This is a genomic window from Pseudomonas sp. Irchel s3f19 (genome assembly GCF_900187555.1).
Classification (GTDB): Bacteria; Pseudomonadota; Gammaproteobacteria; order Pseudomonadales; family Pseudomonadaceae; genus Aquipseudomonas; species Aquipseudomonas capeferrum.
This window is the reverse complement of record NZ_FYDW01000001.1, coordinates 414,117-644,802: the sequence shown is the minus strand read 5'-3', so window position 1 is coordinate 644,802 and position 230,686 is coordinate 414,117. Positions and strand designations below refer to the sequence as shown.

Genomic DNA, 230,686 nt, shown 5'->3' with positions numbered 1-230,686 from the left:
GTTGATGGATTCGCTGACCCGTTTTGCCCAGGCCCAGCGTGAAATCGCCCTGGCCATCGGTGAGCCGCCGGCCACCCGCGGTTACCCGCCGTCGGTGTTCGCCAAGCTGCCCAAGCTGGTGGAGCGCGCCGGTAATGGCGAGGCCGGTGGCGGCTCGATCACCGCGTTCTACACGGTCTTGTCGGAAGGCGATGACCAGCAGGACCCAATCGCCGACTCGGCGCGGGGTGTGCTCGACGGCCACTTCGTGCTGTCGCGCCGCCTGGCCGAGGAAGGCCACTACCCGGCGATCGACATCGAAGCCTCGATCAGCCGGGTCATGCCCCAGGTGGTCGATAGCGACCATTTGCGCCAGGCGCAAAAATTCAAGCAACTGTGGTCGCGCCTGTCGCAGAGCCGCGACCTGATCAGCGTGGGTGCCTATGTGCCGGGTGGCGACCCGGAGACGGACCTGGCCATCGCCTTGCAATCGCGGCTGGTGGACTTTTTGCGCCAAGGCCTGGACGAGAACGTCGGCATGGCGCAGAGCCGCGAGCAGCTGGGGGCGATCTTCACGCCTCCGGCGGCGGGCTGATAGGCCATGGCGCTGCCTGGACGTGCTGCGCGCCTGGCGCCGGTGGTGACCATGGCCGAAGAGGCCGAGCGCAAGGCTGCCCAGCGCCTTGGGCACTTCCAGCAGCAGGTGGCCCAGGCGCAGGTGAAGCTGGCCGAGCTCGAGCGCTTTCGTGAAGACTACCAACTGCAGTGGATCAGCCGCGGCGGGCAGGGCGTCGATGGCAACTGGCTGGTCAACTACCAGCGCTTCCTCGGGCAATTGGAAACGGCCATGACCCAGCAGCGCCAGAGCCTTACCTGGCACCAGAACAACCTGAACAACGCCCGCGGCACCTGGCAACAGGCCTATGCCCGAGTGGAGGGGTTGCGCAAGTTGGTGCAACGTTACCTGGACGAAGCACGGCGGGCCGAAGACAAGCGCGAACAGCGACTGCTCGACGAACTGTCCCAGCGCCTGCCGCGGCAAAGCCACTTTTAACTTGCACCGGCCTGCGCGCCGCTGGCGGGGCCGTGTGCTTGCCACCCATGCCATCGCCTGCTAAACCTTAAAAGAGTTGCATCCGCCATCATCGAAGGAATCGCTAGCATGGCAGTCGAAACTGATTTTTCGCAGGACGGGAAAAAGCTGACGATCAAGATCACAGGGCGCTTCGATTTCGGCAAGCATCAGGAGTTTCGTGATGCCTACGAGCGCCAGAACGACCAGCCTGACTCGGTGGTGGTCGACCTGAAGGACGCCACCTACCTCGATAGCTCCGCGCTCGGCATGCTGTTGCTATTGCGTGACCATGCAGGCGGCGACGAGGCCGACGTGCGCGTCATTCATGCCAGCTCCGACGTTCGCAAGATCCTCGCCATCTCCAATTTCGACAAACTGTTCGATATCAGTTGAGCCGTGTGATGGCTGCCGAACAGGCATTGACCGTGCTGGTTGCCGAAGACGGGGCGGCCGACCGCCTGTTGCTTGCGCAGATCGTCCGGCGCCAAGGGCACCAGGTGTTCACGGCCGAAAACGGCGAGCAGGCGGTGGCGCTGTTTGTCGAGCGGCGGCCGCAACTGGTACTGCTCGATGCGTTGATGCCGGTGATGGACGGGTTCGAGGCGGCTCGGCAGATCAAGGCCCTGGCCGGCGAGGCGCTGGTGCCGATCATCTTCCTGACCTCGCTGAACGAGGAAGACGCCCTGGTGCGCTGCCTGGAGGCTGGCGGCGATGATTTCATGGCCAAGCCTTACCGTGCGGTGATCCTCGCCGCCAAGATACGCGCCATGGACCGCCTGCGCCGGTTGCAGGCGACCGTGCTGGCCCAGCGCGACGAGATCACTCGCCACCATCACTACTTGCTCAACGAGCAGCGGGTGGCCAAGGCCGTGTTCGACAAGGTGGCCCATGCCGGTTGCCTGGCCGCGCCCAATATCCGCTACCTGCAATCGCCCTACGCGCTGTTCAACGGTGACCTGCTGCTGGCAGCGTTCACGCCGTCTGGGGACATGCAGGTGCTACTGGGCGATTTCACCGGCCACGGCCTGCCTGCCGCCGTCGGCGCCATGCCCCTGGCCGAGGTGTTCTACGGCATGACGGCCAAGGGCTACGGCCTGGCGCAGACGCTGCGCGAGATGAACGCCAAGCTTAAGCGCATCCTGCCGGTGGACATGTTCTGCTGTGCGTTGATGCTCAACCTCAGCGTGCAGCGCGGTTCGGTGGAGGTGTGGAACGGCGGCATGCCTGACGGCTATCGCTTGTCGGCGGGCGGTGAGGTGCTGTCGGCGTTGGTCTCGCGCCATCTGCCGCTGGGCGTTCTTGCGCCCGAGCGCTTCGATGACAGCACCGAAGTGCTGCCGTTGGCGGCAGGGGAGCGCTTGCTGTTGTTGTCGGACGGGGTGCTCGACACGGCCGATGACCAAGAACGCTTGTTCGGCGTCGAGCGCCTGCATGAGGTGTTGGCCGGCAACCGAGACTCGGTGCGCCTGTTCGATGAGGTGATGCAGGCCCTTGAGCGTTTCGGTGGGCGGCCTCGGGACGACATCAGCTTGTGTGACATCCGCATGTTCACGGCGGATGAGCGGGTGCCGGCGCCAATGATCTACGCTGAACGCGGCCGGCCCAGCCCGCTCGACTGGTCGCTCGGCTTCGAACTGCGCGGCGATAGCCTGAGGCGGTTCAACCCGGTGCCGTACCTGGTGCAACTGTTGCAGGAGATCCACCCGCTGCGCTCGCGCACCGGCAGCCTGCACAGTGTGCTCAGCGAGCTGTTTTCCAATGCCCTGGAACATGGGGTGCTGGGCTTGGATTCGCGGCTCAAGCGCGATGTTGAGGGCTTTGCCGACTACTATCGAGAGCGTGCCCGGCGATTGGGGGCTTTGGCTGACGGCTTCGTGCGCATCGACCTCAAGGTTGAACCCCATGCCCAGGGCGGGCGTCTGATGATCGAGGTGCGTGACAGTGGCGCAGGGTTCGATGTGCAGCAGGTATTGTCGCGGCCAGCGCAGGAGCAGTGTTTGAGTGGCCGGGGTGTGAACCTGGTGCGGCGGCTCGGCAGCGACGCTCAGTGGTGCGAAGGTGGCCGCTGTGCGCGGGTCGAGTTTGTCTGGTGAGTGCTTGGGGTGAGCGCTTTTGTAGAGGGCCACGCCCTGGCTCGGGCATAATCTGGCTTGATCAAGGAGTGAACAAGTGACTGAGATTCATATCGACCACAAGGTGCTCAGTGATCTGCGTGAGGTCATGGAGGATGGCTACCTGCATCTGGTGCAGACATTCCTGGATGACTCCGAGCGTCGCCTGAGCGAATTGCACGCCGCCAAGAGTGCCGACGAGCTGGGTTCGGCCGCGCATAGTTTCAAGGGCAGCAGCAGCAACATGGGGGCTGTCGCCCTGGCCGGCTTGTGTCAGCAACTGGAAGACCGCGTACGGCAGCCACCCTTGTATGGCATCGAGGACCTGATCAACCGCATCGACCTTGAATATATGGAGGTTCGGCGCTTCTACCGCGGTGAGGAACACCGCATCTCGGCAGGCTGATGCACACTTGGCCTGAGTCTTGCCTGTCTTTGCCCGGATGATTACTCAGTTTCTGGCGCGGAGACCGCTCAATGCCTGTCGCACCCAATCCTTTGTTGCAAGCAAACGCCGTAGGCAAGTCGTCGCGAGCGGCCAGCTCGATGGCGGACAAGCCGTTACAGGCGCTGGGCGGCGCGGGCGGCGGCTTCGATCAGGTCATGGCCAAACAGAAAACCTTCGGGCAGGACGACAAGGTCGCCCAGGCCAAGCCCAAGGACAAGCCAGAGCCGGCGCAAGGCGGCAAAAAAGAGGCTGCCGACAAGCCAGCGGTTGCCGATGACGGCAACAAATTGCCAAGCGATGATCAGGCCGATACGGGGCTGAGCGACGCCAACCTGGTGGCCGGCCAGGTCACCGATGCGCAACCCGGTGCGCAATTGATTCAAGCCCAGGCCGAGGCGGTCGCCCCGGTGCTGCAAGCTGCCGCTGCGCAGTCGCTGGCGAGCGCCGCGCTGCCAGAAGAGGCGCCCGCCGAAGAAGCCTTCGACCCTGACGCCGACCCCTTGGCCAACCTGCCGACCTTGCGCCTGGCGCTGGAGCAGAGCGCTCAGGCCAAGGGCACCACCTCGGCACACGCTGTGGACCCTTCGCAGGCCCAGGGCGACGAGGCTAGCGTCAATACCTTGGCGAACCTGATCGACAACGCCGAGGGTGAGGCGGGTGAGCCGGGTGGCAAGGCCTTTGGCGCGCTGCTCGAAGATGGCTTGAAAGACACCAAGGCTGCCAGCAGCGACACGCGCATCGACGATTTCGCCGATCGCCTGGCCAGCCTGACCCAGGCGGCCACGGCGAAGACCGCCAATGCCGTGCCGGCGAATGCCAGCCCATTGCACCAGCCGCTGCCGATGAACCAGAGCGCCTGGACCGAGGGCCTGGTCAATCGGGTCATGTACTTGTCCAGCCAGAACCTCAAATCGGCGGATATCCAGTTGGAGCCGGCGGAGTTGGGGCGGCTGGACATTCGCGTCAATGTGGCGACGGACCAGTCGACCCAGGTGACGTTCATCAGCGGCCACGCCGGCGTGCGTGATGCGCTCGACAGCCAGCTGCACCGGCTGCGGGAGTTGTTTGCCCAGCAGGGCTTGGCGCAGCCGGATGTCAACGTTGCTGACCAGTCGCGGGGGCAGCAGCAACACCAGCAGGCGCAGGAGCAGGGCAGTAATCTGTCGGGGGTTGCGGCGCGGCAGGGGGCCGGGCAGGGCGGCGTAGAACAGGGCGAGAGTGCTGGCGCGGTTGAGCAGCAGGTGGTGATTGGCGACAGTGCGGTTGATTATTACGCGTGATGGCAGGGTGCATGTCGTTAGGTTTTAGCGCCTGTGAGATCGAGCGCCGCCCGCGCGGCGCTCGATCTCACAGGCGCTGCACATCCAACGACAAGCCCAACGACAAGCCCAACGACAAGCCCAACGACAAACCCCTCCGAACCTCATTCCATCCCCCTCCCCAAAACCTGGCATAACACTTGCTCAAGCCACGTCATCCTCCTGTGAACCCCCGATGGACGACGGATTATTGGCATGGCGAAAACCGAAGCAGTAAAAGACCCCGCCACAAAAGGCAAACTCAAGCTGATCCTGCTGTTGGTGCTGGGCCTGGTACTGGCAATCGGCCTTTCGGTGGGCGCCACCTGGTTCATCATGCACAAGAGCGAGCCGGCCCCCGCAGCCGACCCGGCCGCGGCCAACGCCAAGCCCGCGGCCCTCTACGAAGCCCTCACCCCAGCCTTCGTGGTCAATTTCAACCAGAACGGTCGCCAGCGCTACATGCAACTGAGCATCACCTTGCAAGGCCGCAACCAGGCCGACCTGGACGCCCTCAAGGTGCACATGCCGGTGATTCGCAACAACCTGGTGATGATGTTCTCCGGGCAAGGCTTCGATACCTTGGCCAGCAGCCCGGTCGGGCAGGAAATGCTGCGTCAGAAAGCCACCGCCGTGGTCCAGGAAGTCGCACAGAAGGAAGTCGGCAAGCCGGTCATCGACCAGTTGCTGTTCACCAATTTCGTATTGCAGTAGGAGTCCGCAATGGCCGTACAGGACCTGCTGTCCCAGGATGAAATCGATGCGCTGTTGCACGGTGTCGACGACGGTCTGGTGCAGACCGAAAGCGCTTCCGAGCCAGGCAGTATCAAAAGCTACGACCTGACCAGCCAGGATCGGATCGTGCGCGGTCGCATGCCGACCCTGGAAATGATCAACGAGCGCTTTGCCCGCTACACCCGCATCAGCATGTTCAACCTGCTGCGCCGCTCCGCCGACGTGGCGGTGGGCGGCGTGCAGGTGATGAAGTTCGGCGAGTACGTGCATTCGCTGTATGTGCCGACCAGCCTCAACCTGGTCAAGATCAAGCCGCTGCGTGGCACTTCGCTGTTCATCCTCGACGCCAAGCTGGTGTTCAAGCTGGTGGACAACTTCTTCGGGGGTGACGGCCGTCACGCCAAGATCGAAGGCCGTGAGTTCACCCCGACCGAGCTGCGGGTGGTGCGCATGGTCCTTGACCAGTGCTTCGTCGACCTCAAGGAAGCCTGGCAGGCGATCATGCCGGTCAACTTCGAGTACATGAACTCCGAGGTCAACCCGGCCATGGCCAACATCGTCGGTCCCAGTGAGGCGGTGGTGGTGTCGACCTTCCACATCGAGCTGGACGGCGGTGGCGGCGACCTGCACGTGACCATGCCGTACTCGATGATCGAGCCGGTGCGCGAGATGCTGGATGCCGGCTTCCAGTCTGACCTGGACGACCAGGACGAGCGCTGGGTCAAGGCCCTGCGCGAGGACGTGCTGGACGTTGCCGTGCCCTTGACCGCCACCGTCGCCCGCCGCCAGCTGAAGCTGCGCGACATCCTGCACATGCAGCCGGGCGATGTGATCCCGGTGGAGCTGCCCGAACACCTGGTGTTGCGCGCCAACGGCGTGCCGTCGTTCAAGGCGCGCCTGGGCTCGCACAAAGGCAACCTGGCGCTGCAGATCATCGACCCGATCGAACGCCGCTGACGGCGTGCCGGTCGCTCACTACGAATTGAATGCCTGTCGAGGAAATCATGGCTAACGAAAACGAGATCACCTCCCCAGAGGATCAGGCCCTGGCCGACGAATGGGCTGCGGCGCTGGAGGAAACCGGTGACGCCGGCCAAGCCGATATCGATGCGCTGCTGGGCGGCGACACCGGCAACAGCGGCGCGGGCCGCCTGCCGATGGAGGAGTTCGCCAGCTCGCCGCGGCCGAACGAAAATGTCAGCCTCGAAGGCCCCAACCTGGACGTGATCCTGGATATCCCGGTGAACATTTCCATGGAAGTGGGCAGTACCGAGATCAACATCCGCAACCTGCTGCAGCTCAACCAGGGTTCGGTGATCGAGCTCGATCGCCTGGCCGGTGAGCCGCTCGACGTGCTGGTCAACGGCACCTTGATCGCCCATGGCGAAGTAGTGGTGGTCAACGAGAAGTTCGGCATCCGCCTGACCGACGTGATCAGCCCCAGCGAACGTATCAAGAAGCTGCGCTGAGTGAAGGGCTCGATGCGCGCCAGCGCCGCCTTTGCCGGGCTGTTCGCCAGCCAGTTGGCCTGTGCGGCGGCCAGCCCTGCGGCGACCACCGCCGCCGCACCCGGCAGCCTGAGTGGGCAACTGGCGCAGATGGTCTTTGGCCTGCTGCTGGTGGTGGGCCTGATCTTCTTCCTGGCCTGGTTGTTGCGCCGTATGCAAGGCACGGCGGTCAAGGGTGGGCAGGTGATCGAGATCGTCGGCAGCCGGGCCATCGGCCCGCGTGACCGGCTGTTGCTGGTGCAGGTCGGCAAGGAGCAGATCCTGATCGGCCATACCCCAGGCAGTATCGAGGCTTTGCATGTGCTGGCCGAACCCGTGGAAGTGCCCGCCACTGCTCGTCAGGCGACGCCGGAGTTCGCCCAGCGGCTGATGGAGCTGATGGGCAAGGACCCTAAGGACAACAAGTGATGATCGGCGTGCTGCGCATGATGTTGACTCTGGCGCTGCTGCTGGCCGCGCCGTTGGCCCTGGCCGCCGACCCGCTGTCGATCCCGGCCATTACCCTGTCCAATGGGGCGGACGGGCAGCAGGAGTATTCGGTCAGCCTGCAGATCCTGCTGATCATGACGGCGCTGAGTTTCATCCCGGCGTTCGTCATCCTGATGACCAGCTTCACCCGCATCATCATCGTCTTCTCGATTTTGCGTCAGGCCCTGGGTTTGCAGCAGACGCCTTCGAACCAGATCCTGACCGGCATGGCGCTGTTCTTGACCATGTTCATCATGGCGCCGGTGTTCGACCGGGTGAACCAGGATGCCCTGCAGCCGTACCTGAAGGAACAGATGACCGCCCAGCAGGCCATCGACAAAGCCCAGGGGCCACTCAAGGACTTCATGCTGGCACAAACCCGGCAGAGCGACCTGGACCTGTTCATGCGCCTGTCCAAGCGCGCCGACATCGCCGGCCCCGACCAGGTGCCGCTGACCATCCTGGTACCGGCCTTCGTCACCTCCGAGCTCAAGACCGCGTTCCAGATCGGTTTCATGATCTTCATCCCGTTCCTGATCATCGACATGGTGGTCGCCAGCGTGCTGATGGCGATGGGTATGATGATGCTGTCACCGCTGATCATTTCGCTGCCGTTCAAGATCATGCTGTTCGTCCTGGTCGATGGCTGGGCGCTGATCATGGGCACCCTGGCCAGTAGTTTCGGCGGCGTCTGACGCTGCCAAGGAGAGCCACGCATGACCCCTGAAGTTGCTGTCGACCTGTTCCGCGATGCCCTCTGGATGACCACGCTGATGGTCGCCATCCTGGTGGTGCCGAGCCTGCTGGTGGGCCTGATGGTGGCGATGTTCCAGGCTGCCACGCAGATCAACGAACAGACCCTGAGCTTTCTGCCGCGCCTGCTGGTGATGCTGGTTACGCTGATCGTCGCCGGGCCGTGGCTGGTGCAGAAGTTCATGGAGTACATCACCACCCTCTACACCAGCATCCCGCAGCTGATCGGTTGACACGGCCATGCTGGAGCTGACCGACGCGCAGATCGGCACCTGGGTCGCCACCTTCATCCTGCCGTTGTTCCGGGTGACGGCGGTGCTGATGACCATGCCGATCTTCGGCACGCGCATGCTGCCGGCGCGGGTGCGCCTGTACGTGGCGGTGGCCATCACCGTGGTGATCGTGCCGGCGCTGCCGCCGTTGCCCGAATTCGACCCGTTGAGCCTGCAGGGGCTGCTGCTGTGTGGTGAGCAGGTCATCGTCGGGGCGTTGTTCGGTTTCTCGTTGCAGTTGCTGTTCCAGGCCTTCGTCATCGCCGGCCAGATCGTCGCGGTGCAGATGGGCATGGCCTTCGCCTCGATGGTCGACCCGGCCAACGGTGTCAACGTCACGGTGATCAGCCAGTTCATGACCATGCTGATCAGCGTGCTGTTTCTGTTGATGAACGGGCACCTGGTGGTGTTCGAGGTGCTCACCGAAAGCTTCACCACCTTGCCGGTGGGCAACGCGCTGGTGGTCAATCAGTTCTGGGAAATGGCCGGGCGCCTGGGCTGGGTGTTTGGCGCCGGGCTATTGCTGATCTTGCCGGTGATCGCAGCCTTGCTGGTGGTGAACATCGCCTTTGGCGTGATGACGCGTGCGGCGCCGCAGTTGAACATCTTCTCTATCGGCTTCCCGCTGACCCTGGTCATGGGCATGGGGATTTTCTGGATAGGCCTGGCCGATATTCTTTCCCACTACCAGGCATTGGCCAGCGATGCGCTGCAATGGCTGCGTGATCTGGCGAGGGCGCGCTGAGCATGGCTGAAAGCGAGAGCGGTCAGGACAAAACAGAGGACCCCACCGAAAAGCGCAAACGCGACGCGCGTGAAAAAGGCGAGGTTGCCCGCTCCAAGGAGCTGAACACCGTGGCGGTGACCCTGGCCGGTGCCGGTGGCCTGCTGATGTTTGGCGGGCACCTGGCCGAGACGCTGCTGAACCTGATGCGCATGAACTTCAGCCTGACCCGCGAGATCATCGTCGACGAGCGGTCGATGGGCGCATTCCTGCTGGCCTCCGGCAAGATGGCGATCTGGGCGGTGCAGCCGGTGCTGATTTTGCTGTTCGTGATCTCGTTCGTTGCCCCGATCGCGCTGGGCGGTTTTGTATTTTCCGGCAGCCTGCTACAGCCGAAATTCAGCCGTATGAGCCCGCTGTCGGGGATCAAACGGATGTTCTCGATGAATTCCCTGACCGAATTGCTCAAGGCACTGGTCAAGTTCTTCGCGATCCTGATTGTGGCGGTGGTGGTGCTGGTTAGTGACCGCCAGGCGTTGTTGTCGATTGCCAACGAGCCGCTGGAGCAGGCGATCATCCACAGTTTGCAGGTGGTGGGTTGGAGTGCGTTGTGGATGTCGGCGGGGTTGCTGTTGATCGCGGCAGCGGACGTGCCGTTCCAGCTGTGGCAGACGCACAAGAAAATGAAGATGACCAAGCAGGAAGTGCGTGACGAGTACAAGGACTCGGAGGGCAAGCCTGAGGTCAAGCAGCGTATTCGCCAGTTGCAGCGCGAAGCATCGCAACGGCGCATGATGGCCGCGGTGCCGCAGGCGGACGTGATCATCACGAACCCGACGCACTATGCGGTGGCGCTGCAATACGACCCGGAGAAGGGCGGGGCGGCGCCGCTGTTGCTGGCCAAGGGTACTGATTTCATGGCACTGAAGATTCGCGAAATCGGCGTTGCGCACAAGGTGCAGATTCTTGAGTCGCCGGCGCTGGCGCGGGCGATCTATTACTCCACCGAGCTTGAGCATGAGATCCCGGCGGGGTTGTACCTGGCGGTGGCGCAGGTGCTGGCGTATGTATTCCAGATACGTCAGTACCGGTCGGGCAAGGGCAAGCGGCCGGAGCCTTTGAAAGACGATCTGCCGATTCCGCCGGATTTGCGGCGTGATGGCTGACAGGCGCCAGGCGATGGGGTTTTGGCGCCTGTGAGATCGAGCGCCGCCCGCGCGGCGCATCGCGACGCAAGGCCGCTCCTACGTTTGTTTCGGGCCAGTGAGGTCTGTGGCATTTGCGCGCGACCGCCTTGTTAGTACGACGCGATATTTAGGCGGGCGCCAAAGGGCCGCACGCCAATACCCCAGGAATAACTGGCCCGAAACAAATGTAGGAGCGGCCTTGCGTCGCGATGCGCCGCGCGGGCGGCGCTCGATCTAACTGCATTCGAAAATCCCACGGCGTACATCCAAATCCCCGGCGTACATCCAAATAGCAAAGTTGGAAGGCTTCTTGCAGAGCCACGCCCAGGCGCCCCCTGGGCGTCAAAGTTTTGCATCAAGAGGACTCGCGGTGGATCGCACTCAGTTAATCAGCAACGCCCGCCACAACCTGGCCGGTCTCGGTCGGGGCAACCTGGGCGTGCCGCTGTTGCTGCTGGTGATGTTGGCAATGATGATGTTGCCGATACCGCCGTTCTTGCTCGACGTGTTCTTCACCTTCAACATCGCCCTGTCGATCGTGGTGCTGCTGGTCTGCGTGTACGCCCTGCGCCCGCTCGACTTCGCCGCATTCCCCACCATCCTGCTGGTGGCGACCTTGCTGCGCCTGGCGCTGAACGTGGCGTCCACGCGGGTGGTCATGCTCCACGGCCAGGAGGGCCACGGCGCCGCAGGCAAGGTGATCCAGGCCTTCGGTGAAGTGGTCATCGGCGGCAATTACGTGGTCGGTGCGGTGGTGTTCGCCATCCTCATGATCATCAACTTCGTGGTGGTCACCAAGGGCGCCGGGCGTATTTCCGAGGTAAGCGCACGCTTTACCCTCGATGCGATGCCGGGCAAACAGATGGCCATCGACGCCGACCTCAACGCTGGCCTGATCGACCAGGCCCAGGCCAAGGCGCGCCGTACCGAGGTGGCCCAGGAGGCCGAGTTCTACGGCTCGATGGACGGTGCCAGCAAGTTCGTGCGCGGCGATGCCATCGCCGGCCTGTTGATCCTGTTCATCAACCTCATCGGCGGCATGCTCATCGGCATGCTCCAGCACGGCATGCCGTTCAGCGAAGCCGGCAAGGTGTATGCCCTGCTGACCATCGGTGACGGTTTGGTGGCGCAATTGCCATCACTGCTGTTGTCCACCGCCGCAGCCATCATGGTCACCCGCGCCTCGGGCTCGGAAGACATGGGCAAGCTGATCAACCGGCAGATGTTCGATTCGCCAAAGGCGCTGGCGGTGTCCGGCGGCCTGATGATCGTCATGGGCCTGGTGCCGGGCATGCCGCACGTGGCCTTCCTCAGCCTCGGGCTGATGGCCTGCGGCGGCGCCTACCTGGTGTGGAAGAAACAGCAGCAGGTCAAGGCCAAGGCCCAGGCAGAGGTGCAGCGCCAGCAGGACCTGCTGCCCTCGCCGCAGCGTGCGCTGGAAACCAAGGAGCTGGGCTGGGACGACGTTACCCCGATCGACATGATCGGCCTGGAAGTGGGCTATCGGCTTATCCCGCTGGTCGACCGCAACCAAGGTGGCCAGTTGCTGGCGCGGATCAAGGGCGTGCGCAAGAAGCTGTCCCAGGACCTGGGCTTCCTCATGCCCACCGTGCACATTCGCGACAACCTCGACCTGCAGCCCAGTGCCTACCGCCTGACCTTGATGGGGGTGATTCTGGCCGAAGCGGAGATCTACCCGGACCGCGAGCTGGCGATCAACCCAGGCCAGGTATTTGGCACCCTCAACGGCATTGCCGCGCGCGACCCGGCGTTTGGCCTGGAGGCGGTGTGGATCGACGTTGGCCAGCGCTCTCAGGCGCAGTCGCTGGGCTACACCGTGGTGGACGCCAGTACCGTGGTGGCCACCCACCTCAACCAGATCCTGCAAAAGCACTGTCACGAACTGATCGGCCACGAAGAGGTCCAGCAACTGCTGCAGGTGCTGGGCAAGGCTTCGCCTAAACTTGCAGAAGAGCTGGTGCCGGGTGTCATTTCCTTGTCGGGCTTGCTCAAGGTCTTGCAGGCGTTGTTGTCCGAGCAGGTACCGGTGCGCGACATCCGCAGCATCGCCGAGGCTATCGCCAACAACGCCGGCAAGAGTCAAGATACCGCCGCGCTGGTCGCGGCGGTGCGCGTCGGATTGTGTCGCGCCATCGTGCAAAGCATTGTCGGCGTTGAGTCGGAGCTGCCGGTGATTACCCTGGAGCCAAGGTTGGAACAGATTTTGCTCAATAGTCTGCAAAGGGCCGGGCAGGGTCAGGAAGACGGTGTTCTTCTGGAACCGAGCATGGCCGAAAAGCTGCAGCGTTCGCTGATTGACGCGGCCCAGCGCCAAGAGATGCAGGGCCAGCCGGCCATTCTTCTGGTCGCCGGCCCGATCCGCGCCATGCTGTCGCGCTTCGGTCGCCTGGCTGTACCGAATTTGCATGTTCTGGCGTATCAGGAAATACCTGACAACAAGCAAGTCACCATCGTTGCCACCGTGGGCCCTAACGGCTGAGGTAGTGGATAATGCAAGTTAAGCGATTTTTCGCCGCCGATATGCGTCAGGCCATGAAGCTGGTCCGGGATGAGCTTGGCTCCGATGCCGCCATCATCGGTAACCGCCGCATTGCCGGTGGTGTCGAATTGACGGCGGCGCTGGACTACAAGCTGTCCGCACTGGCCCCGCGCGTACCCAACGCCGAGCTTGAAGAAGAGCTGCGCAAGACCCACACGCGTATCGCCACGGCCCAGGCCGAACTGGACCAGCGCAGCGACAGCAGCGACAACAACCGCCAATTGTTCGCCGGGCAGTCGCTGACCGCCTCGGAACCCTTGGTCGAGCCGCACGTGGATGCACCGGCGCCTGCCGCTGCGCCCAGCCCGGCGCCGGTCGACCCACGGCTGTTCGATGCCATGCGCTCGGAGCTGTCGGGGCTGCGCGAGCTGCTGGAAGTGCAACTCGGCTCGCTGGCCTGGAGCCAGCTGCAAGGCAGCAAGCCCCAGCAAGCCAACCTCTGGCGCCGCCTGCAGCGCATCGGCCTGTCCGGCCCGATTGCCCGTGAGCTGCTTGAACTCACCACCGAGATCGAAGAGCCGCGCCAGGCCTGGCGCATGCTGCTGGCGCACCTGGCGCGGATGATCGAGATTCCCGAGGTCGAGCCGATCGAAGAGGGCGGTGTGATCGCCATGGTCGGCCCGGCCGGCATGGGCAAGACCACCACCCTGGCCAAGCTGGCCGCGCGTTACGTGCTCAAGTACGGCGCCCCGCAGCTGGCGTTGGTGAGCATGGACAGCTTCCGCATCGGTGCCCAGGAGCAGCTCAAGACCCTGGGGCGTATCCTCAACGTGCCGGTGACCTATGTCGACCCGGGCCAGTCGCTGGCCCAAGCGCTGGAGCCGCTGCTGCGCAAACGCGTGGTGCTGATCGATACCGCCGGCCTGCAGGCCAGCGACCCGGCCCTGCGCATGCAGCTCGAAACCCTGGCGAGCCGCGGCATCGCCTCGAAGAACTACCTGGTGCTGGCAACCACCAGCCAGAAGCAGGTGCTGACGGCCGCCTACCACAGCTACAAGCGGTGTGGCCTGGCCGGTTGCATCCTGACCAAACTCGATGAAACGGCAAGCCTCGGCGATGTGCTGAGTCTTGCCATCAGTCATGAATTGCCGGTGGCCTACCTGACCGATGGGCCACGTATTCCTGACGATTTGCACTTGCCACGGGCGCACCAACTGGTAACGCGCGCGGTCAATGTGCAACAGCAGGATGAGCCCAGCGAAGAGGCCATGGCCGACATGTTCGCTGATCTCTACCACAACCCACGGCGAGCGGGTTGATGATGAAGCGTGTGCAAAGTAGCTATGCCAAGGGGCACGCAGAATTGCCTCACGTGTGGCCTGAGTCCCAGCGAGACAAGGTAAAGAACAGACATGGGTAGCATGCATCCCGTACAGGTGATCGCCGTGACCGGTGGCAAAGGTGGCGTCGGCAAAACTAACGTTTCAGTGAACCTGTCTCTGGCGCTGGCCGAGCTTGGCCGCAGGGTCATGTTGCTGGACGCCGACCTGGGCCTGGCCAATGTCGACGTATTGCTTGGGCTTACCCCCAAACGCACCCTGGCCGATGTCATCGAAGGGCGCTGCGAGCTGCGCGATGTGATGCTGCAGGGGCCGGGCGGAGTGCGCATCGTGCCGGCGGCCTCCGGCACCCAGAGTATGGTGCACCTGGCGCCGGCCCAGCACGCCGGCCTGATCCAGGCCTTCAGCGATGTCGGCGACAACCTCGACGTGCTGGTGATCGACACCGCTGCAGGTATTGGTGACTCGGTGGTCAGCTTCGTTCGCGCGGCCCAGGAAGTGCTGCTGGTGGTCTGCGACGAGCCCACCTCGATCACCGACGCCTATGCGCTGATCAAGCTGCTCAACCGCGATTACGGCATGAACCGCTTCCGCGTGCTGGCCAACATGGCCCAGAGCCCGCAGGAAGGGCGCAACCTCTTCGCCAAGTTGACCAAGGTCACCGACCGCTTCCTCGACGTGGCCCTGCAGTATGTCGGCGCCGTGCCGTACGACGAGTGCGTGCGCAAGGCGGTGCAGAAGCAGCGGGCAGTTTACGAAGCGTTCCCGCGCTCCAAGTGCGCGCTGGCCTTCAAGGCCATTGCGCAGAAGGTCGACAGCTGGCCGTTGCCGGCCAACCCGCGCGGGCACCTGGAGTTCTTCGTCGAGCGTCTGGTGCAGCCCACCAGCGCAGGACCGGTACTATGAGTGCGAGCGGCTTCAAGATGTACAGCAGGGCGTCGAAAGACGCCCAGTACGAGCTGATCGAACGCTACGCCCCGCTGGTCAAGCGCATTGCCTACCACCTGCTGGCGCGGCTGCCGGCCAACGTCCAAGTCGAAGACCTGATCCAGGCCGGCATGATCGGCCTGCTGGAAGTGGCCAACAAGTACGACGCCAGCAAGGGCGCCAGCTTCGAAACCTACGCCGGTATCCGCATCCGCGGCGCGATGCTCGATGAGGTGCGCAAAGGCGATTGGGCACCGCGTTCGGTGCACCGCAACACACGCATGGTCAGTGACGCAATGCGCGCTGTTGAAGCAAGAACCGGTCGCGACGCTAAAGATCACGAAGTTGCGGCCGAACTCCAATTGAGTCTCGACGATTACTACGGGATTTTGAACGATACCTTAGGCAGCCGGCTGTTCAGCTTCGACGACCTGTTGCAGGACGGCGAGCACGAAGGGCTGCACGAGGACGGCGCCAGTGGCCAGGTCGAGCCGTCGCGCGATCTTGAAGACGAGCGCTTCCAGGCTGCCCTGACCGATGCCATTGCCAACCTGCCAGAGCGCGAGCGGCTGGTGCTGGCGCTGTACTACGACGAAGAGCTGAACCTCAAGGAAATCGGTGAGGTGCTGGGGGTCAGCGAGTCGCGCGTAAGCCAGCTGCACAGCCAGTGCGCCGCACGTTTGCGCAGCCGTCTGGGTGAATGGCGGGCGCGCTGAGTGCCAACCGTTCGCCGTTGAAGACGCTGCAGTCGTTTCACGTTGTGCCGAATTGAATGAATGCGTGCTCGGGGGCCGAGCGCGTTTGAGACTGCTTGGAGGTCTAATTGGACAAGAACATGAAAATCCTCATCGTTGACGACTTTTCGACGATGCGGCGGATCATCAAGAACCTGCTACGTGATCTGGGCTTCACCAATACCGACGAAGCCGATGACGGCACCACGGCGTTGCCGATGCTGGAAAACGGCCACTACGACTTCCTGGTGACCGACTGGAACATGCCGGGCATGTCCGGTATCGACCTGCTGCGTAAAGTCCGCGCCAGCGAGAAGCTGAAAACCATGCCGGTACTGATGGTGACCGCCGAAGCCAAGCGCGACCAGATCATCGAAGCGGCCCAGGCCGGCGTCAATGGTTACGTGGTCAAGCCGTTCACCGCTCAGGTGCTCAAAGAAAAGATCGAGAAGATCTTCGAACGCGTCAACGGCTGAGTCACGTCAGGGGGCGCGCCATGGATTCATCACAAACGTCTTTGGGGGAGTTCGAAACGACCCTGAAGAAACATGCCCAGGAATTGGTCGAGAGCCTGGAGCGGGGTCGCTTCGGCGAGGCGGTGCAGCTGATTCATCAGCTGAACCAGACCCGCGACCGTGGCCTGTACCAGGAAGTCGGCAAGCTGACCCGAGAGCTGCACAGCGCCATCGTCAGCTTCCAGATCGACCCGAACATGCCGCAGGCCGAGGAAGTCTCGCAGATCACCGACGCCACCGAGCGCCTGTCCTATGTGGTCAAGCTGACCGAGGGTGCGGCCAACCGCACCATGGACCTGGTCGAGGAAAGCACGCCGGTGCTCAACGACCTGGCAGGTGAGGCCAAGGCCCTGAGCGTGGACTGGCAGCGCTTCATGCGCCGCGAAGTCGCTGCGCCAGAATTCCGTGACCTGGTCAAGCGGGTCGACAGTTTCCTGACGCACAGTGCCGAAGGCAACCGCAAGGTTTCCGGCCACCTCAACGACATTCTGCTGGCTCAGGACTACCAAGACCTGACCGGCCAGGTGATCAAGCGGGTCACCGCGTTGGTCACCGAGGTGGAAAGCAACCTGCTCAAGCTCGTGCTGATGGCCAGTCAGGTCGACCGTTTTGCCGGCATCGAACATGACCACCAGCAGCTTCGCGCTGAAAAAGATCAAGAAAAACATCCGACTCGGGGTGAAGGTCCGCAGATTCATGCCGATAAGCGTGAAGACGTCGTGTCCGGTCAGGACGATGTCGATGATCTGCTGTCCAGTCTGGGTTTTTAAGGAGCACGTTTAATGAGCTTCGGCGCCGATGAAGAAATCCTTCAGGATTTCCTGGTAGAAGCCGGCGAAATTCTTGAGCAACTGTCCGAGCAATTGGTCGAGCTGGAAAGCCGACCGGATGATGCCGACCTGCTCAATGCCATTTTTCGCGGTTTCCACACTGTAAAAGGGGGCGCCGGCTTCCTCCAGCTCAACGAGCTGGTGGAGTGCTGCCATATCGCCGAGAACGTGTTCGACATCCTGCGCAAAGGTGAGCGCCGGGTCGACGCCGAGTTGATGGACGTGGTGCTTGAAGCGCTGGACACGGTCAACAACATGTTTGGCCAGGTCCGCGAGCGCAGCGAAGTCATCCCGGCCACCCCGGAGCTGCTGGCCGCGTTGTCGCGCCTGGCCGAGCCTGCCGCTGCTGACGAAGTCGCCGCTGCCGAGCCTGCGGCCGCTGAACCGCTGGCCGCAGCGCCTGCCGAAGAGCCGGACATCACCGACAGCGAATTCGAGCAGCTGCTCGACTCGCTCGACGCGGTCAAGGCCCAGGCCGCTGCCGATGAGCAGTTGCAAGGCGAGAGCGTCAGCGGCGCCAGTGACGAGATCACCGACGCCGAGTTCGAATCGCTGCTCGACCAGTTGCATGGCAAAGGCCAGTTCAGCGCCGAAGTCGTCGCTGAGCCAGTGGCCAGCGCCCCGGCGCCGGTCAGCGACGAAATCACCGATGAAGAGTTCGAGTCGTTGCTCGATCAACTGCATGGCAAGGGCACGTTCCAGGCCGACGCCTTGCCCGCCGCCGCTGCAGTTGCGCCCGTGAGCACTGCACCGGCCGCCACGGCCAGTGACGCTATCAGCGAGCACGAATTCGAAGCCTTGCTCGACCAGTTGCACGGCAAGGGCAAGTTCTCTGGCGACGCCGTCGCGGTCGAAGCGCCTGTCGCTGCCAAGGTCGAAAGCAAGCCAGTGGCCAAGCCCGCACCGGCGCCTGTCAGCAAGCCTGCGCCTGCACCACGGGCACCGGCCCCTGCGGCAGAAAAGCATGCCGTCAGCGAGGCAGAAACCACCGTGCGCGTCGACACCGCGCGCCTGGACGAGATCATGAACATGGTCGGCGAACTGGTGCTGGTGCGTAACCGCTTGGTCCGCCTGGGCCTGAACAGCGGCGACGAGGCCATGTCCAAGGCCGTGTCGAACCTCGACGTGGTCACTGCCGACCTGCAGACCGCGGTCATGAAGACCCGCATGCAGCCGATCAAGAAAGTCTTCGGCCGCTTCCCGCGTCTGGTTCGCGACCTGGCCCGCCAACTCAAGAAAGAGATCAACCTGGAGCTGGTCGGTGAAGAGACCGACCTCGACAAGAACCTCGTCGAGGCCCTGGCTGACCCGCTGGTGCACTTGGTGCGCAACGCGGTCGACCATGGCGTGGAAATGCCCGACGAGCGTGAAGCGTCCGGCAAGGCGCGGACCGGCCGGGTGGTGTTGTCAGCCGAGCAGGAAGGCGACCATATCCTGCTGTCGATCTCCGATGACGGCAAGGGCATGGACCCCAACATCCTGCGCGCCAAGGCCGTGGAGAAGGGCCTGATGGACAAGGACGCCGCTGAGCGTCTGAGCGAGTCGGACTGCTACAACCTGATCTTCGCCCCGGGCTTCTCGACCAAGACCGAGATTTCCGACGTGTCCGGCCGTGGTGTCGGCATGGATGTGGTGAAGACCAAGATTTCCCAGCTCAATGGCTCGATCAACATCTACTCGGCCAAGGGCCAGGGTTCGAAGATCGTCATCAAGGTGCCGCTGACCCTGGCGATCATGCCGACCCTGATGGTGATGCTGGCCAACCAGGCCTTCGCCTTCCCGCTGGTCAACGTCAACGAGATCTTCCACCTCGACCTGTCGCGCACCAATGTGGTCGATGGCCAGGAAGTGGTGATCGTGCGCGACAAGGCGCTGCCACTGTTCTACCTCAAGCGCTGGCTGGTGCAGGGCCAGGTGCACGAAGAGCAGCATGAGGGCCACGTGGTGATCCTCTCGGTTGGTACCCAACGCATTGGCTTTGTCGTCGATCAACTGGTGGGCCAGGAAGAAGTGGTAATCAAGCCGCTGGGCAAGATGCTGCAGGGCACGCCGGGCATGTCCGGGGCCACTATCACCGGCGACGGTCGCATCGCGTTGATCCTCGACGTCCCGAGCATGCTCAAGCGTTACGCCGCGCGGCGTATTTGATTTCGGTGGCGCACCCTGGCGGGTTGCGCCGCCTAATGGAGTGTTTATGGCAGTCAAGGTCCTGGTGGTGGATGATTCCGGTTTCTTCCGCCGCCGCGTCTCGGAAATCCTCTCGGCGGACCCGACGATCCAGGTAGTGGGTACCGCGACCAATGGCAAGGAAGCAATCGACCAGGCGCTGGCGCTCAAGCCCGATGTCATCACCATGGACTACGAGATGCCCATGATGGATGGCATCACGGCGGTGCGGCACATCATGCAGCGCTGCCCGACGCCGGTACTGATGTTCTCTTCGCTGACCCACGAAGGTGCCCGGGTGACCCTGGACGCACTGGATGCCGGTGCGGTGGATTACCTGCCGAAGAACTTCGAGGACATCTCGCGCAACCCGGAGAAGGTCAAGCAACTGCTGTGCGAGAAGGTGCACACCCTGTCGCGCAGCAACCGCCGTTTCGGCAGCTACAGCCCCGCGCCAGCCGCCGCACCGGCCGCCGCGAGCAGCGCTGCGCCAACCAGCAGCTTCGCCAGCCCCGCACCGGTGCGCACTGCCGCGCCGGTGCGCGCGGCGGCAGCGCCAGCGGCACATGCCCCGGCACCCAAGCGCAAACCCTACAAACTGGTGGCCATCGGTACCTCCACGGGTGGCCCGGTGGCGCTGCAGCGGGTACTGACGCAACTGCCTGCCAACTTCCCGGCGCCGATCGTGCTGATCCAGCACATGCCGGCGGCCTTTACCAAGGCCTTTGCCGAGCGCCTGGACAAGCTGTGCAAGATCAGCGTGAAGGAAGCCGAGGACGGTGACGTGCTGCGCCCAGGCCTGGCGCTGCTGGCCCCAGGTGGCAAGCAGATGATGATCGATGGCCGCGGCACGGTGAAGATCCTGCCCGGCGACGAGCGCCTGAACTACAAGCCGTGCGTGGACATCACTTTCGGCTCGGCGGCCAAGTCGTACGGCGACAAGGTGCTGTCGGTGGTGCTGACCGGCATGGGCGCCGATGGTCGTGAAGGCGCGCGCCTGCTCAAGCAGGGTGGCAGTACCGTGTGGGCCCAGGATGAAGCCAGCTGCGTGATCTATGGCATGCCCATGGCCATCGTCAAGGCTAACCTGGCCGACGCGGTGTACAGCCTGGACGAGATCGGCAAGCACCTGGTCGAGGCCTGCGTCTGATGGATGTGCTAAGCCTGATTGGCCTGATTCTGGCGTTCGTCGCGATTGTCGGCGGCAACTTCCTCGAAGGCGGGCATGTCGGCGCGCTGATCAACGGCCCGGCGGGTTTGATCGTGTTGGGCGGTACCTTGGCGGCGGCCTTGCTGCAGTCGCCATTGCCGGCTTTCAAGCGGGCCTTGCAGATCCTGCGCTGGATCCTCTTTCCGCCCCGCGTCGACTTGGCCGGTGGTATCGATCGGGTGGTCAGCTGGAGCCTGACGGCGCGCAAGGAAGGCCTGCTGGGCCTGGAAGGGGTGGCCGATGCCGAGCCCGACCCGTATGCGCGCAAGGGCTTGCAACTGCTGGTCGACGGCGCCGAGCCAGAAGCCATCCGCAGCATCCTTGAAGTCGACTTCCTGACCCAGGAGGGCCGTGATATCCAGGCTGCCAAGGTGTTCGAGAGCATGGGCGGCTATGCGCCAACCATCGGCATCATCGGTGCGGTCATGGGCCTGATCCATGTCATGGGCAACCTGGCCGACCCGTCGCAGTTGGGTAACGGCATCGCCGTGGCGTTCGTCGCCACCATCTACGGTGTGGCCAGCGCCAACCTGATCCTGTTGCCGATCGCCAACAAGCTGAAGGCCATCGTCATGCGCCAGTCGCGCTACCGCGAGATGCTGCTCGAAGGCCTGTTGTCGATTGCCGAGGGTGAGAACCCGCGCTCGATCGAACTGAAGCTGCAAGGCTTCATGGAGTAACCCATGCGTCGCCGTCGTCATACCGAGGAACACGAGAATCACGAACGCTGGCTGGTGTCGTACGCCGACTTCATCACCTTGCTGTTCGCGTTTTTCGTGGTCATGTATTCGATTTCCTCGATCAACGAGGGCAAGTACAAGGTCATCTCGCAGGCCTTGATCGGGGTGTTCAACGACCCTGAACGGAGCATGAAGCCGATCCCGGTCGGGGATGAGCAACCCCTGAGCGTGCGCCCGGCCGAGCCTTTGGTGAGGGAAAGCGAGCAGACCGAGGCGGGTCTTGCGCAAACCAATGTCGACCCGCTGAAGACCATCAGTGACGATGTGCGCGACGCCTTTGGCGACCTGATCAAGACCGACCAGATGACCGTACGCGGCAATGAGCTGTGGATCGAAATCGAGCTCAACTCCTCGCTGCTGTTCGGCAGCGGCGATGCCATGCCTAGCGACAAGGCCTTCGCGATCATCGAGAAGGTGGCGAACATCCTCAAGCCGTTCGCCAACCCGGTGCATGTCGAAGGTTTTACCGACAACCTGCCGATTCGCACCGCGCAGTACCCGACCAACTGGGAGTTGTCGTCGGCACGGGCGGCCAGCATCGTCCGCTTGCTGGCCATGGAAGGGGTGAACCCGGCGCGCATGGCATCGGTGGGCTATGGCGAGTACCAGCCGGTCGCCAGCAACGACAGTGCCGAAGGCCGTGCCCGCAACCGCCGCGTGGTACTGGTGATTTCCCGTAACCTCGAAGTGCGCCGCAGCCTGACCGGCTCTGGCAGCGCCAATGCCACGCCAGATGCCGCGTTGCGCCGGGCTGGCACACAAAGTGCACCGGCTACGCCAGCAATGGCGGCGGGGCAGTAACTCGTCAATTCTCCGTCACCGAATACCATACCGTTCCCGGCAGGGCAGGCGGCCACACCGGGAGGAAGCAACGAACGATGAGAGTCTGGGCAGTAGCCAATCAAAAAGGTGGCGTCGGCAAGACCACCACGACCATCGCCCTGGCTGGGCTGCTGGCTGAGGCGGGCAAGCGCGTGGTCGTCGTCGACCTCGACCCGCACGGTTCGATGACCAGTTACTTCGGGCACAACCCCGATGCGCTGGAGCACAGCTGCTATGACCTGTTCCTGCACCAGGGCAGCGTGCCCGAGGGTTTGCCTGGGCAGTTGCTGTTGCCGACCAGTGATGAGCGTATCTCGCTGCTGCCTTCGAGCACCGCGCTGGCGGTGCTGGAGCGCCAGTCGCCGGGCAAGAACGGCCTGGGCCTGGTGATCGCCAAGAGTCTGGCGCAGCTGTGGCAGGACTTCGACTTCGCCTTGATCGACAGCCCACCCTTGCTTGGCGTGCTGATGGTCAATGCCCTGGCCGCGAGCCAGCAGCTGGTGATACCGGTACAGACCGAGTTCCTGGCGGTGAAAGGCCTGGAGCGCATGGTTGGGACCTTGGCCATGGTCAACCGTTCGCGTAAACAGGCCTTGCCTTACCAGATCGTGCCGACCCTGTTCGACCGCCGTACTCAGGCTTCCCTGGGCACGCTCAAACTGTTGCGCGACACCTATGAGCAGAATGTCTGGCAGGGTTACATCCCGGTCGATACCCGCTTGCGCGATGCCAGCCGCAAGGGCGTCACGCCGTCGCAGTTCGATGGCAAGAGCCGTGGCCTGATTGCCTACCGGGCGCTGCTCAAGCACTTGCTCACTTACAAAAACGCAGTGCAGGTGGCCTGATGACCCAGACTCGGCAAACCGGCACGCGGCCGCAGATGGCCCTGCAATCCTACCTCGATGGCCTGTTGCAGGAGGCCACTGAGGCCGACGATCTGATCGAGCCGGCGGCAGACGTCGCCGATGCGGTGCGCGTGGAACAGGCACCTGAAGCACGCCAGCCAGCGCAGCCCGCCGCTGTCGCGCAGCGGCCCTTTGCCGAGCCGCGGCTGAAGGTGTTGCCCAGCGTGCTGCCGGTGGAAGAACCGGTGGTCACGGTAGTCGAGAGCGAAGTGCTGGCCGAGGCCAGCATCCCGGTCCTGACCGAAGAACAGAGCGTGGAACCGGCAGTGCCGTTGGTGGATGTGCACCTGCCCGCGCCGAACCTGCCGGTGCCCCTGGCAAGCATCGACGGCCGCCCGGCCTGGGCGGCGGAGCCGTTCGAGTGCCTGCTGTTCGATGTCGCCGGCTTGACCCTGGCGGTGCCCTTGGTATGCCTGGGCTCGATTTACAACCTGGCCGGCCAGGAACTGACGCCGCTGTTCGGCCAACCTGACTGGTTTCTCGGCATCCTGACCTGCCAGGCCGGCAACCTCAAAGTCCTCGACACCGCGCGCTGGGTGATGCCCGACCGCTACCGTGACGACTTCCGCCAGGGCCTGCAGTATGTGATTTCCGTGCAGGGCTACGAATGGGGGCTGGCCGTGCACCAGGTCAGCCGCTCATTGCGCCTGGACCCGTCCGAGATCAAGTGGCGCAGCCAGCGTGGCCAACGCCCGTGGCTGGCCGGCACGGTGATCGAACACATGTGTGCCCTGCTCGACGTCGCCGAACTGGCCGAGCTAATCGCCAGTGGCGCGGTCAAGCAGATGCACGCCAAACACAAATGACACCGCACACACCGCCTATGGCGGACTTTAAGGGGTAGGGGAATGAAAAAGTCGTCTGCACAAGGTTCCGAAGATCCGATTCTGCAGTGGGTAACCTTCCGTCTGGACAACGAGTCCTACGGGATCAATGTCATGCAGGTGCAGGAAGTGCTGCGCTACACCGAGATCGCCCCGGTACCGGGCGCACCGAGCTATGTGCTGGGCATCATCAACCTGCGCGGCAATGTGGTGACAGTGATCGACACCCGCCAGCGTTTTGGCCTGATGCCGACCGAGGTGACCGACAACACCCGTATCGTCATCATCGAGGCGGACAAGCAAGTGGTCGGCATCCTGGTCGATAGCGTCGCCGAGGTGGTCTACCTGCGTCAGTCCGAGATCGAGACGGCGCCGAACGTGGGTAACGAAGAGTCGGCCAAGTTCATCCAGGGCGTGTGCAACAAGAACGGCGAACTGCTGATACTGGTCGAGCTGGACAAGATGATGACCGAGGAAGAGTGGTCCGAGCTTGAGAACATCTGAGTTGATCTTCGAGGTTGCTGTCATCTTCCTGGCGCTGCTGTGGGCGCTCAGCTTGTGGATGTTCCTCAACCACAGCAAGCGCCAGCGCGAGCTGGCCGCGCAACAGGCCGAGGGCGATGCTCTGCGCGATCAACGCATCAAAGACCTGAGCAAGCGCCTGGACGACTACCAGAACGGTACGGTGCGCATGGGTGAGGCCATCCATGACTTGCGCGAAACCCTGGCCACCCTGCCTGACCGGCTGGAACGCCTGGAGCAGCGCGACCCCAGCAGCGTCACCTTCAGCCAGGCGGCCAAGCTGGTCGGCATGGGCGCAAGTGTGTCGGAGCTGACCGAAACCTGCGGCCTGACCCGGGCCGAGGCGGAGTTGATGAGCAAGCTGCACCGCAGCGAGTAGTACGGCGCTGCACTGCCCCGGTGATTGGCCAGTTTACGGGCCTTGCCAACTGTGGGCGTGGCCCATCTCGGCTACCTGATCCAGCGGTACATGGTCACGGATGACCCGATGAAGCTCGCTCAACTCCAGGGTCGCATGGAGGTCGTACAGCGGCGATACCATCAGGGTGCAGAGCTCGCGCAGTTGCTTGAGCCAGGGCAGGCGCTCGTCGATTACATGGTTGAGCACGCCTGGGCCGGTCAACAGGTTGAGCCGCCTTGCATAGGCCTGGAAAGGTAGCGGCGCCAGGCGCGCGTCCGGCCGGCTGGCATAGAAGTCGGGCACCAGCTGGTAGCGGCGAAGGATTTCGTCCGAGATGGCACTCAGGTTTGGATTGCCTGGGTGGCTGCCGATCATGCTGCTGTTGAACTGGATGTACATGCCCAACTGGTCGTTGGAAACAGGCGGTGACAACAGCAGGCCATCCCTTGTGGTCTTGAGTTGGAGCCTGGCCAGCGGCGCGGTGCCATCCGCGCCGCTCGCCGCCAGCAAGCGGTCATCGGCATCCAGGTACAGGCCACCGTAGTGTTCGAGCAGTCGGTAGCGCAGGATGTCGCAGGCCGAGGCAAAGTTGCGCCCCTGACCCTGGTTGCCGTCAAGGGCGGCGCGATACTGTGGGTAGTAGGGCGACAGGGTGAAATTCTGGTAAAACTCTTGGTCTTCGAGGGGCATGAGCAGGGCGCTTTCACTCCGCGCGCGCAGGGTTTTCAGATTGTGCAGGTAGGCTGCGTTGTTTTGCCGCGACAGCAGGATCTGGAAGCGATAGCCGCTGCTGCGTATCACCTGTGCGTTATGCACCAGCGCCTCGAGGTATTCGCCCTGCAAGGGCTGGTCGCCCACCCAGATACTGCTGACTACCTTGGGCAGCGGCATGCGCTGCAGGCCGTTGTAAGGCTCGTAGTCGATCGGCAGCTCGATATTGATGCCCAAGGCGCGCAGCGTGGCCATGCGCTGGGGGTGGGTGGGTGTGGCCCTGCTCTGGCTTGATGACAGCACCAAAGCAGGGTCGCCTTCGGTGCCCAGCGCCCAGCGCGGCGGGCTGATCAACTTTGCATCCCGGGTGCGGATGAAGCAGTTGGTGGCGAATTCGTATTGAACCCATTCGTTGACCAGGCCTTGTCGGGTGCTGAGCCAGGCGGCGAAACGGTGCCGAAGGTTTTCCTCGATCGTGGTCACCACGGCTGCATGGGTCGACGCCAGTACCGACGGCTCGCGGAACGCCAGTTCAGCGGGCTCCAGTGCCGTTTGCTCCAGCAGCGGTGCCGCACCGACGCGGGCATTGAGCAAGGTGTCCAACAGTTGGGAACGGAAGAAGCCTGGGCGGGTCGTGCGAAATACCTCGGCGTACCTGACCGCCTGGCCAGTGCCGGTGGGTAGGGCATTGAACAGGCCGAACACCTGGTCTGTCACGCCTTGTGCCTTTGCCTCGAGGGTCTTGCCATTGATGGTGGCATCCAGGCCCAGGCTGAACTGCGCCAGGCCGCCAGCTACCAGCAGCGGGGCCAGTTCGGGCAGTACCACCATCAGGGGTAGCAGCAGGTTGGTGGCAAGGCTCAGGTAGTTGGCCCATTTGGCCTTGTTGACGGCATGGTTGCTGGTGATCTGGCTATCGGCATCGGCGTAGGCACGGCGCTTTTGCAGCAAGGTCAGGTGGGTGAACAGGTCGCCCTCCAGGGTGCTGTCGTACTTGTCGGGGCGAAAATCGATAATGTATTGCGGGTCCCAGAAACCACTGGTGGCAAAGCCTGGATGGTCATGGCTCAGGCGGTGCGCTTTGGGGTAAAGGCCCAGGCCTGCCAGTGCGGTGCGCAGGCCGCTGAATTCGAGGCCGTCCGGCCAGTCGGTACGGGCGAAACAGGCCATCAGTGCATCGCGTTTGGCGACGTCCTGGCATTGCCTGGCCAGCCAGCGCTTCATTGCCGAAGAGTCGGCGAACTCATGGAAAGGCGAAGCATTGCCAGGCAAGTACAGCACTACCAACGGCTGGCTGGCGTGACGGATCTGCACGATGCTAGTGGAAATGTAGCCGTAGATATTGAGCATGCTTAACCGCGCGTTGCTGCGGGCGATCAACTGCGCCGCCTCCCACAGCAGTTGGCGGCCAGGCCCGGACAGGCTGTTGAGCAACACCTGCTTGTTGCAGGCGGCGATGAAGGCAATCTTCAGGGCGCGCTGATAGTGCCCTTGTCGCTTGTCCCAATAGGTATCCAGGCGGGCCTTGAAACTGTTGTGAAAATGCAGGTTCCACAGAAAGCTCTGGAAATTCTCGGCGCGAATCGGCAGGCAGTTGTCCGGTGCGTAGCGGCTGGGTTGGGTGCGTCGGTAGAGGCCGTTGAAGACAAGGTAGGGCGCGGCATTGGACAACATACTCAGCGGTACCAGGCGGTCGACCAATATCACTTGACCAGCCGGTGGCAGCCCTGCCCAGTTGCCGTAATGGAAACCGCCATAACCGGCTGCGGTTTCACCTTGCCAGTTGGCCAGCAATGCCTCGACCAGGTTCATTCTTTGGGTAATGACGGCATTGTCCGCAGCGCCAGTGTGGCTGTCGGCGCGAGGCGCAGCCTGGTAGTGAAGGGTCACCACATCGATCAGTAGTGGCGAATCGGTGATGCCGTGTTGGCGCAGCCAACCGCTCAGCAGTTCCACGGCCAGGGTATCGGGGCGAGGGAAGTCCTGCAGTGCCTGACGCACCAGGCTGAGGTTGGAAAGGGGGATGGGGTGCATGCTGTGTTCCTGGGGGAATGAGAAGCGCAGGATGGCGATGGGTTGTGCGTGTGGGGGCTACATAGTGCTATGGCTGGCGTAGCGAGGCTGGCACCTCGCCTGGCAGGTGGTGGTAGCTGCTGCTGCGTTACTCGATGCTGTTGCCAAACGGCAGGCGAGCGGGGTTGGGGGTGATGTCCCGTTCGCCGGCCGGTACGTCGCTGAACCCAACGGGCACCTTGCCGCGCAACTGCCAGGCAAAGGCAATGATTTCGGCAATGGTCAGGTACAGCGCCTCGGGTATCTGCTCGCCCAGCTCCAGCCGTGCCAGCAGGCTTACCAGCTCGGCGTTTTCGTAGATCGGCACCTCGTGTTGGCGGGCAAGTTCAAGAATGGCTTCGGCCAGGGCATCGTCGCCCTTGGCGCTGAGCGTGGGGGCCTGTTGGCCGTCGTAGCTCAGGGCAATGGCCTGGCGCGGTGTTTTGCCACTCATGCGTTTTCGTCCACCCAGCGTTGTTCGACCCGCGTGCGGGGGCCTTGGGGTGGGGTGCCGGGGTGGCATTCCAGGTCGCCGACGTCCAGGCCCCTGGCCAGCAGGCGCTCGCGCAGGGTGCCGAGCTGGCTGTCGATCAGCCGCGCGGTCTGTTCCTGTTCTGCCCACAGTTGCCCGTTCAGGCGGCCCTGGCTCAGTTGTGCCTGCACTTGCAAAGGGCCAAGCGGAGCGAGGTCGAAGGCCAACTCGATACGCCACAGCGCTTGTAGCGGGTCATGCTCTTGGTGCTGGCGGTCAGCTTGCTGTTGCGGCGTTTCTTCGCGTTGCAGCTTGACCTGCAGCGGGATGAACTCCTGGCCATGGCGGATCGGCACTTCAGTCTGCCAAGTGGTCTGCAGGTTGCCGTTTTCAAGGTTGCCGCTCTGCTGCAGGCTGCTCATGGCATGGCTCTGCAGGCGTGAAACGGCCGCCGCGGCCAGGCGCAGCAACTGTTGCAGGTCGCCTTCGTCTTCCATGGCCTTGAGTAGCCGCGAAGGCAGCGGAAACGCCCCTGGCTGTGGTTTCGGGCTGACCCGGTCGAGCATGCCCAGGGCGCCACGGGCGAGGGCCGGCAGGGTCAGGGCCAAGGTGCTTGGCATCAGGGCCGGTGCACCGGGCGCGGTGACCGAGGCCTGGGTGATCAACCTGAGCAGGTGGGCCTTGAGATCAGTGGCCACGCTGGCGGGGAAGCCACCCAGCAGCTTCGCTTCGAGGAAGGTACCGCTGTTGCTCAGGGCCTGGGCGACGGCTTTGGCATCGCCGAGCTGGCGCACGTCCGGCAGCCCGGCCAGCAAACGCTCGGCACTGCTGCGCAGGCTACCGTCGGCGCCGGGGTCGCGGGCGACCCGCTGCAATGCACTGAGCAGGCCGGTTAACGAGGCCTGGCGATTTTGCTGGGTGAGCAGTTGCTGGGCGATGCTGAGCTGGTCTTGCCGGCCGCTGAGCGGCACGAATTGCAGCGACTGGTCGCCTTGCACCCGCGCGCTGAGCAGGCTGCCTACGGGCAGCGGGCGCGGGCTGTCGATGGTCAGGGTGGCACCGGCCTGCGCGCTGTTGAGCAGGCTCACCAGTGCCCGGTAACCGGCTGTCTGGCCCGGCGCTTGTAGGATGGGCTGGTTGGTCAGGACCTTGCCTTGCAGCAGGGTACCGACCGGCACCTTGGCCGTGTCCAGGCGGGTGAGGGTGGCGATGTTGCTGGCGCTGGCCTGTTGCAGCATGATCGCCAGGCGATTGCCCTCGGTCTGGCTGACGGTGACTTGGCTACCGGGGGGTAACGGCTGGCTGGCGCTGGCCTGCAATTGGGTCTGGGCGCCGTTGGCCTGGATCAGCCGCAGCACGACCTGGAACTCCCGGCCCAGCTGGCGTAGCGACACGACCTCGGCTTGCGCCGTTTCGCCAGGGGCGAGCAAGCCGGGCTGTGCTTGGGTCAGGCGCAGCAGTTCGCCGGTCATGCCCGCCTTGATGGCCTGGGCGCTGATCGCGGTTTGTGCGCCGAGACTATTGATTTCAGTCATGATTGTATACAACCTGTCGAACCCGCCTCTTGGCAGCGAGGCCGTGCATGTAATAATGCCGCCCGCCCGCCACTGCCAGTATAACGGCAGCGAGGGGGGCGACTTGAGCCGTAAACTGGATAAGGCGAAACCGTGACCCTTCATCTCCAAGCCGCAGGCCTGGCCTGCGAGCGCGACTGGCGCCTGCTGTTCGAGCAGCTCGATTTCGAGCTGCGGCCCGGCGACATGCTGCAGATCAGCGGCCCCAACGGCAGCGGCAAGACCAGCTTGCTGCGCCTGTTGGCTGGGTTGATGCAGCCGACCGCCGGGCAGATCCTGCTGGGCGGCAAGCCGTTGGCCGAGCAGCGCCATGCCTTGGCCAGCATCCTGCTGTGGATCGGCCACGCTGCGGGCATCAAAGACCTGCTCACTGCCGAGGAGAACCTCACCTGGCTCTGTGCCCTGCACCAGCCCGCCAGCGCCGAGCGCATCTGGGCGGCGCTGGCGGCAGTCGGCCTGAGCGGCTTCGAAGACGTGCCGTGCCATACCTTGTCGGCCGGCCAGCAGCGCCGTGTAGCCCTGGCCCGGCTGTACCTGGACAGCCCGCCCTTGTGGATTCTCGACGAACCGTTCACCGCCCTCGACAAGCAAGGTGTGGCGCAGCTAGAAGCGCACTTGGCGGCGCATTGCGAGCAGGGTGGCACGGTGGTGCTGACCACCCACCACAGCCTTGAACGCAAGCCGTCGGGCTACCGTGAACTGAACCTGGGGCAATGGGCAGCATGAGCGTATTCATCCTGTTGCTGCGCCGCGAAGCGCGTCTGTTGTTCCGCCGCCCCGCAGAACTGGCCAACCCGCTGGTGTTCTTCGCCATCGTCGTTGCCCTGTTCCCGCTGGCAGTCGGCCCTGAAAGCCAATTGTTGCAAACCTTGTCACCTGGCCTGGTGTGGGTCGCGGCCTTGCTGGCCGTGCTGTTATCGCTGGACGGCCTGTTCCGCAGCGATTTCGAGGATGGCTCGCTGGAGCAATGGGTGCTGTCGCCGCATCCACTGGCGTTGCTGGTGCTGGCCAAGGTGCTGGCGCACTGGATCTTTTCCGGCCTGGCGCTGGTATTGTTGGCGCCACTGCTGGCGCTGATGCTGGGGTTGCCGAGCCATTGCCTGCCGGTGCTGCTCGCCTCCTTGCTGCTGGGTACGCCGGTACTGAGCCTGTTGGGTGCAGTGGGTGCGGCGCTGACGGTCGGTCTCAAACGTGGTGGGTTGCTGCTGGCGTTGCTGATTCTGCCGTTGTATATCCCTGTATTGATCCTGGGCAGTGGTGCGTTGCAGGCGGCGTTGCAGAATATGCCCGCCACTGGCCACCTGCTCTGGCTTGCCAGCCTCACGGCCCTGGCGGTGACACTGGCACCCTTTGCGATAGCGGCCGGCCTGAAGATCAGCGTCGGCGAATAACGAGTCCTGGGCTCTCAAGCCCGGCTAATACCCTGGATGTACCCTGATGAAAATGAGTTGGACGTGGTTCCACAAACTCGGTTCTCCCAAATGGTTCTATGCCATCAGCGGCCGCATGCTGCCATGGCTGACGGTCTGCGCCATCGTGCTGTTGCTGGTGGGCGTCACCTGGGGCCTGGCGTTCGCGCCCCAGGATTACCAACAGGGCAATAGTTTCCGCATCATCTACATCCATGTACCGGCGGCGATGCTGGCGCAATCGTGCTACGTGCTGCTGGCGGTGGCCGGGGTGGTGGGGCTGGTGTGGAAGATGAAACTGGCCGACGTCGCCCTGCAATGCGCCGCGCCCATCGGCGCCTGGATGACCGCCGTGGCGCTGGTCACCGGCGCCATCTGGGGCAAGCCGACCTGGGGTAGCTGGTGGGTGTGGGATGCGCGACTGACGTCGATGCTGATCTTGCTGTTCTTGTACTTCGGCATTATTGCGCTGGGCCAGGCAATCAGTAATCGTGACAGCGCGGCCAAGGCCTGCGCGGTGCTGGCCATCGTCGGGGTGATCAACATACCGATCATCAAGTACTCGGTGGAGTGGTGGAACACCCTCCACCAGGGCGCCACCTTCACCCTCACCGAAAAGCCTGCGATGCCCGCCGAGATGTGGCTGCCGCTGCTGTGCACGGCACTGGGCTTCTACTGCTTCTTCGGCGTGGTGCTGTTGTTGCGCATGCGCCTTGAGGTGCTCAAGCGCGAGGCACGCGCCAGTTGGGTCAAGGAGGAAGTGTTGAACAGCCTGGGGCGGAGGGCCGCGCAATGAGTTTCGCCTCGTTCGGTGATTTCCTCGCCATGGGCCACCACGGCCTGTACGTGTGGACGGCCTATGGCATTTGCCTGGCGGTATTGGCGCTGAACGTCGCCACCCCACTGCTGGCCCGCCGTCGCTACCTGCAAGATGAGGCGCGCCGCTTGCGCCGGGAGAACAACCAGTGAATCCGCAGCGCAAGAAACGCCTTTTGCTCATCGCCGGCCTGCTGGTCGGTGTCGGGGTTGCCGTCGGCTTTGCCCTGAGCGCATTGCAGCAGAACATCAACCTGTTCTACACGCCGACTCAGATCGCCAATGGCGAAGCCCCCCTGGATACCCGTATTCGGGCTGGCGGCATGGTCGAAAAAGGTTCGGTGCAGCGCTCGGCTGACTCGCTCGACGTGCGCTTCGTGGTCACTGACTTCAACAAGTCGGTGCCGATCACCTACCGCGGCATCCTCCCCGACCTGTTCCGTGAAGGGCAGGGCATCGTTGCCCTGGGCAAGCTCAATGGTGAAGGTGTGGTGGTGGCCGATGAAGTGCTGGCCAAGCACGACGAGAAGTACATGCCGCCCGAGGTTACCAAGGCCCTGAAGGAAAGCGGCCAGGCCGCCGCGGGCGCGGAGGCCAAGCCATGAACGCGGCGCTGGTGATTCCCGAACTCGGCCAGTTGGCGATGATCCTGGCCATCTGTTTTGCCGCCGTGCAGGCCAGCGTGCCGCTGCTCGGCGCGTGGCGCGGTGACAGCCTGTGGATGAGCCTGGCGCGGCCGGCGGCCTGGGGGCAATTTGCCTTCCTCAGCTTTGCCTTCGCCTGCCTCACCCATGCCTTCATGACCGACAACTTCTCGGTCGCCTATGTGGCCAGCAACTCCAACAGCGCCTTGCCCTGGTACTTCAAGTTCAGTGCCGTGTGGGGCGCGCACGAGGGCTCGCTGCTGCTCTGGGCGTTGATCCTGGGGGGCTGGACCTTCGCCGTGTCGGTGTTCTCGCGCCAGCTGCCGCAAGTGATGCTGGCCCGTGTGCTGGCGGTGATGGGCATGATCAGCGTGGGCTTCCTGAGCTTCCTGATCATCACCTCCAACCCCTTCCAGCGCCTGCTGCCGCAAGTGCCGACCGACGGTCGTGACCTCAATCCGCTGCTGCAGGACATCGGCCTGATCGTCCACCCGCCGATGCTGTACATGGGCTATGTCGGTTTTTCGGTGGCCTTCGCCTTCGCCATCGCCGCCTTGCTCGGCGGGCGCCTTGATGCGGCCTGGGCGCGCTGGTCGCGGCCGTGGACCATCGTCGCCTGGGCCTTCCTCGGTGTGGGCATCACCCTGGGCTCATGGTGGGCTTACTACGAGCTGGGCTGGGGTGGCTGGTGGTTCTGGGACCCGGTGGAAAACGCCTCGTTCATGCCTTGGCTGGTGGGCACGGCATTGATCCACTCGCTGGCGGTGACCGAGAAACGCGGGGTGTTCAAGAGCTGGACCGTACTGCTGGCTATCGCAGCCTTCTCGTTGAGCCTGTTGGGCACCTTCCTGGTGCGTTCCGGGGTGCTGACCTCGGTGCACGCGTTCGCCGCCGACCCGTCACGCGGCGTGTTCATCCTTATCTTCCTGCTGTTTGTGGTGGGCGGCTCGCTGACCCTGTTCGCCCTGCGCGCGCCGGTGGTCAAGAGCCAGGTCGGCTTTGCCCTGTGGTCGCGCGAGACGCTGTTGCTGGCCAACAACCTGGTGCTGGTGGTGGCGGCGTCGATGATTCTGCTCGGCACCCTGTACCCGCTGGTGCTCGATGCCCTGACCGGGGCCAAGCTGTCGGTCGGCCCGCCGTACTTCGATGCGTTGTTCCTGCCGCTGATGGCACTGTTGATGGTCGTGCTCGGCTTCGGTGTGGTGGTGCGCTGGAAGGACACCCCCGGCAAGTGGCTGGCGAACATGATGACCCCGGTGCTGATCGGCAGTGCGGTACTGGCCCCGGTCGCCGGTTTTATCGTCGACGACTTCGACTGGCCTACGCTGACCGCCTTTGCCCTCGCGGCCTGGGTGGTGCTCAGCGGGCTGCGTGATGTGCTCGAAAAAACCCGTCACAAGGGCCTGGCCAGGGGCATGCGCGGCCTCACCCGCAGCTACTGGGGCATGCAGCTGGCGCACTTTGGCCTGGCAGTGTGCGCACTGGGCGTGGTGCTGTCGAGCAACAACAGTGCCGAGCGCGACCTGCGCATGGCGCCGGGCGAAAGTGTCGAGCTGGGTGGTTATCACTTCCTGTTCCAGGGCGCCAAGCACTTCGAGGGGCCGAACTTCATCTCCGACAAAGGCACCGTGGTGGTGTCCCGCGATGGCCGTGAAGTGACCACGCTGCACCCCGAGAAGCGGCTGTACACCGTGCAGCAGTCGATGATGACCGAAGCCGGCATCGACGCAGGTTTCACCCGCGACCTGTACGTCGCCCTGGGCGAGCCGCTGGAAAACGGTGCCTGGGCGGTGCGCGTGCATATCAAGCCATACGTCCGCTGGATCTGGCTGGGCGGTCTGCTGACCGGCCTGGGCGGGTTGCTGGCGGCCCTCGACCGGCGTTACCGCGTCAAGGTCAAGACCCGGGTGCGTGATGTCCTGGGCGTGTCTGGAGCAGCTGCATGAAGCGTTGGATCATGGTGGTGCCACTGGCGGTGTTTCTGCTGGTGGCGGTTTTCCTCTACAAGGGGCTGTTCCTCAAGCCCGACGAGCTGCCCTCGGCGATGATCGGCAAGCCCTTCCCGGCATTTGCCCTGGCCTCGGTGCAGGGCGACCGCAACCTGACCCAGGCCGACCTGCTGGGCCGCCCGGCGTTGGTCAATGTGTGGGGCACCTGGTGCCCGTCGTGCAAGGTCGAGCACCCGTACCTGAACCAGCTGGCCGAGCAAGGCGTGGTGATTCATGGGGTCAACTACAAGGACGACAATGGTGCCGCGTTGAAGTGGTTGGCCGAATACCACAACCCGTACCAGCTGGACATCCGCGACGAGCAGGGCACCCTGGGCCTGGACCTGGGCGTGTACGGCGCGCCGGAAACCTTCCTGATCGACGCCAAGGGCATCATCCGCTACAAGCACGTGGGTATCGTCGATGCCAGCGTCTGGCGCGAACAGCTGGCGCCGCTGTACCAGGGCCTGGTCGATGAGGCCAAGCCATGAGGCGGGGGCTGGCAGCCGTGGTGCTGGGGTTGGCCCTTGGCCTGGGCCTGGCCGGTGTGGCCAGGGCGGCCATCGATACCTACCAGTTCCGCGACGACGCCGAACGTGAGCGTTACCAGCAACTGACCAAGGAACTGCGCTGCCCCAAGTGCCAGAACCAGGACATTGCCGATTCCAACGCGCCTATTGCCGCCGACCTGCGCCGCGAGATCTTCCGCATGCTGGGCGAAGGCAAGAACAACGCGCAGATCGTCGACTTCATGGTCGACCGCTACGGCGATTTCGTGCGGTACAAGCCGGCGCTCAGCGCGCGTACCTGGCTGTTGTGGTTCGGCCCGGGGGTCTTGCTGGCCGGCGGCTTCGTGGTGCTGGCGGTGATTGTGCGTCGCCGCCGCGCCACGGTGGCCCACGGTGCCAATGAGCTGTCCGTCGAAGAACGCGAGCGTCTCGCCAAACTGCTGGAAAAAGAACAGACCCATGATTGAATTCTGGCTTAGCGCGGGCCTCCTGCTGCTCGCTGCCCTCAGCTTTCTGCTGATCCCGATCCTGCGTGGCCGTCGCCGTCAGCAAGAGGAAGACCGCACCGCCCTGAACGTTGCCCTGTACCAGGAACGCGTTGCCGAACTGGCGGCCCAGCAGGCCGCTGGCGTGCTCGACGAGGCGCAACTGGCCAAGGGCCGTGACGAGGCGGCCCGCGAGCTGCTGGCCGACACCGAAGGCAGCGAGCCCCCACGCCAGGGCCATCTGGGCAAAACCCTGCCGCTGTTGGCGGCGGTGCTGGTGCCACTGATGGCATTGGGGCTGTACCTGCATTTTGGCGCGGCCGACAAGGTTGAGCTGACCCAGGAGTTTGCCCAGGCGCCGAAGACCATGGAGGAGATGACCACACGCCTTGAACGGGTCGTGAAGGCCCAGCCAGATTCGGCCGAGGCCCTGTATTTCCTGGGCCGTGCCTACATGGCCGAGCAGCGTCCCGCCGATGCGGCGCGTACGTTCGAGCGTGCGGTGGCCTTGGCCGGGCGCCAGCCCGAGTTGCTCGGGCAGTGGGCCCAGGCGCAGTACTTCGCTGCCGACAAGCAATGGAACCCGCAGCTGCAGGCACTGACCGACGAAGCCCTCAAGGCCGACCCCAACGAAGTGACCAGCCTGGGGCTGCGCGGTATTGCCGCGTTCGAGGGGGAGCGCTACCAGGAAGCCATCGACTACTGGAAGCGCCTGCTGGCGCAACTGCCCGAAGGCGATGCATCGCGTGCCGCCTTGCAGGGGGGTATCGACCGTGCTGCCGAGCGCCTGGGAAGTGAGCCTGGCCCGGCCGTGGCGCCGGTGGTTGCCCGCCTGACGGTGCGGGTGGAGCTGGCTGCGGCGCTCAAGGACAAGGTCAAGCCTGACGACACGGTGTTCATCTTCGCCCGTGCCAGTAACGGCCCGCCGATGCCGCTGGCGGCCAAGCGGGTGACCGTGGCGCAGTTGCCGATCGAGGTGGAGTTGTCCGATGCCGACGCGATGATGCCGCAGATGAAACTGTCGGACTTTACCGAAGTCCAACTGGTTGCCCGTGTCTCGCGTGCCGGCCAACCGACCCACGGCGAGTGGATCGGCCAGGGTTCGCCATTGGCCACTGCCACCCAGGCCACGCAGCACCTCACCATCGACAGCCCTGACCCGTAAGAGAGCATTGCCATGCACAGCACCGTCCGCCTGACCCTGATCACCCTTGCCCTGGGTTTGTCCGCGTGTACGGTGCATGAGCCTTACGAGCAGCCGGCGCCGCCGATCGAGCGGGTGCCGCCGCACCAGGGGCCGGTGGTCAAGCCGCTGCCGGGCGGGCAGCCTTCGACCTCGCCAAGCAAACCTGCGGCCACCCCCAAGCCGATGCCACGCACCTCTGCCAGCTTCGCCCCGCCGCCAGGGGGTGCCAGCCACTGGGACCCGAAACTGGGCGTATACGTGCTGGAGAAAAAGCCCAACACCTTCTATCGCCAGCGCACCTATTACCGCTACGACGGCGGCTGGAGCTGGTCGCTGAGCCCGGATGGCCCATGGCAGGGCACCGACAGCAGCGGTGTGCCAGGTGGCCTCGGGCGTGCCTTCGCCCAATAGGCATCAGAGATGCCCTCCCGGTACAGTACAGTTGCCTGCTCAATTACCGATTGACTGTACCGACCGCTGACTCCGCATAATGCCCCTTCGATCAGACGCGGAGGTGGCATGAGCAAGACAGTCCTGGTGTTGGTAGAAACCGTCGACGATTACCTGCCCTTGCTGGAACAGGCGGGTTATCGGCTGATTCGCGCCCCCTCGCCGCAACTGCGTGCCGATGCCATCCAGCGCCACGCCCATGAAATCGATGCTGTGCTCACCCGTGGCCCGCTGGGCCTGACTGCCGCAGAGATCGATGCGCTGCCCGCATTGCAGATCATCTGCGTGATCGGGGCCGGCTACGAGCAGGTCGACCTGGCCGCCGCCGCCGCCCGTGGTATTACCGTCACCAACGGCGCCGGGGCCAATGCCAGCGCAGTCGCCGACCATACCCTGGCCATGCTGCTGGCGCTGCTGCGCGACATTCCCCGTGCCGACGCCAGTACCCGCCGCGGCGAGTGGAACCGGGTAATCAGCCCGTCGGTGAGCGGCAAGCGCCTGGGCATTCTCGGCCTGGGCGCAGTGGGGCTGGCGATCGCCAAACGTGCCAACCTCGGCTTCGACATGAGCATCAGCTACCACAGCCGCACCCCTCGTCAGAGCGTGCCTTACACCTGGTACGACAGCCCGCTGCACCTGGCCGATGCCGTCGACATCCTGGTGGTGGCCACGCCTGGCGGCGCCACTACTCGTCATCTGGTCGATGCTGCGGTGCTTGAAGCCCTGGGGGCCGAGGGTTACCTGGTGAATATCGCCCGTGCCAGCGTGGTGGACACCCAGGCCCTGGTGGTGGCGCTGGCGGGCGGGCAGCTTGCCGGCGCTGCGCTGGACGTGTTCGATGACGAACCCGAGGTGCCCGATGCCCTCAAGGCCCTCGGCAACACCGTATTGACCCCGCACGTGGCTGGCCAGTCGCCAGAGGCTGCGCGGGACACGGTGATGTTGGTGCTGGGCAATCTGCAGGCGTTCTTCGCCGGCGAGCCGGTGCTGACCCCGGTACGCGACTGACCCTTTTCATTCAGGTGCCCGGCAGCGGCCCGGCCAACAAGGAGTGTGTGCATGCAACTCGAGATCTTCCAGGTCGATGCGTTTTCCGCTGAACCCTTCGGTGGCAACCCGGCGGCGGTGATCCCGCTGGAAAGCTGGTTGCCAGACGATGTGCTGCAACGTATCGCCGAAGAGAACAACTTGTCCGAAACCGCCTATTTCGTGCGCAACGGCGAGGGTTACGACCTGCGTTGGTTCACCCCGACGGTCGAAGTCGACCTGTGTGGCCATGCCACCCTGGCCTCGGCGTATGTGCTGTTCGAGCAGTTGGGTGAACAGGCGCCAGTGCTGCGTTTCAATACCCGCAGTGGCGAATTGCGCGTCAGCCGAGGTGTTGATGGGCTTTTGGCGATGGATTTTCCGGCCAAGCAGCCGGTGGCGGTGGAGGTGCCGGCAGGCTTGCTGGAGGCGCTGGGCTTGAGCGGTGCGCGGGCGGTGTACCAGTCCGACGACTATGTGGTGGTGATCGATGACGCCTCGCTGCTTGACCCGCTGAAGCCGGACTTCGTTGCGCTGTCGGCTTTTGCTGTGCGCGGTATCGCCGTGACTGCGCCGGGCCGCGGGTATGATTTTGTCACCCGTTGGTTTGGTCCGCGGGTTGGTGTGAATGAGGACCCGGTCACGGGGTCGGCGCATACCTCGCTGGCGCCGTTGTGGGCCGAACGGTTGGGCAAGGGTGTTTTGAGCTGTGAGCAGGGTGGGGCGCGCAAGGGGCAGCTGTGTTGCGAAGTGCCGGGCAATGGCCGGGTGATCATTAGCGGGCGGGGGGCGTTGTACCTGCGGGGGAGTGTGTTTATCTGAGTTGGGTGTGTGGGTTTAAAGGTGTAGGCCTTGGGGTTTGCAGCGCCTATGAAATCGAGCGCCGCCCGCGCGGCGCATCGCGACGCAAGGCCGCTCCTACATGTGTTTCGGGCCAGTTATTCCTGGGGTAATGGCGCGCGGCCTCTTGGTGCCCACCTCGATATCGCGTCGTACAAACAAGGCGGTCGCGCGCCAATGGCACAGGCCTCACTGGCCCGAAACAGATGTAGGAGCGGCCTTGCGTCGCGATGCGCCGCGCGGGCGGCGCTCGATTTCATAGGCGCTGCAAAACCCCAGACATGCACCTATAAACCCCAAAGCCATCCCCAGTCATTGTCTCTCGGGCGAATCTGCGGTCAATGCGCCAGCATGAAACACCGACTGCGCTTGCCAAACCTGTGCATTCCTGAGAAAAGGGCGGCTTTGATTTTTCAGCGTTGGAGCATGCCATGAGCAGCGAACTGCAGATCATCGACCTCGTCGTAGGCGACGGCAAGGCCGCCGTCAAAGGCGCCCTGATCACCACTCAGTACACCGGCTGGTTGGCCGACGGCAGCGAGTTCGATTCGTCCTGGTCGCGCGGCAAGCCCTTCCAGTGCGTGATCGGTACCGGTCGGGTGATCAAAGGGTGGGACCAAGGCCTGATGGGCATGCGCGTTGGCGGCAAGCGCAAATTGCAGGTGCCTGCGCAGTTGGGCTATGGCGAGCGCAGTGTGGGGGCGATTCCGCCGCATTCGGACCTGACGTTTGAGATCGAACTGCTGGAAGTGCTGACGCGGGATGATTGAGTGATTGATGTGGTTTTCGGTGTGCAAACCTCAAGGCATGCACACCACCCCCGAAAATTGCGCAAGGAATACATATTTCAGCAACACCCATCCCCTAACCTAAGCCTTGCTCAAGGATCGGCAATCACACGCCAGGGAGGAACCAAACGGGTTGAAGGCACTCTGACTCTCACTCGTTGCCAAGGATGGCACTCACTACAAGGACGCCTCGCGGCTGCGGCGCCGGGCAAGGTGGCGGGTCAACTCGATTCTCTCTGCCACATGAGCCTGCCTTGATGAAGTTGCCAACGTTTCTCCGCCGTCGTCGCCACCTGCTGCTAAGCCTAGTGCTCACAGCTGTAGCCATACCGCTGGCGTTGGAAGCTGTCGAAAGCCGCGCCCAGCCGGCTGATGGCACGCAGACCCTGGTGTTTCTGCGCCATGCCGAGAAACCCGGCGAAGGGCTGGGGCAACTGAACTGCCAAGGCCTCAACCGTGCACTGGACCTGGCCACGTTGCTGCCGGAGCGTTTCGGCAATGCCGACTACGTATTCGCCGCCAACCCGTCGCGGCATGTCGAGGAAGGCAGCAAGGACGAGAGCTACAGTTATATCCGCCCATTGATGACCATCACCCCCAGCGCCATCCGCCTGGGCCTGCCGGTGAACATCGACTACGGCGCCAACGATACCGACGAGCTGGCCGAAGAACTGCTGAGCGACAAATACCGCAACGCGACGGTCTACACGGCCTGGTCCCACGGCTACCTCCCCGAACTCATCAATACCGTGGCCGGCAAGGCCCTGGGTGAAGAGCGGGTGATCACCGAGGACTGGAACGGCGATGATTTCGACACGCTGTACGTGCTGACCCTGACCTGGCACGACGGCAAGGCCAGCCTGCTCAGCCGCAACGTGCGACAAGGCCTCAACGACGGCGCGCATAGCTGCCCGACCTGATCCGCTGTTACTGTCTTGGCAGGGAAGCCGAAGCAGGGGCACTGCAAGATGCAAAAAGTCACGATCATTGGCGGCGGGGTGATTGGCCTGGCGACAGCCTATGCGCTGGTGCGCGAGGGGCTGGCTGTGGACCTGATCGAGGCGCGGGACCGCCTGGCGTTTGCCACCAGTTTCGCCAACGGCGGGCAGCTGTCTTACCGCTATGTGGCGCCATTGGCCGACGCCGGTGTGCTCTGGCAGGCGTTGGGCTGGATGCTGCAGGGGGACTCGCCGCTGCGCTTGCGGTTGCGCCTGGACCCGGCGCAGTGGCGCTGGTTGATGGCGTTCATGCTGGCCTGCCGGCGCAGCGTCAACCGCCGCAACGGTGCACAACTGCTGACGTTGGCGCTGGAAAGCCAGGCCGCCCTGGCGCGTTGGCGCGAGGCCGATGGGCTCACCGATTTCGCCTGGCGGCGTAACGGCAAACTGGTCGCCTTCCGCAGCGAGCGGGCGTTCGCCCATGGGCGTGAGCGCCTGCTTGATCGGAGCAGCCAACGGGTGCTCGATGCTGCCGAACTGCGCGCCCTGGAGCCGGCATTGGCCGAGGCGCCGTTCGTGGGCGGGGTTCTGACGCCTGAAGAGGAAGTCGCCGACTGTCACCGTTTTTGTGAACGCCTGGCCGAGCGCTTGCGCGCATCCGGGCAGTGCCGGTTCCTGCTTGGCAGGCCCGTGACGCGGCTGATCGCCCATCAGGAGCAGGTCGTTGCGCTGCACCTGGGGGGCGAGCAGGTTGACGTTCAGCGCCTGGTGCTGTGCGCGGGGCATCGCAGTGCACGGCTGGCGCTACCGGGCTTGAGGCTGCCGGTCTATCCGCTGAAGGGCTACAGCCTGACAGCGCCGATCAACACGGAACATCGGGCGCCAGAACTCAGCCTTACCGACTACGAGCGCAAGATCGTCTATGCCCGCCTGGACCGGCAATTGCGGGTTGCAGCGATGGTGGACATCGTCGGCTTCGACGAATCGGTGGATGCGCGCAGGCTCCACAGCATGCGCCGGCTGGCACTCGATACGTTGCCCGATGCCGCCGACTACGGGCAGGCGATAGAGTGGGCGGGGATGCGGCCGGCGACCCCTACCGGGGTGCCGATCATTGGTGCTACGGCTTACCGAAACCTGTGGCTGAATCTGGGGCATGGGGCTCTAGGCTTTACCTTGGCCTGTGGCAGTGGGGAGCGGTTGGCCAGGATGTTGCGCTGACTGCACCGGCCACTTCGCGGGGCAAGCCCGCTCCCACAGGTATTTGCGCTGCGTTGGAGAATAGCGCACCTGTGGGAGCGGGCTTGCCCCGCGAAGTGGCTGGTCTTGACGAAGCCCCCTTACCGCCCGAAGCGCATCGGCCAGCCCACCACCTTCTTTACCCTCGGCGTGGCATAGGTGCGTACCTTGGAGGTACTCAAGCCCATGCGCACCAGCGATTCGGCAATGGTCACCGCTGCACTCACACCATCGACCACCGGCACACCGGTACGCTGGCGAATCTGCTCATCCAGCCCGGCCATGCCACCGCAACCCAGGCAGATGACCTCGGCCTTGTCCTCCCGCACGGCGCGTTCGGCCTGTTCGACAATGGCCTCGACGGCACGCTGCGGGTCGGCTTCAAGCTCAAGCACCGCCAGGCCACTGGCGCGCACCGAGGCGCAGCGGTCATACAGCCCAGAGAGCTTCAAGCGGTCCTCGATCAGCGGCACGGTGCGGTCCAGTGTGGTCACCACCGAGTAAGCATGGCCCAGGTACAGGGCAGTGCTGGCGGCTGCATCGGTGATGTCCACCACGGGCACGTTCAGCAGCTCCTGCAGGCCTTCGCGGCCGTGCTCGCCGTAGCCGGCTTGGATCACGGCGTCGTAGGGGCCCTCGTAGGCCAGCACCCGGTCCATCACCGCGATGGCGGCCAGGTAGCTTTCGAAGTTGCCTTCCACCGACTCGGCACCAAACCACGGGGTCAGCCCGATGATCTCGGTACCCGGCGCGGCAACGGCGCGTGCCTGCTCGGCGATGGCCTCGGTGATGGCTTCAGTGGTGTTGACGTTGGCAATCAGAATACGCATGGACGGTTCTCCCTGATCAGTGGCTGCTGTGGTCGACGGCGATGCACTCGCCGCTGACATCCAGGTAATGGCGGTTGCGTGGCGCGATCAGCAAATAGACGGCGGCAGCGATACCGGCACCGATCAACCAGGAGAACGGCGCCACGCTGTGGAAGTTGGGCACCAGTGCGAGGACGATGGCCAGCAGTGCGGCCGGCACGAAGGCGGCCACGGCGCGCAGGTTGATGCCCTTGGTGTAGTGGTAGGCGCCAGCCGGGTCTTCGCTGTACAGCTGCGGCACGTTGATGCAGCCTTTGCGCAGCAACCAGTAGTCGGCCATGATCACCCCGTACAGCGGGCCGAGCAGGGCACCGAGGCCCGACAGGAAGTACACGATCACCAGCGGGCTGTTGTATAGGTTCCAGGGCAGGATCAGCACCGCAAGGGTGGCGCTGATCAGGCCGGCACGGCGGAAGTTCAGGTGGCGGGGTGCCAGGTTGCTGAGCACGAAGGCCGGGGCGACGAAGTTGGCCATGATGTTCACCGCCACCGTGACGATCAGGAAGGCCAGGCAGCCCAATACCAGGAACGGTGTGCTGGGGATGCTGGCGACGATCTGGGTCGGGCTGTCGATGATCTGGCCGTTGATCTGGAACTGCGCGCCGCACAGCACCACGGTGATCATCGCGAACACCAGGATGTTCACCGGCAGGCCCCAGAAGTTACCGACGCGGATGGTCTTGCGGCACGGCGAAGAACGCGCGAAGTCGCAGAAGTTGAGCACCAGAGTGCCGTAGATCGCCAACCACAGCGCACCGCCCGCAAAGATGTTGCGCCACATCTCGTAGCCGGTCAGGGGCGCTGCCACCGACCAGGCGATGCGCGCGTCGGCCTTGAAGTACATGAACACCGCCAGGCTGGCCACGGTCAGCAGAATCACCGGGCCGGCAAAGGCCTCGTAGCGGCGCACCATCTCCATGCCGTAGGCGAGGATCACCAGCTGCACCAGCCAGATCGCCACGAAGCACACCCAGCCCAGGCTCGACAGGCCAAGGATGCTGTCATGGTCGTACACGGCCAGTTGCGGCCACACGGCCGTAAGCAGCACGCGCAGCACCACCGAGGCCAAGTAGGTCTGGATACCGAACCAGGCAATGGCGATGACTGCGCGGATCAGCGCCGGTATCTGCGCGCCGTGGATACCGAAAGCGATGCGGCTGATGACCGGGAACGGTACGCCGGTCTTCTGCCCCATGTAGCCGGACAGGTTCATGAAGAAGTACACCAGCGCAGCGCCGATGCCCAGCGACAAGAGGATCTGCCAGCCGCCCAGCCCCAAGGCGAACAGCCCCATGGCGAAGGAGTAGTTGGCGATGTTGTGCACATCGTTGGTCCATAACGCGAAGATGCTGTAACCGCCCCAGCGCCGGCCTTCGAGGCGTGTCGGGGCAAGGTCGCGGTTGTGCAGGCGCGGGCTCAGGTCAAGTGCTGGCGCAGGCCCGGCAAGGGTGGACGCGGGGTTGCTGCTGGCGACGGAAAGTTCAGGGGCAAGGTTGAGGCTGGTACTCATTCCGGCAGGCTCCTGATGCACGTGGACTGCGATGAGCGGGCAATGCGCACGGGCTCGCCATCTCGTCGGTGCAGCATTGGCATCACTGGGTTCTGGGCGCGGCGGCCGGGTTCTGGTCGGCGTCGCGAGTTCTTGTGTATTTATGTTTTGCTCAACTTGTATACAAAACATGAACACACAAAAGCCAGTTCCATGCCAGGCGAATAGCGACATCGAAGTTGCCACTATTTTGAATCTATCTTGTTGAACGGTAAGTTAATGAAATAACGTCGATATAAGTTGACCATTTGAACAGCTATTATTTTTGCGTGCACTTGTTAGTTGATCAAATGGTCAGAAATGGCGCTGAAAAGGTTGTAACGTATTGGGGCAGGGCTGAGAAAAGTGCACACAAAAATGGCACCTAAGGTGACATTCTTGTGTACAAAAAATAGTCAGCTTTCCACTGTGGCTTTCTTTAGGCCGCAGATTCAATCCATCGGCGGCAGGCGTCGCTTCACCGGGCTTTTCTTGATGATCGCGGTATTGGTCTCGGCCAGCACATTGATCCGGTCGAGCAGGGTGTCGAGCTGTTCCATCGAGCGCACATGCAGGCGGGCAATGAAGCAGTCCTCGCCGGTCACCTTGTCGCACTCAGTGAATTCGGGCAGCGCAATGATTTGCCGCTCCACTTCCTGCAACTGCCCCGGCAGCGGGCGGATACGCACGATCGCCTGCAGTTGATAACCGAAGCTGCGCGGGTCGACATCCACCGTGTAACCGCGCAACACACCGCGCTCCTCCAGGCGGCGCAAGCGTTCGCTGACGCTGGGGGCGGACAGCCCGCTGATCTGCGCCAGGGCCTTGAGCGAACGCCGCGAGTCTTCCATCAGTGCATTGATCAGCAGTTGGTCGATTGCATCGGTCATGCTTCACCTCGTCAGGCTGTTCGATTGATTTGCCTTGATAGTAAAGGCAAGTTGGCTGATACGCCTTTTATATCCGCTGGAAGGTCACCCTCCGACCTTTGCATACTGTTGCCATCGTCAACGGGAGGTGTGAGATGGACAGTTCATTGCGCCGTGGCTCGCTGGAAATGGTCGCTGCCATGCTGATTTCCGGGACCATCGGCTGGTTCGTGCTGGTGTCGGGCCAGCCGGTGCTCGATGTGGTGTTCTGGCGGTGTGTGTTCGGCACCGGCACGTTGCTGGTGATCTGTGCAGCCTTGGGCTTCCTCAAGCCGGGGGTGATCGGCCGCACCGCATTTTTGCTGGCGATTGCCAGCGGCGTGGCCATCGTTGGCAACTGGGTGTTGTTGTTCGCCTCCTATTCGCGCGCTTCGATTGCCATCGGCACGGCGGTGTACAACGTGCAGCCGTTCATCCTGGTGGGGCTGGCAGCGGTGTTTCTGGGGGAGAAGATCACCCTGGCCAAGGTCACCTGGCTGAGTGTCGCCTTCCTTGGCATGTTGGCTATCGTCAGTGCCCACGGTGCGGGGCAGGGCAGTGGCGAGGATTACTTGTTGGGCATCGGCCTGGCGCTGGGCGCGGCGTTCTTGTATGCAATCGCTGCGTTGATCATCAAACGCCTCAAAGGCACGCCGCCGCACCTGATCGCCTTGATCCAGGTGGCAACCGGTGTGCTGCTGCTGGCGCCGTGGGTCAAGCTGGGCGGTCTGCCTGGCGAAACTTCGGCATTGGCCAGCCTGGTGACCCTGGGTATCGTGCACACCGGGGTGATGTATGTGCTGCTGTACAGCGCCATCCAGCGTTTGCCTACGGCACTGACCGGCGCGCTGTCGTTCGTTTACCCGATTGCCGCGATCCTGGTCGACTGGGTGGCCTTCGGGCATCGGCTGGCACCCCTGCAATGGCTCGGCGTGGCGCTGATTCTGCTGGCGGCGGCGGGGATGCAGCAGGGCTGGTGGTTCCGCCCTGCGCGGGTTGCAGTCAAGCATTGAAGAGGCGGACAAGGGTAGAATGCCGCTTTTTCCAGCTTGCGACCCGCCATGACCTCGCCGATCCAGACCCTCGAGCAACACCTGCTCACCGCCCTCGACCCCGCCCCGCAGGAAACCCGCCGGCTGTTCCACGGCCGCGGCCGCTGCTGGCCGGGCCTTGAGCAAGTGACTGTGGACTGGCTCCAGGGCGTGCTGTCAGTAGCGCTGTTTCGCGAGCCGCCGGAGGGCCAACTGGCCGAGCTGGAGGCCATGCTGCAGAGCCTGGCCCAGCGCCCGCAATGGGCCGGTCAGGCCATCCTCATCCAGCACCGCTACCTGCCGGACAGCCCCGGCCAATGGTTGCTGGGCGAGCCCTGCCAGCAGCGCGAGGTGGTCGAGGATGGCTTGACCTACCTGCTGGACCTGGGCGTGCGCCAGAACAACGGCCTGTTCCTGGACATGCGCTATGGCCGGCGCTGGGTGCGCGAGCAGGCGGCGGGCAAGCGGGTGCTCAACCTGTTCGCCTATACCTGTGGTTTTTCGCTGGCGGCCATCGCCGGTGGCGCCGAACAGGTGGTGAACCTGGACATGGCCAAGTCGGCGTTGTCCCGCGGGCGCGACAATCACCGGCTCAATGGCCACGATGCGTCGCGGGTGGCGTACCTGGGGCATGAATTGTTCAAATCGTGGGGCAAGGTGCGCAAGTACGGCCCTTATGACCTGATCATCATCGACCCACCGACCTTCCAGAAGGGCAGCTTTGTGTTGACCCAGGACTACGCGAAGATCTTGCGGCGCTTGCCCGAGTTGCTGAACGAGGGCGGCACGGTGCTGGCGTGTGTGAACGACCCGGCGATCGGCCCGGAATTTCTGATCGAGGGCATGGCCGAGCAGGCGCCAACGTTGGCCTTCGTCGAGCGGCTGGAGAACCCGCCGGAGTTTCCTGATGCGGACCCAGCGGGGGGCTTGAAGGCCTTGGTATTCCGCCAGGCCTAAGTCTTCCTGTAGCGCCCCTTCGCGGTTTCCCCGCGAAGGGGCCGGGCGTGCCTGCATCAAGCAGTAACGGCGCGTACCGGCAGCGGATACACCTGGGCAAAGCTCACCTTCTCGGTCTGGTCCACACGTTTCTTGAGCCGTTCATTGAACGCCCGGCTAACTGCATACTGCCCGCCGGAAATGGTACGGAACTGCGCCGTCAGGACAAACCCGTTCAAGTCCATGCGGTCCACCCCGAACACTTGCAGCGGCCCCTGCAGGTTGATGCGCAGCAGCGGGTCGTGGCTGATCGACTGCCCCACCTCGTGGATTAGCGCCAGCGATTCATCGACGTCGCTGTCGTAAGTGAACTGCACCGAGAAGAACGCATAGGCGAACTGGCGCGACTGGTTGGTGACTGCCTTGATCTGGCCGAACGGCACCGAGTGCACGAACCCCTTGCCGTCGCGCAGGCGCAGGGTGCGGATGGTCAGGCTTTCGACGGTGCCGGCGTGGCCTGAGTCGAGCACTACCCAGTCACCGATCGAGATGGTGTCTTCGATCAAGATGAACAGCCCCGTGATCACGTCCTGCACCAGTTGCTGCGAGCCGAAGCCGATGGCCAGGCCGATTACCCCGGCACCGGCCAGCAGCGGTGCGACGTTGATGCCCAGGTTGGCCATGGTGGTGATGGTGCAGATGACGATCAGCACCACTTTTACGGCATTGCGCAGCATCGGCAGGATGGTCCGCACCCGGGTACTCGGCTGGCGCGCCGCGCGGCGCCCGACCGCGGGTTTCAGCGCTTCCTGGATGGCGGTGTCGAGGACCACCCACAGCAGCCAGGTCACCAGCAGAATCAGGCCGATGCTCGACAGCGAATTGCTGATCGCCTGGCCCAGGCTGTTGCTCAGGGCGAAGCCGATCACCGAAACGCCCCAGATGCGCCCGAGCAGCTCGATGAAAGCCACCGCCATGGCGATGCGCAACAGCGCGTGGGCGAGGCTGCGCAGCAGTTCCTTGTAAGGCCGAACCCGTTGCCCGGCATCCGCTTCGCGGGGCGCCAGCAGGTGCTGCAGCAAGGTGCTGAGAAACACCGTGGACACCAGCAGCACGGTAGTCAGCAAAGCCTTTTGCAGCGCCTTCTGGCTTTCTTCGCCGGCGCCGATCAGGTGAATCGCCGAGACCAGGATCATCAACAGGATCGGCAGGTACCACAGCACCGAGAAGATCCGCAGGGTTTCCTGCACGGCCCGATGTTGCACGCGGTCCTTGAGCGCACGGTTGCGAATCAGATGGGCCACCGGGCGGCGCAGGCGGATCACCAGGCTGGCGAAGATGAACGTGGCGGCCAGGCCGGTGAACACGGCGATGCTGGCAGTGATGTTACCGCCCAACTGGCGGGCGATCTGCGGGCTGGTCAAGGCATCGCTCCAGGCCGCCAGGAAGCCGATCAGAAACAGCGGTCGCGGGGCCAGGCGCTTGATCACGGCCACGGCAGGGCGCTTGTGGCCGGCATCAAACAACGTAATCAAGCACAGGATGATCGAGGTCGAGAACAGGCCGCTGCTGGTGGCGTAGGCCAGGCTCAGGCCAAGGGCACGGGCTACCGAGGGGTCGAGGAAACGGCTGATGTAGAGGGTCAGCGGCAGGCTGGCCAGCGCCGGCAGGGTATAGGGCAGCAGGTAGCCGAGCAGGCTGCTGGCGCGCTGGCGCTCGTTCAGCCATGGGGTGGCCGAAGCGCGCTTGCTGAGCCAGCGGCCGAGGCTGGTAAGCACCGCGAAGCTGGCGGCCCAGGTGAGGGTCAGCAAGATGAAGTTGCCCGCCAACTGCAGCGAATCGCTGGCCGAGTGGCGGTCGACCAGGCGTTCCATTTCCTTGGCCGCGCGGTCGGTGCGCAGGCGCCAGGCATCGACCAGGTGGGCATCGAGGTCAAGCTCCTGGGCGGCGCTGTCCAGGCCGTCGGCCAGGGCGCCGAGCAGCCCGCCTTGCAGGACCGGTTCCGGTTCGGTGGGTTGTTCTTCGGCAGGTGCAGGGTCTGCAGCCAGCAGATGGGTGCTCAGCAGGCAGCCGAGCAGCAGGGTGGAGAGGTAACGCAGCACTGGAGTACTCCTTCGGCCGGGGTGAGCGGGGCAGGGTTACTCAAGGAACTGATTGGTGGGGGTGGGGAAAGTTCGATGGGGTGTGTTGCCAGCACCGGCCTCTGCGCGGGTAAACCCGCTGCCACAGAGGCCGACACTGGCTGGGTCAATTACTGATTGGTGTAGATCTGGTCGAACACGCCCCCGTCGTTGAAGTGGGTTTTTTGCACGGTGCGCCAGTCACCAAAGGTCTTCTCCACCGACAGGAAGTCCACTTTCGGGAAGCGGTCGGTGTACTTGGCCAGCACTGTCGCATCGCGTGGGCGCAGGTAGTTGTTGGCCGCGATTTCCTGGGCTTCTGGCGACCACAGGTACTTCAGGTACTCCTCGGCCACTGCCTGGGTACCTTTCTTCGCCACCACCTTGTCGACCACGCTTACCGGTGGCTCGGCTTCGGCGGACACACTTGGGTAGACCACTTCGAACTGGTCGCGGCCGAATTCGCGGGCGATCATTTCGGCTTCGTTCTCGAAGGTCACCAGCACGTCGCCGATCTGATTGGTCATGAAGGTGGTGGTGGCGGCGCGGCCACCGGTATCAAGGACTGGCGCCTGCTTGAACAGCTTGCCGACGAAGTCACGGGCCTTGGCCTCGTCACCGCCTTGCTTGAGCACATAGCCCCACGCCGACAGGTAGGTATAGCGGCCGTTACCCGAGGTCTTGGGGTTGGGCACTATCACCTGCACGCCGTCCTTGAGCAGGTCGGGCCAGTCTTTCAGTGCCTTGGGGTTGCCCTTGCGCACGATGAACACGGTGGCCGAGGTGAACGGCGCGCTGTTGTTCGGCAGGCGGGTCACCCAGTTGTCCGGCACCAGTTTGCCGTGATCGACCAAGGCATTGATGTCGGTGGCCATGTTCATGGTGATGACATCGGCCGGCAGGCCATCGATGACTGCACGCGCCTGCTTGCTCGAACCGCCGAAGGACATCTGCACGTTGACCTTCTCGTTGTGCTCGGCCTCCCAGTGCTTCTGGAACGCTGAGTTGTAGTCCTTGTAGAAGTCACGCATCACGTCGTAGGAGACGTTGAGCAGGGTCGGGGCCGCCTGGGCGAAGTTGCCCAGGGCAAGGCCCGCGGCCAGCAGCGAAGCAGTGAACAGTTTTTTCACGACGCATTCCTTGTTCTTGAACAGTATTGGGCAGAGTGCCAGCGACTATAGCGGGTGCCTTGCTGCTGTTTAAAGAACAAAAAACGCTTTGGTTATTCCCGCTTGGGAAACAGCGCATTGCCACAACGCGAGCAGAATGCGGCGCCGTGTTCGTGGCTGTTCTTGCGGCAGGTGGGGCAGTCATGCTGCAACTGCTCCCCGCGCATGGCATTGGCCAGCTCGGCGGTGAAAATCCCGGTGGGTACGGCAATGATCGAATAACCGGTAATCATCACCAGCGACGACAGCACCTGCCCCAGCGGCGTCTTCGGCACGATGTCGCCGAAGCCCACCGTGGTCAGGGTGACGATCGCCCAGTAGATGCCCTTGGGAATGCTGGTAAAGCCATGCTCCGGCCCTTCGATCACGTACATCAAGGTGCCGAACACGGTCACCAGGGTCGACACGGTGACCAGGAACACGATGATCTTCTGCTTGCTGCCGCGCAGCGCCGCCATCAAGTAGTTGGCCTGCTTGAGGTACTGGCCGAGCTTGAGCACGCGGAAGATCCGCAGCATGCGGATGACCCGGATGATCAGCAGGTATTGCGCGTCGCTGTAATAGAGGGCGATGACTCCAGGGACGATCGCCAGCAGGTCGACCAGGCCGTAGAAGCTGAAGGCGTAGCGCAAGGGTTTGGGCGAGCAGTACAGGCGCGTCAGGTATTCGGCCAGGAAGATCGCGGTGAAACCCCATTCGATGCCCGCCAGCAGGCCGGCGTAGCCCTGATGGACAGCGTCGATGCTGTCGAGGATCACCGTGACCAGGCTGGCGAGGATGATCAGCAGGAGGGTTTTGTCGAAGCGTCTTCCAGCCACGGTGTCGGTCTGGAAGACGATGATGTAGAGCCGCTCGCGCAGGCTCGCAGGGTTGTTCATTGGCTCGTCCACAAAGCGATAAAGAAAGCGATGGGCTGAGCCTAGGGGCTGCGTTTCAGCTGTGCAAGCGGGATGCATTGCGCCGCTGATTGAGTTGAGCCAGGTAGTTGCCCAGGTGCATGAGCCAGCAGGCTGTGACGAAGGGGGCGGTCAGCCCGGCCACCGGCAACAAGGCGAACAGGGGTTGCAGCAGCAGGGCCAGTGCAATCGCCAGCAGTGTCACCCCTGGGCGCTCGCCCTGCCTGCTGAACGCCAACGCTGCCAATGCGGCGTTGAAGCCGTACAAACCCATCCAGGCTACCTGCGCCTGGTCGGTCAGTAATGCGACACCAGCGCCGATGGCAGAGCCGATCACCGCCCAGGTTGCTGCATAAGGATTTGCAAGGTACATGCCGATGACGATCAGCAGGCCCGCCATTGGCTTGTCGAGCAAGAACACCTGGCCCACGCCACGCAGCAGCGCAGACAGCGGGTCGGCTTCGACAGGGAGTGCGGCCGAGGGCTCGGCCAGCAGCAGGGTACCCCAGCCGAGAAGGACGAAGGGGGCGGTGTAGGCGACCAGCAACTTGCCGCCGCGCTTGCGCCACTGGTGGGTGATGATGCTCGACAGCCCGCCAGCGGCAATGATCAGCGGCGGCAGGATGGCCGACCATGGCAGCACCGCACTGATCAGAATGCCGATCAGCACGCCGTTGTAGCAGTACAAGCCGGCCTGACGGTCGGCGCGGTCGTAGCCGCGCCGTTGTGCGGTGAGCAGGCCGGCGAGGGCGCCGAGCAGGGCGCCACCGACCAGGCTGGGGGCGGTCAGCAGGATGGCCAGCAGGCAGCACAGGCCGCACAGGGGGTTGCGCAGCAGCAGCACTTGGCTGAAGCCGTTGAGCAGCGCCGTCGCCCAGTCAGGGCACGGGTTGACGAAATTTTTGGTGTACATGGGGCAGTCGGTAAGGTTGAGGGTTGAGCGGTGGGCCTCTTTGGGCCTCGGGTTGTCCGCAGGTCTGGTGTAACGGTGTTCGGGGAGGGCTTTGCCCTCCATTCGCGGGGCAAGCCCGCTCCCACAGGCGCAAGGCAATTGAATGCCATGCAGTCCCTGTGGGAGCGGGCTTGCCCCGCGAAAGGGCCCGGAATCAGACCAAGGTCTCGATCCGTAGCGTATTAGTCGAGCCTGGCTTGCCGAAAGGCACACCAGCGGTGATCAGCAGCGTGTCACCGCGGCTGGCCATGCCTTGGGCCTGGGCAATCTCCAACGCCGTCGAGCAGATCTCGTCAACCTGGCGCAGGCGGTCGTTGACCACCGAGTGCACGCCCCAGGCCACGCTCAGGCGGCGCGCGGTGTTCAAGTTCGGCGTCAGGTTGAGGATCGGTGCCCGTGGTCGCTCGCGGGCGGCGCGCAGGGTCGAGGCGCCCGACTCGCTGTAGTTGACCAGCACCGCCACCGGCAGGATGCCGCTGATACGGCGGATCGCGCAGCTGATGGCGTCCGACACGGTGGCCTCGGCTTTTGGCCGGCCAACGTCGAGCTGGGCCTGGTAGTCCGGGCCGTTCTCCACCTGGCGGATGATCTTGCTCATCATCTGCACGGCTTCCAGCGGGTAATCGCCCGACGCAGTCTCGGCCGACAGCATCACCGCATCGGCACCTTCGGCCACGGCGTTGGCCACGTCGGTGACTTCGGCGCGGGTCGGGGCTGGCGAGAAGCGCATCGACTCAAGCATCTGCGTGGCCACCACCACCGGTTTGCCCAGCTGGCGGCAGGTGCCGATGATGCGCTTCTGGATCTGCGGCACGCTTTCGGCCGGCACTTCCACGCCCAGGTCGCCACGGGCCACCATGATCGCGTCGGACAGCTCGGCGATCGCTTGCAGCTGTTCGACGGCGGACGGCTTCTCGATCTTGGCCATCAGGTAGGCGCGGTCACCGATCAACTGGCGCGCTTCGGTGATGTCTTCCGGGCGCTGCACGAACGACAGGGCCACCCAGTCCACGCCCAGTTCAAGGCCAAAGGCCAGGTCGAGACGGTCTTTTTCAGTCAGCGGGGAGAGCGCCAGCACTGCTTGCGGCACGTTGACGCCCTTGCGGTCGGACAGCTCGCCACCGGCCAGCACTTCGGTGTCGATGGCATCGCTGTGCTTGGCGGTCACCCGCAGGCGCAGCTTGCCGTCGTCGAGCAGCAGGTCCATGCCTGGCTCTAATGCGGTGATGATCTCCGGGTGTGGCAGGTTGACCCGGCGGTTGTCGCCCGGGGCTTTGTCCAGGTCCAGGCGCAGGGCCTGGCCGCGCTGCAGTTGCACCTTGCCTTCGGCAAAGCGGCCAACGCGCAGCTTCGGCCCCTGCAAGTCCATGAGGATGCCCAGCGGGTAGTTCAGTTGCTGCTCGACTTCGCGGATCCACTGGTAGCGCATGGCGTGGTCGGCGTGCTCGCCGTGGCTGAAGTTGAGGCGGAAGATGTTCACCCCGGCTTCGACCAGCTGGCGGATGTCGTCGATACCCTGGGTCGCAGGGCCGAGGGTGGCGAGGATTTTGACTTTTTTATCAGGCGTCATGATTGCGGAGTCTCGAGGATCAGGATGGCGCGGAAGTCGTTGACGTTGGTGCGCGTCGGCTCGGTGACGATCAACGCATCGAGCGCGGCGAAGTAGCCGTAGCCGTTGTTGTTGTCCAACTCGTCGCTGGCCGAAAGGCCCAGGGCTTCGGCACGGGCGTAGCTGCCCGGGGTCATGAAGGCACCGGCGTTTTCTTCGGAGCCATCGATGCCGTCGGTGTCGCCGGCCAGGGCGTACACGCCTGGCAGGCCCTTGAGGTTCTCGGTGAGGCTGAGCAGGAACTCGGCGTTGCGCCCGCCACGGCCGTTGCCGCGCACGGTGACGGTGGTTTCGCCGCCAGAGAGGATCACGCAGGGCGCCTTGAGCGGCTGGCCGTGCAGCACGATCTGCCGGGCAATACCGGCGTGCACCTTGGCCACTTCGCGCGATTCGCCTTCCAGGTCGCCGAGTATCAGCGGGCTGAAACCGGCCTGGCGGGCTTTGACCGCAGCGGCTTCCAGCGACTGCTGGGGCTTGGCGATCAATTGGAAATGGCTGCGAGCCAGGGCCGGGTCATCGGCCTTGACGGTTTCCGAAGCCGGGTTGTTGAGCCAGTCGATAACCGCCTTGGGCGCGTCGATGCTGTAGCGCTTGAGGATGGCCAGGGCGTCGGCGCTGGTGCTCGGGTCGGCGACGGTGGGGCCGGAGGCGATGACGGTGGCCAGGTCGCCAGGCACATCGGAAATCGCATAGGTGTAGACGGTGGCCGGCCAGCAGGCTTTGGCCAGGCGGCCGCCCTTGATCGCCGAGAGGTGCTTGCGTACGCAGTTCATCTCGCCGATGGTGGCGCCAGACTTGAGCAGTGCCTTGTTGATGTGCTGCTTGTCGGCCAGGGTCAGGCCCTCGGCAGGCAGGGCCAACAGGGCGGAACCGCCGCCAGACAATAGGAAGATGACGCGGTCGTCTTCGTTCAGGTTGCTGACCAGTTCCAGCACGCGTTTGGCCACGGCCAGGCCGGCGGCATCGGGGACCGGGTGGGCGGCTTCGACCACCTCGATCTTCTGGCAGTTGGCGCCGTGGCCGTAGCGGGTGACGACGAGGCCGGACACTTCGCCCTGCCAGCTTTTCTCGACCACTTCGGCCATAGCGGCTGCGGCCTTGCCAGCGCCGATGACGATGACCCGGCCGCTACGGTCGGCGGGCAGGTAGGGTTCGAGGACTTGGCGCGGGTGGGCGGCGGCGATGGCTGTGTCGAACAGCTCGCGAAGAATTTTTTGCGGATCGACCGACATGGCAGGCTCCCAATTATTGTTGTTCTGCAGAATCGAAAACGCCCCTGGAACTGCCTCCGTGCAGGCCGAACCAGGGGCGGTCCCCAGAGCTGCAAGCTTCAAGCTACAAGCCACAAGTAAAAGCAGACCTGCTTTTGCTTGCCGCTCGAGGCTTACAGCTTGAAGCTTATTTCTCGTCGCGGATCGAGAAGTTGGCCATGTGCTCCAGGCCTTTGATCAGCGCCGAGTGATCCCAGTTGCCGCCGCCCAGGGCCTGGCAGGTGTTGAACACTTGCTGGGCGTTGGAGGTGTTGGGCAGGTTGATGCCCAGCTCCTTGGCGCCTTGCAGGGCCAGGTTCAGGTCCTTCTGGTGCAGGTTGATGCGGAAGCCTGGGTCGAAGGTGCCTTTGATCATGCGCTCGGCGTGCACTTCGAGGATTTTCGACGAAGCGAAGCCGCCCATCAGTGCTTCACGCACCTTGGCAGGGTCGGCGCCGTTCTTGGCGGCGAACAGCAGCGCTTCGCTGACGGCCTGGATGTTCAGGGCGACGATGATCTGGTTGGCGACCTTGGCGGTCTGGCCGTCGCCGTTGCCACCCACGCGGGTGATGTTCTTGCCCATGGCTTCGAACAGCGGCAGTGCGCGCTCGAAGGCTTTCGGGCAACCGCCGACCATGATGCTCAGGGTCGCAGCCTTGGCACCGACTTCACCGCCGGACACCGGGGCGTCCAGGTAGGCGGCGCCAGTGGCCTTGATCTTCTCGGCGAAGGCCTTGGTGGCGGTAGGGGAGATCGAGCTCATGTCGATCACTACCTTGTTCGGGCCCACACCTTCGGCCACGCCGTTTTCACCGAACAGGACGGCTTCGACCTGTGGGGTGTCGGGGACCATGACGATGATGAACTCAGCTTCCTGGGCAACTTCTTTCGGGTTGGCCAGGGCCACGGCGCCGGCGGCGATCAGGTCGGCCGGGGCAGCATCGTGGTGGGTGGAGACGAACAGGCTGTGACCTGCTTTTTGCAGGTTCTGAGCCATGGGCTTGCCCATGATGCCGGTGCCGATAAAACCGATTTTAGCCATGAGAGATTACCTCGTTGTAGTTGTTGAATCTCGATGGAGCAGGCGACGCGTCCCATTGTAGGAGCGGCCTTGCCGGGGCGCCGGACCGGTCGGAAAGGGGGCGCAGCGCCCCCAGAATTTCGGCCACAGCAAAGATTGCCGGGGCTGCTGCGCAGCCCATCGCGACGCAAGGCCGCTCCTACAAAGTGCGTATTCGCCCTTAAATTGCGTTATGAGTCTTCAGCCAGCCCAGACCTGCTTCGGTCGTGGTCAGTGGCTTGTATTCCGCGCCCACCCAGCCCTGGTAGCCGATGCGGTCCAGGTGCTCGAACAGGAAGCGGTAGTTGATCTCGCCGGTGCCTGGTTCGTTGCGGCCCGGGTTGTCGGCCAGCTGGATGTGGTTGATCAGTTTCAGGTTGCCCTCAATGGTGCGGGCCAGGTCACCTTCCATGATCTGCATGTGGTAGATGTCGTACTGCAGGAACAGGTTGTCGCTGCCGACTTCGGCCTGGATGTCCAGGGCTTGCTGGGTGGTGTTCAGGTAGAAGCCCGGGATGTCGCGGGTGTTGATCATTTCCATGACCAGGCGAATGCCTGCGGCCTTGAGCTTGTCGGCGGCAAAGCGCAGGTTGTCGACGAAGGTCTTGCGCACGTCGGCGCATTGCAGGCCCTGCGGGCGAATGCCGGCCAAGGCGTTGACCTGGGTGTTGCCCAGTACCTTGGCGTATTCGATGGCCTTGTCGACGCCGGCGCGGAATTCTTCGACGCGGTCCGGGTGGCAGGCAATACCGCGTTCGCCCTTGCCCCAATCGCCGGCCGGCAGGTTGAACAGCACCTGGGTCAGGCCGTGAGCGTCGAGCTGTTGCTTGATTTCGGCAGCGCTGAAATCGTACGGGAAGAGGTATTCGACACCGCTGAAACCAGCATCGGCGGCGGCCTTGAAGCGGGCCAGGAAGTCCTGTTCGGTGAACAGCATGGACAGGTTGGCAGCGAAGCGAGGCATGGTTGTCTCCTTGCAGATTAAAGCCCCCGGCGCCACATAGGCGGGATGCACGGGGGCGTCAGGCAATCAGTCGAGCATCGAGATCGCGGTTGGCGCGTCGTTGCCGACCAGGGCCAAGTCTTCGAACTCGTTGACGGCGTTGATCTCGGTACCCATGGAAATGTTGGTGACACGCTCGAGGATCACCTCGACCACCACCGGCACGCGGAACTCTTCGGCCATCTTCTGCGCCTTGAGCAGGGCAGGGGCGATTTCGCCTGGTTCGAATACGCGGATGGCCTTGCAGCCCAGGCCTTCGACCACGGCAACGTGGTCGACACCGTAGCTGGCAGCGTCGGTCGAGTTGATGTTCTCGAACGCCAGTTGTACACAGTAATCCATGTCGAAGCCACGCTGCGCCTGGCGGATCAGGCCGAGGTAGGCGTTGTTCACCAGCACGTGAACGTACGGCAGGTTGAACTGCGCACCGACGGCCAGTTCTTCGATCATGAACTGGAAGTCGTAGTCACCCGACAGGGCGACCACCTTGCGCGATGGGTCGGCCTTGACCACGCCCAGGGCGGCAGGGATGGTCCAGCCCAGCGGGCCGGCCTGGCCGCAGTTGATCCAGTTGCGTGGCTTGTACACGTGCAGGAACTGCGCACCGGCGATCTGCGACAGGCCGATGGTGCTGACGTAGCAGGTGTCCTTGCCGAATACCTGGTTCATCTCTTCGTACACGCGCTGCGGCTTGACCGGCACGTTGTCGAAGTGGGTCTTGCGCTGCAGGCTGGCCTTGCGCTGCTGGCAGTCTTCCAGCCAGGCGCTGCGGTCCTTGAGCTTGCCGGCGGCTTTCCACTCGCGGGCCACTTCGAGGAACACGTCCAGCGCCTTGCCGGCGTCCGAGACGATGCCCAGGTCGGGAGTGAACACGCGGCCGATCTGGGTGGGCTCGATGTCCACGTGCACGAACTTGCGGCCTTCGGTGTAAACATCGACGGAGCCGGTGTGGCGGTTGGCCCAACGGTTACCGATACCGAACACCAGGTCGGATTTCAGCAGGGTGGCGTTGCCGTAGCGGTGCGAAGTCTGCAGGCCGACCATGCCGACCATCAGGGCGTGGTCGTCCGGGATGGTGCCCCAGCCCATCAGGGTCGGGATCACCGGTACGCCGGTCAGCTCGGCGAACTCGACCAGCTTGTCGCTGGCGTCGGCGTTGATGATGCCGCCACCTGCAACCAGCAGTGGGCGTTCGGCATCGTTGAGCAGGGCCAGGGCTTTTTCGGCCTGGACGCGGGTGGCGGATGGCTTGTTGACGGCCAGTGGCTCGTAGGCGTCGATGTCGAATTCGATTTCGGCCATCTGCACATCGAACGGCAGGTCGATCAGTACCGGGCCTGGGCGGCCGGTACGCATTTCATAGAAGGCCTTCTGGAACGCGTAAGGCACTTGGCCTGGCTCCAGTACGGTGGTGGCCCACTTGGTGACCGGCTTGACGATGCTGGTGATGTCGACGGCCTGGAAGTCTTCCTTGTGCAGACGTGCACGCGGGGCTTGGCCAGTGATGCAGAGGATTGGAATGGAGTCGGCCGACGCGCTGTACAGGCCGGTGACCATGTCGGTACCGGCAGGGCCGGAGGTACCGATGCACACGCCGATGTTGCCCGGGTTGGCACGGGTGTAGCCCTCGGCCATGTGCGAGGCACCTTCGACGTGACGAGCGAGGACGTGATCGATGCCACCGACTTTTTTCAGGGCTGAGTACAGCGGGTTGATGGCAGCCCCTGGGATGCCGAACGCGGTATCTACACCTTCACGGCGCATGACCAGAACGGCTGCATCGATTGCTCTCATTTTGCTCATGGGTTGTGCCTCATCGATTTTGTAATTGTATACAACTTGCTTTGCGACAGAGTGTATTCACGCCTGGCGGGCTAGGTCAATGGATTTTCATCGGGGAAGCTGGCTTTCGTCGGAGAGCCCGTGAAAACTGGGTTCTGTCGGATCTGGTACGATCGTTTAAAAATATTGTATACAAAAATATCTTTCGTTGTGTTCTATTTAGGTCATCGGTTTTCAACTGCCCTCAGGGCTTCTCACAACAAGAAGAGGACCTTTTCATGAACGTTCTGAACCTGAAAGTCGCGGTAAGCCTGGTGAATGCCGCGCTGGCCGCAGGCCGCAAGATCAATGCGGCGCCACTGACCGTGGCGGTGCTGGATGCGGGCGGGCACGTGCTGGCGCTGCAGCGGGAAGATGGCGCTAGCCTGATTCGCCCGGAAGTGGCCACCGGTAAAGCCTGGGGTGCGATTGCCTTGGGCAAGGGCTCGCGTTTGCTGGCACTGGATGCGCAGCAACGGCCGGCGTTCTTTGCCGCGCTGAATGGGTTAGGGGAGCGGCCGGTGGTGCCGGCGCCGGGTGGCGTATTGATTCGTGATCAGGACGGCAAGGTGCTGGGTGCGGTAGGGATCAGCGGCGATACGTCGGATATCGACGAGCAGTGCGCGATCAGTGCGATCGAGGAGGTTGGGTTGACGGCGGATGCGGGGGTGGCGGCGTAAAAACTTAGATTGTTGGGGCCGCTTTGCGGCCCATCGCGACGCAAGGCCGCTCCTACAGGAGCGGCCTTGTGTCGCGAACGGGCTGCATAGCAGCCCCAATGGCCCGATCAGGCCGCCTCAGGCTCACAGCCCTTGAGCACCAGCCGGATGATGGTCTCGGCCGCAGCGTCATAATCACTGTCGGCCAGCTTGGCCTTGCCCGTTACCGCCGAGATCTGCCAATCGAAATCGGCATAGGTCTGGGTCGCCGCCCAGATGCTGAACATCAGGTGATGCGCATCCACATTGGCAATCTGCCCGCGCTCGATCCAGCCCTGGATGCACTCGATGTTGTGCCGCGCCTGTTCGTTGAGCTGCTCGACCTGGTTGGGCGACAAATGCGGCGCACCGTGCATGATCTCGCTGGCAAACACCTTGGATGCATGCGGCAGGTCGCGCGAGATGCGGATCTTCGAGCGAATGTACGAACTCAACACTTCCTTGGGGTCACCGTCGGCATTGAACGGCGTCGAGGCCTGCATGATAGGCGCGATGATGCTCTCCAGGACCTCGCGGTAGAGGTTGTCCTTGGATTTGAAGTAGTAGTACACGTTTGGCTTGGGCAGGCCGGCCTTGGCCGCGATATCGCTGGTCTTGGTGGCGGCGAAGCCCTTGTCGGCGAATTCCTCGCTGGCCGCGCGCAGGATCAGTTCCTTGTTGCGCTCGCGAATGGTGCTCATGGTCAGGGATCTTCCTCGTGTCTGGCCACCTCTAAGAGGGATCGGGCATGGTAGCACCGGGCTCGACGGGCGCTCAAGGCAGCGACTTTGGGCTAGACTCCGGCGCATTCATTTCACGGGAAACAGGCAAACATGGCAGGCAGCAGTCTACTGGTACTGATCGACGACATCGCCACGGTGCTCGATGACGTGTCACTCATGACCAAAGTCGCGGCGAAGAAGACTGCTGGCGTATTGGGCGACGACCTGGCGCTCAATGCTCAGCAGGTCACTGGCGTACGCGCCGAGCGCGAGATCCCGGTGGTGTGGGCGGTGGCCAAGGGCTCGTTCGTCAACAAGGCGATCCTGGTGCCGGCGGCGTTGCTGATCAGTGCGTTCATCCCTTGGGCGGTAACGCCCTTGTTGATGATCGGCGGCGCTTACCTGTGCTACGAGGGCTTCGAAAAGCTCGCGCACAAGTTCTTGCACAGCAAGGAAGAGGACGAGGCGCAGCATGAGGCGCGCAAGGAAGCCGTGGCCGACGCCAATGTCGACCTGGTGGCCTTCGAGAAAACCAAGATCAAAGGCGCGGTGCGCACCGACTTCATTCTCTCGGCAGAAATCATCGCCATTACTCTGGGCACCGTAGCCGATGCGCCGTTGACCCAGCAGATCATCGTGCTGTCGGGTATCGCCATTGTCATGACCATCGGCGTTTACGGGCTGGTGGGCGGCATCGTCAAGCTCGATGACCTGGGCCTGTGGATGACGCAGAAGGCATCGAAGCTGGCCCAGGTGGTGGGTAACGGCATCCTGCGCGCGGCGCCTTACATGATGAAAAGCCTGTCGGTGATCGGCACTGCGGCGATGTTCTTGGTCGGCGGCGGGATTCTGGTGCATGGCATCGGGCCGTTGCATCATGCGATCGAGGCGTTCAGCGAAGGGCGCGGCGGGGCGCTGACGGGCGCATTGCTCAACGGGGGTGTGGGCATTGTTGCGGGCGCTGCCGTGTTGGCGGTAGTGAGCGGTTTGAGCAAGTTGTGGCGGGTAATGCGCCCGGCTCAGTGACTGTGACACAGGGGCCGCAAAGCGGCCCCTGTGGTCTTTCAGGTCAGAAGTGAACCTTGACCAGGAAGCTCGCCGTATTCTGGTCGGTCGTGAAGGCATCGCTGTCCTTGATGCCGTACTTGTTCTTCCAGTAGTCGTACTCAAAACCTACGTACAGCTGCTTCTCACCCAGGTGCAACGCCTTGCCCAGGTCATATTTGACCTGCGGGTTGAAGTGCAGGTTGGCCTGGTAGGTACCGCGACGGTTCTCGTCGTTGTCCACCACCCAGTCCATGAAACCGTCGATGAGGATGTCGGACGAGCCCACAGGGATGGTGTACGACCACACCGGGGTAATCTGCCAGACGTTGTCACCCGCACGGCTGCCGTCGGTGGTGCGCTGGTAGAAGTTCAGCTGGAAGTAGTCGAAGCCCGGGATGTCCAGGTCGAAGCCAGGGCCGATCAGGTAAGACTCGGTATCCCCCTCGCCAAACTCGTAGGTCATCGCCAACAGCACGTCCTTGACCGGGCCGAACGCCAGCTTCTGGTCGAAGATCTTGCCAAACGACAGGCGCGGGCTGATTTCACCGTAGTAGGTGTTGGGGCCGTTCCCGGCGTCTTTCTTGCCCTGGTAGAAGATCTTGTCGACGAAGATGAAGTTGTCGCCGTACTTCCAGCCATCGGCATGCTCGAACGTCACCGTCTGCTGGATCTCGGGGTTGACCTTGAAGTTCTTGCCCCACAGGTAGGTGAGGCTGTTGTTCTGCCACTGCAGCAGGTCGCCGCCGAAGGTGGTGCCGCAGGCCAGCAGGCCGCCGGCGAGGATCAGGCTGTTGATGGTACGCATTGCGAGTGTCGCTCCCTTGATTGATCTGTTGTCAGCGCTCGTTGTTGGCGCTTTTTTGTCTTTTGAGTCAGCTTTTTTCGATAGGCCACAGCTGTTTGGCAAGAGCTGCGCCAACTTTTCGGGGCTGGCACAACCTTCCTGCTCGACTACGTTCTGAACGGATGAAAAGGGTTTTTCAGGCTGGCAATACGTTGGCCAACCGCCCGAATTCATTGACTGAGCGGTCAGTAAACGCAGGCAGAATCCGTTCTGCCCTGAGCGAGGGGGCGCGCAGATTACTGGCTTGCGCGCCGGTCCTCAAGTGCCCCGTCCTGGAGCGCTGTGAAACAAACTTGTGCGTTTGGTCAGTTTCTTAGAAATGGACTTTGACCAGGGCGCTGGCGACGCTCTGATTACTGTCCACGTTGCCACGGCTGTCGATGCCGTACTTGTCCTTCCAGTAGCTGTATTCAAAGCCTACGTACAACTGCTTGGCGCCCAGGTTCAGGGCCTTACCCAGGTCATACTTGACCTGTGGGTTGAACTGCAGGTTGGCGTGGTAGGTGCCGCGACGGGTCTGGTCGTTGTCCACCACCCAGTCCATGTAACCGTCGATCAGGATGTCGGAGCGGCCCACGGGGATGGTGTAGGACCACGCCGGGGTGATCTGCCAGACGTTGTCCCCAGGGCGGCTGCCCTCGGTGTTGCGCACGTAGAAGTTCAAGGTGAAATAGTTGAAGCCGGGGACGGCCAGATCGAAACCGGGGCCGATCAGGTAGGCCTCGTTGTCGCCTTCGCCACGCTCGTAGGTCATGGCGATCAGCACGTCCTTGATCGGGCCGAACTCGAATTTGTGGCCGGTCATCTTGCCAAGCGACAGGCGCGGGCTGAATTCACCGTAGTAGGTGGTCACGCCTTTGCCGGGGTCGGCCTTGCCGTTGTAGAAAATCTTGTCGACGAACATGAAGGTGTCGCCGTACTTCCATTTGTTGGCGTGCTCGAACGTGATGGTCTGCTGGATACCAGGGTTGACCTTGAAGTCCTTGCCGTACAGGTAGGTCAGGCTTTCGCCGTGCCATTGCAGCCATTCGCCTGCATGCGAGGGGAGGGTGGCCAGCAGGCTGCTGCCCAACAACAGGGACGAGGTGATGCGCTTCATGTTGTGATTCCCGGACTTATTGTTTTTGTTGGCGGTGTTTTTAGCGCGCAGGGGCGCCCCGAGCGGCCCATTCCGGCGGGCCGACGGTGTAGCGGTTACTGCGGGTGTGAGTGAGGGGCGGCCAATGCGCCGCCCCTCGGGCTCAATGCTGGTGACAGGCGTCGTTATGCGCTGCGCGGTCGGCGCCACCGAGGATGTTGAACAACACGTTCAACACCAGGGCGCTGACCGTGGCCATGGCGATGCCACTGTGGGTGATCGGTTCCATCCACTGCGGCATCTGCGCGAAGAAATCCGGGCGCACCACGGGGATCAGCCCGAAACCGACGCTCACCGCCACCAGCAACTGGTTGCGACGGTCGCCGATGTCCGCTTCCTGAAGAATCTTGATCCCGGTGGCGGTGACCATGCCGAACATGGCAATGGACGCGCCGCCCAGTACCGCAGGCGGGATCGAGGCAATCAGGTAGGCCGCCTTGGGCAGCAGGCTGAGCATGATCAACAGCGCACCGGCCACCACGGTAACGTAGCGGCAGCGTACCCCGGTCATCTGCACCAGGCCGATGTTCTGGGCGAACGAGGAGTGGGTGAAGGTGTTGAAGAAGCCCGCGATGAACGACGCGCCGGCATCGCACAGCAGGCCGCGACGCAGCATGCCGGGGGTGACTTCACGATCGGTCACCTTGCCCAGGGCGAGGAACATGCCCGTGGACTCGACGAAGATGATCACCACCACCAGGCACATCGACAGGATCGGCGCCAGGCTGAAGGTCGGCATGCCGAAGTGCAGTGGGGTCACCACTTGCAGCCACGGTGCCTGGCTCAGGCCAGACAGGTCGACCATGCCGATGGAGCCGGCCAGGATGTAACCCAGGCCCATGCCCACCAGCACCGAAACGTTGACCCAGAAGCCGCGCATGAAGCGGTTGATCAACAGGATCACGGCCAGCACCAGGCCCGCGACCATCAGGTAGATGGGCGAACCGAAGGCTTCTGCCTCATGGCCGCCACCGGCCCAGTTGACCGCAACCGGGAACAGCGACAGGCCGATCGAGGTGATCACGGTACCGGTAACCAGGGGCGGGAAGAAGCGCACGACTTTGGACATGAAGGGCGCGATCAGCATGCCGAAGAACCCGGCGGCGATGGTCGCGCCGAAGATCCCCTGCAAGCCCACGCCGGGCATGCCGGCCATGGCCACCATGCTGCCGACGGCAGCGAAGCTGGCACCCATCATCACCGGCATGCGGATCCCTACCGGGCCGATACCGAACGACTGGATGATGGTGGCGACGCCTGCGACCAGCAGGTCGGCGTTGATCAGGAAGGCAACTTCTTCACGGGACAATCCAGCAGCCTGGCCAATGATCAAAGGCACGGCAATCGCGCCTCCGTACATCAGCAGTACATGTTGCAGGCCTACCAGAATCAGTTGGAACAGGGGCAGAGGCTGACGCGGCGGCGCAACAGGGATGTACGCCTTGCGTGACTCGGACATGCAGCACCTCGAGTTTTGTTTTTATTCTCGGATCCAAGCGGCAAGCTCCAAGCGGCAAGCTTCAAGAAGAAGCTTGGTGATCCGCGTTGGAGCTTGACGCTCGATGCTTGCTTGTTACCTACGACTTACAGCTTGAGGCTTGAAGCTTGCGGCTTCTATCAGTTGACCTGGGCGCCTTTGGCGATCCAGTCACCAACGAGCTTGCGCTCTTCGGTGGTCATCTGGGTGATGTTGCCCAGCGGCATGATCTGGCTGGCGACCGCTTGCGCCTGAATGCGCGCGGCCTGGGCCTGGATCTGCTGCGGGGTGTCGAACATCACGCCAGCAGGGGCGGCGCTGAACAGTGGGCTGGTCGGTTTCGACGAGTGGCACACGGTGCAGCGTTCCTGGATGACATTGTGGATCTTGTCGAAGTCGCCACCACCGGCCTGGGCAGCGGCCTGGGCCGGTGCTTGCGCAGCCTTGGCGGCGTCCTCGGCGCGCTGCTCGGCAGCGGTCTTGCCACCGACAGCAGTTGCAGGCAGCGGCTGGTACTCGATCTTCGCTGCGGCTTGCTCAGGGCTTACGGCCATCGGTTTCGGGCCGGTGACGTAGGCCAGGCAGATCATCGCCAGGGCGCCTACCGGCAGGGTCCAGGCGTACTTGTTGCTGTCGTGGCGGGTGTTGAAGTAGTGGCGGATCAGAACCGCGGCTACTGCGATACCGGCCAGGATCAGCCAGTTGTACTGGCTACCGTAGGTGCTCGGGAAATGGTTGCTGATCATGATGAACAGCACCGGCAGGGTGAAGTAGTTGTTGTGGCGCGAGCGCAGCAGCCCCTTGGCCGGCAGGCGCGGGTCCGGGGTGGTGTTGCTCTCGATCGCGGCCACCAGCTGGCGCTGGGCCGGCATGATGATGCGGAACACGTTGCCGACCATGATGGTGCCGATGATCGCGCCGGTGTGCAGGTATGCGCCACGGCCGCTGAACACCAGGCTGAAGCCCCAGCAGGCGGCGATGATCAGCACGAACAGCACACCACCGAGCAGCGCTGGCTTCTTGCCCAGGGGCGAGTCGCACAGGAAGTCGTAGATGAACCAGCCAGCGATCAGCGAACCGATACCGATGGCCACGCCTTCGGCACCGCTCAGGGTGCTGCCAGGGGCCAGCAGGTACAGGGCCGGGTTCCAGTAGAACACCACGCACAGCAGGGCGATACCGGACATCCAGGTGAAGTAGGCTTCCCATTTGAACCAGTGCAGGTTCTCGGGCATTTTCGGGGGTGCGAGTTTGTATTTCTCCAGGTGGTAGATACCACCGCCGTGAATCGCCCAGAGATCACCCGACAACCCATCGCGCGGGTTGCTTCGGTTCAGGTGGTTCTCCAGCCAGACGAAGTAGAACGATGCACCGATCCAGGCGACACCGGTGATCATGTGAACCCAGCGAATGCTCAGGTTCAGCCATTCGTGAAGGTGTGCTTCCACAGTATGTACCTCTGCCAATCACCTTGCGATGATCGACCTTTTCTTATTGGTGGGGATTGAGGATCAGCATCTGTTCCTCGGTGAAGTAATGCTCATCGCAGTTGTTGCCAGAACCACTGCGATCAACCACCAGGAAATCATCCCGCTTTTCGATCGTCAGCACCGGGTGGTGCCAGACGCCGCGATGGTAATTGATGCCCTGCCTGCCGTTACTGCGGAAGGCGCGGACCAAACCTGATACAGGTGCATCGCCAACGGGCGCGACCACGATCAGAAAGGGGTTGCCGAGCAGCGGGATGAAAGCCTGGCTGCCCAGCGGATGGCGTTCCAGCATGCGTACGGTCAGCGGCATGTCCAGCGCGTCGGCGCGGAAGATGCTGATGATCGCTTTGTCTTCAGGCTCGGCGGTCTCGACCGTGGCGAGCTTGTGAAAGCGCATGGTCGAGCCGTTGTTGATCATGAAGTGGTCACTGCCATCGGTTTCGATCACGTCACCGAACGGGGCGAAGGCTTCTTTGGTCAGGGGCTCGATCATCAGGGTGCGCATGCGGTTATCTCTTCTATGTTCGTTATTCTTGAAAGGGCTCTAACGTTCGTTGCAGCGGTAATTACAGCTGCAGCAGACGGAACAGGGCGATCAGGTTGATCTGCGCCAGGGCTTCCTTGAATTCGGCATCGCTGTCGTTGTGGATGCGTTTTTCGAAAGCGGCGAGGATCTGGTGCCGGTTGCTGCCCTTGACCGCCATGATGAACGGGAACTGGAACTTGGCCTTGTAGGCGTCGTTGAGCTCGGTGAAACGGGCGAACTCTTCGGCGGTGCACTGGTGGATACCGGCGCCGGCCTGCTCGTTGGTGCTCGATTCGGTCAGCTCGCCCTGGATGGCCGCTTTGCCAGCCAGGTCCGGGTGAGCGTTGATCAGCGCCAATTGGTCGGCGTGGCTGGCGCTGAGCAGGATGTCGCTCATACGCTGGTGCAGCGCCTCGACCTCGTCCAACTCGATCAGGTTGCCCAGGCCATAGGCTTTTTCAGCGACCCACGGCGAGTGCTCGTAGATGTCGGCGAAGGCGGCGACGAATGCGTCACGGCCCAGGGTGGAGGGCTTGAGGGTCTTGAAGGCGGTCATCAGGCGTTCTCTTTCTTGTACGGGTGGGTGGCGTGCCAGTGGCGGGCGATGTCCGCGCGACGGGCGAACCAGACCTGGTCATGGCTCTTGGCGTAGTCGACGAAGCGCTTCAGCGCGGCCAGGCGCGCCGGGCGGCCGACCAGGCGGCAGTGCAGGCCGATGGAGAGCATCTTCGGTGCTTCGGCGCCTTCGGCGTAGAGCACATCGAAGGCGTCCTTGAGGTACTGGAAGAACTGCTCGCCGCAGTTGAAGCCCTGTACCTGGGTGAAGCGCATGTCGTTGGTGTCCAGGGTGTAGGGGATCACCAGGTGCGGCTTGCCGGTCGGGTTGTTCGGCTCCCAGTAGGGCAGGTCGTCGTCGTAGGTGTCGCTGTCATAGAGGAAGCCACCTTCCTCCATCACCAGGCGGCGGGTGTTCGGGCCGGTGCGGCCGGTGTACCAGCCCACCGGGCGTTCGCCGGTCAGTTCGGTGAGGATGCGGATGGCCTCGAGCATGTGCTCGCGCTCCTGCGCTTCATCCATGTTCTGGTAGTCGATCCAGCGGTAGCCGTGGCTGCAGATCTCGTGGCCGGCTTCGGCCATGGCGCGGATCACGTCCGGGTGGCGCTGGGCGGCCATGGCCACGGCGAACACGGTCAGCGGCACGCCGCTGTCCTTGAACAGCTTGAGCAGGCGCCACACGCCGGCACGGCTGCCGTATTCATACAGCGATTCCATGCTCATGTTGCGCTGGCCCTGCAACGGCTGGGCAGCCACCATCTCGGACAGGAAGGCTTCGGACTCTTTGTCACCGTGCAGGATGTTGCGCTCGCCACCTTCTTCGTAGTTCAGGACGAAGGACAGTGCAATGCGGGCGTTGCCCGGCCATTGCGGGTGAGGTGGGTTGTTGCCGTAACCGATCAGGTCGCGAGGATAGTCAGCGCTCACTGCAGTCTTCCTTCTTGTGCGTTAGTGCGGGGGTGGGCGGGCCGCGTCGGGATGTCGCACCACCGGATGGGCTGATTGTATACAACTTCTGAAATCTTTTGTAAGCCTGTTTTTCCGCATTTCTTCCCTTTTGTCGCCTGAGAATCCCTTGCAATAAACCTGCCTGGTTGGTCAGCTAATGACGTGGGTGTCGGCATGGCGTCTGTATTTGCGACTGTATGGCGGCTTTAGGGAGGCGGCGACGGATGGGTTCAAAAAATTGTGTACAATTTGGCGATGGAATGTCTTAATAACGCCATTCCCGCACATCGCAGGCCGTTTGGCGTGATGATGGCCGTGTATTTTTTGCCCACAGATTGAACAAGAGGCGACAAGCAATGGGACGTTTGACCACACACGTACTGGATGCCGCGCATGGCTGCCCGGGCAGCTCGATCAAGGTCGAGCTGTATCGCGTCGAAGGCCAGCAGTTGGAGCTGGTTAACACCGCCCTGACCAACAGCGATGGCCGCGTCGATGCGCCGCTGCTGCAGGGTGACGATTACCGTACCGGCGTTTACCAGCTGCAGTTCAGTGCTGGCGCCTACTACCGTGCTCGCGGCGTACAGCTGCCGGACACGGCGTTTCTGGATGTTGTTGTGCTGCGTTTTGGCATCGACGAGCAGCAGGAGCACTACCACGTGCCGCTGCTGATCTCGCCGTATAGCTATTCGACCTATCGCGGAAGCTAGTTGGTCGCTAGAAGAATCTTCGTAGGTCCTTTGGCCCGCTCTCACACTGGCGGGCTTTTTTTCGTCTGGCGGAAAGTGATGGGGGGCGGCTTGGATGTTGTAGTGGCCATGAGATCGAGCGCCGCGGGGGCGGCGCTTGATCTTGAATGCACTGAAACTCTAAAGCCGGGTAATCAATGACTTAAAGGAACACGAACTTGGCAATGAAGATCGCGCACAGCACCCAGAGGCTGGCCGAGATTTCCTTGTACTTGCCAGTGCCCGCCTTCAATGCCACATAGGTGATGAAGCCCAGGGCAATACCGTCGGCGACCGAGAAGGTCAGCGGCATCATGATCACCGTGACGATCGCCGGAATGCTGTCGGTGGCTTCGTCCCAGTGGATATGCGCCATGCTGCCCATCATCAGCATGGCCACGTAGATCAATGCACCCGCAGTGGCATAAGCCGGAATCATCCCGGCCAGCGGCGCGAAGAACATCGCTGCAATGAACAGCAGCCCCACCACCACAGCTGTCAGGCCAGTCCGGCCACCGGCGGCCACGCCTGCGGCACTTTCTACATAGCTGGTGACCGGCGGCACGCCGACCACCGCGCCGAATACGCTGGACGCGCTGTCTGCTTTCAACGCCCGTGACAGGTTTTCGATACGCCCATCAGGCGCCACCAGGTTGGCCCGTTGTGCCACGCCCATCAGGGTGCCGGCGGTGTCGAACATGTGCACGAAGAGGAATGCCAGCACCACGCTGATCATGCTGACGTTGAACACGCCGGCGACATCCATGGCCATCCAGGTCGGCGCCAGGCTCGGTGGCATCGATACCACCCCGCCAAACTTCACCAGGCCAAGCCCCCAGCCGGCGAGGGTGACGCCGATGATGCTGATCAGGATCGCGCCGAATACCCGTTTGTAGCTGAGGATGGCAATCGACAGGAAGCACACCGCCGCCAGCAGTGGGCCGGGTTCATGCAGCGAGCCCAGCTTGATCAGCGTGGCCGGGCTGTCGACGATGATACCTGCGGTCTTCAGGCCGATCAGTCCGAGAAACAATCCGACGCCGGCCCCCATCGCATGGCGCAGGCTCAACGGGATGCTGTTGAGCAGCCACTCGCGCACCTTCGACAAGGTCAGGAACATGAATAGCACGCCCGAGACGAATACCGCGCCCAGTGCCGTTTCCCAGTTGTAGCCCATGGTGCCGACCACGGTGTAGGTGAAGAAGGCGTTCAGGCCCATGCCGGGCGCCAGGCCCACCGGCCAGTTGGCATACAGGCCCATCAGCAGGCAGCCCAGCGCTGCGGCGATGCAGGTGGCGACGAAGGCCGCGCCGTGATCGATGCCGGCGTCGGCCATGATGTTGGGGTTGACGAAGATGATGTAGGCCATGGTGATGAAGGTGGTCACCCCGGCGATCATTTCGGTTTTGACGGTGCTGCCGTGTTGCTTGAGTTTGAAAATCCGTTCCAGCCAGCTCGTTTCGAGCGGTGGGGCGAGATCCAGCGTAGGGGCTTCGGATTTGCGGCTTTCCACAGCGGGTACTCCTCAAGTCTTTCTTGTTGTGTCGGAGCCATTGTCCTGCGCATGCACTTGGCGGCTCCGCGAGGGGAAGGCAGACGCCTGACCATTTTGTTGACTTATGGGTCAGGAAGTCGCACGGTGGATTATGCTTTTGTGTACAAAGAATGCAAATAATGTTTTATCTTTTGTGCGCACAAATGCGCGTACAACGGCTATATATGTGAAAGGCCACCTGCAGAAACGGGTCAGCCTGTGTACAATGGCGCCATACCTTGGTCCTTCATCCCTTTTCAGGACTTGCCAGCCACCCTCTGACACGCGTTACAGTCAAGGTCCGACTGGTGGATCCACGTGCTCGAGTGCCCATGAACGAACAGCTGCAACCTCTGAAAAAACCTGTGCGCACTGGCAAGGCCGGGCGCAGTGGTACCCAGGACGACATCGTCTACGCGCATATTTTCGAGGCGATCCTCGAACAGCGTCTGGCTCCGGGCACCAAGTTGAGCGAGGAAGCGCTGGGCGAGATCTTCGGCGTCAGCCGCACCATCATCCGCCGCGCCCTGTCGCGCCTGGCCCACGAAAGCGTGGTGCTGTTGCGGCCCAACCGTGGTGCGGTGGTGGCCAGCCCGACGGTTGAAGAGGCGCGCCAGGTGTTCTTCTCGCGGCGCATGGTCGAACGCGCCATCACCGAACTGGCCGTGCAGCACGCCACCCTCGACCAGCTCAACGAGCTGCGGCAGATGGTGCGCGAGGAGCGCGACAGCTTCTCGCGCGGCGATCGGGGTGCGGGTATCCGTCTTTCTGGCGAATTCCACCTCAAGCTGGCCGAAGCGGCGGGCAATGCGCCCCTGGTCAGCTTCCAGCGCAGCCTGGTGTCGCAGACCTCGCTGATCATTGCCCAGTACGAAAGCGGCAACCGCTCGCATTGCTCCTATGACGAGCACATGCAGCTGATCGATGCCATCGAAGCGCGTGACGCCGAGCAGGCGGTGAGCTTGATGATGCACCACATGGACCACATCGACAGCAAGCTGAACCTGGACGAGGAGAGTGCTTCGGACGATCTGCATGCGGTGTTCTCGCACCTGCTGAAAAAGCCAAAGGTATCGGCCAAGGGTTGATCGTTTGCCTCGGTAGATGTGGGGTTTTGCAGGCGCGGGCTTGCCCGCTCCTACACATCAGCCAAAGGTCTGCTAAATTCTTGTGAGCAAACCTTCATCAAGCAGTTGGGCTTGCGCATTCGTTGCGTTCAACTTCTTGAGGAATGGATTCATGAGCATGTCCCTCGGTAAACGCATGGGTGCCGAATTGATCGGCACCTTCTGGCTGGTCCTTGGTGGCTGCGGCAGTGCGGTACTCGCAGCCAGTTCCCCCCTCGGTATCGGCGTTCTCGGTGTTGCTTTCGCCTTCGGCCTTACAGTGCTGACCATGGCCTTCGCCATCGGCCACATTTCCGGCTGTCATCTAAACCCTGCCGTATCGTTCGGGCTGGTGGTGGGCGGGCGTTTCCCGGCCAAAGAGCTGCTGCCCTACGTGATCGCTCAGGTGATCGGCGCCATCCTGGCTGCGGGTGTGATCTACCTCATCGCCAGCGGCAAGGCCGGTTTCGAGTTGTCTTCGGGATTGGCTTCAAACGGCTACGCCGACCACTCGCCCGGCGGCTACACACTGGGTGCGGGTTTCATCAGTGAAGTGGTGATGACGGCGATGTTCCTGGTGGTAATCATGGGCGCCACCGACTCCCGCGCCCCAGCAGGTTTCGCGCCGATTGCCATCGGCCTGGCCCTGACTCTGATCCACCTGATCTCCATTCCGGTGACCAATACTTCGGTCAACCCCGCGCGTAGCACGGGGCCGGCACTGTTCGTCGGTGGCTGGGCCCTGCAGCAGCTGTGGCTGTTCTGGCTGGCGCCGCTGATCGGGGCTGCGATCGGCGGCGCGTTGTACCGGGGCCTGGCGAAAGAACCTTAGCGCTGGTGCACGCAACGCCCGGCGGCGTAGGTTTCCCGCACGGTGCGGTCATCGCCCAGGGTGGTGAGCACGAACAGGGTCTCTTCGATGCTGTTGGACTGCTGGATACGGTAGTCCAGCAGCGGCGTGGCCTTGTAGTCGAGCACGACGAAGTCGGCATCGTTGCCGGGGCGCAGGCTGCCGATGCGATCGTCCAGGCGCAGTGCGCGGGCGCCGCCGAGGGTGGCCAGGTACAGCGACTTGTAGGGGTGCAGGCGCGCGCCCTGCAACTGCATGACCTTGTACGCCTCGTTGAGGGTGTTGAGCAGCGAGAAGCTGGTGCCAGCGCCCACGTCGGTGCCCAGGCCCACGTTGACCTTGAAGCGCTCGGCCTGGGGCAGGTTGAACAGGCCGCTACCGAGGAACAGGTTGGACGTCGGGCAGAAGGCCACGGCCGAACCGGTTTCGGCCAGGCGCTGGCACTCGTCGTCGCACAGGTGCACGCCATGGGCGAACACCGAGCGCTCGCCGAGCAGCTCGAAGTGGTCGTACACGTCCAGGTAGCCCTTCTGCTCCGGGAACAGTGACTTGACCCAGTCGATTTCCTTGAGGTTTTCGGACAGGTGCGTGTGCATGTACACGCCTGGGTGCTCCTTGAGCAACTGGCCAGCGAGTGTCAGTTGCTCTGGCGTGCTGGTCGGTGCGAAACGTGGGGTCACTGCGTAGTGCAGGCGGCCCTTGCCGTGCCAGCGTTCGATCAATGCCTTGCTTTCGCTGTAACCGGACTCGGCCGTGTCAGTCAGGTAGTCAGGGGCATTGCGGTCCATCATCACCTTGCCGGCGATCATCCGCAGGTCGAGGCGCTCGGCTTCTTCGAACAAGGCGTTGACCGACTCCGGGTGCACGCTGCCAAACACCAGGGCGGTGGTAGTGCCGTTGCGCAGCAGTTCCTTGAGGAAGATTTTCGCGACCTGGTCGGCATGGCCCTTGTCGGCGAACTGTTTCTCGCACGGGAAGGTGTAGGTGTTGAGCCAGTCCAGCAGCTGTTCGCCGTACGAGCCGATCATGCCGGTCTGTGGGAAGTGGATGTGGGTATCGATGAAGCCTGGGGTGATCAACGCATCCTGGTAATGCACCACTTCGATGCCGGCATCCAGGGTCGGCAGCAGGTCGCTGGCGTGGCCGAGGGCGCTGATGCGGCCATCGTCGACCACCAGCAGGCCGTCTTCGTAGTAAGCGTGGGAGGCGTCAAGGCCGACTTCGGCCGGGTCGGCGATGCTGTGCAGGATGGCGGCACGGTAGGCTTTGCGGGTTGCGGTCATAAAGCGCTCGTCAAATGGCTTGGCTGCGCCGGGAGGGCGGCAGCAACTGGGCAATGGGGCCGGCGTTGGCGGCAGCGTCATGCTGGCCGAAGCAGGCGTTGTAGGTGGCAATGATTTCGCCGGCGATGGACACGGCGATCTCGATCGGCAGCTTGCCCTTGACCTCGGCAATGCCCATCGGGCAGCGCATGCGCGCCATGACGGCATCATCGAAGCCGCGCTCGCGCAGGCGGTGCTCGAACTTGGCCCGTTTGGTCTTCGAGCCGATCAGGCCGAACCAGGTGAAATCATTGCGTTTGAGAATGGCGGCGGTCAGTTCCAGGTCGAGCTGGTGGTTGTGGGTCATGACGATGCAGTAGCTGCCGGCTGGCAGGTCGGCCACTTCGTCGACGGGCTCCTCGTTGACCACCTTGGTCACCCCGTTGGGGATGAGCTCGGGAAATTCCTGTTCGCGCGAATCGATCCAGCGCACCCGGCAGGGCAACGCGGCGAGCAAGGGTACCAGAGCGCGGCCGACATGGCCCGCGCCGAACACCGCGATCTGCGCCTGCACGGCGGCCATTGGCTCGAACAGCAGCACGGTCACGCCGCCGCAGCACTGGCCGAGGCTTGCACCCAGGCTGAAGCGCTCCAGGTGCGGGGTGGTGCGCTGGTCTTCGAGCATTTGCCGGGCGATATGCAGGGCCTTGTATTCCAGGTGGCCGCCGCCGATGGTATCGAACAGCGCGGTGGCGCTGACGACCATTTTCGAGCCGGCGTTACGCGGGGTAGAGCCGCGTTCCTCGATGATGGTCACCAGCACGCAGGGTTCACCGCGGGACTGGTGGTCGGCGAGGGCGTTGATCCATTGGTGCATGATCCAACCTCTCTTCTGTCTACGCGGGCCTTGTGTAGGAGCGGCCTTGCGTCGCGAAAGGGCTGCGCAGCGGCCCCAGGATTTCAGCTTCGCTGCTGAGTTGGCTGGGGCCGCTTCGCGCCCCTTTCGCGACGCAAGGCCGCTCCTACACACACAACGGAGCGCAGGGTCAGTGGCTAACGGTTTCCAGTTCCTGCGATGCAGGCTGCGCGGCGGCCACCGCCTTGCGCATCTGCTCGCAACCCCACAACACCCGCTCTGGCGTTGCCGGGGCATCAACCTGGGGTTGCAGGCGATAGTCGGCAATGCTGGCCACGGCGTCCTTGATCGCGCACCAGGCGGCGATGCCAAGCATGAATGGCGGCTCGCCCACGGCCTTGGAATGGAACACCGTGTCTTCCGGGTTCTTGCGGTTTTCCACCAGCTTCACGCGCAGGTCCAGCGGCATGTCGGCTACCGCCGGCACTTTGTAGCTGGCCGGGCCGTTGGTCATCAACTTGCCCTTGGCATTCCACACCAGCTCCTCGGTGGTCAGCCAGCCCATGCCCTGGATGAAACCGCCTTCCACCTGGCCGATATCGATGGCCGGGTTCAGCGAGGCGCCGACGTCATGCAGGATGTCGGCGCGCAGCATCTTGTACTCGCCCGTCAGGGTGTCGACGACCACTTCCACGCAGGCTGCACCGAAGGCGAAGTAGTAGAACGGCCGGCCGCGAGCCTGGCTGCGGTCGTAGAAAATCTTCGGCGTGCGGTAGAAGCCAGTGCTCGACAGCGACACTTGGGCAAAGTACGCCTGCTGCACCAGTTGCTCGAAGCTGACGATCTGCTCACGCACGCGCACATGGCCGTTGCGGAACTCGACGTCTTCCTCGGTCACCTGGTAATGCCGTGCGGCGAACTCGGTCAGGCGCTTCTTGAGGATTTCGGCGGCGTTCTGCGCGGCCTTGCCGTTCAGGTCGGCGCCGCTGGAAGCCGCGGTAGGCGAGGTGTTGGGGACCTTGTCGGTGTTGGTGGCGGTGATCTGGATGCGGTCGAAGTCGACCTGGAAAATCTGCGCCACCACCTGCGCCACCTTGGTGTTCAGGCCCTGGCCCATCTCGGTGCCGCCGTGGTTCAGGTGGATACTGCCGTCGGTGTAGATGTGGATCAGCGCACCGGCCTGGTTGAGGAAGGTGGCGGTGAACGAGATACCGAACTTGACCGGGGTCAGCGCCAGGCCCTTCTTGAGAATCGGGCTGTTGGCATTGAAGCGGCGAATCGACTCGCGCCGCTCGGCGTAATCGCTGCTGGCCTCAAGCTCGGCGGTCATCTCTTCGAGCATGTTGTGCTCGACGGTCTGGTAGTAGTGGGTGACGTTGCGGTCGGTCTTGCCGTAGTAGTTGGCCTTGCGCACCGCCAGCGGGTCGCGGCCCAGGTGGCGGGCGATATGGTCCATCACCTGCTCGATGGCGACCATGCCCTGCGGGCCGCCAAAGCCGCGGTAGGCGGTGTTGGAGGCGGTGTTGGTCTTGCAGCGGTGGCCATGCACGGTGGCATCGCCCAGGTAGTAGGCGTTGTCGGAGTGGAACATGGCGCGGTCGACGATCGAGCCGGACAGGTCGGGCGAGTAGCCGCAGTTGCCGGCCAGGTCGAAATTGATGCCGTGCAGGCGGCCAGTGTCATCGAAGCCCACGTCGTACTCGACATAGAACGGGTGGCGCTTGCCGGTCATCATCATGTCTTCGACGCGCGGCAGGCGCATCTTGGTTGGCTGGCCGGTCAGGTGCGCAACCACCGCACACAGGCACGCCGGGCTGGCGGCTTGGGTTTCCTTGCCGCCGAAACCACCGCCCATGCGGCGCATGTCGAGGACGATCTTGTTCATCGGCACGTCCAGCACTTCGGCGACCAGCTTCTGCACTTCGGTGGGGTTTTGCGTGGAGCAGTAGACGATCATGCCGCCGTCCTCGGTCGGCATCACCGAGGAAATGTTGGTTTCCAGGTAGAAGTGCTCCTGGCCGCCGATATGCAGGGTGCCTTGCAGGCGGTGCGGGGCGCTGGCCAGGGCGGCGGCGGAGTCACCGCGCTGGTGGGTGTGGCTGTCGAGCACGAAGTGCTTCTTGCGAAACGCTTCGACCACATCCAGTACCGGCTCCAGGTCTTCGTATTCGATGATGGCCGCCATCGCTGCGCGGCGGGCGGTTTCCAGGTCGCGGGCAGCCACGGCGAGCACCGGCTGGCCGAAGAATTCGACCTTGTCGATGGCCAGCAGCGGGTCGCCGGCCACCACCGGGCCGATGTCCTTGAGGCCAGGGATGTCTTCGTGGGTGATGGCGATGCGTACACCCTCGAAGGCATAGCACGGCGTGGTGTCGACACGCAGGATGCGCGCGTGGGCGCGGTCGGCGGTGCGCGCATAGACGTGCAACTGGTTGGGGAATTCCAGGCGGTCATCGATGTACACCGCTTCGCCGGCCACGTGCTTGTCGGCACTGTCGTGCTTGACGCTGCGGCCGACCCCGGTGGTCAGGTCCTGGCTGAACAGTTCGGCCATCTCGGCCTGGCTCTTGGCAACGTGATGGTTAGACATAAGCGGTCACCCGGGTTTCGATGTGCGGTGTTTGCTGTTCGATGAAGTACTTGCGCAGCAGGTTCTGTGCGGTCAGCAGGCGGTACTCCTTGCTGGCGCGGAAGTCGCTGAGCGGGGTGAAGTCTTCGGCCAGCGCCTGGCAGGCGCGCTCGATGCTGGCCTGGTTCCACGCTTTGCCGCGCAGGGCTGCTTCGCAGGCACGTGCACGTTTTGGAATGGCGGCCATGCCGCCGAAGGCGATCCGAACGCCGCTGACCACACCGTTCTCGATGCTCAGGTTGAACGCTGCGCACACGGCGGAAATGTCGTCGTCCAGGCGCTTGGACACTTTATAGGCGCGGAAGGCCCAGTCATCGCTGGCGCGCGGCACGATGATCTTCTCGATGAACTCGCTGTCCTGGCGCGCGGTGATGCGGTAATCGATGAAGTAGTCTTCCAGCGCCAGGGTGCGCTGGCGTTCGCCCTGGCGCAGCACCACCTGGGCATCCAAGGCAATCAGCAGGGGCGGCGAGTCGCCAATCGGCGAGGCGTTGCCGATATTGCCGCCCAAGGTGCCTTGGTTGCGGATCTGCAACGAGGCAAACCGGTGCAGCAGGCCGCCGAAGTCGGGGTACTCGGCATTGAGCGCTTCATAGCAGTCGGTGAGCGGGGTGGCCGCGCCGATTTCCAGGTGGCTGGCGGTCTTGTCGATGCGCTTGAGCTCGGCCACGTGGCCGACATAGATCATCACCGGGAGCGTCTTGTGGAACTGGGTCACTTCCAGTGCCAGGTCGGTACCACCGGCCAGCAGGCGTGCTTCGGGGTGCGAGCTGTACAGGTCGGCCAGGTCAGCCACGGTCAACGGCACCAGGCAGCGCTTGTCGCCACTGTTGAGCTCGCCGGTCTGGGTCGGCGCGATGGCCTTGAGGCGGCTGATGGTCTGGGCTTGCTGGGCATCGAACTGGTCGCGGCAAGGCTGGCGGCAGCTTTGCTCGGCAGCATCGAGGATCGGCCGGTAGCCGGTGCAGCGGCACAGGTTGCCGGCCAGGGCTTCCTGGGCCAGGTGCAGGTCGGGGCCTTGGCTGTTTTTCTGCAGGGCGAACAGCGACATGACGAAGCCTGGGGTGCAGAAGCCGCATTGCGAACCATGGCAGTCGGCCATGGCTTTTTGCACGCTGTGCAGTTCGCCCTGGTGCTTGAGGCCTTCGACGCTGATCAACTGCTTGCCATGCAGCGAAGACACGAAGGTCAGGCACGAATTGAGGCTGCGGTAGCGCAGGGTGTCCTGGCCCTGGTCGTCCTGGGTCAGTTCGCCGACCACCACGGTGCATGCACCGCAGTCACCACTGGCACAGCCTTCCTTGGTGCCGGGTTTGCCCAGGTGCTCGCGCAGGTATTGCAGCACCGTCATGTTCGGGTCCAGGGCGTGCTCATTACGCAGCTCCTGGTTGACGAGAAACTGGATCACGGGGGTGGCCTCGCAATGGTTTTATTGTTGTTGGGCGGACAATAAGCAGACCTGACGAACTGGTCAATATTTTTCTGACTCAAAGGTCAGGAAAATGCGCATCTCTACACCCGGCCGAACACATTGCCTTTACTACAAGCATAGATCGCGCCGGGCAGGCGGCTGTCTGGCAGGCCAAATAAAGCGCAAGGCCCCTCTGCGCGAGTGCCGGTCAAGTACGCTACAATCCGCCCCTTGTGCCCAGTTCAATGATTTTGAAGGAAAACCATGACGTTCAAGGCCCCGGACAGCCTCTCCGAGCAGATTGCCGATTACCTGGCCGAACGCATCATCCGCGGCGAGCTGGCGCCAGGCGAGCGCATCCAGGAGCAAAAGGTCACCCAGGCGCTGAATGTCAGCCGCGGTTCGGTGCGTGAGGCACTATTGATCCTCGAACGTCGGCATCTGGTCGCGATCTTGCCGCGTCGTGGCGCTCATGTGACCAAGCTGGACGAGCGCAGCGTGCGCAGCCTGTGCAACTTGATGGGCGAGTTCTACATCCTGCTGGGCAACGCCGTTGCACAAAAATGGCGCCTTGAGGCCGACCTGCGCCCGTTTCTGGAGATCCAGCAGCGCCTGCAGCTAGCCCGCGACAAACGGGACATCAAGGTGTTCGTTGCCGAAAGCTTCGCGGTGATGCGGGCGGCCTATCCGTTCGCCGACAACCCTTACCTGCAGGAAACCGTAGAAAACCTGCAGCCGGCCATGAGCCGCGCCTACTACTTGGCCCTGGACCAGCGCCAGGCCAGCACCGACGACTACCTGCAGCTGTTCGCCTGCCTGCTCGAGGCCGTGGTCTCGCGCGACCTGCCGCGCATCCGCGAGGTGCTCACCGCTTACTGCCAGCGCAGCTGTGAACTGGTGCTGGCGGCGTTGGCCCGGGCCTGACCATGCGCCTCAAATGCATTCGCCTGGCCGGGTTCAAGTCGTTCGTCGACCCGACCACGGTCAACTTCCCCAGCAACATGGCGGCCGTGGTCGGCCCCAACGGTTGCGGCAAGTCCAACATCATCGACGCGGTGCGCTGGGTGATGGGCGAGAGCTCGGCGAAAAACCTGCGCGGCGAGTCGATGACCGACGTCATCTTCAACGGCTCCACCAGCCGCAAGCCGGTCAGCCAGGCCAGCATCGAGCTGGTGTTCGACAACAGCGACAACACCCTGGTAGGTGAATACGCGGCCTACGCCGAGATTTCCATCCGCCGCAAGGTGACCCGCGACGCGCAGAACAGCTACTACCTCAACGGCGCCAAATGCCGTCGCCGCGATATCACCGATATCTTCCTCGGCACCGGCCTTGGGCCGCGCAGCTACTCGATCATCGAGCAGGGCATGATCTCCAAGCTGATCGAAGCCAAGCCCGAGGAGCTGCGCAACTTCATCGAGGAGGCGGCGGGCATCTCCAAGTACAAGGAGCGCCGTCGCGAAACCGAAAACCGCATCCGCCGCACCCAGGAAAACCTGGCGCGCCTGACCGACCTGCGCGACGAGCTGGAGCGCCAGCTCGAACGCTTGCACCGCCAGGCCCAGGCCGCCGAGAAGTACCGCGAGTACAAGGCCCAGGAACGCCAGCTCAAGGCGCGCCTGTCGGCCCTGCGCTGGCGCGACCTGGACGAACGCGTACGCCAGCGCGAAGCGGTGATCGGCGACCAGGATGTGTCCCACGAGGCGTTGGTGGCCGAGCAGCGCAACGCCGACGCCAGCATCGAGCGCCTGCGCGATGGCCATCACGAATTGTCCGAACGCTTCAACCAGGTACAAGGCCGCTTCTATTCGGTGGCAGGCGACATCGCCCGGGTCGAGCAGAGCATCCAGCACGGCCAACAGCGCCTGCGCCAATTGCAGGACGACTTCAAGGAAGCCGAGCGCACGCGCCTGGAGACCGAGTCGCACCTAGGCCATGACCGCACCCTGCTGGCTACCCTTGGCGAAGAGCTGGCCATGCTGGTGCCTGAGCAGGAAATGACCCTGGCGGCCGCCGAAGAGGCCGCCGCCACCCTCGAAGAAGCCGAGCTGGGCATGCACGGCTGGCAAGAGCAGTGGGACACCTTCAACACCCGCTCCGCCGAGCCCCGGCGCCAGGCGGAAGTGCAGCAGGCGCGCCTGCAGCAGCTGGAAACCAGCCTGGAGCGCTTGGCGGAGCGCCAGCGCAAGCTGGCTGAAGAGCGCGACCTGTTGGGCGCCGAGCCACAGGATGCCGCCCTGCTCGAACTGGCCGAACAGTTGGCCAGTAGCGAAATGCTGCTGGACGAGTTGCAGGGGGCCGAAGAGCAAGTGGTCGAGCGCCTCGAAGGCACGCGCGAGCAATTGCAGCAGGCCACCCAGGCGCAACAGCAGGCGCAGGGCGACCTGCAGCGTCTGGGTGGTCGCCTGGCATCGTTGGAGGCCTTGCAGCAGGCTGCGCTGGAGCCTGGCGTGGGCGCCGCAGACTGGTTGCGCGAGCAAGGCTTGGCGCAGCGCCCCCGCCTGGCGGAAGGGCTGCGGGTCGAGCCGGGCTGGGAGCTGGCAGTAGAAACGGTGCTTGGCGCCGACCTGCAGGCGGTGCTGGTCGATGACTTCAACAACCTCGATTTCGCCGACCTGGAGCAAGGCGAGTTGCGCTTGCTGCTGGCCGGCGGCGAGGGTGCGCGGCTGGCGGGCAGCCTGCTGGACAAGGTCGAAGGGCGTACCGACCTGACGCCCTGGCTGGGGCAGGTAAAGCCGGTCGATGACCTGGCCCAGGCGCTGGCGCTGCGGGCCACCCTGAATGAAGGGCAAAGCCTGGTCAGCCGTGACGGTTACTGGGTGGGCCGGCATTTTTTGCGGGTCAGCCGAGGTGGCGAAGCCGAAGGCGGGGTGTTGGCCCGCGGCCAGGAAATCGAACGCCTGGGCCAGGAGCAGTTGGAGCAGCAAACCGCCCTGGAGCATATTGAGCAACAGCTTCAAGGCCTGCGCGAGCAGCAGTTGGGCTTTGAAGAGCAGCGCGAGCAGTTGCGCCGCCGTACCCAGGAAGAGAGCCGCCAGCATGGCGAGTTCAAGGCCAGCCTGTCGGCCAGCCGTGCCCGTGCCGAGCAAGTCGAATTGCGCCGCCGCCGTCTGCAGGAAGAACTGACCGAACTGCAGGAGCAGCGCGCCCTGGAACACGAGCAACTGGGCGAGGCGCGGCTGGTGCTGCAGGAAGCCCTGGACCTCATGGCCCAGGACACCGAACAGCGCGAGCAGTTGATGGCCCGTCGCGATACCCTGCGCGAAGGCCTCGATCGCGTTCGCCAGGAGGCGCGCCAGCACAAGGACCATGCCCACCAGCTGGCCGTGCGCCTGGGCTCGCTGCGCGCCCAGCATGACTCCACCCGTCAGGCCCTGGAGCGCTTGGAGCAGCAGGCCGCACGCCTGACCGAGCGCCAGGAGCAACTGAGCCTGAACCTGGAGGAGGGCGAAGCACCCCTCGAAGAGTTGCGCCTGAAGCTCGAAGAGCTGCTGGAGCGGCGCATGAGCGTCGACGAGGAAATGCGCCAGGCCCGCCTGCACATGGACGAGGCCGACCGTGCACTGCGCGACGCCGAAAAACGCCGCAGCCAGGCCGAGCAGCAAGCCCAACTGCTGCGCGGCCAGCTGGAGCAGCTGCGTTTGGAGTGCCAGGGCCTGGATGTGCGGCGCAAGACCCTGCAAGAGCAATTGCTGGCCGACGGTTACGACCTGCAAGGCGTGCTTGCCACGCTCGAAGCCGACGACAGCGAACAGGGCACCGAGCAGGCGCTGGAACAGACCGAGGCGCGTATCCAGCGCCTGGGCGCGATCAACCTGGCAGCGATCGAAGAATACGAGCAACAGTCCGAGCGCAAGCGCTACCTGGACGCGCAGAACGCCGACCTGGTCGAAGCGCTGGAGACCCTCGAAAACGTCATCCGCAAGATCGACAAGGAAACCCGCAACCGCTTCAAAGATACCTTTGATCAGATAAATGCTGGATTACAGGCACTTTTTCCAAAAGTTTTCGGTGGTGGCAGCGCTTATCTGGAACTGACGGGCGAAGATCTACTCGATACAGGGGTGACGATCATGGCGCGACCACCGGGCAAGAAGAACAGCACCATCCATTTGCTGTCCGGTGGCGAGAAGGCACTGACCGCCCTGGCGCTGGTTTTTGCCATTTTCAAGTTGAACCCCGCACCGTTCTGCATGCTCGACGAGGTCGATGCGCCGCTGGACGATGCCAACGTCGGGCGTTACGCGCGGCTGGTGAAGGAAATGAGTGAGAGCGTGCAGTTCATCTACATCACGCATAACAAGATTGCCATGGAGATGGCGGATCAATTGATGGGGGTGACCATGCACGAGCCCGGCTGCTCCCGCCTGGTGGCGGTGGATGTGGAGGAGGCGATGGCAATGGTCGACGCCTGATGAGCGAAGATAGGGCACATTCTGTAGTGAAATGGCCCCGTCATGTGCGACAGACGGTGTAAAGTTCTCTTTGGTCGTGCTAGCTTAATGTCACTCGTTTTTTGCGTGGGTAAAACGCCTGTCAGAACATAGAGTTGGCGCCACGTGTTAAAGGGCTTTGAACCCTTTGTTTTCAAGCATAATTTTATAGAGGCACGGGATTACATGGAAATCGGTCTGCGCGAGTGGCTGATCCTCATCGGCATCATTGTCATTGCCGGTATTCTTTTCGACGGCTGGCGCCGCATGCGCGGCGGAAAAGGCAAGTTGAAATTCCGCCTGGATCGCAGTTATACCAACGCCCCCGACGAAGAGGGCGGTGCCGAAGTGCTCGGCCCGTCGCGGGTGTTGGATAACCATAAAGAGCCAGAACTGGACGAGAGCGACCTGCCCTCGCTCAGTGCGTCGTCGCGTGATCGCGAGCGCGAGCCCAAGCCGGTCAAGGCCAGCAAACGTGGCAAACGTGCCGCAGAAGTGCCGCAGGGTGACTTGAACCTGGTGGCCGAGTCGCGTGAGCCTGACCTGTTTGCCGATGCCGATGATGACTTTGCTGCCGACAACAACCGCAACAGCGGTGCGTCGTCCGCCAACAACACGGTCAAGGAATTGCCCCCCGCTGAAGAAGTGCTGGTGATCAGCGTTATCTCCCGCGACGAGGGTGGCTTCAAAGGGCCGGCGTTGCTGCAGAACATTCTCGAGAGCGGCCTGCGTTTTGGCGAGATGGACATCTTCCACCGCCACGAGAGCATGGCCGGCCACGGCGAAGTGCTGTTCTCCATGGCCAACGCGGTGAAGCCCGGCATTTTCGACCTGGACGATATCGACCACTTCAGCACCCGTGCGGTGAGCTTCTTCCTGGGCCTGCCGGGCCCGCGTCATCCGAAGCAGGCGTTCGACGTGATGGTTGCAGCGGCGCGCAAGTTGGCCCATGAGCTCAATGGTGAACTCAAGGATGATCAGCGCAGCGTGCTGACCGCCCAGACCATCGAGCATTACCGCCAGCGCATCGTCGAGTTCGAGCGCCGCGCGCTGACCCAGAAGCGCTGATAGATCCAGACAAAGAGCAGCCTGCGGGCGCGCTGGTCGGTTCAGGTTTTGAGTGTGCCTGTACCGACCCTTTCGCGGGTCAAGCCCGCTCCCACAGGTACACCGTAAGCCTTGCAGGCAGTGGTGTACCTGTGGGAGCGGGCTTGACCCGCGAAAGGGTCGGCATTGACAACCTCAAACCCTGTTCTGGCACGGTGCCCCAAGGCTGCTTTTTGCTTTGCAAGAGACCCTGACCCATGAACGCCGAATCCCGAATCCACGCCCTGCGCGCCGAACTCGACCAGCACAACTACCGCTACTACGTGCTCGATGAGCCCAGCGTCCCCGATGCCGAATACGACCGCCTGTTCAACGAACTCAAGGCGCTAGAGGCTGAGCACCCGCACCTGGTGACGCCCGACTCGCCAACCCAGCGCGTCGGCGGTCAGGCCTTGGCCGCGTTCAGCCAGGTGCGTCACGAAGTGCCCATGCTCAGCCTGGGCAACGCCTTCGAAGAAGCCGACCTGCGTGAATTCGGCCGTCGTGTGGTCGACGGCCTCGACCAGCCAGGTGCGGTCGACTTCAGCTGCGAACCCAAGCTCGATGGCCTGGCTGTGAGCCTGCTGTACCGTGACGGCCAATTGGTGCAGGGCGCTACCCGCGGCGACGGCACGACCGGTGAAGACATCAGTGCCAACGTGCGCACCGTGCGCAACATCCCGCTAAAGCTCCAGGGCGAAGGCTGGCCGGCGGTGCTGGAAGTGCGTGGCGAGGTGTACATGAGCAAGGCCGGTTTCGACCGGCTCAATGCGGCCCAGGCAGAGGCGGGCGGCAAGACCTTCGCCAACCCGCGTAACGCCGCGGCCGGTAGCCTGCGCCAGCTGGACTCGAAAATCACCGCCAGTCGCCCGCTGGAGTTCTGCTGCTACGGTGTAGGTCAGGTGTCCGAAAGCATCGGCGACAGCCACATTGGCATCCTCGAACAGCTCAAGGCCTGGGGCCTGCCGATCAGCCGTGAGCTCAGGCATGCCGCCGGCATCGAAGAATGCCTGGCGTACTACCGCGACATCGGCGAGCGCCGCAACAGCCTGCCTTACGAAATCGACGGTGTGGTGTTCAAGGTCAACAGCCTGGCGTCCCAGCGTGAGCTGGGCTTCCGCGCCCGCGAGCCGCGCTGGGCGATTGCCCACAAGTTCCCGGCCATGGAAGAGCTGACCGAAGTGCTGGATGTCGAATTCCAGGTCGGCCGCACTGGGGCGGTAACCCCTGTAGCGCGTCTGAAGCCGGTCAAGGTGGCCGGTGTGACCGTGTCCAACGCCACCCTGCACAACATGGACGAAATCGCCCGCCTGGGCCTGCGCATCGGCGATACGGTCATCATTCGCCGGGCCGGTGATGTCATCCCGCAAGTCATGCAAGTGGTGCTCGAGCGCCGCCCCGAAGATGCCCGCCCGGTCGAAGTGCCGAGCGAGTGCCCGGTGTGTGGCTCGCAGGTCGAGCGTACCCAGCTGGTCAAGCGCAGCAAGGGCAAGGAAACCACCAGCGAAGGCGCGGTGTACCGTTGCGTCGGCCGCCTGGCCTGTGGCGCCCAGCTCAAGCAGGCGATCATTCACTACGTTTCGCGCCGCGCGATGGACATCGACGGCCTGGGCGAGAAGAGTGTCGAGCAGTTGGTGGACGAAGGGTTGATCGGCTCGCCGGCGGACCTGTACAAGTTGGAATTCGACCAGATCGTCGGCCTGGAAGGGTTTGCCGAGGTGTCCAGCAAGAAGCTGCTGGATGCCATCGAAGCCAGCAAGCGCCCGAGCCTGGCGCGTTTCATCTATGCCCTGGGTATTCCGGATGTGGGTGAAGAGACTGCCAAGGTGCTGGCGCGCTCGCTGGGCACGCTGGAGCGGGTGCAGCAGGCCCTGCCGCAGGTGCTGACCTACCTGCCGGACATCGGCCTTGAAGTGGCTTACGAGATCCACAACTTCTTTGAAGACGAACACAACTGCAAGGTCATCGAGCAGTTGCTGGCCTGCGGCATGCAGTTGCAGGACGAAGGCGACCTGGCCGCCGAGTTTGCTGCCAGCACGACCCTGGCTGGGATGATCGCCAAGCTCGACATTCCCTCGGTCGGCCCGACCGGCGCTGAAAAGCTGGTGGCCAAGCTCGATAGCCTGGACAAGATCATCGCTGCCGATGGCATCGACTTGCGCCAGGCCTTGGCGGCCAAGCAGGCCGAGGCGGTGCGCGAGTTCTTCAAGGACGAAGCGAACCAGAAGCTGGCGCGGGCCATCGAGGCCCAGTTGCTGGCGTTCGGCATGCACTGGCACAGCGAGAAGAAAGTCGCCGAAGGGCTGCCGTTGGCGGGGCAGACCTGGGTGTTGACCGGCACCCTGGAGCGCATGAGCCGCGACATTGCCAAGGAGAAGCTGGAAAGCCTCGGCGCCAAGGTTGCCGGTTCCGTTTCCGGCAAGACCCACTGCGTGGTCGCCGGCCCAGGCGCGGGCTCCAAGCTGGCCAAGGCCAGTGAGCTGGGGGTGAAGGTGCTGGACGAAGACGCGTTCATTGCCTTCCTCGGCGAGCAAGGCATCACCCTCTGACCCTGCGCGGACCTTGTAGGAGCGGCCTTGCGTCGCGAAAGGGGCGCGAAGCGGCCCCAGCAATCTCTGCGGCGAAGCTGAAATCCAGGGGCCGCTTCGCGCCCCTTTCGCGACACAAGGCCGCTCCTACAAAGGCCGTCGTTCGCCAAGGTACCCCCGAATTCAAACAAGTCATTGAGAAATGATGACTTTTTCTCCGGCCAGAGGTTGTAACTTCGCCTCAGACCGGTACAATGGCGCGGCTCGCTGCTTAGCGAGTCGCGTTAGTGGTGGCCCCATCGGTCCCCCCGCATTGATTACCCGTTAACCTGGTCAGGCCCGGAAGGGAGCAGCCATAGCGGGAACATCGAGTGCCGGGGTGTGGCTGGTGGGGCCGCCTCCATTCTGTAAGTCCTTAATTCTAAAGGACTTTTCTCACTCAAAATCTCGAAGTGTGACAGCGTTTAGGTACACCTGAGTGGTGCACGGCGTCTGTATCCTACTCATGCCGAGCTCATCATCCAAGACCTTTGGAATCGTTGATCCTCTGTGAGAGCGTAGTACTCATCACTTTTAGCTTGCCGACTGATGGCCGAAGTCATGGGCTATTCGCGTGTGTACTTCTTTCTCCTTCTGAATTTTTCTTCTACTAGCACACAGCTGAAGAGCAGCCATCTGACCTCCGTCACGGGTGAAAACGTGCGTGCATTATCTTTTCAGCTGAAGTATAAAAAGCATGGCATCTTGCTACTAATGCTTCTGGGGCTTGCCTATTTTTGACGACTGCGTTGAGGCGCCCACGGACGGACATCGACAACGGTGATGCAATATTTTTTGCATCTAAGGGCTCACAAATCCATGGCAATAAATTTAGATGTTGTGATTGATACCCCTGAATATGAAGTAGATATGAAGGCGGGGCTTGATACCCTTCAAGGTATTTCTGATGCTACTAGAACTATTGCTGAAACTCTCCTGACGGGAAAGGTTCCGCAACGAAAATCTAGTAAAAGTAGTGTTAGGACTATGCTCAAGCGAACTTTCAAAGGGTCTTACGGGCAAAATTTCAGTTTATACTTGTCCGATGATGAGCTGAAGAAAGAGTACAGAAAAATCGGAAATACTGCTTTTTCCGAATTGATGGGCTTCTTTATGAAGGAGGCTTTAGACTTGGAAGTTGCGGAGCTTTCTGAAAAATCTGAAAAAATAGTTGCCAAGCTCGGAGATAATGCGGAGAGGCTAGTTAGGCAGTTGCGTACATCTATAATGAAAGACGCGCATGAAGTTCCTAAGAAATTTGGCAATGATGTGAAGGTTAGATTCAAGAGTGGTGCTGAGCGAGTCGTGATTGCAAAGTTCGATCGCACGACTGCATTAGCATTGGAAGCGAAAAGGTCAAATGTTAAGGTCAGCATAAGTGCGGCGATTCGTAGGTTCAATACGAATACGGGTAATGGTCGCCTGCAGATTTTAGGAGGTAGTGAAACTGTAGCCTTTGGGTTTGAGAAGGTGTATAGGGATGTCAGGTTTGCTACCAAAAAGAAGTTTTCCGAAAATCTTGACTTTAATAATGGAATAGATTCTGATAATTGGAGATATTTGGAAATTGAAGCTTACCCGATTAAATTGTTCGATGATCGGATTATTAAGTATGTAGTTGCTGGTCTTCATGAGGCTTAATAAGTATGTGGCGTGGGCTGTCTCGCTGGCCGTAAGCGTTTGCTTATTTTATGCGTGGCATTTTTACTATAAGTTGGGATATGTAATTTCCGACGATCCAGAAGATTGGGGGCAGTTAGGTGATTTCATTGGGGGGTTAGTTAACCCTCTGCTTAGTTTTATGACGTTTATTTTTGTTGTCAAATCTTTGTCTTCGCAAAATGAAGCAAATGCTGAGATGAAGAAAGAAATGCAAAATACACGGAAAACTGAAAGGCTACGCTCATTTGAGACTCAATTGTTTCATATGATTGGTTCGCAAAGAACTGCGTTTGAGATGTTTAAGATTAATGAGGTATCATGCTGTGGAGTTTTAGAACGAGTAGGTGTTAGTGCGGTTCTTGTCCTTGAGGATGAGGTGGAGAGCCTGCGAACGGTTTATGGTGAAGATTGTCTTGAGTTGATTCCCGCATATCTGGAGGCAGTTGATCCTACCGATCAGATATACGGGATGACTAGGATTTTCTATAATATGGTTAAGCTGATTTCTGATAAATTAAGTGAGGCCAACGGATTTTCTTTGGAAGATAGAGAGTCGCACTACCTGACGCTAATAAATTTTACTGATTTTTCTCTTCTTCGTCTTGTTATGTTGAGTGCTCAGTTTTTAGATAATCCGTATACAGATTATTTAAAGTCGGCTGGTGAGCTTGGCAAGGTCCTTGATGAGATTGGGTTAAGTTTCGAGCTGTACTGATTAATTGTAGCAAGGGTGAGATAGATTTTTAGGTTGAGTGGGTGCGGCTCTTGGAGGCCGGTGACGCGTTTTAGAAGAGGTGGCGCGGCATGGTTTTGGGAGCTAATATAAATAGGGAATGATCAAATGGTAGTGCAGGAGGAGTTTCAAAAATTCTTGGAAAAAATCACTAATGCCGATGTGTACAAGCGAGTAACAGCTGATATTTTTCATGAGCGTGAAACCACGCTAATCAGGCAGCATGAGCAGTTGCCAGAATGGGTGGATAAAGAGGAGCATGGGCCCTATTACTACGTTAGATATTCGTCGCCATCGACATCAGAAGAAGTGACAGTTAAAACCAAAACTTATAAGCTTGATGATCAAATCGAATTGAATACGCTGCACAAGCTTAAAACCTATCAATGGCTTTTGGCAGATGCATACGAAGCGTTTGAGGATTTTATAGAAACAGTTTATGCGGACTGCGGCGTCAGAGGTAGCAGCCTGTGGGTGCGGCCTGAAGACTGGAAGCATGATGGATCAACAAAGCTGAGTGACTATATCAAGCCTCGGCAAAAAGGCAGTAGCACTCCATACATACAATTAAATGCATTTCGAAAAAATTCTGAGCACTTCCGCACCCATGAAGCCAAGGATGGGTGCAACTATCGCGTAGTATTTGTCCTTATCGAGAAGTTCCGCCATATGATAGTGCATGAGGGTGGCTATTGCACGAACTTTGAAAGCCTGATGAAAAAAGTGCAAAGGGATTTAAGTGGGATTAGCTTTAAAGGGATTCGTTCCTACTTCGATGCCTACCTTATCCCTCACAGAGGGGCTAAGTTGATTGATCTCCTTGAGTATCCAGCTGAAGACGGGCCGGGTTCGGTGATTGGTGCCTATCACGATACTATGTCCTACTTATTCAATACACTGATTGAGTATGCGCTGCTGATTAAGGAAAGTGTTGAGCTTGATAATGCAGAGCTGTAGTCCCACACCTGCTATCGTTATGGGACTGTTGTTGCTAAGCATTAGGTGACTTGGAAATGGAGTGCAGCAATGATTCGACCCATCTTGATAAGTGCAACCATCTGGCTAACGGCCACTGTCCACGCTGCGGACTCGTCAGAGAAATTTGGTCCTCCTATATCCATGTATGGGATAGGTGCTAAAGAAACCTGTGGCTCGTTTGTCCGTTCACTGAATACCCCAAACTACATCCGATACTTTGACTACGCTGCTGGCTTTATTACTGCACAGAACATGAGGTCGGATTCTGGAGGCGACGTTCTAGGCGGTGCTGATTTAAATGATGCCATGTTAATGGTAGAAAAGTATTGCAGAGACAATCCTATGACGGGATTCATCAATGGACTTAACCACTTGGTAATAAATTCCAGAACGCAGTAGGCATCGACTCGCAAGGTCATTTCTACACGGAGCCTCATCACCCCTTGCGGTTTTGGCTATTTGCAGGGGAATGCACTTTGGAGTGCTCCAATCACAGCGTAGCCCTCTGGGTGATGAAGAATATTTGGATTGTCGTTCAGGTATTTAACAACGATGCGGGCAGCTTGAATATTGGTCATCGGCTCTGGCAGGCAATACTGCTTGCTCTTCGAGATAGCTCCGTTTAGCAAAACTGACAGAGAGCTGACACCATTGATGATGCCGAGGCAGTAACCAGACTGATAGTCACTTCCCAAAGCGCCGTCGCTGTCAAAAGTGGCAACACTGGCCGTACAGGCTTTAAGAAGAGCATTGCCGTCTGCTACTGCACCAGAGCTATGCAGGAGCAGGGACAGCGTCAGTACAGCCGCTAGCGTATGCGTTCTCATAAGGCACCCAAAGCAGGTCATCGCAGTGAGCTAACTGTAGCAGGGCGAAAAGCTGGATGATTTTCCATTCCCCGCGCCGCGAGGACCATACACCTTGGGCTTGTGATGGTGGTACTGTGACAGGGCTTCGTCTAGCCGCTTACCCCGCCTCCGCGAAATTTTCCCGAGCACTTTGAAAGCGGCCTGAGATTCAGGATGGAAAAATAATCTGGTGTTCTGTGTGCGGTGCTAAGCATGGAACGAGAGGGGCAAATAGAAACCTTTTATTTCTCAAAATAACCTGTGGTATTCAGGCAGCGGAGCCACCAACAAAAACGCCTCACCACAGCCCAGGGAGAGCTATAGCAAGGCGATTGAATACTTTGTATCAGTGGGTATTGGGTGCTAGATGACGTTCCCTGTAGCCGCTCTTGTTACGCTGCTGCTTTGTTCCAATGGCGCTTGATGGTGGCCAAGCTGATACCAAGCTTCTCAGCAGTTTGGTTCTGGCTCAGACCATCCGCTTTGCATTCCTGCACATCCTTGGTAGTTCCCACCGCCTCTGGACGCCCCAGCTTCTTGCCTTCGCATTTCGCACGGTTGATGCCTGCATGGGTGCGTTCGATCAACAGGTCACGCTCAAACTCTGCCACAGCACTCAGCACTTGCATGGTCATCTTGCCTGCTGCACTGGTGAGGTCTACGCCTCCCAAGGCGAGACAGTGCACGCGGATGCCGTTAGTAGATAGACGCTCAACGGTTTGACGCACATCTATTGCGTTACGGCCAAGACGGTCAAGCTTTGTGACGATCAATACATCACCTCTCTCCATTCGCTCAAACAGCTTCTGGAAGCCCGGACGGTCGTTTGCTTGTGTACTGCCACTGATTGTTTCGGAAATGACACGGTGTGGCTCGACATGGAAGCCTGCACCTTTTACTTCCAGCAGTTGGTTGTCAGTGGTTTGGTCGGTTGTGGAGACACGGGCGTAAACGAAGGTGCGGGACATGGTGCTTTGCTCGTGGGTGTCATTTAATGTGGTGTCATATTATCAGTGGTGTCAATAAAGATAAAGCACAATTGTTGATACCATCGAACACGTTTTTCAGTTGGTGTCGTATAACGTCCCTTTGATGAGCTAACAGGTTCGCTCTCTCTGTTAATAAACCTCGACCTTTTAAACCACCATCTGCTCCTGACGCCTGAAAAAAAGCAATCTCTAGATATTGACTTTTTGGGCGCCGTGTCTGCAAAAAAACCGTTTAGCTCTGAGGGGAACGCACTTTGTTTAGTTTGAACGCTCCCTAAGCCCCGTAAACACTGGGGTGGGCATGAAAGACGGTAGGTGAACGTCAATTAGGTGGCAGGGTTTAACCAGAGTTTTTGCTGGGTTATTCGAGGTTATTTGATGTACTTCATGGCCTCGACCATCGCCTTGATTGGCGTCCTGCTACCGTAGATGCCAAAGGTTACGGAGCTATCTTCATGACCCACCATCCGCTTGATCAGTGAGTCTTGCACACCAGCATCACGTAGGTCGTCAATGAAGGTGTGGCGGAAGCTATGGAAAGTCTTTCGGGGGTCAGTCATACCCAGCTTCGTCTTATACCGACCAAACCATTTTGAGGCGGCATGGCCTCGTTTGCCTCGTACTGCTTCAAGCTCGGGGAATAGTCGATCAGCCCCTGTGCTTTTGACTGATTCTGCGTACTTTAATAAGCCCTGCTCAACGAGCGACGGATGGAGGGGAAGAATACGGCGGCTGCTGGCATTCTTGAGGCTCTGACCTTCATGGCTGTCATCAATGCGAATGCACGGGATGCCCTGTTGCTCAATGAAATCCTCTACACGCAGTTGGCAAAGCTCTTCAAGTCGTGCACCTGTGCTCCGCCCTAGGAGTGGCAACCAATAGCGCCACGGATGCTTTCGTGCCTCTTTTCGCAATCCTTCATGGTTCAGCAGGGCAACTAGGTCTTGTCGTTCAAAGGACAACCGAGCTTCCTTCGCTGATCCTGTCATGACTTTCATGCCTGTCAGCGGGTTGTCTGCCGTGTACCCGTTCGTTTTGCACCAGTTCAGAAACGCGGTGAGCTTGCGTAGCCGATTGTTCACTGTGACAGCAGTAATGGTCTTGTAGGTGCTACCTGACTCAATCACCTGCTTCAGCGTCTTGCCCTTGAACTCAGGTCGTAGGCCGAAGTATTGCGGGCATAGGCTGAGCCGTTCCTTTAGCAGGCGTGCTTGGTTTGCATCGAAGGCTTTGGCGGGCATATCGCCTAGAAGCTCGAAAAGGTCAGATAAAGCTCGCTCGACTTCCTCGGTGCTGCCCTGTCGCCATGTGCCGCCGCGTTTGCCTTCTTCTATATAGAGTTTGGACAGGGTGGCGAGGGTAGGGCCGTCGCTTTGTGGCTTCGCTGTGGCCGTTGTAGCTCTTCGTGGTGCAACCATCGTGATTGCCTTAGGGGTAGAGTCTCGCCACTGCATACAGAGTGCACGCAGCGTCTCCGGTGCTGTCAGCGGATGTTCAGTTAGGTGGCAAAGCACTTGCTGAGCTAAAGAGCTGGCAAGGTACAAGGCTGCCTGCCGCTCTCGCACTCGCAGGGATATGCGAAGGGTATGACGGTTGGGAAATAGGTGCTTTGGTAGTCGAAGGTTGAGGTAGTAGATGGACTGACGGCGGACAATGTAGGCCATGAGTGAACACCAGAGTGGACCAGTAAAGTGGACCAATTGAGTGGAACAATTCTGGTCACACCCCAAGCTTTGAGCGACCGTGCTGGGTGTCTGCACGGGTAAGTGACGAATCACCTCATCAGCCTGAAACCCTTGCCCCGTAAGGCCCGCATTGATTCTCGTGCATGCTTGCATGCGATCTGGTCAGGCCCGGAAGGGAGCAGCCATAGCGGGAACATCGAGTGCCGGGGTGTGGCTGGTGGGGCCGCCTCCATTTCTGGGGTCCTAAAACCTCAGCCTGTCAGGCTAAGGCCTTCCCTCTGGCCTGTTCTGCGCTCCTGCTGTTGCCAACTTCTCCAATCGCTGAAATTCAAGACTGCCACCTTCGGACACGTTGCCGCGCTCGGGTTGCTCTCATGCACGTTGTAGCCGCTGGGCAGTTGAGAATATCCGGACGCTATGTAAGGGTTGGGGTGCGCCTGCATCCCAGATCGCCTGCATGAATGGATTCCGCGAAAATGCACAGCCTTCCAATCCTCGAAACTCCGCGCCTGATACTCACGCCGCTGCAGCTCGGCGACGTGGATGCCATTCAGCAACTGTTCCCGCACTGGGACATTGTTCGCTACCTGGACAGCCGCGTGCCTTGGCCTTACCCAGAAGACGGCGCGCTGCTCTACGTCCGAGACATCGCATTACCCGCCATGAACGCCGGGTGTGAATGGCATTGGATGATTCGCCTGAAGACGGAGCCTGCGCAGATCATCGGAAGCATCAGTCTCTATGACCAGCCGGGCAACAACCGTGGCTTTTGGCTTGCACAGGCATGGCAGAAAAACGGCTACATGCGGGAGGCCTGCAGGGTCATCAACCACTACTGGTTCGAAACGCTTGGGCGTTGCGTCATGCAGGTGCCCAAGGCTGCGTGCAATGACCGATCGCGCAGTGTTTCCGTGCACGAAGGCATGCGGCTGGTGGGAACTGAAGAGGGCCATTTCGTCTGTGGCCCCGTGCTCAAGCAGATCTGGGAGTTGAGCCGCGATGAGTGGCATCGACGTGGCGGCCGTTAGGTAATGAAGTGACGATCTCAACGTAAGCAAATGCTTGCCTTTGCCTGTGCCTTGCCGTGATAGAAAACAGCACCTACCCGCAAGGACTGCTTTCATGAAGTTTCAGCCATTCACGGTGTTCTGCATCGCGTGCTTCCTGCTGTCCATCAGCTATGGCACGACGTTCCTGCTCTCGATGCTGGTGCAGACGCTGGGCGGGACTGCAAGCGATGCCGGGCAGGTATTCGCTGTTGCCATGCTAAGTACGTTGCTCTCTGTGCTCGGCTCGGGGCACCTGCTGCAGCGCTTTGGCGCTGCTCGCAGCATCGCTGTGGGGGCGCTCTGCCTGGTCGGGTCATCAGTGGGCTTTGCCATGGTCTCAAGCCTGGGCATCGCTTTGTTGGCATGCGGCTTGATGCTTGGCATCGGCTGGGGGGTGTTCTACACCATTGGCCCCATCATGGTGACGCAAATGGTCGAGCCCACACGCCGTACCCATTGTTTTGCACTGCTCTCTGGCAGCATGCTGACCGGCATTGGCACCGGGCCCTTGCTGGGCAAGTTCGCCGCTTTCGTTGCACTGCCTACCCAGCTCGCGTTCTGGGTGGCGGCGTGCGCTGCAGGGTTGGCGGGGTTGTACTTTGCTTGGCTCGCTTCGATTTCTCAGGGGCGGCGACCTGCTGAGAAGGTGCAAATCGGGTTGGCGTCCGCGCTCAAAGTGATGAGCTCGCGCTCTGGGCTGTCGATCCTGATGGTAGGGCTGGGCGGGGCAATCTTCGGCACCATGGGCAGTTTCCAGACCAGTTATGCCGCTCGCCTGGGGCTTGATTACTCGACCTTCTTCATTGGCTTCATGGGCGCTGCGATCGCCTGCAGGCTCCTGCTGGCCGGCTGGGTCGTGAAGCAAAACCCGGTGGCGACCTCCTGGGTTCTAACCTTGATCATGGCAACGGCCGTGCTGGGGTTCGACCAGTGGGTGCACAGTACGGAAAGTTATCTGGCCATGGCCGTTCTTCTGGGCGTGGGTTACGGCCTGAATTACTCGGTGATCAACGGGCTGGCTGCCAACGAGGCACCGGCAGGGCTTACGGCACAAGCGCTGCTGCTGTTCAGCTTGTCGTATTTCATCGGAGTGTTCGGGTTCCCCTACGTCGCCAGCCAATTGATCACGCAGCTTGGGATCAGCGCGATGATGCTGAGCATTGAAGGCGTGGCGTTCCTGGTCGTAGGGCTAAGTACGGCCAGATGGCTGGCTTCGCGCTTTTCCAGGCCTGCTCTGGTGTAGGTGTTTTTCCTCAAGGGCGCCTGCTGCTGACAGCTTCATCAAACGCTGAAATTTCGGACAGGCCAGGTGATCTACCTCAGGGCACTGCGCTGCATGCCGCAGCCCCTTGCTCATGGCCTGCAAGCGTTTGACCCGGGTATCGATTTCGTCCGCCTTGGCTATCAGCATCTGTCGATCGACCTGAAGGTCCATCAGCATCGCCCCGACCTCATCCAGGGAAAACCCGGATGCCTGCCCCAAGGCGATCAGTGCCAGCCTATCCGCAATGTCGGCGGCGAACTGGCGCCGCTGGCCACGCCCGGCGAGCGACGTGAGCAGGCCTTTCTTTTCGTAGTAACGCAGGGTCGACGCAGGGACGCCTGTGCGTTTGGCGACATCGGCAATGTCCATCGAGGTCCTTGACTTGAAGTTGACTTCAACTTCTATGCTGCGCGGCAGGTAACTGAACGTCAATCCTAGAGGGCTGAATCAATGACGCTTGCCATGCTACAAGCCGCTTTGCTGATCGGGGTCGGCGCCACCGTGATCATGGACCTATGGGGGATACTGCTGCGGCGCTTGGGCATCGCCACCTTGAATTTCGCCATGGTCGGGCGTTGGGCGGGGCATTTGATGAAGGGGCGAGCTCGGCATGAGGCGATTGCCAAGGCGGAGCCTGTGGCCAACGAGGTGGCCTGGGGTTGGCTGATTCACTATGGCATCGGTGTGCTGTTTGCGGTGATGTTGGTGGGGATGGTCGGGGAGGGCTGGCTGAGTGCGCCGACGCTGTGGCCTGCGCTGGCGTGGGGTGTGGTAACAGTGGCGGCGCCGCTGTGCTTCATGCAGCCGTTGATGGGGGCAGGGTTCTTTGCCTCCAGAACGCCGACGCCTGGGCGTAACTGCCTGAAGAGTCTGGTGACGCATTCGGTGTTTGGGGTTGGATTGTTTTTGAGTGCGGTTGTGGTTGCGATTGATTGAAAGGGCGTTAGCGGTAGGGCTTTGGATGTTGGCGGGGCTGGGTGCAGGGCGTGAGTTTTGTGTGGCCGTTGAGATCGAGCGCCGCCCGCGCGGCGCTTCGCGGGGCAAGCCCGCTCCCACATTTGTTTCGGGCCAATTATTCCTGAAGCATTAGCGCGCGGCCCTTTGGTGCCCGCCTCAATATCGCGTCGGACAAACAAGGGGGCGCGCGCCTCTATTACAGGCGATACCGGCCCGAAACAAATGTGGGAGCGGGCTTGCCCCGCGATGCGCCGCGCGGGCGGCGCTCGATCTTGTAGGCGACATAGCGCTTCCGGCGGACGCCTGTCAGCGCCAACGCGCTCTAAAACCAGGAATGTTCCTACGCTTCTCTAGCCGATTTCCCGATGCCCTGTAAGGCTCGCAGAAATATCCTACGCATCCCGTCGACTCGCGTTTGATTGTCCTGGGGAACCCCACCCCATAGGCTTTTGCGGTCGCTGTCGGTTCAGCGATCGGGTGTGGAAACCCGAGGTGTACGGGACAGCTGTCAGTTATGGCGGCTGTGAGCGGGAGGTATTCGTACCTACCGGGTTTACCGTACGCCTGGATTTCCACCCCGCTTACAGCTGCCACCCCAATGTGTGGAAACGGAAGGATGCAGCCAAACCAGTACGGAGCTGTCATGAAAAAAATCGTCCCCGACCCACCCCATACCTTCGACCTGCCCCTGGGCAAGTCCCTTTCCCGCGCCATCAGCGAAGGCATCGTGCCAATGCACTTCGCGCTGATGAATGTCTCCCACTACCTGATGTTCGCCTACAGCGACAGCCGCCGAGTTGAGCGTCAGCACTGACCGATTGTCGCGCAGGGCGCAAGGCCGCTATCACATCATCACGGCCTTGGCGCTGCGGCATTCCCGGCATACCCCGCAGCCCCATACCGCTGGCTGATCCGCTCGATCTCCCCCGTCTGTTTTATGCGCACCAGCGCCCTGAGCACCCCTTGCGTCGGTACCGCCGGGTCGCTGCGCACCATGCACCCCAGCTCCTGCTCCTCCAGCACCGCCAGCACCTGCAACTGCTGCCCCGCTGGCAAGCTGTGGTTGAACCACTGCAACGACAGTTCATTGCTCACCGCATGCAGGTACCGCCCCGCGTGCAGCTTCTGCAGGGCCAGCAGTTGGCTGCGGCTGTCTTCGCGGTGCAGCCGGCCCTGTTCGAACAACGGCTGCAAAGTCGAATAGGCATAACCCAGCACGGTGCCGATGGCTTGCGGCGCCAGTTGTTCCGGGCGGGTGGGGCTGACTTCGCCAGCGCCGCCAACCAGCACGTCGCGCTGATGAATCAACGGGATGCTCCAGACATAATTGCCCGGCCGATCATGAAACCATTGGGGGCTGACATAGCAGCGCACGTCGATATCGCCGCTCTCCATGGCCTCCTGTAGGCGCAGGCGTGCCAGTACGTGATACTCCGGGCGTACACCCGCTTCCCGGGCAATGGCCTGCATCAGGTCGAACAGCAAACCCTCCACCGGTTTGTCGCCTTCGACGCGCATCAGCGGCATGCTCCAGCTCTCGGCGACGGAAAAACGCAGCACCGGTTGTTCGGCCAGGCTGTGGGTGGCCCAGAGCAATAGCAGGGGCAACAGTCTTCGCAAGGCACATCCTCCCTGGATAGCGCGCCAGTTTCATAGCTTAGACCAGTCGCGCAGGGTGCAATTTCGGCCCCGCTCCGCTAGCATTAGCGATCTTCCGCTCGATCAGGCTACGATGGTTTTTCGATGAGTTATCAGGTTCTTGCACGAAAATGGCGTCCGCGCTCGTTCCGCGAAATGGTCGGCCAGGCCCATGTGCTCAAGGCCTTGATCAATGCCTTGGACAACCAGCGTCTGCACCATGCCTACCTGTTTACCGGCACCCGCGGCGTGGGCAAGACTACCATTGCCCGTATCATCGCCAAATGCCTGAACTGCGAAACCGGCATCACCTCCACGCCCTGCGGCACCTGTTCGGTGTGCCGGGAGATCGACGAAGGCCGCTTCGTCGACCTGATCGAGATCGACGCCGCCAGCCGTACCAAGGTCGAAGACACCCGCGAGCTGCTGGATAACGTGCAATATGCCCCGAGCCGTGGGCGCTTCAAGGTCTACCTGATCGACGAAGTGCACATGCTCTCGACCCACTCGTTCAACGCCTTGCTCAAGACGCTGGAAGAGCCGCCGCCCTACGTCAAGTTCATCCTCGCCACCACTGACCCGCAGAAATTGCCGGCGACCATCCTCTCGCGCTGCCTGCAGTTCTCGCTGAAGAACATGAGCCCGGAGCGGGTGGTCGAACACCTCAGCCATGTGCTCACCGCCGAAAGCGTGCCGTTCGAGCCCGATGCCCTGTGGTTGCTTGGCCGCGCCGCCGATGGCTCGATGCGCGATGCCATGAGCCTGACCGACCAGGCCATCGCCTTCGGTGAAGGCAAGGTGCTCGCCGCCGATGTGCGCGCCATGCTGGGCAGCCTCGACCACGGCCAGGTCTACGGGGTGTTGCAGGCACTGCTCGAAGGCGATGCGCGGGCGCTGCTCGAGGCCGTGCGCAACCTTGCCGAGCAAGGGCCGGACTGGAGCGGTGTGCTGGCCGAGATGCTCAATGTGCTGCACCGTGTCGCCATCGCCCAGGCGCTGCCAGAGGCGGTGGACAACGGCCAGGGCGACCGTGACCGCGTGTTGGCGCTGGCCCAGGCGCTACCGGCCGAGGACGTGCAGTTCTATTACCAGATGGGCCTGATCGGCCGTCGCGACCTGCCCTTGGCGCCCGACCCGCGTGGCGGCTTCGAGATGGTCCTGCTGCGGATGCTGGCCTTCCGCCCGGCCGATACCGACGATGCACCGAAGCCGGTGCTAAAGCCGGTGGGGATCAGCCAAGCCACAGCTGATCCTGCAACCCCGGTGGCAGCGGCGCTGGTGGCCCCTGCGCCGCCAGTCGCAGAGCCCGTGGTGCCGGTCGTCGCGCAAGCTGTGCCGGCCCCGGTCGCGCCGGCCGTCGAGCAGGCGCCTGCGGTTGCTCAGCCCGCGCCTGTCGTTGAGGCGCCCGTAGAGACCGCAGCACCGGCGCCGCAGCCCGCCGCCGAGGTCATCGACCTGCCTTGGGAAGAGCCTGTAGCGCCTATAGCGCCTGTGCAGCCGGTTGCTGCCCCCCCCGAGCCCGTTGTTGCGCCGCAGCCTGCCGTGGCCGAGCCACAGCGTGATCAGCCGGCCTACGACGAGCCGCCGTTCGACCCGTCCGCCTATGCTGCGGCGGGCATGGACCGTGATGACGAGCCGCCGGCGGACGAAGACTATTACATCGGTGACAGCGACCCGGTCGGCTTCAGTTACCTCGATGAACTGGCCGAGCATGTTCAGGAAGAGCAGGCCAAACCCGCTGCCGAACCGCTGCCTGCCGCCAAGCCGGCCACCGGCCTGGCCCTGCAATGGCTGGAATTATTCCCACAGTTGCCTGTCTCCGGTATGACAGGCAACATCGCGGCAAACTGTACGTTGATGGCCGCCGACGGCGACGACTGGCTGCTGCACCTGGACCCTGGCCAGGGCGCGCTGTTCAACGCCACCCAGCAGCGGCGTCTGAACGAGGCGCTCAATCAGCACCTTGGGCGTAACCTGAACCTGCGTATCGAGCTGATTCGCCCAGAGCAGGAAACCCCGGCCCAGGCGGCCTCGCGCAAACGTGCCGAGCGCCAGCAAGACGCGGTGGTGTCGATCGAGCAGGATCCGTTGATCCAGCAGATGATCAAGCAGTTCGGTGCCAAGGTGCGACAGGATACTATTGAGCCTGTAGAGGCCCTGGCCAATCAGGGCCAGTAACGGATAACCATGCGGCCGGCCCGGTGCCAGGCCGCATCACACGACCCAATCGAGGTATACCCCCATGATGAAAGGTGGCATGGCCGGCCTGATGAAGCAGGCTCAGCAGATGCAGGAAAAAATGGCCAAGATGCAGGAAGAACTGGCCAACGCCGAAGTGACCGGCCAATCCGGTGGTGGCTTGGTGAGTGTGGTGATGACCGGTCGTCACGATGTGAAGCGCGTCAGCATCGACCAAAGCCTGATGTCGACTGATGAAGACGACAAGGAAGTGCTCGAAGACCTGATCGCTGCCGCACTGAACGACGCGGTACGCAAGGTGGAGCAGAGCAGCCAGGAAAAAATGGGCGGCATGACCGCTGGCATGCAGTTGCCACCGGGCTTCAAGATGCCGTTCTGATCGACCTTTTGCGTCAAATGGGGAGTAACGGCCGTAGGGTCGTTGCTCCCTTGTTCATTCTGTTCCCCCGACTTGCAGGCCTGTCTACATGAGCTTCAGCCCACTGATCCGCCAACTGATCGACGCTTTGCGCACCCTGCCGGGTGTCGGCCAGAAAACCGCCCAGCGCATGGCCCTGCAGTTGCTCGAACGCGACCGCAGCGGCGGCCTGCGCCTGGCTCAGGCGCTGACCCAGGCCATGGAAGGGGTGGGCCATTGCCGCCAATGCCGCACCCTGACCGAGCAGGAACTGTGCCCGCAGTGTGCCGACCCGCGCCGTGACGACACGCAATTGTGTGTGGTCGAGGGGCCGGTGGATGTGTATGCGGTGGAGCAGACCGGTTACCGCGGCCGCTATTTCGTGCTCAAGGGGCACCTGTCGCCGCTCGATGGCCTGGGGCCTGAGGCGATCGGTGTGCCGCAGCTGATGGCGCGGATCGAAGCCCAGGGCACCTTTACCGAGGTGATCCTGGCGACCAACCCGACGGTGGAAGGGGAGGCAACGGCGCATTACATCGCCCAGTTGCTGAACGAGAAAGGCCTGGTGGCGTCGCGGATTGCCCATGGCGTGCCGCTGGGGGGCGAGCTGGAGTTGGTGGATGGCGGGACGCTGGCGCATGCCTTTGCAGGGCGCAGGCCGATTTCACTCTGATTTCAGATCTTGGGGCCGCTTTGCGGCCCATTCGCGGGACAAACCCGCTCCCACAGGTGCTGCGGTGCCTGTAAGGCCTGCACAAAACCTGTGGGAGCGGGCTTGTCCCGCGAATGGGCTGCAAAGCAGCCCCGGTATGTAACTCAATTTTCGTTAAGCGAAAACTCGGTCAGGCAGAACGTCGGCACACCCGCTGCCTGCAGCCGGCGCGAACCTTCCAGCTCTGGCAGGTCAATGATCGCCGCCGCCTCAAACACTTGGGCCCCGGTACGACGCACCAGGTTCGCCGCCGCCAGCAGCGTGCCGCCAGTGGCAATCAGGTCATCGAAAATCAGCACCGAGTCGCCTTCACACAGGCTGTCGGCATGCACTTCGAGGAAGGCCTCGCCATACTCGGTCTGATAACCCTCGGAAAGCACGTCGGCCGGCAGCTTGCCTTGCTTGCGGAACAGGATCAGCGGCTTGTTCAACTGGTGGGCGATGATCGAGCCGATCAGGAAGCCGCGCGCGTCCATGGCGCCGATGTGGCTGAACTCAGCCTCGACATAACGCTCGATGAACTGGTCGGCGACATAGCGCAGCCCGCGCGGGGACTGGAACAACGGGGTGATGTCGCGAAAGATCACGCCCGGTTTGGGGAAGTCCACTACCGGGCGGATCAGGGCTTTGAGGTCGAAGGCTTCGCTGTGCATTGGTGCGGGTATCCTGGAAAAACGATTGCGCCAGTATACCCGTTAACCCAGGCTCAGGCGTCCATTGCACCGCCGGCCAGTGCACACAGCTGGATCGGGTCGAGGATATGCACTTCCTTGCCTTCGGCGCGCAGCAGGCCGTTTTGCTGGAAGCGGGTGAACACCCGCGACACGGTTTCCACCGCCAGGCCCAGGTAATTGCCGATTTCGTTGCGCGACATGCTCAGGCGGAACTGGTTGGCCGAATAGCCGCGGGCGCGGAAGCGCGCGGACAGGTTGACCAGGAAGGTGGCAATGCGTTCGTCGGCGGTTTTCTTCGACAGCAGCAGCATCATCTGCTGGTCGTCGCGGATCTCGCGGCTCATTACCCGCATCAACTGGCGGCGCAACTGCGGCAGTTGCACCGAGAGTTCGTCGAGGCGCTCGAAGGGGATCTCGCACACCGACGTGGTCTCCTGGGCCTGGGCTGACACCGGGTAGGCCTCGGTGTCCATGCCGGACAGGCCGACCAGTTCGCTGGGCAGGTGGAAGCCGGTGATCTGCTCTTCGCCGCTGTCGCTGAGGCTGAAGGTCTTGAGGGCGCCGGAACGTACTGCATAGACCGAGCCGAAATTGTCACCCTGGCGGAACAGGAACTCGCCTTTTTTCAGCGGCCGGCCACGTTTGACGATTTCATCCAGTGCATCCATGTCTTCCAGGTTGAGCGAAAGAGGCAGGCACAGGGGGGCCAGGCTGCAATCCTTGCAATGGGCCTGGGCATGTGGGCGCAGTTTAACTGGCTCGGACATTTTCAATCGATCCTTGTGGGAAAGCACACATAAGACGTAAGGGTAACTCACGGCGTAGGGTGTAGGCCAGCGTGCGCTATTGTGGTGCGTGCTGGCCAGGCCTCGGCGGGTGCGCGTCGAGGCCCTGTGTGTGCCCATAGTGTGCTGGCCAAAGGCGCTTGTCCATGCGGTCGAACGCCTCGCTTTTCAGATCACCCGAGAGAAGCGTTGGCGGTTGTGCATGGCCAGGTAGGCATCGAACACCATGCACACCGAGCGCGCCAACAGGCGGCCGGCAGGCAGGATGCGGATGCCCTTGTCGTCCAGGCTGATCAGGCCGTCCCGCTGCAAGGTCAGCAGTTCTGGCCAGAGGTCGTTGAAGTAGCCGCGAAAATCGATGGTGAACGCCTGTTCGATTGGTTCGAAGTCCAGTTCGAAATGGCAGATCAACTGCTGGATCACAGCCCGCCGCAGGCGGTCGTCGTGGTTGCACAGCAGGCCACGCTGGGTTGCCAGCTGGGCGTTGGAAAGGGAGTCCTGGTAGGTGTTGAGGTCGCTGCTGTTCTGGCAGTAGAGGTCGCCGATCTGGCTGATGGCGGAGACCCCCAGGCCGATCAGGTCGCAGTGGCCGTGGGTGGTGTAGCCCTGGAAGTTGCGTTGCAGGGTGCCTTCTTCCTGGGCCATGGCCAGCTCATCGTCAGGCAGGGCGAAGTGGTCCATGCCGATGTAGCGGTAACCGGCGGCGGTCAGCTGGTCGATGGTGGCATGCAGCATCTCCAGTTTCGCCGTCGGGCTCGGCAGGTCGTTGTTGTCGATGCGCCGCTGGGGCATGAAGCGCTCCGGCAAATGGGCATAGTTGAACACCGACAGGCGATCGGGCTGCAGGCGGATGACTTCCTCGACGGTACGCGCGAAGCCTTCTGGCGTCTGCTTGGGCAGGCCGTAGATCAAGTCCAGGTTGACCGAGCGGAACTGCAGGGTACGCGCCGCCTCGATCAGGGTGCGGGTCTGCTCCAGGCTTTGCAGGCGGTTGACCGCACGCTGCACGGCCGGGTCGAGGTCCTGCACGCCCAGGCTGACACGGTTGAAACCCAGCTCGCGAAGCAGCCCCATGGTCGACCAGTCGGCTTCGCGGGGGTCGATTTCAATGCCGTAGTCACCGGAGTCGTCGTCCAGCAGGTTGAAGTGCTGGCGCAGGGTCGCCATCAGCTGGCGCAGCTCCACCGGGCTGAGGAAGGTGGGCGTGCCGCCGCCGAAGTGCAGTTGTTCAACCCGTTGCTTTGGGTCCAGGTGGCAGGCGATCAGCTGGATTTCCTGCTCCAGGCGTTGCAGGTACGGCGCGGCGCGGCCGCGGTCCTTGGTGATGACTTTGTTGCAGGCGCAGTAGTAGCAGATGTTGGCGCAGAACGGCACATGCACATACAACGACAGTGGGCGCACGGCACGACGGCTCTCGCGCAGGGCGTGCAGCAGGTCGAACGAGCCCACTTCGCTGTGCAGTTGCACGGCGGTCGGGTAGGAGGTGTAGCGTGGTCCGGCCAGGTCGTAGCGGCGGATCAGGTCGGTATCCCAACGTAGGTCGTCGAGCATGTGGGCGGTCCCCGGATAGAGCGAGCAGTGTCCGGAGTCTAGGGGCGTCTGTAGGAATCTGTGTTGATTTGTATCAAAAGCTGCTGGGGCTGCACAGCAGGCCTATCAGTGCCCCATCAGCCAATGCTGGTGCGGCCCGGGCAGCGTCCACAGGCCAAACAGGATGACCAGCAGCCCGCCCGCCATGCGCACACTGCGCCGCCGCAGCAGGCTGCTGACGCGCTCCGCCGCCAAGCCCGTCGCCAGCAGCACCGGCCAGGTGCCGAGGCCAAACGCAAGCATCAACGCCGCGCTGTACCCCGCATTGCCCTGGCTCGCAGCCCACAGCAAGGTGCTGTACACCAGCCCGCACGGCAGCCAGCCCCACAAGGCGCCCAGCAACAAGGCGCGGGGCAGGCTGGACACCGGCAGCAAGCGCGAGGCTACTGGCTGAATATGCCGCCACAGCCCTCTGCCCAAGGCTTCGATTCGCGTCAGCCCGCTCCACCAGCCCGCCAGGTACAGCCCCATGGCAATCAGCAGCAGCGCTGCCAGCACCCGCAGCGCCAGGGCTGCCGGGCTGCTGGCCACGGCCCAGCCTGCCAGGCCCAGCAACAGGCCGGCGCAGGCATAGCTGAGGATACGCCCGACGTTGTACGCCAGCAGCAGGCGCAAACGCCGGCCGCGTTGCTCGGGCGGGATGGCCAGGGTCAGCGCGCCCATCAGGCCACCGCACATGCCCAGGCAATGGCCGCCGCCGAGCAGGCCAAGGATCAGCGCCGAGCCGAGCAGGGGAAGCAGATCAGGCACGGGGAGGGGGTTCCTTGTCGTCTTCGGCCGGGGTGTCGTCCGTTTTCACCGCAGCCTGGTGGCGCGGGTCCTGGTCGTCGAAGAGGATGCTGTGGGCAGGGCCGTCGAGGTCGTCGTACTGGCCGCTGTCCACCGCCCAAAAGAAGATGTAGACGGCAACACCGACCAGCAACAGGGCGGCCGGGATCATGACATAAAGGGCTGGCATCGGGCGGCTCCTGCTCAGGCGGTGGCGGGTTGCCGGTGGCTGCTGGTGGCCGGCGCAGCTGGCAGCCGGGTCAGGCGCAGGGCGTTGAGCACCACGATCAGCGAACTGACCGACATGCCGATGGCCGCCCACACCGGGGTGATCCAGCCGAGCGCGGCAAACGGCAACATGAGGCCATTATACAGGGTTGCCCACAGCAGGTTCTCGAGGATGTTGCGGCGGGTGCGGCGGGCCAGGTCGAAGGCCTGTACCAGTGCCTGCAGGCGGTTGGACAACAGCACCGCATCGGCGCTGGTCTTGGCCAGGTCGGTGGCGCTGCCCATGGCAATGCTGATGTCGGCAGCAGCCAGCACCGGCACGTCGTTGACCCCGTCGCCCAGCATCAGCACCTTGCGCCCTGCCGCCTGCAGCGCCTTGAGCCGGTCCAGTTTGTCGTCCGGGCGCAAGCCGCCGATGGCCTGGTCGATGCCCAGCTGTGCAGCCACCTCGGCGACCATGGGTGAACTGTCGCCGGACAGCAGCAGCGTCCGCCAGCCACGCGCCTTGCAGGCGGCGAGCAGGGCGGGGGCGTCGTCGCGCAGGCGGTCGTCCAGGCCGAACCAGGCCAGCGGCCCTTGACGATCGCCCAGCAGCAGCCATTGCCCACGTGGCTCGGGCACGCCGGGTATCTCGGCGCCACTCAGGGCGCAGACGAAGGTGGCCTGGCCGATGCGCAGGCGCTGGCCGTCGACCAGCCCCTCAAGGCCCAAGCCGGGTATTGTCTGCACATCGTCGGCAGGCGCGGCAGTGCGGCCGAACGCGCGGGCGATGGGGTGTTCGGAGCGGTTTTCCAGGGCGGCGGCCAGGGCCAGGCAACGGTCGGCGGCCAAGCCGCCCAGTGGGCGGATGCTGCGCAGGGTCAAGCGGCCTTCGGTGAGCGTGCCGGTCTTGTCGAAGATGACCGTGTCGATCTGGTTGAGGCCTTCGAGCACATGGCCGCGGGTCACCAGCAGGCCGAGTTTATGCAGGGTGCCGGTGGCGGCGGTCAGGGCCGTCGGGGTGGCCAGGGACAGTGCACACGGGCAGGTGGCTACCAGCATGGCCAGCACGATCCAGAAGGCCCGGCCCGGGTCCAGGTGCCACCACCACAGGCCGATGGCCACGGCGGCGATCAGGGTGAACAGCAAAAACCACTGCGAGGCGCGGTCGGCGATCTCGGCCAAGCGCGGTTTTTCGGTCTGCGCGCGTTCCAGCAAGCGGACGATGGCCGACAGCCGCGAGTCGTGGCCGAGGGCTTCGACCTCAATGTTCAAGGTGCTCTCGACGTTCAGCGTGCCGCCGGTGACCCGCTCGCCGACGCGGCGCGGTTGCGGCAGGTATTCGCCGGTCAGCAGTGACTCGTCGACACTGGAGCGGCCTTCGACGATGCGCCCATCGGCGGGTATTACCGCACCGGGCAGCACTTGCACCGTGTCGCCACGCTGCACTTCGCTGAGCAGGATGCGCTCGGCGCGGCCGAGGGTGTCCAGGCGCAGGCACGAGGCCGGCAGCAGGTTGACCAGTTGTGCGGTGGCCGCCGCAGTGCGCTCGCGGGCGCGCCGTTCGAGGTAGCGGCCGGTCAGCAGGAACAGGGCAAACATGCCCACGGTATCGAAATACAGCTCGCCGCTGCCGCTGATCGCCGTCCAGATCCCGGCGCCGAACGCCAGGGCAATGGCCAGCGAGACCGAGACGTCCATGGTCAGGTGGCGGGTGCGCAGGTCACGCGCCGCGCCCTTGAAGAAGGGCGCGCAGCTGTAGAACACGATCGGGATGGTGAGGAACAACGCGACCCAGCGCAGGATGGTGTGCAGCTCGGGTGAGAGATCGATGTTGAATTCAGGCCAGGTGGCCATGGTCGCCATCATCGCCTGGAACCACAGCAAGCCGGCGACGCCCAGGCGCCTGAGAGCGCTGCGGTTCTCGCGGGCCAGTTGTTCGGCGGCCTGGTCGGGTTGGTAGGGGTGGGCGGCGTAGCCGATCTGGCGCAGCTCGGCGAGCAGGCGCGAGAGCGCCAACTGGTTGTCGTCCCAGCTGAGCAGCAGGCGGTGGTTGGACAGGTTCAAGCGAGCTTCGGCGACCCCGGGCAGGTTGCGCAGGTGTTTTTCGATCAGCCAGCCGCAGGCGGCGCAACTGATGCCCTCGACCAGCAGGGTGGCTTCGGCCAGGTCGCCTGTATGGCGGACGAAGGTTTGCTGCACGTCGCTGCGGTCGTAGAGCGCCAGCTCATCCTGCAGTTGCCTGGGCAGCGCCTCGGGGTTGGCGCTGGTGTCGCTGCGGTGCTGGTAGTAGTGCTCCAGGCCCCCGGCGACGATCGACTCGGCCACCGCCTGGCAGCCCGGGCAGCAGAACTGTCGGGGTTCGCCGAGCACCACAGCGGTGAAGCGGTTGCCGCCGGGGACGGGCAGGGCGCAGTGGTAGCAGGGGGTGGGTTGGGTCATAAGGCAAGCACGCATTGAATTGAGTAGCGGGGACGGGGCCTGTGGGAGCGGGCTTGCCCCGCGAATGGGCCGGTAGGGTCAACATCAATAAGCAGGCCTGGCCCTTTCGCGGGCCAAGCCCGCTCCCACAGGTTGGGTAAGTGTCGCGATTATTTGTGTTCCGCACCCAGCAGCGCTTCATCGCCCAGTAGCAAGGTCACTCCATGCTCCACTTTCTCTTCCTCGAACAGCCGCCATACCTGCCCTTCCTGGCTGCCCAGCAACTCGACGAAGCGCCGCCCGTCGACCTTGTCGTCCAGCTGGCCGACATAACGCCCCGCCTCGGCACGGCTCAGCAGCACCTTGCGGTCCTTGTCCGGCTGGGTGGGCGATATCAGGTTCAGTTCCAGTGTCTGCGGGTCGCTGTCGCCGCTCAGGCGCAGGTCCACTTCGCCGGTCAGGTCGTCCAGGTGCACGCTGGCCTTGAGCTTGAGGGTCTGGGCCAGCAGCTCGCGGTCCAGCGAGCGGTTGATGCCCTTGCCGGCCTCGTAGTAGTTGTCATTCACCAGGTTGTCGGGGTTGCGCACGGCAATGCTGACCATGGTCAGGCTCAGGCACACGGAGGTGGTGAGGATGCCGATGATGATCCAGGGCCAGAGGTGTTTGTACCAAGGGCTGGCAGCGGTGGCGGCAGGCATTGTCGATAGTCTCTCTCAGCGGATCTGTGGGCCGATGAAGCGGCTCTTGGCTTCAACCTGGGCGTCGCTGTCATCGGCGCTCTTGAGGGTGAAGATGATTTCGTTGGTGGTCGATGGCAGTTTCTCGGGCGCCACCGACAGTTGCACCGGCAGGCTGACGATATCGCCGGCCGCCACGCGGATTTCGCGCTGGCCTTCGAGCTTGAGGTCAGGTAGGCCGGCGGCGTCCAGCACGTAGACGTGGTCGCGCTGGTCCTTGTTCATGACCTTGAGGCTGTAGACGTTCTCGATCCGCCCCTGGGCGTTCTCGCGGTACAGCACGCGGTCCTTGCTGACGTCGAAACCGACCAGCGAGCGGGTAGCGAAGGCGGTGGCCAGGGCGCCGATCATCACCAGCAGCACCAGCGCGTAGCCGATCAGGCGGGGGCGCAGCATGTGGGTTTTCTGCCCGGACAGGTTGTGCTCGGTGGTGTAGCTGATCAAGCCTCTGGGGTAGTTCATCTTGTCCATGATGGTGTCGCAGGCGTCGATGCACGCGGCGCAGCCGATGCACTCGATCTGCAGGCCGTCGCGGATGTCGATGCCGGTGGGGCAGACCTGCACGCACATGGTGCAGTCGATGCAGTCGCCGAGGCCCTGGGCCTTGTAGTCGATGTCTTTTTTACGCGGGCCACGGGTTTCGCCACGGCGCGGGTCGTACGACACGATCAGCGTGTCCTTGTCGAACATCACGCTCTGGAAGCGCGCATAGGGGCACATGTACACGCACACCTGCTCGCGCAGCCAGCCGGCGTTGCCATAGGTGGCAAGGGTGAAGAACCCGACCCAGAAGTAGGCCCAGCCATCGGCTTGGCCGGTAAAGAATTCGATGGCCAGTTCGCGGATCGGCGAGAAGTAGCCGACGAAGGTCATGCCGGTGACGAACCCGATCAGCAGCCATAGGCTGTGCTTGGCGAACTTGCGCAAGAACTTGTTGCCGCTCATGGGCGCCCTGTCGAGCTTCATGCGCTGGTTGCGGTCCCCTTCGGTGACCTTTTCGCACCACATGAAGATCCACGTCCATACGCTTTGCGGGCAGGTGTAGCCGCACCATACGCGGCCAGCATACACGGTGACGAAGAACAGGCCGAAGGCGGCGACGATCAGGATGCCCGACAGCAGGATGAAGTCTTGAGGCCAGATGGTGGCGCCGAAGATGTAGAACTTGCGCTCGGGCAGGTTCCACCAGACGGCCTGGTGGCCGCCCCAGTTCAGCCACACGGTGCCGAAGTACAGCAGGAACAGCAGCGCACCGCCGACCATGCGCAGGCGGCGGAAGACGCCGGTGAAGGCGCGGGTGTAGATTTTCTCGCGGGCGGCGTAGAGGTCGACGGAATCCTTCCCTTTGCTGGCAGGCGGGGTGACGTCATGTACCGGAATTTGCTTGCTCATCATCAAGTCCCACGGCAGTGGAGAAATGCCGCGGCCAGTGCATGCCGGCCGCAGTCTCGCGCAATCTGCTAGCGCGCTGCGCCCCATGATACGCCGGTGATGGCAGCCTGGGGTCGTACTGCGACCTTTAGTCGCGTTGGGTTCGTGGCGTGAATCGTGTTATGGCGGGTGTCAATTGATCCAGGTCATCTGGGGTTGCATTCGCCGGCCCTTTCGCGGGGCAAGTCGGATCGCCGCACCGCCGCTGCCACATGTAACCCATTGCTCCCATAGTCGGTGGGGTACCTGTGGGAGCGGCGGTGCGGCGATCCACTTGCCCCGCGAAGCGGCCAGGCCTGCCTTACTCGGCCTTGGCCGGCTCCTGCTCCTGATGCGACAGGCTGTACACATAAGCGGCCAGCAAATGCACCTTGTCATTACCTTGCAGTTGTTCCTGCGCCGGCATCTGCCCCTGGCGACCATAACGGATGGTCTGTTGCAGTTGAGCAAAGCTCGACCCGTAGATGAACGCCTGCGGGTGGGTCAGGTTCGGCGCGCCCATGGCTGGGGTGCCCTTGCCTTCAGGCCCATGGCAGGCCACGCAGTTGGCGGCGAAGATCTTCTGCCCGTTCTCGGCATCGGCCTTCACGCCTTCGGGCAGCGTACGGCCATCGAGCTTGCTGACCACAAAGGCCGCCACATCAGCCACACCCTGCTCGCCGATCACCTCGGACCAGGCCGGCATCACGCCGTGGCGCCCGCCCATGATGGTGGTCTTGATGGTTTCCGGCTCACCGCCCCAGCGCCAGTCCTTGTCGGTCAGGTTGGGGAAGCCGTAGGCGCCCTTGGCGTCGGAGCCGTGGCACACCGAGCAGTTGGAGGCAAACAGCCGTGCGCCCATTTTCAGTGCCTGCGGGTCCTTGGCCACGTCCTCGATGGGCATGGCGGCGAACTTGGCGAAGATCGGCCCGAAGCGGGCATCGGCCTTGGCCATTTCCTTCTCCCACTCGTGCACGCCGGTCCAGCCCGGCTGGCCGTTGGCAAACTCGGTCTGCTTGTCGGTATCCAGGTACGAATAGCCCGGCAGGATGCCTTTCCAGTTACCCAGGCCCGGGTACAGCACCAGGTAGCCGAGGGCGAAGATGATGGTGCCGACGAATAGCCAGAACCACCATTTGGGCAGTGGGTTGTCATATTCCTCGATGCCATCGAAGGCATGCCCGACGGTCTCGTCGGTGACCTCTTCGCGCTGGCCCTTGCGGGTCGACAGCAGCAGCCAGGTCAGCGAGAAGATGGTGCCCAGGGTCAGGACGGTGACGTACAGACTCCAGAAGGTTGTCATTGTTTTTTGCTCCCAGAAGCTTTTGCTTGCGCTTGCTCGACGTGCCGGGTGGCTTCGGGGTCATCCGCGAAGGGCAGCCGGGTCGCCTCGTCGAACTCCTGCTTGCGCCGCGGGTTGAACACCCACAGCGCCAGGCCCACGAAGGCCACCATCACCACGACGGTGCCCAGGCCGCGAATCATCCCGATATCCATCAGCGTCACCGTTTGCTTTTGATGATGGTGCCAAGACCCTGCAGGTACGCGACGATGGCGTCCATTTCGGTCTTGCCCTTGACCGCGTCACGCGCGCCGGCGATGTCGGCGTCGGTGTACGGGGTGCCGAGGGTCCGCAGGACCTCCATCTTCTTCGCGGTGTCCTTGCCGTCGAGCTTGTTCTCGACCAGCCACGGGTAGGACGGCATCTTCGACTCGGGCACCACGTTGCGCGGGTTGTACAGGTGCGCACGGTGCCAGTCATCGGAGTAGCGGCCACCGACGCGGGCCAGGTCCGGGCCGGTACGTTTGGAGCCCCACAAGAACGGGTGGTCCCACACGCTTTCACCGGCCACCGAGTAGTGGCCATAGCGCTCGGTTTCAGCGCGGAACGGGCGGATCATCTGCGAGTGGCAGCCCACGCAGCCTTCGCGGATGTAGATGTCGCGGCCTTCAAGCTCCAGCGCGGTGCGCGGCTTCATGCCTTCAACGGGTTTGTTGGTGACGTCCTGGAAAAACAGCGGGACGATCTGGGTCAGGCCACCGACGCTGACGGCGATGACCATGAAGAAGGCCAGCAGGCCTATGTTCTTCTCGACGGCTTCATGCTTCATCAGTGCGCTCCCACGACGACGATCTTGGCGGCTTCATCCGCTTCTACCGGGTTGGCCGCGCGTACGGTGCGGAACACGTTATAGGCCATCAGCAACATGCCCGAGGCGAAGAACGCACCGCCCAGCGCACGGACGATGTAGCCCGGGTGGCTGGCCTGCAAGGCTTCGACGAAGGAGTAGGTGAGCGTGCCGTCATCGTTGATGGCGCGCCACATCAGGCCCTGGGTGATGCCGTTGACCCACATCGAGGCGATGTACAGCACGGTGCCGATGGTCGCCAGCCAGAAGTGCGCGTTGATCAAGCCGACGCTGTGCATCTGCGCGCGACCATACAGGCGCGGGATCATGTGGTAGACCGCGCCGATCGAGATCATCGCCACCCAGCCGAGGGCGCCGGCGTGGACGTGGCCGATGGTCCAGTCGGTGTAGTGCGACAGCGAGTTCACGGTCTTGATGGCCATCATCGGGCCTTCGAAGGTGGACATGCCGTAGAACGCCAGCGAGACGACCAAAAAGCGCAGGATCGGGTCGGTACGTAATTTATGCCAGGCACCGGACAAGGTCATCATGCCGTTGATCATGCCGCCCCAGCTTGGCGCCAGGAGGATGATCGACATCACCATGCCCAACGACTGCGCCCAGTCGGGCAGTGCGGTGTAGTGCAGGTGGTGTGGGCCGGCCCAGATGTACAGGGTGATCAGCGCCCAGAAGTGCACGATCGACAGGCGATACGAGTAAATCGGCCGCTCGGCCTGCTTGGGCACGAAGTAGTACATCATCCCCAAAAAGCCCGTGGTCAGGAAGAAGCCTACCGCGTTGTGGCCGTACCACCACTGGATCATCGCGTCGGTGGCACCGGCATAGGCCGAGTACGACTTGAACAGGCTGACCGGCAGCGAGATGTGGTTGACGATGTGCAGCATCGCGGTGACCACGATGAATGCACCGTAGAACCAGTTGCCGACGTAGATGTGCTTGGTCTTGCGCTTGACGATGGTGCCGAAGAACACCAGCCCGTAGGTGACCCAGACGATGGCCAGCAGGATCGCCAGCGGCCATTCCAGCTCGGCGTATTCCTTGGTGGTGGTGTAGCCCATCGGCAAGGTGATCAGTGCGCCGACGATTACCGCTTGCCAGCCCCAGAAGGTGAAGGCCGCCATGCTGTCGGAGATCAGCCGGGTCTGGCAGGTGCGCTGCACCACGTAGTAGCTGGTGCCGAACAGCGCACAGCCGCCGAAGGCGAAGATCACCAGGTTGGTGTGCAGCGGGCGCAGTCGGCCGAAGCTGGTCCAGGGCAGGTCCAGGTTCAGTTGCGGCCATACCAGTTGCGAGGCGATGAAGACGCCGAGGCCCATGCCAAGGATCCCCCAGACCACCGTCATGATGGCGAACTGGCGGACGACCTTATAGTTATAAGCAGTCGGACTGATTGCTGTGCTCATTCTAAGGTTCCACGGTTTTAATGTTCTTGTTGGTCGAAAAATCGGCGCCAGTATCGATAACCACCGGGGCTATCGCAACGCAACTTTGGTACGCCGACCCGTGTCCAAGCCCGTTCACCTGTGTCCAGCGGTGTCAGGGTTCGAACGATTGTACACAAATAAATATTTGTAATGTGTACCGTTTTTCATCTTTTTCTGATCGATCGGTCAGGCTTTTTTATCGGACGGCGCTAGGCTGTGCGCCGCGTCTGCTTCGCTGGATTGGCAGCGAAGCCCACTGAGGCAACAAGCTTAGTTCGGTTAGGGGGGGGTGCAAGGGAGGGCGTACGGCGGGGGAGGGGTGGGGCTGCAGAGCAGCCCCGGGGGTACTACTTGGAGGTCACGGTTTCAGCAGCGCTATCCTGCGACAGGCTATACACGTAAGCCGCCAGCAGGTGCACCTTGTCATTGCCCTGGATCTCTGCCTGCGCTGGCATCTGACCCTGGCGACCATAGCGGATGGTCTGCTGCAACTGGGCAAAGCTCGACCCGTAGATGAACGCCTGCGGATGGGTCAGGTCAGGCGCGCCCATGGCGGGGGTACCCTTGGCCTCAGGCCCGTGGCAGGCTACGCAGTTGCCGGCGAAAATCTCCTTGCCCTTGGCCGCGTCAGCCTTGACCCCTTCCGGCAGGCTGCGGCCATCGAGGTTGGTCAGCACGAACGCGGCCACATCGGCCACACCCTGCTCGCCAATCACCTCGGCCCAGGCTGGCATCACGCCGTGCCGGCCGTTCATGATCGAGGCCTTGATGGTCTCCGGCTCGCCACCCCAGCGCCAGTCCTGGTCGGTCAGGTTGGGGAAGCCATAGGCGCCCTTGGCGTCCGAGCCGTGGCACACCGAGCAGTTGGAGGCAAACAGGCGGCTGCCCATTTTCAGTGCTTGCGGGTCCTTGGCCACTTCTTCCACTGGCATGGCTGCGTACTTGGCGAAGATCGGGCCGAACCTGGCGTCGGCCTTGTCCATTTCCTTCTGCCACTCATTGACCCCGGTCCAGCCGTTGTCATAGCCCGGCAGGATGCCTTTCCAGTTGCCCAGGCCCGGATAGAGGATCAGGTAGCCCACCGAGAACACCAGGGTGCCGACGAACAGCCAGAACCACCACTTGGGCAGCGGGTTGTCGTATTCCTCGATGCCATCGAAGCTGTGCCCCATGGTCTGGTCGGTGGTGTCGTTGGCCTGGCCCTTGCGGGTCGACAGCAACAGCCAGGTGAGGCCGATCAAGCTGCCGATGGTCAGTACGCTGATGTACGTACTCCAGAACGTGGTCATTGCCCGGAACTCCTCTTGGCAGCAGGTGCCTGCCCGGCAGGGGGCAGGTGGTCGTCGACGAAGGGCAGCAGGCGCGCTTCGGCGAAATCACGGTCGCGGCGGCGGTTGAATACCCAGAGTGAGAGGCCGATGAAGGCGATCATCACCACCAGGGTACCCAGGCCACGGATCATGCCGATGTCCATGTCCATCGCAGTTACCTCTTGTTCTTGATCGCGGTGCCGAGCACCTGCAGGTAGGCGACCAGCGCGTCCATCTCGGTCTTGCCCTTGACTGCGTCACGGGCACCGGCGATGTCCTCGTCGGTGTACGGCACGCCGAGGGTGCGCAGGGTGCGCATTTTGGTTTCGGTGTGGCTGTTGTCGACCTGTTCGGCGACCAGCCACGGGTAGGACGGCATCTTCGACTCAGGCACCACGTTGCGCGGGTTGTACAAGTGCGCGCGGTGCCAGTCGTCGGAGTAGCGCCCGCCCACGCGGGCCAGGTCCGGGCCGGTGCGCTTGGAGCCCCACAGGAACGGGTGGTCCCACACGCTTTCACCGGCTACCGAGTAGTGGCCATAGCGTTCGGTCTCGGCACGGAACGGGCGGATCATCTGCGAGTGGCAGCCCACGCAGCCTTCGCGGATATAGATATCGCGGCCTTCCAATTGCAGCGCGGTGTAGGGCTTCATGCCTTCGACCGGCTTGTTGGTAACGTCCTGGAAGAACAGCGGGACGATCTGGGTCAGCCCGCCGATGCTGACGGCAAACACCATCAGCAGCGCCATCAGGCCGATGTTTTTCTCGATGACTTCGTGTTTCATCAGGCGTGTCTCCTCAGGCCAGCTGGGCGTTCGCAGGGGCGGCGTCAGTGGCCGGCGCGCGTACCGTGCGCCAGGTGTTCCAGGCCATCAGGAACATGCCACTGAGGAAGATCGCACCGCCGACGAAGCGCACGATGAAGCCAGGGTGGCTGGCCACCAGGGTTTCGACGAACGAGTAGGTGAGCGTGCCGTCGCTGTTGACCGCGCGCCACATCAGGCCCTGGGCGATGCCGTTGACCCACATCGAGGCGATGTACAGCACGGTGCCGATGGTCGCCAGCCAGAAGTGCGCGTTGATCAGGCCGATGCTGTGCATCTGCTCTTTGCCGAACACTTTCGGGATGGTGTGGTACAGCGCGCCGATCGAGATCATCGCCACCCAGCCGAGGGCGCCGGCGTGGACGTGGCCGATGGTCCAGTCGGTGTAGTGCGACAGGGCGTTGACCGTCTTGATGGCCATCATCGGGCCTTCGAAGGTGGACATGCCGTAGAACGCCAGCGACACCACCAGGAAGCGCAGGATCGGGTCGCTGCGCAACTTATGCCAAGCGCCGGAGAGGGTCATCATGCCGTTGATCATGCCGCCCCAGCTCGGTGCCAGGAGGATCAGCGACATCACCATGCCCAGCGACTGCGCCCAGTCGGGCAGCGCGGTGTAGTGCAGGTGGTGCGGGCCGGCCCAGATGTACAGGGTGATCAGTGCCCAGAAGTGCACGATCGACAGGCGATAGGAATACACCGGGCGCTCGGCTTGCTTGGGCACGTAGTAGTACATCATTCCCAGGAAACCTGCGGTCAGGAAGAAGCCCACCGCGTTGTGGCCGTACCACCACTGGACCATGGCATCGGTGGCGCCGGCATAGACCGAGTACGACTTGGTCAGGCTGACCGGCAGCTCGAGGTTGTTGATGATGTGCAGCATCGCCACGGTCAGGATGAATGCCCCGAAGAACCAGTTGCCGACGTAGATATGCTTGGTGTTGCGCTTCATCAGCGTGCCGAAGAACACGATGGCGTAGCAGACCCAGACGATGGTGATCAGGATGTCGATCGGCCATTCCAGCTCGGCGTATTCCTTGGAGCTGGTGTAGCCCAGCGGCAGGCTGATGGCCGCGAGCAGGATCACCAATTGCCAGCCCCAGAAGGTGAACGCGGCCAGTTTTGGTGAGAACAGGGTGGTCTGGCAGGTGCGTTGCACCGAATAATACGAGGTGGCGAACAGCGCACAGCCGCCGAAGGCGAAGATCACCGCATTGGTATGCAGGGGGCGCAGGCGGCCGAAGCTGGTCCAGGGGAGGTCGAAGTTGAGGGACGGCCAGGCGAGCTGGGCGGCGATGAAGACGCCGAGCCCCATCCCGACGATTCCCCACACCACCGTCATGATGGCGAATTGGCGGACCACCTTGTAGTTGTAGGCGGTACTGCTGGTTGTGTTCATGTATGGGTTCCCATCCACGGTTATTGGCAGGCTATAGAGCGAGGCAAGCATGATTAATGGGCAAAGTGCCGGTATTGACGGGGATCAATGGGCGAAGGTCGGAAATGTCCCAGGCTTGCGCTGCGATCCTCCGCAAATTCAAGGGGATGAGGGCTACAAAGGCTGCCTGATCCTGGCCCACGGCGCCGGTGCGCCGATGGACAGCGGGTTCATGAACGAGATGGCGCAAAGGCTTGCGGCGCTTGGGGTGGGGGTGATTCGCTTCGAGTTCCCGTACATGGCCGAACGCCGCGTGAACGGTGGCAAGCGGCCGCCCAATCCGCAGAAGGTTCTGCTGGAGTGCTGGCGCGAGGTATACCGGCAGGTGCGACCTTTGGTCGCGGGCACATTGGCCATTGGCGGCAAGTCCATGGGCGGGCGCATGGCCAGCCTGGTGGCGGACGAGCTTGGGGTGGATGCACTGGTTTGCCTGGGGTATCCGTTCTATGCGGTGGGCAAGCCGGAGAAACCCAGGGTCGAGCACCTGGCGGGGCTGAAGACGCCGACCTTGATCGTGCAGGGCGAGCGCGATGCGTTGGGTAATCGTGAGGCGGTGGCGGGGTATGCGCTGTCACCAGCGATCGAGGTGAGCTGGCGGGTGGCGGGGGATCATGACCTGAAGCCGTTGAAGGCTTCGGGGTTCAGCCATGTCCAGCATATGCAGGCGGCGGCCGAGCAGGTGGGGGAATTCTTGTTGAAATAGTGCTGGCCTCTTCGCGGGGCAAGCCCGCTCCCACAGATACCTGACTGAGCCTGAGTACAGTGGGGTACTTGTGGGCGCGGGCTCGCCCCGCGAAGAGGTCGATGCAGGCTATCGCTTAGTCGCGGTACTCGCACAGGTAAGCAGTGTCCACCGCTACCTTCAGCTGGAACTTGCTGTCAGCGGCAACATTGAATTTGTCGCCCGCGTTGAAGGTTTCCCAGTTGTCGCTACCCGGCAGCTTGACGGTCAATGCGCCGGAAACCACATGCATGATTTCGCGCTTGGCAGTGCCGAACTCGTATTCGCCCGGTGCCATCACACCCACGGTGGCCGGGCCTTCTTCGCCCGCGAATGCGATCGACTTGACGGTGCCGTTGAAGTACTCGTTGACCTGGAACATGGGCGACTCCTGAAAAGAGGGGGATGAAAAAGCGCTGGCCAGTATGCCCAAGGCCATCCCCGTCGTCATCTGCTTTCAGGTGCCCTTGGCCGGCAGGCTCAAGGGCAGCAGCCGCGCCGTGTTGCGCGCATCTTCCAGGGCCCGGTGCTGCTGCCCGCAGAAGTGCATGCCAGCCAGTTGCAAGGCACCATTGAGGCCCGTCGGCCGCTGCAGGTGGCGGGCCTTGGCGAAGCGCTGCTTGAGGTTGATGTGCGGCACGCTGCGCAGCAGGCTGTCGAGCCCGTGCTGCTGCCATTCCTGAAGCAGTTGCTGGCGGTCGTAGTCACCCCAGCTGACCCACGCCTGCAACTGCCCGCGGTGGTGCCCCAGCCAGCGCTCGAACCGTGCCCACACCTCGGGGAAGGCCGCAGCGCTGTCGACGCTGGCCTGGCTGATGTGCGTCAGTTCACGGCAGAACGGCGTCAGTTGCGGCCGTCGCCTGGGCCGCACGAAGCGCTGGAAGTGGTCGACTTCGCGGCCTTCGCGGGTCACCAGGCTTGCGCCGATTTCTATGATTTCCATCTCTGTGACCGGCCATCCACCATCGTCGGTGGTGGCTTCCAGGTCGATCACCAACCAATGGCCCATACCAGGCTCCCTTGCAGATCCTGCTAGAGCGTAGCCAATGTCGGGCCTTACGGCACCCCCTGGCAATTTGCCGCCTGCTTTGGCGCAAAGACCAGCGACCAGCTGTTGTGCCCTGCCCGGAAAACGCCTAGCTTAGGCGCAACCAGGTACGAACCGTGATGAGTGTCCGTCTTGACTTCAGCGCCCGGCCCAAAGGCCTTGTCCACTCTGCTGTTGCTGGCCGGCTTCTGGTTGGCGGTACCAGGCTGGGCTGGCGACGCGATCGAAGTGAAGATTGGTGCCGCGCATTTCCCGCCTTACACCGTTCGCCCCGAACAGGGGGCCGATACGGGTCTGTTGCCACAATTGATCGACGCCCTTAACCGCTCCCAGCAGGGCTACCACTTTGTCTTGGTGCCCACCTCCATTCAGCGGCGCTTTGGTGATTTGCAGCAGGGCCGCACCGACATGGCGGTCTTCGAGAACCCACAGTGGGGCTGGCAGCAGATTGCCCACCAGACAGTGGACATGGGCCTGGAAGATGCCGAAGTGTTCGTCGCCGCCAAGGCCAACGGTCGCGACCCGCATTACTTCGATGAGCTGCGCGGCAAGCGCCTGGCGCTGTTCAACGGTTACCACTATGCGTTCGCCAGCTTCAACGCCGACCCGGACTACCTGCGCAAAGCCTTCAATGCGACGCTGACCTATTCCCACGACAGCAACCTGCTGATGGTGCAGGCCGGCCGCGCCGACATCGCCCTGGTCACCCGCTCTTACCTCAGCGACTTTCTCGACCGTAACCCGGGCAGCCAGGCGCAACTGGTTGCCTCGCAGCGTATCGATCAGGTCTATCACCACTACGCTTTGCTGCGCCCTGGCGCGCCCATCGGCGAGCAATCGTTCGCGGCCTTGATGCGTGCCCTGCGCGAGAATGGTGAGCTGACGCGTATCTTTCAGCCCTACCGGATCACGGTACAGGCACCGCGCGACTAAATTCCCGTGCAGCGACAACGTTTTTAGCAGTGTGCCTTCTCTTCATTTTCGTGAGCCAAGACCATGCCGTTCGATGCCGCTTCGCAGCCACTGTCAGCGCCACGCTGGCGCACCCTCAGCGCCGATGAGGGCGAGAGCTGGCTGAGCCTGACCCTTGCCGGTCGCCCTTTGATCCAGCTGCGCCTGGCCCAGGGCGCGGCGCTTGAGGTGCACCTTGAAAGCCTTTGCCCAGAGCGCCCTTACCAGGCGTTGTGGGCTGCCTGCTACTGGCTGCTGGCACGCGATGTCGCCCGCCAGCGCCTGGCCTGGCACTTGCCCGAAGTGCTGCCCGAAGCCCTCGTCAGCGGCCTGTTGGTGCCCGGCGAGCAGGCGGGCGTGTACCTGTGCGAACGTACGTTGTTCTGGCAGTTGCCCCAACCCTGGCTTGGCGAGTCGATCGCCGGGGTGTACCCCCAGCAGATGCAGATCAGCAACGGCAAGCGCCACCCGCGCCGGGCGCCCAAGCCGCGTGGCGAAGTGTACCGACGTTTCGATGCACGCCTGGGCAGCTGGGTATCGCTGCGTACCCTGGAGATCGATCAGGACCTGGAACGCTTCAATCGCTGGCAGAACACCCCGCGGGTCGACAAGTTCTGGCAGGAGGGCGGCACCTTGCAGCAGCACCATGAATACCTGGCAAAGCTGCAAGCCGACCCGCATACCCTCACCTTGATCGGCTGTTTCGACGACGAGCCGTTCGCCTACTTCGAAGCGTACTGGGCCAAGGAAGATCGCATTGCGCCGTTCTACGCGGCCGATGATTACGACCGCGGCATCCACATGCTGGTGGGGGAGGAGGCGCACCGTGGGCCGCACAAGGTGGCCAGCTGGTTATCGGCGCTGGTGCACTACCTGTTCCTCGATGACCCGCGCACTCAGCGGGTGGTGGCCGAGCCGCGTGCGGACAACGGCAAGATGATCGGCTACATGCACGACCAGTGCTTCCATTGCGAGAAGGAATTCGATTTCCCGCACAAACGCGCGGCGCTGATGATTCTGGGGCGGGAGCGGTTTTTTGATCGGTGCACGCTGGTCTGAGAGTGCTGGGGGGGCAATGCGCCCCCAACACTCATAAATTCAAACCTGACGGTTAGCCGTCTTGCGGCAATGCACCAAGGCGTCGCGGATCATGAAGTTGACCAAGGTCGGCGACACGCCGAGTTCCTTGGCGATGTCCTTCTGCGGCACGCCGTGCAAACGGTACATCTCGAACGCGTAACGGGTGCGCTGTGGCAGCTCGTTCAATGCTTCGGCAATGTCATCGAGGGCGGCAAGGTTGATGTGCGTGGCTTCGGGCGAGGCGTTCTGGATGACCACGTTCAGGCCTTCCTCTTCGCTGCCGGAGTACTTCAGCTCCATCGCCTGTTTGCGGTAGTGGTCGATGGCCAGGTTGCGCACGATCTGGAACAGGTAGCTCAGCTGCGCCTTGAATGACGAGGTGATCTGCGGGGCGGCACTGAGCCGGAAGAATGCATCCTGCACCACGTCTTCCGCGCGTGAGCGGCAGCCGGTGATGCGCGCAGCAATCTTGACCAGAATGCTGCGATTGTCGACGAAGGCCTGGAGTAATGGTGAATCGCACTTACTTGTGGATAGCTGTTCCGCCATGGAAATCACCTTGTCACAGAGAGGGGGGGAGGCACCCAACGTTGGGAAGCTTCCTGAGACGTGCGACAAGCTATTCAGAATGATAATGATTGTCAAATACGAAACGTAATTAGTATCTGTAAGTTTCGGTTCTAAGCAGCCCGCGTGAAACAGTTCACCTTTCGCCGTGCCTGCCACCGCGCAATCCGGTTAATTTCTTCCCCTGCCCATCCGTTCCCCTGTGTACATCCGGCCGCCGTGCGCTGCCCGCCGACGTTCGCGGAGCAGCCGGCCCGACTTCACCAGACACTGGCAGGAACACCCCATGACGGACGCCTTCGAACTCCCGCTCTCGCTGGTCCAGGCCCTCGCGCAACGCGCCGCGCAGACCCCGGACAAGATAGCCCTGCGCTTTCTGGCCGATGCGCCCGGCGAGCAGGCCGTGCTCAGCTACCGGGACCTGGACCGCCGCGCGCGCACCATCGCCGCTGCCTTGCAGGCCCGCGCAGGGTTCGGCGACCGTGCGGTGCTGCTGTTCCCCAGCGGCCCGGACTATGTCGCGGCGTTCTTTGGCTGCCTGTATGCCGGCGTCATTGCCGTGCCGGCGTATCCCCCAGAGTCCACGCGCCACCATCACCAGCAACGCCTGCTGTCGATCATCGACGATGCCGAGCCGCGCCTGCTGCTGACCGTGGCCGCGCTGCACGACAGCTTGCAGGGCCTGGACGCGCTGGCGGCGGGCAATGCCCCCGCGCTGCTGGCGGTGGATGGCCTTGACCCGGCCCTGGCCGATGCCTGGCAAGAGCCTGCCCTGGCCGGCGATGACATCGCCTTCCTCCAGTACACCTCAGGCTCCACCGCGCTGCCCAAGGGCGTGCAGGTCAGCCATGGCAACCTGGTGGCCAACGAGCAGTTGATCCGTCACGGTTTCGGCATCGATGTGAACCCCGACGACGTCATCGTCAGCTGGCTGCCGCTGTACCACGACATGGGCCTGATCGGCGGCCTGCTGCAGCCGATCTTCAGCGGCGTGCCCTGCGTGCTGATGTCGCCTGGCTACTTCCTCGCCCGGCCACTGCGCTGGCTGCAGGCAATCAGCGATTACGGCGGCACCATCAGCGGCGGCCCCGACTTCGCCTACCGCCTGTGCAGCGAGCGGGTCAGCGAGGCCTCCCTGGCGGGGCTTGACCTGCGCCGCTGGCGCGTGGCCTATTCCGGCTCCGAACCGATCCGCCAGGACAGCCTGGCGACCTTCGCCGACAAGTTCCAGGCCTGTGGCTTCGACCCGCACAGCTTCTTCGCCAGTTACGGCCTTGCCGAGGCGACCCTGTTCGTCAGCGGCAGCCGACGCGGCCAGGGCATCGGCGCGCTGGAGGTGGATGCCGAGGCCTTCGCCGCCAACCGCGCCGAACCTGGTAGCGGCAGTGTGCTGATGAGCTGTGGCTACCCGCAGCCAGGGCATGCGGTGCGCATTGTCGAGCCGCAGCGCCTGGAAGTGCTGGGCGACAACTTGGTTGGTGAGGTCTGGGCGGGCGGCCCGAGCATCGCCCTGGGCTACTGGCGCAACCCCGAGGCCAGCGCCCGCACTTTCGTCGAAATGGACGGCCAGACCTGGCTGCGCACCGGCGACCTGGGTTTTATGCGCGATGGCGAAGTGTTCGTTACCGGGCGCTTGAAAGACATGCTCATCGTCCGCGGCCAGAACCTCTACCCGCAAGACCTGGAAAAAACCCTGGAGCGCGAAGTCGATGTGCTGCGCAAAGGCCGCGTAGCGGTGTTTGCCGTGGACCATCAGGGCGAGGAGGGCATCGGCGTGGCGGTGGAAGTCAGCCGCAATGTGCAAAAAGCCGTCGAGCCCCAGGGGCTGATCAAGACCTTGCGCCAGGTCATCGCCGACGCCTGCCGCCAGGCGCCGGCCGTGGTCCTGTTACTCAACCCGGGCGCACTGCCCAAGACCTCCAGCGGCAAGCTCCAGCGCTCGGCCTGCCGCCAGCGCATGGACGATGGCAGCCTGGACTGTTACGCGCGCTTCCCGGAGGCCAGCGAGCAGCACCCAAGCGGCGCGCCGGCCGACGACCTGCAGGCGCGCATCGCCGCCGTGTGGCGTGATGTGCTCAAGGTCGAAGCCGTGGCGGCGGACGATCACTTCCTGCTGCTGGGCGGCAACTCCATCGCGGCCACCCAAGCCACGGCGCGCCTGGCCGATGAGCTGGGCATCAACCTGGGCCTGCGCACCCTGTTCGAAGCCCCGCTGCTGGGTGAGTACAGCGCCGCTGTGGCGGCGATCGTTGCCGAAGGAGGGGCACAATCGGCCGGCATCGCCACCCTCGAGCGTGACCAGTCGCTGCCGCAATCACTGGCACAGAACCGCCTGTGGCTGCTCTGGCAACTTGAGCCGCAATCGGCGGCCTACAACATTCCGGCCGGCCTGCACCTGCGCGGTGAGCTGGACGTCGTTGCACTGGAGGCGACCTTCCAGGCCCTGGTCGCGCGCCATGAATCCTTGCGCACGGTCTTCAGCGAAGAGGACGGCCAGGCCCGGCAGCGGATCCTGGCACAGCAGCCGTTCAGCCTGCATCGGCTGGACCTCGAAGGCCAGGCGCCCGCGCAGGTTGCAGCATGCCGCGAGGAAGAGGCCCAGCAGCCGTTCGACCTTGGCCGAGGCCCCTTGCTGCGCGTGACCCTGGCGCGCCTGGACGATGACGAGCATCAGCTGTGGGTGACCCTGCACCACATCGTCGCCGATGGCTGGTCGCTGAACATTCTGCTCGACGAATTCGCCAGGCTGTACGCTGCGCACTGCCAAGGCCATGCAGCCGACCTGGCGCCCCTGCCGCTGGGTTACGCCGACTACGGCACCTGGCAGCGGCAATGGCTGGCCGACGGTGAAGCCGAACGCCAGTTGCACTACTGGAAGGCCAAGCTGGGCGATGCGCTGCCGGTGCTCGACCTGTGCACCGACCAGCCCCGCGCCAGCCAGCGTGACAAACGTGCGGCACGTTACAACCTGAAAGTGCCGGCCAAACTGACCGAGGCGCTCAAGGGCCTGGCCCGCGAGCAGCAGGCGAGCCTGTTCATGGTGCTGCTGGCCGGCTGGCAAGGTGTGCTGCACCGCTACAGCGGCCAGGCAGACATCCGTGTCGGCGTGCCCAATGCCAACCGCCCGCGCCTGGAAACCCAGGGCCTGGTCGGCTTCTTCATCAACAGCCAGGTGCTGCGTGCGCAGCTGCATGGCCGCTTGCCCTTCGAGCAACTGCTGGCCCAGGCACGCCAAGCCACCCTCGAGGCCCAGGCCAACCAGGACCTGCCTTTCGAGCAGCTCCTCGAAGCCCTGCCAGAAGCCCGCGAACAGGGCCTGTTCCAGGTCATGTTCAACCATCAGCAACGCGACCTTTCGGCCTTGCGCCGCTTGCCTGGCCTGCTTGCCGAAGAGCTGCCCTGGCACAGCCGCGAAGCCAAGTTCGACCTGCAGCTGCATAGCGAAGAGGACCATCAAGGCCGCCTGACGCTGGCCTTCGACTATGCCGCCGAGCTGTTCGAGGCCAGTACCGTCAAGCGCCTGGCCGCGCACCTGCTGGCGTTGCTGGAGCAGGTCTGCGCCCAGCCGCATTTGGCGCTGGGCGAGGTGCAACTGCTCGATGAGCACAGCCGCGCGCAGGTGCTCGGCTGGGGCCAGGCAGCCGCCGCGGCGCCCGAGCGCCTGCTGGTCGAACAGCTCAACGAGCAGGCTCGGCTGACCCCACAGCGCATTGCGCTGGCCTGGCAGGGTGGCAGCCTCGACTATGCCGAGCTGCACCAGCAGGCCAACCGCCTTGCCCATTACCTGCGTGACAAAGGCGTTGGCCCCGACACCTGCGTGGCCATCGCCGTCGAGCGCTCGCCGCAGTTGCTGGTCGGCCTGCTGGCCATCCTCAAGGCCGGCGGCGCCTACGTGCCGCTGGACGTGGACTACCCGGCCGAGCGCCTGGCCTACATGCTCGGCGACTGCAACGCCAGCCTGCTGCTGAGCCACAGCGCCTTGCTGGGCAAGCTGCCGCAGGTCGAAGGTGTCAGCGCCATCGCCCTGGACCAGCTGCACCTGGACAGCTGGCCCAGCCAAGCCCCAGGCCTGCACCTGCACGGCGACAACCTGGCCTATGTGATCTACACCTCGGGTTCCACCGGCCAGCCCAAGGGCGTGGGTAATACCCATGCCGCCCTGGCCGAACGCCTGCAGTGGATGCAAACCACCTATGCGCTGAACGACGCTGATGTGCTGATGCAAAAAGCGCCTATCAGCTTCGACGTCTCGGTGTGGGAGTGCTTCTGGCCGCTGATCACCGGCTGCAAGCTGGTGCTGGCTGGCCCCGGCGAACACCGTGACCCCCAACGCATCGCTGCGCTGGTGCAGCAGCATGGCGTGACCACGCTGCACTTCGTGCCGCCGTTGTTGCAAGTGTTTGTGCAGGAGCCGCAGGCCGCAGCCTGCACCAGCCTGCGCCGGCTGTTCTCCGGGGGTGAGGCATTGTCCGCGACCCTGCGTGACCGTGTGCTGCAAGTGCTGCCCCAGGTGCAGTTGCACAACCGCTACGGCCCGACCGAAACCGCCATCAACGTCACCCACTGGCACTGTCAGGCCGAAGACGGCGAGCGTTCGCCGATTGGCCGCCCGCTGGGCAACGTGCTGTGCCGCGTGCTGGACGATGAGCTGGAACTGACTGCCCCGGGCGTGCCGGGTGAGTTGTACCTGGGCGGCGCGGGCCTGGCCCGTGGCTACCTGGGCCGCCCGGGCCTCACCGCCGAGCGCTTCGTGCCCCAGGCCGATGGTGACGGCCAGCGCCTGTACCGCAGTGGCGACCGTGCCCGCTGGCAAACCCAGCTCCAGGCGCTGGAATACCTCGGGCGCCTCGATCAGCAGGTGAAGGTTCGCGGTTTTCGCGTCGAGCCTGAAGAGGTTCAGGCGTGCCTGTTGGCGCAGCCTGGTGTCGAGCAGGCGCTGGTGCTGATCCACAAGGATGCGCTGGGTGCACAGCTGGTCGGCTACTACAGCGGCGCGGCCGAGCCTGCCACCCTGTTGGCCGCTCTGGCCGAGCAGCTGCCGGCCTACATGGTGCCGGCGCAACTGATCGCGCTGGCGCACATGCCCTTGGGCCCGAGCGGCAAGGTCGATCGCAAGGCGCTGCCAGCCCCTGTGTGGCAGCAGCGCGAGCATGTGGCGCCGCAGAGTGCGTTGCAGCAACAGGTGGCGGCGATCTGGTGTGAGGTCTTGAACCTGCCGCGTGTCGGCCTGCAGGACGACTTCTTCGCCCTCGGCGGCCATTCGTTGCTCGCCACCCAGATCGTTTCGCGAACCCGCCAGGCGTGCGATGTCGAACTGCCGCTCAAAGTCCTGTTCGAAGCCAGCGAGCTGGGCGCCTTCTGCGCCGAGATCACGCGCATCCGAGATGCCGGCGAGCGTAACCTGCAAGGCGAGATCGCCCGCGTCGACCGCCGCCAGGCCGTGCCGTTGTCGTACTCGCAACAGCGCATGTGGTTCCTCTGGCAGATGGAGCCAGACAGCCCCGCCTACAACGTCGGCGGCATGGCGCGCCTGCGTGGCACCCTGCACGTGGACGCCTTCGAGCGTGCGCTGCAGGCCCTGATCGTGCGCCACGAAACCCTGCGCACCACCTTCCCCAGCATCGACGGCGCAGCGTACCAGTGCGTGGCCGAAGACAGCGGCTTGCAGCTTGGCTGGCACGACTTCAGCACCTTGCCCGCCGAGGCCCGCGAGCAACGCCTGCAACAGCTGGCAGACGACCAGGCGCACCAGCCGTTCGACCTGGAGCGCGGGCCACTGCTGCGCGCCTGCCTGGTCAAGGCCCAGGAGCGTGAGCACTACTTTGTGCTGACCTTGCACCACATCGTCACCGAAGGCTGGGCCATGGACATCTTCGCCCGCGAGCTTGGCGAGCTGTACGAAGCCTTCGTCGATGATCGCGAGTCGCCCCTGGCGCCGCTGCCGGTGCAATACCTGGATTACAGCGTGTGGCAGCGGCACTGGCTGGAAAGCGGCGAAGGCGCGCGCCAGTTGGCCTACTGGAAAGCCCGCCTGGGCGATGAGCACCCGGTGCTGGCATTGCCCACCGATCGCCCGCGCCCGGCAGTGCAGAGCCACCGTGGCGAGCTGTACCGCTTCGAGCTCGACCCGGCGCTGGTGGCCCGTGTGCATGCCTTCAACAGCCAGCGTGGGCTGACCCTGTTCATGACCATGACGGCCACCCTGGCGGCCTTGCTGCACCGCTACAGCGGCCAGCGTGACCTGCGCATCGGTGCCCCGGTGGCCAACCGCATCCGCCCGGAAAGCGAGGGGCTGATCGGCGCCTTCCTCAACACCCAGGTACTGCGTTGCGAGCTGGACGGCCACATGACCGCCGCCGCACTGCTGGAGCAGATGCGCCAGGCCGCCATCGAAGGCCAGTCGCACCAGGACCTGCCGTTCGACCAGTTGGTCGAAGCCCTGCAACCGCCGCGCAGCAGCGCCTACAACCCGCTGTTCCAGGTGATGTGCAACGTCCAGCGCTGGGCGTTCCAGCAAAGCCGGGAGCTGGCCGGCATGCAGGTCGACTACCTGGTCAACGACGCCAGCGCCACCAAGTTCGACCTGTACTTGGAAGTCACTGACCTCGATGGCCGCCTGGGCTGCTGCCTGACCTACAGCCGTGACCTGTTCGACGCGCCGCGCATCGCGCGCATGGCTGAACACTGGCAGCAACTGCTGGCCGGCCTGTTGGACGACCCGCAACAGCGCCTGTGCGAGCTGCCGATGCTGAGCCCCGACGAGCAACAGGTGCTGGTTGGCCAGTTGCAGGGCGCGCAGCATGGCGCGCTCGACCAGACCTTGCACGGCCTGTTCGCCGCCCAAGCTTCACGCACGCCGCACGCGCTGGCGCTGACCTTCGCCGGCCAGCACCTGAGCTACGCCGAGCTGGACCAGCAGGCCAACCGCCTGGCCCGCGCCCTGCGCGAGCGCGGGGTCGGCCCGCAGGTGCGCGTCGGCCTGGCCCTGGAACGTTCGCTGGAAATGGTCATCGGCTTGCTGGCCATCCTCAAGGCGGGCGGTGCCTATGTGCCGCTCGACCCGGAGTACCCGCTCGACCGCTTGCGCTACATGATCGAAGACAGCCGTATTGGCCTGCTGCTCGGCCAGCGCGCGCTGCTAGAAACCCTTGGCGAGCTGCCTGAAGGTGTGGCCCGCTGGAGCCTGGAAGACGATGCGTCCAGCTTGTCGGCCTTCAGCGATGCCGCGCTGGATAACCTCAACCTGCCGCAACATCAGGCCTATCTGATCTACACCTCGGGCTCGACCGGCAAGCCCAAGGGCGTGGTGGTCAGCCACGGTGAAATCGCCATGCATTGCCAGGCTGTGATCGAGGCCTTCGGCATGCGCAGCGACGACTGCGAGCTGCACTTCTATTCGATCAACTTCGACGCCGCCAGCGAGCGCCTGCTGACGCCGCTGCTGTGCGGTGCCCGCGTGGTGATCCGCGCCCAAGGCCAGTGGGGCGCTGAAGAGATCTGCCAACTGGTGCGTGAGCAGCAGGTGAGTATCCTTGGCTTCACCCCAAGCTACGGCAGCCAGTTGGCCCAGTACCTGGCAGGGCTGGGCGAGCAGCTGCCGGTGCGCCTGGTGATCACCGGCGGTGAAGCGTTGACCGGCGAGCACCTGCAGCGCATTCGCCAGGCGTTCGCGCCGCAGCAGTTCTTCAATGCCTACGGCCCGACCGAAACCGTGGTCATGCCGCTGGCCTGCCTGGCCCCGCAAACGCTGTCGGCCGACATGGGCAGCGTGCCGATCGGCCGGGTGATTGGCGCCCGCAGCGCCTACATCCTCGACGAAGACCTGGCCCTGTTGCCACAAGGCGGTATCGGCGAGCTGTATGTCGGCGGTGCCGGCCTGGCCCAGGGGTATCACGACCGCCCGGGGCTGAGCGCCGAGCGCTTCGTCGCCGACCCGTTCTGTGCCGAGGGTGGCCGGCTGTACCGCACTGGTGACCTGGTCCGCCTGGGCACCGATGGCTTGGTCGAGTACGTCGGCCGTGCCGACCAGCAGGTGAAGATTCGCGGCTTCCGTATCGAGCTGGGCGAAATCGAAAGCCGCCTGCAGGCGTATGCAGAGGTCGATGAGGCCGTGGTGCTGGCCCTCGACCTGCCGGGTGGCAAGCAACTGGTTGGCTACCTGGTGTGCAAGCAGGCCGGTGCCGGCAGTGAGGCTCAGGCCGTGCTGCGCGAAGCGGTCAAGGCCGATGCCCGCCAGCACCTGCCGGACTACATGGTGCCCGCTCACCTGGTCCTGCTCGACAGCTTGCCGCTGATGGGCAACGGCAAACTCGACCGCCGCGCACTGCCGTTGCCGGACCTGGAGCAGGCGCGCCAGCATTACCAGGCGCCGAGCAATGAGGTGGAAGCGCAGCTGGCGCAGGTGTGGTGCGATGTGCTCAACCTTCCCCGCGTTGGTGTGCAGGACAATTTCTTCGAACTGGGTGGCGACTCGATCCTGTCGATCCAGGTGGTCAGCCGTGCCCGCCAGTTGGGCCTGCAGTTCACCCCGCGCGATCTGTTCCAGCACCAGACCATCCAGACCTTGGCCACCGTGGCTAGCCTGAGCGCCGCGCCAACTGGCATCGAGCAAGGCCTGCGCCAGGGGCACAGCGGCCTGACGCCGATCCAGCACTGGTTCTTCGACAGCGAGGTGGCCCAGCCTCAGCACTGGAACCAGGCAGTGCTGCTGCAGGCGCGCCAGCCACTGGACGCTGCGGCACTGGAGCAGGCCCTGGTCGCGCTGGTGCAGCACCATGACAGCCTGCGCCTGCGTTTCAGCCAGGCCAGTGGCCGCTGGCAGGCCGAGTACGCCCAGCCTGCCCCTCAGCAGTTGCTGTGGGCCGCGACAGTCGCCGACTTCGATGACTGCCAGGCGTTGTACACCGACCTGCAGCGCAGCCTCGACCTGGAACAAGGCCCGCTGCTGCGCGCCTTGCTGGTGGCGGACGGGCAGGGCAGCCAACGCCTGCTGCTGGCCATCCATCACCTGGTGGTCGACGGTGTGTCCTGGCGTGTGCTGCTCGAAGACTTGCAGGCGCTGTACCGTGGCCAGCCGCTGGCGGCCAAGACCCATGCCATGAGCGACTGGGCTGCGCGCCTGGCCAGCTATGCCGGCAGCGACTCGCTGCGCGACGAGCTGGACTGGTGGCACGGCCAGCTTGGCGCTGTGCGCCACGAACTGCCGTGTGATCACCCGCAGGGTGGCAACCTGCACCGCCACGCCCGGACCCTGGCCATCGGCCTCGATGCAGAACAGACCCGCCAGTTGCTGCAACAGGCGCCGGCGGCCTACCACACCCAGGTCAACGACCTGCTGCTGACGGCCCTGGCCCGTACCTTGTGCCGCTGGAGTGGTGACGCTGAAGTGCTGGTGCAGCTTGAAGGCCACGGCCGCGACGGGCTGTTCGAAGACATGGACCTGACCCGCAGCGTGGGCTGGTTCACCAATGCCTACCCGCTGAGCCTGCGCCCGGTGCTGGGTGAAGACGAGGCCGCGCGCGCCAGCTCGATCAAACGGGTCAAGGAGCAACTGCGCCAGGTGCCGCACAAAGGCCAGGGCTATGGCGTGCTGCGCTACCTGGCCGACGAGGCCGGGCGTGAACGCATGGCCGCGCTGCCGCAGGCACGCATCACCTTCAACTACCTGGGGCAGTTCGACCAGCAGTTTGACGTCGACGCGCTGTTCCAGCCGCTGGACGCCGCGGCGGGCCTGGCCCATGACCTCGATGCAGCGCTGCCCAACTGGCTGAGTGTCGACGGCCAGGTCTATGCCGGCGCCCTGCAGTTGCGCTGGACCTACAGCAGCGAACGCTACGATGAGCAGACCATCGCCACCCTGGCCGAAGGCTACCGCCAGGAGCTGCTGGCGCTGGTCAGCCATTGTCTTGCGGACGGCAGCGGCAGCTTCACGCCGTCTGACTTCCCGTTGGCGCACCTGACCCAGGAGCAGATCGACAGTTTGCCGGTCGCCGCCGCCGAGATCGACGACGTCTACCCGCTGACGCCGATGCAGGAAGGCATGCTGCTGCACACCCTGCTGGAGCCGGGCACCGGCATCTACTACATGCAGGACCGTTACCGCATCAACAGTGCGCTCGACCCCGACCGCTTCGCCCAGGCCTGGCAGGCGGTGGTGGCGCGGCATGAGGCACTGCGCGCATCGTTCAGCTGGAACGCCGGCGAGGCGATGCTGCAGATCATCCACAAGCCAGGCAAGACTGCCGTGGATTATCAGGACTGGCGCGGCCTCGACGACAGCGCCCAGGAAGGGCGCCTGCAAAGCCTGCACAAACAGGAGCGCGAGGCCGGTTTTGACTTGCTCTGTGAAGCACCCTTCCACCTGCGCCTGGTGCGGGTTGCCGATGCGCGCTACTGGTTCATGATGAGCAATCACCACATCCTGATCGATGCCTGGTGCCGCTCGTTGCTGATGAACGACTTCTTCGAGGTCTACCAGGCCCTTGGCGAAGGCCGCCAGGCCCAGCTGCCGGTGCCGCCCCGTTACCGCGACTACATCAGCTGGCTGCAACGCCAGGACCTGGACGAGGCACGCCAGTGGTGGCAGGCCAACCTGGCCGGCTTCGAGCGGGCCACCGCGGTCCCCAGTGACCGCCCGTTGCGCCACGACCACGCCGGTGACGGGATGGTCGTCGGCGACTGCTACACCCGTCTGCAGGTCAGTGACGGGGTGCGCTTGCGTGAACTGGCCCAGGCCCATCAGCTGACCATCAACACCTTCGCCCAGGCGGCCTGGGCCCTGGTGCTGGCGCGCTACAGCGGCGACCGCGACGTGGCCTTTGGGGTCACTGTGGCCGGGCGCCCGGTGAGCATGCCGCAGATGCAGCGCACCGTCGGGCTGTTCATCAACAGCATCGCCTTGCGCGTGCAACTGCCAGCGGCAGGCGAGCGCCGCAGTGTACGCAGCTGGCTGCAAGGCTTGCTCGAGCACAACATGCAAGTGCGCGAATATGAGTACCTGCCGTTGGTGGCGATTCAGGAATGCAGCGAGCTGCCCAAGGGCCAGCCGCTGTTCAACAGCCTGTTCGTGTTCGAGAACGCGCCGGTGGAAACTGCGGTGCTCGACCATGCCCAGCACCTCAACGCCAGCTCGGACTCGGGCCGTACCCACACCAACTTCCCGTTGACGGCGGTGTGCTATCCGGGTGATGACCTGGGCCTGCACCTGTCGTTCGACCAGCGCTACTTTGACTACCCGACTGTCGAGCGCTTGCTGGCCGAATTCAAGCGCCTGTTGCTGGCACTGGTAGAGGGTTTTGAAGGGGAGGTCAGTGACCTGCCGCTGCTGGGTGCCGAAGAGCAGCGTTTCCTGTTGGAAGACTGTAACCGCACCGAGCATGCCTATGCCCTGGAGCAGAGCTATGTCGAGCAGTTCGAGGCGCAGGTCGCCGCCCACCCGCAGCGTACCGTGGCACGCTGCCTGGAAGCGTCCTATGACTACGCCGGCCTGAACCTGGCGGCCAACCGCCTGGGCCATGCCTTGATCGGCGCGGGCGTCAGCGTCGATCAGCCGGTTGCGCTGCTGGCAGAGCGCAGTTTGCCGTTGCTGGGCATGATCGTCGGCAGCTTCAAGGCCGGTGCCGGTTACCTGCCGCTGGACCCGGGCCTGCCGGCCGCACGCCTGCAGCGCATCGTCGAACTCAGCCGCACGCCAGTGCTGGTGTGCAGCGCCGCTTGCGCCGAGCAGGGTCGCCAATTGCTGGATGAACTGGGTGGCGTGGCACGGCCGAAGCTGCTGGTGTGGGAAGACATCCAGGCCAGCAACATCGCCAGCCACAACCCCGGTATTCACAGCGGGCCCGACAACCTCGCCTACGTCATCTACACCTCGGGCTCCACCGGGTTGCCCAAAGGTGTGATGGTCGAGCAGCGCGGCATGCTCAACAACCAGCTGAGCAAGGTGCCTTACCTGGCCCTGAGCGAACAAGACGTGATTGCCCAGACCGCGTCGCAGAGCTTCGATATTTCGGTCTGGCAGTTCCTTGCCGCACCTTTGTTCGGCGCCAGGCTGGAGATCGTGCCGAATGCCATCGCCCATGACCCGCAGGGCCTGCTGGCGCATGTGCAGGCCACCGGCATCACCGTGCTGGAGAGCGTCCCGTCGCTGATCCAGGGCATGCTGGCCAACGATCATCAAAGCCTCGATGGCCTGCGCTGGATGCTGCCGACCGGCGAGGCGATGCCGCCGGAGCTGGCCGCGCAATGGCTGCAGCGTTACCCGGCGATCGGCCTGGTCAATGCCTACGGCCCGGCGGAGTGTTCGGACGATGTGGCGTTCTTCCGCGTCGATGTCGAGTCGACCCGCGGCAGCTACCTGCCGATTGGTACGCCGACCGACAACAACCGCCTGTACCTGTTCGGCGAGGACCAGACCTTGGTGCCATTGGGCGCGGTCGGCGAGCTGTGTGTCGCCGGCACCGGTGTGGGCCGTGGTTATGTCGGTGACCCTGTGCGGACGGCCATGGCCTTCATCCCGCACCCGCATGGTGCACCGGGCGAGCGCCTGTACCGCACTGGCGACCTGGCGCGGCAACGTCCGGACGGTGTGCTGGAATACGTGGGCCGCATCGATCATCAGGTGAAGATCCGTGGCTACCGCATCGAGCTGGGCGAGATCGAAGCGCGCCTGCACGAGCAGCCAGAGTTGCGCGATGCCGCGGTGAGCGTGCAGGAGGGCGTCAACGGCAAGCACCTGGTCGGCTACCTGGTGGCGCATCAGGGCGTCAGCGCCGATGCGGCGTTACTCGAACAGGTCAAGCAGCGCCTGCGCGCTGCGCTGCCGGAGTACATGGTGCCCTTGCACTGGGGCTGGTTCGACAGCCTGCCGCACAACGCAAACGGCAAGCTCGACCGCAAGGCGCTGCCGGCCATTGACATCGGTGGCCAGCACAGCCAGGCCTATGAGGCGCCGCGTGACGAGCTGGAAACGGTGCTGGCAGGCATCTGGGCCGACGTGCTCAAGGCCGAACGGGTGGGGGTGCACGACAACTTCTTCGAGCTGGGCGGGCATTCATTGCTGGCGACGCAGATTGCCTCGCGGGTGCAGAAGCAATTGCAGCTCAATGTGCCGCTGCGGGCGATGTTCGAGTGCAGCACCGTGGCGGAATTGGCGGTGTACGTGCAGGGGCTGCAGGGCAGTGCGCTGGATGATGACAAGGTTGACCGGCTTAGTGACCTGATGGCGGAGCTGGAGGGGTTGTAGGGGTTTTGGGTAGGCCGTGAGTTTTGTTGGGCGGCGCAGATCGAGCGCCGCCCGCGCGGCGCTTCGCGGGGCAAGTCGGATCGCCGCACCGCCGCTCCCACATCTGTTTCGGGCCAGTGAGGCCTGTGCTATTGGCGCGCGACCGCCTTGTTTGTCCGACGCGATATTGAGGCGGGCACCAAGGGGCCGCGCGCCAATGCCTCAGGAATAACTGGCCCGAAACAGATGTGGGAGCGGCGGTGCGGCGATCCGACTTGCCCCGCGAAGCGCCGCGCGGGCGGCGCTCGATCTGCGCCGCCACCTAATACCCACGGCATGCACTACCGCTTGCCGAGTATCTTCCCCAGCATCTCCGGCCTTGGCGCCCCTTGCTGGCTCTGCAGGTTGCCCTGCTCATCCTGATAGAAGATCGCCGGGGTTGCTTGCAACCCCATTTCCTCCATCAACGCCATGTTCCCTTCCAGCTGCTTCTGCACCGCCTCTGGCACCTTCTCCAGCGCCTTGAGCGAACTGGCCTTGCCGGCCTTCTCGTGCTGTGCCAGCGCCTTGGCCGGGTCCTTGGCCGCCAGCAACGCCGCCGACTTGCCCGGGCTGTCCTCGCGAATGATACCGACCATGATATGGCGCAATTGCACCTTGCCCGATTCCACCCATGGCCGCGCCTGCTGCCAGAACATATTGCAGTACGGGCAGTTGGGGTCGCTGAACAGGTAGACGATGCGCGGCGCATCGGCCTTGCCATCGGCGATCCAGGCGGTTTTTTCCATCTTCGCCCAGATGGCCTTGCTCATCGGCCCGTAGACCAGCTTGTCCAACGGAGCGGCGCTGAGGTCCTGGCCTTGTTCGTCGAACAGGCTGCCGACCAGCACATGCTTGCCGTCAGGTGTCAGGTACAGGGCGATGCCGTTGTTCTGGTACTCGGCGGCATAACCGCGCAGGCCATCGGGGGCATCGAAGCTGCCCTTGATCACGGCCCCCTTGGCTTGCAGTTGCTGGATCGCCTTGGGCAGCGCTTCTTCGGCGTGCAGCAGCGGGGCGGCCAGCAGGGCCAGGGACAGGGGCAGCAGTGCAGTCAATCGCATGTCAGTTTCCTTGTGCGGCAGGGGTGGGCGCGGCGGCCCGGTCGAAAGGTTCCAGGGCGTGGCGCAGGCTGGCCCGTGACAGCTCGCCTAGGTGGCTGTCGATCAGCCGCCCGTTACTGTCGTAGAACAGCGTGGTAGGCAGGGCCATCGAGCCGACCCGCTGGGCCAGTTGGCCGGCGCCGTCGAACAGCACGTGGGTCAGGCTCAGGCCGGTGGTGGCGAGGAAAGTGCTGACGTTCTCGGGCGTCTCACCCTGGTTGACGAAGAGGAAGGTTACGTGGGGGTAGTCACCTTGGGCCTGTTGCAGCACCGGCATTTCGCGCCGGCAGGGCGGGCACCAGGTGGCCCAGATGTTGATGACCAGTGGCTTGCCACGGTAGCTGTGCAGCGCCACGGGCTGCCCGCCGGCGTTGCGCAGGCTCAGCTCAGGCAGCTCGGTGCCTTTGCTGTACAGGTGGCCGCCCAGACTGCTGAGGCCCCAGAACAGCGCACCGCTGAACAAGGCCCAACCCAGAGGACGGCGCAGGCCCGGGTGTCGCCAGCCTTGCCAGAGCGCGCCGAGCACGATGCCGGCAAGGCCGGACCAGAACAGGAAGCCGCCGTCGCGGATGTCGATGACTTGCACCAGGTCATCGCGGTACATCGGCCAGTAGGCCACGACGAAGCCCAGGCGCGCGCACAGCACGCCAATCAGAAACAGGTTGAAGAGTGCCGACTCCGGGCTTTCGCCGCCGCGGCGGGCGACCCACCAGCCGACCACACTGGCGATCACCAGGGCAGTGAGCATCAGCAGGTGGTTGAGGGCCATGGTCAATGGCCCGAGGGTTACGGTCAGCATCAGCCTTGGCTCCTGGTCTGGGTCCAGTGTTGCAGGAACGCGGCAGCATCCACTTCACCGGTGATGCGTCGCGCACGGCGTTCGTCGCCTTCCGGGCCGACCCAGATGATGCTGGGCGGGCCGGGTACCTGGTAGCGTTGCAGCAGTGCCTGGCTGGCCGGGGTGTTGGCGGTGACGTCCAGGCGCAGCAGGTGCACGCCCGCCAGGCTGGTGTGTACGTCGGCGCGGGCGAACACCTTCTTTTCCATGACCTTGCACGACACGCACCAGTCGGCATAGTAGTCGAGCATCACCCATTGGCCACGGGCCTTGGCGGCGTCCAGCTCACGTTGCAGGTCTTCGGGGCGGCTGACGGTCACGAATGCATCCTCTGCCGGTTGCACCGCCGCAGGCCCGCTACCCCCGGCGAACGGCCGCAAGGGTTGCCAGAGGTCATCGCCCCCGGCCGCCGCACCGACCAGCAACAGCCCGCCCCACAGCGCGCCCAGCAAAGGCAGCGCGCGCAGCGCAGGCATACGCTGCAGGGCCGGCCACGCGGCCCAGGCCAGGGCGATCAGCCAGGCGCCGCTCAGGGCCAGCAGCAGGGCCTGTGGCAGCAGGCTGCGCAGGGTATACAGGGCCATGGCCAGGAACACGAAGCCGAACACGCCCTTGACCAGGTTCATCCACGCACCTGGGCGCGGCAGGTAGCGATTGCCCAGCGTGACCAGCAACAGCAGCGGCACGCCCATGCCCAGGCCAAGGCTGAACAGCACCAGCGCGCCCTGCAGCACGTCGCCGCTCTGGGCGATGTACAGCAGCGCCCCGGCCAGCGGTGCGGTCATGCACGGGCCGAGCAGCAGGCCGGAGAGCGCCCCGAGCAGCGCGGCACCGTACAGGTTGCCGCCACGTGTACCTTGCCCGGCGCGGTCGAGACGGTCGCGCAGGGCGGCGGGTAGCTGCAACTCGAAGGCGCCGAACATCGGCAGCGCCAGCACCACGAACAATGCCGCCAGGCTGCCCAGCAGCCAGGGTTGCTGCAACCAGGCCTGCAGGCTGGCGCCGAGCAGCGCCGCCACCACGCCCAGGGCGGCATATACCAAGGCCATGCTCAGCACGTACACCCCGGCCAGCAACCAGCCGCGTCGGGCGCTGGCGCCATTGCCGAGCACCAGCCCGGCGAGAATCGGCAGCATCGGCAGCGAGCAGGGGGTGAAGGCCAGCAGCAGGCCAAGGCCGAAGAAGGCCAGCAGGCCCCACGCCAGGTTGCCCTGCTGCAGGTTGCTGGCCAGGGCCTGGTCGCTGGCCTGATCGGCGGCCGGGGCCACGCTGCCACCCAGGTCGATGGCGGTGGTCTGCGGCGGGTAGCACAGGCCGGCGTCGGCACAGCCCTGCCAGCCCAGGCGCAACTGGCCTTTTGCGTTGGCAGGGATCAGCAGTTCGAGCTGGTCGCGGTACACCGCACTGTCACCGAAGAATTCGTCATGGTGGTTGAGCGCCGGTGGCAACTGCGGCTGCTGCTCGGCGGGCAGGCCGTCGAACTTCAGGCGCTTCTGGTAGAGGTAGTAGCCTTGCTTGATCTGGAAGAATAGACGCATCTGGCCATCGGCCTGGCGGTCATGGCTCAGCACAAAGGCCTGGTTGACCGGCAGGAAGTCGGGTTTGACGTCGAACGGATTGGCTTGCAGGGGGCCGGCCAGCAGCAGTGTCAGGAACAGAAAGAGGGCACGCATGTCTTCGCCTTGGCAGTACGTTGAAGTGGGCCATGCTGGCCTGGGTCGATTAACCCAAGGTTAACCCGGTCCTACATCCCCCCAAACGCACGCGCCAGGTCCATAATCTTCACTTAATCCACCCGTGGTGCAGTATCTGCCTCACCCAACCCGGAGCTCCACCATGCACGTTCTGCTCTGCGAGGACGATGACCTGATCGCCAGCGGCATCTGCGCCGGCCTCACCGCCCAGGGCTTGACCGTGGACCGGGTCGCCAATGCTGCGGGTGCACGGGCGATGCTCCAGGCGGCGCAGTTCGATGTGATGATCCTCGACCTCGGCCTGCCCGATGAAGACGGCCTCAAGCTGCTGCGGCGCCTGCGTCAGCAGGGCGAGAGCCTGCCGGTGCTGGTGCTCACGGCACGCGATGCGGTCACCGACCGGGTCGATGGCCTGCAGGCCGGCGCCGACGACTACCTGCTCAAGCCGTTCGACCTGCGGGAGCTGGCGGCGCGCCTGCACACCTTGCTGCGCCGTGTGGCCGGGCGGGCGGTGAATGCCATCGAGCACGGCCCGCTGCGTTATGACCCCAGCAGCTGCGAAGCGACCCTGGCCGGCCAGCCGGTCGACCTTTCCCGCCGTGAGCAGGCGCTGCTCCAGGCGCTGCTGCAGAACCCAGGGCGGGTGCTGTCCAGCGAACAGTTGAAAGATTGCGTGTACGGCTTCAGTGACGAGGTCGAGAGTAACGCCCTCAATGTGCATATTCACCATTTGCGCCGCAAGCTCGGTAACAGCATCGTCGAAACCGTGCGTGGCCTGGGCTACCGGCTTGGCCCTGCGCAGGCACCGAAGGAGGTCGCGCCATGAGCCTGCGGGTACGCCTGAGCCTGATCCTGGGCAGTGCCTTCGTGATCATCTGGGTACTGGCTGCCGCATGGATGCTGCGCGACCTGCGCCAGCAGATGATGTTTTCCCTCGACCAGCGCCTGGTGGCTTCGGCGCGCATGGTTGCCGGGCTGATCGACCAGTTGCCGCAACCATTGGCGGCCAAGGGCGAGGATGCGCATTTTTCCGCCGACCAGTTCAGCGTGCCGGACGGCATGGCCTGCCAGGTGAGTTCACTGCGGGGCGAGATCCTGGCCAGCAACCACAAGCATGACGGGGCCATGGATGATCAGCGCAGCGGCTTCCGTGACCAGACCATCGACGACGCGTTGTGGCGTACGTTTACCTACAACCACGGTGATGTGCGCATCACCACCGCCGACCGCCACATGGAGCGCGAGGCCCTGAACCAGTCGATCCTGCTGGCAGCCTCGGCCCCGGTGCTGATGGCGTTGCTCGGCAGCCTCGGCCTGTTGTGGATCGGCCTGGGCAAGGGCCTGGAGCCGCTCAATAGAATGCGCGACGCCCTGCGTCGGCGGCGTGCCGACAGTGTCGAGCCGTTGCAGGTGGCCGGTATGCCCAGCGAGCTGCAACCGCTGCTGGAAACCCAGAACCAGTTGTTCCTGCGCATTGCCCAGACCCTCGAACGCGAGCGGCGCCTGACCGATGACGCCGCGCATGAATTGCGCAGCCCGCTGACGGCGATCAAGACCCACCTGCAGGTGGCGCGCATGACCGATGGCGCGGTGCGCGAGCAGGCGCTGGAGCATGCCGAACAAGGTGCCGACCGCATGCACCGCACGCTGGAGCAACTGCTGATGCTGGCGCGTGTCGAGGGCAGCCTGTCGTTCGAGGATGGCGTGCAGTGCAGCGCCGAGCAGGTCGCCCGGCAGGCGGTGCAGGATGCCGGCGGCGGCGACAACCGGCGGATCGTGCTGCGCCTGCCCGAGCAGGCCACGCAGATCTACCTGGGCATGCCCGCGCCGCTGGCGGTCGCGGCCTTGCGCAACCTGCTGGACAACGCCTTGCGCCACGGTGGCGAAAGCGCGGTGGAGCTGGAAGTGCAGATGGCTGACGGCCAGGTGGGCTTCATGGTGCGTGACCACGGGCCGGGGATTGCCGACGACGACTTGCAGCACCTGACCGAGCGGTTCTGGCGCAATGGCCAGAGTGGCGGGTGTGGGCTGGGCTTGGCGATCGTCCAGGCGATTGTTCAGCGTTGCGCCGGCACCTTGCGTTTCGACAGCCGCAGCGATGGCTTGCGCGTGCTGTTGCAGGTGCCGGCGCGCTCGGGTCGTTGATTTTCCTGGCTTGGTGAACCAGATACAATCCCCAGGCATCACAACCCTGTACAAAAATCCCGCAGCAACCGCTAAATCCTCCCGGCGCTTAAGCGTTTCCCAAGCGACAACTACCCGCACACATCTGCTTACAGGGGCGTGGCGGGGCACTTTCGCTTGCTTGCGAGGATCTACCATGTCGACCGCTACCCGCCTTGCCCAGGTCTTGCCGGCCAGTGCGCCGCAACCCCTGTACGAGTTCACCGATTCGCCGCTGCTGCAACGCCAGCAGCAACAGGAATCCAACGCCCGCAGCTACCCACGGCGCATTCCACTGGTGCTCAAGCGCGCCCGTGGCATCCATGTCGAGGATGTCGAAGGCCGCCAGTTCATCGACTGCCTGGCCGGCGCCGGCACTTTGGCCCTGGGCCATAACCACCCGGTGGTAATCGAGGCGATCCAGCAAGTGCTGGCCGACGAACTGCCGCTGCACACCCTCGACCTGACCACGCCGGTCAAGGACCGCTTTGTCCAGGACCTGTTCGGCGTACTGCCCGAGGCGCTGCGCCGGGAAGCCAAGGTGCAGTTCTGCGGCCCGACCGGCACCGATGCCGTTGAAGCGGCGCTCAAATTGGTGCGTGGCGCCACCGGGCGCAGCACCGTGCTGGCCTTCCAGGGCGCCTACCATGGCATGAGCCAGGGCGCGCTGAGCCTGATGGGCAGCCACGGGCCGAAACAGCCGCTGGGTGCCCTGCTGGGCAACGGTGTGCAGTTCATGCCGTACCCCTACGACTACCGTTGCCCGTTCGGCCTGGGTGGCGAAGCCGGGGTCAAGGCCAACCTGCATTACCTGGAGAACCTGCTGCTCGACCCTGAAAGCGGCGTGCCTCTGCCGGCAGCGGTGATCCTCGAAGTGGTGCAGGGCGAAGGTGGCGTGGTGCCCGCCGATATCGCGTGGCTCAAGGGCGTGCGACGGATCACCGAGCAAGCCGGCGTGGCGCTGATTGTCGACGAGATCCAGAGTGGCTTCGCCCGCACCGGGCGGATGTTCGCCTTCGAGCATGCCGGTATCGTGCCGGACGTGGTGACCTTGTCCAAGGCCATCGGCGGCAGCCTGCCGCTGGCGGTGGTGGTGTACCGCGACTGGCTGGACACCTGGAAGCCAGGCGCCCATGCCGGCACCTTCCGTGGCAACCAGATGGCCATGGCCGCAGGCTCGGCGGTGATCCATTACTTGGTCGAGCATCGCCTGGCCGAGCACGCCGAGGCCATGGGCCAGCGCCTGCGCCAGCACTTGCTGCACCTGCAGCGGGATTATCCGCAGTTGGGCGATATCCGGGGCCGTGGGCTGATGCTCGGGGTAGAGCTGGTCGACCCGCACGGCCTACGCGATGCCCTGGGGCACCCTGTTGCCAACCGCGAGTTGGCGCCCAAGGTTCAGCGTGAATGCCTCAAGCGTGGCCTGATCCTGGAGTTGGGTGGGCGCCACGGTGCAGTGGTGCGCTTCCTGCCCCCGCTGATTATCAGTGGCGAGCAGATCGACGAGGTGGCGCAGCGGTTTGCCGAGGCCCTGAAAGCAGCGGTCTGACACATGCCGGGGCCGCGTTGCGGCCCCGGCCAAGGTGGGCCCGTTGACACCCTGCAGGGTGAAAGGGCAGGCGGGTGGGGGTGGCCATGCGGGCGTCCTCTTGCAAGCGGGTTTCTCTAGAAGCGAGCCGACGCCGCCGCAAATTAACCCCCGCAAGGGCGGCTACCAGCCGCGCCCGGAGTTCACCCAGAAGTTCACCGACAACGAGGTGGACACCGACTCCACCTGATGGAACCAGCCTTCTGGCAGGAACAACAGGTCACCGGCCTGCAGCACCACGCGCAGGAAGGGCACCTCGCGCGCCGCCGGGAAGCGTTGATAGTCTGGCGCGTCGGGGTTGAAGTCACAGCCGTCCAGGCCCCCTTTGGGGCTGGTCGACCAGGTGCCCAGCGCTGCCCGATGGTGAGGTGCGGCGAGGATGAACGACTTCTGGCCCCAGACCTGGGCGAACAGGTTGTCGGTGTCGTCGCGATGCAGGGGCGTCAGGGTGCCCTTGGGGCCGATCCAGATACGGGGCGAGATGAAGCGCTGGCGCTCGAAGTAATCCGGAAAGCGGATCAGTGTCAGGAGTTTTTCCGGGACGATGTTGTTGCCCATATAGGCCGGTGTCTCGCCAGGCTTGGCCGGTTTGTCCAGCGAAGCGATGAAGTCGGCCATGGAGGTCGAGCGGAAGTCGCGGTCGGTGGAGAAGGTTTTCTTGACGTAGTCACCATGCCGGGTAATGCCCTGCAGCTCGGCGAAATGCTCGAGCGAAGCCTCGCGGCCCATGCTGAACAGTGGCCAGTCCTGCAGGGCGTCGCTGAGTACCACAGGGGTGCCATGCGACAGAAACTCGCTTTGAAAGCGCGACAGCGGCATGTCGGCCCGGGCTATGCGCAGCACCTCGCGCTGCACTGGCAGCGCCGCCGAAACCCGTTCGCTGAGGCGTGCCGGCGTGGGGTAGCGCTGGTTCATCGCCACCTTGGCCGGCGCCGCACCTTTGCGGGCGTTGTTGATGATCTGCGGCAGCAAGGTAGCCAGGCCCATGTTGCCGGTGATTTTCAGGCGTGCGCTGGCGAACAGTTCCTCGACATTGGCCGTGCCGCCCATGATGTCGAGGAAGTCGCGCTCGGCCACTTCGATGGTGACATCCGGGGTGCTGTGCCGGCCCGCGCCCGTGCGGCTGGTGTCGCGCACTTCCGACCAGAAGGCACGGTCCTGGCCGAAGACGAACTGGAACACGCCTTCGATGCCGACGGCATGGGCGTTGGCGAACAGTTTGCTGAGGATGCTCTGAAGGTCCACGGTTAGCCTCTGACGGGGTTTCGTTGTGCAGGGATAACGAGTGTGTCCGTCGTCGATTTAGCCGTGCCTGCCGCTAATTTTCGCGGGGCCTCCTACGTTCCGTAGGGATAGCCGAGTCACATTGTTCAAGCAAGGATCCAACATGGCATTGCACCCTGATCTGGCGGGTTTTCTGGAGCTGGTCGAATTTGGCCGGTTGACGGGCAGAAGCCTGCCCATGCACGCGATGGACGTGGCCCAGGCCCGGGCGGAGTTCGAGGGCAGCTCGCAAGTGCTCGACCCCAGCCCGCCCGGCAGCCTGCAGGTGAGCGAGCTGAACGTCCCGGCGCGTGATGGCGCCAGCCTGCCAGCACGGCTGTACCGCGCGGACGACGCGGACGGTGCTTTGCAGCCGGTGATTTTCTACCTGCACGGTGGCGGTTACGTTGTAGGCAGCCTCGACTCGCATGATTCGGTGTGCCGCCGTCTCGCAGCCATGGGCGAGTTCGCAGTGCTGGCGGCGGACTACCGACTGGCACCGGAACAGCCGTTTCCGGTGGCGCTGCACGATGTGCTGGATACCGCCAACTGGCTGGCCGAACAGGCGCCAGCGCTGGGGCTAGACAATCGCCGAGTGGTGCTGGCGGGGGACAGCGTCGGCGCCAGCCTGGCTGCGGTACTGGCCATCACCGCGGTCGAACAGCCCGAGGCGTTGGCGTTCAAGCCGCTGGCGCAGTTGCTGTTTTACCCGGTGACCGATATTTCCTGCCAGCGCGAGTCCCATCGGCAACATGCCGAAGGCTACCTGCTGGAAACGCCTACCCTGGAGTGGTTCTACCAGCACTATGCGCCGCAGCCGGAGCAGCGCCTGGACTGGCGCGTGTCGCCCTTGCTGTCGACGCTGCGCGCGCCGTTGGCGCCGGCTTATCTGTTCGTGGCCGAGTACGATCCGTTGCATGACGAAGGGATTGCCTACCGTGATTGGTTGGTAGCGGGCGGGACCGAGGTGACGTTCGCCCGGGTCGAGGGGCTGACCCATGACTTTTTGCGCATGTCGGGGATTGTTGGGCAGGTGGGCGATATCTACCAGGATGTGGGGCGTTGGCTGGAGGGGGTTGGGGATAAGGCTTGAGATTGCCGGGGGCGCTTTGCGCCCCTTCCTGCAGCTCAGCGCACCCGCCGTCCCAGCACATCGACCAGCCGGTCGATCTCGGCTTCTGTATTGAGCAACCCAGGCGCGGTACGCACCACCGGCCCGGCATCACGCGACACGGCATCGACGACAATGCGCTGGCTGTTCAGGTACCCAGCCACGTCATCTGCCTCCTGACCCTTGACCCTGAAGAAGGTGAAACCTGCCGAGTAATGAGCACTGCGGGGCGTCACCAGCTCGACCGCCTCAAGCGCCTCAAGGCGTTGCTTTAGGTAGTCGTTGAGCCCATGAATACGCGCCTGGACCTTCGCCTTACCCTGCTGCAGGTGCAGTTCGAACGCCTTGCCCAGCGCCCAGCGGTGCTCGAAGGCATGGTAGCCGCCGGGGGTCATCACGGTGGCGAAGTCTTCATTCTCGGAAAACGTGGCGATGGTCGGGTTCAGGTGCTTGAGCTCGGTGGAGGCCGCGCAGATGATCCCGGTGCCGCGTGGCCCGAACATCCACTTGTGGGTGCCGGCGATGAAGTAGTCGCAGTTCAGGTCGGCAAAGCGCATGTCCTCGACGCCGAAGCCATGCACGCCGTCGATCACATAGATAATTTGATCGCGCTCGTCGCGCTGCCGATTGACCTCGCGCACCAGTGCGCCGATCTCGCCGACAGGCAGCTTCACACCGCTGCCCGAATGCACCCAGGTCATGCCCAGCACGCGGGTCTTGGGGCTGATGGCCGCAGCGAGGGTGCCCAGTACCTGGTCAGTGCTGACCAACGCGGGGTTGTCGAAAAGGCGCAACCTGCGCACCGGCGTGCCATCGCGCGCGGTGCGAAAGCCCAGGGTATGGCGCGCCGCCGAATGCTCGTGCACGGTGGTGAGGATCTCCTGCCCCGGCGCAAGCTTCAGGCCGCCATAGATCAGGCCCAGGCCTTCTGTGGTGCTGCCGGTCAGGGCGATCTGCCGAGGGTTCACTTCCAGGTAGCGGCCCGCCCACTCGCGCACGGCGGCTTCGTGCTTCCACTCCGCCTGGCTGTCCCAGTCGACCATGCGTGCTGGGTGCCGGTCGAAGTTCGCGCGCAGGGCTTCGATGGCCTCGCGCACGGGCTTTGGGTGTGAGGTGATCAGGAAGTTGGCGAAGTGCGCGTACTCCGGGTCCAGCTCGAACAGGCTGCGAAAGCCTGCCCAGGCGTCGCCACCTGCAGCTGGCGAGGCGGCGTGTGCGCCCGGCAGCCACTGGCTGGCCAAGGGCAGGGCGGCGGCCAGGAGGCCTGCCTGCTTGAGAAAGGTACGGCGATGGTTCATGAAGGCACTCGCAGGCTTATCGGGACGAGGTGGTGGCGGGTTGTGCGGCGTGCTGCACCTGTTCCCACACGCGCAGGAAGTTGCCGCCCCAGAGCTTGGCGATATCGGCCTCGGAATAACCGCGGCTGATCAGCTCGGCGGTCACGTTGCGCGCTTCGCTGGCGTCGTGCCAGCCGTCGATGCCGCCGCCTTCGTTGAAGTCCGAGCTCAGGCCCACATGGTCGATGCCCACCTTGCGCACCGTGTAGTCGATGGCGTCGCCAAAGTCCTTGAGCGTGGCCGCTGGTTCTTCGTCGAGGATCCCGTACAACGCGTTGGCGTACTGGCCCACTTTCTGTTCGGGCCAGCCGGCGATGACCGGGTCGCCCGGCATCAACGCGTAGTTGAGGTTGGCCAGTGGCGGCAGGTCGTAGCGGGCGCGCAGGTCGTTGAGTTTGCCCTGGGTCTTGGGGCTCAGCGGCTTGAGATAGGTTGAAAACGCCACCAGCTGGATCACGCCACCGCTGTCCTTGATCAGTTGCATCTCCTTGTCGGACAGGTTACGGGCGATATCGACCATGGCCCGCGGGGCCGAATGCGAAGCCACCACGGGCGCGCGGCTGAGGCTGATGGCCTGGGCCAGCGCCTTGCTCGACATCTGCGACACATCGATGATCACGCCCAGGTCGTTGAGCCGCTGCACGGCACGTTTGCCGACCGGCGAAAGGCCGTCCAGGGCATCGGCGGTGTCATTGAAGAACGGCAGCGGGCGCGAAGAGTCGGCCCAGCTGTTGTTGCCCACATAGCTGAAGCCGAACATGCGCACGCCGCGTGCGGCCCAGCGGTCCAGCTGATCGATGTCGTCGCCCAGGGCATAGGCATTGAGCATGCTGAGGAACACTGCGAACTTGCCCTCGCCATGCAGGCGCCGCATGTCTTGCGGGGTGTAGGCGATACCGACCTGCTCGGGGAAGTCGCGGACCATGGCGTCGATGGCGTTGTAGCGCACTTCCTGGGTGTGGCGCGCGGCTTCGACGAAGCCTGCGGTCGGCCGGTGCGGGCCATCGTCGCCGGTCCAGGATTCGGGCCAGGCGAAGATGGTCAGTGCGGCGCCGGACAACCGCCCGCGGGCGGCCTTGGCGAGGTCGAAGCGGCCGTTGCCGTCTTTGTCAGCCTCGCTGCCTTCGGTGCCGAAGGTCAGCGGCAGGGTGACATGGCTGTCGAACGAGATGATGCGTTCCTGCAGGTCGTTGGCCTGGCGCACCACTTCTCTGGAGTAGCCTGCCGGCGTGTTGAAGTAGTGCCAGGCGGCAAAACCGGCACCTGCGGTCACGGCCGCGGCCAGGCTGATAAACAGGGCTTTCTTCCAGCGTGGAGTCGTCATCTTGGTCTCAGTAGGTTCACCGTCGAGGGATGGGCACAGAGGCCGCCGCTACCTGGAGTGAACGAGCCTGCCGTGTGGAAATTTAGCCAGCCACGGCGGCTCGTCTGCGCCAGCAACGGTAAATTTTGCGCTGTGTACAACGTTCTAGCCTTGGACGGGCCGTGCTCCATGGCCGCAATCAATGCACAGGTAGTTGCAATGACGATTTCTCGACGTGGGTTCATCGCCGGTGTGGCATTGACGGGCGCGGTGGTGCCCGGTGCGTGGTATGCCCAGCGCCAATGGGCCGCCGAAGCGTTCCCGGAAACCCCCGGCGAGGCGGTCGTCGAACTGGCCGATACACCGTTGCAGCAGTTGGGTGACACCTTGCGCGGGATCTGGCGCTGGACCTTGCAGGGCAAGGACGCGGGCCTGCAAGGCTTGCCTGATGGCGAACTGGAGTTGTTCCTGGATGTTGCACCCAGTGGGCGGGCGCTGCGTGGTTATCTGGACACCCCCGAGCGTCTGCGCAGTGATGAACAGCCGCGGTACCGGGTGGTGGGCGACCTGCTGGCAGACAAACCAGGCACCTTGCGCTGGCGCTTGTTCTCGACCCAGCCAGGCGAAACGCAGGCGCGCTATGAATGCCATATCGTCATCGACGAGGTCTGGGGCCGCTTCGGCAATGCCGGGCCAGCAACCCTCAATGGGCGCATTGCGCAACTGGACCGTGCGCTGGCGTTGCCGGTGCAGGACAACCACTTTCTGGCGCTCAAGCACACCTTCCCCGAGGCGCGTGAGCGCACGCCACTGAGCCCGCAGTTGCTGGCCTGGCTGATCACCCCGGAGCACCGTCTGTTTCACCAGTTGTGGCATGCCTCGCGTGACAAATGGCACAAGCTGGACAAGGAAAAACATGCCGCCCTGCGCGGCTTGGGCTGGCAGCCGGGGCCGCGTGAGCGGGAGCGTGACGCGCGTGGCCGGCACAAGGACCGCAACGGCTCGGGCGAAGACTTCTTTTTCATGCACCGGCATATGCTCGGCAGCGCGCGAGCCTTGCAGGACCTGCCTTCATGGGCGCGGTTTCCGCAGCCACAGCCGGAGCTTGAGCGCGACCGCGCAGGCTTCGCCCGCTATTTCGACAACCACGACGGCAATGCCTTGCCGCCCACCTGGCTGGCGAGCGGCGACGCGGAATACACCCAGTGGGTGCGCGACATCAAGAGCCCGGATACCTACCATGGCAACTTCCAGGTCTGGGAGTCGCGTTACAGTGACCCTGAATACCTGAGCACGTTGACCTTGGGCCAGTTCGGTTCGGAAGTGGAGCTGGGCCTGCATGACTGGCTGCACATGCGTTGGGCTTCGGTGCCGCGTGACCCTGTCAACGGCATGCCGGTGCCGACGGCGCGCACGCCTGACGATTTCGCCTTGCGCTGGTTCGCGGCGGAGAACGACTTTCTTGGCGACCCGTTTTCATCCCACGTGAACCCGGTGTTCTGGCAGTTTCATGGCTGGATCGACGACCGCATCGAGGACTGGTTTCGGGCCCATGAGCGGGTTCACCCCGGTGAGGTGCGGCGCCTTGAAATCAATGGTGTGCCTTGGTTTGCGCCAGGGCGCTGGGTTGAAGTGGCCGACCCTTGGTTGGGGCCTGATACGCACGGGTGCTCTACGGTGCCGGGGTTGCGGCCGGGGCGCAGTGTGGAGATGGACCCGGAAACGATGAAGCTGGCCTTGCGCATTATCTATAGCGATGAGGACCTGTTTGGCAAGTTGCGGCCCAAGGTGCCACAGCGGCCTTGGTATGCGCGGAATTTGAAGGTGGGCGTGCGGGGGCGTTGATATCGGTTGGGGGTAGCCTCGGGGCGTAGGGCGGTGATTTTGTAGCGCCTATGAGATCGAGCGCCGCCCGCGCGGCGCATCGCGGCGCAAGGCCGCTCCCACATTTGTTTCGGGCCAATTATTCCTGAAGCATTGGTGCGCGGCCCCTTTGGTGTTCACCTCGATATCGCGTCGTACAAACAAGGGGTCGAGCGCCTATGTCGCAGGCATGACTGGCCCGAAACAAATGTGGGAGCGGCCTTGCGCCGCGATGCGCCGCGCGGGCGGCGCTCGATCTCATAGGCGCTGAAAATGCCAAGCCTGGCACTGAGGCGCCGAAAATCTACCGCCCTACGCCCAGCTACTGCCCAACCTTCCACCCACCCCCCAACGCCTTGTAAAGCGCCACACTCCCTTGCAACCGTGCCAGCCGTAACTGCGCCTGCTGATCTTGCGCCAGGTACAACGTGCGCTGGGTTTCCAGCACGCTGAGCAGGGTCTCGGCGCCTGCACCATAACGCTGCTGGGCCAGGTCAAAAGCCAGGCGCGCCTGCTGCACCTCCTCGTCCTGCCACTGGCGCTGGCGGTCCACGCCATGAATAGCGTTGAGCGCTTTCTCGACATCGGCGAAACCCGCCAGGATGCTGCCCCGGTAAGTCTCCAACAGTTCGACCTGTTCGGCTTCCGCCAGGTCGCGCGAGGCCCTTAACCGGCCGTTGTTGAAGACCGGCGCGACCAGCCCGGCAGTGAGGGTGTAGAACGAGCTGTCGAAGACACGCGCAAAGGTATTGGCGCCGCTGCCCAGATTGGCCCCCAGGGTCAGCTTCGGCAGCATGGCGGCCCTGGCCACCTGTACGTCGGCGCTTGCCGCTGCCAGCCGTGCTTCGGCTGCGGCGATGTCCGGGCGACGGCTTAGCAGCTCGCTGGGGATGCCACTGCCAATGGCTGGCCACTGCAGGGCATCGATCGCTTCACGGCTGGGCGGCAGGGCCTGGACTGGGTCGCCCAGCAGCGTGGCCAAGGTGACCTGGCTGTCTTGCCATTTCTGTTCAAGCAACGGCACCTGTCGCTCCTGGGCGGCCACCAGGCTGCGCTGCTGGGCCAGCTCCAGGCGCGTGGCCGAACCTGTGCGCTGGCGGGCTTCGACCAGGCCCAGTACGTCACGCGCATTGCGCAGGTTGAGCCGGGCGATGTTCAACTGTTCTGCCAGGGCAAGGCCTTGCAGATAGCTGTCGGCCACGGCGCTGACCAGGGTCAGTTCGACGGTTTGCTGATCGAAGCGGCTGGCGTCGAGGCTGTGCATCGCGCTGGTGCGGGCGGCGCGCAGGCCGCCCCAGAAATCGATCTCGTAGCTGGCACTGAGTTTCAGGTCGAAGGAGGTACTGGTGCGCTCGTTGCTGCTGACGTCCAGCTGGTCGTTGCCTTTGCCATGCAACAGGCGTTGGCGGCTGCCATCCAGGCCCAGGTTCAGTTCGGGCAGCAACGGCGCGCCAGCGATAACAGCCTGGGCCTGGGCTTGGCGCACCCGTGCCGTGGCAGCCGCCAGGTCGTGGGCGTTGAGCCGGGCGCGCTCGACCAGGCGGTCCAGCTCGCTACTGGCGAAGGCACGCCACCATTGTGCTGACGGCAGTTGGGCAGATGACGGCTCGACCTCGCCTTGCCAGGCTTGCGGTGCAGTGATGCCGCTTTCGGGAGTAGGGGGCGTGCTGCAAGCGGCGAGGCTCAGGCACAAGGTCAACAGGCTGATACGGCTTGGCAGAGTCATGGGTTATTCGCTGGTAAGGGCTTTGACCGGGTCGAGTCGGGCGGCCTTGCGGGCCGGCATGAAGCCGAACACGATGCCGGTGACGACAGCGCAGGCGAACGCGCCGAATATGGCAGGCAGGGCAAAGGCCACGGCGATCTCGGCCAGCATCAGGCCGCCGCCGATGGCCAGGGCCAGGACGATGCCGGCAATGCCGCCCACCATCGACAGCATCACGGCCTCGCTCAGAAACTGCCGCAGGATGTCGCGCTGACGCGCGCCGGTGGCCATGCGGATGCCAATTTCACGGGTGCGTTCGCGCACGGTCATGAGCATGATGTTCATCACCCCGATGCCGCCCACCAGCAGTGAAATTGCGGCGATCGCCCCCAGCATCAGCGACAGGCTGTTCTGCGTGCGTGCTTCGGCCTGGATCAATGCCGCATCGTTGGTCAGCTCGAAGTCCTGACGGCCTTGGTGGCGCTGGCGCAGCAGCTGATCGATGGCCGCTTCGGCTTCGTTGACCCGTGTGGAGTCGAGGGCGGCAACGGTGATGTAGTCCGGGTCACGCTGGCCAAACAGGCGGATCGCCGCGGCGGAGTAGGGCACCGCGATGCGCCCGTCGCTGTCCTGGTCGCCGGAACTGGCGCCCTTGCCGGCAAGGATGCCGACGACCTGGAACGGCACGTTGCCAATCAGGATGTACTGCCCCAACGGGTCGCGCCCGGGGTCGAGCATCTTTTCCCGCACCTTTTGGCCGATCACTGCCACGGCCGCCGCATTGGCTTCGTCGGCCTCGGTGTAGAAGGCGCCCTCGACCGCTGGCCAGTTGAAGATCTCCGGGAACCAGGTGTTGTTGCCGCCGACATAGAACTGCTGGCTGTTGTTGCCGTGACGCACCATCATCTTCTCGCCAATCACAGGCATGACGTGTTTGACCTGGGGCAGTTCGCCGATGGCGGCGACGTCGTCGAGGGTGATGGTGCCGGCCTGCTCGCCGAGCGTTGCCGGCTTGCCGTTGAGGTAGAGGATGTTCGAGCCGAATGCCGCCATTTGCGCCATGACCTGACGCTTGCTGCCTTCGCCGACGGCCAGCATGACCACCACCGAGGCCACCCCGATGACAATGCCGAGCAGCGTCAATGCGGTGCGAAAGCGGTTGACCCACATCACCCGCCAGGCCGCCTGCAGGGCTTCGATCAGTTCACCTTTCCATGCCCCGCGCAGGGTCGCGCCGCGGTCCAGGCGCTGGCGCAGGTCGTCGGCCTGCAGCCCTTGGTCGGTGTTGACGGGGGTATGCTCGGCGGCCGAATCGCTGATGATCAGGCCATCACGGATTTCGATGACCCGTTGCGCCCGCGCCGCCACTTCGCGGTCGTGGGTGATCAGGATGATTACATGGCCCTGGCTGGCCAGTTCGTCGAGCAGCGCCATGACTTCGGTGCCGCTGTTGCTGTCGAGCGCGCCGGTGGGTTCGTCGGCGAGGATGATGTGGCCGCCGTTCATCAGCGCCCGGGCAATTGACACCCGTTGTTGCTGGCCGCCGGACAACTGGTGCGGGCGGTTGCCGGTGCGGCTGGTCAGGCCAAGGCGGGTGAGCAGGGCGGTTGCGCGCGCGTGGCGCTCGCTGGCGGCGATGCCGGCGTAAATGGCCGGCATCTCGACGTTCTCCTGCGCCGAGCCCGAGGGGATCAGGTGGTAGCCCTGGAACACGAAGCCAAAGGCTTCGCGGCGCAACCAGGCCAGCTCGTCGCTGTCCAGCTCGGCCACGTCCTTGCCGGCAAAGTGATAACTGCCGGCGGTTGGCCGGTCGAGGCAGCCGAGGATGTTCATCAGCGTCGATTTGCCTGAACCGGATGCGCCGACGATGGCGACGAATTCGCCAGGGTGAATGCTCAGGCTGATGCCCTGGAGGATGTCGACCTTGGGGGTATCGACGCCGCCGTAGGACTTGCGGATGTCGATCAGTTCGATCAGGGGCGTCGTCATTCAACCTCCGCTGACGCTGGGGGCGCCGATGACCAGGCGCTCGCCTTCGCTGAGGCCGTCGAGCACCTGCACCCGCAGGCGGTCGCTCAGGCCGGTACGCACCTGGCGCTGTTCCACTTCGCCTTTGCTGTTGAGTACCCGGGCGAGGCGCAGGCCTTCGCTGTCGTCCAGCGCCGCAAGTGGCACGGTCAGCACCTGGCTGGCCTGGCCTGCGACAAAGAACACCTGGGTGGTCATCTCGGCCATCAGGGCGCCGTCCGGGTTGTCGACGTCCAGCAGCACGGTGTACTGCACCACTTGGCTGCCGGTGGTGCCATTGACGGCGCTGGCCGGGCTGCCACCGCCCTGGCTGGTCTGGTCCAGCGGCTTGGGCGGGATTGGCAGAATCTGCCGCACCGTGCTGGTCCAGCGGCGTTTGCCGCCGGCCAGGGTGGTGAAGTAGGCGGTCATGCCAGGTTTGACCTTGCCGATGTCGGCTTCCGATACCTGGGCCCAGACGGTCATGGGCGAAAGCTTGGCGATGCGCAGGATCAACGGCGTCTGCTGTTGCGCGTTGAGGGTCTGGCCTTCACGGGCATCGACCGCCACCACGGTGCCGTCCATGGGCGCATAGATCCGCGTATAGCCCAGCTCCGCCTCGTCACTGCGCAGGTTGGCCTGGGCCTGGCGGATCTGCGCCTGGAACATTTCGATGCGTGCCTGGGTCACCTTGAGTTGGGCATCGGCGGCCTGGACGTCTTCGTCGCGGGTTGCCCCGGCGGCGGCCAGGTCGCGCTGGCGCTTGAGCTGCTGCTGGGCCAGTTGAAACTGTGCGCGCTGCTCGGCCAGCTGGGCCTTGAGGTTGTCGATCGAATAGCGCCCGGCGTCGAGCCTGGCTTGCTGGGTGGAGGGGTCGATCTCGACCAGCAACTGGCCTTTGCGCACCGGGTCGCCGGCTTCGACGTGCAATTTATGGATCTGCCCGGAAGCCTGGGCACCCACGTCGACGTAGCGCCGCGGCTGCAGGGTGCCCAAGGCGGTGACGCTGCTTTCGATGTCGGTGCGGGTGACGGCGACCGTGCTGAACGGCTGCGCGCCGAAGGGCAGGGTCTTCCAGGCCAGCAAGCTGCCCAGGCTTAGCAGGGCCAAGCCACCGAGCAGTATCCGACGGCGGGTGTGGGGTAAACGTCTCATGCAGACTTCCAGCCAGGGGTGATGGCCACGCACAGCCAAGAAAGCGGCGCGCACTGAGGTCCCAGTTAGACGAAGGCTGACGGTACGGATTTAGCGTGATCGGAGGGGAGGATGCCGTGTTGCTGAGAATAATTATAGTTTGTACTATCGCACGTTGACATCACTCAGTCCCGCGTAGCTGCCCGAAACGGCTTTCTGGCAAAGGCAGGCAGGACGACCTCAGGTAACGTCGTGGAACATTACTATCGCGAACTGGTGGGCTTCCTCTCCGCGCGCCTGGGCAGTCGTCAGGCTGCCGAAGACGTCGCGCACGATGCCTATCTGCGGGTACTGGAACGTACCGATGCCGAACGGATCGAGCATCCGCGTGCCTTTCTCTACCGCACAGCGCTCAACCTGGTGGTCGATCGTCACCGGCGCCACCAGGTGCGTCAGGCCGAACCGCTGGAGGTACTCGACAGCGACGAGCGCTGGCACAGCCCGGCACTCACCCACGACATGCAGCTCGACCAGCGCCTGGCGCTGATGCAGCGCGCCCTGGATGAACTGGGCAAGGTTTGTCGCGACTGCTTCCTGCTGCGCAAGCTCGATGGCCTGTCGCATCAGCAGATTGCCGAGCATCTGGGGGTGTCCCGCAGTGTGGTTGAAAAGCACATCGTCAATGCCATGAAGCACTGCCGTGTGCGCATGCGCGAGTGGGAATCCTGAAAAACGGGTGAAAGGCGGATGAAAATTCCGTCACCCCGTCACTTGATTTCTGCGGGTTTCCCGACAACTATCAAGAGAGACCCCAGCCAGGCATAGCTTTGGCGATTGCCGTTACTGGCGCAGTATGGTCAGGGAGTGTCCCTTTTTACCTACTGCCCAGGTCCGACAATGGCAAACAAGACCCTGCGCATCCTCATCGCCGACGAGCATCCTTGCCAGCGTTTGCAGCTGGAGAAACTGCTCAATGGCCTTGGCTATTACCGGATTGCACCCGTGGACAGCTTCGAGGAGCTGCAGCGCCTGGTGCAGTGTGCCTTGCAGCCCTTTCACCTGCTGTTGGGCAACATCGAGCTGGCCAGCCATGTTGGCGTCGACCTGGCGCGCTTCTGCCGGGTCAGCACGCAGATCCAGCATGCGCTGCTTTATCACTCCTCGCAGTTGAAAGTGCCCGCCGTGCCGCAGACCGAACGCCAGTCCGTCAGCCTGAGCCTGCCGCAGGCGCCGGATAACGAGGCGCTCGAGTCGTTCATGGCGATCATCGACGCGCCGCTGCTGGTCGGCAAGCTGCCACTGCCTGTGGCAGCTCCGGCCAGCACACTGCGCCCGCGGGTGAACTTCGCGCAGACGGTGTTCAGCCGCTAGCGCCAAGGCGGGCAGGGCAAGGCAGGTATTTGCTATCCTCTTGCCCTTTGCCGATCTGCGGACCCTGCCATGACTGCCATCGATACCGCTCGCCCGCCCCGGTTCAGCCGTGGCGACCACCGGACCCTGGGCCTGGCGGCGCTGGGTGGCGCGCTGGAAATCTACGATTTCATCATCTTCGTGTTCTTCGCCCTGACCCTGAGCAAGTTGTTCTTCCCGCCCGAAATGCCCGAATGGCTGCGCCTGCTGCAAAGCTTCGGAATCTTCGTGACGGGCTACCTGGCGCGGCCGCTGGGGGGCATCGTCATGGCGCATTTCGCCGATCACTTGGGGCGCAAGCGGGTGTTCAGCCTGAGCATCCTGATGATGGCCCTGCCGTGCCTGCTGATCGGGGTGATGCCAACCTATGCCGACATCGGCTACGCGGCGCCACTGATTTTGCTGGCACTGCGCATTCTGCAGGGGGCTGCGGTCGGCGGGGAGGTGCCAAGCGCCTGGACGTTCGTTGCCGAGCACGCGCCGCAAGGTCGGCGCGGTTATGCCTTGGGTTTCCTGCAAGCCGGGTTGACCTTTGGCTACCTGCTGGGGGCGCTGACCGCGACCTTGTTGGCCCAGGCGTTTACCGCGCAGGAAATTCTCGATTACGCCTGGCGTTACCCCTTCCTGCTCGGGGGGGTATTTGGTGTGATCGGCGTGTGGTTGCGCCGCTGGCTAAGTGAAACACCGGTGTTCATGGCCTTGCGCGAGCGTAAGGAACAACCCGTGGCGTTCCCCCTGCGGCGGGTGCTGGGCGAGCATCGTGGGGCGTTGCTCCCGGCAGCGCTGCTGACCTGCGTGCTGACGTCGGCAGTGGTGGTGTTGGTGGTGATCACGCCGACGGTGATGCAGCAGCGCTTCGGCATGACCGCTGCGCACACCTTTGCCTTGAGCAGTGTAGGTATCGTGTTCCTGAATATCGGCTGTGTGCTGGCCGGGCTGCTGGTCGATCGCCTGGGCGCCTGGCGTGCGCTGATGATCTACAGCCTGCTGCTGCCGCTGGGTATCGGGGCGTTGTATGCGAGCCTGGTGGGGCAGTGGGGCATGACCTGGCTGGCCTATGCGCTGGCGGGGCTGTGCTGCGGCGTGGTGGGCGTGGTGCCGTCGGTGATGGTCGGGCTGTTCCCGGCGCAGATCCGGGTTTCGGGCATCTCCTTCACCTACAACATTGCCTATGCCCTGTGGGCGAGTACCACGCCCTTGGCGCTGATCGCTCTGATGCCGTGGAGCCCGTGGGTGTGTGTCGGCTTTTGTCTGATCATGGGCGCGGTGGGGCTGCTCACGGCCCTGTATTTCGGGCGTCGTGAGCCTTTGGCGTTTGCGGCGGAGCGGATGCCGATCATGTGTGGTGACAAATGAGGCATTAGAGGCAGGTGGGGGGTGGGGCAGACTTCCAGGTGGGGGCTATTGGAATAACCTATTAGCCAAATTTAACCTGGAAGGTTAATTTCTCATGGAAAAGAGAACGCCTCATTGCCCGCTGGAGCGGATAAAAGCCCTGACTGCGGCAAGGCGCGTCAGCCCTACGGGCACTGCATTAAGAGATGCTAAGGCGCTAGGAATGGATTTTCCGGGCATGCTTGAGGTAAGCACTAGCTTGAAGCGCACTGATTTCTACAAAAGCATGACCAGCCATATTGATCACCGGGTTTGGCAGGACGTATACCGCCCGTTTACAGCGGTTGGCTACGTTTACCTGAAAGTGTCCGTGGTCAACGACGTGCTTATCGTGCCTTCAAGGAGTTGTAATCATGAGATGTCCAATTTGCGGGGGTGCCGAGCTTGCACCTGACACTCAGGGCATGCCTTATCGCTACAAGGGAGAGACGACCCTGATCCCGGACGTAAGTGGCGATTATTGTTCCGCATGCGGTGAGTGCGTGCTGAGCCATGATCAAGCCATGCGTGTCAGCGATCTGATGACGGCATTCGAGCGCCAAGTCAATGCAACTGTAGTGGACCCTTCTTTCATTGCCTCCATACGCAGGAAGTTCGACCTCGATCAGCGGCAAGCGGGGGAAATTTTTGGTGGCGGGGTCAATGCGTTCTCCCGTTATGAAAATGGCAAGACCACGCCACCCGTGGCGCTGGTAAAGCTGCTGAAGCTACTGGATCGCCACCCCGAACTGTTCGAGGAAGTGCGTACAGCCTGATGCGAGCAGGCAACAAAAAGCCCCTGACTCCAAGGAGGCAGGGGCTTTTGTTGCTGCAGGGGCATGGCCTTACATGTTCGGGTAGTTCGGCCCGCCGGCGCCTTCAGGGGTAACCCAGGTGATGTTCTGGGCCGGGTCCTTGATGTCGCAGGTCTTGCAGTGCACGCAGTTCTGCGCGTTGATCTGGAAGCGCTTGCTGCCGTCTTCCTGGCTGACCACTTCGTACACGCCGGCCGGGCAGTAGCGTTGGGCCGGCTCGTCGTACAGCGGCAGGTTGCTGGCGATCGGTACGTTCGGGTCGGTCAGCTTCAGGTGGCAGGGTTGTTCCTCTTCATGGTTGGTGCTGGAGAGGAATACCGAGCTGAGCTTGTCGAAGCTGAGCTTGCCGTCTGGTTTCGGGTAGTCGATTTTTTTCGAATCGGCCGCGAGCTTGAGGCAGGCGTAGTCCGGCTTGGTGTCGTGCAAGGTGAACGGCAGCTTGCCGCCGAACCAGTTCTGGTCGACATAGTTGAAGGCTGCGCCGAACAACGGGCCGAACTTGTGCATGGCCGGGCCGAAGTTGCGGCTGGCGAACAGCTCTTCATGCAGCCAGCTGGCCTTGAAGGCGTCGACATAGGTAGTGAGTGCGTCGCCACCCTCGCTGCCGGCAATCAATGCGTCGGCCACTGCGTCGGCGGCGAGCATGCCAGACTTCATCGCCGTGTGGCTGCCCTTGATCTTGGCCACGTTCATGGTGCCCAAGTCGCAACCGATCAGCGCGCCACCGTTGAAGACCATCTTCGGCAGCGAGTTGATCCCGCCCTTGGCCAGGGCGCGGGCGCCGTAGCTGATGCGCTTGCCGCCTTCGAGGTACTGGCTGATCACCGGGTGGTGCTTGAGGCGCTGGAACTCGTCGAACGGCGACAGGTACGGGTTGGCGTAGGACAGGTCGACGATCAGGCCGACCACCACCTGGTTGTTTTCCAGGTGATACAGGAACGAGCCACCGGTGTTCTCGGTGCTCACCACGTCCAGCGGCCAGCCGGCAGTGTGTACCACCAGGCCCTGTTCGTGCTTGCTCGGGTCGATTTCCCAGATTTCCTTGAGGCCGATGCCGTAATGCTGGACGTCGGATTCACTGTCGAGGTTGAAGCGCTTGATCAGCTGCTTGCCGATGTGCCCACGGCAGCCTTCGGCGAACAGCGTGTACTTGGCGCGCAGTTCCATGCCAGGGGTGTACAGGCCGTCTTTCGGGTTGCCTTCGCGGTCGACACCCAGGTCGCCGGTGACGATACCGCGCACCACGCCGTTTTCATCGAATAGCGCTTCCTGGGCAGCGAAACCTGGGTAGATCTCCACGCCCAGGTTCTCGGCCTGCTGGGCCAGCCAGCGGCACAGGTTGCCCAGCGAGATGATGTAGTTGCCCTCGTTGTGCATGGTCTTGGGCACGAACAGGTCCGGGACCTTGATCGAGCTGCCGCCATCCTTGAGCACGTAGATGTCGTCGCGCTTTACCGCAGTGTTGAGCGGTGCGCCGAGTTCTTTCCAGTCGGGGAACAACTCGTTCAGTGCGCGCGGTTCGAATACCGCGCCGGAGAGGATGTGGGCACCGACTTCAGAGCCTTTCTCGACCACGCAGACGCTGATCTCGCTACCGGCTTCGGCGGCCTTCTGCTTCAGGCGGCAGGCGGCGGACAGCCCCGCCGGGCCGGCGCCGACGATGACCACGTCGAATTCCATGTATTCGCGTTCCACTGGTTCTCTCCTACTCATCAAGGCTCGTGCTGTTGCTTGGTCTTATGGGTGTGGGGTGATCATGCGCACCGCGCTTCACGGGCGCGGAGCTGTAGCAGCGCAGAGGATGGACTACACCGTTTTGTCTTGGCCGCGCATTATATCTACACCACTTGGCGGGTCCAATACAAACGTTTGTTTGAATTTGCCGCAGGCCAGTAAAATCACAGGAGTGCGGCTGGAGGGTGACCGATTTGCCGTATTGACCGGATTGGGTGTTGCGGTCAAGATACGAGCGGTTTTACGTTCGCCGTAGGCTTGTCGCCGGGCGCAGGTACACCTCTAAAAACCAGGTGTGGAGTAAGGCTTTGCGGCCAATTCACGGTTTGTAGTGGAGTTTACACGCCACCACAGAAAATGACCCGCGGGTATTTGCCGCAAGCGTCATGACAAGACTGCTCGGTCACCTTGAAGTTTGCTCTACCCGGTACGTTTTTAGAGGTGCCCTTGTACCCACGCGCATCGCCGGGCATGTCCCCAGGCGACTTTCTATTCACCGGAGAGTAACGAGGAATCCATGAAGGTTCTTGTAGCTGTCAAACGAGTGGTCGACTACAACGTCAAGGTTCGCGTCAAAGCGGACAACTCCGGCGTCGACCTTGCAAACGTCAAGATGTCCATGAACCCTTTCTGCGAAATCGCCGTTGAGGAAGCCGTACGCCTGAAAGAAAAGGGTATTGCGACCGAGATCGTCGTGGTTTCCGTCGGCCCGACCACTGCCCAGGAGCAACTGCGTACCGCCCTGGCCCTGGGTGCCGATCGCGCCATCCTGGTAGAAGCCGCTGACGAACTGAACTCCCTGGCCGTGGCCAAGGCGCTCAAGGCTATCGTCGACAAAGAGCAGCCACAGCTGGTCATCCTCGGCAAGCAGGCCATCGACAGCGACAACAACCAGACCGGCCAGATGCTGGCCGCGCTGACCGGTTACGCCCAGGGTACCTTCGCCTCCAAGGTGGAAGTCGCTGGCGACAAGCTGAACGTCACCCGTGAAATCGATGGCGGCCTGCAGACCGTATCGCTGAACCTGCCAGCGATCGTCACCACCGACCTGCGCCTGAACGAGCCGCGCTACGCGTCGCTGCCGAACATCATGAAGGCCAAGAAAAAGCCGCTGGAAACCGTCACGCCAGACGCGCTGGGCGTTTCCCTGGCCTCCACCAACAAGACCCTCAAGGTCGAAGCGCCTGCTGCACGCAGCGCGGGTATCAAGGTCAAGTCGGTGGCAGAACTGGTCGAGAAACTGAAGAACGAGGCGAAGGTAATCTAAATGACTATCCTGGTTATCGCTGAATACGAAAACGGCGCCGTGGCCCCGGCCACCCTGAACACTGTCGCCGCTGCCGCCAAAATCGGTGGTGATGTGCACGTGCTGGTCGCAGGCCAGAACGTCGGTGGTGTCGCCGAAGCCGCTGCCAAGATCGCCGGTGTTGCCAAGGTGCTGGTTGCTGACAACGCCGCCTATGCCCATCTGCTGCCTGAAAACGCAGCGCCGCTGATCGTCGAGCTGGCCAAGGGCTATAGCCACGTGCTGGCCCCGGCCACCACCAACGGCAAGAACATCCTGCCGCGCGTTGCCGCACTGCTGGACGTCGACCAGATCTCCGAGATCATCGCGGTCGAATCGGCCGACACCTTCAAGCGCCCGATCTACGCCGGTAACGCCATTGCCACTGTGCAATCCAGCGCTGCGGTCAAGGTCATCACCGTGCGTACCACCGGTTTCGACGCAGTCGCGGCCGAAGGCGGTTCTGCCTCGGTTGAAACCGTCGCTGCCGCCCATGACGCTGGCAAGTCGTCCTTCGTGGGTGAAGAGCTGGCCAAGTCCGACCGCCCAGAGCTGACTGCAGCCAAGATCGTCGTTTCCGGCGGCCGTGGCATGGGCAACGGCGACAACTTCAAGCACCTGTACAGCCTCGCCGACAAGCTCGGCGCTGCTGTGGGCGCCTCGCGCGCTGCGGTCGACGCAGGTTTTGTGCCCAACGACATGCAGGTCGGCCAGACCGGCAAGATCGTCGCACCGCAGCTGTACATCGCCGTCGGTATCTCCGGCGCGATCCAGCACCTGGCGGGCATGAAAGACTCCAAAGTGATCGTTGCGATCAACAAGGACGAAGAAGCGCCGATCTTCCAGGTTGCCGATTACGGCCTGGTCGCTGACCTGTTCGAAGCGGTTCCGGAGCTGGAAAAGCTGGTCTGATCCGCCTGCTTCACTTATAAAGAAGCCCGGCCCTCGTACTGAGGGCCGGGTTTTTTTATGGATTTCAGTGTCACAGCCAGGAGTGAGCATGAGGTTTGGCAAAGCAGGCGGGGTGCTGGCGTGCATGGCGGCGTTGCTGTCGTCGGCGACAATGGCAGCAGGCAAGTGCGAGCGCCTGGTGGCGACCGGCAGCCCTGATGCGCCTCCCTACTCCTGGCAGGACCCGAAGGACCCAAAGCACCTGATTGGCGCCAATGTCGAGCTGTTGCAGCAGGTGGCCAGCGAGCTGGGGGTCAAGGTGGACGTGCTGAGTGCCGGTCGGCGCGACCAGGCCCTTGAGGAGGTTCGCAGCGGGCGTATGGACCTGCTGCTCGATACCCCGCTGCAGGTCGGGCAACTGACGGCGCTGGACTATATCCACCCACCTTTGCAGTTGAACGAATACCTGGTCTGGACCCGTCATGACGCTGAGCTGGCCTTCAATGGCCCGGCGGATCTGGCCAACTACCAGGGCAGCTTGTCCGAGCGTGCACGTCTGACCCCCGCCTTTGAAGCCTTTGCCAAAGCGCACCTGAAGTTGCAGCCGGCGCAGAACCTGACCCAGGCGTTCCAGAAGCTAGTGCTGGGGCAGGTGGACTATGTGCTTGCCGGGCGCTACTCCGGCATGGCCATGATCCAGAGCCTGGGCATGAGCAACGACCTGATTGCCCGCGGCCTGCCGGTAGATCGCCCTGGGTTGTACCTGGCCGTGTCACACAACTCGGCATGCAATGACAGCTGGCTGCGTGGGCAATTGGCGAAAAAACTGACAGAATTGCCGATCTCCGGTGCGTCCGAGGCTGTGCTGCAACGTAATGTCGAGCGCTGGAAGGCGCAGATGCAGGTGCCGCTGGACGCCCCCAAACACTAGGAAGATTGCGTGAGAATCCAACCACTGATCCTTGCTCTGGCCGTGCTCGGCCTGGCGGGTTGCGCCAACGACCCGGCGCCGAACGAGCAACTGCGCATTTCCGAGCAGGCGCTGGAACAGGCCAAGGCTGTCGGCGCCACCGACCAGGTCGAAGCGCTGAAGCTGGCCGAAGACAAGCTTGCCCGGGCCAAGACCAACATGCTCACCGAAGACTTTCGCGATGCGCGCATGCGTGCCGAGCAGGCTGAGCTGGATGCGCGCCTTGCCGAGGCGCAGGTGTTGAACCAGAAGAGTGAAGAGCAGCTGCAACTGCTGCAGTCGCGGGTCAAGCGCCTGCGCAAACAGCTGGAGGTGCAGCCATGATGCGTTCTACACCCATGGCCGCGCTGGTGTTGCTGGCGTTGACCGCAGGCTTGCAGGGTTGCGCCAGCCAGCGCAGCGAGGCGGCACTGGATGAGGCCAGTGCAACCTTCCAGAAGGTCAAGGACGATTCCGACGTGCTGCGCAGCGCACCACGCGACGTGATCCGCGCAGGTGAATCACTGGCGCGGGCCGAGCGCCTTTCCAGTTATATCGGCACCGGCACCGATGTACGCCATTACGCCTACCTGAGTCAGCGCTACAGCGAAATCGCCAGCGAGCACGCCAAGCTCGCGCTGAACCAGGAGCGCCTGGCCAAGCTCGACCTTGAGCGTCAGCGTCTGCAACTGGCGCTGCGTGAGGCGAAGCTGGCCAGCGTCCAGCAGCAAGGCAAGTGGGTCGAATCGCAGATTGCCGCGCTGGCTTCGGAGCAGACGGACCGTGGCCTGGTGATGACCCTGGGTGACGTGCTGTTCGACACCGGGCGTGCCGACCTGAAAAACTCGGCCAGCCGCACCGTGCTCAAGCTGGTGCAGTTCCTTCAACTCAATCCGCGCCGGGTGGTGCGAATCGAGGGGTATACCGACAGCACCGGTGCGCCGGAAGACAACCTGAAGCTTTCGCGTGATCGCGCGCAGGCAGTGGCCGACATGCTGGCGGACCTGGGTATCGACGAGAAGCGTCTGCAGGTTGAAGGCTACGGTGACCAGTACCCGATCGAGGCCAACGCGTCGGAGCGGGGCAGGGCGCAGAATCGCCGGGTCGAGATCGTCTTCTCTGATGACAAGGGCAAGCTCGCGCCGGCGCGTTGATCCCTTCAACGATCGACGAACAGTTGTAGGCGCGGCCTTGCGTCGCGAAAAGGGGGGGGCGAAGCAGGCTCCGGATTTTGCGGTGCCACATAAAGCGCTGGGGCCGCGCTGCGGCCCTTTCGCGACGCAAGGCCGCTCCTACAACCAAGCGCGCAATCCTGGGGAATTGGCCGGGTGCTGTCACGCAACTGTATTGTTGGCTATTCTGCAATCTGTCCCCGTACACTTCGCAACTGTTACGGTATTCTCTGCCGTCAGTGTGTCGCACAAGAATAACGAGCCCGTCCGCGCGTCGAGATATCGCCATGACCAACCTGCTGCTATATCAGCGTATCGCCCAGCAACTGGCCGATGACATCCGTCGCGGTGTCTACCAGCCAGGCGAGCGCGTGCCGTCGGTGCGCAAGATGAGCGCCCAGCTCAATGTCAGCCACGCCACGGTGCTGCAGGCCTATGCCAATCTCGAAGACCAGGGGCTGATCCGCGCGCGCCCGCAGTCGGGTTATTACGTTCACCAGACCCCGGCCCTCACTGCGCAAACGCCGGATATCGCCCGGGTGGAGCGCCCGGGCCTAGTGACCCGGGCAAGTATCATCCAGCAGGTATTGACCGAGGCGCGCCGCGATGGCGTGTTTCCGTTCGGCGCAGCGGTGCCCCATGTGGACTACCTGCCGGTGCGCGCCCTGCATCAGCAGATTGCCAAGGTGACTCGCTTTCACAGCCCGCGCGCGTTCAGTTACATGTTCAGCCCGGGCTTTGAGCCGTTGCGCCGGCAGATTGCCATTCGCATGCGCGATGCCGGCGTGTTGGTAGACCCGCGTGAAGTCATCGTGACCCATGGCTGTGTCGATGCGCTGCAGATGTCGCTGCGGGTGCTGACTCGTCCAGGCGACCTGATCGCCGCCGAGTCCCCGACCTACTACGGCCTGCTGCAGTTGGCCGATTTGCTTGGCCTGAAGGTGATCGAGATCCCCAGCGACCCGTCTACGGGCATCAGCCTCGAGGCCTTGCAGTTGGCCGCCAACCAGTGGTCGATCAAGGCGCTGGTACTGACCTCGCGCCTGAGCAACCCGTTGGGTGGCACCATCCCTGAAGAACGCCAGAAGCAGTTGCTACGCCTGGCCTCGGACTTCGATATCCAGATCGTCGAAGACGACATCTATGGCGAGCTGATGTTCGAGCAGGGCAAGACCAAGGCGCTCAAGGCATTCGATCGGCTCGACCGGGTGATCTACTGCTCGAGTTTTTCCAAGACGTTGTCACCGGGTGTGCGGGTCGGCTGGATGGTGGCGGGGCGCTACCAGGATGAAATCCAGCGGCTGCAGACGTTCACCACCCATTCGGCGTGCAGCGTGACGCAGATGGGGGTGGCCGCCTATCTGGAGAACGGCGGCTATGACCGCCATCTGCGCTACATCCGCCAGGAGTACCGCAAGAACCTCAGTGCCTACCAGTTGGCGGTGCAACAGCACTTCCCTGAAGGCACCCAGATGACCCGGCCTACCGGTGGCTTCATCCTTTGGGTGAGCCTGCCGGGGCGGGTCAATACCCAGGACTTGCATGTGCGGGCGCTGGAGCAGGGTATCAGTATCGCGCCCGGGTTGATCTTCAGTAACACTGAGCAGTTCAACCACTGCATCCGGCTTAACTGCGGGATTCCGTGGAATAAAGAGGCCGAGCGGGCGGTGATCACCCTTGGCCTTTTGGCTCAGCAATTGTGCAGAGAGCCTACGGGTTCACTTTTGTAGGCTTGCCAGGCGCAGGCGGAACAGGGAGCATATGCATTTTTCCAGCCTGACTGTCGATGTCCATGAAACTGTTGCGCTGTATCGCCCTTAGTTTTTGCCTCGTGCCGCTCTGCCACTTTGGCGCAGTGGCGCAGGCTGCTCAGCCTGCCGCCGAGGCACAGGCTCGCCAGGCCAAGCCTGCGCAGAAGGCCCCTGCCAAGCCTGTGTCGAAGCAGGCTGTCAGCAAGGCCAAGCCCAAGCCAAAGCCAAAGCCAAAGTCTGCGCGCAAGCCGGTCAGCAAGGCGGTGGCCAAGCCGCTGCCCCAGCCCAAGCTCGACCTGAGCCTGCCTGTCGAAATGGTCAATGACCTTGAGCCGAATGTCGGCAGTTCGGCCACACGGCGCAAACCTTTGCTGCCCGCAATGTTTACCGAAAAACCCCAGGGCGATGAAAGCCCGTTCCAGCTCAATGGCCGATTGATCAGCAATGAAATGCAGCTGCAGTTGCGCAATGAAAGCCGCCGCGATGTTGAAGGGGCAGCGATCGAATTCGAGTACCGCCAGTAGCCAGTGAACTGACTGCCGGGTCACGGCAGATTTCATCGGGCCAGCAATTTCAAACGCACGTTTGAGCGGTTACTATCCGGGGACGTTCGTCCCATTTTGCTCCACAGAGACCTGATTTTGATGAATAGCCATGAATTGCCGTGAGGGGTGTGGTGCCTGCTGCATCGCCCCGTCCATCAGCTCTGCCATGCCGCGCATGCCGCATGGCAAGCCGGCCGGTGAGCGCTGCCTGCACCTGACTGTCGACAACCTCTGCGACCTGTTCGGCAAGCCCGAACGCCCGGCGGTGTGCGGCGGTTTCAAGGCGGATGTCGAGGTGTGCGGCAGTGATCGCGATGAGGCAATCAGGATTCTCGGCTGGTGGGAGCAGATGACGGCGGCGTGACAGGCTGGATCTTCGACAACAAGGATAAAGATGATGAGATCGTTCAAGCGTATTGCACTGCTGTGTGGCATGGGTGTGTTGCTGGCGCCCGCCGCCTGGGCCGAGAACTGGCAGGTGGCCAAGGACGAGGAGGGCATCAAGGTCTCCCTCAGTGAAGTGGCGGGCTCCAAGTACAAGGCCTATCGCGGTGTCACTGTGATCAAGGCGCCACTGGCCAAGGTCCAGGCGCTGCAAGAAGACGTGGTCGGGGCTTGTGCCTGGATTCACGAGTGCAAGTCGCAGAAGCTGCTCAAGCACGAAGGCGACCAGAGCTGGACCTACACCCAGTTCAATACGCCCTGGCCGGTGACGCCGCGCGATTCGGTGCTGCATGTCACCACGGTCAAGGGTGCGGATGGCAGCCTGACGCGCAGCCTGAAGGAAGAGCCGACCTATATCCCGGAAGAGAAGGGCTTTGTGCGAGTGGCGAAGGTCGAGGGCTTCTGGAAGTTGGTACCCAAGGGGGGCAGCACGGAAGTGACCTATCAGGTGCACACCGAGCCGGGTGGCAGTGTGCCGGCGATGGTGGCCAACAAATTCGTGGTCGATGCGCCGTTCAATACCCTGAAAGAGTTGCGTGAGCGGGCTGAGAAAAACTGAATGAGTCGGGTTGCCTGCGAGGCAATAAAAAAGGCTGCCCGAGGGCAGCCTTTTTGCGTTCGGCTCGATGAGCTTACTTGCGGTCTTTCAGTGCAGCGATGTCGCGCTTCTGCTCGCCGGTGTACAGCTGGCGCGGGCGGCCAATCTTGTACGGGCTGGAGAGCATTTCTTTCCAGTGCGAGATCCAGCCTACAGTACGTGCCAGGGCGAAGATCACGGTGAACATGCTGGTCGGAATGCCGATCGCCTTGAGGATGATCCCCGAGTAGAAGTCGACGTTCGGGTACAGCGAGCGCTCGATGAAGTACGGATCGGTCAGGGCGATCTCTTCCAGGCGCATGGCCAGTTCCAGCTGCGGGTCGTTCTTGATGCCCAGCTCGCGCAGGACTTCGTCGCAGGTCTGCTTCATCACGGTGGCGCGCGGGTCGCGGTTCTTGTACACGCGGTGACCGAAGCCCATGAGCTTGAACGGGTCGTTCTTGTCCTTGGCCTTGGCGATGAAGGTGTCGATGTTCGAGACATCGCCGATTTCATCGAGCATGGTCAGTACGGCTTCGTTCGCACCGCCGTGGGCAGGGCCCCACAGTGCAGCGATACCGGCGGCGATACAGGCGAACGGGTTGGCGCCCGACGAGCCGGCCAGGCGCACGGTGGAGGTGGAGGCGTTCTGCTCGTGGTCGGCGTGGAGGATGAAGATCCGGTCCATTGCCTTGGCCAGCACCGGGCTGATCGGTTTGATCTCGCACGGGGTGTTGAACATCATGTGCAGGAAGTTTTCCGCGTACGACAGGTCGTTGCGCGGGTACATCATCGGCTGGCCCATGGAGTACTTGTAAACCATCGCGGCCAGGGTCGGCATTTTGGCGACCAGGCGCACCGCGGAGATTTCGCGGTGTTGCGGGTTATTGATGTCCAGGGAGTCGTGGTAGAACGCCGACAGGGCGCCGACCACGCCGCACATCACCGCCATCGGGTGAGCGTCGCGGCGGAAACCGTTGAAGAAGGACTTCAGCTGCTCGTGAACCATGGTGTGGTTCTTCACGGTGCTGACGAACTGAGCCTTCTGCTCGGCATTCGGCAATTCGCCGTTGAGCAGCAGGTAGCAGGTTTCGAGGTAGTCCGACTGCTCGGCGAGCTGTTCGATCGGGTAGCCGCGGTGCAGCAGAATACCCTTGTCGCCGTCGATGTAGGTGATCTTCGACTCGCACGAGGCGGTCGCCATGAAACCAGGGTCGAAGGTGAAGTGACCTGTGGCCCCCAACCCGCGGACGTCGATTACATCAGGACCAACGGTGCCGGTTAAAATGGGCAGCTCGACGGGGGCAGCGCCCTCGATGACCAACTGCGCTTTTTTGTCAGCCATGTGGCCTCCTATTAATGCTTGAAATCATCAGACAGACCCCCCACGCAGGGCCCGCACCACTATAGAGGGATAAATTCAGATGTCAATTTGCCTAAAGGCTGGTTGAAACGGGCTTCGAGGCCTGATTTTTCTCGAAATTGTCGCCCATTTACGCCTTTTGCTGGCTAAAGGCAATGCGCTATTTGGGCTACCCCATCACGTTGTCATAAGCAGCCTAACTGTCTATACTCGGCACCCGACCGCCAGGGGCTTGCAAGCCCGAACTGCTGGGGGTCGCCGTTCCCTGGGTGGTGGGTACCTGACCAGTACACTTACCAACAACTTTGCCCTGTTCGCTAGGGGCTCTTCAGTGTGAAAAAAGCCGTGAAAAGCCAACGACCTGTAAACCTAGACCTAAGGACCATCAAGCTCCCGATCACCGCGTACACGTCCATTCTGCACCGTATCTCCGGCGTCATCCTGTTCCTCGGCCTGGCCATCATGCTTTATGCATTGGGCAAGTCCCTGGGTTCCGAGGAAGGCTTCGGTGAGGTGAAGGCGTGTCTGACCAGTCCGCTGGCCAAACTGGTGACCTGGGCCCTGCTGTCCGCCCTGCTGTATCACCTGGTGGCAGGTGTACGCCACCTGATCATGGACATGGGCATCGGTGAGACGCTGGAAGGCGGCAAGCTGGGCTCGAAAATCGTGATTGTCATCTCCGTGGTGGTGATCGTTCTGGTGGGAGTTTGGGTATGGTAACCAATGTCACGAACCTGTCGCGTTCGGGCCTCTATGACTGGATGGCACAGCGCGTCTCTGCGGTCGTTCTCGCGGCTTACTTCCTCTTCCTGATCGGTTACGTCGTAGCCCACCCAGGTATCGACTATGCCCAGTGGCACGGTCTGTTCTCCAACAACGCGATGCGGATCTTCAGTCTGCTGGCCCTCGTTGCCCTGGGCGCTCACGCCTGGGTCGGCATGTGGACCATTGCCACCGACTACCTGACGCCGATGGCGTTCGGCAAGTCGGCAACTGCGATTCGTTTCCTGTTCCAGGCGGTATGCGGCGTTGCGATGTTCGCTTACTTCGTCTGGGGTGTGCAGATTCTCTGGGGTATCTGATCCATGGCTAGCATTCCTACTATTTCCTTCGACGCCATCATCATTGGTGGCGGCGGCGCCGGCATGCGCGCAGCGCTGCAGCTGGCACAGGGCGGTCACAAGACTGCCGTGGTCACCAAGGTCTTCCCGACCCGTTCGCACACTGTATCCGCCCAGGGCGGCATCACCTGCGCCATCGCTTCGGCCGACCCGAACGACGACTGGCGCTGGCACATGTACGATACCGTCAAAGGTTCCGACTACATCGGTGACCAGGACGCTATCGAATACATGTGTCAGGAAGGCCCGGCTGCGGTCTTCGAGCTGGACCACATGGGCCTGCCGTTCTCGCGCACCGAAACCGGCCGTATCTACCAGCGTCCGTTCGGTGGCCAGTCCAAGGACTTCGGCAAAGGCGGCCAGGCTGCTCGTACCTGTGCAGCGTCCGACCGTACCGGTCACGCACTGCTGCACACCCTCTATCAGGGCAACCTGAAAGCGGGCACCACCTTCCTGAACGAGTACTACGCGGTTGACCTGGTGAAGAACCAGGACGGCGCGTTCGTCGGTGTGATCGCGATCTGCATCGAAACCGGCGAAACCCTGTACATCAAGTCCAAGGCCACCGTTCTGGCTACTGGCGGTGCGGGCCGTATCTACGCCTCGACCACCAACGCCCTGATCAACACCGGTGACGGTGTCGGCATGGCCCTGCGTGCCGGCGTGCCGGTGCAGGACATCGAAATGTGGCAGTTCCACCCAACCGGCATCGCCGGCGCCGGTGTACTGGTCACCGAGGGTTGCCGCGGTGAAGGTGGCTACCTGATCAACGCCCACGGCGAGCGCTTCATGGAGCGTTACGCGCCGAACGCGAAAGACCTGGCCGGCCGCGACGTGGTTGCCCGTTCCATGGTCAAAGAGATCATCGCCGGCAACGGCGTGGGCCCGAACAAGGACCACGTACTGCTGAAGCTGGACCACCTGGGCGAGGAAGTGCTGCACAGCCGTCTGCCAGGTATCTGCGAACTGTCCAAGACCTTCGCCCACGTCGACCCGGTTGTCGCGCCGGTGCCGGTCGTACCGACCTGCCACTACATGATGGGTGGTGTTGCCACCAACATTCATGGCCAGGCCATCACCATGGACGCCGAAGGCAAGGACCACATCATCCCGGGCCTGTTCGCCGTAGGTGAAGTGGCGTGCGTATCGGTCCACGGTGCCAACCGCCTGGGCGGCAACTCGCTGCTCGACCTGGTAGTGTTTGGCCGTGCTGCCGGCCTGCACCTGGAGAAGGCGCTGACCGAAGGCGTCGAGTACCGCGATGCCAGCGATACCGATGTCGACGTTGCCCTGAACCGCCTGAACAAGCTCAACGAGCGCACCACTGGCGAAGACGTGGCAAGCCTCAAGCGCGAGCTGCAAAGCTGCATGCAGAACTACTTCGGTGTATTCCGTACTGGCGAATACATGCAGAAGGGTATCGAGCAGCTGGCGGGCCTGCGTGACCGCATCGCCAACGTGAAGATCAACGACAAGTCCCAGGCCTTCAACACCGCGCGTATCGAAGCGCTGGAGCTGCAGAACCTGCTGGAAGTTGCCGAAGCTACCGCCATTGCGGCCGAAGCCCGTAAAGAGTCGCGCGGCGCTCACGCCCGTGAAGACTTCGAAGACCGTGACGACGAGAACTGGCTGTGCCACACCCTGTACTACCCGGGTGAGAAGCGCGTTGCCAAGCGTGGCGTCAACTTTGCGCCGAAGACCGTACCGGCCTTCGAGCCAAAAATCCGGACTTACTAAGGGTGGCTGCTATGTTGAAAGTCGAAGTTTACCGTTACAACCCCGACACCGACTCGGCGCCCAAGATGGAGTCGTTCGACGTCGATACCGGCGGCAAGGACCTGATGGTTCTGGACGTGCTGGCACTGATCAAGGAAAAGGACGAGGGTTTCTCGTACCGTCGCTCGTGCCGTGAAGGCGTGTGCGGTTCCGATGGCATGAACATGAACGGCAAGAATGGCCTGGCCTGCATCACCCCGCTGTCGGGCGTGGTCAAGGGCAACAAGCTGGTGCTGCGCCCGCTGCCGGGCCTGCCGGTCATTCGTGACCTGGTCGTCGACATGAGCATCTTCTACAAGCAGTACGAGAAGGTGAAGCCATTCCTGCAGAACGATACGCCGCCTCCGGCTATCGAGCGTCTGCAGTCGCCAGAAGAGCGTGACAAGCTGGACGGTCTGTACGAGTGCATTCTGTGCGCTTGCTGCTCGACTTCCTGCCCATCGTTCTGGTGGAACCCGGACAAGTTCCTGGGCCCCGCTGCTTTGCTGCAGGCCTATCGCTTCCTGGCCGACAGCCGTGACACCAAGACTCAGGAGCGCCTGGCGTCCCTGGATGACCCGTTCAGCGTATTCCGCTGCCGCGGGATCATGAACTGCGTAAACGTTTGCCCGAAAGGTCTGAACCCGACCAAGGCAATCGGTCACGTACGTAACATGCTGCTGCAAAGCGGCACCTGATTCATCGAGTTGTACCTGCAGTAAGCCGAGGTGCGGGTGGTGAGCCCGCACTGAGGTAAAACTCGAGCAAGGGCCCACAAAGCCCGCGCTCATTACCTATGAAGATATGAGACCAGCAGGGGCTTTCCGGGCTGGTACCCGGAAAATCAGCAGGATCCAAGTGGCGTGGTTCAGTCGCTGTGTTCGGACTTTTCCAGGTTTGCTGTGGCTCTCGCCGATCGTCCCCTAACCGAGGGTGACCAAGCATGCAAGAAAGCGTGATGCAGCGCATGTGGGAAAGCGCCCACCTTTCAGGTGGTAACGCTGCATATGTGGAAGAGCTCTACGAACTCTACCTGCACGACCCTAACGCTGTGCCAGAAGAGTGGCGCACTTACTTCCAGAAGTTGCCAGCCGACGGCAGCACCGCTACCGATGTATCGCACTCTACAATCCGCGACCATTTCGTACTGCTGGCAAAGAACCAGCGCCGCGCCCAACCGGTATCCGCCGGGAGCGTGAGCAGTGAACACGAGAAGAAGCAGGTTGAAGTTCTGCGACTGATCCAGGCCTATCGTATGCGCGGTCATCAGGCTGCCAAGCTCGACCCGTTGGGGTTGTGGCAGCGCCCTGCGCCCGTAGACCTGTCGATCAATCACTACGGCTTGACCAATGCCGATCTTGATACGACCTTCCGTGCCGGCGACCTGTTCATCGGCAAAGAGGAAGCGAGCCTACGCGAGATCTTCGAGGCGCTCCAGAAGACATATTGTCGCACCATTGGCGCCGAGTTCACCCATATCGTCGATTCCGAGCAGCGCAGCTGGTTCCAGCAGCGTCTCGAAAGCGTGCGCGGCCGTCCGGAGTTTTCCGCTGACGTGCAGGCCCACCTGCTCGAGCGCGTGACCGCCGGTGAAGGGCTTGAGAAGTACCTGGGCACCAAGTATCCGGGCACCAAGCGTTTCGGCCTGGAGGGTGGCGAAAGCCTGATCCCGATGCTGGACGAGATGATCCAGCGCTCCGGCTCCTACGGCACCAAGGAAGTCGTGATCGGCATGGCCCACCGTGGCCGTCTGAACGTGCTGGTCAACACCTTCGGCAAGAACCCGCGCGAGCTGTTCGACGAGTTCGAAGGCAAGAAGATGAACGAGCTGGGCTCCGGTGACGTCAAGTATCACCAGGGCTTCTCTTCGAACGTGATGACCACCGGTGGCGAAGTTCACCTGGCCATGGCGTTCAACCCGTCCCACCTGGAAATCGTCTCGCCAGTGGTCGAGGGTTCGGTGCGCGCCCGTCAGGACCGTCGCAACGACACCGTTGGCGACAAGGTACTGCCGATCTCGATTCACGGTGATGCGGCATTCGCCGGCCAGGGCGTGGTCCTGGAAACCTTCCAGATGTCGCAGACCCGCGGTTTCAAGACCGGCGGTACCGTGCACATCGTGATCAACAACCAGGTCGGTTTCACCATCAGCAACCCGTTGGATGCGCGCTCCACCGAGTACGCCACCGACGTTGCCAAGATGATTCAGGCGCCGATCCTGCACGTCAACGGGGATGACCCGGAAGCCGTGCTGTTCGTGACCCAGCTGGCCATTGATTACCGCATGCAGTTCAAGCGTGACGTGGTCGTCGACCTGGTCTGCTACCGCCGTCGCGGCCACAACGAGGCCGACGAGCCGAACGGTACCCAGCCGCTGATGTATCAGCAGATCAGCAAACAGCGCACCACCCGTGAGCTGTATGCCGAGGCACTGATCCAGGCCGGTCGCATCGACGCCGAGCGTGCTCAGGCCAAGATCGACGAGTACCGCAACGCCCTGGACAACGGCCTGCACGTGGTCAAGAGCCTGGTCAAGGAGCCGAACCGCGAGCTGTTCGTCGACTGGCGTCCGTACCTGGGCCACGCCTGGACCGCGCGTCACGACACCCGTTTCGACCTCAAGACCCTGCAGGACCTGTCGGCCAAGCTGCTCGAGCTGCCGGAAGGCTTCGTCGTCCAGCGTCAGGTGTCGAAGATCTACGAAGATCGCCAGAAGATGCAGGCCGGTGGCTTGCCGATCAACTGGGGTTACGCAGAGACCATGGCTTACGCCACCCTGCAATTCGAAGGTCACCCGATCCGCATGACCGGCCAGGACATCGGCCGCGGCACCTTCTCGCACCGCCACGCGGTGTTGCACAACCAGAAGGACGCCAGCACCTACGTACCGCTGCAGAACCTGTTCCCGGGCCAGCCGCGCTTCGACCTGTACGACTCCTTCCTTTCGGAAGAAGCGGTATTGGCCTTCGAATACGGCTACTCGACCACCACGCCGAACGCGCTGGTGATCTGGGAAGCCCAGTTCGGCGACTTCGCCAACGGTGCGCAAGTGGTGATCGACCAGTTCATCACCAGCGGTGAGCACAAGTGGGGCCGCCTGTGCGGTCTGACCATGCTGCTGCCACACGGCTACGAAGGGCAGGGGCCGGAGCACTCGTCCGCGCGTCTGGAGCGTTACCTGCAGCTGTGCGCCGAGCACAACATCCAGGTGTGCGTACCGACTACCCCGGCACAGATCTACCACCTGCTGCGTCGCCAGGTCATCCGTCCGCTGCGCAAGCCGCTGATCGTCCTGACGCCGAAGTCGCTGCTGCGCCACAAGCTGGCCATCTCGACCCTGGAAGACCTGGCAGAAGGTTCGTTCCAGACCGTGATCCCGGAAATCGACAACCTCGATCCGGCCAAGGTCGAACGCCTGGTCCTGTGCAGCGGCAAGGTCTACTACGACCTGCTGGAAAAACGCCGTGCCGAAGGCCGTGAAGACATCGCGATCGTGCGTATCGAGCAGTTGTATCCGTTCCCGGAAGACGACCTGGTCGAAATCCTGGCGCCATACACCAACCTCAAGCATGCCGTCTGGTGTCAGGAAGAACCGATGAACCAGGGCGCCTGGTACAGCAGCCAGCACCACATGCGCCGTATCCTGGGCCGCCACAACAAGGCACTGGTCCTGGAATACGCCGGCCGCGAAGCTTCTGCCGCGCCAGCCTGTGGTTACGCTTCGAAGCACGCCGAACAGCAGGAAAAACTGCTGCAAGACGCCTTCACTGTCTAACGCCTTCGCGCACCTGAAACCGAATTTAAGGAAACACAGATAATGGCTATCGAGATCAAAGCCCCAACCTTCCCGGAATCGGTTGCCGATGGCACCGTTGCCACCTGGCACAAGAAGCCGGGCGAAGCCGTCAAACGTGACGAGCTGATCGTCGACATCGAGACCGACAAAGTCGTCCTGGAAGTCCTGGCCACCGCCGATGGCGTGATGGGTGACATCGTCAAGGGCGAGGGCGACACCGTCCTGTCCGACGAAGTGCTGGGTTCGATCGTTGAAGGTGGCGCTGCTGCCGCGCCTGCCGCTGCCCCAGCCGCTGCTGCCCCGGCTGCCGCTGCCGCCGATGCTGGCGAAGACGACCCGGTTGCCGCGCCTGCCGCGCGCAAGCTGGCCGAAGAAAACGGTATCGACCTGGCTACCGTTGCTGGCACCGGCAAAGGCGGTCGCGTTACCAAGGAAGACGTGGTTGCTGCAGTCGCCAACAAGAAGTCGGCCCCTGCCGCAGCACCGGCTGCCAAGCCTGCCGCTGCTGCCCCGGTTGTGACCGCCGCTGGTGATCGCACCGAGAAGCGCGTGCCGATGACCCGTCTGCGTGCCAAGATCGCCGAGCGTCTGGTCGAAGCCCAGTCCAACATGGCGATGCTGACCACCTTCAATGAAGTCGACATGACCGAAGTCATGGCCCTGCGTTCGAAGTACAAGGACCTGTTCGAGAAGACCCACAACGGCGTACGCCTGGGCTTCATGTCGTTCTTCGTCAAGGCCGCCACCGAAGCCCTGAAGCGCTTCCCGGCTGTCAACGCCTCGATCGACGGCAACGACATCGTCTACCACGGCTTCGCCGACGTCGGCGTTGCCGTCTCCAGCGACCGTGGCCTGGTGGTTCCAGTACTGCGTAACGCCGAGTCGATGAGCCTGGCTGAAATCGAGAACGGCATCGCCACCTTTGGCAAGAAGGCCCGTGACGGCAAGCTGTCGATCGAAGAGATGACCGGCGGCACCTTCACCATCACCAACGGTGGCACCTTCGGTTCGATGATGTCGACCCCGATCGTCAACCCGCCACAGGCTGCCATTCTCGGCATGCACAACATCATCCAGCGCCCGATGGCCATCAACGGCCAAGTGGTCATCCGCCCAATGATGTACCTGGCGCTGTCGTACGATCACCGCCTGATCGACGGCAAGGAAGCGGTAACCTTCCTGGTCACCATCAAGAACCTGCTGGAAGATCCGTCTCGCCTGCTGCTGGACATCTAATCGCGCAGCTGTAAGCTGCAAGCCGCACGCTTCAAGCCGAAGCCTGCTGGTCTTGCGGCTTGCAGCGTGCCGCTTGAAGCTAAAAAGGAATCTTTTATGACCCAGAAATTCGACGTAGTGGTGATTGGTGCAGGTCCTGGCGGCTATGTGGCTGCCATCAAGGCTGCCCAACTTGGTCTGAAGACTGCCTGTATCGAGAAATACACCGACGCCGAGGGCAAACTGGCCCTGGGCGGCACCTGCCTGAACGTAGGTTGCATTCCGTCCAAGGCGCTGCTGGACAGCTCCTGGAAGTACAAGGAAGCCAAAGAGAGCTTCAACGTCCACGGTATCTCCACTGGCGAAGTGAAGATGGACGTTGCCGCGATGGTCGGCCGCAAGGCGGGTATCGTCAAGAACCTGACCGGCGGCGTTGCCACCCTGTTCAAGGCCAATGGCGTTACTTCGATCCAGGGCCACGGCAAACTGCTGGCTGGCAAGAAAGTCGAAGTCACCAAGGCTGACGGCACCACCGAAATCATCGAAGCCGAGAACGTGATCCTGGCCTCCGGTTCGCGTCCGATCGACATTCCGCCGGCTCCGGTCGACCAGAACGTCATCGTCGACTCCACCGGCGCCCTGGAATTCCAGACCGTGCCACAGCGTCTGGGCGTGATCGGCGCCGGCGTCATCGGCCTGGAGCTGGGTTCGGTATGGTCGCGCCTAGGTGCCCAGGTCACCGTCCTGGAAGCCCTGGACACCTTCCTGATGGCTGCCGACACCGCAGTGTCGAAAGAAGCCCAGAAGACCCTGACCAAGCAAGGCCTGGACATCAAGCTGGGCGCGCGCGTCACTGGCTCGAAAGTCAATGGCAACGAAGTCGAAGTCACCTACACCGATGCCAACGGCGAGCAGAAGATCACCTTCGACAAGCTGATCGTCGCGGTCGGCCGTCGTCCAGTGACCACTGATCTGCTGGCTTCGGACAGCGGCGTGACCATCGACGAGCGTGGCTACATCTTCGTTGACGATCACTGCGCTACCAGCGTTCCGGGCGTGTTCGCCATCGGTGACGTGGTTCGCGGCATGATGCTGGCGCACAAGGCCTCGGAAGAGGGCATCATGGTTGTCGAGCGCATCAAAGGCCACAAGGCCCAGATGAACTACGACCTGATCCCATCGGTTATCTACACCCATCCGGAAATCGCGTGGGTCGGCAAGACCGAACAGTCCTTGAAGGCCGAGGGTGTTGAGGTTAACGTAGGCACCTTCCCGTTCGCGGCCAGCGGCCGTGCGATGGCGGCCAACGACACCGGTGGTTTCGTCAAGGTCATCGCCGATGCCAAGACCGACCGCGTACTGGGTGTGCACGTGATTGGCCCATCCGCTGCCGAGCTGGTACAGCAGGGCGCAATCGCAATGGAATTCGGCACCAGTGCCGAGGATCTGGGCATGATGGTCTTCAGCCATCCAACCCTGTCCGAAGCGTTGCATGAAGCAGCGCTGGCAGTGAATGGCGGCGCCATTCACGTAGCCAACCGTAAGAAGCGTTAATTATAAGAAACCACGGCGGGCTGCCCGTCGTGAGTCTTGCGTGCATGACTCACCGCGGAAAGTTCGCCGGATCGGACTACACGGGATAACCCGGGGTCAACGGTCACAGGTGGTGCGGCGCCAGTAATGGCGCAGCGCCGAAGCGCAGTACCTAACGAAGACGGTAAAAAGCATGAATCTTCACGAGTATCAGGGTAAGCAGCTGTTCGCTGAATACGGCCTGCCAGTATCCAAGGGTTTCGCTGTCGATACCCCTGAAGCTGCAGCAGAAGCTTGCGACAAGATCGGCGGTTCCGAGTGGGTTGTAAAAGCCCAGGTTCACGCAGGTGGTCGCGGTAAAGCGGGCGGCGTCAAGCTGGTTCGCAGCAAGGAAGACGCCAAGGCGTTCGCTGCGCAATGGTTGGGCAAGCGCCTGGTAACCTACCAGACCGACGCCAACGGTCAGCCAGTGACCAAGATCCTGGTCGAGTCCTGCACTGACATCGCCAAAGAGCTGTACCTGGGCGCTGTAGTCGATCGCTCGAGCCGCCGCATCGTGTTCATGGCCTCCACCGAAGGTGGCGTGGACATCGAGAAAGTTGCTCACGAAACTCCTGAGAAGATCATCAAGGCTACTATCGATCCACTGGTCGGCGCACAGCCGTTCCAGGGTCGTGAACTGGCATTCCAGCTGGGTCTGGAAGGCAAGCAAGTTGCACAGTTCGCCAAGATTTTCGTAGGCCTGGCCAAGCTGTTCAAAGAACACGACCTGGCCCTGCTGGAAGTCAACCCGCTGGTCATCAAGGCCGACGGCGACCTGCACTGCCTGGATGCGAAGATCAACATCGACGCAAACGCCATGTACCGCCAGCCTAAGCTGAAAACCTTCCACGACCCGTCGCAGGACGATCCTCGTGAAGCCCACGCTGCCAGCTTCGAGCTGAACTACGTGGCCCTGGAAGGCAACATCGGCTGCATGGTCAACGGTGCTGGCCTGGCCATGGGTACCATGGACATCGTCAACCTGCATGGTGGCAAGCCAGCCAACTTCCTCGACGTTGGCGGCGGTGCTACCAAAGAGCGCGTTACCGAAGCGTTCAAGATCATTCTGTCCGACAGCAATGTCGCGGCCGTTCTGGTCAACATCTTCGGCGGCATCGTTCGCTGCGACATGATTGCCGAAGGCATCATCGGTGCAGTGAAAGAAGTCGGCGTTAAAGTTCCGGTTGTCGTTCGCCTCGAAGGCAACAACGCCGAACTGGGCGCTAAAGTACTGGCAGAAAGCGGTTTGAACATCATTGCGGCAACCAGCCTGACCGACGCTGCTCAACAAGTTGTCAAAGCTGCGGAGGGCAAGTAATGAGCGTCCTGATCAATAAAGACACCAAAGTCATCTGCCAGGGCTTCACCGGCTCGCAGGGTACTTTCCACTCCGAACAAGCCATCGCCTACGGCACCAAGATGGTCGGCGGCGTTACTCCAGGCAAGGGTGGCACCACCCACCTGGGCCTGCCGGTGTTCAACACCGTCAAGGAAGCCGTGGAAGCGACCGGCGCTGATGCTTCGGTCATCTACGTTCCGGCTCCGTTCTGCAAAGACTCGATCCTGGAAGCTGCCTTCGGCGGCATCAAGCTGATCGTCTGCATCACCGAAGGCATTCCTACCCTGGACATGCTGGATGCCAAGGTCAAGTGCGACGAGCTGGGCGTTACCCTGATCGGCCCTAACTGCCCAGGTGTCATCACCCCGGGCGAGTGCAAGATCGGCATCATGCCAGGCCACATCCACTTGCCAGGCAAAGTCGGTATCGTTTCGCGTTCCGGCACCCTGACCTATGAAGCGGTCAAGCAGACCACCGACGCCGGCTTCGGCCAGTCGACCTGCGTCGGCATCGGCGGTGACCCGATCCCAGGCTCCAACTTCATCGACATCCTGAAGCTGTTCCAGGAAGACCCGAAGACCGAAGCGATCGTCATGATCGGCGAGATCGGCGGTTCGGCTGAAGAAGAAGCCGCGGCCTACATCAAGGCCCACGTCACCAAGCCTGTCGTTTCCTACATCGCCGGTGTTACCGCACCTGCGGGCAAGCGCATGGGCCATGCTGGCGCCATCATCTCTGGCGGCAAAGGCACTGCGGACGAGAAGTTCGCTGCGCTGCAGGACGCAGGTGTTAAAACCGTGCGTTCGCTGGCCGACATCGGCAAGGCCCTGGCCGAGCTGACTGGCTGGGAAGCCAAGAAGTAATACGCTTTACCCCCCCACGCGCACAAAGGCCACCTTCGGGTGGCCTTTGTCGTTATCAGCATTGTGTTTTTTTGCCCCGCGAAGAGGCCGGAACAGATAACCAGGAATTTTCGATGGGTATGATAGGAATTTTCACAAAGACGTTTTTCCGATCCCTGAGATAATTGCACCGTCCCCGGTCGCACAGACGACAAACACATACGCACATCGGACAAGCAGCACTGTGCCAGTGCGTTTGACTGTCAAAACAGTTAATCTACGCGTTCACTCTGTGCCCGTCCCCCAAAAGGGAACGACACGCTAAACGGGTCTGGCTCATCAAGCCGGGCAGCATTTCCCTCATCCATGGGGAAATCCCTTCTCGAATCCCGATTTCAGCAGTGTGGTACTACCTCAAATGAAAGTTTTAAAAGGCCAGGATATCCTGGCGCTTGGCTTTATGACGTTTGCGCTTTTCGTAGGCGCCGGCAATATCATCTTCCCGCCTATCGTCGGCCTGCAGTCTGGCCCGCACGTATGGATGGCTGCCTTGGGCTTCCTGGTGACCGCCGTGGGCCTACCGGTCATCACCGTGGTCGCGCTGGCCAAGGTCGGTGGCGGCATGGATGCCCTGAGCAGCCCGATCGGCAAGTTCTTCGGTGGCCTGTTGGCGGCCGTGTGCTACTTGTCGGTCGGCCCGCTGTTCGCGACGCCGCGTACCGCGACCGTGTCGTTCGAGGTCGGTGTGGCACCGTTGACCGGCGAAAGCCCGTTGGCGCTGTTCCTCTACAGCCTGGTGTACTTCATCGTGGTGCTGGCGGTGTCCATGTATCCGGGCAAGCTGCTCGATACCGTGGGGCGCTTCCTCGCGCCGCTGAAGATCATCGCCTTGGCGGTGCTGGGTATCGCCGCGTTCGCGCTGCCGGCTGGCACCATCGGTGAAGCGCAACCTGCCTATGCGGCTGCGGCGTTCTCCAAGGGCTTCTCCGATGGTTACCTGACCATGGATACCCTGGGCGCGCTGGTGTTCGGTATTGTCATCGTCAATGCCATCCGCTCGCGAGGCGTCGAATCGCCGAAGCTGATTACCCGCTACGCCATCATCGCCGGCTTGATCGCCGGTGTCGGCCTGGCCCTGGTGTACATCAGCCTGTTCCGCCTGGGGGCGGGCAGCCACGATATCGCGGCTGACGCCACCAACGGTGCGGCCGTATTGCATGCCTATGTGCAGCATACCTTTGGCTCGCTCGGCAGTGGCTTCCTGGCCGTGCTGATCGCGTTGGCGTGCCTGGTGACCGCGGTCGGCCTGACCTGCGCCTGTGCCGAGTACTTCAGCCAGATCCTGCCGCTGTCATATCGCGCACTGGTGGTGATCTTGGCGGGCTTCTCGTTGCTGATCTCCAACCTGGGCCTGACCAAGCTGATCATGTTCTCGATCCCGGTACTGACGGCGATCTACCCGCCGTGCATCGTGGTGGTGGGCTTGAGCTTCGTCAAAGACCTGTGGAACTCGCCAACGCGCATTCTCGCACCGGTCATGCTGGTGTCGCTGGTGTTCGGCGTCGTCGATGCGATCAAAGGCAGCAGCCTGGCGCATGTACTGCCGGACGCCGTCGCTCACCTGCCGCTGAGTGATCAGGGCCTGGCCTGGCTGGTGCCGTCGGTGGTGACCCTGGCCGCGGCCGTGATCTACGACCGCATGCTGGGCAAGCCGCGCGAGGCGCTGGCCTGATAGGTTGAAGCCTGAGGGCTGCACCGGCCACAAGCCACAGGGTGCCAGCCAGCGGTTTACACCTGAAACCCCGTCTCCGAATGGATGCGGGGTTTTTTGTTTTTTGCCTGGGGCGTTTTTGCAGACGGTTGCGCGAAGCGGCATTATTCGTTGCGGTGGTGTGCCTTTTGCTGCTTGCGGGCGTCGAAACCCGGTCTCTATTCTTTGTGCACCTGGCTTTCGGGAAACCTGCATGAACTTCATTCAAAGCAACTTCAACAACCTGCTGGCAATCTGCTGGTTCGCAGCCTGCTGGGGCGGCTACACCCGTTATGCCATCTGGAAGGGCCGCGACACCGCTTGCCTGGCCAGCGTGCTGCACCTGTACCGCGAAGACTGGATGCGGCGCATGTTGATGCGCGACAACCGCATCGCCGATGCCAGCGTAATCGGCAACCTGGAGCGCAACGCTTCGTTTTTCGCCTCAAGTACCTTGATCATTCTTGCGGGTATTCTCACCGTACTCGGTGCCTCGGACAGGGCGCTGTCGCTGCTGGCCGACCTGCCCTTGGTGCAGCAGACGTCCCAAGGCATGTCGGAAATCAAGTTGCTGTGCCTGGCGACGGTCTTCGTTTATGCCTTCTTCACCTTCAGCTGGTGCATGCGTCAGTACAACTTCGCGGCGGTGCTGGTAGGGTCGGCGCCTATGATTGGCGAGCGCCTGGTCAATGAGCTGGAGCGCAAGGCATTTGCCTCGCGCGCCGCGCGGGTGTTGTCGCTGGCGGCCAACCAGTTCAACTTGGGGTTGCGCGCGTATTACTTTGGCATGGCCATGTTGAGCTGGTTTATCAGCCCCTGGTTGTTCATGGTGATGAGTGTCGGGGTTGTATTGATTCTCTACCGCCGTGAGTTCCATTCCGATGTGCTGGATGTGATGGTGTTCACACCCACGGAAAGTGCGCCGGTGGACGTCGCCAAGGAGAGCTCGGCTTCCGGAAACTGAAACGTTTAATCGTTAAACTTCAGGCATAAAAAAACCCGACAGTGTCGGGTTTTTTTGTACAAGCCGATTACTGCTTGGCAGGTTCGGCTGGAGTAGCAGGCGCGGTTTCTGGCGCTGGAGTGGCCGGGGCGGCTTCCGGAGCCGGAGTTGCCGGAGCGGCTTCTTCGGCGGCCTTCTGCTGCGCTTCGGCCTGATCTTTGGCAGCTTCAGCGTTTTCCTTGGCGGCTTCGTTCATCTTATCCTGAGCTTCGCCCATTTTTTCCTGGGCTTGCTCGGCGTGTTGCTGTGCGTCTTGGGCTTTGTCTTCGCTCGCTTTATCGCAAGCGGCCAGGCCCATGGCAGCAGCCAGCATCAGAGCAAAAGCAAAAGGTTTACGCATGGGGGTGTATCTCCTTGGTGGAATAAGTGACTTGTTCCTTCGAGTACAACTACGCGGAATAAGTTCCGCGCAGGTTACAGATATATAACGCCCCGTTCTACATAGATTTTTTAACGGTTTTATGCCGTTGCGTCCGCAGCCCTGGAACTTGCCGATGAGTGATTCAACCTTGATGGCCATGGCCGAGCGTTTTCTGTCGGCCTTGAAGCATTGTCAGTTGTTGCAGATGCGCGTGGCGCATGCCGATACGCAGGGCATGACGTTGATCTTGCCGTGGTCGCCGGCAATCGTTGGCAACCCGCAAACCGGCGCGGTGCATGGTGGGGCGCTGACCACGCTGATGGACACTACCTGCGGCATGGCCACCCTGTGTGCGCTGCCACAGTTTGAAGTGTGCCCGACCCTGGACCTGCGCATCGACTACATGCACACAGCCGAGGCCGGCAAGGACATCTACGGCCATGCCCAGTGCTACCGGGTGACGCGTGATGTGATCTTCACCCGCGGCAGCGCCTACCAGGACGACCCCAGCCAGCCCATCTGCCAGGTGGTGGGAACGTTCATGCGCCTGGGGCCGCAGATCAAGGGCGGTATTCGCTTCGGCAACAGCCTCAAGGAGGGTGGCGCATGATCCCGCCAGACGTACGCCAGCAACTCAATGCCGCCCACGCGGTGGGCGACTACCGGCCGTTGCTGGCATTGATCCCCTATGCCGGTCTGATCGGCATCGAATGCGAGCGCCAGGGCGAGGACCTGCTTTTCCGCCTGCCAGCCAACCCGGACAACATTGGTAACCCTTTGCTGCCAGCGATTCATGGTGGCGTGATCGCAGGGTTCATGGAGTTGTCTGCGGCGTTGTACCTGCTGATCTACAGCGAGAGTGCGAGCATTCCCAAGGTCATCGACTTCTCCATCGACTACCTGCGCGCCGGGCACTTTCGCGACACCTACGCCCAGTGCCAGCTGTGGCGCCAAGGGCGACGGGTGACCAACGTCGCCATCACCGCCTGGCAAGGTGATCGGCAGTCGCCCATCGCCACCGCCCGGGCACATTTCAAGATCGAACCGGAAAAGCCCTTGAAATCGCCTGGGCAGCCCCCATCTGCATGACATCCGCCATTAACGCAGGCCGAATCGGCTGCAGGCGCCCACTGCCATCAGATCGGAGTTTTGAAGACCATGAGTGTGGAAACACAAAAGGAAACCCTGGGCTTCCAGACCGAGGTAAAGCAGCTGCTGCACCTCATGATTCATTCGCTGTACTCGAACAAGGAAATCTTCCTGCGTGAGCTGGTTTCCAACGCCTCTGACGCGGCTGACAAGCTGCGTTTCGAAGCCCTGGCCAAGCCAGAGCTGCTCGAAGGCGACGCGGATCTGCGCATTCGTCTGAGCTTCGACAAGGACGCCGGCACCATCACGCTCGACGACAACGGCATTGGCATGAGTCGCGAAGACGTCATCACCCACCTGGGTACCATTGCCAAGTCCGGTACTGCCGACTTCATGAAGAACCTCACCGGTGACCAGAAGAAGGACTCGCACCTGATCGGTCAGTTCGGCGTGGGCTTCTATTCGGCCTTCATCGTTGCCGACAAGGTCGACGTCTACAGCCGTCGCGCAGGCCAGCCGGCCGCCGAGGGCGTGCACTGGTCGTCCAAAGGCGAGGGCGAGTTCGAAGTCGCTACCGTAGACAAGCCAGAGCGCGGCACCCGCATCGTGCTGCACCTGAAGAAGGATGAGCAGGAGTTCGCCGATGGCTGGCGCCTGCGCAACCTGGTCAAGAAGTACTCCGATCACATTGCCCTGCCGATCCAACTGCCTAAAGAGCAGGAAGCTGCAGAAGGCGAGGAGCAGCCAGCCGTTGAGTGGGAAACCGTCAACCGTGCCAGTGCCCTGTGGACCCGTCCGCGTACCGAGATCAAGGACGAGGAATACCAGGAGTTCTACAAGCACATCGGCCATGACTTCGAAAACCCGCTGGCCTGGAGCCACAACAAGGTCGAAGGCAAGCTTGAATACAACTCGCTGCTGTACGTCCCGGCCCGCGCGCCGTTCGACCTGTACCAGCGTGAAGCACCGCGTGGCCTGAAGCTGTATGTGCAGCGCGTGTTCATCATGGACCAGGCCGAGTCGTTCCTGCCGCTGTACCTGCGCTTCATCAAGGGCGTGGTCGATTCCAACGACCTGTCGCTGAACGTTTCTCGCGAAATCCTGCAAAAAGACCCGATCATCGATTCGATGAAGACCGCGCTGACCAAGCGCGTGCTGGACATGCTGGAGAAGCTGGCGAAAAACGAGCCAGAGCAGTACAAGGGCTTCTGGAAAAACTTCGGCCAAGTGCTGAAGGAAGGCCCGGCCGAGGACTTCGCCAACAAAGAGAAGATCGCAGGCCTGCTGCGCTTCGCTTCCACCCATGACGACAGCGGTGAGCAGAGCGTCGCCCTGGCCGATTACCTGGCCCGCGCCAAGGAAGGCCAGGACAAGATCTACTACCTCACCGGCGAAACCTATGCGCAGGTCAAGAACAGCCCGCACCTGGAAGTCTTCCGCAAGAAGGGCATCGAGGTCCTGCTGCTGACCGACCGTATCGATGAGTGGCTGATGAGCTACCTCAACGAGTTCGACGGCAAGAGCTTCGTCGACGTCGCCCGTGGCGACCTGGACCTGGGCAAGCTGGATTCCGAGGAAGACAAGAAGGCCCAGGAAGAAGTCGCCAAAGACAAAGAAGGCCTGGTCGAGCGCCTGAAAGGCGCGCTGGGTGACAGCGTTGCCGAGGTACGCGTTTCCCACCGCCTGACCGACTCGCCGGCGATTCTCGCCATCGGCGAACAGGACCTGGGCCTGCAGATGCGCCAGATCCTCGAAGCCAGCGGGCAGAAGGTGCCGGATTCCAAGCCGATCTTCGAATTCAACCCGAGCCACCCGCTGATCGAGAAGCTGGACCACGAACAGAGCGAAGACCGCTTCGCCGAGCTGTCGCACATCCTCTTCGATCAGGCTGCCCTGGCGGCGGGCGACAGCCTGAAGGACCCGGCGGCTTACGTCCGTCGCCTGAACAAGCTTCTGGTCGAGCTGTCTGCTTGAGTTAGAGGTTAGGAAAGCCCGCTTCGGCGGGCTTTTTTCATGGGGGCAAGGAGGAGTTTGATGAGCAAGGTAATCGTTGAATCGCTGGTCTATCACCTTTCCGGCAAGACCTATGAGAGCCGCCTGGTGTACGAGCCAGGGGCGCTCGGTCGCCCTGCGCTGGTGATGGCGCCGAACTGGATGGGCATTGGCGAAGGCGCTGAGCGCATCGCCCGGGAAGTCGCCGAACAGGGCTATGTGGTGTTGATCGCCGACCTGTATGGGCAGTCGGTGCGTCCGTCCAACGCTGACGAAGCGGGGGCGGCGATGATGCCGCTGAAAAATGACCGTGGCGAGCTGCGCAAGCGCATGAAAGAGGCGCTGGATCAGTTGCTCGGGCAGTCCAAGGCGCTGTTGGCGCCCGGCAAGGTGGCGACCTTCGGGTTCTGCTTCGGCGGTTGCTGTGCGCTGGAGCTGGCCCGCGCCGGTGCCGACCTGAAGGCGGCAGTGTCGTTCCACGGCACCCTGGATACGCCGAATGCCGAAGACGCCAAGCGCATCAAGGGTGCTGTGCTGGTGCTGCATGGTGCGTCCGATCCGTTGGTGCCACGCGAGCAGTTGCCGGCGTTCGAGGAAGAGATGAATGCGGCCAGCGTCGACTGGCAGTTGCTCAGCTACGGCGGGGCGGTGCATTCGTTCACCGATCCGGCGGCCAACGTGCCAGGCAAGATGCAGTACGACCGCAAGACCTCTGAACGGGCGTTCAAGGCGATGCACAACCTGCTGACTGAAGTGTTCAAGGGTTGAGATTGCCGGGGCTGCTGCGCAGCCCTTTCCGGCCGGTCCGGCAAGGCCGCTACCACAGGCATCGGTTCGCCCTTCACTGTGGCAGCGGCCCCACTAGCGCGGCAATTCGATCCGTTCGCTTTCCCCCGGCACCCCCGGCCAATCGCCTGCGGCCCAGCGCCCCCGAGCCTGTTCGATCAACGCCGGGTCACTCGCGACGAAGTTCCAGTTCATCCGCCGCGGCCCATCCAGGGGCGCGCCACCCAGCAACACCAGCTGGCATTCGCCCTCGGCATACAGCGTCACCTCTTCGCCCTCGGGCAGCACCAGCAGGCTGCACGGCTCGACCTCCTGATCATCCAGCAGCAACTCACCCTCCAGCAGGTACAGCGCCCGCTGCGCGTGCTCGGTCGGCACCCGCAGGGTCGTGGCCGGCTGCATTCGAACGTGCGCGTAGAGGGTGGGGGAGAGCACCGGCACCGGTGACTTCAGGCAAAACCCCTGGCCGGCAATCATGCAGATCCGCACCCCCAAGCTGTCGCTGACCGGCAGGCTCGCCGCAGTATGGTGGCTGTAGCTGGCGTTGCCCTGCTCGTGCTCGCGCGGCGACGCCAGCCAGACCTGCAGGCCATGCAGCCGTGACCCGCGAGCAACGCTTTCTGCGGGCGTGCGCTCGACGTGGGCGACACCCGCCCCTGCGGTCATCCAGCTGACCTCCCCGGGCAGCACCAGCTGCGCCGAGCCGAGGCTGTCCTTGTGCAGTATCGCGCCCTCGAACAGGTAGGTCAGGGTCGACAGGCCAATGTGCGGATGCTGGCGGATGTCCATGCCGCTGCCAGGCGGATAGTCGGTCTCGAGCATGTGGTCGAAGAACACGAACGGGCCGACGCTGCGGCACTGCGCAGATGGTAGCGGGCGCAGGATCGGCTGGCCCTCTACCGATTCGGCGCGCGGGCGGATGATCAACGGGCGGCTCATGCGGGGCTCCATTCGAGGGCGCTGGAGCCTCCAGCATAGCGGGTTGTCCGCCATTGCTGAACCGCCGCCCTAAGGCGAGGGTCTACTCTGTTCGAATCAGGATAAGGATGCTGCCATGATCGCCAGAGCACTGGCTGGCGTGTTGCTCTCGGGCCTGCTGTGCCACGCAGCCCAGGCGCGCGAGTACCGCTACAGCGATGCCCATCTGCACTACGTCGACTTCTTTCAGGAAACCGAGGGCATGCCAGCCCTGCTCAAGGCCATGAACCAGGCGGGTATCGACCAGTCGATGATTTCCGGGGTCTCGGTGGCCAAGAAATGGCACGAGGATGAACCGAAGCGGCCGCGCTATTACGCCGGTGACGATGCCGACGCCTATTGGTACAGTGCCACCGATATCTACGTCGCTGCGGCCCTGGAGAAACTCCCGCCCGAGCAGCGCAAGCGTTTCCATCCGTTTCTCACTGGCTTCAATCCGGTGGACAAGAATGCCCTGAGCCACATCGAGCGCATGCTCGAGCTGTATCCCGGGCTGTGGCAGGGCATTGGCGAAGTGTTCACGCGTCACGATGACTTGACCGCCCTGACCAGTGGTGACACGCCCCGGGCCAACAACGAAGCGATGACGCGCATCTACCACCTGGCGGCCGAGCGCGACCTGCCGGTGCTGGTTCACTCCAACATCACCTCCAAGCGCGAGCGCAACCCGTTGTACCTGGCCGAGATCGAGGAGCCGCTGCGCAACCATCCGCATACCCGCTTCATCTGGGCGCATGCGGGGGCGAGCAAGGAGATCCATCGCCATCAGACACAAATGGATTTTCTTCTGCCGGTACTTGAGCGACTGCTCAGCGACTACCCCAACCTGTACATCGACCTGTCGTGGAGCGTGCTCGAGCCGTATCTGCTGGATGAAGCCGGCAAGCCGCGCAAGGCGTGGGTCGCGTTGGTCGAGCGCTACCCGGAGCGCTTCATGCTGGGCTCGGATGTGGTCGGGCGATTTGGCAGCTTGGGGGAGGAAATGCGCGGCTTTGATCCATTCCTGGATGCCTTGCCGGAAGAGGTGGCGCGCAAGGTGGCGCGGGAGAACTTTCTTGCAGTGCTGCCCAAGGGGCATTGAACACATTCAATACCGCACCCAAAAACAAAAACGCCCCGAACCAGTCGGGGCGTTTTCATTATTGCGTCACGGCCTTACTTGCCAGCCCAGCGCTTGAGCACCAGGGTGGCGTTGGTGCCGCCGAAGCCGAAGCTGTTGCTCATGACCGTATCGATCTTGGCGTTTTCTTCGGTCTTGCGCAGGATCGGCAGGTCAGCGACTTCCGGGTCCAGCTCGTCGATGTTGGCGGAGCCGGCGATGAAGTTGTTTTCCATCATCAGCAGGCAGTAGATCGCCTCGTGCACACCTGCGGCGCCCAGCGAGTGGCCCGACAGGCTCTTGGTCGAGCTGATCTTCGGTGCCTTGTCGCCGAACACTGCGCGAACACCCTTCATCTCGGCAACGTCACCGACCGGGGTCGAGGTGCCGTGGGTGTTCAGGTAGTCGATCGGGGTGTCGACGGTGGCCAGCGCCTGCTGCATGCAGCGGATGGCGCCTTCGCCGCTTGGGGCGACCATGTCGTAGCCATCGGAGGTCGCGCCGTAGCCGACGATTTCGGCGTAGATCTTGGCGCCACGGGCCAGTGCGTGCTCCAGTTCCTCGACCACCACCATGCCGCCACCGCCGGCGATGACGAAGCCATCACGGTCGTTGTCGTAGGCGCGCGAGGCCAGTTCAGGGGTTTCGTTGCGCTTGGTCGACAGGGCGCCCATGGCATCGAACAGGAACGATTGGCTCCAGTGCTCTTCTTCACCGCCGCCGGCGAAGACGATGTCTTGCTTGCCCCACTGGATCTGCTCCAGCGCGGTGCCGATGCAGTGTGCCGAGGTGGCGCAGGCCGACGAGATCGAGTAGTTCAGGCCCTTGATCTTGAACGGGGTGGCCAGGCACGCCGAAACGGTGCTGCCCATGGTGCGGGTGACGCGGTACGGGCCGACGCGCTTGACGCCTTTCTCGCGCAGGGTATCCAGCGCTTCCATCTGATTCAAGGTCGAGGCGCCGCCGGAACCGGCAACCAGGCCGGTGCGCGGGTTGGAAACCTGCTCTTCGGTCAGGCCGGCGTCCTTGATTGCGTCCTGCATCGCCAGGTAGGCGTAGGCCGCGGCGTGGCCGACAAAGCGATAGACCTTGCGGTCGATCAGTTCTTCGAGGTTGAGGTCGATGGACCCGGAAACCTGGCTGCGCAGCCCCATTTCCTTGTATTCCGGGTTGAAACGGATACCCGGACGGCTGTTACGCAGGTTTTCGGTGACGGTCTCTTTGTCATTGCCCAGGCACGATACGATGCCCAGACCAGTGATAACGACGCGGCGCATGCGAATAACCCTTAGAAATTGTCAGTGGAGGTGAACACGCCGACCCGCAGGCCTTCGGCGGTGTAGATCTCGCGGCCGTCGACGCTGACCGAGCCATCGGCGATGGCCATGTTCAGCTTGCCCTTCAGGACGCGCTTGATTTGAATGTTGTAGGTGACTTTCTTGGCGGTAGGCAATACCTGGCCGAAGAATTTCACTTCGCCCGAACCCAGCGCGCGGCCGCGGCCCGCCAGGCCTTGCCAGCCGAGGAAGAAGCCGACCAGCTGCCACATGGCGTCCAGGCCCAGGCAGCCCGGCATGACCGGATCGCCTTCGAAGTGGCAAGCGAAGAACCACAGGTCCGGATTGATATCCAGCTCGGCGACCAATTCACCTTTGCCGTACTTGCCGCCTTCTTCGCTGATATGGGTGATGCGATCGACCATCAGCATGTTCGGCGCGGGCAGTTGCGCATTACCTGGGCCGAACAGCTCACCGCGACTGCAGCGCAGCAGGTCTTCCCGAGTAAAGGCGTGTTGTTTGGTCATGCGAGCTCCTCAATAACCCCCTGCGGCAGGGGATGAATCTTCCCGGCCGGCCCGAAAAGCGATGACTCCGGGGCGGCAGCCTACAGGTAGACTATTGCGTTGTGGTGAAAGTCACAGTGCACCAGACGAAAGAAGTACAGGTGTGCACTGAAACGTCTATTTTCAGGCCCGAAGAAGGTCCTGTCCAGTCCTTAAGACTGCCGCACTTTAGCATTTATCGCCAGTCGCGGTTGTCTGACCGGGTAACCAGCGTTGCAGCACGCGTTGCAGTTCGGTGCGGCGCAAGGGTTTGCTCAGGTAATCGTCCATGCCGGCGGCCATGCAGCGCTCACGATCACCCTCCAAGGCGTTGGCGGTCAAGGCGATGATCGGCAGGTGCATGCCGTTGGGCAGCAGGCGGATGCGCTGGGTGGCTTCATAGCCATCCAGGTTCGGCAGGCGGCAGTCCATCAAAATGGCGTCGAAGCGTTGCTGGCTGACCTGCTCGACTGCCTGGAGGCCGTCTGCCGCCACGCTGACTTCAAGCCCCAGGCTGCGCAACATGGCTTCTATGACATTCTGATTGACCAGGTTGTCCTCCACCAGCAGCACCCGCTCGCTACCGGCCAGCGGCCGCTGCTCGCGCACCGCTGCGGGCAGTTGCACCGGGGCAGGTGCGGCCAGGGCCAAGGGCATTTCCAGGGTGAAGGTCGAGCCCAGGCCCTCGCGGCTTTCACCGCGCAGCTTGCCGCCCATGCGTTCGGCCAGGGTACGTGCGATCGACAGGCCCAGGCCGGTGCCGCCATAGCGCCGGGAAATCGAACTGTCGGCCTGCTGGAAGGCGACGAACATCATTTCCAGGCGCTCGCTGTCGATGCCGATGCCGGTGTCGCGCACGCTGCAGGTGAACCAGAGCAGTTGTCGGTCCAGTACCTGGCAACGCGCCTCGACCTGCACCTGGCCCCGCTCGGTGAACTTCAGGGCATTGCCGACCAGGTTCAGCAAAATCTGCCGGATCCGCGTCGGGTCGCCGTTCACCCTCAAGTGTTCGATGCCTTCGGGCATGTGCAGATGCAGGCCGAGGCCGCGTTGCTGGGCGCTGTGCTGGAACGACTGGACGCTGCTGGCGATCAGGTCGCCGAGGTTGAAGTCGATGCGCTCCAGCTCCAGCGCCGTGCGCTCGATGCGCGAGAAGTCGAGAATGTCGTTGATGACCTTGAGCAAATGCCCGGTGGACTCGGTGGCAACGGCGGTGTAGTCGGCCTGTTCGCTGGTCAGTGGGGTGGTTTCGAGCAGCTGCAGCATGCCCAGCACGCCATTCATGGGGGTGCGCAGCTCATGGCTCATCATCGCCAGGAAGTCCGACTTGGCGCGGTTGGCCTGCTCGGCCTCTTCACGCGCCTGGGTCAACTGGGCGATGGCTTGCTTCTGCTCGTCACTGGCTTGCTCAAGGGCGCTGGCCAGGTTGTTGATGTGGCGCGCCAGATGGCCCAGCTCGCTGTCATCGACCACCGGCAGCGGGGTGTTGTATTCGCCTTGCTGAATAGCCTTGACCGCATGGCCCATGTCGCTGATGGGCTTGGCCAGGCTGACGGCCAGCCGCCGCGCCAGCAGGAAGGTGAACAGCAGGGCGAACAGGGCCAGGATGCCCGCCTTGATGACGATTTCCTGCTGGCGTTGGCTGAAGGCATCGTCGGACATGCCCACGATCACCCGCCCCAGGTAGTCGTCACCGATGGCCGGGGAAGAAACCTTGCCCGGCTGCAGGAAATCGGTGTCCAGGCGGATCTGCTGGAGGCGGATCGGGGCCTGGAACACTTCCACTCGCTGCGCCCGGTTGGCGCTTTCGTCAGACTGCTCGACGTAGACCAGGATGTGGTTACGGCTGTCCTGCACCTCCAGAAAACGTACGTGCGGAATGCTCAAGGTGGCGCGCATGAGCCCTTCGAGCACTTCGTTGTTGCCCGAGATCACCCCGTATTCGGAGGCCGGCGCCAACTGGTTGGCGATCAGCTGGCCGGTGTGGTTGAGCTCCTGGCGCAAGTCCTGGATTCGCACGAAGGTGAAGAAGCTGATCAGCAGCAAGGTCAGCAGCAAGGCGGGGCCGAGGCTGATGATCTGGGTGCGGGTGTGGATGTCCCAGCTCAGGCGTCTGCTCATGGGGTGGATTCTCCTTCGGCCAGGGCCTTGGCGGCGGCGTTCGGATCGATGGGTTCAAGGCCCAGGGCGCGTGCCACTTGCTGGTTGCCACTGACGCCGTAGCGCGCGGGGTAAAGGCTGCGCGGCCAGCGTGCCGGCGGCTGGTCGAGCAAGTGGTCGAGCACCGCCAACCAGTCGTCCTGGTCGCTGTAGGTGCTGGCCAGGGCGCCTGCGCGGACGAAGCCTGCGTTCGGGCCGATCAACGCCATTTGCCGCCCATAGCTGCTGAGCAGCAGGTTTTTTGCGGTCTTGGGGTTGTACAGGGCGGGGTCGTCCAGGCCTAGCAGCACGTCGCTGTTGCCCAGCAGGTATTGCAGGGGCCGGCTGTCACGTGGGTCGGGCCAGTCCTGGGCAATGATCTCCAGGCCCAGGGGGCGGGCGGCATGGCGAAGCTCATCGAGCAGAAAGGCACTGTGCTTACCGTAAAGCACGCCGATGCGTTGTGCTTGTGGCAGCAGGTAGCGCGCCAGGCGCAGTTGGCGGGCCAGCGGCGGGTCGCTCCACAGCAGGGTGAGGAAGGCGGGGCGTGACTTTCCCAGGCGCTGTTCAGCCTGTACCCGGCTTACCCGCATGGCCAGTGCCGGCGGCCCGGCGCTTTCACTCAGGCGCCACTCCAGTGCGGCACTGTCGAGCAGCACCAGACGCTGGTCGGCCTTTAGTCGACCTGGGCGCGGCAAATCGGCCGTGGTCTGGAAGCGCACTCGATCCTGCGGGCGATGGCTTTCGACTGCCGCGACGAAGCTGCGAATGCCGGGCTGGTCTTCGCCACCGACCAGCAGAATATCACTGGCCCACAGCGGCCCCAGGGGCCATAGGCAAAGCAGCAGCAGGCGCAGCAGGCGGGCCATCAGAATTCCAGCTCCGCACTGACGCTCAGGCGATGGCGGCTGTCGTAACGGTTTTGCAGTGCGGTAGTCGGCTCATCGTCCAGGCGTTGCTGCCACAGCGCTGCCAGTTCCAGGTTGCTGCCCTGTACCCGGAAACGCTTGGCCACGCGCAGGTCCAAACGCTCGTAGCGGTACTGGTTGAGGGCATCGTCACCGTAGTAGAAAAGCGCGCTCGACCAACCATCGCCCCATTCGCGCATCCAGCCAGCCGAGCCGCTGTTGCGGGCGCTGAGGCGTCGGTCGTCGGGGTTGCTGGCCCAGGCATCGACGTAGGCGTAGGTCACGCGCAGGCGGTCGCGCAGGGTGGGGCGCCAGTCCAGTTGCGCCTCGCTGCCGGTGAAGCGGGCCTTGTTGGCGTTGCTGGCGATGTACTGGTTGTTCTTCAGCGGCTCGCTGATCATGCCGGTGATTTCGTCGTAGAACACCTTCACATCCATGCTCAGGTCGAGGTCGCTGAAGTAGCCGTTGTAGCCCAGCTCGCGCGAGCGCATGCGCTCCTGGTCGAGGTCGCCCGGGCCGCGCGTCTTGACGAAATACTCACCGTGTTGCTGGCCAAACGCATTGGGGCTGAGGTTTTTGACCGTGTAGCTCCAGTTGACGTTGTTCTCGAACATGTCGGGTGAACGCACTGCCTCGGAATACACCGCACGCAGGCCATGGCGTGGGGTGATCAGGTAGTTGACCGCCACGCGTGGGGTCAGCGAGCTGCCAGACAGGCGCGAGTCCTCGAACATCGCGCCGCCCTGGATGATCCAGTGCTCATCGGCGCGCCATTCCAACTGCCCGAACAGGCGCCAGGTCTGGTCGTCCAGGCTGCCATTGAAATAGGTCTGCGAGTCGGCGCGGTCATAGCGCAAGTTCATGCCGCTGAGCAGGCGCAGGCTGTCGGTCAGGCTCAGGGTGTCCTGGATTTCCAGGTCGTAGCGGGTTTCGCGGGTGCTCTGGTCGACATCGCCGCAGACCACGTTGCGCCCGCCCTCGCTGTTCCACTGGGCCTGGATGGCTTCGACCAGGGCCTGTTCTTCGGGGTTGCTGCTGCGCGGGGGGTTGTTGGCGCCGCGCGCCACCAGCTCGGCAAAGTTCGGGTTGAGCTGCCACAGCCGGGTCAGCTCCGGGCTGAACGACAGCGCCGCGTCGCAGGCACGCCAGACCTGCTGGCGGTCGAAGTGCTGGGCCGAGCCCTGCACGTACAGGCTGTGATCGGGGTTGAAGTCGATGTTCCAGCGTACCGAGCCTGCGTAGTCCTTGGCATTGACGTCGGCGTTGTCGCCCCGCTCGGTCACATAGGGGAACACCGGCTGGTAGGTGTAGGGCCGCTGGTTGCTGCCTTCCTTGGCCGCCAGTTGCCATTCCAGGGTCTGGTCGGGGGCCAGGCTGTGGCTGGCACTGAGGTTGAAGCGGGTGAGGCGGCGGCTGTCGCGGTAGTCCTGGCCGTACTGGTCCTTGTCGAAACCATCGTCCTGCTGACCCGACACCGACAGGCGCATGTCGCCGCCGTCCCAGCCGAAGCCGTGGCTGGCGTGGAAATCGTTGATGCCGTCCTGGCCACGGGTGACCTTGAGGCGCGTGCCATGGCTGTCGGCGGGGTTGCGGGTGAGAATATTGACCACGGCCATCAGCGCGTTGGCGCCATAGCTGACCGTGTTAGGGCCACGGAATACCTCGATGCGCTCGATGTCCTCCATGGCCAGCGGGATGTCGCTCCAGTCCACCGTCGCCAGGCCTGCGCGGTACACCGAGCGGCCGTCGATCAACACCTGCATGCGCCGGGCGTCATTGACGTTGCTGCCATGGTAGTTGACGGTCGGCTGGTTGCCGGCGCCGTAGCCGATCATCATGCCGGGTACCAGGCGCAGCAGTTCGGGGATGTCGCGGGCACCGCTGGCGCGGATCAGCTCGCTGTCGAGCACGGTCATGCTGCCGGGCACCGCCGCCGGGGATTGTTTGAGCCGGGTGGCGGTCAGAACCTGCGGCAGGTCGGCGTTGTCGATGAACAGATCGTCGGCCATGGCCGGGCCGCCGAGCAAGGCGGTCAATAGTAGAAGACGCGGGTAGGGGGGCGTGCCAGGCAACACGGTACGACCTTGTTTCAGAGATGAAACAGGCATGTTAACCGACCGTGGGGCTTTTGCCAGTGATCTGGCTGGGATCTGGTTGCCCTGTCTGTGCAATCTGCGTTGCTAGCCTTGGCGCATGGCAGGCGAGCCGTATAATGCCCTGGTCGCCACTTAACTTTTGGCTTTAACGGATTGGATATGACTGAACAGCAACCTGTTGCAGTTCTGGGCGGCGGCAGCTTCGGCACCGCCGTGGCGAACCTGCTGGCGGAAAACGGTGTGCCGGTGCGCCAGTGGATGCGCGACCCGGAGCAGGCCGAGGCCATGCGCGTGAACCGCGAGAATCCACGCTACCTCAAAGGCATCCGCGTGCACGATGGGGTCGAGCCGGTCAATGACCTGCTGGCAACCTTGCAGGCCTGCGACCTGGTCTTCGTCGCCTTGCCGTCCAGCGCTTTGCGCAGCGTGCTGGCGCCGCATGCTGCGTTGCTGCGTGGCAAGTGCCTGGTTAGCCTGACCAAGGGCATCGAGGCGCAAAGCTTCAAGCTGATGAGCCAGATCCTCGAAGAAATCGCCCCCGAGGCCCGCATCGGCGTGCTGTCGGGGCCAAACCTGGCCCGCGAGATCGCCGAGCACGCACTCACCGCCACGGTGGTCGCGAGCGAAGACGAAGCGCTCTGCCAGCGGGTGCAGGCCGTGCTGCATGGGCGCACCTTCCGCGTCTACGCAAGTGCCGACCGCTTCGGCGTCGAGCTGGGTGGCGCGCTGAAGAACGTCTACGCCATCATTGCCGGCATGGCCGTGGCGCTGGGCATGGGCGAGAACACCAAGAGCATGCTGATCACCCGTGCCCTGGCCGAAATGACCCGCTTTGCCGTGAGCCAGGGGGCCAACCCGATGACCTTCCTTGGCCTGGCCGGGGTCGGTGACCTGATCGTCACCTGTTCATCGCCCAAGAGCCGCAACTACCAGGTAGGTCACGCGCTGGGGCAAGGCTTGAGCCTGGAGCAGGCCGTCAATCGGCTGGGCGAGGTCGCCGAAGGGGTGAACACCCTCAAGGTGCTCAAGGCCAAGGCCCAGGAAGTTCAGGTGTACATGCCGCTGGTGGCAGGCCTGCATGCCATCCTGTTCGAGGGCCGTACCTTGAACCAGGTGATCGAGCACCTGATGCGCGCCGAGCCGAAGACCGACGTCGATTTCATTTCCATCAGCGGTTTCAATTGAGCCGTCCGCGGCCCTCATAAAGCAAGGAGCGAGTCATGAACGATACGCCCGAACGCGCCCAGCGCGAGTCGATCATCCTGCGGGTACTGTGGATGCTGGTGTTCCTGGTGGTCTGGCAATTGGCCGAACTGCTGCTGGGCGGCCTGGTGCTGGTGCAGTTGATCTACCGCCTGGTGTACGGCGCGCCCAGCGCCAGCCTGATGAACTTCGGCGACAGCGTTAGCCAGTACCTGGCGCAGATCGGCCGCTTCGGCAGCTTCCACAGCGACCAGAAGCCTTGGCCATTCGCCGACTGGCCAGCGCCCCGTGCGCCAGAAGGCGAAGCACCGCATGCCGTGGCACCGGCGCCGCACCCGGTGCGTGACGAAGAGCCCAAGCTGTGAAGCTGTGGGTGCTGCGCCACGGTGAGGCGGAGCCGCGGGCCAACACCGACGCCGAGCGGCGCCTGACCAGCCATGGCCGCGAGCAGGTCCTGCACAGTGCCGCGCGCCTGCTCGGGCAGCCGTTGCAGGCGATCATCGCCAGCCCCTACGTGCGTGCTCAGCAGACGGCTGCCCTGGTGCACGACACCTTGGGTTTTGCCGAACCTGTGCGCACCGTGCCCTGGCTGACGCCGGAAAGCGACGTGCAGCAGGTGATCGGTGAAATCGAACGGCTGGGCCTGGAACACGTGCTGCTGGTCAGCCACCAACCGCTAGTGGGGACGCTGGTCGGTGCCCTTGAACATGGTCATCTACAGCAACCGGCGGCCATGAGTACCGCCAGCCTGGCGGAGCTGGAGGGGGACTGGCCACTGGCCGGCCTGATGAGCTTGCGCGCGCTTAACGCGCCGTCCTGATGCCTGGCAACTGGCATTATTGTCAGTTGCCGCTGCACTTGGCAGCTTGCTAGCGTTGCCCCTATCCGACGAGTGGATGGCAGGGAGCGATTGATGAAAGGGCAGATGCAGGCGTTGTTACGCTCCGCGGACTTGCAGCCCACCGTGGACAAGGTGGAGGAAGGCGAGTTGCTCGACTTTGCCCAGTACAGCCTGCTGCGCGATTCGGCCGACGCCAAGCTCTATCATCTGATGGGCAAGGTGCGTGGCCATCACGGGCTGGAAGCCAGCGGCAGGCAACAGGGCGAGGAAGACCTGCGTGCCCTGCAAGAGGCCTGCCTGCGGGTTTCCCACTTGCTGCAGACCAGTTGCCTGGCATTGCGCAGGCTGCAGCTCGACTACCATGACCAGCGTCTGGCCCGCGAAGTGCTCGAGAGCCAGTTGGCCTACATGCAGGCCTGCCTGCAACGTTCACTGGTCAGTCTGGATCGCAGCAGATGACCTGATAGCCCTCGCCGATGACCTTTCCAAACATTGCCGAGCGGCCTTGCGATGCACACAATGGGCCATCATCCCCCGTCCGGACCAGGCGCCATGTCGCAGCACATCTTCTTCGCCCACGCCAATGGTTTCCCGTCTGCCACCTACGGCAAGCTGTTCACCGCCCTGGCGCCGGACTATCAGGTCCGCCACCTGGCCCAGCATGCCCACGACCCGCGCTTCCCGGTGAATGAAAACTGGCAAAACCTGGTCGATGAGCTGCTGCACCATCTGGCGCAACAAGACGCGCCGGTTTGGGGGGTGGGCCATTCGCTGGGCGGGGTGCTGCACCTGCATGCCGCCTTGCGTTGCCCCGAGTACTACCGCGGGCTGGTCATGCTCGACTCGCCGGTGCTGACCCGCGCCGATCAATGGGTGCTGCGCACCGCCAAGCGTTTTGGCTTCATCGACCGCATCACCCCGGCAGGCCGCACCCTGGGGCGTCGCGAGGCGTTCGCCGATCGCGACAGCGCACGGGACTACTTCGCCAGCAAGCGCTTGTTTCGGCACTTTGACCCCGATTGCCTCGAAGCCTATCTGGAGCACGGCCTGGAGCCTGCCCAGGATGGCTTGCGCCTGCGTTTCGACCCGGCTACCGAGATCAGTATCTACCGCAGCATCCCCCACGCAAGCCCTGCGCCTGCCCGGCAATTGCAGGTGCCACTGGCGATGGTCTGCGGTGAGCGCAGCAACGTGATCCGCCGTCATCACGCGCTGGCGGTGCGCGGCATGGCACAGGGTGAGTACCACAGCGTGCCGGGCGGGCACATGTTCCCGCTGGAGCGCCCGACCGACACCGCCAGCTTGATCAAGGGTCTGTTCGACCGCTGGAGCCAGGCATGAGCGCGCACATGCAGGAAATCCGCCTGAGCCTGGGCCATATCGAGCTGGCTGCTCACCTGTTCGGCCCCGAGGACGGCCTGCCGGTGATCGCCCTGCACGGCTGGCTGGACAACGCCAACAGCTTCGCCCGCCTGGCGCCGCGGCTGCAGGGCCTGCGCATCGTCGCCCTGGACCTGGCCGGGCATGGTTACTCGGAGCATCGCCCGCCTGGGGCGAGTTATGCCCTGGCCGACTATGCCCACGATGTGCTGCGGGTTGCCGAGCAGTTGGGGTGGCAGCGGTTTGCCCTGCTGGGCCATTCGCTGGGGGCAATCATTTCGGTGCAACTGGCGGGCGCCTTGCCGGAGCGCATCAGCCACCTGGCGTTGATCGACGGGGTCATCCCTCCCACGGGCGCCGAGCAGGACGCAGGTGAGCGCCTGGGCATGGCATTGCAGGCGCAGTTGCGCCTGGACGGCAAGCGCAAGTCTGTCTACCCGGCGCTGGAGGAGGGCGTGCAGGCGCGCATGAAGGGCATGGTCGCGGTCAGTCGCGAAGCGGCCGAGCTGTTGGCCCAGCGTGGGCTGATGCCCGTGCCGGGTGGTTACAGCTGGCGCAGTGACAGCCGCCTGACCTTGCCATCCCCTACACGCCTGAGCCACGTCCAGGCCATGGCCTATGTCAGGCGGGTGAGTTGCCCTGCCTGCCTGGTGGTGGCTGCCGATGGCATGCTGGCGCGCCACACCGAGTTGCTGGAGCAGCTACCCTTTGAGCAGGTGACGCTGCCTGGTGGCCATCATCTGCACCTGAACGATGAACAGGGCGCGGCCCTTGTCGCAGACTGTATCAATCGCTTCTTTGGCTTTGCTTGACTTGCACCGGACAAGTGCCGAGGCTTGGCGGGTTGAACAGGGAGACAACCATGCAAATGCCAGACACGCTGGACCATAACTTCGGTGCCCAGCACCGACTGGGCTGCCGATGAGCGCGCCCGTAACCCTCCGCACCACCTTCGCCGCCTGCCTGATGCTCGCCAGCCCGTTGCTGTGGGCCGACAACCTGCCCGTCCCCGTGGACGCCAAGGTGGTCGATCAACGCCCTGCAGTGGAGCAGGAGCGCGTCTACCCCATGGGGCCCCTGCGCAAGATCAGCGGCCGCCTGCGGGTCGATGACAAGGTCGAAAGCCGTGGCCAGGTCAGTTCGGTCACCTATGAACTGCCGGTCGAGCGCAGCGCCCGCGAAGCCTTCACCAGTGCTCGTGAAGCGCTGCAGCACGACGGCGGCTACCCGCTGTTCTGGTGCCAGGGCCGTGATTGCGGCGAGGCCAGCCTGTGGGCCAACGATGTATTCGCCAATGCCCGTTTGAACGGCGGTGACGAGCAGCAAGCGTTCATTCTGTTGCGTCGCTCGGCCGAACAGGCCGACACCCTGGTCGCACTTTACAGCGTCACCCGTGGCAACCGCCGCGCCTACCTGCATGTCGAGGAGTTCGTCGCCGCCAGTCCGCTTGGCGAGTTGCTGCCGACCGCCGGCACGGTGCTGCGCGAAATGCGCGACACCGGCAAACTCGACTACCCTGACCTGAGTACGCCGCAACCGGCCTGGGTGGCCCTGCTTGGGCGCAGCTTGAACCTGGACAGCACCCTGCGGGCCAGCCTCAGTGGCGCCAACGCCGAGGCCTGGCGCGAGGCCTTGGTCAATGCAGGCGTGCGCAGCAGCCGCCTTGAAGTCGGTACCGCAGCTACCGAAGGCCTGCACTTGGAACTGATCCGTTGAATGAGCGTCACCATGGCCAATAATGATCGCCTGCTGGTCCAGATCGTGCTGCTGGCGCTACTGGGTGCTGCCCTGTGGGTCATGGCACCGTTTATCTCGGCACTGCTGTGGGGCGCCATTCTGGCCTTTGCCAGCTGGCCGCTGATGCGCTTGCTGACGCGCGTGCTGGGTGGGCGCGAAACCCTGGCGGCGAGCCTGCTGACCACGGCCTGGATCCTCATCGTGGCCTTGCCGCTGGTGTGGCTGGGGTTCAACCTGGCCGACCATATCCGTGATGCCACGGCGTTTGTCCGTGATGTGCAAGTCGATGGCCTGCCCGATGCACCGGCCTGGCTCGGCAGCGTCCCCTTGGTGGGGGAGCGCATGGTCAACTGGTGGCAGTCGCTCGACCAGCAAGGCGCGGCACTGATCGCGTCGATCAAGCCCTACCTGGGCCAGGTGGGCAACTGGTTGCTGGCACGTAGCGCGCAGATCGGCAGCGGCGTGCTGGAGCTCACCCTGAGCCTGGTCTTCGTGTTCTTCTTCTACCGTGACGGCCCGCGTTTGTCGGCGTTCGTGCTGCGCCTGCTGCAGCGCTTGACGGGTGACCGCGCCAATTATTACCTGGAGCTGGTCGCCGGCACCGTGCAGCGGGTAGTCAACGGTGTGATCGGCACCGCAGCGGCCCAGGCCCTGCTGGCGCTGATCGGCTTCCTGATCGCTGGCGTGCCGGGGGCGATCGTGCTTGGCCTGGTGACCTTCATGCTCAGCCTGATCCCGATGGGGCCGCCGCTCGCGTGGATCCCGGCGACGGCCTGGCTGGTGTGGAAGGGGGATTACGGCATGGCGATCTTCCTGGGCATCTGGGGCACCTTCGTCATCAGCGGCGTGGACAACGTGCTCAAGCCCTACCTGATCAGCCGAGGGGGCAATCTGCCGCTGGTGATCGTGCTGCTCGGGGTGTTCGGCGGGTTGATCGCCTTTGGCTTCATTGGCCTGTTCATCGGGCCGACCTTGCTGGCGGTAGGATACAGCCTGCTGCTGGACTGGAGCCGCAACGCCGAGCAGCAGACGCCGTAGGCGCGGCCTTGCGAGGGGCCGCGCCTGCAGCAGTTGCTAGTACTTCCACGTCACCGAAGCCGTCAGGTTGCGTGGTGCGCCAAAGTTGGTGGACCCCGCCGACTGGTACAGCGACAACAGGTACTTCCTGTCGAAGACGTTGTTCAGGTTCAGCGAAGCGCTCCAGTTTTCGTCAAACGTGTAGCTGCCCATCACATCGACCAAGGCGTACGCGCTTTGCCGAACGCGGCTGTTACCATCGGCCTCGGTCGCGCTTTGCCACTGCACCCGGCTACCTACGCGCGCTTGCGGCATGCCGGGCAGGCGGTAGGTGACACTGCCGCGCAGCGTATGGCTTGGCACGTATCGACGGGTTTTCTCGCCGTCGTCATCCTCGATGTGCACGTAGGTGTAGCCTGCGGCCAGTTCCACACCTGGCATCGCCTCACCGGAAGCTTCCAGCTCCACACCCCGGCTGTTGTTGTCTTCGCCACGGTAAGCGTACTGGCCGTTGATGATCTCTCCAGTGGTCACCGCCACGTTTTGCTGCTCGGTCTTGAACACTGCTGCAGTGACGGTGAGCCGATGATCGAGCAGGCTGCCCTTCACGCCTACTTCAGTGCTTTTGCCTTCCAGCGGTTCGATCACGCCCCCGGCCGAGCTGCGCAGGTACTGGGGTTTGAAGATCTCGGCCCAGCTTGCATACAGGCTCCACTGATCATTCAAGTCGTAGACCAGCCCGGTATAGGGCGTCACTTTGCCGTGCACCCGGGTGTCGTGCGCCGCACCATAGCCCATACCCTCACCGTCGGCGCTGAGCATCCGGGCACCGGTGATCCAGTGCAGGTCGTCGGTCAGGCTGAAGCGCGCGCCGGCATAGAGGCTTTTCTGGCGGTCGGTGAAATGCTGGGTATTGAGCTCGTCGGTGTACGTCAAAGGCGGTTTTACGACTGCCCCGGCAAGTGCGTCGGCAAGGCTGACGATTTCATTGCCGGAGGCGTTGCGGTAGTAGCCACGCTCATCATGGCGGCTGCGGCCATAGTTGGCGCCCAAGGTCAGTTCATGCTGGCGACCCAGCAGCGCGAAAGGCCCAGACAACTGTGCTTCGCCGGTGAGCTGATGCTCGGTGCTGGTGGTTCGGTTGATGTAGGCAAACACATCGTCGGCGGTGGCGGGGATGGCATAGAGCATCTGGGTGTCCTGATGCTGATTGGTCCCGGTCACGGTGACCTTGCCTTTCCACCCCGCGCCAAAATCGTGTGCCAGCTCGGCAAACGCCCGTTGTGTGTGGATGTTCCAGTAGGTCCAGGGTTGGCCGATGCTGGCGCTTCGGCTGCTGTAGTGGATGGGATTGCCCGCGTAGTCGGCCATCGGCAGGGCACCCCAGGTGCTGCCGTTGGAATCGCTCTTCTGTTCGGAAAAACCGACGGTCAGGGTATCGGCGTCTGACAGGTCGAAGGCCAGTAGGCCTGCTGTTACATTGATTTCGTGGCTGTAGCGATCAAGGTACGAATTGCCCTTGTCATGGGCGTAGATGAAGCGCCCGCGCACCTTGCCGCTGTCACTCAGCGGGCCGCTGACATCGACGTCCACCCGGCGGTTGTCCCATGACCCGGCACTGGTGTTGAGCCTGGCCTGGAAGCTGTCGGTCGGGCGCTTGCGCACGAAGTTGACCGTGGCAGACGGGTTGCCTGCGCCGCTCATCAGGCCGTTGGCGCCATGCAGTACATCGATCTGCTCGAATTCGGCCAAGTCCTGGTCACCCAGCAGCACACCGGATGAGAAGGGCATGCCCATGCCGTCGTACTCGAAGTTGTCGATGGTGAAACCGCGCGAGGTGAAGGCGGTGCGGTCGGTCTCGAACTGTTCGACGGTAACCGTGGGGGCGTTGCGCAGTGCATCTTTCACACTGTTGAGCTTGAAATCGTCGATCTGCTCGCGGGTAACGGTCGACACCGCCTGTGGGGTTTCCCGGTTGCTCAAGCCCAGGCGCGTGGTGCTGGAGGCGGGTTTGCCCTGATAGCCACGGCGCTGCTCATCAGCCTGGGCCAGTTGATACTGGACCTGGGTGGGCGCCAGCAGCACTTCGTTGCCCTGGCCCTGCGTCTCGCTGGGCACCAGGTAGAGCGTCGCTGCGTCGGTGCGGGCGAAGTTGTAGCCACTGCCTTGCAGCAACCTGGCCAGGCCCTCTTCGGCCGAGAAACGGCCTACCACGGCGGGGCTGCGCAGCGTTGCATCGACGTTGCCGTCGAGCAGCACGTTCTGCCCGGATTGTTGGCTGAACACCAGCAACGCCTGGCGCAACGGCTGTGCCGGGATGTTCAGTGACAGTTGCTGCATCGACCTCGCAGGGGCCTGCCCAGGTGCGGCCTGCGCCGGGAGGTTACCGACCAGCAGCGTGCAGGCCAGTGCTGCGCCCAGCGCTTTGCGCTGCCAGTGAGGATGAAGTGTGGTGTGCAGTTTGTGTCGGTTGGCCATTCAGGCGTGCCCCATGCAGTGCAGATATGCGAATAAATCTCAGTGCCGTTAAGACGCATGGGGCATCGGAATGTCTGATGGCGCTTTGAAATTTTTCAGGCGGGGTAGATCAGCGTGACCAGGTCGGTGTAGCGCGTGGTACGTACGGCAAGGGCCCGGGACAGCACATCGAGCATCTGGTCGGGGTGGTCGAGGTTGAGAATCAGGCTCACGCGTCGGGCGGCCAGTTGCTTGTCCATGATGAAAATCCGGCCCTTGCGCCAACGCTGCAGTGCATCGACCACGGTCAGCAGCGGCTCATTGAAAAACACCAGCCGGCCATTGCGCCAGGCCAGCATCTGCGCCAGCTCCGCACGCTGTATGTCACCCGTCGCACGTGCGCTGAAACTGAGCGAAAGGCCTTCTTCCAGCTCTGTCTGCTGCCCGGCCGTCAGCACTTGCACACGCCCTTGGCTAACCGCCACCAGCCCCGCGTCGTTTTCGCACGACACGCAAAACTCGCCTTCACGGGTGTGCAGTCGCCCAGCTTGGGTGTTGATACTGAACTCACCCGCAGCACTCGGCCGAACCCTGAAAAACGCTTGGCCGTGAAGCAGTTCGACTGCCCGGCGGGTCGCTGAAAAGTCCAGGTTCATCGCCGTGTGGCCGGCCATTTCGACCGTCGAGCCGTCGGGCAGGTACGCGATGCGGCGCTCGCCCACGGCGGTGCGCAGGTCGGCGAACGGTGAGTCCACGCCGTTCAGCCACAACGTGCCGGCGCCTGCAGTCACTGCTGCAGCACTGGCGGCCAGCCCCAGGCCGACGAAGCGGCGCCGGGAAAGCCGCGCCGGGGCCACAGGGGCGGCGGCGGGCGAGGGCTGCAGCAGCAGCGCCGAAGCGGCCCACAGGTTTTCAAGTTCGGCATAGGCCTGGGCATGGCGCACATCAGCGGCCATCCACGCCGACCATGCCGCCCGTTGCTCAGGTGTGGGCGCACCGCCGTGGAACAGCGCAAACCAGGCGTTGGCCTGGTGGCTGATGTCATCGGCAGCGGTGTGATCCATCGGCTCCGGCTTCACTGGGACATGCCCTGTTTCAACAATTCCAGTGCCTTCACCATACGGCTGTACGCCGTCTTGGGGGAGATGCCAAGCCGTGTACCGATGTCGGCATAGGTCATGCCTTCGACCCGTACCATCAGGAACACCTCGCGGCACGGTGCAGGCATGTTCTGGATCACGGTGTTCAGCGCGGCCAGTTGCTGATTGGCAATGGCGGCCTGTTCCAGCGTTGCGCTCGGCTGGGCCGTCGCGTGCGCTTCCTGCGAGTCGAGCGGCTCGCTCTTGCGGTGTTGCTGACGGCGGGTGTGGTCGATGAACAGGTTGCGTGCGCTGGAAAACAGGTAAGCGCGAAAGTTCTCGATGCGGCTGCGGCCCATCTGCTCGGAAAGCCGGATGAATGCGTCCTGGGTCAGGTCGGCGGCGGTTTCCTTGCAACGCAGGCGGCGGTCCAGGTACTCCTGAATCTCCTCGCGATGGGCAAGGTAGAGGGCCTTGAGATCTGAACCGGACATGGGGCCACCTTAGCGGGCGTGTGAACGAGGGCGGCAAAATAGCACAAATGAGAATTGTTTTGATTGGTGTTTTTCGCGCGTCACCTCGCGTTTTTACGCATTCTTTATGCCTAACCTCACCCCTCGATCTCGCCCCTTTACGCCCCTCCCTCGGACAATTCCCTCAAAGCGGCCCAAGCCGCACCACGGGGAGCTTCACACATGAACATGCTCGACGGGCTGTCACTGCTGCTGGCAGTGGCATTGGCTATTTACCTGCTGGTGGCGCTGCTGCGCGCCGATCGCAGCTAGGGAGTGGCCATGCACAGTTACGACTTTGCCTTGTTATTGGCGTTTTTCCTCATCGTGCTACTACCGGCACCTTGGCTCGGGCGGTTCTACTACAAAGTGATGGAAGGCCAGCGCACCTGGCTGTCACCGGTATTGGGCCCGGTGGAGCAGGGCTGCTATCGGTTGGCGGGCGTTCGCGCCGACCAGGAGCAGAACTGGAAGCAATACACCCTGGCCTTGCTGGCCTTCAACCTGGTCGGGTTCCTGCTGTTGTTTGCCGTGCTGTTGCTGCAGGGGTATCTGCCGCTCAACCCACAGCACCTTCCCGGCCAGGAATGGTCGCTGGCGTTCAACACCGCCGTGAGCTTCGTTACCAACACCAACTGGCAGGGCTACAGCGGCGAGGCGTCGGTCAGCTACCTGAGCCAGATGCTCGGCCTGACCGTGCAGAACTTCGTCAGCGCCGCCACTGGCCTGGCGGTACTCGTGGCGCTGTGCCGCGGTATTGCCCGTCGTTCGACCGCCACCCTGGGCAATTTCTGGGTCGACATGACCCGCGCCACCCTCTACGGCCTGCTACCGCTGTGCCTGGTGCTGGCGCTGCTGCTGGTCTGGCAGGGCGTGCCGCAGACTTTTGCCGACTACGCCCACGCGCTGACCTTGCAAGGCAGCGAGCAGACCATCCCGCTCGGCCCGGCGGCCAGCCAAATTGCGATCAAGCAACTGGGCACCAACGGTGGTGGCTTCTTCGGCGTCAACTCGGCGCACCCGTTCGAAAACCCCAGCGCCTGGAGCAACCTGTTCGAGGTGGCCTCGATCATCCTCATCCCGGTGGCGCTGGTGTTCACCTTCGGCCACTACGTGAAGGACCTGCGCCAGAGCCGGGCGATTCTGGCCTGCATGCTGAGCCTGTTCCTCATCGGTGGGGCTACCGCGTTGTGGTCCGAACATCAGCCCAACCCGGCACTTGAAAGCCCACAGGTTCAACAGAGCGCGCCGATGGAGGGCAAGGAAAGCCGCTTCGGTACCACCGGCTCGGTGTTGTGGACAGTGACCACCACCGCCGCCTCCAATGGCTCGGTCAATGCCATGCACGACAGCCTCAACCCGCTGACCGGCATGGTCGCGATGGTCAACATGATGGTGGGAGAGGTGATCTTCGGCGGTGTGGGCGCGGGGCTCTACGGCATGTTGTTGTTCGTGCTGATCGCCGTGTTCCTGGCCGGCCTGATGATAGGCCGCACGCCGGAGTACCTGGGCAAGAAGCTGCAGGCGCGTGAAGTGCAGTTGCTGGTGGCGACCTTGCTGGTGATGCCGGTTGGCGTGCTGGTGCTGGGCGCCATCGCTGCCAGCCTGCCGGGCCCGGCGGCTGCGGTGAGCAACCCGGGTGCCCATGGCTTCAGCCAACTGCTGTACGCCTACACCTCGGGCACCGCCAATAACGGCTCGGCGTTTGCCGGTTTCGGTGCCAACACGGTGTACCACAACCTGATGATCGGCCTGGCCATGCTTATCGGCCGCTTCGGTTACATCCTGCCGATACTGGCCCTGGCTGGCAGCCTGGCGGCGAAAAAGAGCGCGCCCCAGGGGCTGAACAGCTTCCCCACCCACGGCCCGCTGTTCACCGGCCTGTTGCTGGTGACCATCTTGCTGGTGGGGGGCCTGACCTTCCTGCCGACCTTGGCCCTTGGGCCAATCGCCGAATACCTGAGCCTGGGCTTCTGAGGAGCCGACCATGAACATGCCCATTGCTGATGTAAAAGCCCCTCGCAACGCCAAGGACCAGACCCGCTTCGCCGCGCTCTGGCGCCCGGCCCTGGTCCAGGCCTTCGTCAAGTTGGACCCGCGCCAGCTCAAGCGCTCACCGGTCATGCTGGTGGTTGCCCTGACCGCTGTGCTCACTACCGTGTTGTGCGTTGCCCCTGGTAGTGGCGTGAGCACGGCTGTTGCGGTGCAGATCGCCCTGTGGTTGTGGTTCACCGTACTGTTCGCCAACTTCGCCGAAGCCCTGGCCGAAGGCCGAGGCAAGGCCCGCGCCGACAGCCTCAAGGCGGGGAGCCAGGGGCTCACCGCCCAGCGTCGCGACAGCGCGGGGGTATTCCAGACGGTTGCCGCCAACGCGTTGCGCAAGGACGATGTGGTCAAGGTGGTCGCCGGTGAGCTGATCCCCGGCGACGGCGAAGTGCTCGAAGGCATCGCCGCCGTCAACGAGGCGGCCATCACCGGCGAGTCTGCCCCGGTAATTCGCGAGTCCGGCGGCGACCGCTCGGCGGTGACCGGCAACACGCGGCTGGTGTCCGACTGGCTGCTGATCCGCATCACCAGCAACCCGGGCGAGTCGACCCTGGACCGCATGATCGCCTTGGTCGAGGGGGCCAAGCGGCAGAAGACGCCTAACGAGATTGCCCTGGATATCCTGCTGATCGGCCTGACCCTGATCTTCCTGGTCGTGGTGGTGACCTTGCAGCCGTTCGCCCACTTCGCCGGCGGTAGCCTGCCGTTGATCTTCCTCGCCGCGCTGCTGGTGACGTTGATCCCCACCACCATTGGCGGCCTGCTGTCGGCCATCGGCATTGCCGGCATGGACCGCCTGGTCCGGCTCAATGTCATCGCCCGCTCCGGCCGTGCGGTGGAAGCCGCTGGCGACGTGCATACACTGATGCTCGACAAGACCGGCACCATCACCTTCGGCAACCGCCGTTGCAGTGCCCTGCATGCCGCCACCGGGGTAACCGCCAAAGAGTTGGGTGAGGGCGCCTTGCTCGCTTCGCTGGCCGATGACACCGCCGAAGGCAAGTCGATCGTCGAATACCTGCGTCAGTTGCACGACTTTGTCGAACCGGTCACCGGGCAGTTCGAGGCCATTGCCTTCAGCGCCGAGACGCGCCTGTCAGGCATCGATTTCCAGCAGCATCGCTACCGCAAGGGCGCGGTCGATGCGGTGCTGGCCTTTGTCGGCATGCAGCGCCTGGAAATGCCCGCCGCGCTGGCCCGCGAGGTCGAGCGGATTGCACAGAGTGGCGGCACACCGCTGCTGGTGTGTGTCGACAAACGCCTGCTTGGGGTAATCCATCTCAAGGACGTGGTCAAACCGGGTATTCGCGAGCGCTTTGCCGAGCTGCGCAAGCTGGGCATCCGCACCGTGATGGTGACCGGTGACAACCCGCTGACCGCCGCTGCCATTGCCGCCGAGGCGGGGGTCGACGACGTCCTGGCCGAGGCCACCCCAGAGAAGAAACTGGCGCGGATCCGCCAGGAGCAGAACGACGGCCGCCTGGTCGCCATGTGCGGCGACGGCGCCAACGACGCCCCGGCGCTGGCCCAGGCCGACGTCGGCATGGCCATGAACGATGGCACCCAGGCGGCCCGCGAGGCAGCCAACATGGTCGACCTGGACAGCGACCCGACCAAGTTGCTGGATGTGGTTCAGGTCGGCAAGGAACTGCTGGTGACCCGCGGCGCCTTGACCACCTTCTCGATTGCCAACGACGTGGCCAAGTACTTCGCCATCCTGCCGGCCTTGTTCGCCGCCATCTACCCGCAGCTGGGCGTGCTCAACCTGATGCACCTGGCCAGCCCGCAGAGCGCGATCTTGTCGGCGATCGTGTTCAACGCGCTGATCATCATCGCGCTGATTCCGTTGGCCTTGCGCGGTGTGCGGGTGCAGGCGGCGAGCGCGGCCCACCTGTTGCGGCGCAACCTGCTCATCTACGGCTTGGGCGGCATCATCGTGCCGTTTGCCGGGATCAAGCTGATCGACATGCTGCTCAATGCCCTGCACCTGGTCTGAGGAGGCCGCCATGAACACTTATGTACGCCCGGCCCTGAGCCTGGCCTTGCTGATGACGTTGCTTACTGGCGCACTGTATCCGTTGGCGGTGACCGGTATCGCCCAGGTCGCCTTCCCTGAACAGGCCAACGGCAGCCTGGTGCGCGACGCCCAGGGCCAGGTGCGCGGTTCGGCCCTGATCGCCCAGGATTTCCAAGGCGATGGCTGGTTCCATTCGCGGCCTTCGGCAGGGGCCTATGCCACGGTTGCCAGCAGTGCCAGCAACCTGTCGCCGAGCAATCCGGCCTTGGCCGAGCGGGTGGCCAGTGATGCTGGCGCGCTGTATCGAACGCAACAAGGCCCGGTGCCTCAAGCCTTGCTGACGACCTCGGGCAGCGGCCTGGACCCGCATTTGCCGCCGCAGGCCGTGGCCTACCAGATTCCGCGTGTGGCTGCGGCCCGCAAGGTGCCGGAGGAGCGCTTGCAAGCCTTGCTTGAAGAGGCCACCCTCCACCCATTGATCGGGCCGCCTGTGGTCAACGTCCTGGCACTGAACCAGGCCTTGGAGACGTTGGGGCATTGAGACGGGGGCCTGCAACGCAGGCCCAACGATCCCCGCATTATTGAAGGATGACACATGAGTGATTCCGCCCGCGCAGACGCGCTGTTGGCCAACCTGCCGCGCGCTGGGCGCGGCAGGCTGAAGGTGTTTCTCGGCGCCGCACCCGGGGTGGGCAAGACCTACGCCATGCTGCAAGCCGCCCACACCCAGCAACGCCAGGGCGTGCAGGTGCTGGCCGGGGTGGTCGAGACCCACGGCCGCGCCGAAACCGAAGCGCTGCTCGGCGGCATGCCCCAGCAGCCACTGCTGCGCAGCGATTACCGCGGCGTCACGCTTGAAGAAATGGACCTGGACGGCCTGCTCAGCGCGGCGCCAGCCCTGGCCCTGGTTGACGAGCTGGCGCACACCAACGCACCCGGCAGCCGCCATGCCAAGCGCTGGCAGGACGTGCAGGAACTGCTCGCCGCCGGCATCGACGTCTACACCACCGTCAACGTGCAACACCTGGAGAGCCTCAACGACAAGGTCCGCGACATCACCGGCGTGCAGGTGCGTGAAACCCTGCCGGACTGGGTGCTGCAGGAAGCTTTCGAACTGGTACTGATCGACCTGCCGCCCCGCGAGCTGCTCGAACGCCTGCGCGAAGGCAAGGTGTACGTGCCGGAGCAGGCGCGGGCGGCCATCGATGCGTACTTCTCGCAGACCAACCTGACCGCCCTGCGTGAACTGGCCATGCAGACGGCCGCCGCCCAGGTCGATGCCGACCTGGCCCACGGCTATCGCCAGCGCGGCCAGGAAGCCCCTGCCTTGCGCGGGCGGCTGTTGGTTGGCGTCGATGGCGACGACCAGGCCGAACGCCTGGTGCGCCATGCCAGCCGGGTGGCTCAGCGCCGTCACTTACCCTGGAGCCTGGTGCACGTGGACAACGGTCGCCTGCGTGACGAGGCGGCGCGTCAGCGCTTGCAGGCTGCGCAGCAACTGGCCGAGCGCCTGGGGGGCGAAGTGGTGCTGTTGCGGGCCGGCGAAGTGGCGCGCACGTTGATTCAGCATGCGCTCGAACGCCGGGCCAGCCTGGTGCTGGTGGGGCAGTCGCGCGATCGCCTGCGTCGACGCCTGTTGGGGGCGGGGGTTGCGGCGCGGCTATTGCGCGAAAGCCATGGGCTGGAAATCAACGTGCTCGACCGCGATGCCCAGCCGCAACCGGCCCGCTCGGCGGTCAAGCGTGTGTGGGTGTGGCGGCATTATCTGCTGGCCCTGCTAGCCACCGTCATGGCGGCCGGCCTGGCTTGGGCGGTGTCGAGCGTGCTGGCGCTGCCTAATATCTCCTTGGTGTTTCTTGCTGCAGTGTTGCTGGTGGCGGTGCGCAGCAGCCTGGGGCCGGCGCTGGCGTGTGCGGCGTTGTCGTTCCTGACGTACGACTTCTTGTTCATCCCGCCGAATTTCTCCTTCAGCATCCAGCGCGAAGAAGACGTGCTAACCCTGGTGTTCTTTCTGCTCATGGCCGCCCTCACGGGTAACCTGGCAGCCCGTCAGCGCCGCCAACTGCAGGCACTGCGCGAAACCCAGGCACAAACCAGCCAGCTGCTCGACCTGTCGCGTCGGCTGACCGTCGCCACCGACCGCCAGGCAGTGTTCAACGCCGCCGGCCAGCACCTGGACGGCTGGCAGGACCTGCACGTGTGCTTGCTCGAACGTGATGCCGAGGGCCTGTTGCGCGTGGCCAGTGGCGAAGCCCACGCACTGAGCGACAACGAACGGGCCGCTGCCGACTGGGCCTGGCAACACGGTCAGGCAGCGGGCCAGGGCAGCGATACCTTGCCCAATGGCCGCTGGTGGTGGTGGCCCTTGGCGGTGGAGGATCAGCCGCTAGCCCTGCTCGGCGTGCGCTCGCGCACTGGCGACCCGCTCAGCGACCCGCGCCGGCGCCTGCTCACGGCCCTGGGCCAGCCGCTGGCCCAGGCGCTGGCCCGCGCGCGGCTGGCCGAACAGCTGGAGGCCGCGCGCCTGCACGGCGAAACCGAACAGCTGCGCAGCGCCTTGCTTGCGTCGGTGTCCCACGACCTGCGCACGCCGCTGACCGCCATGCGCGGCAGTATCGACAGCTTGCTGGCGCTGGGCGAGGCGATCCCCGAACAAGACCGGCGCGAACTGCTGGAAGGCACGCGCGACGAGGCCGAGCGCCTGGACCGCTACATCCAGAACTTGCTCGACATGACCCGCCTGGGCCACGGCGGCCTCAAGCTTGCCCGTGACTGGGTAGCCCCCGTAGACATCGTCGGCAGCGCGCTCAACCGCCTGCGTGTGGTGCTGGCGCCATTGCGCGTGCACACCTTGGTGCCGACCGAGTTGCCGTTGCTGTTTGTCCATGCGGCATTGATCGAGCAGGCGCTGGTCAATGTGCTGGAGAACGCCGCACGCTTCTCCCCGGCCAACGGTCGGCTGGAGCTGCAGGTGTCGGTGGTGGACGCACAATTGCACATGGCCGTGCGCGACCAGGGCCCCGGCATCCCCCTGGCGGAGCGGGAGAAGATTTTCGACATGTTCTACACCGCCGCCCGTGGAGATCGAGGCGGGCAGGGCACCGGCCTGGGCCTGGCCATCTGCCAGGGCATGATTGGCGCCCATGGTGGGCAGATCCTGGTGGGTGACGGCATCGATGGCCAGGGCACCGGCATCACTCTATGCTTGCCGCTGCCCCCTCAACCCGAAGCCGAAAGCGAAACCCCATGAGCCAGCCCGCCACCCTTTTGGTCATCGACGACGAGCCGCAGATCCGCAAGTTCTTGCGTATCAGCCTGACGTCCCAAGGCTACAAGGTGCTCGAGGCTGCCACCGGCGGCGAGGGCCTGGCGCAAGCCGCATTGGGTAAACCCGACCTGGTGGTGCTCGACCTCGGCCTGCCGGACATGGACGGCCAGCAGGTGCTGCGTGAGTTGCGCGAATGGAGCGCGGTGCCGGTGCTGGTGCTGTCGGTGCGTGCCAGCGAGGTGCAGAAGGTCGATGCACTGGACGGCGGGGCCAATGACTATGTGACCAAACCGTTTGGCATTCAGGAGTTTCTGGCGCGGGTGCGTGCCCTGTTGCGCCAGGTGCCGCAGGCCGGTGGCGGTGAGGTGGCCGCCAGTTTCGGGCCGTTGACCGTGGACTTCGCCTTCCGCCGGGTGACCTTGGAGGGCGTGGAGGTCGCGTTGACGCGCAAGGAGTATGCGCTGCTGGCCCAGTTGGCCGGGCACCCGGGCCGGGTGATTACCCAGCAGCAGTTGCTCAAGGACATCTGGGGGCCGACTCATGTCGACGATACCCACTACCTGCGCATCGTGGTCGGGCATCTGCGCCAGAAGCTCGGGGATGACCCAATGGCGCCGCGGTTCATCATCACCGAGGCGGGGGTAGGCTACAGGCTGGTAGCGCCAGGCTCGTGAGCGGGCGAGGTGGCATCAGGCCCTGGGCGGCTCTTTTTCGAACAGTTGGCGCATGACCTCCAGATAGCGCCGCGCGCCCAGGCCCAAGGGCCGCGGTTTGACCCAGATGATGTCGACCCACAAGCGTAACCGGCTGGCCATGTTGTCGAAGCGCACCTCGGCCAATGCGCCCGAGGCAATCAACGGCTCAACCAGCGGCTGCGGCAGGTAGGCCCAACCCAGGCCGGATTGCACCAGGTCCAGCGTCGCCAGGTAGCTGTCGGTCAGCCAGATCCGCCGCGACAGCACCATGCGCGGGTCGGAGCCGGTGGCTTTGCCGGAGGCCACGATGATTTGCCGTTGCTCGGCGAATGCCTCTTCCGGCAGCGGCGTGCCGTTGTTGCGCCCGGCGGGGTGGCGCGGTGAAGCAACGGCCACCAGCAGTTGGCTGCCGGCTTCAAGAAACGACTCGCGCTCATCGATCCCGGGCCGTTCGAATACCAGGGCCAACTGCACGCTACCGTCGTGCAGCAAGCGTATGGCTTCGGCTTGGGTGGCCGAACGTACTTCGATCTCAAGGCTGGGGAATTCCTGCGCGAGGGTTTCCAGGGGCTGGCTCCAGCGGCCGGTCTGCAGCTCGGGCGCCATGGCGATGGTCAGGCGTTTTTCCAGCCCCTTGTGCAGTTGCAGGGCCTGGGCGTCCAACAAGTTGAGCTGGCAGATCACCTGCCTGGCCTGCGGTTCGAGCGCCAGTGCTGCGCTGGTCGGCAAGGCTTTGCGTGTGGCACGGTCGAACAGGGCCAGGTCAAGTTCTGCTTCCAGCTGGGCGATGGCCATGCTCACGGCCGAAGGCACGCGGCCCAGCTTGCGTGCGGCTGCAGAAAACGACCCTGCCTCCAGTACCGCCAGAAAGACTGCAAGAGAGTCGCTGGTAAAGGCCATCGTCAGACCCCTCCTTGGCGGGCTACAAGTCTTCCGACAGGATACGGTCAACGCTGTCGACAAAGTAGTCCACACTCGCCTGAGTGGTACACATCGGCGGTTTGATCTTGAGGATGTTCAGGTAGTCGCCGGTCGGTTGCATGAAGATGCCCAGCTCACGCAGGCGATCGCACAGCAGCAGGGTCTCCTCGGTCGCCGGCTCCAGCGTCTGCCGGTCGCGCACCAGCTCCAGGCCCAGGTAGAAGCCCGAGCCATGCGCTGCGCCGGCGAGCGGGTGCTTGTCGACCAATGCCTGCAAGCGTGCCTTGAAATAGCGCCCGGTGTCGCGGGCGTTGTCCCACAGCCCTTCCTCCTGCATCACGTCCAGCACCGCCATGCCGATGCGGCAACTGACCGGGCTACCCCCCGCCGACGAGAAGAAGTAGCCCTGCGCCTCCAGCGCCTCGGCTATCTCACGCCGGGTGATCACCACGCCCAGCGGCTGGCCGTTGCCCATGCCCTTGGCCATGGTGATGATGTCGGGCACCACGCCTTGTTCCTCAAAGCCCCAGAAGTACTCGCCCAGCCGGCCATAACCGACCTGCACTTCGTCGGCGATGCACACGCCGCCCCGGGCGCGCACCTTGGCATAGGCGTCGGCCAGATAGCCCGCAGGCAGCGAGATGCCGCCGGCATTGCCGTACACCGGCTCGCAAATGATGCCAGCCAGCTGACGGCCACGGCCATCGAGGTCGGCCAGCTTGGCATCGACGTCACGCAGGTAGTCGGCGGCGCTGTCGGCACCGCGAAAACGCCCACGGAAGGTGTTCGGCGCCTCGACCGGGTGCACCCAGTCTGGCCGGGTCTCCAGTGCCTGCGGGTTATCGGCGATGGACGTTGATATGGCGTCGGTGGCCACCGACCAGCCGTGGTAGGCCTCCAGCACGCTGAGCAGGTCGCGCCCGCCGCTGTAGGCCCAGGCCAGACGGATGGCCAGGTCGTTGGCCTCGGTGCCGCTGTTGACCAGAAACACCCGGTCGAAGCCTTCCGGCGCCAGTTTGAGCAGGCGTTCGGAAAACTCGGCGATGGCGGCGTAATGGAAGCGCGAGTTGGTGTTGAGCAGCGACCACTGCCGCGCCGACTCGGCCACCATGCGTGGGTGGCCATGGCCAAGCACGGCAACGTTGTTGAGCATGTCCAGGTACGAACGGCCCTGCATGTCGATCAGGTAATTGCGCCAGCCGCGTTCGACATGCGGCGGTTGCGCGTAGTAGTGCTTCTGCGAGCGGGCGAAGCTTGCGTCGCGGCGTGCCAGCAGCGCCTGCGGGTCGGGCAGCGCTTCGGCGTCGCAGTCAACGCCCAGCAGCGCGGCAGGCGACGGGCATAGCGCCAGCCAGGCTGCGGCCTGGGAGGGCGTGGCGAAGAAGGGAGGGCGGGTAGCGTTATCCAGGCACAGCTGAACGCTGAGCACGCCATGGCTGCTACCCAGTGGTTGACCTTTTGCTACGGCTTGGCCATCCACCGGGGCATCTTCCAGACCCGTGAGCCACAAGGCCCAATGCGGCGTGTGCAGGCAGCCGCGGCCATCGCCATGACGCTGCCAAGTGCCGGCCTCGGGTGCCTGCAGCAGGGTGCCGTTCGGCACCTGCAACTCCACACCCAGCGCGCAGGTGGCAGGTTCTTCGGGGCGGTCGATATGGGTTTGTGACAGGCGATACTGGCCATGCAGCGTGCTCGCCGGGGTCGGTTGTGCGGCCAGCAGGTGCTGATCGAAGCCTGGCTGCTCCCAGTTGCCCGCTTCGCAGTGCGGGCTGAGCACGCCCAGGTCGAGGCGTGCGACAGGCTGGCCGACCAGTTCGGGCAACAGGGGTGCACAACCGGCCAGCTCGGGCTTGCCGGGTTGAAGATCGGCCGCTTGCAGGATAGCCGCCTCCATCAACGCGAAAGGTACGGCGGTAGCGGTGTCGAAGATTTCCCATTCATGCGCGATGTTGTTGCGGATGTACTGGTTGCCCGGCGCTACGGCGAGCTGTTGCTCGCTGCTCAACACCAGTACCGCGGCGCGGTTGAGTACCAACGGCCACAGGGCCCGCAGTTCGGCTTCGTTCAGCGGGTTGAGCGCCTGGTAGGCACGTACCGCCGGCAGAATGCGCAGCGGGTCGCCTTCGGCATGGTGCAGCAGCGCAGCGCAGGTCACCGACAGGTCGGCGATGCGCCAGGTGCGCAGCAGGTCACCGAAGTCAATCACGCCCTGCAATTGCCACTGGCGCTCGCCATCGCGGGCCCACACGGCGTTGTCGTCGGTCACGTCCAGGTGCACGGCCTGGCAGGGCAGTTGGTCGGCCAGCGGCGCCAGGTGCGCAGCGGCCAGCTGGGTGGCTTGCTCGACACGGGCGCGGTGGCCTGCGTCCTGTAGCACTGGTAGCAGGTGCTGGATCAGTGCCTGGGCGTGCTGCGGGTCCCACTGCAGGGTGCGGCTCAGGCCTGGGTGGTCAAAGTCGGCCAGGGCTTTGTCCAGCCGTGCGCAGAGCCCGCCCAGTTCGGCCATCAGGCGTGGCGGCATGTGTTTGAGGCGGGTCAGCGGCTGGCCGTCGATGTAGTCGAGCAGGCGTACGCGCAGTGGTTGGCCGGCGATGTCCAGTGCCAGCAGCGCTTGGCCGGTTTGTGCGGGGCGTACTGCGGGTACGGGCAAGCCCTGTTCACGCAGGTAGGCCAAGGCGGCGTGCTGGGCTTCCAGTTCGACCTGGGCGTAGCTGCCGTGGCAGGCCTTGAGTACGAAACGGCCTTGGGGGGAATCCAGGCGGAAGTTCAGGTCCTGCTGGCTGCCCAGCGACGTCAGGTTGCCAGCCAGGTTGTAATGCGTCTGCAGCAAGGCTTGCGCCTGGGCTTCGCTTAGCGAGGGGCTGGGCAGGGCGGAGCGCTGGATCAGGGTGGCCAGGGCAGGGGTGGCTGGGTTTAGGCTGGGCATTGGGGGCTACCGTTGGTGCTGGGAGGCGGTAGGGAATTTATGCCCGTTTTGGTTGATGATGGAAGACGATTGTTGTCAGAATTTTTGATGATGAGGTGCATGTCGAAAAATTTGCAGCGCCTATGAGATCGAGCGCCGCCCGCGCGGCGCTTCGCGGGGCCAGTCGGATCGCCGCACCGCCGCTCCCACATCTGTTTCGGGCCAATGAGTCCTGTTAAATAGGCGCGCGACCCCTTGTTTGTACGACGCGATATCGAGGCGAGCACCAAAGGCGCCGCGCGCCAATGCTTCAGGCAAAACTGGCCCGAAACAGATGTGGGAGCGGCGGTGCGGCGATCCGACTGGCCCCGCGAAGCGCCGCGCGGGCGGCGCTCGATCTCATAGGCGCTGCTAATCTAACGACATGCCCTTGTAGCCTTCACCTCACCTCAAAAGCTGGCCTTCACCGACACCATGAAATTACGCGGTTCCCCATAGTAGTTGCCAAAGGTCTCTGTCCCGATGCTGGCGTAATAGCGCTTGTCGAACAGGTTGTTGCCGTTAAGCGCCACCGACCAAGTCTCATCGATCCGATACCCGATCCGCCCGTTCCACACCGCATACCCCGCCTGGCTGATCTTCTCGCCACTGGCCGGCGAAAGCCGGAAGTTGTCACTTTGCGCATTCACCCCGGCGCCAATGCTGACCCGCTCCAACGCACCCCCCAAGGTGTACTCACCCCACAAGCGCAACACATGGCGAGGCACATAGCTGTTGAACGCCGCGCCATTCAAACTGCTGTCGATATCATCCAGCGTCTTGGTCTGGGTATAGGTGTACCCCGCCAGCAACTGCAGCCGCTCGATCACTTCACCGCTGAGCTCGGCCTCGAACCCTTGGGCACGCACCCGGCCGGCGTTCACGTAGCAATAACCATCGGATGACGGGCAAGACGAGTTGAAGTCGGTTTGCGCCTGGTCTTTCTGAATGGTGCGGAACAGGTTGAAGGCGCCGTTCAAACGGCCGTCGTACCAGGCACCCTTGATCCCCAGCTCATAGCTCTGGCCCACCAGCGGTTTGAGCGTCGAGCCGTCTTCTGCCCGGTAGTTGCCTTGCGGGGTGAAGATGTCCGAGTAGCTGGCGTAGGCCGTCAGGTTCTCGTTCAAGTCCAGCAGCACGCCGGCAAATGGTGTGACCTGCCCGGTCTCACGGGTGTTGGAGGGCTGCGATTCACCGCTTCTGATGAAGACGGAATCCGTCTTGGAGTCGTACCAGCTCACCCGGCCACCGACCACCACGGTCAACGGGTCGGCCAGTTTCAAGCGCAGGGTCGAGTAGAGGCCCTTTTGCGTGGTCTTGCTCTTGACCGGCCCGCCGCGCGACGAGTTTTCGATGAAGTAACTGTCATCGGGCTCGGGGATGAACTTGTCGGGGTTGAACACATTCTGGCGCTGCGGCAGAAACGCCACCGAGTAAAAGTCGTCCTTGTTCGAGCGGCTGGCGTTCATGCCCAGCACCAGTTCATGCTGCTGGCCGAACGCGTCGAACTTGCCATCCAGGTAGGCGTCCAGGCCGTAGTCGACCTGGTCGTAGTCATACATGCTGCCCAGCATGCCGGTGGTGTCGATGCCGGGCGTTACCGCGCCCGAAGCGAAGGCGTACTTGATGTCCTGGGTGTTCTTTGTATAAACACTGGCAACTTTGAGCTTCCAGTCTTCATTGACCTGGTGGGTGAGGTCGCTGAACACGGTAGTGCGCTTGCTGCGCCAGGTGTTCCAGGAGGGGTCGAGGCAGGTCGAGCGGCTGAGGTTGAGGTCGCTGCGGTCCTTGTAGCGCGGCAGGCCACCCCAGCACGGGTTGGCGTCGACATCTTCATAGGCAACACCCAGCCCCAGGGTCGTGTCGGGGCTCAGGTCGAAGTCGAGCGCGCCGTAATACACCTGGTCCTTGCGGTTGGCGTCGTCTACAAAATAGTGCCGGCTCTGCTCGGCCACCACCGCCCGGCCACGCAGGGTGCCGGCCGCGTTCAGCGGGCCGCCGGTGTCGATCTGCCCGCGGTAGTTGTCCCAGCTGCCACCGGACAAGGTGATGTCGGTATGCGCATCGGCAAGGCCACGCTTGCGCACGAAGTTCACCCCGCCTGCAGTGCCGCCCGAGCCCTTCATCATGCCTGCAGCGCCGCGCAGCACTTCGACCCGGTCGTAATACGCCATGTCACTGCTGAAGCTGTCGGCCTGGACATACAGGTTGCCCATGTCCAACGGCACGCCGTCGTACTGGTACTGGCCCGACATGCGGAACCCGCGCGAGTAGAAGTATTTGCCGCCCATGGTCGAGTCGTACACGGTAATGCCCGGCGTCTTCTCCATGACCTGGTCGATGGTGTACAGGTTCTGGTCGTCCATCATCTTGCGCGTCATCACCGTGACCGATTGCGGCGTCTCCTTCAGCGAGTGCTCGCCCTTGCCGATGGTCACCGCGCCGGTGGTGTACGAGCCGCTGTTTTCAGTGGTCGCGCCCAGCACCTGGCTGGTGATGTTGGTGGCCCCCAGCTCCATCGCCGAACCCGAAGACGGCACGGCCCGCAGCACATAGGTACCGTTTGACTGCGGCTCGGCCTGCAGGCCGCTGCCTGCCAGAATCTGGGTGAAGCCTTCGCTGACACCGAATGCCCCTTTGAGCCCTGCGCTGTGCAAGCCGTCGGTCTGCTTGGCATCGAACGACAGCGCAGCCCCCGCTGCACTGGCATAGCGGCTGAGCACTTCGGTCAGGCTGCCCCCGGCAATGTCGAACGTCCTGACGCCGTTCTGCTGCACCGGCACCTGTGCCGCGAACGTCATCATGGGCCAGGCACCCGCAGTGGTTGCCGCCAACAGCCCGATTTTTATCGTCGTCGCCAGACGACCACGCTTGAACACTCCAGACATGCCAATCCTCCCCCAGAAAACGATCAATGAATCCCATTGGGGGATGAGCCGAACGATGCGAACAAAAAGTGCAAAAGCGCCGGAAGTTTTTTCAACTCACAGCGCCAGTGGGCTGTCAGGCGGTGACACGTTGACCCAAAAACGGCTGAAGCGCGTGACGCGCAGCGCAAAGCCACTTTCCAGCGCCGCCAGCGCCCGGTCGGTGTCATCGATCGGGAATGCGCCCGATACCTTCAATTGCGCAATGCGCGGATCGCAGCGCAGCACCCCGCTGCGATAGCGCGACAGGTCGGCAAGCAGTTCGGCCAAGGGGCGATCGAGGGCAATGATGCTGCCTTGCTGCCAAGCCCCCACAGACGCGTCGTTGCGCCGTAGTGCCCCCACCGAGCGGTCAGAAAAGGCAATGGATTGCCCAGCCTCCACACGCACGGCCAGAGCACCGCTGGTCGCCCTGACTGCCACCGCTTTTTCGAGGACCGCCACTTCACCGCCCAGCGCTTGGGCGCGCACGATAAAGCGCGTGCCCAGCGCGCGTACCTGGCCATGCCGGGTGTGCACCGTGAACGGCCGTTGCGCGGGGTCGACAGCAGTGGTGACCAGAATCTCACCGCGCAGCAGTTCCAGCACCCGTTGCTGGCCGTCGTACTTGAGGTTCACCGATGTGTCGGTGTTGAGCAGCAGCGAGCTGCCATCGGCCAGGCGAAATGTACGGCGTTCACCGACGGCGGTGCGGTAGTCGGCAAACTGTTGCTGGGCAGTGTCGCTGCGCCAACCCAGCCAGCCCAGCGACGTCGCCGGCACCAGCACGACCACGCTGCGCAGCAACTGGCGCCGAGAGCGCTCGGCACCGCGCAGGGCAGGTGCCGCCAGGGCGCCGGGCACGCTTGTCATCTGCTCGCCCACGGCGGCCATGCGTTGCCAGGCTTGGCGGTGAACCGGGTCGGCAACCAGCCAGTCGTTCCAGGCGCGGCGGTCGGCATCGGTTGCGATGCCCGAATGAAGCCTTGCGTACCAGCGGGCGGCGACGCTGATGGCTTGCAACTCGGCAGGCGAAAGGCTCATGCCTGTTGCAACTGCATCAAGCAGCAATGCTCCATGGCCTTGGCCATGTAATTGTTGACGCTGCGTACGCTGATGTTCAGTTGCTCGGCAATCTGCGGGTAGGTCAGGCCATCGAACTGCGACAGCATGAATACCTGCTTGACCTTGGTGCCAAGCCCTTGCAGCAGACGGTCGATTTCCACCAGTGCCTGCAACAAAATCGCCTGTTCCTCCAGCGAAGGCTGCAGCGCTTCGGGCAGGGTAGCCAAGGCCTCCAGGTAGGCTTGCTCCAGTGAACGCCGGCGGATCAGATCGATCAACAGGCCTTTGGCGATTCTCGACAGGTAGGGGCGCGGCTCGCGAATGTCCAGCGCGCTGCGTGCCTTGATCACCCGCACGAAGGTGTCTTGCGTCAGGTCGGCGGCATCGAACGCATTGCCCAGGCGCTTGCGCAGCCAACCATTGAGCCAGCCGTGGTGCTCGCAGTACAGGTCGTTGACGGCGCTACGCAGGGATAGATCGTTGGCGGACATGGTGATGGAATAGTTCGCGAGTGGTAATGAATCTTATTGTCGTGCGGCCTGTGGTTGCTTTGCAAGCGCCGCGCCGCTGACGAATGTGTCTTTGCCCTCCACGAACGGGTCGCTGCCCTACAGCGATTGAAGAAACGCACGAATCGCCTGGCGCGCCTGGGCACCGAGCGCTACTTAGCGTTGCCGGGCTATTTCGGCCTCACCGTCATGCCAGACAATGGCCTCCTCCAAAGGCTTGAACAGCGCCGCCTCGAAACCTCAGCCTGATGTATCAACTTCCAAAAACGCCGCTTCCAGCAATTGCCGCGTATACGCATGCTGCGGCGCATGGAAGATGGCCTGCGCATCCCCTTGCTCCACCACCTGCCCCTGCTTGATCACCATCAGCTGATGGCTCAACGCCTTGACCACTGCCAGGTCGTGGCTGATGAACAGGTAGGTCAGGTTGTACTTCTGCTGCAGGCTGCGCAGCAACTCCACCACCTGCCGCTGCACCGTCCGGTCCAGCGCCGACGTCGGTTCATCCAGCAGAATCAACGCCGGCTTCAGCACCAGCGCCCGTGCAATCGCAATGCGCTGGCGCTGGCCGCCGGAGAACTCGTGGGGGTAACGGTGCCGGGTGCGCGGGTCCAGCCCCACTTCCTCCAGCGCCGCAATGATCGCCGCCTCTTGCTCTTCAGCCGTACCGATGCGGTGAATCCGTAGCCCTTCGCCCACGATGTCCGCCACGCACATACGTGGGCTCAGGCTGCCGAACGGGTCCTGGAACACCACCTGCATCTGCCGCCGCAATGGGCGCACGTCCTTCTGGTTCAACCCTTCGAGGTGCTGGCCATGAAAGCGAATGCCGCCCTGGCTTGAAATCAACCGCAAGATGGCCAGCCCGAGCGTCGATTTGCCCGAGCCACTCTCACCGACAATCCCCAGCGTCTGCCCCTGGGGCAAGCTGAAGTTGATGCCGTCCACCGCCTTCACATGGTCGACCGTGCGCCGCAAGAAGCCTTTCTTGATCGGGAACCAGACCTTGAGGTCATCCACTTCAAGCAACGGCGCACCGACCGGGTTGTGGGCAGGCTGGCCGCTTGGTTCGGCATTGATCAGCATCTGCGTGTAGTGATGCTGCGGCGCACTGAACAGCGTCGCGCAATCGGCCTGCTCGACAATCTGCCCACGTTGCATCACGCACACGCGGTGGGCGATCCGCCGCACCAGGTTGAGGTCATGGCTGATCAACAGCAGCGCCATCCCCAGCCGCGCCTGCAGTTCCTTGAGCAGGTCGAGAATCTTCAACTGCACGGTCACATCCAGCGCCGTGGTCGGTTCATCGGCAATCAGCAACTCCGGCTCGTTGGCCAGCGCCATGGCGATCATCACCCGCTGGCGCTGGCCGCCCGACAGTTCATGGGGCAGTGCCTTGAGGCGTTTGTGGGGGTCGGGAATACCCACCAGCTCGAGCAGTTCCAGGGTCCGTGCGGTGGCTTGCTTGCCGGTCAGGCCCTTGTGCAGCAAGAGGATCTCGTTGATCTGCTTCTCGATGCAGTGCAAGGGGTTCAGCGAGGTCATCGGCTCCTGGAAGATCATCGCAATGCGGTTGCCACGAATATGCCGCAGGGCCTTCTCGCTCTGCTGCAGCAGGTCCTTGCCCTCGTAGTGGATGCTGCCGCTGGGGTGGCGGGCGAGGGGGTAGGGCAGCAGGCGCAGGATCGAGTGGGCGGTCACCGACTTGCCCGAGCCGCTCTCGCCGACCAGGGCCAGGGTCTCGCCCTTGCGGATGTCGAAGCTGATGCCGTCGACCACGCGGTTGACCTGCTCGCCGGTGACGAACTCCACCGCAAGATCACGCACTTCGATCAGGTTGTGTTCGCTCATGTCATTTCCTTGGGTCGAAGGCATCGCGGGCGGATTCACCGATGAACACCAGCAAGCTCAGCATCACCGCCAGCACGGCGAAAGCACTGATGCCAAGCCACGGCGCCTGCAGGTTGGATTTACCCTGGGCGACCAGCTCGCCCAGCGACGGCGAGCCGGCGGGCAGGCCGAAGCCGAGGAAGTCCAGGGCGGTCAGCGTGCCGATGGCGCCCGTGAGGATGAACGGCATGAAGGTCATGGTCGAGATCATCGCGTTGGGCAGGATGTGCCGGTACATGATCGCGCCGTTGCGCATGCCCAGGGCGCGGGCGGCGCGCACGTATTCGAGGTTGCGGCCACGCAGGAACTCGGCGCGCACCACGTCCACCAGGCTCATCCACGAGAACAGCAGCATGATCCCCAGCAGCCACCAGAAGTTGGGCTGCACGAAACTGGCGAGGATGATCAGCAGGTACAGCACCGGCAACCCCGACCAGATTTCCAGGAAGCGCTGGCCGGCAAGGTCCACCCAGCCCCCGTAGAACCCCTGCAGGGCGCCGGCGATGACGCCGATGATGGAGCTGAGGATGGTCAGCGTCAGGGCGAACAGCACTGAAACGCGGAAGCCGTAGATCACTCGCGCCATCACGTCGCGGCCCTGGTCGTCGGTGCCCAGCCAGTTGTCCGCCGAAGGTGGGGCCGGCGCCGGCACCTTGAGGTCGTAGTTGATGCTCTGGTAGCTGAACGGGATCGGCGCCCACAGCACGAAGCTGTCCTTGTTGGCCAGCAGCTCGCGGATGTACGGGCTTTTGTAGTTGGCTTCCAGCGGGAACTCGCCGCCGAAGGTCGTCTCTGGGTAGCGCTTGAAGGCGGGGAAGTACCACTCGCCGTCGTAGCGCACGGCAATCGGTTTGTCGTTGGCGATCAGCTCGGCACCCAGGCTCAGGCCGAACAGGATGAGGAACAGCCACAACGACCACCAACCTCGGCGGTTGGCCTTGAAGCGCTCGAAGCGCCGTCGGTTGAGAGGGGACAAGGCCATGTCAGTGCTCCCGGCTGGCGAAGTCGATACGTGGATCGACCAGGGTGTAGGTCAGGTCGCCGATCAGTTTCACCACCAGCCCGAGCAGGGTGAAGATGAACAGGGTGCCGAAGACCACCGGGTAGTCGCGGTTGATCGCCGCCTCGAAGCTCATCAGGCCCAGGCCGTCGAGCGAGAAGATCACCTCGATCAGCAGCGAGCCTGTGAAGAAGATGCCGATGAAGGCCGAAGGGAAGCCGGCGATCACCAGCAGCATGGCGTTACGGAACACATGCCCGTACAGCACCCGTGAGCGGCTCAGGCCCTTGGCCTTGGCGGTGACCACGTACTGCTTGTTGATCTCGTCGAGGAAGCTGTTTTTGGTCAGCAGGGTCATGGTGGCGAAGTTGCCGATGACCAGCGCGGTGATGGGCAATACCAGGTGCCAGAAGTAGTCCAGCACCTTGCCGGTGGTGGACAGCTCGTCGAAGTTGTTCGAGGTCAGCCCGCGCAGCGGGAACCAGTCGAAGTAACTGCCGCCGGCGAACAGCACGATCAGCAGGATGGCGAACAGGAACGCCGGGATGGCATAGCCGACGATGATCGCCGAGCTGGTCCAGACATCGAAGTGGCTGCCGTGGCGCACGGCCTTGGCGATGCCTAAGGGGATAGACACCAGGTACATGATCAGCGTGCTCCACAACCCCAGCGAGATCGACACCGGCATCTTCTCGATGATCAGGTCGATGACCTTGGCATCGCGGAAGAAGCTGTCGCCGAAGTCCAGCTGGGCGTAGTTCTTGACCATGATCCACAGGCGTTCAGGCGGCGATTTGTCGAAGCCGTACATGCGCTCGATCTCGGCCACCAATGCCGGGTCCAGGCCCTGGGCGCCGCGGTAGCTGGAGCCGGCCACGGAGACCTCGGCACCGCCACCGGCGATGCGGCTGGTGGCGCCTTCGAAGCCTTCGAGCTTGGCGATCATCTGCTCGACCGGGCCGCCAGGCGCGGCCTGGACGATGATGAAGTTGATGACCAGGATGCCGAACAGGGTCGGGATGATCAGCAGCAGGCGGCGCAGGATATAGGCCAGCATCTCAGTTGGCCTCGGCCGGGGTGGCGTCGCTGACAGCCGGGGTCACGCCGGGCTTGATCCACCAGGTGTCGATACCGATGTCGTACTTGGGCGACACCTTGGGGTGGCCGATGTGGTTCCAGTAGGCCACGCGCCAGGTCTTGATGTGCCAGTTGGGGATCACGTAGTAGCCCCACAGCAGTACGCGGTCGAGTGCGCGCGCATGGTTGATCAGGCTCTGGCGTGATTCGGCATTGATCAACTGCTCTACCAACTGGTCGATGGCCGGGTCGCGCAGGCCGATGAAGTTGCGGCTGCCAGGGTTGTCGGCAGCGGCACTGGACCAGAACTCGCGCTGTTCGTTGCCCGGCGAATTGGACTGCGGGTAACCCCCGACGATCATGTCGAAGTCGCGTGAGCGCAGGCGGGTGATGTACTGCGAAACGTCGACCCGGCGGATGTTCAGGTCAATGCCCAGGTCGGCGAGGTTACGCTTGAACGGCAGCAGGATGCGCTCGAACTCGGTCTGGGCCAGCAGGAACTCGATGGACACCGGCTTGCCGTCCTTGTCGACCATCTTGTCGTCGACGATCTTCCAGCCGGCGTCCTGCAGCAGCTTGTAGGCCTGGCGCTGCTGTTCGCGGATCATGCCGCTGGCGTCGGTGACCGGGTTGTGGAAAGCCTCGCTGAAGACTTGCTCGGGCACTTTGCCGCGCAGCGGTTCGAGAATTTTCAGCTCGTCAGGCGTGGGCACGCCCCGGGCGGCCATGTCGGAGTTTTCGAAGTAGCTGGCGGTGCGGGTGTAGGCACCGTTGAACAGCTGCTTGTTGGTCCACTCGAAGTCCAGCAGCAGGCTCAGCGCCTGGCGCACGCGGATGTCCTGGAACACCGGTTTGCGCAGGTTGAAAATGAAGCCCTGCATGCCGGTGGGGTTGCCGTTGGGCAGCTCTTCCTTGATCAGGCGGCCATCGCGGACCGCCGGGACGTTGTAGGCGGTGGCCCAGTTTTTTGCGCTGACCTCCAGCGCATAGTCGAACGCCCCGGCCTTCAATGCCTCCAGTGCGACGGCCGTGTCGCGGTAGGAGTCGAAGGTCATGGCATCGAAGTTGAACTGGCCGCGGTTGATCGGCAGGTCCTTGGCCCAGTAGTCCTTGACCCGCTCGTAGCGGATGGTGCGCCCGGCCTTGACCTCGGCGACCTTGTACGGGCCGCTGCCCAGGGGGATTTCCAGGTTGCCGCGGTTGAACTCGCGGCTTTCGTACCAGTGCTTGGGCAGTACCGGCAGTTGGCCCAGAATCAGCGGCAGTTCGCGGTTGTTCTGGTGCTTGAACTTGAACAGCACCCGTAGCGGGTCTTCGGCGACCACTTCGGCGACGTCGCCGTAGTATTGGCGGTACAGCGGTGCGCCGTCCTTGATCAGGGCGTTGAAGGTGAACACCACATCCTCAGCGCGCATCGGGTGGCCGTCATGGAAGCGCGCTTCGGGGCGCAGGTAGAAGCGTACCCAGCTGTTGTCCGGGGCCTTTTCGATCTTGCCGGCGACCAGGCCGTATTCGGTGAACGGCTCGTCCAGGCTCTGGCGCATCAACGTGTCGTAGATGATGCTGATGTTCTCGGCCGACACGCCCTTGTTGATGAACGGGTTGAGGCTGTCGAAGCCACCGAAGCTGGACTGGCGGAAGGTGCCGCCCTTGGGGGCATCCGGGTTGACGTAGTCGAAGTGCTGGAAGTTGGCCGGGTACTTGGGCGCCTCGTCGTAGAGCGTAAGCGCGTGTTGCGGCGCGGCCAGGGCCGGAAGGCTCAGGCAGGCCAGCAGCAGGCTGCCGGCCAGCCGGCGCAGGCGGTGCGTTGGCATCATTGGGCTTTCTCCGAAGTCTTGATCCACCAGCTGTTCAGCCCGAGGGTATAGGGCGGCGTGGTGACAAAGGCGAACCGGTTGCGGTAGGCCAGGCGGTGATTGTCGAGGTACCAGTTGGGGATCATGTAGTACTGCCATGAAAGCACGCGGTCCAGGGCGCGGGCGGCGGCCACCTGGTCATCGCGGGTGCGCGCGGCGAGCAAGGTGTCGAGCAGGTGGTCGACCACCGGGTCCTTGACCCCAGCATAGTTCTTGCTGCCTTTGGTCGCGGCCTGGCTTGAGTGAAAGTACAGCCACTGTTCGAGGCCGGGGCTCAAGGTCTGGTTCAGGGTCATCAGAATCATGTCGAAATCGAACTGGTCCAGGCGTTGTTTGTACTGGGCGCGGTCCACGGTACGCAAGCGTGCGTCGATACCGATGCTGGACAGATTTTCGACATAAGGTTGCAGGATGCGTTCGAGGTTGGGGTTAACCAGCAGCAACTCCAGGCGCAGTTGCTGGCCTTTGCTGTCCACCAGGCGCTGGCCGTTCAGCTTCCAGCCGGCTTCGCCGAGCAGGCTCAGGGCCTCGCGCAGGGTCTGGCGATTGATGCCGCGGCCGTCGGTCTGGCTGACTTTGTAGGGTTCGCTGAACAGTTTTTCCGGCAACTGGTCACGGAACGGTGCCAGCAACAGCCACTCCTTGCCGGTGGGCAGGCCGGTGGCGGCGAATTCGCTGTTGGGGTAATAGCTGGTCGAGCGGCGGTAGGCGCTGCTGAACAGGGCGCGGTTGGTCCACTCGAAGTCGAGCATCAGCCCCAGCGCCTGGCGCACTCGGGGGTCGCTGAAGGCAACCCTGCGGCTGTTCATGAACAGGCCTTGGGTCTGGGTTGGGATGCGGTGCGGGATCTGTGCCTTGATCACATCGCCACGGCGTACCGCCGGGAAGTTGTAGCCATTGGCCCAGTTCTTTGCCTGGTGCTCGATGTAGATGTCGAACTCACCGGCCTTGAACGCCTCGAACGCCACGGTGGCGTCGCGGTAGAACTCGTACTCGACCCGGTTGAAGTTGTACTTGCCGCGGTTGACCGCAAGGTCCTTGCCCCAGTAGTTCTTTACCCGCTCGAACACCAGGCGGCGCCCGGGCAACACCTGGGTGATGCGATAGGGCCCACTGCCCAGCGGCGGCTCGAAGGTGGTGGCCTTGAAGTCGCGGCCTTGCCAGTAGTGCTTGGGCAACACCGGCATTTCACCCAGGCGCAGGATCAGCAGCGGGTTGCCGGCACGCTTGAAGACAAAGCGAATACGCAGGGGCCCGAGGATGTCCACCCGCTGCACTTCTTGCAGGTTGGTGCGGTAGATGGGGTGGCCATCCTTGAGCAGCGTGCGATAGGAGAACGCCACGTCCGCCGCGGTGATCGGGCGGCCGTCATGGAAGCGTGCCTGCGGGCGCAGGTTGAACACCACCCAGCTGCGGTCTTCGCTGTACTCCACCGAGCGCGCGATCAGGCCGTAGCTGGAGGTGGGTTCGTCGCCCGAGGGGTCGTACTGCCCGGTGCCGATCATCAGCGGTTCGTTCAGTTCGCTGAT

General features: G+C 63.2%; 200 protein-coding genes and 1 other RNA gene (2 of these 201 only partly in view). 118 read left to right on the top strand and 83 right to left on the bottom strand.

From position 1 onward, the window contains the following. From fliI to CKW22_RS02770, 28 genes are all read left to right on the top strand, one after another. On the top strand, nt 1–574 hold the final stretch of the coding sequence (fliI, locus tag CKW22_RS02905) for a flagellar protein export ATPase FliI (RefSeq protein ID WP_033699466.1). It extends 785 nt beyond the left edge of the window; 574 of the gene's 1,359 nt are visible here — the last part of the coding sequence; its start codon lies beyond the left edge, outside the window; its stop codon occupies nt 572–574. Between the two features lie 6 nt (nt 575–580). Further along, complete coding sequence (gene fliJ, locus CKW22_RS02900; protein WP_095063721.1) at nt 581–1,033, top strand: flagellar export protein FliJ; 453 nt, start codon at nt 581–583, stop codon at nt 1,031–1,033. 108 nt (nt 1,034–1,141) lie between these two features. Next, nucleotides 1,142–1,447 carry an STAS domain-containing protein gene (locus CKW22_RS02895; protein ID WP_047583663.1) on the top strand — a complete coding sequence of 102 codons (306 nt, stop codon included), beginning with the start codon at nt 1,142–1,144 and terminating at the stop codon, nt 1,445–1,447. Between the two features lie 8 nt (nt 1,448–1,455). Next, nucleotides 1,456–3,147 carry a fused response regulator/phosphatase gene (locus CKW22_RS02890; protein WP_033699463.1) on the top strand — a complete coding sequence of 564 codons (1,692 nt, stop codon included), beginning with the start codon at nt 1,456–1,458 and terminating at the stop codon, nt 3,145–3,147. Nucleotides 3,148–3,223: 76 nt separating this feature from the next. Beyond that, complete coding sequence (locus CKW22_RS02885) at nt 3,224–3,571, top strand: Hpt domain-containing protein (RefSeq protein WP_033699462.1); 348 nt, start codon at nt 3,224–3,226, stop codon at nt 3,569–3,571. Between the two features lie 71 nt (nt 3,572–3,642). Further along, a complete protein-coding gene (locus CKW22_RS02880; RefSeq protein ID WP_033699460.1) occupies nt 3,643–4,893 on the top strand; it encodes a flagellar hook-length control protein FliK in 1,251 nt (416 codons plus the stop codon). A gap of 234 nt (nt 4,894–5,127) precedes the next feature. Further along, nucleotides 5,128–5,625 (top strand): flagellar basal body-associated protein FliL, encoded by a 498-nt coding sequence (gene fliL / locus CKW22_RS02875; protein ID WP_033699458.1) that lies wholly within the window; start codon nt 5,128–5,130, stop codon nt 5,623–5,625. A gap of 9 nt (nt 5,626–5,634) precedes the next feature. Continuing rightward, nucleotides 5,635–6,603, top strand: a complete 969-nt coding sequence (gene fliM / locus CKW22_RS02870) for a flagellar motor switch protein FliM (protein ID WP_027593022.1) — start codon at nt 5,635–5,637, stop codon at nt 6,601–6,603. 47 nt (nt 6,604–6,650) lie between these two features. Continuing rightward, the gene (gene fliN, locus CKW22_RS02865; RefSeq protein ID WP_027593021.1) at nt 6,651–7,115 is read left to right on the top strand and encodes a flagellar motor switch protein FliN; all 465 of its coding nucleotides are present in this window, start codon (nt 6,651–6,653) and stop codon (nt 7,113–7,115) included. Between the two features lie 12 nt (nt 7,116–7,127). Continuing rightward, nucleotides 7,128–7,562, top strand: a complete 435-nt coding sequence (gene fliO, locus CKW22_RS02860; protein ID WP_047583666.1) for a flagellar biosynthetic protein FliO — start codon at nt 7,128–7,130, stop codon at nt 7,560–7,562. After that, entirely contained in the window at nt 7,562–8,317 is a 756-nt protein-coding gene (gene fliP, locus CKW22_RS02855) for a flagellar type III secretion system pore protein FliP (protein WP_177447933.1), read from the top strand. Before fliO ends, fliP begins: the two co-directional genes overlap by 1 nt. A gap of 21 nt (nt 8,318–8,338) precedes the next feature. Then, a complete protein-coding gene (fliQ, locus tag CKW22_RS02850; protein ID WP_033699456.1) occupies nt 8,339–8,608 on the top strand; it encodes a flagellar biosynthesis protein FliQ in 270 nt (89 codons plus the stop codon). A gap of 7 nt (nt 8,609–8,615) precedes the next feature. After that, the gene (gene fliR / locus CKW22_RS02845) at nt 8,616–9,392 is read left to right on the top strand and encodes a flagellar biosynthetic protein FliR (RefSeq protein ID WP_033699454.1); all 777 of its coding nucleotides are present in this window, start codon (nt 8,616–8,618) and stop codon (nt 9,390–9,392) included. Nucleotides 9,393–9,394: 2 nt separating this feature from the next. After that, entirely contained in the window at nt 9,395–10,537 is a 1,143-nt protein-coding gene (flhB, locus tag CKW22_RS02840) for a flagellar biosynthesis protein FlhB (protein WP_033699452.1), read from the top strand. Between the two features lie 391 nt (nt 10,538–10,928). Next, nucleotides 10,929–13,058 carry a flagellar biosynthesis protein FlhA gene (gene flhA, locus CKW22_RS02835; RefSeq protein ID WP_033699451.1) on the top strand — a complete coding sequence of 710 codons (2,130 nt, stop codon included), beginning with the start codon at nt 10,929–10,931 and terminating at the stop codon, nt 13,056–13,058. Between the two features lie 11 nt (nt 13,059–13,069). Further along, nucleotides 13,070–14,377 (top strand): flagellar biosynthesis protein FlhF, encoded by a 1,308-nt coding sequence (gene flhF, locus CKW22_RS02830; protein WP_033699450.1) that lies wholly within the window; start codon nt 13,070–13,072, stop codon nt 14,375–14,377. A gap of 93 nt (nt 14,378–14,470) precedes the next feature. Next, complete coding sequence (gene fleN, locus CKW22_RS02825) at nt 14,471–15,304, top strand: flagellar synthesis regulator FleN (protein WP_027593013.1); 834 nt, start codon at nt 14,471–14,473, stop codon at nt 15,302–15,304. Then, entirely contained in the window at nt 15,301–16,041 is a 741-nt protein-coding gene (fliA, locus tag CKW22_RS02820; protein WP_033699449.1) for an RNA polymerase sigma factor FliA, read from the top strand. Before fleN ends, fliA begins: the two co-directional genes overlap by 4 nt. A 119-nt stretch (nt 16,042–16,160) precedes the next feature. Further along, nucleotides 16,161–16,535, top strand: a complete 375-nt coding sequence (locus CKW22_RS02815; protein ID WP_077068541.1) for a chemotaxis response regulator CheY — start codon at nt 16,161–16,163, stop codon at nt 16,533–16,535. Nucleotides 16,536–16,555: 20 nt separating this feature from the next. Further along, on the top strand, nt 16,556–17,344 hold the full coding sequence (locus CKW22_RS02810) for a protein phosphatase CheZ (RefSeq protein ID WP_033699448.1): 789 nt from the start codon (nt 16,556–16,558) through the stop codon (nt 17,342–17,344). 12 nt (nt 17,345–17,356) lie between these two features. Next, a complete protein-coding gene (locus tag CKW22_RS02805; protein ID WP_033699446.1) occupies nt 17,357–19,552 on the top strand; it encodes a chemotaxis protein CheA in 2,196 nt (731 codons plus the stop codon). Nucleotides 19,553–19,598: 46 nt separating this feature from the next. Then, a complete protein-coding gene (locus CKW22_RS02800; protein WP_033699445.1) occupies nt 19,599–20,720 on the top strand; it encodes a chemotaxis response regulator protein-glutamate methylesterase in 1,122 nt (373 codons plus the stop codon). Next, a complete protein-coding gene (locus CKW22_RS02795; RefSeq protein ID WP_033699443.1) occupies nt 20,720–21,460 on the top strand; it encodes a flagellar motor protein in 741 nt (246 codons plus the stop codon). Before CKW22_RS02800 ends, CKW22_RS02795 begins: the two co-directional genes overlap by 1 nt. A gap of 3 nt (nt 21,461–21,463) precedes the next feature. Then, nucleotides 21,464–22,321 carry a flagellar motor protein MotD gene (motD, locus tag CKW22_RS02790; protein WP_033699441.1) on the top strand — a complete coding sequence of 286 codons (858 nt, stop codon included), beginning with the start codon at nt 21,464–21,466 and terminating at the stop codon, nt 22,319–22,321. Nucleotides 22,322–22,398: 77 nt separating this feature from the next. Next, nucleotides 22,399–23,187, top strand: coding sequence for a ParA family protein (locus CKW22_RS02785; RefSeq protein ID WP_033699440.1), 789 nt, complete (start codon nt 22,399–22,401; stop codon nt 23,185–23,187). Further along, nucleotides 23,187–24,053 carry a CheW domain-containing protein gene (locus CKW22_RS02780; RefSeq protein ID WP_095063720.1) on the top strand — a complete coding sequence of 289 codons (867 nt, stop codon included), beginning with the start codon at nt 23,187–23,189 and terminating at the stop codon, nt 24,051–24,053. The genes CKW22_RS02785 and CKW22_RS02780 overlap by 1 nt, the downstream gene beginning before the upstream one ends. Before the next feature lie 42 nt (nt 24,054–24,095). Further along, nucleotides 24,096–24,575: a chemotaxis protein CheW gene (locus tag CKW22_RS02775; protein ID WP_003254393.1), complete on the top strand. Its 480-nt coding sequence runs from the start codon at nt 24,096–24,098 to the stop codon at nt 24,573–24,575. Nucleotide 24,576: 1 nt separating this feature from the next. Continuing rightward, nucleotides 24,577–24,972 (top strand): DUF2802 domain-containing protein, encoded by a 396-nt coding sequence (locus CKW22_RS02770; RefSeq protein WP_033699438.1) that lies wholly within the window; start codon nt 24,577–24,579, stop codon nt 24,970–24,972. A 33-nt stretch (nt 24,973–25,005) separates the two neighbouring features. Here CKW22_RS02770 and CKW22_RS02765 read toward each other — a convergent pair whose 3' ends face one another. From CKW22_RS02765 to CKW22_RS02755, 3 genes are all read right to left on the bottom strand, one after another. Then, nucleotides 25,006–27,738: a dermonecrotic toxin domain-containing protein gene (locus tag CKW22_RS02765; RefSeq protein WP_095063719.1), complete on the bottom strand. Its 2,733-nt coding sequence runs from the start codon at nt 27,736–27,738 to the stop codon at nt 25,006–25,008. A gap of 127 nt (nt 27,739–27,865) precedes the next feature. Continuing rightward, on the bottom strand, nt 27,866–28,210 hold the full coding sequence (locus tag CKW22_RS02760) for an EscU/YscU/HrcU family type III secretion system export apparatus switch protein (protein WP_033699435.1): 345 nt from the start codon (nt 28,208–28,210) through the stop codon (nt 27,866–27,868). After that, nucleotides 28,207–29,763, bottom strand: coding sequence for a flagellar hook-length control protein FliK (locus CKW22_RS02755; RefSeq protein ID WP_095063718.1), 1,557 nt, complete (start codon nt 29,761–29,763; stop codon nt 28,207–28,209). Before CKW22_RS02755 ends, CKW22_RS02760 begins: the two co-directional genes overlap by 4 nt. Nucleotides 29,764–29,895: 132 nt before the next feature. Here CKW22_RS02755 and ccmA point away from each other — a divergent pair, with 132 nt between their 5' ends. The 15 genes from ccmA to CKW22_RS02680 all read left to right on the top strand — a co-directional run bounded on the left by ccmA (nt 29,896) and on the right by CKW22_RS02680 (nt 42,102). Then, nucleotides 29,896–30,528: a cytochrome c biogenesis heme-transporting ATPase CcmA gene (gene ccmA / locus CKW22_RS02750; protein WP_033699433.1), complete on the top strand. Its 633-nt coding sequence runs from the start codon at nt 29,896–29,898 to the stop codon at nt 30,526–30,528. Further along, a complete protein-coding gene (gene ccmB, locus CKW22_RS02745) occupies nt 30,525–31,193 on the top strand; it encodes a heme exporter protein CcmB (protein ID WP_027592998.1) in 669 nt (222 codons plus the stop codon). Before ccmA ends, ccmB begins: the two co-directional genes overlap by 4 nt. Nucleotides 31,194–31,239: 46 nt before the next feature. Further along, nucleotides 31,240–32,007, top strand: coding sequence for a heme ABC transporter permease (locus CKW22_RS02740; protein ID WP_033699432.1), 768 nt, complete (start codon nt 31,240–31,242; stop codon nt 32,005–32,007). After that, nucleotides 32,004–32,180: a heme exporter protein CcmD gene (ccmD, locus tag CKW22_RS02735; protein WP_033699430.1), complete on the top strand. Its 177-nt coding sequence runs from the start codon at nt 32,004–32,006 to the stop codon at nt 32,178–32,180. Before CKW22_RS02740 ends, ccmD begins: the two co-directional genes overlap by 4 nt. Continuing rightward, nucleotides 32,177–32,632 carry a cytochrome c maturation protein CcmE gene (gene ccmE / locus CKW22_RS02730; protein ID WP_047583656.1) on the top strand — a complete coding sequence of 152 codons (456 nt, stop codon included), beginning with the start codon at nt 32,177–32,179 and terminating at the stop codon, nt 32,630–32,632. Before ccmD ends, ccmE begins: the two co-directional genes overlap by 4 nt. Before the next feature lie 11 nt (nt 32,633–32,643). Then, nucleotides 32,644–34,617, top strand: a complete 1,974-nt coding sequence (locus tag CKW22_RS02725) for a heme lyase CcmF/NrfE family subunit (RefSeq protein ID WP_177326510.1) — start codon at nt 32,644–32,646, stop codon at nt 34,615–34,617. Further along, a complete protein-coding gene (locus tag CKW22_RS02720) occupies nt 34,614–35,150 on the top strand; it encodes a DsbE family thiol:disulfide interchange protein (RefSeq protein ID WP_095063717.1) in 537 nt (178 codons plus the stop codon). The genes CKW22_RS02725 and CKW22_RS02720 overlap by 4 nt, the downstream gene beginning before the upstream one ends. Continuing rightward, nucleotides 35,147–35,635 (top strand): cytochrome c-type biogenesis protein, encoded by a 489-nt coding sequence (locus CKW22_RS02715; protein ID WP_033699425.1) that lies wholly within the window; start codon nt 35,147–35,149, stop codon nt 35,633–35,635. Before CKW22_RS02720 ends, CKW22_RS02715 begins: the two co-directional genes overlap by 4 nt. Then, on the top strand, nt 35,628–36,818 hold the full coding sequence (ccmI, locus tag CKW22_RS02710) for a c-type cytochrome biogenesis protein CcmI (RefSeq protein WP_047583655.1): 1,191 nt from the start codon (nt 35,628–35,630) through the stop codon (nt 36,816–36,818). The genes CKW22_RS02715 and ccmI overlap by 8 nt, the downstream gene beginning before the upstream one ends. Nucleotides 36,819–36,830: 12 nt before the next feature. After that, complete coding sequence (locus CKW22_RS02705) at nt 36,831–37,250, top strand: hypothetical protein (protein WP_033699422.1); 420 nt, start codon at nt 36,831–36,833, stop codon at nt 37,248–37,250. Between the two features lie 108 nt (nt 37,251–37,358). Further along, on the top strand, nt 37,359–38,297 hold the full coding sequence (locus CKW22_RS02700) for a 2-hydroxyacid dehydrogenase (RefSeq protein ID WP_033699420.1): 939 nt from the start codon (nt 37,359–37,361) through the stop codon (nt 38,295–38,297). A 51-nt stretch (nt 38,298–38,348) separates the two neighbouring features. Further along, nucleotides 38,349–39,137: a PhzF family phenazine biosynthesis protein gene (locus tag CKW22_RS02695; protein ID WP_033699419.1), complete on the top strand. Its 789-nt coding sequence runs from the start codon at nt 38,349–38,351 to the stop codon at nt 39,135–39,137. 449 nt (nt 39,138–39,586) lie between these two features. After that, on the top strand, nt 39,587–39,925 hold the full coding sequence (locus CKW22_RS02690; protein WP_095063716.1) for an FKBP-type peptidyl-prolyl cis-trans isomerase: 339 nt from the start codon (nt 39,587–39,589) through the stop codon (nt 39,923–39,925). 275 nt (nt 39,926–40,200) lie between these two features. After that, nucleotides 40,201–40,863: a hypothetical protein gene (locus CKW22_RS02685; RefSeq protein ID WP_033699417.1), complete on the top strand. Its 663-nt coding sequence runs from the start codon at nt 40,201–40,203 to the stop codon at nt 40,861–40,863. 48 nt (nt 40,864–40,911) lie between these two features. Beyond that, entirely contained in the window at nt 40,912–42,102 is a 1,191-nt protein-coding gene (locus CKW22_RS02680) for a D-amino acid dehydrogenase (protein WP_095063715.1), read from the top strand. A gap of 119 nt (nt 42,103–42,221) precedes the next feature. Here CKW22_RS02680 and CKW22_RS02675 read toward each other — a convergent pair whose 3' ends face one another. From CKW22_RS02675 to CKW22_RS02665, 3 genes are all read right to left on the bottom strand, one after another. Beyond that, the gene (locus CKW22_RS02675) at nt 42,222–42,950 is read right to left on the bottom strand and encodes an aspartate/glutamate racemase family protein (RefSeq protein ID WP_033699415.1); all 729 of its coding nucleotides are present in this window, start codon (nt 42,948–42,950) and stop codon (nt 42,222–42,224) included. A 16-nt stretch (nt 42,951–42,966) separates the two neighbouring features. Then, nucleotides 42,967–44,499 carry an NCS1 family nucleobase:cation symporter-1 gene (locus CKW22_RS02670; protein ID WP_047583651.1) on the bottom strand — a complete coding sequence of 511 codons (1,533 nt, stop codon included), beginning with the start codon at nt 44,497–44,499 and terminating at the stop codon, nt 42,967–42,969. Between the two features lie 470 nt (nt 44,500–44,969). Next, a complete protein-coding gene (locus CKW22_RS02665; RefSeq protein WP_033699412.1) occupies nt 44,970–45,407 on the bottom strand; it encodes an Lrp/AsnC family transcriptional regulator in 438 nt (145 codons plus the stop codon). Nucleotides 45,408–45,541: 134 nt separating this feature from the next. Between CKW22_RS02665 and CKW22_RS02660 the strand changes: the two genes are divergently transcribed. Then, nucleotides 45,542–46,438: a DMT family transporter gene (locus tag CKW22_RS02660; RefSeq protein ID WP_033699411.1), complete on the top strand. Its 897-nt coding sequence runs from the start codon at nt 45,542–45,544 to the stop codon at nt 46,436–46,438. Nucleotides 46,439–46,486: 48 nt separating this feature from the next. Then, nucleotides 46,487–47,413 (top strand): class I SAM-dependent methyltransferase, encoded by a 927-nt coding sequence (locus tag CKW22_RS02655; RefSeq protein ID WP_095063714.1) that lies wholly within the window; start codon nt 46,487–46,489, stop codon nt 47,411–47,413. A gap of 56 nt (nt 47,414–47,469) precedes the next feature. On the opposite strand, the gene CKW22_RS02650 is transcribed toward CKW22_RS02655, so the two are convergent. The 9 genes from CKW22_RS02650 to gcl form a co-directional block, all read right to left on the bottom strand. Beyond that, a complete protein-coding gene (locus tag CKW22_RS02650; RefSeq protein WP_047583649.1) occupies nt 47,470–49,494 on the bottom strand; it encodes a mechanosensitive ion channel family protein in 2,025 nt (674 codons plus the stop codon). Between the two features lie 149 nt (nt 49,495–49,643). Then, the gene (locus tag CKW22_RS02645) at nt 49,644–50,642 is read right to left on the bottom strand and encodes a sulfate ABC transporter substrate-binding protein (protein WP_095063713.1); all 999 of its coding nucleotides are present in this window, start codon (nt 50,640–50,642) and stop codon (nt 49,644–49,646) included. Nucleotides 50,643–50,734: 92 nt separating this feature from the next. After that, the gene (locus tag CKW22_RS02640) at nt 50,735–51,559 is read right to left on the bottom strand and encodes an ion transporter (RefSeq protein WP_033699404.1); all 825 of its coding nucleotides are present in this window, start codon (nt 51,557–51,559) and stop codon (nt 50,735–50,737) included. Nucleotides 51,560–51,614: 55 nt separating this feature from the next. Beyond that, entirely contained in the window at nt 51,615–52,490 is an 876-nt protein-coding gene (locus tag CKW22_RS02635; RefSeq protein WP_033699402.1) for an urea transporter, read from the bottom strand. 193 nt (nt 52,491–52,683) lie between these two features. Further along, nucleotides 52,684–54,099, bottom strand: coding sequence for a pyruvate kinase (pyk, locus tag CKW22_RS02630; protein ID WP_033699401.1), 1,416 nt, complete (start codon nt 54,097–54,099; stop codon nt 52,684–52,686). After that, the gene (locus CKW22_RS02625; protein ID WP_033699399.1) at nt 54,096–55,370 is read right to left on the bottom strand and encodes a glycerate kinase; all 1,275 of its coding nucleotides are present in this window, start codon (nt 55,368–55,370) and stop codon (nt 54,096–54,098) included. Before CKW22_RS02625 ends, pyk begins: the two co-directional genes overlap by 4 nt. Nucleotides 55,371–55,536: 166 nt before the next feature. Continuing rightward, nucleotides 55,537–56,430, bottom strand: coding sequence for a 2-hydroxy-3-oxopropionate reductase (locus CKW22_RS02620; protein ID WP_033699398.1), 894 nt, complete (start codon nt 56,428–56,430; stop codon nt 55,537–55,539). 199 nt (nt 56,431–56,629) lie between these two features. Further along, nucleotides 56,630–57,412: a hydroxypyruvate isomerase gene (gene hyi, locus CKW22_RS02615; RefSeq protein ID WP_033699395.1), complete on the bottom strand. Its 783-nt coding sequence runs from the start codon at nt 57,410–57,412 to the stop codon at nt 56,630–56,632. Nucleotides 57,413–57,478: 66 nt separating this feature from the next. Continuing rightward, a complete protein-coding gene (gene gcl / locus CKW22_RS02610; protein ID WP_033699393.1) occupies nt 57,479–59,254 on the bottom strand; it encodes a glyoxylate carboligase in 1,776 nt (591 codons plus the stop codon). A 257-nt stretch (nt 59,255–59,511) separates the two neighbouring features. On the opposite strand from gcl, the gene CKW22_RS02605 reads away from it, so the two are divergent. Then, nucleotides 59,512–59,952: a heme-binding protein gene (locus CKW22_RS02605; RefSeq protein WP_033699392.1), complete on the top strand. Its 441-nt coding sequence runs from the start codon at nt 59,512–59,514 to the stop codon at nt 59,950–59,952. Nucleotides 59,953–60,059: 107 nt separating this feature from the next. On the opposite strand, the gene CKW22_RS02600 is transcribed toward CKW22_RS02605, so the two are convergent. Beyond that, on the bottom strand, nt 60,060–60,671 hold the full coding sequence (locus CKW22_RS02600) for a TetR/AcrR family transcriptional regulator (protein ID WP_033699390.1): 612 nt from the start codon (nt 60,669–60,671) through the stop codon (nt 60,060–60,062). Between the two features lie 132 nt (nt 60,672–60,803). Between CKW22_RS02600 and CKW22_RS02595 the strand changes: the two genes are divergently transcribed. After that, nucleotides 60,804–61,718 (top strand): DUF808 domain-containing protein, encoded by a 915-nt coding sequence (locus CKW22_RS02595; RefSeq protein ID WP_033699388.1) that lies wholly within the window; start codon nt 60,804–60,806, stop codon nt 61,716–61,718. A 43-nt stretch (nt 61,719–61,761) separates the two neighbouring features. Here CKW22_RS02595 and CKW22_RS02590 read toward each other — a convergent pair whose 3' ends face one another. The 7 genes from CKW22_RS02590 to puuE form a co-directional block, all read right to left on the bottom strand. Next, entirely contained in the window at nt 61,762–62,544 is a 783-nt protein-coding gene (locus tag CKW22_RS02590; protein WP_027592962.1) for an outer membrane protein OmpK, read from the bottom strand. A 352-nt stretch (nt 62,545–62,896) separates the two neighbouring features. After that, nucleotides 62,897–63,682, bottom strand: a complete 786-nt coding sequence (locus CKW22_RS02585) for an outer membrane protein OmpK (protein ID WP_033699387.1) — start codon at nt 63,680–63,682, stop codon at nt 62,897–62,899. Between the two features lie 142 nt (nt 63,683–63,824). Then, on the bottom strand, nt 63,825–65,180 hold the full coding sequence (locus CKW22_RS02580; protein ID WP_033699386.1) for a nucleobase:cation symporter-2 family protein: 1,356 nt from the start codon (nt 65,178–65,180) through the stop codon (nt 63,825–63,827). 158 nt (nt 65,181–65,338) lie between these two features. After that, complete coding sequence (locus CKW22_RS02575; RefSeq protein ID WP_095063712.1) at nt 65,339–66,646, bottom strand: urate hydroxylase PuuD; 1,308 nt, start codon at nt 66,644–66,646, stop codon at nt 65,339–65,341. Nucleotides 66,647–66,689: 43 nt separating this feature from the next. After that, on the bottom strand, nt 66,690–67,193 hold the full coding sequence (locus CKW22_RS02570) for an ureidoglycolate lyase (protein ID WP_027592958.1): 504 nt from the start codon (nt 67,191–67,193) through the stop codon (nt 66,690–66,692). A 61-nt stretch (nt 67,194–67,254) separates the two neighbouring features. After that, nucleotides 67,255–67,770, bottom strand: a complete 516-nt coding sequence (uraD, locus tag CKW22_RS02565) for a 2-oxo-4-hydroxy-4-carboxy-5-ureidoimidazoline decarboxylase (RefSeq protein WP_033699383.1) — start codon at nt 67,768–67,770, stop codon at nt 67,255–67,257. Continuing rightward, complete coding sequence (gene puuE / locus CKW22_RS02560) at nt 67,770–68,696, bottom strand: allantoinase PuuE (RefSeq protein WP_019471481.1); 927 nt, start codon at nt 68,694–68,696, stop codon at nt 67,770–67,772. The genes uraD and puuE overlap by 1 nt, the downstream gene beginning before the upstream one ends. A 377-nt stretch (nt 68,697–69,073) precedes the next feature. On the opposite strand from puuE, the gene uraH reads away from it, so the two are divergent. Continuing rightward, nucleotides 69,074–69,427 carry a hydroxyisourate hydrolase gene (uraH, locus tag CKW22_RS02555; protein WP_008091641.1) on the top strand — a complete coding sequence of 118 codons (354 nt, stop codon included), beginning with the start codon at nt 69,074–69,076 and terminating at the stop codon, nt 69,425–69,427. 181 nt (nt 69,428–69,608) lie between these two features. Here the strand turns inward: uraH and CKW22_RS02550 are convergent, their stop codons facing one another. Next, a complete protein-coding gene (locus tag CKW22_RS02550) occupies nt 69,609–70,958 on the bottom strand; it encodes an NCS2 family permease (RefSeq protein ID WP_047583647.1) in 1,350 nt (449 codons plus the stop codon). 353 nt (nt 70,959–71,311) lie between these two features. Here CKW22_RS02550 and CKW22_RS02545 point away from each other — a divergent pair, with 353 nt between their 5' ends. Beyond that, on the top strand, nt 71,312–72,067 hold the full coding sequence (locus CKW22_RS02545; RefSeq protein WP_047583646.1) for a GntR family transcriptional regulator: 756 nt from the start codon (nt 71,312–71,314) through the stop codon (nt 72,065–72,067). A gap of 151 nt (nt 72,068–72,218) precedes the next feature. Beyond that, the gene (gene aqpZ / locus CKW22_RS02540) at nt 72,219–72,917 is read left to right on the top strand and encodes an aquaporin Z (RefSeq protein ID WP_033699378.1); all 699 of its coding nucleotides are present in this window, start codon (nt 72,219–72,221) and stop codon (nt 72,915–72,917) included. On the opposite strand, the gene guaD is transcribed toward aqpZ, so the two are convergent. From guaD to xdhA, 4 genes are all read right to left on the bottom strand, one after another. Then, entirely contained in the window at nt 72,914–74,218 is a 1,305-nt protein-coding gene (guaD, locus tag CKW22_RS02535) for a guanine deaminase (protein ID WP_033699377.1), read from the bottom strand. The two genes, aqpZ and guaD, sit on opposite strands and share 4 nt — an antisense overlap. A gap of 10 nt (nt 74,219–74,228) precedes the next feature. Further along, complete coding sequence (gene xdhC / locus CKW22_RS02530) at nt 74,229–75,074, bottom strand: xanthine dehydrogenase accessory protein XdhC (protein ID WP_095063711.1); 846 nt, start codon at nt 75,072–75,074, stop codon at nt 74,229–74,231. A 169-nt stretch (nt 75,075–75,243) separates the two neighbouring features. Further along, entirely contained in the window at nt 75,244–77,643 is a 2,400-nt protein-coding gene (xdhB, locus tag CKW22_RS02525; RefSeq protein ID WP_033699375.1) for a xanthine dehydrogenase molybdopterin binding subunit, read from the bottom strand. Continuing rightward, entirely contained in the window at nt 77,636–79,090 is a 1,455-nt protein-coding gene (gene xdhA, locus CKW22_RS02520) for a xanthine dehydrogenase small subunit (protein ID WP_033699373.1), read from the bottom strand. Before xdhA ends, xdhB begins: the two co-directional genes overlap by 8 nt. Nucleotides 79,091–79,357: 267 nt before the next feature. Between xdhA and CKW22_RS02515 the strand changes: the two genes are divergently transcribed. From CKW22_RS02515 to CKW22_RS02480, 8 genes are all read left to right on the top strand, one after another. Then, a complete protein-coding gene (locus CKW22_RS02515) occupies nt 79,358–80,017 on the top strand; it encodes a GntR family transcriptional regulator (RefSeq protein ID WP_033699372.1) in 660 nt (219 codons plus the stop codon). Between the two features lie 2 nt (nt 80,018–80,019). Next, the gene (gene smc, locus CKW22_RS02510; RefSeq protein WP_095063710.1) at nt 80,020–83,508 is read left to right on the top strand and encodes a chromosome segregation protein SMC; all 3,489 of its coding nucleotides are present in this window, start codon (nt 80,020–80,022) and stop codon (nt 83,506–83,508) included. A 204-nt stretch (nt 83,509–83,712) separates the two neighbouring features. Then, nucleotides 83,713–84,594: a cell division protein ZipA gene (zipA, locus tag CKW22_RS02505; RefSeq protein ID WP_095063709.1), complete on the top strand. Its 882-nt coding sequence runs from the start codon at nt 83,713–83,715 to the stop codon at nt 84,592–84,594. Between the two features lie 236 nt (nt 84,595–84,830). Further along, entirely contained in the window at nt 84,831–87,161 is a 2,331-nt protein-coding gene (gene ligA, locus CKW22_RS02500) for an NAD-dependent DNA ligase LigA (RefSeq protein ID WP_095063708.1), read from the top strand. A gap of 276 nt (nt 87,162–87,437) precedes the next feature. Next, nucleotides 87,438–87,534: signal recognition particle sRNA small type (ffs, locus tag CKW22_RS02495), an RNA gene on the top strand. 428 nt (nt 87,535–87,962) lie between these two features. Then, a complete protein-coding gene (locus tag CKW22_RS02490; protein ID WP_218192455.1) occupies nt 87,963–88,820 on the top strand; it encodes a hypothetical protein in 858 nt (285 codons plus the stop codon). Further along, nucleotides 88,810–89,556 (top strand): hypothetical protein, encoded by a 747-nt coding sequence (locus CKW22_RS27650; RefSeq protein WP_218192454.1) that lies wholly within the window; start codon nt 88,810–88,812, stop codon nt 89,554–89,556. Before CKW22_RS02490 ends, CKW22_RS27650 begins: the two co-directional genes overlap by 11 nt. Before the next feature lie 126 nt (nt 89,557–89,682). Continuing rightward, a complete protein-coding gene (locus CKW22_RS02480; protein WP_095063707.1) occupies nt 89,683–90,531 on the top strand; it encodes a hypothetical protein in 849 nt (282 codons plus the stop codon). Between the two features lie 476 nt (nt 90,532–91,007). On the opposite strand, the gene CKW22_RS27200 is transcribed toward CKW22_RS02480, so the two are convergent. From CKW22_RS27200 to CKW22_RS02470, 3 genes are all read right to left on the bottom strand, one after another. Then, nucleotides 91,008–91,379 carry a Rap1a/Tai family immunity protein gene (locus tag CKW22_RS27200; protein ID WP_143500687.1) on the bottom strand — a complete coding sequence of 124 codons (372 nt, stop codon included), beginning with the start codon at nt 91,377–91,379 and terminating at the stop codon, nt 91,008–91,010. Between the two features lie 413 nt (nt 91,380–91,792). Next, the gene (locus CKW22_RS02475) at nt 91,793–92,368 is read right to left on the bottom strand and encodes a recombinase family protein (protein ID WP_095063706.1); all 576 of its coding nucleotides are present in this window, start codon (nt 92,366–92,368) and stop codon (nt 91,793–91,795) included. Nucleotides 92,369–92,760: 392 nt separating this feature from the next. Beyond that, nucleotides 92,761–94,053, bottom strand: coding sequence for a site-specific integrase (locus CKW22_RS02470; RefSeq protein ID WP_095063705.1), 1,293 nt, complete (start codon nt 94,051–94,053; stop codon nt 92,761–92,763). 497 nt (nt 94,054–94,550) lie between these two features. Between CKW22_RS02470 and CKW22_RS02465 the strand changes: the two genes are divergently transcribed. Both CKW22_RS02465 and CKW22_RS02460 read left to right on the top strand, forming a co-directional pair. Further along, nucleotides 94,551–95,102, top strand: a complete 552-nt coding sequence (locus CKW22_RS02465; RefSeq protein ID WP_033699367.1) for a GNAT family N-acetyltransferase — start codon at nt 94,551–94,553, stop codon at nt 95,100–95,102. 94 nt (nt 95,103–95,196) lie between these two features. Continuing rightward, complete coding sequence (locus tag CKW22_RS02460) at nt 95,197–96,366, top strand: MFS transporter (RefSeq protein WP_095063704.1); 1,170 nt, start codon at nt 95,197–95,199, stop codon at nt 96,364–96,366. Here CKW22_RS02460 and CKW22_RS02455 read toward each other — a convergent pair. Continuing rightward, nucleotides 96,313–96,756 (bottom strand): helix-turn-helix domain-containing protein, encoded by a 444-nt coding sequence (locus CKW22_RS02455; RefSeq protein ID WP_095063703.1) that lies wholly within the window; start codon nt 96,754–96,756, stop codon nt 96,313–96,315. The two genes, CKW22_RS02460 and CKW22_RS02455, sit on opposite strands and share 54 nt — an antisense overlap. A 93-nt stretch (nt 96,757–96,849) precedes the next feature. Between CKW22_RS02455 and CKW22_RS02450 the strand changes: the two genes are divergently transcribed. Both CKW22_RS02450 and CKW22_RS27450 read left to right on the top strand, forming a co-directional pair. Next, nucleotides 96,850–97,323 carry a DUF2938 domain-containing protein gene (locus CKW22_RS02450; RefSeq protein ID WP_371856377.1) on the top strand — a complete coding sequence of 158 codons (474 nt, stop codon included), beginning with the start codon at nt 96,850–96,852 and terminating at the stop codon, nt 97,321–97,323. Between the two features lie 664 nt (nt 97,324–97,987). Then, on the top strand, nt 97,988–98,158 hold the full coding sequence (locus CKW22_RS27450) for a hypothetical protein (RefSeq protein WP_156311359.1): 171 nt from the start codon (nt 97,988–97,990) through the stop codon (nt 98,156–98,158). Nucleotides 98,159–98,196: 38 nt separating this feature from the next. Here CKW22_RS27450 and CKW22_RS02445 read toward each other — a convergent pair whose 3' ends face one another. Next, nucleotides 98,197–98,964 carry an ABC transporter substrate-binding protein gene (locus CKW22_RS02445; RefSeq protein ID WP_047581327.1) on the bottom strand — a complete coding sequence of 256 codons (768 nt, stop codon included), beginning with the start codon at nt 98,962–98,964 and terminating at the stop codon, nt 98,197–98,199. Nucleotides 98,965–99,087: 123 nt separating this feature from the next. Here CKW22_RS02445 and dnaX point away from each other — a divergent pair, with 123 nt between their 5' ends. The 3 genes from dnaX (at nt 99,088) to recR (ending at nt 102,251) form a co-directional block, all read left to right on the top strand. Next, on the top strand, nt 99,088–101,160 hold the full coding sequence (gene dnaX / locus CKW22_RS02440) for a DNA polymerase III subunit gamma/tau (RefSeq protein ID WP_095063702.1): 2,073 nt from the start codon (nt 99,088–99,090) through the stop codon (nt 101,158–101,160). A 64-nt stretch (nt 101,161–101,224) separates the two neighbouring features. Beyond that, nucleotides 101,225–101,560 (top strand): YbaB/EbfC family nucleoid-associated protein, encoded by a 336-nt coding sequence (locus CKW22_RS02435; protein ID WP_008093501.1) that lies wholly within the window; start codon nt 101,225–101,227, stop codon nt 101,558–101,560. An 88-nt stretch (nt 101,561–101,648) separates the two neighbouring features. Further along, the gene (recR, locus tag CKW22_RS02430; RefSeq protein WP_033699359.1) at nt 101,649–102,251 is read left to right on the top strand and encodes a recombination mediator RecR; all 603 of its coding nucleotides are present in this window, start codon (nt 101,649–101,651) and stop codon (nt 102,249–102,251) included. A gap of 143 nt (nt 102,252–102,394) precedes the next feature. Here the strand turns inward: recR and CKW22_RS02425 are convergent, their stop codons facing one another. The 16 genes from CKW22_RS02425 to ccoN (CKW22_RS02345) all read right to left on the bottom strand — a co-directional run bounded on the left by CKW22_RS02425 (nt 102,395) and on the right by ccoN (CKW22_RS02345) (nt 117,988). Then, nucleotides 102,395–102,943, bottom strand: a complete 549-nt coding sequence (locus tag CKW22_RS02425; RefSeq protein ID WP_033699357.1) for an adenine phosphoribosyltransferase — start codon at nt 102,941–102,943, stop codon at nt 102,395–102,397. Nucleotides 102,944–102,996: 53 nt separating this feature from the next. Beyond that, a complete protein-coding gene (gene fnrA, locus CKW22_RS02420; protein WP_033699356.1) occupies nt 102,997–103,731 on the bottom strand; it encodes a Crp/Fnr family transcriptional regulator FnrA in 735 nt (244 codons plus the stop codon). A 186-nt stretch (nt 103,732–103,917) separates the two neighbouring features. After that, nucleotides 103,918–105,300: an oxygen-independent coproporphyrinogen III oxidase gene (gene hemN, locus CKW22_RS02415; protein WP_033699355.1), complete on the bottom strand. Its 1,383-nt coding sequence runs from the start codon at nt 105,298–105,300 to the stop codon at nt 103,918–103,920. Nucleotides 105,301–105,405: 105 nt separating this feature from the next. Beyond that, nucleotides 105,406–106,089: a sulfite exporter TauE/SafE family protein gene (locus tag CKW22_RS02410; protein ID WP_095063701.1), complete on the bottom strand. Its 684-nt coding sequence runs from the start codon at nt 106,087–106,089 to the stop codon at nt 105,406–105,408. Beyond that, nucleotides 106,082–106,297 (bottom strand): cbb3-type cytochrome oxidase assembly protein CcoS, encoded by a 216-nt coding sequence (gene ccoS / locus CKW22_RS02405; RefSeq protein WP_033699353.1) that lies wholly within the window; start codon nt 106,295–106,297, stop codon nt 106,082–106,084. Before ccoS ends, CKW22_RS02410 begins: the two co-directional genes overlap by 8 nt. Before the next feature lie 14 nt (nt 106,298–106,311). Then, on the bottom strand, nt 106,312–108,756 hold the full coding sequence (locus CKW22_RS02400) for a heavy metal translocating P-type ATPase (protein ID WP_033699352.1): 2,445 nt from the start codon (nt 108,754–108,756) through the stop codon (nt 106,312–106,314). A gap of 149 nt (nt 108,757–108,905) precedes the next feature. Next, nucleotides 108,906–109,433 carry a FixH family protein gene (locus tag CKW22_RS02395; RefSeq protein WP_033699350.1) on the bottom strand — a complete coding sequence of 176 codons (528 nt, stop codon included), beginning with the start codon at nt 109,431–109,433 and terminating at the stop codon, nt 108,906–108,908. 15 nt (nt 109,434–109,448) lie between these two features. Then, nucleotides 109,449–110,864 carry a cytochrome c oxidase accessory protein CcoG gene (ccoG, locus tag CKW22_RS02390; protein WP_033699348.1) on the bottom strand — a complete coding sequence of 472 codons (1,416 nt, stop codon included), beginning with the start codon at nt 110,862–110,864 and terminating at the stop codon, nt 109,449–109,451. Between the two features lie 340 nt (nt 110,865–111,204). After that, nucleotides 111,205–112,185, bottom strand: coding sequence for a cytochrome-c oxidase, cbb3-type subunit III (gene ccoP, locus CKW22_RS02385; protein ID WP_047581313.1), 981 nt, complete (start codon nt 112,183–112,185; stop codon nt 111,205–111,207). Continuing rightward, nucleotides 112,182–112,379 (bottom strand): CcoQ/FixQ family Cbb3-type cytochrome c oxidase assembly chaperone, encoded by a 198-nt coding sequence (locus CKW22_RS02380; protein WP_033699345.1) that lies wholly within the window; start codon nt 112,377–112,379, stop codon nt 112,182–112,184. The genes ccoP (CKW22_RS02385) and CKW22_RS02380 overlap by 4 nt, the downstream gene beginning before the upstream one ends. Before the next feature lie 5 nt (nt 112,380–112,384). Beyond that, on the bottom strand, nt 112,385–112,993 hold the full coding sequence (gene ccoO, locus CKW22_RS02375) for a cytochrome-c oxidase, cbb3-type subunit II (protein WP_003254286.1): 609 nt from the start codon (nt 112,991–112,993) through the stop codon (nt 112,385–112,387). Further along, complete coding sequence (gene ccoN / locus CKW22_RS02370; RefSeq protein WP_047581310.1) at nt 112,993–114,435, bottom strand: cytochrome-c oxidase, cbb3-type subunit I; 1,443 nt, start codon at nt 114,433–114,435, stop codon at nt 112,993–112,995. The genes ccoO (CKW22_RS02375) and ccoN (CKW22_RS02370) overlap by 1 nt, the downstream gene beginning before the upstream one ends. Nucleotides 114,436–114,803: 368 nt before the next feature. Further along, nucleotides 114,804–115,745 carry a cytochrome-c oxidase, cbb3-type subunit III gene (gene ccoP / locus CKW22_RS02360; protein ID WP_033699343.1) on the bottom strand — a complete coding sequence of 314 codons (942 nt, stop codon included), beginning with the start codon at nt 115,743–115,745 and terminating at the stop codon, nt 114,804–114,806. Continuing rightward, nucleotides 115,742–115,936, bottom strand: coding sequence for a cbb3-type cytochrome c oxidase subunit 3 (locus tag CKW22_RS02355; protein WP_033699341.1), 195 nt, complete (start codon nt 115,934–115,936; stop codon nt 115,742–115,744). The genes ccoP (CKW22_RS02360) and CKW22_RS02355 overlap by 4 nt, the downstream gene beginning before the upstream one ends. A gap of 5 nt (nt 115,937–115,941) precedes the next feature. Beyond that, complete coding sequence (gene ccoO, locus CKW22_RS02350) at nt 115,942–116,550, bottom strand: cytochrome-c oxidase, cbb3-type subunit II (protein ID WP_033699340.1); 609 nt, start codon at nt 116,548–116,550, stop codon at nt 115,942–115,944. Between the two features lie 13 nt (nt 116,551–116,563). Further along, the gene (ccoN, locus tag CKW22_RS02345; protein ID WP_027592920.1) at nt 116,564–117,988 is read right to left on the bottom strand and encodes a cytochrome-c oxidase, cbb3-type subunit I; all 1,425 of its coding nucleotides are present in this window, start codon (nt 117,986–117,988) and stop codon (nt 116,564–116,566) included. Nucleotides 117,989–118,037: 49 nt separating this feature from the next. Here ccoN (CKW22_RS02345) and CKW22_RS02340 point away from each other — a divergent pair, with 49 nt between their 5' ends. Continuing rightward, the gene (locus CKW22_RS02340) at nt 118,038–118,730 is read left to right on the top strand and encodes an alpha/beta family hydrolase (protein WP_095063700.1); all 693 of its coding nucleotides are present in this window, start codon (nt 118,038–118,040) and stop codon (nt 118,728–118,730) included. Nucleotides 118,731–118,845: 115 nt separating this feature from the next. On the opposite strand, the gene CKW22_RS02335 is transcribed toward CKW22_RS02340, so the two are convergent. Together CKW22_RS02335 and CKW22_RS02330 are read right to left on the bottom strand one after the other, a co-directional pair. After that, on the bottom strand, nt 118,846–119,130 hold the full coding sequence (locus CKW22_RS02335) for a pyrimidine/purine nucleoside phosphorylase (protein WP_033699336.1): 285 nt from the start codon (nt 119,128–119,130) through the stop codon (nt 118,846–118,848). Between the two features lie 75 nt (nt 119,131–119,205). Then, the gene (locus tag CKW22_RS02330; protein ID WP_033699335.1) at nt 119,206–119,757 is read right to left on the bottom strand and encodes an exonuclease domain-containing protein; all 552 of its coding nucleotides are present in this window, start codon (nt 119,755–119,757) and stop codon (nt 119,206–119,208) included. Nucleotides 119,758–119,928: 171 nt separating this feature from the next. Between CKW22_RS02330 and CKW22_RS02325 the strand changes: the two genes are divergently transcribed. Then, nucleotides 119,929–120,729, top strand: coding sequence for an ABC transporter substrate-binding protein (locus tag CKW22_RS02325; protein ID WP_047581306.1), 801 nt, complete (start codon nt 119,929–119,931; stop codon nt 120,727–120,729). Nucleotides 120,730–120,792: 63 nt separating this feature from the next. Beyond that, a complete protein-coding gene (locus tag CKW22_RS02320) occupies nt 120,793–121,806 on the top strand; it encodes a GNAT family N-acetyltransferase (protein ID WP_033699332.1) in 1,014 nt (337 codons plus the stop codon). 39 nt (nt 121,807–121,845) lie between these two features. Here CKW22_RS02320 and CKW22_RS02315 read toward each other — a convergent pair whose 3' ends face one another. Beyond that, the gene (locus tag CKW22_RS02315) at nt 121,846–122,376 is read right to left on the bottom strand and encodes an RNA polymerase factor sigma-70 (RefSeq protein ID WP_033699331.1); all 531 of its coding nucleotides are present in this window, start codon (nt 122,374–122,376) and stop codon (nt 121,846–121,848) included. Nucleotides 122,377–122,680: 304 nt separating this feature from the next. On the opposite strand from CKW22_RS02315, the gene CKW22_RS02310 reads away from it, so the two are divergent. Continuing rightward, nucleotides 122,681–135,634 carry a non-ribosomal peptide synthetase gene (locus CKW22_RS02310; RefSeq protein ID WP_095063699.1) on the top strand — a complete coding sequence of 4,318 codons (12,954 nt, stop codon included), beginning with the start codon at nt 122,681–122,683 and terminating at the stop codon, nt 135,632–135,634. 320 nt (nt 135,635–135,954) lie between these two features. Here CKW22_RS02310 and dsbG read toward each other — a convergent pair whose 3' ends face one another. Genes dsbG through dsbD form a run of 3 tightly spaced genes read right to left on the bottom strand, consistent with a single transcriptional unit; the run spans nt 135,955 to nt 139,266 of the window. After that, nucleotides 135,955–136,716 (bottom strand): thiol:disulfide interchange protein DsbG, encoded by a 762-nt coding sequence (gene dsbG, locus CKW22_RS02305; RefSeq protein WP_033699327.1) that lies wholly within the window; start codon nt 136,714–136,716, stop codon nt 135,955–135,957. A 1-nt stretch (nt 136,717) separates the two neighbouring features. Further along, nucleotides 136,718–137,554, bottom strand: a complete 837-nt coding sequence (locus CKW22_RS02300) for a TlpA family protein disulfide reductase (protein WP_047581301.1) — start codon at nt 137,552–137,554, stop codon at nt 136,718–136,720. Continuing rightward, nucleotides 137,554–139,266, bottom strand: a complete 1,713-nt coding sequence (dsbD, locus tag CKW22_RS02295; protein ID WP_047581299.1) for a protein-disulfide reductase DsbD — start codon at nt 139,264–139,266, stop codon at nt 137,554–137,556. Before dsbD ends, CKW22_RS02300 begins: the two co-directional genes overlap by 1 nt. A gap of 163 nt (nt 139,267–139,429) precedes the next feature. On the opposite strand from dsbD, the gene CKW22_RS02290 reads away from it, so the two are divergent. From CKW22_RS02290 to CKW22_RS02280, 3 genes are all read left to right on the top strand, one after another. Next, nucleotides 139,430–140,113, top strand: coding sequence for a response regulator transcription factor (locus CKW22_RS02290; protein ID WP_033699321.1), 684 nt, complete (start codon nt 139,430–139,432; stop codon nt 140,111–140,113). Next, the gene (locus tag CKW22_RS02285; protein WP_033699320.1) at nt 140,110–141,432 is read left to right on the top strand and encodes an ATP-binding protein; all 1,323 of its coding nucleotides are present in this window, start codon (nt 140,110–140,112) and stop codon (nt 141,430–141,432) included. The genes CKW22_RS02290 and CKW22_RS02285 overlap by 4 nt, the downstream gene beginning before the upstream one ends. Nucleotides 141,433–141,607: 175 nt before the next feature. Continuing rightward, nucleotides 141,608–142,999 carry an aspartate aminotransferase family protein gene (locus CKW22_RS02280; RefSeq protein ID WP_095063698.1) on the top strand — a complete coding sequence of 464 codons (1,392 nt, stop codon included), beginning with the start codon at nt 141,608–141,610 and terminating at the stop codon, nt 142,997–142,999. A 162-nt stretch (nt 143,000–143,161) separates the two neighbouring features. Here CKW22_RS02280 and CKW22_RS02275 read toward each other — a convergent pair whose 3' ends face one another. Then, nucleotides 143,162–144,283, bottom strand: coding sequence for a cupin-like domain-containing protein (locus tag CKW22_RS02275; protein WP_047581297.1), 1,122 nt, complete (start codon nt 144,281–144,283; stop codon nt 143,162–143,164). 142 nt (nt 144,284–144,425) lie between these two features. Between CKW22_RS02275 and CKW22_RS02270 the strand changes: the two genes are divergently transcribed. After that, nucleotides 144,426–145,394, top strand: coding sequence for an alpha/beta hydrolase (locus tag CKW22_RS02270; protein ID WP_095063697.1), 969 nt, complete (start codon nt 144,426–144,428; stop codon nt 145,392–145,394). Between the two features lie 35 nt (nt 145,395–145,429). Here CKW22_RS02270 and CKW22_RS02265 read toward each other — a convergent pair whose 3' ends face one another. Continuing rightward, nucleotides 145,430–146,710, bottom strand: a complete 1,281-nt coding sequence (locus CKW22_RS02265; protein WP_033699315.1) for an aminotransferase class V-fold PLP-dependent enzyme — start codon at nt 146,708–146,710, stop codon at nt 145,430–145,432. A 16-nt stretch (nt 146,711–146,726) separates the two neighbouring features. Further along, nucleotides 146,727–148,073: a dipeptidase gene (locus tag CKW22_RS02260; RefSeq protein ID WP_095063696.1), complete on the bottom strand. Its 1,347-nt coding sequence runs from the start codon at nt 148,071–148,073 to the stop codon at nt 146,727–146,729. A 198-nt stretch (nt 148,074–148,271) separates the two neighbouring features. Between CKW22_RS02260 and CKW22_RS02255 the strand changes: the two genes are divergently transcribed. Then, nucleotides 148,272–149,897 (top strand): PvdJ/PvdD/PvdP-like protein, encoded by a 1,626-nt coding sequence (locus tag CKW22_RS02255; protein ID WP_095063695.1) that lies wholly within the window; start codon nt 148,272–148,274, stop codon nt 149,895–149,897. Between the two features lie 340 nt (nt 149,898–150,237). Here the strand turns inward: CKW22_RS02255 and CKW22_RS02250 are convergent, their stop codons facing one another. The 3 genes from CKW22_RS02250 to CKW22_RS02240 are packed head-to-tail and all read right to left on the bottom strand — an operon-like array spanning nt 150,238 to nt 154,782. After that, complete coding sequence (locus CKW22_RS02250; protein WP_095063694.1) at nt 150,238–151,641, bottom strand: efflux transporter outer membrane subunit; 1,404 nt, start codon at nt 151,639–151,641, stop codon at nt 150,238–150,240. Nucleotides 151,642–151,644: 3 nt separating this feature from the next. Further along, nucleotides 151,645–153,609, bottom strand: coding sequence for a MacB family efflux pump subunit (locus CKW22_RS02245; protein ID WP_095063693.1), 1,965 nt, complete (start codon nt 153,607–153,609; stop codon nt 151,645–151,647). Beyond that, the gene (locus CKW22_RS02240) at nt 153,610–154,782 is read right to left on the bottom strand and encodes an efflux RND transporter periplasmic adaptor subunit (RefSeq protein WP_047581288.1); all 1,173 of its coding nucleotides are present in this window, start codon (nt 154,780–154,782) and stop codon (nt 153,610–153,612) included. 231 nt (nt 154,783–155,013) lie between these two features. On the opposite strand from CKW22_RS02240, the gene CKW22_RS02235 reads away from it, so the two are divergent. The 5 genes from CKW22_RS02235 (at nt 155,014) to CKW22_RS02215 (ending at nt 158,321) form a co-directional block, all read left to right on the top strand. Then, entirely contained in the window at nt 155,014–155,490 is a 477-nt protein-coding gene (locus CKW22_RS02235; RefSeq protein WP_033699303.1) for a sigma-70 family RNA polymerase sigma factor, read from the top strand. 168 nt (nt 155,491–155,658) lie between these two features. Beyond that, nucleotides 155,659–156,132 carry a response regulator gene (locus CKW22_RS02230; protein WP_033699301.1) on the top strand — a complete coding sequence of 158 codons (474 nt, stop codon included), beginning with the start codon at nt 155,659–155,661 and terminating at the stop codon, nt 156,130–156,132. Nucleotides 156,133–156,201: 69 nt separating this feature from the next. Beyond that, nucleotides 156,202–157,527 (top strand): MFS transporter, encoded by a 1,326-nt coding sequence (locus tag CKW22_RS02225; protein WP_047581286.1) that lies wholly within the window; start codon nt 156,202–156,204, stop codon nt 157,525–157,527. Between the two features lie 94 nt (nt 157,528–157,621). Continuing rightward, nucleotides 157,622–157,960, top strand: a complete 339-nt coding sequence (locus tag CKW22_RS02220; protein ID WP_052040617.1) for a type II toxin-antitoxin system MqsR family toxin — start codon at nt 157,622–157,624, stop codon at nt 157,958–157,960. Next, complete coding sequence (locus tag CKW22_RS02215) at nt 157,920–158,321, top strand: type II TA system antitoxin MqsA family protein (protein WP_033699296.1); 402 nt, start codon at nt 157,920–157,922, stop codon at nt 158,319–158,321. The genes CKW22_RS02220 and CKW22_RS02215 overlap by 41 nt, the downstream gene beginning before the upstream one ends. 69 nt (nt 158,322–158,390) lie before the next feature. Here the strand turns inward: CKW22_RS02215 and CKW22_RS02210 are convergent, their stop codons facing one another. Further along, the gene (locus CKW22_RS02210) at nt 158,391–160,073 is read right to left on the bottom strand and encodes an electron transfer flavoprotein-ubiquinone oxidoreductase (RefSeq protein WP_077068488.1); all 1,683 of its coding nucleotides are present in this window, start codon (nt 160,071–160,073) and stop codon (nt 158,391–158,393) included. A 538-nt stretch (nt 160,074–160,611) separates the two neighbouring features. On the opposite strand from CKW22_RS02210, the gene CKW22_RS02205 reads away from it, so the two are divergent. The 9 genes from CKW22_RS02205 to CKW22_RS02165 all read left to right on the top strand — a co-directional run bounded on the left by CKW22_RS02205 (nt 160,612) and on the right by CKW22_RS02165 (nt 167,690). Beyond that, nucleotides 160,612–161,361, top strand: coding sequence for an electron transfer flavoprotein subunit beta/FixA family protein (locus CKW22_RS02205; protein ID WP_033699291.1), 750 nt, complete (start codon nt 160,612–160,614; stop codon nt 161,359–161,361). Continuing rightward, nucleotides 161,362–162,291, top strand: a complete 930-nt coding sequence (locus CKW22_RS02200) for an electron transfer flavoprotein subunit alpha/FixB family protein (protein WP_033699289.1) — start codon at nt 161,362–161,364, stop codon at nt 162,289–162,291. It begins immediately after the preceding gene. Nucleotides 162,292–162,379: 88 nt separating this feature from the next. Beyond that, on the top strand, nt 162,380–163,201 hold the full coding sequence (locus CKW22_RS02195) for an ABC transporter substrate-binding protein (protein ID WP_033699287.1): 822 nt from the start codon (nt 162,380–162,382) through the stop codon (nt 163,199–163,201). Between the two features lie 9 nt (nt 163,202–163,210). Further along, entirely contained in the window at nt 163,211–163,564 is a 354-nt protein-coding gene (locus CKW22_RS02190) for a DUF4398 domain-containing protein (RefSeq protein WP_033699285.1), read from the top strand. Continuing rightward, the gene (locus CKW22_RS02185; RefSeq protein ID WP_033699283.1) at nt 163,561–164,373 is read left to right on the top strand and encodes an OmpA family protein; all 813 of its coding nucleotides are present in this window, start codon (nt 163,561–163,563) and stop codon (nt 164,371–164,373) included. Before CKW22_RS02190 ends, CKW22_RS02185 begins: the two co-directional genes overlap by 4 nt. Nucleotides 164,374–164,678: 305 nt before the next feature. Further along, the gene (locus tag CKW22_RS02180; RefSeq protein ID WP_033699281.1) at nt 164,679–166,121 is read left to right on the top strand and encodes a PLP-dependent aminotransferase family protein; all 1,443 of its coding nucleotides are present in this window, start codon (nt 164,679–164,681) and stop codon (nt 166,119–166,121) included. A gap of 62 nt (nt 166,122–166,183) precedes the next feature. Next, entirely contained in the window at nt 166,184–166,666 is a 483-nt protein-coding gene (locus tag CKW22_RS02175) for a hypothetical protein (protein ID WP_095063692.1), read from the top strand. Between the two features lie 130 nt (nt 166,667–166,796). After that, the gene (locus CKW22_RS02170; protein ID WP_033699278.1) at nt 166,797–167,051 is read left to right on the top strand and encodes a YkgJ family cysteine cluster protein; all 255 of its coding nucleotides are present in this window, start codon (nt 166,797–166,799) and stop codon (nt 167,049–167,051) included. 33 nt (nt 167,052–167,084) lie between these two features. Then, nucleotides 167,085–167,690 carry an START domain-containing protein gene (locus CKW22_RS02165; protein ID WP_047581282.1) on the top strand — a complete coding sequence of 202 codons (606 nt, stop codon included), beginning with the start codon at nt 167,085–167,087 and terminating at the stop codon, nt 167,688–167,690. Nucleotides 167,691–167,763: 73 nt separating this feature from the next. Here CKW22_RS02165 and gltA read toward each other — a convergent pair whose 3' ends face one another. Beyond that, nucleotides 167,764–169,053, bottom strand: a complete 1,290-nt coding sequence (gene gltA / locus CKW22_RS02160) for a citrate synthase (RefSeq protein ID WP_019472041.1) — start codon at nt 169,051–169,053, stop codon at nt 167,764–167,766. A 351-nt stretch (nt 169,054–169,404) separates the two neighbouring features. On the opposite strand from gltA, the gene sdhC reads away from it, so the two are divergent. The 11 genes from sdhC (at nt 169,405) to CKW22_RS02105 (ending at nt 183,428) form a co-directional block, all read left to right on the top strand. Next, the gene (gene sdhC, locus CKW22_RS02155; RefSeq protein ID WP_077068487.1) at nt 169,405–169,791 is read left to right on the top strand and encodes a succinate dehydrogenase, cytochrome b556 subunit; all 387 of its coding nucleotides are present in this window, start codon (nt 169,405–169,407) and stop codon (nt 169,789–169,791) included. Continuing rightward, nucleotides 169,785–170,153 (top strand): succinate dehydrogenase, hydrophobic membrane anchor protein, encoded by a 369-nt coding sequence (gene sdhD / locus CKW22_RS02150; protein ID WP_027592876.1) that lies wholly within the window; start codon nt 169,785–169,787, stop codon nt 170,151–170,153. The genes sdhC and sdhD overlap by 7 nt, the downstream gene beginning before the upstream one ends. 3 nt (nt 170,154–170,156) lie before the next feature. Continuing rightward, nucleotides 170,157–171,929: a succinate dehydrogenase flavoprotein subunit gene (gene sdhA / locus CKW22_RS02145; RefSeq protein ID WP_027592875.1), complete on the top strand. Its 1,773-nt coding sequence runs from the start codon at nt 170,157–170,159 to the stop codon at nt 171,927–171,929. A gap of 11 nt (nt 171,930–171,940) precedes the next feature. Beyond that, nucleotides 171,941–172,645: a succinate dehydrogenase iron-sulfur subunit gene (locus tag CKW22_RS02140; protein ID WP_033699275.1), complete on the top strand. Its 705-nt coding sequence runs from the start codon at nt 171,941–171,943 to the stop codon at nt 172,643–172,645. A gap of 245 nt (nt 172,646–172,890) precedes the next feature. Further along, nucleotides 172,891–175,722, top strand: coding sequence for a 2-oxoglutarate dehydrogenase E1 component (locus tag CKW22_RS02135; protein WP_095063691.1), 2,832 nt, complete (start codon nt 172,891–172,893; stop codon nt 175,720–175,722). Between the two features lie 42 nt (nt 175,723–175,764). Then, on the top strand, nt 175,765–176,979 hold the full coding sequence (odhB, locus tag CKW22_RS02130) for a 2-oxoglutarate dehydrogenase complex dihydrolipoyllysine-residue succinyltransferase (RefSeq protein ID WP_033699273.1): 1,215 nt from the start codon (nt 175,765–175,767) through the stop codon (nt 176,977–176,979). Between the two features lie 96 nt (nt 176,980–177,075). Next, complete coding sequence (lpdA, locus tag CKW22_RS02125; RefSeq protein ID WP_033699271.1) at nt 177,076–178,512, top strand: dihydrolipoyl dehydrogenase; 1,437 nt, start codon at nt 177,076–177,078, stop codon at nt 178,510–178,512. Nucleotides 178,513–178,684: 172 nt separating this feature from the next. Continuing rightward, the gene (gene sucC, locus CKW22_RS02120) at nt 178,685–179,851 is read left to right on the top strand and encodes an ADP-forming succinate--CoA ligase subunit beta (RefSeq protein WP_008091914.1); all 1,167 of its coding nucleotides are present in this window, start codon (nt 178,685–178,687) and stop codon (nt 179,849–179,851) included. Continuing rightward, nucleotides 179,851–180,735: a succinate--CoA ligase subunit alpha gene (sucD, locus tag CKW22_RS02115; RefSeq protein ID WP_003254203.1), complete on the top strand. Its 885-nt coding sequence runs from the start codon at nt 179,851–179,853 to the stop codon at nt 180,733–180,735. The genes sucC and sucD overlap by 1 nt, the downstream gene beginning before the upstream one ends. Nucleotides 180,736–181,132: 397 nt before the next feature. Beyond that, the gene (gene brnQ, locus CKW22_RS02110) at nt 181,133–182,446 is read left to right on the top strand and encodes a branched-chain amino acid transport system II carrier protein (RefSeq protein WP_033699269.1); all 1,314 of its coding nucleotides are present in this window, start codon (nt 181,133–181,135) and stop codon (nt 182,444–182,446) included. A gap of 232 nt (nt 182,447–182,678) precedes the next feature. Further along, nucleotides 182,679–183,428, top strand: coding sequence for a DUF599 domain-containing protein (locus tag CKW22_RS02105; protein ID WP_033699268.1), 750 nt, complete (start codon nt 182,679–182,681; stop codon nt 183,426–183,428). A 67-nt stretch (nt 183,429–183,495) separates the two neighbouring features. Here the strand turns inward: CKW22_RS02105 and CKW22_RS02100 are convergent, their stop codons facing one another. Then, nucleotides 183,496–183,807 (bottom strand): hypothetical protein, encoded by a 312-nt coding sequence (locus CKW22_RS02100; RefSeq protein WP_047581273.1) that lies wholly within the window; start codon nt 183,805–183,807, stop codon nt 183,496–183,498. Nucleotides 183,808–183,961: 154 nt separating this feature from the next. On the opposite strand from CKW22_RS02100, the gene CKW22_RS02095 reads away from it, so the two are divergent. From CKW22_RS02095 to CKW22_RS02080, 4 genes are all read left to right on the top strand, one after another. Then, nucleotides 183,962–184,438 carry a PaaI family thioesterase gene (locus CKW22_RS02095; protein ID WP_033699266.1) on the top strand — a complete coding sequence of 159 codons (477 nt, stop codon included), beginning with the start codon at nt 183,962–183,964 and terminating at the stop codon, nt 184,436–184,438. After that, nucleotides 184,435–184,917: a PaaI family thioesterase gene (locus CKW22_RS02090; RefSeq protein WP_033699265.1), complete on the top strand. Its 483-nt coding sequence runs from the start codon at nt 184,435–184,437 to the stop codon at nt 184,915–184,917. Before CKW22_RS02095 ends, CKW22_RS02090 begins: the two co-directional genes overlap by 4 nt. A gap of 69 nt (nt 184,918–184,986) precedes the next feature. Further along, entirely contained in the window at nt 184,987–186,891 is a 1,905-nt protein-coding gene (gene htpG, locus CKW22_RS02085) for a molecular chaperone HtpG (protein ID WP_033699263.1), read from the top strand. A 60-nt stretch (nt 186,892–186,951) separates the two neighbouring features. Continuing rightward, entirely contained in the window at nt 186,952–187,677 is a 726-nt protein-coding gene (locus tag CKW22_RS02080) for a dienelactone hydrolase family protein (RefSeq protein WP_033699261.1), read from the top strand. A 93-nt stretch (nt 187,678–187,770) separates the two neighbouring features. Here the strand turns inward: CKW22_RS02080 and CKW22_RS02075 are convergent, their stop codons facing one another. Next, a complete protein-coding gene (locus tag CKW22_RS02075; protein WP_047581269.1) occupies nt 187,771–188,634 on the bottom strand; it encodes a pirin family protein in 864 nt (287 codons plus the stop codon). Between the two features lie 115 nt (nt 188,635–188,749). Between CKW22_RS02075 and CKW22_RS02070 the strand changes: the two genes are divergently transcribed. Further along, nucleotides 188,750–189,754, top strand: a complete 1,005-nt coding sequence (locus CKW22_RS02070) for an amidohydrolase family protein (protein ID WP_095063690.1) — start codon at nt 188,750–188,752, stop codon at nt 189,752–189,754. A gap of 74 nt (nt 189,755–189,828) precedes the next feature. Here CKW22_RS02070 and fabB read toward each other — a convergent pair whose 3' ends face one another. From fabB to CKW22_RS02045, 5 genes are all read right to left on the bottom strand, one after another. Continuing rightward, nucleotides 189,829–191,049, bottom strand: a complete 1,221-nt coding sequence (fabB, locus tag CKW22_RS02065) for a beta-ketoacyl-ACP synthase I (RefSeq protein WP_033699258.1) — start codon at nt 191,047–191,049, stop codon at nt 189,829–189,831. 11 nt (nt 191,050–191,060) lie between these two features. Beyond that, nucleotides 191,061–191,576, bottom strand: a complete 516-nt coding sequence (gene fabA, locus CKW22_RS02060) for a 3-hydroxyacyl-[acyl-carrier-protein] dehydratase FabA (RefSeq protein WP_095063689.1) — start codon at nt 191,574–191,576, stop codon at nt 191,061–191,063. 207 nt (nt 191,577–191,783) lie between these two features. Continuing rightward, nucleotides 191,784–193,715 carry an ATP-binding protein gene (locus tag CKW22_RS02055; RefSeq protein ID WP_033699256.1) on the bottom strand — a complete coding sequence of 644 codons (1,932 nt, stop codon included), beginning with the start codon at nt 193,713–193,715 and terminating at the stop codon, nt 191,784–191,786. Next, entirely contained in the window at nt 193,712–194,602 is an 891-nt protein-coding gene (locus tag CKW22_RS02050) for an ABC transporter substrate-binding protein (protein ID WP_095063688.1), read from the bottom strand. The genes CKW22_RS02055 and CKW22_RS02050 overlap by 4 nt, the downstream gene beginning before the upstream one ends. Then, nucleotides 194,602–196,749, bottom strand: a complete 2,148-nt coding sequence (locus CKW22_RS02045; RefSeq protein WP_177447932.1) for a TonB-dependent siderophore receptor — start codon at nt 196,747–196,749, stop codon at nt 194,602–194,604. The genes CKW22_RS02050 and CKW22_RS02045 overlap by 1 nt, the downstream gene beginning before the upstream one ends. Before the next feature lie 147 nt (nt 196,750–196,896). On the opposite strand from CKW22_RS02045, the gene CKW22_RS02040 reads away from it, so the two are divergent. The 8 genes from CKW22_RS02040 to CKW22_RS02005 all read left to right on the top strand — a co-directional run bounded on the left by CKW22_RS02040 (nt 196,897) and on the right by CKW22_RS02005 (nt 202,936). Further along, nucleotides 196,897–197,922: an NAD(P)H-dependent glycerol-3-phosphate dehydrogenase gene (locus CKW22_RS02040; protein ID WP_033699253.1), complete on the top strand. Its 1,026-nt coding sequence runs from the start codon at nt 196,897–196,899 to the stop codon at nt 197,920–197,922. A gap of 35 nt (nt 197,923–197,957) precedes the next feature. Beyond that, entirely contained in the window at nt 197,958–198,305 is a 348-nt protein-coding gene (locus CKW22_RS02035) for a DUF4389 domain-containing protein (RefSeq protein WP_033699252.1), read from the top strand. Next, complete coding sequence (sixA, locus tag CKW22_RS02030; RefSeq protein ID WP_033699251.1) at nt 198,302–198,760, top strand: phosphohistidine phosphatase SixA; 459 nt, start codon at nt 198,302–198,304, stop codon at nt 198,758–198,760. Before CKW22_RS02035 ends, sixA begins: the two co-directional genes overlap by 4 nt. A 93-nt stretch (nt 198,761–198,853) precedes the next feature. Beyond that, nucleotides 198,854–199,240, top strand: a complete 387-nt coding sequence (locus tag CKW22_RS02025) for a hypothetical protein (protein WP_371856376.1) — start codon at nt 198,854–198,856, stop codon at nt 199,238–199,240. A 93-nt stretch (nt 199,241–199,333) separates the two neighbouring features. After that, the gene (locus CKW22_RS02020; RefSeq protein WP_095063686.1) at nt 199,334–200,122 is read left to right on the top strand and encodes an alpha/beta fold hydrolase; all 789 of its coding nucleotides are present in this window, start codon (nt 199,334–199,336) and stop codon (nt 200,120–200,122) included. Continuing rightward, nucleotides 200,119–200,973 carry an alpha/beta hydrolase gene (locus tag CKW22_RS02015; RefSeq protein ID WP_047581260.1) on the top strand — a complete coding sequence of 285 codons (855 nt, stop codon included), beginning with the start codon at nt 200,119–200,121 and terminating at the stop codon, nt 200,971–200,973. Before CKW22_RS02020 ends, CKW22_RS02015 begins: the two co-directional genes overlap by 4 nt. A 109-nt stretch (nt 200,974–201,082) precedes the next feature. Beyond that, the gene (locus tag CKW22_RS02010; RefSeq protein ID WP_033699247.1) at nt 201,083–201,877 is read left to right on the top strand and encodes a DUF4892 domain-containing protein; all 795 of its coding nucleotides are present in this window, start codon (nt 201,083–201,085) and stop codon (nt 201,875–201,877) included. A gap of 12 nt (nt 201,878–201,889) precedes the next feature. Next, the gene (locus tag CKW22_RS02005; protein WP_095063780.1) at nt 201,890–202,936 is read left to right on the top strand and encodes an AI-2E family transporter; all 1,047 of its coding nucleotides are present in this window, start codon (nt 201,890–201,892) and stop codon (nt 202,934–202,936) included. 36 nt (nt 202,937–202,972) lie between these two features. Here CKW22_RS02005 and CKW22_RS02000 read toward each other — a convergent pair whose 3' ends face one another. The 3 genes from CKW22_RS02000 to CKW22_RS01990 all read right to left on the bottom strand — a co-directional run bounded on the left by CKW22_RS02000 (nt 202,973) and on the right by CKW22_RS01990 (nt 206,945). Next, the gene (locus CKW22_RS02000; protein ID WP_047581258.1) at nt 202,973–205,393 is read right to left on the bottom strand and encodes a TonB-dependent receptor; all 2,421 of its coding nucleotides are present in this window, start codon (nt 205,391–205,393) and stop codon (nt 202,973–202,975) included. 95 nt (nt 205,394–205,488) lie between these two features. Further along, the gene (locus CKW22_RS01995; protein WP_033699243.1) at nt 205,489–206,436 is read right to left on the bottom strand and encodes a FecR domain-containing protein; all 948 of its coding nucleotides are present in this window, start codon (nt 206,434–206,436) and stop codon (nt 205,489–205,491) included. 11 nt (nt 206,437–206,447) lie between these two features. After that, complete coding sequence (locus tag CKW22_RS01990; RefSeq protein ID WP_033699241.1) at nt 206,448–206,945, bottom strand: RNA polymerase sigma factor; 498 nt, start codon at nt 206,943–206,945, stop codon at nt 206,448–206,450. 201 nt (nt 206,946–207,146) lie between these two features. Between CKW22_RS01990 and kdpF the strand changes: the two genes are divergently transcribed. Genes kdpF through CKW22_RS01960 form a run of 6 tightly spaced genes read left to right on the top strand, consistent with a single transcriptional unit; the run spans nt 207,147 to nt 214,968 of the window. Next, nucleotides 207,147–207,236, top strand: coding sequence for a K(+)-transporting ATPase subunit F (gene kdpF / locus CKW22_RS01985; RefSeq protein ID WP_033699240.1), 90 nt, complete (start codon nt 207,147–207,149; stop codon nt 207,234–207,236). Between the two features lie 9 nt (nt 207,237–207,245). Further along, nucleotides 207,246–208,940: a potassium-transporting ATPase subunit KdpA gene (gene kdpA / locus CKW22_RS01980; protein WP_095063685.1), complete on the top strand. Its 1,695-nt coding sequence runs from the start codon at nt 207,246–207,248 to the stop codon at nt 208,938–208,940. Between the two features lie 10 nt (nt 208,941–208,950). Further along, nucleotides 208,951–211,005, top strand: a complete 2,055-nt coding sequence (gene kdpB, locus CKW22_RS01975; protein ID WP_033699236.1) for a potassium-transporting ATPase subunit KdpB — start codon at nt 208,951–208,953, stop codon at nt 211,003–211,005. A 10-nt stretch (nt 211,006–211,015) separates the two neighbouring features. After that, complete coding sequence (gene kdpC, locus CKW22_RS01970; RefSeq protein WP_033699234.1) at nt 211,016–211,567, top strand: potassium-transporting ATPase subunit KdpC; 552 nt, start codon at nt 211,016–211,018, stop codon at nt 211,565–211,567. Nucleotides 211,568–211,621: 54 nt separating this feature from the next. Next, nucleotides 211,622–214,276 carry a sensor histidine kinase KdpD gene (locus CKW22_RS01965; protein ID WP_047581254.1) on the top strand — a complete coding sequence of 885 codons (2,655 nt, stop codon included), beginning with the start codon at nt 211,622–211,624 and terminating at the stop codon, nt 214,274–214,276. After that, a complete protein-coding gene (locus tag CKW22_RS01960) occupies nt 214,273–214,968 on the top strand; it encodes a response regulator (RefSeq protein ID WP_047581252.1) in 696 nt (231 codons plus the stop codon). The genes CKW22_RS01965 and CKW22_RS01960 overlap by 4 nt, the downstream gene beginning before the upstream one ends. 15 nt (nt 214,969–214,983) lie before the next feature. On the opposite strand, the gene CKW22_RS01955 is transcribed toward CKW22_RS01960, so the two are convergent. The 10 genes from CKW22_RS01955 to CKW22_RS01905 all read right to left on the bottom strand — a co-directional run. Next, nucleotides 214,984–215,889 carry a LysR family transcriptional regulator gene (locus CKW22_RS01955; RefSeq protein WP_033699229.1) on the bottom strand — a complete coding sequence of 302 codons (906 nt, stop codon included), beginning with the start codon at nt 215,887–215,889 and terminating at the stop codon, nt 214,984–214,986. A gap of 22 nt (nt 215,890–215,911) precedes the next feature. Beyond that, complete coding sequence (locus tag CKW22_RS01950) at nt 215,912–218,836, bottom strand: aminotransferase (protein ID WP_047581250.1); 2,925 nt, start codon at nt 218,834–218,836, stop codon at nt 215,912–215,914. 428 nt (nt 218,837–219,264) lie between these two features. Beyond that, a complete protein-coding gene (locus CKW22_RS01945) occupies nt 219,265–221,742 on the bottom strand; it encodes a TonB-dependent siderophore receptor (RefSeq protein ID WP_095063684.1) in 2,478 nt (825 codons plus the stop codon). 96 nt (nt 221,743–221,838) lie between these two features. Continuing rightward, nucleotides 221,839–222,804, bottom strand: a complete 966-nt coding sequence (locus tag CKW22_RS01940) for a FecR domain-containing protein (protein ID WP_095063683.1) — start codon at nt 222,802–222,804, stop codon at nt 221,839–221,841. Further along, entirely contained in the window at nt 222,801–223,316 is a 516-nt protein-coding gene (locus tag CKW22_RS01935; protein ID WP_033699223.1) for a sigma-70 family RNA polymerase sigma factor, read from the bottom strand. Before CKW22_RS01935 ends, CKW22_RS01940 begins: the two co-directional genes overlap by 4 nt. Before the next feature lie 258 nt (nt 223,317–223,574). Further along, nucleotides 223,575–225,185, bottom strand: a complete 1,611-nt coding sequence (locus CKW22_RS01925) for an ABC transporter ATP-binding protein (protein WP_047581242.1) — start codon at nt 225,183–225,185, stop codon at nt 223,575–223,577. A 1-nt stretch (nt 225,186) separates the two neighbouring features. Continuing rightward, nucleotides 225,187–226,206 carry an ABC transporter permease gene (locus CKW22_RS01920; protein WP_033699218.1) on the bottom strand — a complete coding sequence of 340 codons (1,020 nt, stop codon included), beginning with the start codon at nt 226,204–226,206 and terminating at the stop codon, nt 225,187–225,189. Nucleotide 226,207: 1 nt separating this feature from the next. Further along, complete coding sequence (locus CKW22_RS01915) at nt 226,208–227,281, bottom strand: microcin C ABC transporter permease YejB (protein ID WP_033699217.1); 1,074 nt, start codon at nt 227,279–227,281, stop codon at nt 226,208–226,210. 1 nt (nt 227,282) lies between these two features. Then, a complete protein-coding gene (locus CKW22_RS01910) occupies nt 227,283–229,118 on the bottom strand; it encodes an extracellular solute-binding protein (protein ID WP_095063681.1) in 1,836 nt (611 codons plus the stop codon). Further along, nucleotides 229,115–230,686 carry the 3' portion of an extracellular solute-binding protein gene (locus CKW22_RS01905; RefSeq protein ID WP_218192453.1) on the bottom strand. It continues 258 nt past the right edge of the window, so the window shows 1,572 of its 1,830 coding nt (coding positions 259–1,830); its start codon lies off the right edge, out of view; it ends in the stop codon at nt 229,115–229,117. Before CKW22_RS01905 ends, CKW22_RS01910 begins: the two co-directional genes overlap by 4 nt.

Coding starts and splice junctions, on each gene's coding strand:
- fliJ (WP_095063721.1), top strand. CDS start 581: ATGGCGCTGCCTGGACGTGCTGCGCGCCTGGCGCCGGTGGTGACCATG.
- CKW22_RS02895 (WP_047583663.1), top strand. CDS start 1,142: ATGGCAGTCGAAACTGATTTTTCGCAGGACGGGAAAAAGCTGACGATC.
- CKW22_RS02890 (WP_033699463.1), top strand. CDS start 1,456: ATGGCTGCCGAACAGGCATTGACCGTGCTGGTTGCCGAAGACGGGGCG.
- CKW22_RS02880 (WP_033699460.1), top strand. CDS start 3,643: ATGCCTGTCGCACCCAATCCTTTGTTGCAAGCAAACGCCGTAGGCAAG.
- fliL (WP_033699458.1), top strand. CDS start 5,128: ATGGCGAAAACCGAAGCAGTAAAAGACCCCGCCACAAAAGGCAAACTC.
- fliM (WP_027593022.1), top strand. CDS start 5,635: ATGGCCGTACAGGACCTGCTGTCCCAGGATGAAATCGATGCGCTGTTG.
- fliN (WP_027593021.1), top strand. CDS start 6,651: ATGGCTAACGAAAACGAGATCACCTCCCCAGAGGATCAGGCCCTGGCC.
- fliO (WP_047583666.1), top strand. CDS start 7,128: ATGCGCGCCAGCGCCGCCTTTGCCGGGCTGTTCGCCAGCCAGTTGGCC.
- fliP (WP_177447933.1), top strand. CDS start 7,562: ATGATCGGCGTGCTGCGCATGATGTTGACTCTGGCGCTGCTGCTGGCC.
- fliQ (WP_033699456.1), top strand. CDS start 8,339: ATGACCCCTGAAGTTGCTGTCGACCTGTTCCGCGATGCCCTCTGGATG.
- fliR (WP_033699454.1), top strand. CDS start 8,616: ATGCTGGAGCTGACCGACGCGCAGATCGGCACCTGGGTCGCCACCTTC.
- flhB (WP_033699452.1), top strand. CDS start 9,395: ATGGCTGAAAGCGAGAGCGGTCAGGACAAAACAGAGGACCCCACCGAA.
- flhF (WP_033699450.1), top strand. CDS start 13,070: ATGCAAGTTAAGCGATTTTTCGCCGCCGATATGCGTCAGGCCATGAAG.
- fleN (WP_027593013.1), top strand. CDS start 14,471: ATGGGTAGCATGCATCCCGTACAGGTGATCGCCGTGACCGGTGGCAAA.
- fliA (WP_033699449.1), top strand. CDS start 15,301: ATGAGTGCGAGCGGCTTCAAGATGTACAGCAGGGCGTCGAAAGACGCC.
- CKW22_RS02815 (WP_077068541.1), top strand. CDS start 16,161: ATGAAAATCCTCATCGTTGACGACTTTTCGACGATGCGGCGGATCATC.
- CKW22_RS02810 (WP_033699448.1), top strand. CDS start 16,556: ATGGATTCATCACAAACGTCTTTGGGGGAGTTCGAAACGACCCTGAAG.
- CKW22_RS02805 (WP_033699446.1), top strand. CDS start 17,357: ATGAGCTTCGGCGCCGATGAAGAAATCCTTCAGGATTTCCTGGTAGAA.
- CKW22_RS02800 (WP_033699445.1), top strand. CDS start 19,599: ATGGCAGTCAAGGTCCTGGTGGTGGATGATTCCGGTTTCTTCCGCCGC.
- CKW22_RS02795 (WP_033699443.1), top strand. CDS start 20,720: ATGGATGTGCTAAGCCTGATTGGCCTGATTCTGGCGTTCGTCGCGATT.
- motD (WP_033699441.1), top strand. CDS start 21,464: ATGCGTCGCCGTCGTCATACCGAGGAACACGAGAATCACGAACGCTGG.
- CKW22_RS02785 (WP_033699440.1), top strand. CDS start 22,399: ATGAGAGTCTGGGCAGTAGCCAATCAAAAAGGTGGCGTCGGCAAGACC.
- CKW22_RS02780 (WP_095063720.1), top strand. CDS start 23,187: ATGACCCAGACTCGGCAAACCGGCACGCGGCCGCAGATGGCCCTGCAA.
- CKW22_RS02775 (WP_003254393.1), top strand. CDS start 24,096: ATGAAAAAGTCGTCTGCACAAGGTTCCGAAGATCCGATTCTGCAGTGG.
- CKW22_RS02765 (WP_095063719.1), bottom strand. CDS start 27,738: ATGCACCCCATCCCCCTTTCCAACCTCAGCCTGGTGCGTCAGGCACTG.
- CKW22_RS02760 (WP_033699435.1), bottom strand. CDS start 28,210: ATGAGTGGCAAAACACCGCGCCAGGCCATTGCCCTGAGCTACGACGGC.
- CKW22_RS02755 (WP_095063718.1), bottom strand. CDS start 29,763: ATGACTGAAATCAATAGTCTCGGCGCACAAACCGCGATCAGCGCCCAG.
- ccmB (WP_027592998.1), top strand. CDS start 30,525: ATGAGCGTATTCATCCTGTTGCTGCGCCGCGAAGCGCGTCTGTTGTTC.
- CKW22_RS02740 (WP_033699432.1), top strand. CDS start 31,240: ATGAAAATGAGTTGGACGTGGTTCCACAAACTCGGTTCTCCCAAATGG.
- ccmD (WP_033699430.1), top strand. CDS start 32,004: ATGAGTTTCGCCTCGTTCGGTGATTTCCTCGCCATGGGCCACCACGGC.
- CKW22_RS02720 (WP_095063717.1), top strand. CDS start 34,614: ATGAAGCGTTGGATCATGGTGGTGCCACTGGCGGTGTTTCTGCTGGTG.
- CKW22_RS02715 (WP_033699425.1), top strand. CDS start 35,147: ATGAGGCGGGGGCTGGCAGCCGTGGTGCTGGGGTTGGCCCTTGGCCTG.
- ccmI (WP_047583655.1), top strand. CDS start 35,628: ATGATTGAATTCTGGCTTAGCGCGGGCCTCCTGCTGCTCGCTGCCCTC.
- CKW22_RS02705 (WP_033699422.1), top strand. CDS start 36,831: ATGCACAGCACCGTCCGCCTGACCCTGATCACCCTTGCCCTGGGTTTG.
- CKW22_RS02700 (WP_033699420.1), top strand. CDS start 37,359: ATGAGCAAGACAGTCCTGGTGTTGGTAGAAACCGTCGACGATTACCTG.
- CKW22_RS02695 (WP_033699419.1), top strand. CDS start 38,349: ATGCAACTCGAGATCTTCCAGGTCGATGCGTTTTCCGCTGAACCCTTC.
- CKW22_RS02690 (WP_095063716.1), top strand. CDS start 39,587: ATGAGCAGCGAACTGCAGATCATCGACCTCGTCGTAGGCGACGGCAAG.
- CKW22_RS02685 (WP_033699417.1), top strand. CDS start 40,201: ATGAAGTTGCCAACGTTTCTCCGCCGTCGTCGCCACCTGCTGCTAAGC.
- CKW22_RS02680 (WP_095063715.1), top strand. CDS start 40,912: ATGCAAAAAGTCACGATCATTGGCGGCGGGGTGATTGGCCTGGCGACA.
- CKW22_RS02675 (WP_033699415.1), bottom strand. CDS start 42,950: ATGCGTATTCTGATTGCCAACGTCAACACCACTGAAGCCATCACCGAG.
- CKW22_RS02670 (WP_047583651.1), bottom strand. CDS start 44,499: ATGAGTACCAGCCTCAACCTTGCCCCTGAACTTTCCGTCGCCAGCAGC.
- CKW22_RS02665 (WP_033699412.1), bottom strand. CDS start 45,407: ATGACCGATGCAATCGACCAACTGCTGATCAATGCACTGATGGAAGAC.
- CKW22_RS02660 (WP_033699411.1), top strand. CDS start 45,542: ATGGACAGTTCATTGCGCCGTGGCTCGCTGGAAATGGTCGCTGCCATG.
- CKW22_RS02655 (WP_095063714.1), top strand. CDS start 46,487: ATGACCTCGCCGATCCAGACCCTCGAGCAACACCTGCTCACCGCCCTC.
- CKW22_RS02640 (WP_033699404.1), bottom strand. CDS start 51,559: ATGAACAACCCTGCGAGCCTGCGCGAGCGGCTCTACATCATCGTCTTC.
- CKW22_RS02635 (WP_033699402.1), bottom strand. CDS start 52,490: ATGTACACCAAAAATTTCGTCAACCCGTGCCCTGACTGGGCGACGGCG.
- pyk (WP_033699401.1), bottom strand. CDS start 54,099: ATGACGCCTGATAAAAAAGTCAAAATCCTCGCCACCCTCGGCCCTGCG.
- CKW22_RS02625 (WP_033699399.1), bottom strand. CDS start 55,370: ATGTCGGTCGATCCGCAAAAAATTCTTCGCGAGCTGTTCGACACAGCC.
- CKW22_RS02620 (WP_033699398.1), bottom strand. CDS start 56,430: ATGGCTAAAATCGGTTTTATCGGCACCGGCATCATGGGCAAGCCCATG.
- hyi (WP_033699395.1), bottom strand. CDS start 57,412: ATGCCTCGCTTCGCTGCCAACCTGTCCATGCTGTTCACCGAACAGGAC.
- gcl (WP_033699393.1), bottom strand. CDS start 59,254: ATGAGCAAAATGAGAGCAATCGATGCAGCCGTTCTGGTCATGCGCCGT.
- CKW22_RS02605 (WP_033699392.1), top strand. CDS start 59,512: ATGAACGTTCTGAACCTGAAAGTCGCGGTAAGCCTGGTGAATGCCGCG.
- CKW22_RS02600 (WP_033699390.1), bottom strand. CDS start 60,671: ATGAGCACCATTCGCGAGCGCAACAAGGAACTGATCCTGCGCGCGGCC.
- CKW22_RS02595 (WP_033699388.1), top strand. CDS start 60,804: ATGGCAGGCAGCAGTCTACTGGTACTGATCGACGACATCGCCACGGTG.
- CKW22_RS02590 (WP_027592962.1), bottom strand. CDS start 62,544: ATGCGTACCATCAACAGCCTGATCCTCGCCGGCGGCCTGCTGGCCTGC.
- CKW22_RS02585 (WP_033699387.1), bottom strand. CDS start 63,682: ATGAAGCGCATCACCTCGTCCCTGTTGTTGGGCAGCAGCCTGCTGGCC.
- CKW22_RS02580 (WP_033699386.1), bottom strand. CDS start 65,180: ATGTCCGAGTCACGCAAGGCGTACATCCCTGTTGCGCCGCCGCGTCAG.
- CKW22_RS02570 (WP_027592958.1), bottom strand. CDS start 67,193: ATGCGCACCCTGATGATCGAGCCCCTGACCAAAGAAGCCTTCGCCCCG.
- uraD (WP_033699383.1), bottom strand. CDS start 67,770: ATGACCGCCTTCAAGACCCTCAAGCCCTCCACCCTGGGCCGTGACGCA.
- uraH (WP_008091641.1), top strand. CDS start 69,074: ATGGGACGTTTGACCACACACGTACTGGATGCCGCGCATGGCTGCCCG.
- CKW22_RS02545 (WP_047583646.1), top strand. CDS start 71,312: ATGAACGAACAGCTGCAACCTCTGAAAAAACCTGTGCGCACTGGCAAG.
- aqpZ (WP_033699378.1), top strand. CDS start 72,219: ATGAGCATGTCCCTCGGTAAACGCATGGGTGCCGAATTGATCGGCACC.
- guaD (WP_033699377.1), bottom strand. CDS start 74,218: ATGACCGCAACCCGCAAAGCCTACCGTGCCGCCATCCTGCACAGCATC.
- xdhC (WP_095063711.1), bottom strand. CDS start 75,074: ATGCACCAATGGATCAACGCCCTCGCCGACCACCAGTCCCGCGGTGAA.
- xdhB (WP_033699375.1), bottom strand. CDS start 77,643: ATGTCTAACCATCACGTTGCCAAGAGCCAGGCCGAGATGGCCGAACTG.
- CKW22_RS02515 (WP_033699372.1), top strand. CDS start 79,358: ATGACGTTCAAGGCCCCGGACAGCCTCTCCGAGCAGATTGCCGATTAC.
- smc (WP_095063710.1), top strand. CDS start 80,020: ATGCGCCTCAAATGCATTCGCCTGGCCGGGTTCAAGTCGTTCGTCGAC.
- zipA (WP_095063709.1), top strand. CDS start 83,713: ATGGAAATCGGTCTGCGCGAGTGGCTGATCCTCATCGGCATCATTGTC.
- ligA (WP_095063708.1), top strand. CDS start 84,831: ATGAACGCCGAATCCCGAATCCACGCCCTGCGCGCCGAACTCGACCAG.
- CKW22_RS02490 (WP_218192455.1), top strand. CDS start 87,963: ATGCAATATTTTTTGCATCTAAGGGCTCACAAATCCATGGCAATAAAT.
- CKW22_RS27650 (WP_218192454.1), top strand. CDS start 88,810: ATGAGGCTTAATAAGTATGTGGCGTGGGCTGTCTCGCTGGCCGTAAGC.
- CKW22_RS02480 (WP_095063707.1), top strand. CDS start 89,683: ATGGTAGTGCAGGAGGAGTTTCAAAAATTCTTGGAAAAAATCACTAAT.
- CKW22_RS27200 (WP_143500687.1), bottom strand. CDS start 91,379: ATGAGAACGCATACGCTAGCGGCTGTACTGACGCTGTCCCTGCTCCTG.
- CKW22_RS02475 (WP_095063706.1), bottom strand. CDS start 92,368: ATGTCCCGCACCTTCGTTTACGCCCGTGTCTCCACAACCGACCAAACC.
- CKW22_RS02470 (WP_095063705.1), bottom strand. CDS start 94,053: ATGGCCTACATTGTCCGCCGTCAGTCCATCTACTACCTCAACCTTCGA.
- CKW22_RS02465 (WP_033699367.1), top strand. CDS start 94,551: ATGCACAGCCTTCCAATCCTCGAAACTCCGCGCCTGATACTCACGCCG.
- CKW22_RS02460 (WP_095063704.1), top strand. CDS start 95,197: ATGAAGTTTCAGCCATTCACGGTGTTCTGCATCGCGTGCTTCCTGCTG.
- CKW22_RS02455 (WP_095063703.1), bottom strand. CDS start 96,756: ATGGACATTGCCGATGTCGCCAAACGCACAGGCGTCCCTGCGTCGACC.
- CKW22_RS02450 (WP_371856377.1), top strand. CDS start 96,850: ATGCTACAAGCCGCTTTGCTGATCGGGGTCGGCGCCACCGTGATCATG.
- CKW22_RS27450 (WP_156311359.1), top strand. CDS start 97,988: ATGAAAAAAATCGTCCCCGACCCACCCCATACCTTCGACCTGCCCCTG.
- dnaX (WP_095063702.1), top strand. CDS start 99,088: ATGAGTTATCAGGTTCTTGCACGAAAATGGCGTCCGCGCTCGTTCCGC.
- CKW22_RS02435 (WP_008093501.1), top strand. CDS start 101,225: ATGATGAAAGGTGGCATGGCCGGCCTGATGAAGCAGGCTCAGCAGATG.
- recR (WP_033699359.1), top strand. CDS start 101,649: ATGAGCTTCAGCCCACTGATCCGCCAACTGATCGACGCTTTGCGCACC.
- CKW22_RS02425 (WP_033699357.1), bottom strand. CDS start 102,943: ATGCACAGCGAAGCCTTCGACCTCAAAGCCCTGATCCGCCCGGTAGTG.
- fnrA (WP_033699356.1), bottom strand. CDS start 103,731: ATGTCCGAGCCAGTTAAACTGCGCCCACATGCCCAGGCCCATTGCAAG.
- hemN (WP_033699355.1), bottom strand. CDS start 105,300: ATGCTCGACGACCTACGTTGGGATACCGACCTGATCCGCCGCTACGAC.
- ccoS (WP_033699353.1), bottom strand. CDS start 106,297: ATGCCAGCCCTTTATGTCATGATCCCGGCCGCCCTGTTGCTGGTCGGT.
- CKW22_RS02400 (WP_033699352.1), bottom strand. CDS start 108,756: ATGACCCAACCCACCCCCTGCTACCACTGCGCCCTGCCCGTCCCCGGC.
- CKW22_RS02395 (WP_033699350.1), bottom strand. CDS start 109,433: ATGCCTGCCGCCACCGCTGCCAGCCCTTGGTACAAACACCTCTGGCCC.
- ccoG (WP_033699348.1), bottom strand. CDS start 110,864: ATGAGCAAGCAAATTCCGGTACATGACGTCACCCCGCCTGCCAGCAAA.
- ccoP (WP_047581313.1), bottom strand. CDS start 112,185: ATGACAACCTTCTGGAGTCTGTACGTCACCGTCCTGACCCTGGGCACC.
- CKW22_RS02380 (WP_033699345.1), bottom strand. CDS start 112,379: ATGGATATCGGGATGATTCGCGGCCTGGGCACCGTCGTGGTGATGGTG.
- ccoO (WP_003254286.1), bottom strand. CDS start 112,993: ATGAAGCATGAAGCCGTCGAGAAGAACATAGGCCTGCTGGCCTTCTTC.
- ccoN (WP_047581310.1), bottom strand. CDS start 114,435: ATGAGCACAGCAATCAGTCCGACTGCTTATAACTATAAGGTCGTCCGC.
- ccoP (WP_033699343.1), bottom strand. CDS start 115,745: ATGACCACGTTCTGGAGTACGTACATCAGCGTACTGACCATCGGCAGC.
- CKW22_RS02355 (WP_033699341.1), bottom strand. CDS start 115,936: ATGGACATGGACATCGGCATGATCCGTGGCCTGGGTACCCTGGTGGTG.
- ccoO (WP_033699340.1), bottom strand. CDS start 116,550: ATGAAACACGAAGTCATCGAGAAAAACATCGGCCTGATGGCGCTGCTG.
- ccoN (WP_027592920.1), bottom strand. CDS start 117,988: ATGAACACAACCAGCAGTACCGCCTACAACTACAAGGTGGTCCGCCAA.
- CKW22_RS02340 (WP_095063700.1), top strand. CDS start 118,038: ATGATTAATGGGCAAAGTGCCGGTATTGACGGGGATCAATGGGCGAAG.
- CKW22_RS02335 (WP_033699336.1), bottom strand. CDS start 119,130: ATGTTCCAGGTCAACGAGTACTTCAACGGCACCGTCAAGTCGATCGCA.
- CKW22_RS02330 (WP_033699335.1), bottom strand. CDS start 119,757: ATGGGCCATTGGTTGGTGATCGACCTGGAAGCCACCACCGACGATGGT.
- CKW22_RS02320 (WP_033699332.1), top strand. CDS start 120,793: ATGCCGTTCGATGCCGCTTCGCAGCCACTGTCAGCGCCACGCTGGCGC.
- CKW22_RS02315 (WP_033699331.1), bottom strand. CDS start 122,376: ATGGCGGAACAGCTATCCACAAGTAAGTGCGATTCACCATTACTCCAG.
- CKW22_RS02310 (WP_095063699.1), top strand. CDS start 122,681: ATGACGGACGCCTTCGAACTCCCGCTCTCGCTGGTCCAGGCCCTCGCG.
- dsbG (WP_033699327.1), bottom strand. CDS start 136,716: ATGCGATTGACTGCACTGCTGCCCCTGTCCCTGGCCCTGCTGGCCGCC.
- CKW22_RS02300 (WP_047581301.1), bottom strand. CDS start 137,554: ATGCTGACCGTAACCCTCGGGCCATTGACCATGGCCCTCAACCACCTG.
- dsbD (WP_047581299.1), bottom strand. CDS start 139,266: ATGCGTGCCCTCTTTCTGTTCCTGACACTGCTGCTGGCCGGCCCCCTG.
- CKW22_RS02290 (WP_033699321.1), top strand. CDS start 139,430: ATGCACGTTCTGCTCTGCGAGGACGATGACCTGATCGCCAGCGGCATC.
- CKW22_RS02285 (WP_033699320.1), top strand. CDS start 140,110: ATGAGCCTGCGGGTACGCCTGAGCCTGATCCTGGGCAGTGCCTTCGTG.
- CKW22_RS02280 (WP_095063698.1), top strand. CDS start 141,608: ATGTCGACCGCTACCCGCCTTGCCCAGGTCTTGCCGGCCAGTGCGCCG.
- CKW22_RS02270 (WP_095063697.1), top strand. CDS start 144,426: ATGGCATTGCACCCTGATCTGGCGGGTTTTCTGGAGCTGGTCGAATTT.
- CKW22_RS02265 (WP_033699315.1), bottom strand. CDS start 146,710: ATGAACCATCGCCGTACCTTTCTCAAGCAGGCAGGCCTCCTGGCCGCC.
- CKW22_RS02260 (WP_095063696.1), bottom strand. CDS start 148,073: ATGACGACTCCACGCTGGAAGAAAGCCCTGTTTATCAGCCTGGCCGCG.
- CKW22_RS02255 (WP_095063695.1), top strand. CDS start 148,272: ATGACGATTTCTCGACGTGGGTTCATCGCCGGTGTGGCATTGACGGGC.
- CKW22_RS02250 (WP_095063694.1), bottom strand. CDS start 151,641: ATGACTCTGCCAAGCCGTATCAGCCTGTTGACCTTGTGCCTGAGCCTC.
- CKW22_RS02245 (WP_095063693.1), bottom strand. CDS start 153,609: ATGACGACGCCCCTGATCGAACTGATCGACATCCGCAAGTCCTACGGC.
- CKW22_RS02240 (WP_047581288.1), bottom strand. CDS start 154,782: ATGAGACGTTTACCCCACACCCGCCGTCGGATACTGCTCGGTGGCTTG.
- CKW22_RS02230 (WP_033699301.1), top strand. CDS start 155,659: ATGGCAAACAAGACCCTGCGCATCCTCATCGCCGACGAGCATCCTTGC.
- CKW22_RS02225 (WP_047581286.1), top strand. CDS start 156,202: ATGACTGCCATCGATACCGCTCGCCCGCCCCGGTTCAGCCGTGGCGAC.
- CKW22_RS02220 (WP_052040617.1), top strand. CDS start 157,622: ATGGAAAAGAGAACGCCTCATTGCCCGCTGGAGCGGATAAAAGCCCTG.
- CKW22_RS02215 (WP_033699296.1), top strand. CDS start 157,920: ATGAGATGTCCAATTTGCGGGGGTGCCGAGCTTGCACCTGACACTCAG.
- CKW22_RS02210 (WP_077068488.1), bottom strand. CDS start 160,073: ATGAGTAGGAGAGAACCAGTGGAACGCGAATACATGGAATTCGACGTG.
- CKW22_RS02205 (WP_033699291.1), top strand. CDS start 160,612: ATGAAGGTTCTTGTAGCTGTCAAACGAGTGGTCGACTACAACGTCAAG.
- CKW22_RS02200 (WP_033699289.1), top strand. CDS start 161,362: ATGACTATCCTGGTTATCGCTGAATACGAAAACGGCGCCGTGGCCCCG.
- CKW22_RS02195 (WP_033699287.1), top strand. CDS start 162,380: ATGAGGTTTGGCAAAGCAGGCGGGGTGCTGGCGTGCATGGCGGCGTTG.
- CKW22_RS02185 (WP_033699283.1), top strand. CDS start 163,561: ATGATGCGTTCTACACCCATGGCCGCGCTGGTGTTGCTGGCGTTGACC.
- CKW22_RS02180 (WP_033699281.1), top strand. CDS start 164,679: ATGACCAACCTGCTGCTATATCAGCGTATCGCCCAGCAACTGGCCGAT.
- CKW22_RS02175 (WP_095063692.1), top strand. CDS start 166,184: ATGAAACTGTTGCGCTGTATCGCCCTTAGTTTTTGCCTCGTGCCGCTC.
- CKW22_RS02170 (WP_033699278.1), top strand. CDS start 166,797: ATGAATTGCCGTGAGGGGTGTGGTGCCTGCTGCATCGCCCCGTCCATC.
- CKW22_RS02165 (WP_047581282.1), top strand. CDS start 167,085: ATGAGATCGTTCAAGCGTATTGCACTGCTGTGTGGCATGGGTGTGTTG.
- gltA (WP_019472041.1), bottom strand. CDS start 169,053: ATGGCTGACAAAAAAGCGCAGTTGGTCATCGAGGGCGCTGCCCCCGTC.
- sdhD (WP_027592876.1), top strand. CDS start 169,785: ATGGTAACCAATGTCACGAACCTGTCGCGTTCGGGCCTCTATGACTGG.
- sdhA (WP_027592875.1), top strand. CDS start 170,157: ATGGCTAGCATTCCTACTATTTCCTTCGACGCCATCATCATTGGTGGC.
- CKW22_RS02140 (WP_033699275.1), top strand. CDS start 171,941: ATGTTGAAAGTCGAAGTTTACCGTTACAACCCCGACACCGACTCGGCG.
- CKW22_RS02135 (WP_095063691.1), top strand. CDS start 172,891: ATGCAAGAAAGCGTGATGCAGCGCATGTGGGAAAGCGCCCACCTTTCA.
- odhB (WP_033699273.1), top strand. CDS start 175,765: ATGGCTATCGAGATCAAAGCCCCAACCTTCCCGGAATCGGTTGCCGAT.
- lpdA (WP_033699271.1), top strand. CDS start 177,076: ATGACCCAGAAATTCGACGTAGTGGTGATTGGTGCAGGTCCTGGCGGC.
- sucC (WP_008091914.1), top strand. CDS start 178,685: ATGAATCTTCACGAGTATCAGGGTAAGCAGCTGTTCGCTGAATACGGC.
- sucD (WP_003254203.1), top strand. CDS start 179,851: ATGAGCGTCCTGATCAATAAAGACACCAAAGTCATCTGCCAGGGCTTC.
- brnQ (WP_033699269.1), top strand. CDS start 181,133: ATGAAAGTTTTAAAAGGCCAGGATATCCTGGCGCTTGGCTTTATGACG.
- CKW22_RS02105 (WP_033699268.1), top strand. CDS start 182,679: ATGAACTTCATTCAAAGCAACTTCAACAACCTGCTGGCAATCTGCTGG.
- CKW22_RS02100 (WP_047581273.1), bottom strand. CDS start 183,807: ATGCGTAAACCTTTTGCTTTTGCTCTGATGCTGGCTGCTGCCATGGGC.
- CKW22_RS02095 (WP_033699266.1), top strand. CDS start 183,962: ATGAGTGATTCAACCTTGATGGCCATGGCCGAGCGTTTTCTGTCGGCC.
- CKW22_RS02090 (WP_033699265.1), top strand. CDS start 184,435: ATGATCCCGCCAGACGTACGCCAGCAACTCAATGCCGCCCACGCGGTG.
- htpG (WP_033699263.1), top strand. CDS start 184,987: ATGAGTGTGGAAACACAAAAGGAAACCCTGGGCTTCCAGACCGAGGTA.
- CKW22_RS02080 (WP_033699261.1), top strand. CDS start 186,952: ATGAGCAAGGTAATCGTTGAATCGCTGGTCTATCACCTTTCCGGCAAG.
- CKW22_RS02075 (WP_047581269.1), bottom strand. CDS start 188,634: ATGAGCCGCCCGTTGATCATCCGCCCGCGCGCCGAATCGGTAGAGGGC.
- CKW22_RS02070 (WP_095063690.1), top strand. CDS start 188,750: ATGATCGCCAGAGCACTGGCTGGCGTGTTGCTCTCGGGCCTGCTGTGC.
- fabB (WP_033699258.1), bottom strand. CDS start 191,049: ATGCGCCGCGTCGTTATCACTGGTCTGGGCATCGTATCGTGCCTGGGC.
- fabA (WP_095063689.1), bottom strand. CDS start 191,576: ATGACCAAACAACACGCCTTTACTCGGGAAGACCTGCTGCGCTGCAGT.
- CKW22_RS02055 (WP_033699256.1), bottom strand. CDS start 193,715: ATGAGCAGACGCCTGAGCTGGGACATCCACACCCGCACCCAGATCATC.
- CKW22_RS02050 (WP_095063688.1), bottom strand. CDS start 194,602: ATGGCCCGCCTGCTGCGCCTGCTGCTGCTTTGCCTATGGCCCCTGGGG.
- CKW22_RS02045 (WP_177447932.1), bottom strand. CDS start 196,749: ATGCCTGTTTCATCTCTGAAACAAGGTCGTACCGTGTTGCCTGGCACG.
- CKW22_RS02040 (WP_033699253.1), top strand. CDS start 196,897: ATGACTGAACAGCAACCTGTTGCAGTTCTGGGCGGCGGCAGCTTCGGC.
- CKW22_RS02035 (WP_033699252.1), top strand. CDS start 197,958: ATGAACGATACGCCCGAACGCGCCCAGCGCGAGTCGATCATCCTGCGG.
- CKW22_RS02025 (WP_371856376.1), top strand. CDS start 198,854: ATGAAAGGGCAGATGCAGGCGTTGTTACGCTCCGCGGACTTGCAGCCC.
- CKW22_RS02020 (WP_095063686.1), top strand. CDS start 199,334: ATGTCGCAGCACATCTTCTTCGCCCACGCCAATGGTTTCCCGTCTGCC.
- CKW22_RS02015 (WP_047581260.1), top strand. CDS start 200,119: ATGAGCGCGCACATGCAGGAAATCCGCCTGAGCCTGGGCCATATCGAG.
- CKW22_RS02010 (WP_033699247.1), top strand. CDS start 201,083: ATGAGCGCGCCCGTAACCCTCCGCACCACCTTCGCCGCCTGCCTGATG.
- CKW22_RS02005 (WP_095063780.1), top strand. CDS start 201,890: ATGGCCAATAATGATCGCCTGCTGGTCCAGATCGTGCTGCTGGCGCTA.
- CKW22_RS02000 (WP_047581258.1), bottom strand. CDS start 205,393: ATGGCCAACCGACACAAACTGCACACCACACTTCATCCTCACTGGCAG.
- CKW22_RS01995 (WP_033699243.1), bottom strand. CDS start 206,436: ATGGATCACACCGCTGCCGATGACATCAGCCACCAGGCCAACGCCTGG.
- CKW22_RS01990 (WP_033699241.1), bottom strand. CDS start 206,945: ATGTCCGGTTCAGATCTCAAGGCCCTCTACCTTGCCCATCGCGAGGAG.
- kdpF (WP_033699240.1), top strand. CDS start 207,147: ATGAACATGCTCGACGGGCTGTCACTGCTGCTGGCAGTGGCATTGGCT.
- kdpA (WP_095063685.1), top strand. CDS start 207,246: ATGCACAGTTACGACTTTGCCTTGTTATTGGCGTTTTTCCTCATCGTG.
- kdpB (WP_033699236.1), top strand. CDS start 208,951: ATGAACATGCCCATTGCTGATGTAAAAGCCCCTCGCAACGCCAAGGAC.
- kdpC (WP_033699234.1), top strand. CDS start 211,016: ATGAACACTTATGTACGCCCGGCCCTGAGCCTGGCCTTGCTGATGACG.
- CKW22_RS01965 (WP_047581254.1), top strand. CDS start 211,622: ATGAGTGATTCCGCCCGCGCAGACGCGCTGTTGGCCAACCTGCCGCGC.
- CKW22_RS01960 (WP_047581252.1), top strand. CDS start 214,273: ATGAGCCAGCCCGCCACCCTTTTGGTCATCGACGACGAGCCGCAGATC.
- CKW22_RS01955 (WP_033699229.1), bottom strand. CDS start 215,889: ATGGCCTTTACCAGCGACTCTCTTGCAGTCTTTCTGGCGGTACTGGAG.
- CKW22_RS01950 (WP_047581250.1), bottom strand. CDS start 218,836: ATGCCCAGCCTAAACCCAGCCACCCCTGCCCTGGCCACCCTGATCCAG.
- CKW22_RS01945 (WP_095063684.1), bottom strand. CDS start 221,742: ATGTCTGGAGTGTTCAAGCGTGGTCGTCTGGCGACGACGATAAAAATC.
- CKW22_RS01940 (WP_095063683.1), bottom strand. CDS start 222,804: ATGAGCCTTTCGCCTGCCGAGTTGCAAGCCATCAGCGTCGCCGCCCGC.
- CKW22_RS01935 (WP_033699223.1), bottom strand. CDS start 223,316: ATGTCCGCCAACGATCTATCCCTGCGTAGCGCCGTCAACGACCTGTAC.
- CKW22_RS01925 (WP_047581242.1), bottom strand. CDS start 225,185: ATGAGCGAACACAACCTGATCGAAGTGCGTGATCTTGCGGTGGAGTTC.
- CKW22_RS01920 (WP_033699218.1), bottom strand. CDS start 226,206: ATGGCCTTGTCCCCTCTCAACCGACGGCGCTTCGAGCGCTTCAAGGCC.
- CKW22_RS01915 (WP_033699217.1), bottom strand. CDS start 227,281: ATGCTGGCCTATATCCTGCGCCGCCTGCTGCTGATCATCCCGACCCTG.
- CKW22_RS01910 (WP_095063681.1), bottom strand. CDS start 229,118: ATGATGCCAACGCACCGCCTGCGCCGGCTGGCCGGCAGCCTGCTGCTG.